The 221,190-nt window shown below is 69.4% G+C and carries 215 protein-coding genes, 3 tRNA genes and 3 pseudogenes (2 of these 221 cut by a window edge); 119 read left to right on the plus strand and 102 right to left on the minus strand.

The window, feature by feature from the left end; all coding sequences use genetic code 11:
* A protein-coding gene (locus H9L41_RS06390) for a Clp protease ClpP (RefSeq protein WP_211236872.1) crosses the window boundary here: on the minus strand, positions 1 to 557 show its 5' portion. 76 nt of this gene lie to the left of the window's left edge; only the first 557 of its 633 coding nucleotides appear in the window; the start codon lies at positions 555 to 557; its stop codon lies beyond the left edge, outside the window.
* 75 nt (positions 558 to 632) lie between these two features.
* On the opposite strand from H9L41_RS06390, the gene H9L41_RS06395 reads away from it, so the two are divergent.
* Both H9L41_RS06395 and H9L41_RS26080 read left to right on the plus strand, forming a co-directional pair.
* Positions 633 to 1,121, plus strand: coding sequence for a hypothetical protein (locus H9L41_RS06395; RefSeq protein ID WP_157461960.1), 489 nt, complete (start codon positions 633 to 635; stop codon positions 1,119 to 1,121).
* Positions 1,122 to 1,377: 256 nt separating this feature from the next.
* Positions 1,378 to 1,536: a three-helix bundle dimerization domain-containing protein gene (locus H9L41_RS26080; RefSeq protein WP_187523729.1), complete on the plus strand. Its 159-nt coding sequence runs from the start codon at positions 1,378 to 1,380 to the stop codon at positions 1,534 to 1,536.
* Positions 1,537 to 1,651: 115 nt separating this feature from the next.
* On the opposite strand, the gene H9L41_RS06405 is transcribed toward H9L41_RS26080, so the two are convergent.
* On the minus strand, positions 1,652 to 2,089 hold the full coding sequence (locus H9L41_RS06405) for an Hsp20/alpha crystallin family protein (protein ID WP_028446107.1): 438 nt from the start codon (positions 2,087 to 2,089) through the stop codon (positions 1,652 to 1,654).
* A 286-nt stretch (positions 2,090 to 2,375) separates the two neighbouring features.
* Here H9L41_RS06405 and H9L41_RS06410 point away from each other — a divergent pair, with 286 nt between their 5' ends.
* On the plus strand, positions 2,376 to 2,759 hold the full coding sequence (locus tag H9L41_RS06410) for an alanine-zipper protein (protein WP_051318976.1): 384 nt from the start codon (positions 2,376 to 2,378) through the stop codon (positions 2,757 to 2,759).
* 9 nt (positions 2,760 to 2,768) lie between these two features.
* On the opposite strand, the gene H9L41_RS06415 is transcribed toward H9L41_RS06410, so the two are convergent.
* Positions 2,769 to 3,308: a L,D-transpeptidase family protein gene (locus H9L41_RS06415; RefSeq protein ID WP_051318975.1), complete on the minus strand. Its 540-nt coding sequence runs from the start codon at positions 3,306 to 3,308 to the stop codon at positions 2,769 to 2,771.
* Between H9L41_RS06415 and H9L41_RS06420 the strand changes: the two genes are divergently transcribed.
* From H9L41_RS06420 to fdhF, 4 genes are all read left to right on the plus strand, one after another.
* Entirely contained in the window at positions 3,307 to 4,377 is a 1,071-nt protein-coding gene (locus H9L41_RS06420; RefSeq protein ID WP_084300198.1) for a L,D-transpeptidase family protein, read from the plus strand. The two genes, H9L41_RS06415 and H9L41_RS06420, sit on opposite strands and share 2 nt — an antisense overlap.
* A 71-nt stretch (positions 4,378 to 4,448) precedes the next feature.
* The gene (locus H9L41_RS06425) at positions 4,449 to 7,169 is read left to right on the plus strand and encodes a cation-translocating P-type ATPase (RefSeq protein WP_051318974.1); all 2,721 of its coding nucleotides are present in this window, start codon (positions 4,449 to 4,451) and stop codon (positions 7,167 to 7,169) included.
* 84 nt (positions 7,170 to 7,253) lie between these two features.
* Positions 7,254 to 8,711, plus strand: coding sequence for a complex I 51 kDa subunit family protein (locus H9L41_RS06430; protein WP_028446105.1), 1,458 nt, complete (start codon positions 7,254 to 7,256; stop codon positions 8,709 to 8,711).
* Positions 8,699 to 11,371 (plus strand): formate dehydrogenase subunit alpha, encoded by a 2,673-nt coding sequence (gene fdhF, locus H9L41_RS06435; RefSeq protein ID WP_028446104.1) that lies wholly within the window; start codon positions 8,699 to 8,701, stop codon positions 11,369 to 11,371. Before H9L41_RS06430 ends, fdhF begins: the two co-directional genes overlap by 13 nt.
* A 523-nt stretch (positions 11,372 to 11,894) precedes the next feature.
* On the opposite strand, the gene H9L41_RS06440 is transcribed toward fdhF, so the two are convergent.
* Positions 11,895 to 11,984, minus strand: a tRNA-Ser gene (locus tag H9L41_RS06440).
* Positions 11,985 to 12,084: 100 nt separating this feature from the next.
* Between H9L41_RS06440 and mltF the strand changes: the two genes are divergently transcribed.
* Entirely contained in the window at positions 12,085 to 13,548 is a 1,464-nt protein-coding gene (mltF, locus tag H9L41_RS06445) for a membrane-bound lytic murein transglycosylase MltF (RefSeq protein ID WP_169730176.1), read from the plus strand.
* Between the two features lie 199 nt (positions 13,549 to 13,747).
* Here mltF and H9L41_RS06450 read toward each other — a convergent pair.
* A tRNA-Arg gene (locus H9L41_RS06450) sits at positions 13,748 to 13,822 on the minus strand.
* A 63-nt stretch (positions 13,823 to 13,885) separates the two neighbouring features.
* On the opposite strand from H9L41_RS06450, the gene H9L41_RS06455 reads away from it, so the two are divergent.
* The 4 genes from H9L41_RS06455 (at position 13,886) to H9L41_RS06470 (ending at position 17,157) form a co-directional block, all read left to right on the plus strand.
* A complete protein-coding gene (locus H9L41_RS06455) occupies positions 13,886 to 14,398 on the plus strand; it encodes a peroxiredoxin (RefSeq protein WP_028446103.1) in 513 nt (170 codons plus the stop codon).
* 9 nt (positions 14,399 to 14,407) lie between these two features.
* Positions 14,408 to 14,821 carry a DUF2721 domain-containing protein gene (locus H9L41_RS06460; RefSeq protein WP_028446102.1) on the plus strand — a complete coding sequence of 138 codons (414 nt, stop codon included), beginning with the start codon at positions 14,408 to 14,410 and terminating at the stop codon, positions 14,819 to 14,821.
* Between the two features lie 75 nt (positions 14,822 to 14,896).
* The gene (locus H9L41_RS06465) at positions 14,897 to 15,625 is read left to right on the plus strand and encodes a substrate-binding periplasmic protein (protein WP_034606827.1); all 729 of its coding nucleotides are present in this window, start codon (positions 14,897 to 14,899) and stop codon (positions 15,623 to 15,625) included.
* Positions 15,626 to 15,699: 74 nt separating this feature from the next.
* Positions 15,700 to 17,157, plus strand: a complete 1,458-nt coding sequence (locus H9L41_RS06470; RefSeq protein WP_051318972.1) for a serine/threonine-protein kinase — start codon at positions 15,700 to 15,702, stop codon at positions 17,155 to 17,157.
* A 129-nt stretch (positions 17,158 to 17,286) separates the two neighbouring features.
* On the opposite strand, the gene H9L41_RS06475 is transcribed toward H9L41_RS06470, so the two are convergent.
* A complete protein-coding gene (locus H9L41_RS06475; protein WP_028446100.1) occupies positions 17,287 to 17,736 on the minus strand; it encodes an acyl-CoA thioesterase in 450 nt (149 codons plus the stop codon).
* 210 nt (positions 17,737 to 17,946) lie between these two features.
* On the opposite strand from H9L41_RS06475, the gene H9L41_RS06480 reads away from it, so the two are divergent.
* Genes H9L41_RS06480 through H9L41_RS06495 form a run of 4 tightly spaced genes read left to right on the plus strand, consistent with a single transcriptional unit; the run spans position 17,947 to position 19,299 of the window.
* Positions 17,947 to 18,255 carry a PadR family transcriptional regulator gene (locus H9L41_RS06480; protein WP_028446099.1) on the plus strand — a complete coding sequence of 103 codons (309 nt, stop codon included), beginning with the start codon at positions 17,947 to 17,949 and terminating at the stop codon, positions 18,253 to 18,255.
* Positions 18,256 to 18,260: 5 nt separating this feature from the next.
* Entirely contained in the window at positions 18,261 to 18,851 is a 591-nt protein-coding gene (locus tag H9L41_RS06485; RefSeq protein ID WP_028446098.1) for a DUF1700 domain-containing protein, read from the plus strand.
* Between the two features lie 26 nt (positions 18,852 to 18,877).
* Positions 18,878 to 19,096 carry a hypothetical protein gene (locus H9L41_RS06490; protein WP_157461959.1) on the plus strand — a complete coding sequence of 73 codons (219 nt, stop codon included), beginning with the start codon at positions 18,878 to 18,880 and terminating at the stop codon, positions 19,094 to 19,096.
* Positions 19,084 to 19,299 (plus strand): hypothetical protein, encoded by a 216-nt coding sequence (locus H9L41_RS06495; RefSeq protein WP_157461958.1) that lies wholly within the window; start codon positions 19,084 to 19,086, stop codon positions 19,297 to 19,299. Before H9L41_RS06490 ends, H9L41_RS06495 begins: the two co-directional genes overlap by 13 nt.
* A 317-nt stretch (positions 19,300 to 19,616) precedes the next feature.
* On the opposite strand, the gene H9L41_RS06500 is transcribed toward H9L41_RS06495, so the two are convergent.
* From H9L41_RS06500 to H9L41_RS26485, 6 genes and pseudogenes are all read right to left on the minus strand, one after another.
* On the minus strand, positions 19,617 to 20,795 hold the full coding sequence (locus tag H9L41_RS06500) for a PA0069 family radical SAM protein (protein ID WP_265583953.1): 1,179 nt from the start codon (positions 20,793 to 20,795) through the stop codon (positions 19,617 to 19,619).
* Positions 20,796 to 20,874: 79 nt separating this feature from the next.
* Entirely contained in the window at positions 20,875 to 23,103 is a 2,229-nt protein-coding gene (locus tag H9L41_RS06505) for a TIM-barrel domain-containing protein (protein ID WP_211236871.1), read from the minus strand.
* 297 nt (positions 23,104 to 23,400) lie between these two features.
* Positions 23,401 to 24,198: a siderophore-interacting protein gene (locus H9L41_RS06510; RefSeq protein WP_028446094.1), complete on the minus strand. Its 798-nt coding sequence runs from the start codon at positions 24,196 to 24,198 to the stop codon at positions 23,401 to 23,403.
* A 23-nt stretch (positions 24,199 to 24,221) separates the two neighbouring features.
* Entirely contained in the window at positions 24,222 to 24,905 is a 684-nt protein-coding gene (locus tag H9L41_RS06515) for a PadR family transcriptional regulator (protein ID WP_028446093.1), read from the minus strand.
* 537 nt (positions 24,906 to 25,442) lie between these two features.
* Positions 25,443 to 26,444: a DUF885 domain-containing protein gene (locus tag H9L41_RS26480; RefSeq protein WP_265584026.1), complete on the minus strand. Its 1,002-nt coding sequence runs from the start codon at positions 26,442 to 26,444 to the stop codon at positions 25,443 to 25,445.
* 65 nt (positions 26,445 to 26,509) lie between these two features.
* Positions 26,510 to 27,250: pseudogene (locus tag H9L41_RS26485) on the minus strand (DUF885 family protein); the annotation flags it as partial.
* A 291-nt stretch (positions 27,251 to 27,541) separates the two neighbouring features.
* On the opposite strand from H9L41_RS26485, the gene H9L41_RS06530 reads away from it, so the two are divergent.
* Together H9L41_RS06530 and H9L41_RS06535 are read left to right on the plus strand one after the other, a co-directional pair.
* Complete coding sequence (locus H9L41_RS06530; protein ID WP_028446247.1) at positions 27,542 to 28,645, plus strand: PLP-dependent cysteine synthase family protein; 1,104 nt, start codon at positions 27,542 to 27,544, stop codon at positions 28,643 to 28,645.
* 113 nt (positions 28,646 to 28,758) lie between these two features.
* On the plus strand, positions 28,759 to 28,977 hold the full coding sequence (locus H9L41_RS06535) for a hypothetical protein (protein ID WP_028446248.1): 219 nt from the start codon (positions 28,759 to 28,761) through the stop codon (positions 28,975 to 28,977).
* A gap of 176 nt (positions 28,978 to 29,153) precedes the next feature.
* Here the strand turns inward: H9L41_RS06535 and H9L41_RS06540 are convergent, their stop codons facing one another.
* Both H9L41_RS06540 and queF read right to left on the minus strand, forming a co-directional pair.
* Positions 29,154 to 30,029, minus strand: a complete 876-nt coding sequence (locus H9L41_RS06540) for a mechanosensitive ion channel family protein (RefSeq protein ID WP_084300252.1) — start codon at positions 30,027 to 30,029, stop codon at positions 29,154 to 29,156.
* 334 nt (positions 30,030 to 30,363) lie between these two features.
* Positions 30,364 to 31,194: an NADPH-dependent 7-cyano-7-deazaguanine reductase QueF gene (gene queF / locus H9L41_RS06545; RefSeq protein WP_034606971.1), complete on the minus strand. Its 831-nt coding sequence runs from the start codon at positions 31,192 to 31,194 to the stop codon at positions 30,364 to 30,366.
* Positions 31,195 to 31,352: 158 nt separating this feature from the next.
* Between queF and H9L41_RS06550 the strand changes: the two genes are divergently transcribed.
* The 7 genes from H9L41_RS06550 to H9L41_RS06580 all read left to right on the plus strand — a co-directional run bounded on the left by H9L41_RS06550 (position 31,353) and on the right by H9L41_RS06580 (position 37,629).
* Positions 31,353 to 32,447: a hypothetical protein gene (locus H9L41_RS06550; RefSeq protein ID WP_034606975.1), complete on the plus strand. Its 1,095-nt coding sequence runs from the start codon at positions 31,353 to 31,355 to the stop codon at positions 32,445 to 32,447.
* Between the two features lie 62 nt (positions 32,448 to 32,509).
* The gene (locus tag H9L41_RS06555; protein WP_157461977.1) at positions 32,510 to 33,013 is read left to right on the plus strand and encodes a hypothetical protein; all 504 of its coding nucleotides are present in this window, start codon (positions 32,510 to 32,512) and stop codon (positions 33,011 to 33,013) included.
* Between the two features lie 67 nt (positions 33,014 to 33,080).
* Positions 33,081 to 33,458, plus strand: coding sequence for a cupin domain-containing protein (locus H9L41_RS06560; protein ID WP_034606977.1), 378 nt, complete (start codon positions 33,081 to 33,083; stop codon positions 33,456 to 33,458).
* Positions 33,459 to 33,486: 28 nt separating this feature from the next.
* Positions 33,487 to 34,158: an isoprenoid biosynthesis glyoxalase ElbB gene (elbB, locus tag H9L41_RS06565; RefSeq protein ID WP_028446253.1), complete on the plus strand. Its 672-nt coding sequence runs from the start codon at positions 33,487 to 33,489 to the stop codon at positions 34,156 to 34,158.
* A 247-nt stretch (positions 34,159 to 34,405) separates the two neighbouring features.
* On the plus strand, positions 34,406 to 35,422 hold the full coding sequence (gene aroF / locus H9L41_RS06570) for a 3-deoxy-7-phosphoheptulonate synthase (protein ID WP_028446254.1): 1,017 nt from the start codon (positions 34,406 to 34,408) through the stop codon (positions 35,420 to 35,422).
* 336 nt (positions 35,423 to 35,758) lie between these two features.
* Complete coding sequence (locus H9L41_RS06575) at positions 35,759 to 36,628, plus strand: prephenate dehydrogenase (RefSeq protein ID WP_034606979.1); 870 nt, start codon at positions 35,759 to 35,761, stop codon at positions 36,626 to 36,628.
* 230 nt (positions 36,629 to 36,858) lie between these two features.
* Complete coding sequence (locus H9L41_RS06580; protein WP_051319018.1) at positions 36,859 to 37,629, plus strand: substrate-binding periplasmic protein; 771 nt, start codon at positions 36,859 to 36,861, stop codon at positions 37,627 to 37,629.
* Between the two features lie 170 nt (positions 37,630 to 37,799).
* Here the strand turns inward: H9L41_RS06580 and H9L41_RS25585 are convergent, their stop codons facing one another.
* Both H9L41_RS25585 and H9L41_RS06585 read right to left on the minus strand, forming a co-directional pair.
* Entirely contained in the window at positions 37,800 to 38,045 is a 246-nt protein-coding gene (locus H9L41_RS25585; RefSeq protein WP_308419610.1) for a hypothetical protein, read from the minus strand.
* Entirely contained in the window at positions 38,042 to 39,094 is a 1,053-nt protein-coding gene (locus H9L41_RS06585) for an NAD(P)/FAD-dependent oxidoreductase (RefSeq protein WP_308419611.1), read from the minus strand. The genes H9L41_RS25585 and H9L41_RS06585 overlap by 4 nt, the downstream gene beginning before the upstream one ends.
* 186 nt (positions 39,095 to 39,280) lie before the next feature.
* Between H9L41_RS06585 and H9L41_RS06590 the strand changes: the two genes are divergently transcribed.
* From H9L41_RS06590 to speB, 3 genes are all read left to right on the plus strand, one after another.
* Entirely contained in the window at positions 39,281 to 39,757 is a 477-nt protein-coding gene (locus tag H9L41_RS06590; protein WP_028446258.1) for a VOC family protein, read from the plus strand.
* A 779-nt stretch (positions 39,758 to 40,536) separates the two neighbouring features.
* Positions 40,537 to 41,256, plus strand: a complete 720-nt coding sequence (locus tag H9L41_RS06595) for an extracellular solute-binding protein (protein ID WP_187523732.1) — start codon at positions 40,537 to 40,539, stop codon at positions 41,254 to 41,256.
* A 458-nt stretch (positions 41,257 to 41,714) separates the two neighbouring features.
* Entirely contained in the window at positions 41,715 to 42,701 is a 987-nt protein-coding gene (gene speB, locus H9L41_RS06600; RefSeq protein WP_028446260.1) for an agmatinase, read from the plus strand.
* A 200-nt stretch (positions 42,702 to 42,901) separates the two neighbouring features.
* Here speB and H9L41_RS06605 read toward each other — a convergent pair whose 3' ends face one another.
* Positions 42,902 to 44,107, minus strand: coding sequence for an MFS transporter (locus tag H9L41_RS06605; RefSeq protein WP_084300254.1), 1,206 nt, complete (start codon positions 44,105 to 44,107; stop codon positions 42,902 to 42,904).
* 421 nt (positions 44,108 to 44,528) lie between these two features.
* On the opposite strand from H9L41_RS06605, the gene H9L41_RS06610 reads away from it, so the two are divergent.
* Positions 44,529 to 44,855, plus strand: coding sequence for a RebB family R body protein (locus H9L41_RS06610; protein WP_028446262.1), 327 nt, complete (start codon positions 44,529 to 44,531; stop codon positions 44,853 to 44,855).
* Positions 44,856 to 45,019: 164 nt separating this feature from the next.
* Here H9L41_RS06610 and H9L41_RS06615 read toward each other — a convergent pair whose 3' ends face one another.
* Both H9L41_RS06615 and H9L41_RS06620 read right to left on the minus strand, forming a co-directional pair.
* Positions 45,020 to 47,092, minus strand: coding sequence for a S9 family peptidase (locus tag H9L41_RS06615; protein ID WP_265583954.1), 2,073 nt, complete (start codon positions 47,090 to 47,092; stop codon positions 45,020 to 45,022).
* Between the two features lie 17 nt (positions 47,093 to 47,109).
* Positions 47,110 to 48,060 carry a DMT family transporter gene (locus H9L41_RS06620; RefSeq protein WP_187523733.1) on the minus strand — a complete coding sequence of 317 codons (951 nt, stop codon included), beginning with the start codon at positions 48,058 to 48,060 and terminating at the stop codon, positions 47,110 to 47,112.
* A 225-nt stretch (positions 48,061 to 48,285) separates the two neighbouring features.
* Between H9L41_RS06620 and H9L41_RS06625 the strand changes: the two genes are divergently transcribed.
* From H9L41_RS06625 to H9L41_RS06635, 3 genes are all read left to right on the plus strand, one after another.
* Positions 48,286 to 49,062, plus strand: a complete 777-nt coding sequence (locus tag H9L41_RS06625) for a 3-hydroxybutyrate dehydrogenase (protein WP_028446265.1) — start codon at positions 48,286 to 48,288, stop codon at positions 49,060 to 49,062.
* A gap of 104 nt (positions 49,063 to 49,166) precedes the next feature.
* Positions 49,167 to 49,874 (plus strand): CoA transferase subunit A, encoded by a 708-nt coding sequence (locus tag H9L41_RS06630; protein WP_028446266.1) that lies wholly within the window; start codon positions 49,167 to 49,169, stop codon positions 49,872 to 49,874.
* 245 nt (positions 49,875 to 50,119) lie between these two features.
* On the plus strand, positions 50,120 to 50,788 hold the full coding sequence (locus H9L41_RS06635) for a 3-oxoacid CoA-transferase subunit B (protein ID WP_028446267.1): 669 nt from the start codon (positions 50,120 to 50,122) through the stop codon (positions 50,786 to 50,788).
* A gap of 325 nt (positions 50,789 to 51,113) precedes the next feature.
* Here H9L41_RS06635 and H9L41_RS25590 read toward each other — a convergent pair whose 3' ends face one another.
* The 6 genes from H9L41_RS25590 to H9L41_RS06660 all read right to left on the minus strand — a co-directional run bounded on the left by H9L41_RS25590 (position 51,114) and on the right by H9L41_RS06660 (position 56,981).
* Positions 51,114 to 52,289, minus strand: a complete 1,176-nt coding sequence (locus H9L41_RS25590; RefSeq protein WP_308419612.1) for a hypothetical protein — start codon at positions 52,287 to 52,289, stop codon at positions 51,114 to 51,116.
* Positions 52,262 to 53,233, minus strand: coding sequence for a GTP-binding protein (locus H9L41_RS25595; protein ID WP_308419613.1), 972 nt, complete (start codon positions 53,231 to 53,233; stop codon positions 52,262 to 52,264). Before H9L41_RS25595 ends, H9L41_RS25590 begins: the two co-directional genes overlap by 28 nt.
* Before the next feature lie 366 nt (positions 53,234 to 53,599).
* A complete protein-coding gene (locus H9L41_RS06645) occupies positions 53,600 to 53,857 on the minus strand; it encodes a hypothetical protein (protein ID WP_187523734.1) in 258 nt (85 codons plus the stop codon).
* Positions 53,857 to 54,669 carry an MBL fold metallo-hydrolase gene (locus tag H9L41_RS06650; RefSeq protein ID WP_187523735.1) on the minus strand — a complete coding sequence of 271 codons (813 nt, stop codon included), beginning with the start codon at positions 54,667 to 54,669 and terminating at the stop codon, positions 53,857 to 53,859. Before H9L41_RS06650 ends, H9L41_RS06645 begins: the two co-directional genes overlap by 1 nt.
* Before the next feature lie 24 nt (positions 54,670 to 54,693).
* Entirely contained in the window at positions 54,694 to 56,403 is a 1,710-nt protein-coding gene (ggt, locus tag H9L41_RS06655) for a gamma-glutamyltransferase (protein ID WP_034606982.1), read from the minus strand.
* 332 nt (positions 56,404 to 56,735) lie between these two features.
* On the minus strand, positions 56,736 to 56,981 hold the full coding sequence (locus tag H9L41_RS06660; RefSeq protein ID WP_211236879.1) for an ArsR/SmtB family transcription factor: 246 nt from the start codon (positions 56,979 to 56,981) through the stop codon (positions 56,736 to 56,738).
* A gap of 235 nt (positions 56,982 to 57,216) precedes the next feature.
* Here H9L41_RS06660 and gpmI point away from each other — a divergent pair, with 235 nt between their 5' ends.
* From gpmI to H9L41_RS06695, 7 genes are all read left to right on the plus strand, one after another.
* Complete coding sequence (gene gpmI, locus H9L41_RS06665; RefSeq protein WP_028446272.1) at positions 57,217 to 58,761, plus strand: 2,3-bisphosphoglycerate-independent phosphoglycerate mutase; 1,545 nt, start codon at positions 57,217 to 57,219, stop codon at positions 58,759 to 58,761.
* Between the two features lie 14 nt (positions 58,762 to 58,775).
* Complete coding sequence (locus H9L41_RS06670) at positions 58,776 to 60,161, plus strand: murein hydrolase activator EnvC family protein (RefSeq protein WP_034606984.1); 1,386 nt, start codon at positions 58,776 to 58,778, stop codon at positions 60,159 to 60,161.
* A gap of 22 nt (positions 60,162 to 60,183) precedes the next feature.
* Entirely contained in the window at positions 60,184 to 61,653 is a 1,470-nt protein-coding gene (locus H9L41_RS06675; RefSeq protein WP_028446274.1) for a S41 family peptidase, read from the plus strand.
* Between the two features lie 123 nt (positions 61,654 to 61,776).
* The gene (locus H9L41_RS06680) at positions 61,777 to 62,280 is read left to right on the plus strand and encodes a GAF domain-containing protein (protein WP_028446275.1); all 504 of its coding nucleotides are present in this window, start codon (positions 61,777 to 61,779) and stop codon (positions 62,278 to 62,280) included.
* Between the two features lie 562 nt (positions 62,281 to 62,842).
* Positions 62,843 to 63,622: a HesA/MoeB/ThiF family protein gene (locus tag H9L41_RS06685; RefSeq protein ID WP_028446276.1), complete on the plus strand. Its 780-nt coding sequence runs from the start codon at positions 62,843 to 62,845 to the stop codon at positions 63,620 to 63,622.
* A gap of 482 nt (positions 63,623 to 64,104) precedes the next feature.
* On the plus strand, positions 64,105 to 65,091 hold the full coding sequence (locus tag H9L41_RS06690) for a diacylglycerol/lipid kinase family protein (RefSeq protein ID WP_084300208.1): 987 nt from the start codon (positions 64,105 to 64,107) through the stop codon (positions 65,089 to 65,091).
* Positions 65,088 to 65,906, plus strand: a complete 819-nt coding sequence (locus H9L41_RS06695) for a metallophosphoesterase family protein (protein WP_028446138.1) — start codon at positions 65,088 to 65,090, stop codon at positions 65,904 to 65,906. The genes H9L41_RS06690 and H9L41_RS06695 overlap by 4 nt, the downstream gene beginning before the upstream one ends.
* Positions 65,907 to 66,054: 148 nt before the next feature.
* On the opposite strand, the gene H9L41_RS06700 is transcribed toward H9L41_RS06695, so the two are convergent.
* Complete coding sequence (locus H9L41_RS06700; protein WP_028446139.1) at positions 66,055 to 66,840, minus strand: substrate-binding periplasmic protein; 786 nt, start codon at positions 66,838 to 66,840, stop codon at positions 66,055 to 66,057.
* A 31-nt stretch (positions 66,841 to 66,871) separates the two neighbouring features.
* Complete coding sequence (locus H9L41_RS06705) at positions 66,872 to 67,642, minus strand: TatD family hydrolase (protein ID WP_028446140.1); 771 nt, start codon at positions 67,640 to 67,642, stop codon at positions 66,872 to 66,874.
* A 194-nt stretch (positions 67,643 to 67,836) separates the two neighbouring features.
* Here H9L41_RS06705 and ybiB point away from each other — a divergent pair, with 194 nt between their 5' ends.
* The gene (gene ybiB / locus H9L41_RS06710; protein WP_028446141.1) at positions 67,837 to 68,826 is read left to right on the plus strand and encodes a DNA-binding protein YbiB; all 990 of its coding nucleotides are present in this window, start codon (positions 67,837 to 67,839) and stop codon (positions 68,824 to 68,826) included.
* A gap of 118 nt (positions 68,827 to 68,944) precedes the next feature.
* Here the strand turns inward: ybiB and H9L41_RS06715 are convergent, their stop codons facing one another.
* The 4 genes from H9L41_RS06715 to H9L41_RS06730 are packed head-to-tail and all read right to left on the minus strand — an operon-like array spanning position 68,945 to position 71,680.
* Positions 68,945 to 69,514, minus strand: coding sequence for a BON domain-containing protein (locus H9L41_RS06715; protein ID WP_028446142.1), 570 nt, complete (start codon positions 69,512 to 69,514; stop codon positions 68,945 to 68,947).
* 24 nt (positions 69,515 to 69,538) lie between these two features.
* Positions 69,539 to 70,129 (minus strand): phosphoheptose isomerase, encoded by a 591-nt coding sequence (locus tag H9L41_RS06720; protein WP_028446143.1) that lies wholly within the window; start codon positions 70,127 to 70,129, stop codon positions 69,539 to 69,541.
* Between the two features lie 30 nt (positions 70,130 to 70,159).
* Complete coding sequence (locus tag H9L41_RS06725; RefSeq protein ID WP_028446144.1) at positions 70,160 to 70,501, minus strand: YraN family protein; 342 nt, start codon at positions 70,499 to 70,501, stop codon at positions 70,160 to 70,162.
* Between the two features lie 3 nt (positions 70,502 to 70,504).
* Positions 70,505 to 71,680, minus strand: coding sequence for a penicillin-binding protein activator (locus H9L41_RS06730; protein ID WP_051318984.1), 1,176 nt, complete (start codon positions 71,678 to 71,680; stop codon positions 70,505 to 70,507).
* Between the two features lie 89 nt (positions 71,681 to 71,769).
* Between H9L41_RS06730 and rsmI the strand changes: the two genes are divergently transcribed.
* Complete coding sequence (gene rsmI / locus H9L41_RS06735; RefSeq protein WP_308419614.1) at positions 71,770 to 72,546, plus strand: 16S rRNA (cytidine(1402)-2'-O)-methyltransferase; 777 nt, start codon at positions 71,770 to 71,772, stop codon at positions 72,544 to 72,546.
* Between the two features lie 58 nt (positions 72,547 to 72,604).
* A tRNA-Leu gene (locus tag H9L41_RS06740) sits at positions 72,605 to 72,687 on the plus strand.
* 133 nt (positions 72,688 to 72,820) lie between these two features.
* Here H9L41_RS06740 and H9L41_RS06745 read toward each other — a convergent pair.
* The 3 genes from H9L41_RS06745 to H9L41_RS06755 all read right to left on the minus strand — a co-directional run bounded on the left by H9L41_RS06745 (position 72,821) and on the right by H9L41_RS06755 (position 76,059).
* On the minus strand, positions 72,821 to 73,549 hold the full coding sequence (locus tag H9L41_RS06745; protein WP_084300210.1) for a substrate-binding periplasmic protein: 729 nt from the start codon (positions 73,547 to 73,549) through the stop codon (positions 72,821 to 72,823).
* The gene (locus tag H9L41_RS06750; RefSeq protein ID WP_028446146.1) at positions 73,521 to 75,233 is read right to left on the minus strand and encodes an ABC transporter substrate-binding protein; all 1,713 of its coding nucleotides are present in this window, start codon (positions 75,231 to 75,233) and stop codon (positions 73,521 to 73,523) included. The genes H9L41_RS06745 and H9L41_RS06750 overlap by 29 nt, the downstream gene beginning before the upstream one ends.
* Before the next feature lie 493 nt (positions 75,234 to 75,726).
* Positions 75,727 to 76,059: a KGG domain-containing protein gene (locus H9L41_RS06755; protein ID WP_028446147.1), complete on the minus strand. Its 333-nt coding sequence runs from the start codon at positions 76,057 to 76,059 to the stop codon at positions 75,727 to 75,729.
* Positions 76,060 to 76,472: 413 nt separating this feature from the next.
* Here H9L41_RS06755 and ku point away from each other — a divergent pair, with 413 nt between their 5' ends.
* Complete coding sequence (gene ku, locus H9L41_RS06760) at positions 76,473 to 77,432, plus strand: non-homologous end joining protein Ku (RefSeq protein ID WP_034606881.1); 960 nt, start codon at positions 76,473 to 76,475, stop codon at positions 77,430 to 77,432.
* 10 nt (positions 77,433 to 77,442) lie between these two features.
* Complete coding sequence (ligD, locus tag H9L41_RS06765) at positions 77,443 to 80,028, plus strand: DNA ligase D (protein WP_028446148.1); 2,586 nt, start codon at positions 77,443 to 77,445, stop codon at positions 80,026 to 80,028.
* A gap of 362 nt (positions 80,029 to 80,390) precedes the next feature.
* On the opposite strand, the gene H9L41_RS06770 is transcribed toward ligD, so the two are convergent.
* Together H9L41_RS06770 and H9L41_RS06775 are read right to left on the minus strand one after the other, a co-directional pair.
* The gene (locus H9L41_RS06770; RefSeq protein ID WP_028446149.1) at positions 80,391 to 80,849 is read right to left on the minus strand and encodes a KGG domain-containing protein; all 459 of its coding nucleotides are present in this window, start codon (positions 80,847 to 80,849) and stop codon (positions 80,391 to 80,393) included.
* A gap of 658 nt (positions 80,850 to 81,507) precedes the next feature.
* Positions 81,508 to 81,690: a DUF3008 family protein gene (locus H9L41_RS06775; RefSeq protein ID WP_028446150.1), complete on the minus strand. Its 183-nt coding sequence runs from the start codon at positions 81,688 to 81,690 to the stop codon at positions 81,508 to 81,510.
* 642 nt (positions 81,691 to 82,332) lie between these two features.
* Between H9L41_RS06775 and H9L41_RS06780 the strand changes: the two genes are divergently transcribed.
* The gene (locus H9L41_RS06780) at positions 82,333 to 82,812 is read left to right on the plus strand and encodes a DUF4440 domain-containing protein (protein ID WP_028446151.1); all 480 of its coding nucleotides are present in this window, start codon (positions 82,333 to 82,335) and stop codon (positions 82,810 to 82,812) included.
* A 147-nt stretch (positions 82,813 to 82,959) separates the two neighbouring features.
* Here H9L41_RS06780 and fghA read toward each other — a convergent pair whose 3' ends face one another.
* Entirely contained in the window at positions 82,960 to 83,811 is an 852-nt protein-coding gene (gene fghA, locus H9L41_RS06785; protein WP_028446152.1) for an S-formylglutathione hydrolase, read from the minus strand.
* Positions 83,812 to 84,008: 197 nt separating this feature from the next.
* Positions 84,009 to 85,115, minus strand: coding sequence for an S-(hydroxymethyl)glutathione dehydrogenase/class III alcohol dehydrogenase (locus H9L41_RS06790; RefSeq protein WP_028446153.1), 1,107 nt, complete (start codon positions 85,113 to 85,115; stop codon positions 84,009 to 84,011).
* A gap of 203 nt (positions 85,116 to 85,318) precedes the next feature.
* Between H9L41_RS06790 and folE the strand changes: the two genes are divergently transcribed.
* Together folE and H9L41_RS06800 are read left to right on the plus strand one after the other, a co-directional pair.
* Entirely contained in the window at positions 85,319 to 86,026 is a 708-nt protein-coding gene (folE, locus tag H9L41_RS06795) for a GTP cyclohydrolase I (protein ID WP_028446154.1), read from the plus strand.
* Between the two features lie 5 nt (positions 86,027 to 86,031).
* The gene (locus H9L41_RS06800) at positions 86,032 to 86,457 is read left to right on the plus strand and encodes a BLUF domain-containing protein (RefSeq protein WP_028446155.1); all 426 of its coding nucleotides are present in this window, start codon (positions 86,032 to 86,034) and stop codon (positions 86,455 to 86,457) included.
* A 356-nt stretch (positions 86,458 to 86,813) separates the two neighbouring features.
* Here the strand turns inward: H9L41_RS06800 and H9L41_RS06805 are convergent, their stop codons facing one another.
* Positions 86,814 to 87,524 carry a TetR/AcrR family transcriptional regulator gene (locus H9L41_RS06805; RefSeq protein WP_028446156.1) on the minus strand — a complete coding sequence of 237 codons (711 nt, stop codon included), beginning with the start codon at positions 87,522 to 87,524 and terminating at the stop codon, positions 86,814 to 86,816.
* A gap of 190 nt (positions 87,525 to 87,714) precedes the next feature.
* On the opposite strand from H9L41_RS06805, the gene H9L41_RS06810 reads away from it, so the two are divergent.
* Positions 87,715 to 89,133 (plus strand): porin, encoded by a 1,419-nt coding sequence (locus H9L41_RS06810; protein WP_028446157.1) that lies wholly within the window; start codon positions 87,715 to 87,717, stop codon positions 89,131 to 89,133.
* A 220-nt stretch (positions 89,134 to 89,353) separates the two neighbouring features.
* A complete protein-coding gene (locus H9L41_RS06815) occupies positions 89,354 to 91,765 on the plus strand; it encodes a penicillin acylase family protein (RefSeq protein WP_028446158.1) in 2,412 nt (803 codons plus the stop codon).
* Between the two features lie 247 nt (positions 91,766 to 92,012).
* On the opposite strand, the gene H9L41_RS06820 is transcribed toward H9L41_RS06815, so the two are convergent.
* Positions 92,013 to 92,504, minus strand: coding sequence for a MarR family winged helix-turn-helix transcriptional regulator (locus tag H9L41_RS06820; RefSeq protein WP_028446159.1), 492 nt, complete (start codon positions 92,502 to 92,504; stop codon positions 92,013 to 92,015).
* 191 nt (positions 92,505 to 92,695) lie between these two features.
* Between H9L41_RS06820 and H9L41_RS06825 the strand changes: the two genes are divergently transcribed.
* Entirely contained in the window at positions 92,696 to 93,037 is a 342-nt protein-coding gene (locus H9L41_RS06825; protein WP_265583955.1) for a voltage-gated chloride channel family protein, read from the plus strand.
* Between the two features lie 44 nt (positions 93,038 to 93,081).
* Here H9L41_RS06825 and H9L41_RS06830 read toward each other — a convergent pair whose 3' ends face one another.
* Positions 93,082 to 95,052 carry a diguanylate cyclase domain-containing protein gene (locus H9L41_RS06830; protein WP_051318986.1) on the minus strand — a complete coding sequence of 657 codons (1,971 nt, stop codon included), beginning with the start codon at positions 95,050 to 95,052 and terminating at the stop codon, positions 93,082 to 93,084.
* A gap of 214 nt (positions 95,053 to 95,266) precedes the next feature.
* Positions 95,267 to 95,698 (minus strand): DUF2147 domain-containing protein, encoded by a 432-nt coding sequence (locus H9L41_RS06835; RefSeq protein WP_028446161.1) that lies wholly within the window; start codon positions 95,696 to 95,698, stop codon positions 95,267 to 95,269.
* Between the two features lie 232 nt (positions 95,699 to 95,930).
* Here H9L41_RS06835 and H9L41_RS06840 point away from each other — a divergent pair, with 232 nt between their 5' ends.
* From H9L41_RS06840 to aspS, 3 genes are all read left to right on the plus strand, one after another.
* Entirely contained in the window at positions 95,931 to 96,200 is a 270-nt protein-coding gene (locus H9L41_RS06840; RefSeq protein ID WP_028446162.1) for an FmdB family zinc ribbon protein, read from the plus strand.
* Between the two features lie 27 nt (positions 96,201 to 96,227).
* Entirely contained in the window at positions 96,228 to 96,896 is a 669-nt protein-coding gene (locus tag H9L41_RS06845) for a DUF502 domain-containing protein (protein ID WP_051318987.1), read from the plus strand.
* A gap of 92 nt (positions 96,897 to 96,988) precedes the next feature.
* Positions 96,989 to 98,782, plus strand: a complete 1,794-nt coding sequence (gene aspS / locus H9L41_RS06850) for an aspartate--tRNA ligase (protein ID WP_028446163.1) — start codon at positions 96,989 to 96,991, stop codon at positions 98,780 to 98,782.
* A gap of 76 nt (positions 98,783 to 98,858) precedes the next feature.
* Here the strand turns inward: aspS and H9L41_RS06855 are convergent, their stop codons facing one another.
* The 5 genes from H9L41_RS06855 to H9L41_RS06875 form a co-directional block, all read right to left on the minus strand.
* The gene (locus H9L41_RS06855; protein ID WP_034606884.1) at positions 98,859 to 100,040 is read right to left on the minus strand and encodes a hypothetical protein; all 1,182 of its coding nucleotides are present in this window, start codon (positions 100,038 to 100,040) and stop codon (positions 98,859 to 98,861) included.
* A 33-nt stretch (positions 100,041 to 100,073) separates the two neighbouring features.
* Positions 100,074 to 100,637, minus strand: coding sequence for a lysozyme (locus H9L41_RS06860; RefSeq protein ID WP_051318988.1), 564 nt, complete (start codon positions 100,635 to 100,637; stop codon positions 100,074 to 100,076).
* A gap of 470 nt (positions 100,638 to 101,107) precedes the next feature.
* A complete protein-coding gene (locus tag H9L41_RS06865) occupies positions 101,108 to 101,560 on the minus strand; it encodes a hypothetical protein (RefSeq protein ID WP_028446164.1) in 453 nt (150 codons plus the stop codon).
* A 155-nt stretch (positions 101,561 to 101,715) separates the two neighbouring features.
* Complete coding sequence (locus H9L41_RS06870; RefSeq protein ID WP_028446165.1) at positions 101,716 to 102,498, minus strand: tetratricopeptide repeat protein; 783 nt, start codon at positions 102,496 to 102,498, stop codon at positions 101,716 to 101,718.
* 90 nt (positions 102,499 to 102,588) lie between these two features.
* Complete coding sequence (locus tag H9L41_RS06875; protein WP_028446166.1) at positions 102,589 to 103,251, minus strand: hypothetical protein; 663 nt, start codon at positions 103,249 to 103,251, stop codon at positions 102,589 to 102,591.
* Between the two features lie 192 nt (positions 103,252 to 103,443).
* Here H9L41_RS06875 and H9L41_RS06880 point away from each other — a divergent pair, with 192 nt between their 5' ends.
* Positions 103,444 to 103,767 (plus strand): hypothetical protein, encoded by a 324-nt coding sequence (locus H9L41_RS06880; protein WP_157461963.1) that lies wholly within the window; start codon positions 103,444 to 103,446, stop codon positions 103,765 to 103,767.
* Positions 103,768 to 103,867: 100 nt separating this feature from the next.
* On the opposite strand, the gene H9L41_RS06885 is transcribed toward H9L41_RS06880, so the two are convergent.
* From H9L41_RS06885 to H9L41_RS06910, 6 genes are all read right to left on the minus strand, one after another.
* Positions 103,868 to 104,347: a DUF6985 domain-containing protein gene (locus H9L41_RS06885; protein WP_028446168.1), complete on the minus strand. Its 480-nt coding sequence runs from the start codon at positions 104,345 to 104,347 to the stop codon at positions 103,868 to 103,870.
* A 49-nt stretch (positions 104,348 to 104,396) separates the two neighbouring features.
* Positions 104,397 to 105,785, minus strand: coding sequence for a DUF1501 domain-containing protein (locus tag H9L41_RS06890; RefSeq protein ID WP_028446169.1), 1,389 nt, complete (start codon positions 105,783 to 105,785; stop codon positions 104,397 to 104,399).
* 311 nt (positions 105,786 to 106,096) lie between these two features.
* Positions 106,097 to 107,941, minus strand: coding sequence for a hypothetical protein (locus H9L41_RS06895; RefSeq protein ID WP_034606887.1), 1,845 nt, complete (start codon positions 107,939 to 107,941; stop codon positions 106,097 to 106,099).
* A gap of 397 nt (positions 107,942 to 108,338) precedes the next feature.
* The gene (locus H9L41_RS06900) at positions 108,339 to 108,506 is read right to left on the minus strand and encodes a hypothetical protein (protein ID WP_157461964.1); all 168 of its coding nucleotides are present in this window, start codon (positions 108,504 to 108,506) and stop codon (positions 108,339 to 108,341) included.
* Between the two features lie 177 nt (positions 108,507 to 108,683).
* Entirely contained in the window at positions 108,684 to 110,459 is a 1,776-nt protein-coding gene (locus H9L41_RS06905; protein WP_028446170.1) for an ABC transporter ATP-binding protein, read from the minus strand.
* Positions 110,460 to 110,701: 242 nt separating this feature from the next.
* The gene (locus H9L41_RS06910; protein WP_157461965.1) at positions 110,702 to 110,857 is read right to left on the minus strand and encodes a hypothetical protein; all 156 of its coding nucleotides are present in this window, start codon (positions 110,855 to 110,857) and stop codon (positions 110,702 to 110,704) included.
* A 202-nt stretch (positions 110,858 to 111,059) separates the two neighbouring features.
* On the opposite strand from H9L41_RS06910, the gene H9L41_RS06915 reads away from it, so the two are divergent.
* Together H9L41_RS06915 and H9L41_RS06920 are read left to right on the plus strand one after the other, a co-directional pair.
* Entirely contained in the window at positions 111,060 to 112,514 is a 1,455-nt protein-coding gene (locus H9L41_RS06915) for an aminotransferase-like domain-containing protein (protein WP_051318989.1), read from the plus strand.
* Between the two features lie 253 nt (positions 112,515 to 112,767).
* Positions 112,768 to 112,923 carry a hypothetical protein gene (locus tag H9L41_RS06920; RefSeq protein WP_157461966.1) on the plus strand — a complete coding sequence of 52 codons (156 nt, stop codon included), beginning with the start codon at positions 112,768 to 112,770 and terminating at the stop codon, positions 112,921 to 112,923.
* Positions 112,924 to 113,115: 192 nt separating this feature from the next.
* Here the strand turns inward: H9L41_RS06920 and H9L41_RS06925 are convergent, their stop codons facing one another.
* From H9L41_RS06925 to H9L41_RS06955, 7 genes are all read right to left on the minus strand, one after another.
* Positions 113,116 to 113,445 (minus strand): hypothetical protein, encoded by a 330-nt coding sequence (locus tag H9L41_RS06925; RefSeq protein WP_034606888.1) that lies wholly within the window; start codon positions 113,443 to 113,445, stop codon positions 113,116 to 113,118.
* A gap of 260 nt (positions 113,446 to 113,705) precedes the next feature.
* Positions 113,706 to 114,890, minus strand: a complete 1,185-nt coding sequence (gene bamC, locus H9L41_RS06930) for an NlpB/DapX family lipoprotein (protein WP_051318990.1) — start codon at positions 114,888 to 114,890, stop codon at positions 113,706 to 113,708.
* Between the two features lie 26 nt (positions 114,891 to 114,916).
* The gene (dapA, locus tag H9L41_RS06935) at positions 114,917 to 115,795 is read right to left on the minus strand and encodes a 4-hydroxy-tetrahydrodipicolinate synthase (RefSeq protein WP_028446172.1); all 879 of its coding nucleotides are present in this window, start codon (positions 115,793 to 115,795) and stop codon (positions 114,917 to 114,919) included.
* A 118-nt stretch (positions 115,796 to 115,913) separates the two neighbouring features.
* The gene (locus H9L41_RS06940) at positions 115,914 to 116,576 is read right to left on the minus strand and encodes a glycerophosphodiester phosphodiesterase (protein WP_028446173.1); all 663 of its coding nucleotides are present in this window, start codon (positions 116,574 to 116,576) and stop codon (positions 115,914 to 115,916) included.
* Positions 116,577 to 116,905: 329 nt separating this feature from the next.
* Positions 116,906 to 117,550, minus strand: coding sequence for a glutathione S-transferase family protein (locus H9L41_RS06945; RefSeq protein WP_028446174.1), 645 nt, complete (start codon positions 117,548 to 117,550; stop codon positions 116,906 to 116,908).
* Between the two features lie 97 nt (positions 117,551 to 117,647).
* Positions 117,648 to 117,851, minus strand: coding sequence for a hypothetical protein (locus H9L41_RS06950; protein ID WP_028446175.1), 204 nt, complete (start codon positions 117,849 to 117,851; stop codon positions 117,648 to 117,650).
* A 146-nt stretch (positions 117,852 to 117,997) separates the two neighbouring features.
* Complete coding sequence (locus H9L41_RS06955; protein ID WP_034606890.1) at positions 117,998 to 118,306, minus strand: DUF2917 domain-containing protein; 309 nt, start codon at positions 118,304 to 118,306, stop codon at positions 117,998 to 118,000.
* 143 nt (positions 118,307 to 118,449) lie between these two features.
* Here H9L41_RS06955 and gcvA point away from each other — a divergent pair, with 143 nt between their 5' ends.
* A complete protein-coding gene (gene gcvA, locus H9L41_RS06960; RefSeq protein WP_245589204.1) occupies positions 118,450 to 119,349 on the plus strand; it encodes a transcriptional regulator GcvA in 900 nt (299 codons plus the stop codon).
* Between the two features lie 11 nt (positions 119,350 to 119,360).
* Complete coding sequence (locus H9L41_RS06965) at positions 119,361 to 121,571, plus strand: patatin-like phospholipase family protein (RefSeq protein ID WP_051318992.1); 2,211 nt, start codon at positions 119,361 to 119,363, stop codon at positions 121,569 to 121,571.
* Positions 121,572 to 121,986: 415 nt separating this feature from the next.
* Here H9L41_RS06965 and H9L41_RS06970 read toward each other — a convergent pair whose 3' ends face one another.
* From H9L41_RS06970 to H9L41_RS06985, 4 genes are all read right to left on the minus strand, one after another.
* Positions 121,987 to 122,928, minus strand: coding sequence for a GlxA family transcriptional regulator (locus H9L41_RS06970; protein ID WP_028446304.1), 942 nt, complete (start codon positions 122,926 to 122,928; stop codon positions 121,987 to 121,989).
* 191 nt (positions 122,929 to 123,119) lie between these two features.
* A complete protein-coding gene (locus H9L41_RS06975; RefSeq protein WP_028446305.1) occupies positions 123,120 to 123,374 on the minus strand; it encodes a DUF1272 domain-containing protein in 255 nt (84 codons plus the stop codon).
* 156 nt (positions 123,375 to 123,530) lie between these two features.
* Positions 123,531 to 124,076 (minus strand): isochorismatase family protein, encoded by a 546-nt coding sequence (locus H9L41_RS06980; protein WP_028446306.1) that lies wholly within the window; start codon positions 124,074 to 124,076, stop codon positions 123,531 to 123,533.
* Between the two features lie 87 nt (positions 124,077 to 124,163).
* A complete protein-coding gene (locus H9L41_RS06985; RefSeq protein ID WP_034607046.1) occupies positions 124,164 to 125,114 on the minus strand; it encodes a LysR family transcriptional regulator in 951 nt (316 codons plus the stop codon).
* Between the two features lie 162 nt (positions 125,115 to 125,276).
* Here H9L41_RS06985 and H9L41_RS06990 point away from each other — a divergent pair, with 162 nt between their 5' ends.
* The gene (locus H9L41_RS06990) at positions 125,277 to 125,768 is read left to right on the plus strand and encodes a porin family protein (protein ID WP_028446307.1); all 492 of its coding nucleotides are present in this window, start codon (positions 125,277 to 125,279) and stop codon (positions 125,766 to 125,768) included.
* A 129-nt stretch (positions 125,769 to 125,897) separates the two neighbouring features.
* Here H9L41_RS06990 and H9L41_RS06995 read toward each other — a convergent pair whose 3' ends face one another.
* The 4 genes from H9L41_RS06995 to H9L41_RS07010 all read right to left on the minus strand — a co-directional run bounded on the left by H9L41_RS06995 (position 125,898) and on the right by H9L41_RS07010 (position 130,475).
* A complete protein-coding gene (locus H9L41_RS06995; RefSeq protein ID WP_028446308.1) occupies positions 125,898 to 126,347 on the minus strand; it encodes a MarR family winged helix-turn-helix transcriptional regulator in 450 nt (149 codons plus the stop codon).
* A gap of 161 nt (positions 126,348 to 126,508) precedes the next feature.
* The gene (locus tag H9L41_RS07000; protein WP_028446309.1) at positions 126,509 to 127,528 is read right to left on the minus strand and encodes an alpha/beta hydrolase; all 1,020 of its coding nucleotides are present in this window, start codon (positions 127,526 to 127,528) and stop codon (positions 126,509 to 126,511) included.
* 549 nt (positions 127,529 to 128,077) lie between these two features.
* Positions 128,078 to 128,965: a 3-hydroxyisobutyrate dehydrogenase gene (mmsB, locus tag H9L41_RS07005; RefSeq protein WP_028446310.1), complete on the minus strand. Its 888-nt coding sequence runs from the start codon at positions 128,963 to 128,965 to the stop codon at positions 128,078 to 128,080.
* Between the two features lie 10 nt (positions 128,966 to 128,975).
* Positions 128,976 to 130,475 carry a CoA-acylating methylmalonate-semialdehyde dehydrogenase gene (locus H9L41_RS07010; RefSeq protein ID WP_028446311.1) on the minus strand — a complete coding sequence of 500 codons (1,500 nt, stop codon included), beginning with the start codon at positions 130,473 to 130,475 and terminating at the stop codon, positions 128,976 to 128,978.
* Positions 130,476 to 130,962: 487 nt separating this feature from the next.
* Between H9L41_RS07010 and H9L41_RS07015 the strand changes: the two genes are divergently transcribed.
* From H9L41_RS07015 to H9L41_RS07025, 3 genes are all read left to right on the plus strand, one after another.
* Positions 130,963 to 131,757, plus strand: a complete 795-nt coding sequence (locus H9L41_RS07015; RefSeq protein WP_034607048.1) for an SDR family oxidoreductase — start codon at positions 130,963 to 130,965, stop codon at positions 131,755 to 131,757.
* A 521-nt stretch (positions 131,758 to 132,278) separates the two neighbouring features.
* A complete protein-coding gene (locus tag H9L41_RS07020; RefSeq protein ID WP_028446313.1) occupies positions 132,279 to 133,397 on the plus strand; it encodes a M35 family metalloendopeptidase in 1,119 nt (372 codons plus the stop codon).
* 19 nt (positions 133,398 to 133,416) lie between these two features.
* Positions 133,417 to 133,938, plus strand: coding sequence for a hypothetical protein (locus tag H9L41_RS07025; protein ID WP_051319027.1), 522 nt, complete (start codon positions 133,417 to 133,419; stop codon positions 133,936 to 133,938).
* A gap of 77 nt (positions 133,939 to 134,015) precedes the next feature.
* Here the strand turns inward: H9L41_RS07025 and H9L41_RS07030 are convergent, their stop codons facing one another.
* From H9L41_RS07030 to H9L41_RS07040, 3 genes are all read right to left on the minus strand, one after another.
* A complete protein-coding gene (locus tag H9L41_RS07030) occupies positions 134,016 to 134,870 on the minus strand; it encodes a ferritin-like domain-containing protein (protein WP_051319028.1) in 855 nt (284 codons plus the stop codon).
* Positions 134,871 to 134,877: 7 nt separating this feature from the next.
* Complete coding sequence (locus tag H9L41_RS07035) at positions 134,878 to 135,150, minus strand: DUF1653 domain-containing protein (protein ID WP_034607050.1); 273 nt, start codon at positions 135,148 to 135,150, stop codon at positions 134,878 to 134,880.
* A gap of 279 nt (positions 135,151 to 135,429) precedes the next feature.
* Positions 135,430 to 136,011: a YdeI/OmpD-associated family protein gene (locus tag H9L41_RS07040; protein WP_028446314.1), complete on the minus strand. Its 582-nt coding sequence runs from the start codon at positions 136,009 to 136,011 to the stop codon at positions 135,430 to 135,432.
* A 169-nt stretch (positions 136,012 to 136,180) separates the two neighbouring features.
* Between H9L41_RS07040 and pnuC the strand changes: the two genes are divergently transcribed.
* From pnuC to H9L41_RS07060, 4 genes are all read left to right on the plus strand, one after another.
* Positions 136,181 to 136,771: a nicotinamide riboside transporter PnuC gene (gene pnuC / locus H9L41_RS07045; RefSeq protein WP_051319029.1), complete on the plus strand. Its 591-nt coding sequence runs from the start codon at positions 136,181 to 136,183 to the stop codon at positions 136,769 to 136,771.
* Positions 136,764 to 137,306 carry an AAA family ATPase gene (locus H9L41_RS07050; RefSeq protein WP_028446315.1) on the plus strand — a complete coding sequence of 181 codons (543 nt, stop codon included), beginning with the start codon at positions 136,764 to 136,766 and terminating at the stop codon, positions 137,304 to 137,306. The genes pnuC and H9L41_RS07050 overlap by 8 nt, the downstream gene beginning before the upstream one ends.
* 232 nt (positions 137,307 to 137,538) lie before the next feature.
* Positions 137,539 to 138,411, plus strand: coding sequence for a trypsin-like serine protease (locus tag H9L41_RS07055; protein ID WP_028446316.1), 873 nt, complete (start codon positions 137,539 to 137,541; stop codon positions 138,409 to 138,411).
* Between the two features lie 172 nt (positions 138,412 to 138,583).
* Positions 138,584 to 138,760 (plus strand): hypothetical protein, encoded by a 177-nt coding sequence (locus H9L41_RS07060; RefSeq protein ID WP_157461986.1) that lies wholly within the window; start codon positions 138,584 to 138,586, stop codon positions 138,758 to 138,760.
* Positions 138,761 to 138,882: 122 nt separating this feature from the next.
* Here H9L41_RS07060 and H9L41_RS07065 read toward each other — a convergent pair whose 3' ends face one another.
* The 3 genes from H9L41_RS07065 to H9L41_RS07075 all read right to left on the minus strand — a co-directional run bounded on the left by H9L41_RS07065 (position 138,883) and on the right by H9L41_RS07075 (position 141,667).
* Positions 138,883 to 140,031, minus strand: a complete 1,149-nt coding sequence (locus H9L41_RS07065; protein WP_028446317.1) for a M14 family metallopeptidase — start codon at positions 140,029 to 140,031, stop codon at positions 138,883 to 138,885.
* Positions 140,032 to 140,107: 76 nt separating this feature from the next.
* A complete protein-coding gene (locus H9L41_RS07070) occupies positions 140,108 to 140,509 on the minus strand; it encodes a YchJ family protein (RefSeq protein ID WP_028446318.1) in 402 nt (133 codons plus the stop codon).
* A 36-nt stretch (positions 140,510 to 140,545) separates the two neighbouring features.
* Positions 140,546 to 141,667 carry a cupin domain-containing protein gene (locus tag H9L41_RS07075; protein ID WP_028446319.1) on the minus strand — a complete coding sequence of 374 codons (1,122 nt, stop codon included), beginning with the start codon at positions 141,665 to 141,667 and terminating at the stop codon, positions 140,546 to 140,548.
* Between the two features lie 116 nt (positions 141,668 to 141,783).
* Here H9L41_RS07075 and H9L41_RS07080 point away from each other — a divergent pair, with 116 nt between their 5' ends.
* The 8 genes from H9L41_RS07080 (at position 141,784) to H9L41_RS07115 (ending at position 149,188) form a co-directional block, all read left to right on the plus strand.
* Positions 141,784 to 142,254, plus strand: a complete 471-nt coding sequence (locus H9L41_RS07080; protein WP_028446320.1) for a peroxiredoxin — start codon at positions 141,784 to 141,786, stop codon at positions 142,252 to 142,254.
* 28 nt (positions 142,255 to 142,282) lie between these two features.
* On the plus strand, positions 142,283 to 142,768 hold the full coding sequence (locus tag H9L41_RS07085) for an FKBP-type peptidyl-prolyl cis-trans isomerase (RefSeq protein WP_028446321.1): 486 nt from the start codon (positions 142,283 to 142,285) through the stop codon (positions 142,766 to 142,768).
* A gap of 663 nt (positions 142,769 to 143,431) precedes the next feature.
* A complete protein-coding gene (ccoN, locus tag H9L41_RS07090) occupies positions 143,432 to 144,883 on the plus strand; it encodes a cytochrome-c oxidase, cbb3-type subunit I (RefSeq protein WP_051319031.1) in 1,452 nt (483 codons plus the stop codon).
* Between the two features lie 17 nt (positions 144,884 to 144,900).
* The gene (gene ccoO, locus H9L41_RS07095) at positions 144,901 to 145,515 is read left to right on the plus strand and encodes a cytochrome-c oxidase, cbb3-type subunit II (protein ID WP_028446323.1); all 615 of its coding nucleotides are present in this window, start codon (positions 144,901 to 144,903) and stop codon (positions 145,513 to 145,515) included.
* A gap of 109 nt (positions 145,516 to 145,624) precedes the next feature.
* Entirely contained in the window at positions 145,625 to 145,813 is a 189-nt protein-coding gene (locus tag H9L41_RS07100; protein ID WP_265583956.1) for a cbb3-type cytochrome oxidase subunit 3, read from the plus strand.
* Positions 145,806 to 146,735, plus strand: coding sequence for a cytochrome-c oxidase, cbb3-type subunit III (gene ccoP / locus H9L41_RS07105; protein WP_028446324.1), 930 nt, complete (start codon positions 145,806 to 145,808; stop codon positions 146,733 to 146,735). Before H9L41_RS07100 ends, ccoP begins: the two co-directional genes overlap by 8 nt.
* A gap of 228 nt (positions 146,736 to 146,963) precedes the next feature.
* Positions 146,964 to 148,415: a cytochrome c oxidase accessory protein CcoG gene (ccoG, locus tag H9L41_RS07110; RefSeq protein ID WP_028446325.1), complete on the plus strand. Its 1,452-nt coding sequence runs from the start codon at positions 146,964 to 146,966 to the stop codon at positions 148,413 to 148,415.
* A gap of 272 nt (positions 148,416 to 148,687) precedes the next feature.
* Positions 148,688 to 149,188 carry a FixH family protein gene (locus tag H9L41_RS07115; protein ID WP_028446326.1) on the plus strand — a complete coding sequence of 167 codons (501 nt, stop codon included), beginning with the start codon at positions 148,688 to 148,690 and terminating at the stop codon, positions 149,186 to 149,188.
* 101 nt (positions 149,189 to 149,289) lie between these two features.
* On the opposite strand, the gene H9L41_RS07120 is transcribed toward H9L41_RS07115, so the two are convergent.
* A complete protein-coding gene (locus H9L41_RS07120; RefSeq protein WP_084300263.1) occupies positions 149,290 to 150,204 on the minus strand; it encodes an MBL fold metallo-hydrolase in 915 nt (304 codons plus the stop codon).
* The gene (locus tag H9L41_RS07125) at positions 150,201 to 150,785 is read right to left on the minus strand and encodes a TetR/AcrR family transcriptional regulator (protein WP_028446327.1); all 585 of its coding nucleotides are present in this window, start codon (positions 150,783 to 150,785) and stop codon (positions 150,201 to 150,203) included. Before H9L41_RS07125 ends, H9L41_RS07120 begins: the two co-directional genes overlap by 4 nt.
* Positions 150,786 to 150,953: 168 nt before the next feature.
* On the opposite strand from H9L41_RS07125, the gene cysE reads away from it, so the two are divergent.
* From cysE to H9L41_RS25600, 13 genes are all read left to right on the plus strand, one after another.
* Positions 150,954 to 151,712: a serine O-acetyltransferase gene (cysE, locus tag H9L41_RS07130; RefSeq protein WP_028446328.1), complete on the plus strand. Its 759-nt coding sequence runs from the start codon at positions 150,954 to 150,956 to the stop codon at positions 151,710 to 151,712.
* Positions 151,713 to 151,791: 79 nt separating this feature from the next.
* Positions 151,792 to 152,277 (plus strand): Fe-S cluster assembly transcriptional regulator IscR, encoded by a 486-nt coding sequence (iscR, locus tag H9L41_RS07135; RefSeq protein ID WP_028446329.1) that lies wholly within the window; start codon positions 151,792 to 151,794, stop codon positions 152,275 to 152,277.
* 22 nt (positions 152,278 to 152,299) lie between these two features.
* Entirely contained in the window at positions 152,300 to 153,508 is a 1,209-nt protein-coding gene (locus H9L41_RS07140) for an IscS subfamily cysteine desulfurase (protein WP_028446330.1), read from the plus strand.
* A 107-nt stretch (positions 153,509 to 153,615) separates the two neighbouring features.
* Positions 153,616 to 153,999, plus strand: coding sequence for a Fe-S cluster assembly scaffold IscU (gene iscU / locus H9L41_RS07145; protein WP_028446331.1), 384 nt, complete (start codon positions 153,616 to 153,618; stop codon positions 153,997 to 153,999).
* A gap of 151 nt (positions 154,000 to 154,150) precedes the next feature.
* Positions 154,151 to 154,474 (plus strand): iron-sulfur cluster assembly protein IscA, encoded by a 324-nt coding sequence (gene iscA / locus H9L41_RS07150; RefSeq protein WP_028446332.1) that lies wholly within the window; start codon positions 154,151 to 154,153, stop codon positions 154,472 to 154,474.
* Between the two features lie 101 nt (positions 154,475 to 154,575).
* Positions 154,576 to 155,103: a Fe-S protein assembly co-chaperone HscB gene (gene hscB, locus H9L41_RS07155; protein WP_028446333.1), complete on the plus strand. Its 528-nt coding sequence runs from the start codon at positions 154,576 to 154,578 to the stop codon at positions 155,101 to 155,103.
* A gap of 206 nt (positions 155,104 to 155,309) precedes the next feature.
* Positions 155,310 to 157,172 (plus strand): Fe-S protein assembly chaperone HscA, encoded by a 1,863-nt coding sequence (gene hscA, locus H9L41_RS07160; RefSeq protein WP_028446334.1) that lies wholly within the window; start codon positions 155,310 to 155,312, stop codon positions 157,170 to 157,172.
* 2 nt (positions 157,173 to 157,174) lie between these two features.
* Positions 157,175 to 157,468 (plus strand): YciI family protein, encoded by a 294-nt coding sequence (locus H9L41_RS07165; protein ID WP_028446335.1) that lies wholly within the window; start codon positions 157,175 to 157,177, stop codon positions 157,466 to 157,468.
* A gap of 28 nt (positions 157,469 to 157,496) precedes the next feature.
* The gene (locus H9L41_RS07170; protein WP_028446336.1) at positions 157,497 to 157,874 is read left to right on the plus strand and encodes a VOC family protein; all 378 of its coding nucleotides are present in this window, start codon (positions 157,497 to 157,499) and stop codon (positions 157,872 to 157,874) included.
* Between the two features lie 17 nt (positions 157,875 to 157,891).
* Positions 157,892 to 158,248: an ISC system 2Fe-2S type ferredoxin gene (fdx, locus tag H9L41_RS07175; RefSeq protein ID WP_028446337.1), complete on the plus strand. Its 357-nt coding sequence runs from the start codon at positions 157,892 to 157,894 to the stop codon at positions 158,246 to 158,248.
* A 239-nt stretch (positions 158,249 to 158,487) separates the two neighbouring features.
* Positions 158,488 to 158,973, plus strand: a complete 486-nt coding sequence (locus H9L41_RS07180; RefSeq protein WP_028446338.1) for a YbaK/EbsC family protein — start codon at positions 158,488 to 158,490, stop codon at positions 158,971 to 158,973.
* A 2-nt stretch (positions 158,974 to 158,975) separates the two neighbouring features.
* Positions 158,976 to 159,170, plus strand: a complete 195-nt coding sequence (gene iscX / locus H9L41_RS07185; RefSeq protein WP_028446339.1) for a Fe-S cluster assembly protein IscX — start codon at positions 158,976 to 158,978, stop codon at positions 159,168 to 159,170.
* 165 nt (positions 159,171 to 159,335) lie between these two features.
* Complete coding sequence (locus H9L41_RS25600; protein ID WP_187523737.1) at positions 159,336 to 160,199, plus strand: isochorismatase family protein; 864 nt, start codon at positions 159,336 to 159,338, stop codon at positions 160,197 to 160,199.
* A gap of 158 nt (positions 160,200 to 160,357) precedes the next feature.
* On the opposite strand, the gene H9L41_RS07195 is transcribed toward H9L41_RS25600, so the two are convergent.
* The 9 genes from H9L41_RS07195 to H9L41_RS07235 all read right to left on the minus strand — a co-directional run bounded on the left by H9L41_RS07195 (position 160,358) and on the right by H9L41_RS07235 (position 169,836).
* Positions 160,358 to 161,632, minus strand: coding sequence for a multicopper oxidase family protein (locus tag H9L41_RS07195; protein ID WP_028446340.1), 1,275 nt, complete (start codon positions 161,630 to 161,632; stop codon positions 160,358 to 160,360).
* Between the two features lie 14 nt (positions 161,633 to 161,646).
* Positions 161,647 to 162,687, minus strand: coding sequence for a TolC family protein (locus H9L41_RS07200; RefSeq protein WP_187523738.1), 1,041 nt, complete (start codon positions 162,685 to 162,687; stop codon positions 161,647 to 161,649).
* A gap of 322 nt (positions 162,688 to 163,009) precedes the next feature.
* Positions 163,010 to 163,420, minus strand: a complete 411-nt coding sequence (locus tag H9L41_RS07205; protein ID WP_034607054.1) for a hypothetical protein — start codon at positions 163,418 to 163,420, stop codon at positions 163,010 to 163,012.
* A gap of 87 nt (positions 163,421 to 163,507) precedes the next feature.
* Complete coding sequence (locus H9L41_RS07210; protein ID WP_028446342.1) at positions 163,508 to 165,157, minus strand: ArnT family glycosyltransferase; 1,650 nt, start codon at positions 165,155 to 165,157, stop codon at positions 163,508 to 163,510.
* A 174-nt stretch (positions 165,158 to 165,331) separates the two neighbouring features.
* A complete protein-coding gene (locus H9L41_RS07215; protein WP_028446343.1) occupies positions 165,332 to 165,595 on the minus strand; it encodes a type B 50S ribosomal protein L31 in 264 nt (87 codons plus the stop codon).
* Between the two features lie 334 nt (positions 165,596 to 165,929).
* Positions 165,930 to 167,180, minus strand: a complete 1,251-nt coding sequence (gene rho / locus H9L41_RS07220) for a transcription termination factor Rho (RefSeq protein WP_028446344.1) — start codon at positions 167,178 to 167,180, stop codon at positions 165,930 to 165,932.
* A gap of 231 nt (positions 167,181 to 167,411) precedes the next feature.
* Positions 167,412 to 167,741, minus strand: coding sequence for a thioredoxin TrxA (gene trxA / locus H9L41_RS07225; RefSeq protein WP_028446345.1), 330 nt, complete (start codon positions 167,739 to 167,741; stop codon positions 167,412 to 167,414).
* Between the two features lie 130 nt (positions 167,742 to 167,871).
* Complete coding sequence (gene radA / locus H9L41_RS07230) at positions 167,872 to 169,233, minus strand: DNA repair protein RadA (RefSeq protein WP_028446346.1); 1,362 nt, start codon at positions 169,231 to 169,233, stop codon at positions 167,872 to 167,874.
* Between the two features lie 60 nt (positions 169,234 to 169,293).
* The gene (locus H9L41_RS07235) at positions 169,294 to 169,836 is read right to left on the minus strand and encodes a M15 family metallopeptidase (RefSeq protein WP_034607056.1); all 543 of its coding nucleotides are present in this window, start codon (positions 169,834 to 169,836) and stop codon (positions 169,294 to 169,296) included.
* A 224-nt stretch (positions 169,837 to 170,060) separates the two neighbouring features.
* On the opposite strand from H9L41_RS07235, the gene H9L41_RS07240 reads away from it, so the two are divergent.
* The 23 genes and pseudogenes from H9L41_RS07240 to H9L41_RS07350 all read left to right on the plus strand — a co-directional run bounded on the left by H9L41_RS07240 (position 170,061) and on the right by H9L41_RS07350 (position 194,029).
* On the plus strand, positions 170,061 to 171,614 hold the full coding sequence (locus tag H9L41_RS07240; RefSeq protein WP_265583957.1) for an aminotransferase-like domain-containing protein: 1,554 nt from the start codon (positions 170,061 to 170,063) through the stop codon (positions 171,612 to 171,614).
* Positions 171,615 to 171,686: 72 nt separating this feature from the next.
* Positions 171,687 to 173,135 carry a pseudouridine synthase gene (locus H9L41_RS07245; protein ID WP_084300265.1) on the plus strand — a complete coding sequence of 483 codons (1,449 nt, stop codon included), beginning with the start codon at positions 171,687 to 171,689 and terminating at the stop codon, positions 173,133 to 173,135.
* Positions 173,136 to 173,145: 10 nt separating this feature from the next.
* Complete coding sequence (greB, locus tag H9L41_RS07250; RefSeq protein WP_028446348.1) at positions 173,146 to 173,703, plus strand: transcription elongation factor GreB; 558 nt, start codon at positions 173,146 to 173,148, stop codon at positions 173,701 to 173,703.
* 113 nt (positions 173,704 to 173,816) lie between these two features.
* Positions 173,817 to 174,557 (plus strand): substrate-binding periplasmic protein, encoded by a 741-nt coding sequence (locus tag H9L41_RS07255; protein WP_028446349.1) that lies wholly within the window; start codon positions 173,817 to 173,819, stop codon positions 174,555 to 174,557.
* Positions 174,558 to 174,651: 94 nt separating this feature from the next.
* Positions 174,652 to 175,506: a 3',5'-nucleoside bisphosphate phosphatase gene (locus H9L41_RS07260; RefSeq protein WP_028446350.1), complete on the plus strand. Its 855-nt coding sequence runs from the start codon at positions 174,652 to 174,654 to the stop codon at positions 175,504 to 175,506.
* A gap of 96 nt (positions 175,507 to 175,602) precedes the next feature.
* Positions 175,603 to 176,229, plus strand: a complete 627-nt coding sequence (locus tag H9L41_RS07265; protein ID WP_028446351.1) for an L-threonylcarbamoyladenylate synthase — start codon at positions 175,603 to 175,605, stop codon at positions 176,227 to 176,229.
* A 9-nt stretch (positions 176,230 to 176,238) separates the two neighbouring features.
* The gene (locus H9L41_RS07270) at positions 176,239 to 176,904 is read left to right on the plus strand and encodes a site-2 protease family protein (RefSeq protein WP_028446352.1); all 666 of its coding nucleotides are present in this window, start codon (positions 176,239 to 176,241) and stop codon (positions 176,902 to 176,904) included.
* A gap of 82 nt (positions 176,905 to 176,986) precedes the next feature.
* Positions 176,987 to 178,156 (plus strand): tryptophan--tRNA ligase, encoded by a 1,170-nt coding sequence (locus H9L41_RS07275; RefSeq protein WP_308419615.1) that lies wholly within the window; start codon positions 176,987 to 176,989, stop codon positions 178,154 to 178,156.
* A gap of 406 nt (positions 178,157 to 178,562) precedes the next feature.
* Positions 178,563 to 180,632, plus strand: coding sequence for an SLBB domain-containing protein (locus H9L41_RS07280; protein ID WP_187523739.1), 2,070 nt, complete (start codon positions 178,563 to 178,565; stop codon positions 180,630 to 180,632).
* A gap of 72 nt (positions 180,633 to 180,704) precedes the next feature.
* A complete protein-coding gene (locus tag H9L41_RS07285; RefSeq protein WP_034607058.1) occupies positions 180,705 to 181,913 on the plus strand; it encodes a GumC family protein in 1,209 nt (402 codons plus the stop codon).
* Positions 181,914 to 181,934: 21 nt separating this feature from the next.
* Positions 181,935 to 183,056 (plus strand): non-hydrolyzing UDP-N-acetylglucosamine 2-epimerase, encoded by a 1,122-nt coding sequence (wecB, locus tag H9L41_RS07290; RefSeq protein WP_028446354.1) that lies wholly within the window; start codon positions 181,935 to 181,937, stop codon positions 183,054 to 183,056.
* A gap of 91 nt (positions 183,057 to 183,147) precedes the next feature.
* Positions 183,148 to 184,337 (plus strand): annotated as a pseudogene (gene wecC / locus H9L41_RS07295) (UDP-N-acetyl-D-mannosamine dehydrogenase); the annotation flags it as partial.
* 101 nt (positions 184,338 to 184,438) lie between these two features.
* Positions 184,439 to 184,975 (plus strand): acyltransferase, encoded by a 537-nt coding sequence (locus H9L41_RS07300; RefSeq protein WP_084300270.1) that lies wholly within the window; start codon positions 184,439 to 184,441, stop codon positions 184,973 to 184,975.
* Positions 184,950 to 185,369, plus strand: coding sequence for a DUF354 domain-containing protein (locus H9L41_RS07305; protein ID WP_187523740.1), 420 nt, complete (start codon positions 184,950 to 184,952; stop codon positions 185,367 to 185,369). The genes H9L41_RS07300 and H9L41_RS07305 overlap by 26 nt, the downstream gene beginning before the upstream one ends.
* Entirely contained in the window at positions 185,336 to 185,989 is a 654-nt protein-coding gene (locus H9L41_RS07310) for a DUF354 domain-containing protein (protein WP_187523741.1), read from the plus strand. Before H9L41_RS07305 ends, H9L41_RS07310 begins: the two co-directional genes overlap by 34 nt.
* Positions 185,982 to 187,283, plus strand: a complete 1,302-nt coding sequence (locus H9L41_RS07315; RefSeq protein WP_034607062.1) for a lipid II flippase MurJ — start codon at positions 185,982 to 185,984, stop codon at positions 187,281 to 187,283. The genes H9L41_RS07310 and H9L41_RS07315 overlap by 8 nt, the downstream gene beginning before the upstream one ends.
* A 161-nt stretch (positions 187,284 to 187,444) precedes the next feature.
* Complete coding sequence (locus tag H9L41_RS07320; RefSeq protein ID WP_187523742.1) at positions 187,445 to 188,281, plus strand: glycosyltransferase; 837 nt, start codon at positions 187,445 to 187,447, stop codon at positions 188,279 to 188,281.
* 48 nt (positions 188,282 to 188,329) lie between these two features.
* Positions 188,330 to 189,550 (plus strand): O-antigen ligase family protein, encoded by a 1,221-nt coding sequence (locus H9L41_RS07325; protein ID WP_028446359.1) that lies wholly within the window; start codon positions 188,330 to 188,332, stop codon positions 189,548 to 189,550.
* On the plus strand, positions 189,551 to 190,597 hold the full coding sequence (locus tag H9L41_RS07330; RefSeq protein ID WP_028446360.1) for a D-glucuronyl C5-epimerase family protein: 1,047 nt from the start codon (positions 189,551 to 189,553) through the stop codon (positions 190,595 to 190,597).
* Between the two features lie 141 nt (positions 190,598 to 190,738).
* On the plus strand, positions 190,739 to 191,344 hold the full coding sequence (locus tag H9L41_RS07335) for an acyltransferase (RefSeq protein WP_028446361.1): 606 nt from the start codon (positions 190,739 to 190,741) through the stop codon (positions 191,342 to 191,344).
* Positions 191,345 to 191,370: 26 nt separating this feature from the next.
* Complete coding sequence (locus H9L41_RS07340) at positions 191,371 to 192,468, plus strand: DegT/DnrJ/EryC1/StrS family aminotransferase (RefSeq protein ID WP_028446362.1); 1,098 nt, start codon at positions 191,371 to 191,373, stop codon at positions 192,466 to 192,468.
* Positions 192,469 to 192,479: 11 nt separating this feature from the next.
* Positions 192,480 to 193,454 (plus strand): Gfo/Idh/MocA family protein, encoded by a 975-nt coding sequence (locus H9L41_RS07345; protein ID WP_051319036.1) that lies wholly within the window; start codon positions 192,480 to 192,482, stop codon positions 193,452 to 193,454.
* Positions 193,439 to 194,029, plus strand: coding sequence for a sugar transferase (locus H9L41_RS07350; protein ID WP_084300274.1), 591 nt, complete (start codon positions 193,439 to 193,441; stop codon positions 194,027 to 194,029). The genes H9L41_RS07345 and H9L41_RS07350 overlap by 16 nt, the downstream gene beginning before the upstream one ends.
* Positions 194,030 to 194,168: 139 nt before the next feature.
* Here H9L41_RS07350 and H9L41_RS07355 read toward each other — a convergent pair whose 3' ends face one another.
* From H9L41_RS07355 to H9L41_RS07375, 5 genes are all read right to left on the minus strand, one after another.
* Positions 194,169 to 195,572: a N,N-dimethylformamidase beta subunit family domain-containing protein gene (locus H9L41_RS07355; protein ID WP_157461989.1), complete on the minus strand. Its 1,404-nt coding sequence runs from the start codon at positions 195,570 to 195,572 to the stop codon at positions 194,169 to 194,171.
* Positions 195,573 to 195,738: 166 nt separating this feature from the next.
* Positions 195,739 to 196,374: an MORN repeat-containing protein gene (locus H9L41_RS07360; RefSeq protein WP_169730185.1), complete on the minus strand. Its 636-nt coding sequence runs from the start codon at positions 196,372 to 196,374 to the stop codon at positions 195,739 to 195,741.
* 56 nt (positions 196,375 to 196,430) lie between these two features.
* On the minus strand, positions 196,431 to 199,148 hold the full coding sequence (locus H9L41_RS07365) for a YjbH domain-containing protein (RefSeq protein WP_051319039.1): 2,718 nt from the start codon (positions 199,146 to 199,148) through the stop codon (positions 196,431 to 196,433).
* Between the two features lie 194 nt (positions 199,149 to 199,342).
* Positions 199,343 to 199,597 carry a hypothetical protein gene (locus H9L41_RS07370; RefSeq protein ID WP_028446365.1) on the minus strand — a complete coding sequence of 85 codons (255 nt, stop codon included), beginning with the start codon at positions 199,595 to 199,597 and terminating at the stop codon, positions 199,343 to 199,345.
* A gap of 254 nt (positions 199,598 to 199,851) precedes the next feature.
* Complete coding sequence (locus H9L41_RS07375) at positions 199,852 to 200,715, minus strand: DMT family transporter (protein WP_028446366.1); 864 nt, start codon at positions 200,713 to 200,715, stop codon at positions 199,852 to 199,854.
* Between the two features lie 256 nt (positions 200,716 to 200,971).
* Between H9L41_RS07375 and H9L41_RS07380 the strand changes: the two genes are divergently transcribed.
* Entirely contained in the window at positions 200,972 to 201,757 is a 786-nt protein-coding gene (locus H9L41_RS07380; RefSeq protein WP_028446367.1) for an MOSC domain-containing protein, read from the plus strand.
* 18 nt (positions 201,758 to 201,775) lie between these two features.
* Here the strand turns inward: H9L41_RS07380 and H9L41_RS07385 are convergent, their stop codons facing one another.
* A complete protein-coding gene (locus H9L41_RS07385) occupies positions 201,776 to 202,774 on the minus strand; it encodes a YheT family hydrolase (RefSeq protein ID WP_028446368.1) in 999 nt (332 codons plus the stop codon).
* Between the two features lie 124 nt (positions 202,775 to 202,898).
* On the opposite strand from H9L41_RS07385, the gene H9L41_RS07390 reads away from it, so the two are divergent.
* The 4 genes from H9L41_RS07390 to H9L41_RS07405 all read left to right on the plus strand — a co-directional run bounded on the left by H9L41_RS07390 (position 202,899) and on the right by H9L41_RS07405 (position 204,972).
* Entirely contained in the window at positions 202,899 to 203,558 is a 660-nt protein-coding gene (locus H9L41_RS07390) for an energy transducer TonB (protein WP_034607065.1), read from the plus strand.
* 70 nt (positions 203,559 to 203,628) lie between these two features.
* Positions 203,629 to 204,375, plus strand: coding sequence for a MotA/TolQ/ExbB proton channel family protein (locus H9L41_RS07395; protein ID WP_034607067.1), 747 nt, complete (start codon positions 203,629 to 203,631; stop codon positions 204,373 to 204,375).
* A 48-nt stretch (positions 204,376 to 204,423) separates the two neighbouring features.
* Positions 204,424 to 204,798, plus strand: coding sequence for an ExbD/TolR family protein (locus H9L41_RS07400; protein WP_187523743.1), 375 nt, complete (start codon positions 204,424 to 204,426; stop codon positions 204,796 to 204,798).
* Positions 204,799 to 204,801: 3 nt separating this feature from the next.
* Entirely contained in the window at positions 204,802 to 204,972 is a 171-nt protein-coding gene (locus H9L41_RS07405) for a hypothetical protein (RefSeq protein ID WP_157461990.1), read from the plus strand.
* Positions 204,973 to 205,146: 174 nt separating this feature from the next.
* Here H9L41_RS07405 and H9L41_RS07410 read toward each other — a convergent pair whose 3' ends face one another.
* Together H9L41_RS07410 and H9L41_RS07415 are read right to left on the minus strand one after the other, a co-directional pair.
* Positions 205,147 to 205,470 (minus strand): excalibur calcium-binding domain-containing protein, encoded by a 324-nt coding sequence (locus H9L41_RS07410; RefSeq protein ID WP_028446371.1) that lies wholly within the window; start codon positions 205,468 to 205,470, stop codon positions 205,147 to 205,149.
* Positions 205,471 to 205,523: 53 nt separating this feature from the next.
* On the minus strand, positions 205,524 to 205,979 hold the full coding sequence (locus tag H9L41_RS07415; protein WP_028446372.1) for an Lrp/AsnC family transcriptional regulator: 456 nt from the start codon (positions 205,977 to 205,979) through the stop codon (positions 205,524 to 205,526).
* 145 nt (positions 205,980 to 206,124) lie between these two features.
* Here H9L41_RS07415 and H9L41_RS07420 point away from each other — a divergent pair, with 145 nt between their 5' ends.
* The 4 genes and pseudogenes from H9L41_RS07420 to H9L41_RS07435 all read left to right on the plus strand — a co-directional run bounded on the left by H9L41_RS07420 (position 206,125) and on the right by H9L41_RS07435 (position 212,629).
* Entirely contained in the window at positions 206,125 to 207,018 is an 894-nt protein-coding gene (locus tag H9L41_RS07420; RefSeq protein WP_265583958.1) for an EamA family transporter, read from the plus strand.
* An 85-nt stretch (positions 207,019 to 207,103) separates the two neighbouring features.
* Entirely contained in the window at positions 207,104 to 208,291 is a 1,188-nt protein-coding gene (locus H9L41_RS07425) for an amino acid aminotransferase (RefSeq protein ID WP_028446374.1), read from the plus strand.
* Between the two features lie 399 nt (positions 208,292 to 208,690).
* Positions 208,691 to 210,843 (plus strand): annotated as a pseudogene (locus tag H9L41_RS07430) (3-hydroxybutyrate oligomer hydrolase family protein).
* Positions 210,844 to 211,153: 310 nt separating this feature from the next.
* A complete protein-coding gene (locus H9L41_RS07435; protein ID WP_028446376.1) occupies positions 211,154 to 212,629 on the plus strand; it encodes an extracellular catalytic domain type 2 short-chain-length polyhydroxyalkanoate depolymerase in 1,476 nt (491 codons plus the stop codon).
* A 77-nt stretch (positions 212,630 to 212,706) separates the two neighbouring features.
* On the opposite strand, the gene H9L41_RS07440 is transcribed toward H9L41_RS07435, so the two are convergent.
* The 9 genes from H9L41_RS07440 to H9L41_RS07475 form a co-directional block, all read right to left on the minus strand.
* Positions 212,707 to 213,408 (minus strand): DUF6445 family protein, encoded by a 702-nt coding sequence (locus tag H9L41_RS07440; RefSeq protein ID WP_028446377.1) that lies wholly within the window; start codon positions 213,406 to 213,408, stop codon positions 212,707 to 212,709.
* Positions 213,409 to 213,823: 415 nt separating this feature from the next.
* Complete coding sequence (tpiA, locus tag H9L41_RS07445) at positions 213,824 to 214,606, minus strand: triose-phosphate isomerase (RefSeq protein ID WP_028446378.1); 783 nt, start codon at positions 214,604 to 214,606, stop codon at positions 213,824 to 213,826.
* A 594-nt stretch (positions 214,607 to 215,200) separates the two neighbouring features.
* Positions 215,201 to 216,688, minus strand: coding sequence for a glycerol kinase GlpK (glpK, locus tag H9L41_RS07450; protein ID WP_028446379.1), 1,488 nt, complete (start codon positions 216,686 to 216,688; stop codon positions 215,201 to 215,203).
* A gap of 261 nt (positions 216,689 to 216,949) precedes the next feature.
* On the minus strand, positions 216,950 to 218,665 hold the full coding sequence (locus tag H9L41_RS07455; RefSeq protein ID WP_028446380.1) for an ABC transporter substrate-binding protein: 1,716 nt from the start codon (positions 218,663 to 218,665) through the stop codon (positions 216,950 to 216,952).
* A 188-nt stretch (positions 218,666 to 218,853) separates the two neighbouring features.
* On the minus strand, positions 218,854 to 219,138 hold the full coding sequence (locus H9L41_RS07460; protein ID WP_265583959.1) for a DUF2160 domain-containing protein: 285 nt from the start codon (positions 219,136 to 219,138) through the stop codon (positions 218,854 to 218,856).
* Between the two features lie 136 nt (positions 219,139 to 219,274).
* Complete coding sequence (locus tag H9L41_RS07465) at positions 219,275 to 220,072, minus strand: carbohydrate ABC transporter permease (protein ID WP_028446382.1); 798 nt, start codon at positions 220,070 to 220,072, stop codon at positions 219,275 to 219,277.
* 3 nt (positions 220,073 to 220,075) lie between these two features.
* Positions 220,076 to 220,954, minus strand: a complete 879-nt coding sequence (locus tag H9L41_RS07470; protein ID WP_028446383.1) for a carbohydrate ABC transporter permease — start codon at positions 220,952 to 220,954, stop codon at positions 220,076 to 220,078.
* Between the two features lie 12 nt (positions 220,955 to 220,966).
* On the minus strand, positions 220,967 to 221,173 hold the full coding sequence (locus H9L41_RS25605; protein ID WP_308419616.1) for a TOBE domain-containing protein: 207 nt from the start codon (positions 221,171 to 221,173) through the stop codon (positions 220,967 to 220,969).
* Positions 221,098 to 221,190, minus strand: the 3' portion of a protein-coding gene (locus H9L41_RS07475; RefSeq protein WP_308419617.1) for an ABC transporter ATP-binding protein. It continues 846 nt past the right edge of the window; the window shows 93 of its 939 coding nt (coding positions 847-939); the start codon falls outside the window, past its right edge — the gene reads right to left on this strand; it ends in the stop codon at positions 221,098 to 221,100. The genes H9L41_RS25605 and H9L41_RS07475 overlap by 76 nt, the downstream gene beginning before the upstream one ends.

The following is a 221,190-nucleotide window of genomic DNA, read 5'->3' on the forward strand; positions in this document are numbered from 1 at the left end:
ATCTCGTCCGAGTCGAGCCACAGGTCGTTGCCCTTGAGGATCTTTTCGATCTCGGCCGAGGAGAGGAAGGGCGCGCAGATGCGGAACATCACCTTCTCGAACCAGCTGCCGAGCGCGATGACCTGCGCCTGCTGCTCGTTGCCCTTGCCGGCGAAACTACCCGAATAGATGTGGAACATCAGCTGGCAGTTATCGTGGACGATCAGCTCGTCGCCGACCAGGAAGATCAGCGCCGCCATGGAGTAGGCGCGCGCCTCCAGCACGGTCACCACGTGGGCCGGCGAGGCCTGCATGTTGTTGATGATCTGCAGGCCGGTATCGAAATTGCCGCCGGGCGAATTCAGGTGCAGGTAGATCAGGTCGGTCTCGCTGGCGCTGCGCAGCGTATAGAACAACTCGGTGTAGTACTGCGGTTCCTGGATCTCCCCGCTCAGGTAGTAGGAGATCTGGCGGATGGGGATCTGCCGCTCGTAGCGCGCCAGGCCGGTCGAGGCCTGCTCCGGCTCGTCGCCCTCCATCTCGGCGGAGGGTCCGCCTTCCTGCTGGGTGCCGCGCATCGTCCGCTCCTCGCCGCCGGTGGCCACCTGCGATGGCCTTCGTTCGCAGCCTAGTCCCAGGCCGCGGGGCGCCTCTTGATCGCGATCAAGCGCCGCGTCCGCATGCCGCTGCGGCGGCGCGAGGCAAGAACCTTGCGGCATATCAAGACGCTATCCGCGCGGAAGGCGGAGAGTGGAGCCGTCCGAAATGCGAGATCGGTCCATTTCATGTCCTCACGGCGCGGTAATCCGCTCGACAAGGCATTCCGCCGGTATTTCCAGGATCTGTGGACGGCGAAGATGGCCTCGGGCGAAGACTCGGCGGGCGCACCGGGCCGGCAGGCCTGGGAAATGGACGTCGTCGTCCTGCCCGACCGCTACGAGATCAGCCTGGCCACCGCCGCCGTGGCGGGCCTGGTGGACGACCGGCAGCTGCTGGAGCAGCTCGCCGGCGCCTTGAGCCCGGCGATCGCCAGGGATCTTGCGGGCGCGCGCATCGTGCGCTCGCTGCGGACCGTGAAGGTGATCCTGCCCAGGTCGCGGCAGCCGGCCGCGGCGCCGCAGGGCGCGGAGCGGGCGCCATGAGGCACGACGCGACAGGCTGCCTGGAGCGCGGCCAGCCGCCGCGGCACGGAACGGCGCAGCCCGTGGCCGGCCGGCCGCGCAGCGGCATCGCGCCGGACGGTCGGGATGCTGCCGGCGCACGGCCGCCGACTGCCGCGACGGTACCGGATCGGACCGGGGCGATCCCGCCTGCGGCATCCGGGGCCCCGGCGGCGGCGATGCGCTGCTGACCCCTTACCACCGCGGCGAAATCGAACGCCTGGCGCTTCGCCACGGCGTGCCGGCGGCGCAGGTCGAATCGCTGTACACGGCGAAGCTCGAGGCGTTGAGCCGGCAGGCGACCGTCAGCGCCTACCTGCCGCTGCTGGTCGAGAAGCACGTCCGCGACGTCATCGCCTCTTCGCAGCGGTCTCGAGGGTTTCGCCCGCGCCCCTGAATTCCCCGTAGCCGCGGCGATGGAGCGTCCTCGGCTGCAGGCCATTCTCTCCTTCGGCCTGAGCCGGGCGCGGCGACGCGGGAGACAGCCGGCGGCCGCCTCCCGCCGCCGGGGCTCAGGAGATCTGCAGCCGCTTGGCGTTGCCGTTGGCCTGCTTGGGCAGGGTCAGCTCCAGCACGCCGTCCTTGTAGCTGGCCTGCGACCTGGCCGCGTCGACGCTGCAGTCGAGCGTGAAGCTGCGGTAGGCCTTGCCCTGGTAGCGCTCGCTGTAGACCACGGCCTCGCCTTCCTTCTTCTCGCGTTCGCGCCGGACCTCGGCCGAGATGCTGACGAGGTTGCCGTCGACGTCGACGCGGATGTCGTCCTTGTCCACGCCCGGCAGGTCGGCGCGCACCACGTAGGCCTCGCCCTTTTCCGACACGTCGAGCTTCATGTCGAACACGTCGTCGGCCAGCAGGTTCGACCGGAACAGGTCGGGCTCGTGGCGCCAGAAGTTGTGGAACAGCCGGCTCATGCGGTTGCTGATGGGATCGCTGATTTGCAGATTGGACATGCTTTCCTCCACGGGTGATGGATGGGATGGACGCGTCCGCTCGGCCATGTCGTCGAAGGACGCCGGGAAACATTAGCGCCGGCGTTCCCGGGGGAAATTGATTCGGGTCAAACATGCGCGCGCCGATGCCGCGCCCGCGGTCCGCGGCGATGAACGGCGCGCCGAGACCGGCGCCGCGCCGCGGCCGCTCGTTGGTCCGCTTGATCGCGATCAAGGTGCGGCCGCGCCAGGGCGCTATGGTCGGACCTGCAGGGATGTGAACTCACCGACCCCCCAGGAGAGCACGATGCGTACCTCATACCGCTTGATCCAGTTGACCGCTGTCGCCGTCCTGCTGGCCGGATGCGCCAGCACCTCGCAGCAGGATGCGCTGCGCGCCGCCGTCGAGCGCGCCCAGCAGACCGCCGACCAGGCGCAGCAGGCGGCCGCCGAAGCCCGCGCCATGGCCATGGAGGCCCGCAACCGGGCCGGCGAGGCGGCCAATCAGGGCCGCGTCGCGACAGGCAAGGCCGATGCCGTGTGGCAGCTGGCGGAGGATGCCCGCCAGCGCGCGCAGGAATCCGACCGCAAGGCCGACCAGGCGCTGGGCGAAGCCAAGGCGGCCCACAAGGGCGTGGCGGACGCCAACGAGAAGATCGACCGGATGTTCAAGAAGACCATGCAAAAGTAGACGGCCCGCCTAGCGCACTTCGACCTGCATGCCGATGCGCGCCCAGCGCGAGAAATCCTGCAACTGGGCATCGCTCAGGGCGATGCAGCCGGTCGTCCAGTTGAAAGCGGCATGGATCGCCGGATCGCCGCGGCCGACGCCGTGGATGCCGATGCCGCCGCCCAGCGGCGTGCCCTGCGGCGCGAGACGCCGAGCCGCGGCGGCGCGGACGATCGCGTCGCGGCTGCGGCGGGGCAGTTTCCCGGCCGCCAGCGCCAGTTCGGCATGCGCCGGCGTGGGGTAGTCGAACTGGTAGAAGGCCCCGTAGCGGTGGGGCCGGCGGACGGCGACGATCCTGAAGTCGCCCAGCGGCGTGGTGCCGTCCCGCCGGTAATGGACGGCCGCCGCGCCGCCGCGCCCGATCGAGATGCCGTCGTAGCGCGCGACGACCTCCCCGTCGGCCGCACGGACCACCATCACCAGCGCGCGCGTGTCGACGCTGGCCCGGTAGGGCGCGGCGGCCAGCGCCAGCGGAGCGAGGCAGGCAAGGATGATCAGGCGCGACACCATGCGCAACACCGTGACGTTCAAGTATCCGGGGGCCGCCGGCCTCGCCCTGGCCCTGCTGGGCGCGACCTGCGGCGGCGCGACCTTCGCGCTGCCCGCCGACGGCAGCAGCGTCGTCGGCGGCGTGCGCATGGTCACCGTCAACCCGGACAATACCCTGCTGGACGTCATGCGCCACTTCGACGTCGGCTACGACGAGATCACCAGCGCCAACCGCACGGTCTCGGTCTGGAAGCCCGGCGCCCAGACGCCGATCGTCGTCCCCGGCCAGTTCGTCCTGCCGCCCAGGCCCTGGACCGGCATCGTGATCAACATCCCGCAGCGCCGCCTGTTCTACTTCCCGGCCGCGGGCAAGGCCAAGGGCAAGCCGGCGACGGTGATGACCTATCCGCTCGGCATCGCCCGCGAGGGCTGGCCGACCCCGCTGGGGTCGACGCGGATCGTCGCCAAGTACCGCAATCCCAGCTGGTTCGTGCCGCAGAGCATCCGCGCCGAGCACCTGCGCGACGAGGGGGCAGAGCTGCCGGAATACTTCCCGCCGGGGCCGGACAACCCGATGGGCATGCTGGCGATGCGCACCGGCTTCCCGGGCATCTATATCCATGCCACCAACCGGCCCTGGGGCGTCGGCCTGCGCACCAGCCACGGCTGCCTGCACCTCTATCCCGAGGACGCCGCCGAGCTGTTCCCGCTGCTCCCGGTCGGCACGCCGGTCCGCATCATCGACCGGCCGGCCGTGGTCGGGCTCGACCGCGACCGCTGGGTGATGAGCACCTACAGCCCGGTTAACGAGTACGGCAGCCCCTATTCGCTCTACACCCATGCCGCGCTGGCGCTGGGCGAGGCGCTGCCGCCGCCCGGCCGGAACGGCCCGCGGGCCGACATCGCCTGGAGCCGGGTGCGCGACATCACGGCGTCGACCCAGCCGGTGCCGACGGCGCTGACGGCCGACTTCCCGGGCTATGCCGACACGCTCTCGCGGCTGGCGCTCGAATACGTCGACTTCGCGCCCTACGGCATGGACGCCAACAATGCGCAGCTGCCCGGCGCCGAGCCGCCGCCGGGGCCGTGACGCATGCCTTCCGGGCCGGTGCGGACCGCCGCGCCGCCATGATCCGGGCCTGACCGCCCAGCGAGGAAACCATGTCCGATTGGCACGCCCTGCCGGCAGAACAGGTGGTCGACCGGCTCCGGGTCGATCCCGCCCGGGGGCTGGCCGAGCCCGACGCGGCCGCCCGCCTGAAGACCTACGGCCGCAATGCGCTGGCCCGCCGGCCGGGCCGCGGCCCGCTGGCCCGCTTCGCCGCGCAGATCGGCCAGCCGCCGATCGTGGTGCTGGTCGCCGCCGGCGCGGTCACCGCCGTCTTCGGCGAGTGGGTCGACGCCGCGGCGATCCTCGGCGTGGTGCTGGTCAACGCGCTGGCCGGTTTCGTCCAGGAAGGCAAGGCCGAAGCGGCGCTGGCGGCGCTGACCAGGATGGTGGCCAGTGAGGCCGTCGTGCTGCGCGACGGTCGCCACCGCAAGCTGCCGGCCGAGCAACTGGTGCCGGGCGACCTCCTGCTGGTGGCCAGCGGCGACAAGGTGGCGGCCGATCTGCGCCTGCTCAGCAGCAAGTCGCTGTCCACCGTCGAATCGATGCTGACCGGCGAAGCGGCCGCCGTCGCCAAGACGGCCGAGGCCCAGCCGGGCGGCGCCCCGCTGGCCGAGCGGCAGAACATGGCCTACGCCGGCACGCTGGTGGTGGGCGGGCAGGGCATGGGCGTGGTGGTGGCCACCGGCGATCGCACCGAGACCGGCCGCATCGCCCGCCTGATCGGCCAGGACCCGTCGCTGAGCACGCCGCTCACCCGCAAGCTGGCAAGGCTGGTCCGCTACCTGCTGGCCGCCATCCTGGTCCTGGCCGTCGTCACCTTCGCCATCGGCGTGCTGCGCGACGAATCGGCGCTCGAGATGTTCATGGTGGCGGTGGCCCTGGCGGTGGCGGCCATCCCCGAAGGGCTGCCGGCGGCGATGACCATCACGCTGGCCATCGGCGTGGCCCGCATGGCCCGGCGCCAGGCCATTGTCCGCCAGCTTCCGGCGGTGGAGACGCTGGGCAGCACCACGGTCGTCTGCGCCGACAAGACCGGCACGCTGACCGAGAACGCCATGACGGTCCGCGCGATCTGGGCCGGCCTGGCCGGCTTCGCGGTGAGCGGGCACGGCTACGGCCCGCACGGCGGCATCGCCGCGGCCGGCGGCCGACCGGCAGGCATCGGCGGCGCGCTGCGCGAGACCCTGCTGGTCGGTGCGCTTTGCAACGACGCCCGGTTGCAGCACGACGGCCGGCACTGGAGCGCGGCCGGCGATCCGACCGAGGCGGCGCTGCTGGCCGCGGCGCGCAAAGGCGGCCTGGACGAGGTCACCCTGAACGCCGTCTTCCCGCGGCTGGACGAGTTGCCGTTCGATGCCGACCGCCAGTACATGGCCACCCTGCACGAGATCGAAGGCACGCGGGTCGTCTGCGTCAAGGGCGCGCCGGAGAAGCTGCTGCCGGCCTGCAGTCGCATGCTGGACGCCGACGGCCACGAGCGGCCGCTGCTGGCGGAGCTGGTCCAGATCGAAGCGCGGCGGATGGGCGACGAGGGCCTGCGCGTGCTGGCGCTGGCGCGCTCCGAGCTGGCCGCCGGGCAGCGGCTGGACCATGACCGGGTCGGCCGCGAGCTGGTCTTCCTCGGCCTGGTCGGCATGATCGACCCGCCGCGCCCGCGCGCCATCACCGCGGTCCGCACCTGCCAGGGCGCCGGCATCCGGGTGAAGATGATCACCGGCGACCATCCCGCCACGGCCCTGGCCGTCTCCAGCCAGCTGGGCATCGTCGCGCCGGGCGGCGCGGTGCTGACCGGCGGCGAACTGGCGGCGCTCGACGAGACCGCCCTGTGCCGGGCGGCCGCCGAGGTGGACGTGTTCGCCCGGGTGGCGCCGGAGCAGAAGCTGCGCCTGGTGCAGGCGCTGCAGGCCAACGGCGAGGTGGTGGCGATGACCGGCGACGGCGTGAACGACGCGCCGGCCCTGCGCCAGGCCGACATCGGCATCGCCATGGGCCGCGATGGGACCGAGGTCGCCAAGGAGGCCGCGGCCATGGTGCTGACCGACGACAACTTCGCCAGCATCGAGGCGGCCGTCGCGGCGGGCCGCGGCATCTACGACAACCTGGTCAAGTTCCTGGCCTGGACCATCCCGACCAACGTCGGCGAGGGGCTGGTGGTGGTCGCCGCAGTCTGCGCCGGCAGCGTCCTGCCCATCACCCCGCTGCAGATCCTGTGGATCAACATGACGACCGCCATCCTGCTGGGCCTGATGCTGGCGTTCGAGCCGGCCGAGCGCGGCATCATGCAGCGGCCGCCGCGGCCGCCGGCCGCCCCGGTGCTCGACCGTGCCCTGGTCCCGCGGCTGCTGCTGGTCAGCGTGCTGCTCCTCGTCGGGGTGTTCGGCCTGTTCGAATGGGCCTTGCGGCAGGGCCAGCCGCCGGCGGTGGCGCGCACCGTCGCCAGCAATGCGCTGGTGCTGGTGGAGCTGGCCTACCTGTTCAACTGCCGCTCGCTCGGCCAGCCCTGCTGGCGGCTCGGCTGGTTCGCCAACCGCTGGATCTGGCTGGGCAGCGCCGCCATGGTGGCGTTGCAGCTGGCCTTCACCTATCTGCCGCTGTTCAACCGGGTGTTCCAGACCGCGCCGCTCGAGCTCGGGCACTGGGCCGTCATCGTTGCCTACGCGCTGGGTTGCGGCCTGCTGGTCGAGGCGGAGAAACGCCGCCGTCCGTCGCGGCGGAAGCCCTGCCGCCCGTCGGCGGCCTCGCCGGACGCGCGCTGCGGACCGATCGTTTGATCCTGCGCAGAATTCGCGCCCGGCGTTTTCCGCAGAATCGATCGGAACGCCCATCCAAGGGCTGCCGCGCGGGGGAGGGAAGGTATGGATGCGATGCATGGCCCGGGCACGGGCGGCTACTACCACCTCGAGCACGTCGCGCTGGCCGGCCGCGCCTGCCGCGGGCTGGCCTGCTTCGCCGCCCGCAACGACGCGCCGCGGCGCTGGCGCGAGGCGCACGGCGACACGCCGCCGCTGCACTGCCTGGGCCAGTGCTACCGCGCGCCGGCCGCCTGCGGCGACGACGGGCCGGTGCCGGCCGAGTCGCATGCGCGCCGGACCGTGCTGCTGGCCAACGTCGGCCGCGGCGGCGTGCGCGACCTCGCCGCCTACCAGCAGGCCGGCGGCGGCCAGGCCCTGCGCCAGGCGCTGGCCACGCCGCGGGCGGCGCTGCTGGACATGATCGCCGCCTCCGGCCTGCGCGGCCGCGGCGGGGCCGGCTTCCCGGCCGGGCGCAAATGGCTGGCGGTCGCGCGGGCCGAGGCGGGCTGCAAGTACCTGGTGGTGAACGCCGACGAGGGCGATCCCGGCAGCTTCAGCGATCGCCTGCTGATGGAGGACGATCCTTTCCTGCTGATCGAGGCCTGCTTGATCGCCGCCCTTGCTGTCGGCGCCCGGCGTGGCCATATCTATTTGCGCGCCGAATACCCGGAGGCGGCCGCCGTGCTGCGCGCCGCCCTGGCCGCGGCCCGCGGGCAGCGCTGGCTGGGCGCCGGCGTGCTGGGCAGCGCGCACGATTTCGAGCTGGAACTGGTGATCGGCCAGGGCAGCTATGTCTGCGGCGAGGAGACCGCGCTGCTCGAATCGATCGAAGGCCGCCGGCCGGAAGTACGGCTGCGCCCGCCGCAGATCACCGAAGCCGGCCTGTGGGGCGCCCCGACCCTGGTCCACAACGTCGAGACGCTGTGCGCGGTGCCGTGGATCGTCCGCCACGGCGCCGAGGCCTACGCGGCGCTCGGCTACGGCCGCAGCCGCGGCACCAAGCTGTTGTCGCTCAACTCGCTGTTCCGGCGTCCCGGCCTCTACGAGGTGGAATTCGGCATCAGCCTGCGCCGCATCGTCGACGAACTGGGCGGCGGCCTGCGGCGCGGCCGGCTCAAGGGCCTGATGGTGGGCGGGCCGCTGGCCGGGCTGATCCCGCCCGCGCTGCTGGACACCCCGCTGGACTACGAGGCCATGCAGGCCATCGGCGGCGCGGTGGGCCACGGCGGGGTGATCGCCTTCGCCGACGACACCTCCATCGTCGAACTCGTGGCCGAGGTGTTCCGCTTCGGCGCCATCGAGAGCTGCGGCAAATGCACGCCCTGCCGGCTGGGCAGCCCGGAACTGGCCGCGATGTTCGAGGCGGCGCGGCGCGGCGAGCGGATGGAGCGCGACCGCTGGCAGGCGCTGGTGCGGGCGCTGGCCGCCGCCAGCCTGTGCGGCCACGGCCGCGGCCTGGCCGAATTCGCCCGGGCGATCGAACGGCACTACCCCGAGGAGCTGGCGACATGCTTCAGGTGACCATCGACGGCCGCATCCACCGTTTCCCCGCCGATATGCCGCTGCTGCACGCCTTGCAGCAGGCCGGCAGCCCGGTGCCGCAACTTTGCCACGACGACAGGCTGAAGCCCTACGGCGGATGCCGGATGTGCCTGGTGGAGGTGGCGGGCGAGGCGCGGCCGGTGGCCGCCTGCGCCGCCGGCCTGCGCGACGGGATGCAGATCCGCACCGACAGCCCGGCGCTGCAGGATCTGCGCCATACCCAGCTGTCGCTGCTGGCCGCGCGCTACCCGGGCCAGGCGCTGGCGCAGCAGCCGGAACTCCCGTTCCACCGGCTGCTGGCCGAACACGGCCTGGCCGCCGCGGCGGAAGGCGGGCCGCCGCTGCCGATCCACACGGCCTTCCGCGACGACGGCCATCCCTACCTGGCCGTGGACATGGACCGCTGCATCCATTGCCAGCGCTGTGTGCGCATCTGCGACGAGGTGCAGGGCCAGTTCGTCTGGCAGGTGCATCAGCGCGGCGAGCGCAGCCAGGTGCTGCCGCGCGACGGCCGGTCGCTGCTCGGCAGCGGCTGCACCGCCTGCGGCGCCTGCGCCGACACCTGCCCCACCGGCGCCATCCACGACAAGCGCAGCACGACGGCCGAGCGCTGGACCCGTTCGACCTGCGTCTATTGCGGCGTCGGCTGCCAGCTGGAGGTAGGCAGCCGGGCCGGCCGGGTGGTCGCCGTCCGTCCCGCCGACAGTCCGGTCAACCGCGGCCACCTGTGCGTGAAGGGTCGCTACGCCTTCGAGTTCAACCACTCGCCGGAGCGCATCGGTCGGCCCATGCTGCGGGAGGGCGGCCACTGGCGCGAAGCGGGCTGGGACGAGGCGCTCGACTACGTCGCCGACCGGCTGGGCCGGATCGTCGTGCGGCACGGGCCTGACAGCGTGGGCGTGCTCGGCTCGGCCCGCGCCACCAACGAAGAGAACTACCTGGCGCAGAAATTCGCCCGCCTGGTGCTGGGCACCAACAACGTGGACTGCTGCGCCCGCGTCTGCCACACCCCGAGCGCCAAGGCGCTGAAGACCATGCTCGGCACCGGCGCCGCCACCAACGCCTTCGACGACATCGAGCAGGCCCGCACGCTGCTGCTCTGCGGCGCCAACCCGACCGAGAGCCACCCGGTGCTCGGCGCCCGCATCAAGCAGGCGGTGCGCAACGGCGCCCGGCTGATCGTGGTGGATCCGCGCCGCACCGAGTTGGCCGACCATGCCACCGTCCACCTGGCGCTCCGGCCCGGCTGCAACGTGGCCGTGTTCAACGCCATGGCGGCCTGCATCGTCGAGGAGGGGCTCGTCGATGCGGGCTTCCTGGCGGAACGGGTGACCGGCTTCGCCGCCTACCGCGAATTCATCCGCGCCTACCGCCCCGAAGCGGTGGCGCAGGCCTGCGGCCTGACGGCGGAGGCGATACGCAAGGCCGCCCGCCTGTATGCGGGCGCCGGGCCGGCCATGTGCATGCACGGCCTGGGCATGACCGAGCACGTGCAGGGCACCGACGGGGTGATGACCTTGATCAACCTGGCCCTGTTGACCGGCAACCTGGGCAAGCCCGGCAGCGGCATCAATCCGCTGCGCGGGCAGAACAACGTGCAGGGCGCGGCCCACATGGGCTGCGACCCGGTCACGCTGCCCGGCGGGCAGTCGTTCGAGGAGGCGGCCGAGCGGGTGGAGCGGGTCTGGGGCGCCGCGCTGCCCGGGCAGCGCGGCCTGGATCTGCCGGGCATGCTGGACCGCGCCGCCGAAGGGCAATTCATGGCGCTGTGGTGCATCGGCTACGACATCCATCAGAGCCTCGCCAACGCCAACCGGACCGGCCAGGCCCTGCAGCAGCTGGAGCTGGTGATCGTGCAGGACCTGTTCCTGAACGAGACCGCCAAGGCCTTCGGCCATGTCTTCTTCCCCGCGGCCAGCGTGTTCGAGCGCGACGGGACCTTCATGAACGCCGACCGGCGGGTGCAGCGGATCCGCCGCGCCGTCGACCCGCCCGGCGAGGCTCGGCCCGACTGGTGGATCATCCAGGAGCTGGCCGCCCGCATGGGCCACCCGGACGGCTTCCGCTTCGACGGCCCGCAAGCGGTCTGGGACGAAGTGCGCCAGGTCTGGCCGGCCGGCGCCGGACTCGGCTACGACCGGCTCGAACGCGAGAGCATCAACTGGCCTTGCCCCGACGAGGCGCATCCGGGCACGCCGGTGCTGCACCGCGACCGCTTCGCCATGGGCCAGCGGGCCGAGCTGGCCTGCATCGATTTCACCCCGACGCCGGAGCGCTGCGACGCCGATTACCCGCTGCTGCTCAACACCGGCCGGACGCTGTATCACTTCAACGCCGGCACCATGACCTACCGCACCGCCAACGCGGCGCTGAGCCCCTGCGACATGCTGGACATGGCCCCGGCGGATGCAGCGGCGCTGGGCCTGGCGGACGGCGAGCTGGCGATGGTGCGCAGCCGCTATGGCAGCGCGGTGCTGCCGATTCGCCTCAGCGAGCGGATCAAGCCGGGCGAGCTGTTCACCAGCTTCCATTGCGCCGATCTGTGGGTGAACCGGCTGACGTCGCCGCTGCGCGACGGCCAGGTGCATGCGCCGGAATACAAGGTGACGGCGGTCCGGGTCGAGCGGCCGGAGGGCTGAGCGGGCCGCCGCGGCAGATTGCGGGAGTGGCGGCGGGCAGCAGGCCCCGAACGATCCAGGGCTTCGGCCTTCGCGACGTCGCCGCCGACCGGGACGATTGCCGAGCCGCATGCCCCGCCTCGGGCAGGCCTCGAGCGGCGGCCGGCAGACGCAGGTCGGCCCGCGCCAGGCTCGAGGACATTTCGAGCGGCATGCGGAAAGAAGAGGCTGGATTGACGCGGCGCCGAAAGATCGGGCGTGCGGGGAGCGATTCCTCTTGGCGTGCCTCGCTGCTCAGGTCTTGGGCACACGGACGGGGAGGACCATGCCGTCGCCACTCTTCGGAGGCGAGCCCGGCCTGATTGGCGCCGGCAGCCGAGCGAGGCGATGAGGCGCGAGTCGGGCGGATCGTTTCTCCGCATCGCGAGGCCGCGCCATCCATGTTCAGGATCGCGGCGGTAGGCCGGCGCGGGATCAGGCCAGCAGCGGCAGCCCTGGAAAAGCGAAAAGCCCTGAATTTCTTCAGGGCTTTTCGCTTTGATGCTGGCGGAGAGGGTGGGATTCGAACCCACGGTGAGCATACACCCACGCCTGATTTCGAGTCAGGTACATTCGACCACTCTGCCACCTCTCCGTCTCGAAGGCGCGCATTTTGTCCATGCCCGAGGCCTTTGTCAACCGCCGTTTGCAGCGAACGCCCAAGCCGCGGACTCCGTGGCAAAATGCCGATTGCCATGATCCATGACAAAAGCATTTTCCGTCGCTGCGCCGTTCTGCTGCTGGCCCTGCTGGCGGCGTGCGCGCCGCCGTCCAAACCGGCCGAGCCCGAACGCTCGACCCGCATCGCGCCGCTGAAGGACAGCGGCGAGCTGGTGGTATTGATCCGCAACGGCGCGACCAGCTTCTACGTCGACGCCGAGGGCAAGTACGCCGGGCTCGACTACGACCTGGTCACCCGCTTCGCCAGCGAGATCGGCGCCAAGGTGAAGTTCGTGGTGGCGCCGCGGCTGGCCGAGATGGGCGAGCGGCTGGCCCGGCACGAGGCGCACCTCGGCGTGGGCATGACCCACCGCGGCGGCGACGGCCTGCAGTTCGGGCCGAGCTACCTCGGCATGCGGCCGGTGCTGGTCTACCGCAGCGAGGAGCGCAAGCCGCGCGACTTGGCAGACCTGGGCGAGGGCATGCTGATGGTCGGCAGCCAGTTCGCGCCGATGATGGCCGACCTTGCCAAGCGCAATCCCGGCCTGCGCTGGAACGAGGCGCAGCATCAGGACGCCGAGGAACTGGTCGAGAAGGTCGAGTCGGGCCTGATCGACTACGCCGTGGTCGACGGCTACGGCGCCTCGGTGGCGCAGAACTACCACCCCGGCGTGGCGACCGCCTTCGAGATCGGCGAGCCGCTGCCGCTGGGCTGGGCCTGGCCGGCCGACGCGCCGGCCGACTTCGCCGCCCGTGCCACCGACTTCTTCGTCCGCGCACAGCGCGACGGCACGCTGGCGCGGCTGATCGACCGCTACTACGGCCACGCCAACCGGCTGCAGCCGATCGACGCCACCACCTTCCTCAGCCGCCGCAACAGCGTGCTGCCCAAGTTCCGCGATCATTTCGTCGAGGCCGAGGCGCGCTTCGGCATCGACTGGCGCATGCTGGCCGCGCTCGCCTACCAGGAGTCGCACTGGGACCCGTTCGCCACCAGCGCCTACGGCGTGCGCGGCATCATGATGCTGACCACCGACACCGCCGACCGCATGGGCGTGAAGGACCGGTTGCTGGCCGACCAGAGCATCATGGGCGGTGCGCGCTACCTGGCCATGCTGCGCGACGCGCTGCCGGCGCGCATCCCCGAGCCGGACCGGACCTGGATCGCGATGGCCGGCTACAACATCGGCATGGCCCACCTGGAAGACGCGCGCGTGCTGGCGCAGCGGCTCAAGAAGAAGCCCGACAGCTGGACCGACCTCAAGGGCGTGATCCCGCTGCTGCGCAACTACGAGTACTTCAGCACGCTCAAGTTCGGCTTCGCCCGCGGCGGCGAGACGGTGATCTTCGTCGAGAACGTGCGCAGCTACTACGACATCCTGGTGCGCTTCGAGAAGCCGGTGAAACCGATGTTTCCGCCGTTCGACGAGCAGGTGACGGTGAGCAATCCGGAAGGCGTGCGGCTCGGCATCGACGCCGCGGCCAAGGGCATGGACTGAGCGGCCGGACGGAGGGGCAGGGCGGGAACGTTCGGTGCGGAAAACGGACCGAGCGTGATCGCGGCGGCCTGCTCATGGAGATCGGTGGGGAAGATCGGGCCGGACGCGATCGATTCGGCTTGAAGCCGTGACGGCGGCCGTTGTAGGCTGCGCGCCGGTCGGCCGCCCGAGCGGGCGGCAGGGTTGCCGCCAGGGAGGCTGGCGCCCCCGACAGGAATCGAACCTGTAACTGCCCCTTAGGAGGGGGCCGTTATATCCATTTAACTACGGAGACAGCCGGGCGGCATTCTAACCGAAAACCGTTCGCCGGCGCTCCGATCCCAAGCGGGAGCCCGCCATGAAACGCCTGTTCGCCCTGTTGTTCCTGATCCTGGGCTGCTTCGCCTACGCCGACATCCTGGTCGGCCAGGCGGCGCCGGCCTTCGCGCTGAGCGACCAGCACGGCGCGACGCGCACTTCGGACGAATTCCGCGGCAAATGGCTGGTGCTGTACTTCTATCCCAAGGCCGACACGCCCGGCTGCACCGAGGAGGCCTGCAGCTTCCGCGACGACATCGTGCTGCTGCGCGCGCTCGGCGCCGAAGTGGTCGGCGTCAGCACCGACGACGTGGCCGCCATCCGCGCCTTCGGCGACAAGCACACGCTGCCGTTCACGCTGCTGGCCGATCCGGAAGGGCGCACCGCCGAGAAGTACGGCGCGCTGACCAACCTCGGCCTGATGAAGTTCGCCAAGCGCCATACCTTCCTGATCGATCCGAACGGCCGCATCGTCAAGCGCTACACCGACGTCGACACCAAGGCCTATGCCAAGACCCTGCTGGCCGACCTGCGCCAGCTGAGCAAGAAATAGGGCGCCGGCATGCGCATGGAAATCAGCGTGCCGGCGCTGCTGTTCCCGGCGATCTCGCTGCTGCTCCTGGCCTACACCAACCGCTTCCTCGGCCTGTCGGGCGTGATCCGTTCGCTGCACGACGACTACCAGGTCCGGCCCGATCCCAAGATCCTGCGCCAGATCGCCAACCTGCGCCGCCGGGTGGCGCTGATCCGCAGCATGCAGGCGGCCGGAGCCAGCGCGATGCTGCTGTGCGTGCTCAGCATGTTCATGATCTTCTTCGAACTGCAGCCGATCGCCCACGCCGCCTTCGGCATCAGCCTCGCGGCCATGCTGCTGTCGCTCGGGCTGTCGCTGTCCGAGATCCGCATGTCCAGCGACGCGCTCAACATCCTGCTGGCCGACATGGAAGAAGACCTCGCCCGCCACGCCGACGCCTGATCGGCGGTCGAAGCCGGGCCGGCCGCGGGCCGAACGCGCGGCTATAGTGGTATGAATCCCCGACGAGGTCGCCCCATGTTCGTCGTCCGCATCTTCGCGCTGCTGGTCCTGCTGCTGTGCTCGCCGGTCCGGGCCGAGCCGCCCTGGCAGGTGGCCGGCGACCAGGCCTTTCCGCCCTATGCCTACCTCGATCCGGCCAGCGGCCAGCCGGCCGGGCTCGATACCGAGATCGTGCGCGCGGTGCTCGAAGCGGTCGAACAGCCGTACGAGATCCGGCTCTACCCGTGGGAACGGGTCAAGAAGATGCTGGAATACCGCCAGGTCGACCTGGCCTACCAGTTCGTCGGCACGCCCGAGCGGATGGCGCAGTACCGGCTGGTCGGGCCGATCCGCAACGGCATCACGGTGCTGATGTCGCGGCGCGACGGGCCGGCCGACTTCCGCACGCTCGACGAACTGGCGCCCTATACCATCGGCACCGTGCTCGGCTTCTCCTATACCGAGGCCTTCGACAAGGCGCCCCTGAAGAAGGACAGCGGTGCCACCAATCCGCAGCAGTTGATGCAAAAGCTGCTGCTCAAGCGCGTCGACCTGATCGTCGGCGACAAGGCGCAGCTGCTCCACCTCGCGCGCGAAGCCGGCGCCGAGAAGGAATTGCGCGTGGTGGGCCGGCCGCTGGCCGAGGTGCCGCGCTACGTCGGCTTCGCCAAGGACGACGAGGCCCGCGCCCGCCGCTTCGCCGAAGGGCTCGAACTGATCCGCCGCAACGGCACGCTCGACCGCATCCTCGCGCGTTGGCAGTAATTACCGTCCGAAATGACAGCATGTTGCCGAAGACTGCAACATGGTTTTTGTCGTCAGGACGCTAGAATACGCGGATGGACAAGCTCGCCCACTACCGCATCGAGACCACCCTGGGCCAGGGCGCCATGGGCGTGGTCTATCGTGCCATCGACGAGCGGCTCGACCGCACCGTCGCGCTCAAGGTGCTGCGGCTCAACCTGACGCCCGAAGAGCGCAGCGAATACGCACCGCGCCTGCAGCAGGAAGCGCGCTCGGCCGCCCGGCTCAATCACCCCAACATCATCACCGTCTACGATTGCGGCGACGTCGATGGCCATGCCTACCTGGCGATCGAATACGTCGAGGGCAAGACGCTGCAGGCGCTGATGGAGGCCGGCGTCAAGCTGTCCACCGGCCGGGTGGTGAAGCTGGCGCGCCAGCTGTTCAGCGCGCTGGACTACGCCCACGAGCACCACGTGGTGCATCGCGACATCAAGCCGGCCAACCTGATGCTGACCGCCGACGGCCGGCTCAAGATCACCGACTTCGGCATCGCCCAGCTGCCGACCAGCGACCTGACCCGCGCCGGCACCATCGTCGGCTCGCCGCGCTACATGGCGCCCGAGCAGATCGAGGGCAAGAAGCTCGACGGCCGCGCCGACCTGTTCGCCGCCGGCATCGTGCTGTACCAGGTGCTGACCGGCCAGCGGCCGTTCGACGGCGACCACGTCGCCACCATCGCCTACCGCATCCTGCACGAGGCGCCGGTACCGATCCATGAGCTGAACCCGGACGTGCCCGACTGGCTCGGCGCGCTGGTGATGCGCTGCCTCGAGAAGGACCCGGCCAAGCGCTACCAGCGTGCGCGCGAAGCGCGCGCCGAACTGCGCGAGCACGTGGCGCCGGCTTCGTCCGGCAGCGCCGCGGGCGAGAAGGCGGTCGCCGCCGCGGTTGCGGCGCCGGCTTCGGCCGAAGCGGCTGCCGCCGCCGAACCGCGGGGCGCCGTGGCCGCGTCGGCCGGCGCCAGCGGCAAGCCGCACCGCAAGCTGCCCTGGCTGGCGCTGGCCCTGGGCGGCGTGCTCGCCGTCGGCGCCGCGCTGGCGATGCTGGTGCGGCCGGCCGCGCCGATGGTGGTGCTGGAGCCGTCCAAGCCGCCGATGGCGCAGGCCGAGATGCTCGAGCCGCCCGGCGCGCCGGGTTCGCTGCCGGCCTCGGCCGCCATGCCGGTACGCGCCGAGGGGCCCGATCTCGCCACCTCGACGCCGGCCGCCGACCCGGCCGCGGGTACCGACGAAGACGCGGCCGCCCGGCCTGCCAACACCGCCAAGTCCACCGCCAAGCCGGGCCGCAAGCTGCCGGAAAAGACCGCGCCGGTCGCGGCCCGGCCGGCCGAACCGGTCCAGCCGGTGCATGTCGCCAGCGAGCCCGACCCGACCCCCGCACCGGCGGCACCGGCGGACAAGGGCGACGAGAAGGGCTTGTGGCAGAAGCTGACCGGCTGCAGCGAAGACGGCAGCTGCCCGCAGGCCAAGAAGGTCAAGCGCGACCGCTAGGAAGCCCGCTCGGCGGATGGCCTGCTGACTGCTCCGGAAACGACGACGCCCCTTTTGCAGGGGCGTCGTCGTTTCTGGTGGCCAGCGTTCTGGCGGCCGGCGCTCCGGCGGCCGGCGGTGCGCCGTGGCTCAAGCCTGCTTGAGCGGGATCTCGGCGAAATCCTCGGTGCGATCGAGCGCGGAGAAGATCGCCAGCAGCTCGGCCGGCGGCTGCATCAGCTTGCGCTGGCGCAGGTCGAACCAGGCGCCGCTGATCTCGTGCAGCGCGGCCGGGCGGCCGTCTTCCTTGCAGAGGTCGTGGCGGATGCGGAAGCGGCTGCCGTCGGCCGACAGGCCGGCGATGCGGACCACCACCGACACCCGCTCGCTCATCTTCAGTTCCTTGTAGTACTCGGTCGACTCCTTGAAGATCACCGGCCCGAAGCCGTGCTTCTGGAACTGGTCGAAGCCGAAGCCGTGCGCGCGCAGCCATTCGATGCGGGCATGGGTGCAGAAGTCGGCGTAGGCGTTGTGGCGGACATGCTGGTTGGCGTCGCAGTCGGACCAGCGGACTTCGACGAGGTGGCTGAACGATTCCATGGGGCTTTCCGGGTGGGTCGACACGACATGCTAGAGCAGTCGCGAATTATCGAGCAAGCGCTTGGTAATTTATATGGGGATGCAGTGCAAGCTACCTTGCTATCGACAGGTATTTTTCGGCGCAAGGTACCTTGCACTAAAAGATACCTTGCGCTACATTGCAATCACCGACGAACGACCGCGCCGCGGCGTGGCAAGAGGAGGGCGACGATGAAGACCCAGTTGAAGAAAGGCGTGCTGGAAATGTGCGTGCTCGCGCTGCTCGAGCGGCACGACAGCTATGCCTACGAGATCGTCTCGACGCTGGCCGACGGCGTGGAAATGAGCGAAGGGACGATCTATCCCCTGATGCGGCGGCTGCAGAACGACGGCCTGGTCAGCACCTACCTGGTCGAGTCCGATTCCGGCCCGCCGCGCAAGTACTACCGGCTGGAAGTGCGCGGACGCGAAGTGCTGGCCGAGATGAAACAGGAATGGAGCGGCTTCCTGGAAGAAGTGAACAAGATCATTGAGGGGTGACGACGATGAACCGCGAACAGTTTCTCAAGCAGTTGCGCGCCGAATTGCGCGGCATGGCGCCGCGCGAGATCGACGAGATCGCCGTCGACTACGAGGAATATTTCCGCGATGCGCTGGCCGACGGCCGCGACGAGACCGAGGTGTCGCGCTCGCTGGGCACGCCGCGCCAGCTGGCGCGCGAGCTCAGGGCCGAGGCGCGCATCAAGGACTGGCAGCAGAAGCGCTCGACCGGCAACTTCGCCCGCATGCTGATCGCGGTGGCCGGCCTGGGCCTGATGAACCTGATCATGCTCGGCCCCTTGCTGGCGATCGGCTGCGCGCTGCTGGCCTTCTTCCTGGCCGCCCTGGCGCTGATCCTGGCCGGCGCCGCGCTGGTGTTGGCCAGCCTGCCCGGCGCGGGGCTCGGCGATTTCATCACGGTCGACGTGGCAGGCTCGAACCTGACCGAGCCGCTGGCCGTCGCGCTGGCCGGCATCGGGGTGTTCTGCTCGGGCCTGGTGCTGGCCTACGTCGACGTCTGGCTGACCAAGTGGGCCGGCATCGGCCTGGCGCGCTACGTCCGGCTCAATTACCGCGTGATCCGCGGCGAGGCTTGATGCTGCATCGACTGGGAGGATTCGCGATGTTCGGATTGTTCGGAATGAGCCGGCCGTCGAAGGCCCGGCCGGCGGTGGCCGGGCTGGCGGAAGCCGGTCGGCAGCTCGAAACGCGCGGGGCGCCGGGCCAGGCCGATGCGCCGGCGGATCGCCGGCCGGCCCAGAATGCGGCCGACGCCGAGGCCTGGCTGCCGCGGCCGGGCCGTGCGGGCCGGCCGGTGGCCGAGGCGGCGTGGCAGCCGTGAGGAGCCTGGCCGAGCCCTTGCTCGTGCTGGCGCTCGGCGTCGCGCTGGTCACGGTGGTCTGGCTCGACGCCGGCCTGCAGGCCCGGCTGGCCGCTCGCCACCGGGCCGAGGCGGCCAGCGCCGGCCGCCCCGTCGTCACCGCGGCCGCAGGCGCGGCTGCGGCTTCGCCCGAGCGCGTCGAGGAATTCCGCCGCATGCGCTGATGGGCGAGCATGCACGTGGGACAGGCCAACGCGCCGACCGCGTGCAAGTGTACGGGCGCGTGAACTCGGCGCGGCCCACCCCCTCTCTCCGGGAGCGGGCAGAGCGAGGGGCGCCGGTCGAGTCATGGCTGACCGGTGAGGAACGCAAGTCCAGTTGTCCCCTTCGCCCCAATGCCGATCCCATGCCAGGCCGGATTCCCGCACCCGCGCCGACATCTGTCCCGGTGCAGCTGGGCCACCGCTTCGAGGTAGCTGACCCCGCATCCGCGCCGGCATCTGTCCCGGCCCTTCAGCTTCCGACTTCCCCTCAGGACAATTCAGAACAACTCGTACTGCGGATGATCGACCGGCCGCCGGAACCGGCTCTCGTCGAGCTCCACCGACGCGCGCGCCAGGCCCAGCCGCTGCCGCGCCAGCCGGAAGCGGTGCGACAGCAGGTCGGCGAAGGCGCCTTCGCCGCGCATCCGCTTGCCGAAGCGGGCGTCGTTGTCCTGGCCGCCGCGCATTTGCCGCAGCACGCTCAGCACGTGGTCGCGCTTGAGCGGGTAGTGCTGCGCCAGCCAATCCTCGAACAGCGTCTTCAATTCGTAAGGCAGCCGCAGCAGCACGTAGCCGGCCGTGCCGGCGCCGGCCGCCGCGCTGGCTTCCAGGATGCGTTCGAGCTCGTGGTCGTTGAGCGCCGGGATCATCGGCGCCGCCAGCACGCCGACCGGGATGCCGGCCGCGGCCAGGGCGCCGATCGTCTCGATGCGGCGCAGCGGCTGGCTGGCGCGCGGCTCCATGCGCCGGGCCAGCTCGCGGTCCAGCGTGGTGACGCTGACCATCACCTGCACCAGCTTGTCGCGCGCCAGGTCGCTCAGCAGGTCGATGTCGCGCTCGATCAGCGCATTCTTGGTCAGCAGCATGGTCGGGTGGCGCGTCTCGGCCAGCACTTCGAGCACCGCGCGGGTCAGCTTCAGCTCGCGCTCGGCCGGCTGGTAGCAGTCGGTATTGCTGCCGATGCAGATCGGCGCGACGCGGTAGCCCGGCCGCGCCAGCTCGGCGCGCAGCAGCGCGGCGGCATTGGGCTTGGCGACGATGCGGGTCTCGAAGTCGAGGCCGGGCGAATAGCCCCAGTAGGCGTGGCTCGGTCGCGCGTAGCAGTAGATGCAGCCGTGCTCGCAGCCCTGGTAGGGATTGATCGACTGGGTGAAGCGGAGGTCGGGCGACTGGTTGCGGCTGACGATGGACTTGGCCGGCTGCAGGGTGATGACGGTGCGCGGCGCGACCGTCTCGTCGTCGCCGGCCGGCCAGCCGTCGTCCTGCGCTTCGCGGGTGTGGGCGGCGTAGCGGTTGTCGGGGCTCAGGCCGGTGCCGCGGCCTCGGGCGGGGTGTGGTTCATGCCCGCCATTGTAATGCCTGGTGAACGATCGTTCACCGAGGCGCCGTTGCGATCGGGCGATTCGCGACGGACGGCTTGCCGGGCAGCGGCGGGATCGGGGCGCGGCCCCGGCCACGGCGGTGGCGCCGCGGCATTCGCGGCTGAAGCCGCCCTGCGCCGCGCCTGCCGTGCGCGGCGCTCCTGGCGGCCGCCGGTCAGGCCGAAGGCGATGCGTCGCCGGCCGCCTGCTGCAGCGGCACGATGATGCCGTTGCGCTCGTCGCCGACGGCGCGGAACACGCCGCCGTCGGCAACCACCTCGACCACCACCTGCCGCACCGGCCGTGCGCGCCGGCCTTCGCTGGCGGCGATGCTCAGCTCCACCCGGTCGCCCTGGCGCACCGCGCGGTAGGTGGTCAACAGGTAGTCGCCGTCGCGGTAGCCGTAGCCCTCGCCGTCGTCCTCGTACAGCCGGCCTTCGGCATGGCCGGCCGCATCGAGGCAGACCAGCAGGGTCAGCGGGTCGAGCGATTCCTCGACCGTGCTCTGCACCACCCGGCCCAGCGGCACGATGGCGCCGCCGCGCAGCCGCAGGTCGGCCTGGTAGCGGTCGGCGCGGTCGCCGTCGATCAGCGAGACGCTGCGCCAGATGCCGCGCGGCAGCTCGGGTGCCTCGGCCCAGCGCGGCACCACCAGGAGATCGTCGCCGAGCAGGAATACCCGCGCCTCGCTGCGCAGCGCGGTATTGCCCAGGTCGGCGAAGAAGGCCGGCGCCATCACCGGCGAGCCGTCCTGCGCGGCACGCCGGAACAGCGTGTAAAGATAGGGCAGCAGCCGGTAGCGCCGTTCCAGCGCGATGCGCGCGGCGCTTTCCACCGCCGGGCCGAATGACCACGGTTCCTTGTCCTGCGAGCCTTCGATCGCGTGGCCGCGGCAGAACGGGAAGAACGCGCCCATGCCGATCCAGTGGCCCCACAGCGCGGGCTCCACCTCGTCGCCGGCGAAGCCGCCGAGGTCGGGGCCGTTGAACGGCTGGCCCGACAGCCCGAGGTTCAGGCTCATCGGGATCGACAGTTCCAGGTGTTCCCAAGTCGAGGCGTTGTCGCCGGTCCAGGTGGCGGCATAGCGCTGGCCGCCGAGGAAGTTGGCCCGGCTCAGCACGAAGGGCCGCTTGTCCGGCCGGGCCGCCATGATGCCTTCGCGGCTGGCCTGCACCATCAGCAGGCCGTAGACGTTGTGGTATTGCGCATGCGGCCCGGCCGGCAGTTCGCCGCCGCCGCGATGCCGGTTGTCGCGCGGCATGGTCTTGTCCGGGCCGTCGAACACCGCCGGCTCGTTCATGTCGTTCCACACGCCGTCGATGCCCTGCGCCATGTAGTCGCGGTACAGCCCGGCCCACCAGGCGCGCACCTCGGGCCGGGTGAAGTCGGGGAACACGCAGTCGCCTGGCCATACCTGGCCCTTGAACACCTCGCCGCCGGCGTCGCGCACCCAGGCGTCGATCTCGCTGCCGGCGTCGTAGACCGCGTAGCCCGGCTCGGCCTTCACGCCGGGGTCGATCATCCACACGCTCTTGAAGCCCCGCTCGTGCAGGTAGCCGTTGAGCGCCTTGGGATCGGGGAAGTCCTTGGGCGAGAAGGTGAAGACGCGGTAGCCGTCCATGTAGTGGATGTCGAGCCAGATCACGTCGCAGGGGAGGCGGCGGCGGCGGAATTCGTCGGCGATCTCGCGCACCTGGTCATCGGGGTAGTAGGACCAGCGGCATTGCTGGTAGCCGAGCGCCCAGCGCGGCGGCAGGGCCATGGTGCCGGTGAGCCGCGCCAGCGCGCGCAGCACGGCCTGCGGCGATTCGCGTTCGATCACGATGACGGGGAAGGCCGGGCCTTCGCTGGTGAATTCGATCGCGCCGCCGGCGAGCGCGAGCTCGGCCGGCCAGGTCGAATCGAGCAGCACGCCGAAGGCGCGGCCGTCGGCCTGCACGCCGAGCACCCACGGGTGCGACTGGTAGAGCCGGCGGCCGCCGTCATAGGCGTACTGGAAGTTGTCGGTGTTCCACAGCGCGATGCGCTGGCCGTTGCGCAGCAGCGGGCCGTCGACTTCGCCGCTGCCGTACAGGCTGCTGCCGGCCGGTACGGCCAGGCGCAGCCGGTGGCAGCTGGCGCTGCGCGAGAACGCGGGCCTGAGCGTCCAGTCCGCCGGCAGCGGGCCGCTGGGCCGCGGCCGTTCCAGCAGCGCCAGCGAGACCGGCTGCGTGTCGGCCGTCATGCCCTCGGGCAGGAACAGCGCGGTGCCGGCCTCGAGCAGGCCGGCGCTGCCGATCGGCAGCGTGGAGAACGGTTCGTCGGCATGGACGGCGATCTGCGCCGCCGGCAGGCCGCCACCGGTTTGCAGCAGATGGCGGCGGCTCGAATCGAGTTCCTCGGTGTGCAGCGCTTGCGTCGTCACGGCCTGTCCTGTTCATGCGGGGAGCGCAGTATGCCTAATTCTTACTGCCTGCTTTCGTGTAATTGACTCGGGGCTTACTACTAAAGATGCAAACGTTGACGCTGGCGATTCGACGCGCTGGGCGCTCGAGTTCCGCGCAAGGGGGGTGGACGTGAAAAGAGGCTTGCCGGTAAAGGCAAGCCTCCTGGCGGGCCGAGTGCGGAGACGCCGCTCGTGCGCCCGATCCGGCTGCCGGGATGCACCGACCCTATGCAGCGGGGGCGGGCAGGGGACCGCCGCCGCCGCTGTCTGCCGCGCTCAGTCTTCGAGCGTCTCGTGCACTGCGATCTCACCCTGCTTCCAGTAGCTGGCGGCGCGGATGCGCGACTTGTCGATGCCGCGCTCGCCAACCAGGTGGGCGCGCACCGCGCGGATGGCGGCGGTCTCGCCGGCGGCCCAGGCGTAGCCCTCGCCGGCCGGCAGCGCCAGCGCGCGCACCGCCTGCTCCAGCGTGGCGCCGGCGTCGCGGTGCACCCAGTGCACCTCGAGCGCCGCCGCGCTGGCCAGCGCCGGCCGGGCGTCGGCGCCGGGCACTTCGGCGACCACGATGGCGCGGCAGCCGGCCGGCAGTTCCTCGAGCCGGCGGGCGATGGCCGGCAGCGCGGTCTCGTCGCCGACCAGGAGGTGCCAGTCGAAGCCGGTCGGGATCACGAAGGAGCCGCGCGGGCCGCCGACGCCGATGAACTGGCCGGCCTTGGCCTGCGCCGCCCAACTGGCGGCCGGGCCGTCGCCGTGCAGGACGAACTCGATGTCGAGCTCGCCGGCGGCCGGGTCGTAATGGCGCGGCGTGTAGTCGCGCGCGGCCGGCCGGGCGGCGCCCTCGGGCCAGACCACGCCGTCCGGCCCGACCGTCGGCAGCGCCGGCCGGTCCTGCCCCGGCGCCGGGAAGAACACCTTGATGTGGTCGTCGAAGCTGGCCGAGACGAAGTCGGCCAGGTCGCCGGCCAGCGTCACGCGCAGCAGTTGCGGCGTCACCAGCCGGGTGCGGCGGACTTCGAGCAGGCGGAAGCGCAGCGCGTGGCGTACTCGCTGGACGGTCAGGTCGGGTGCAGTCATGGGTTTCCTCTCGTGGCTGGGGTTCAGTTCTTGTCGTCGATCTCGGCCGCCGCGCGCGCCAGGATGGCGGCGACGCGGCGCTGCTCGTCGGCCGGCGCCTCGCGGCGGCGCGTCAGCGCGCGCTTGAGCGCGCGATGCGCTTCGACCAGCTCGGGCAGCCAGCCGCCGGCCGGGTCCACGGCATCGGCCTGGCCGGACCAGGCGCGGCGGATCCAGTCGAGCTTGCGGGCGACGTGGTGCAGTTTGTCCAGCAGCAGCTCGAGGCGTTCACGGTGGGCGGCCAGGTGTGTGCGGCCGGCTTCGGCCAGGTGGTAGCACTTCTTGTTGCCGTCGGCCGCCACGGTGGCGTAGCCGAGCTCCTCCAGGTAGGTCAGCGCCGGGTAGACCATGCCCGGGCTCGGCGCGTAGAAGCCGCCCGAGCGCGTCTCCAGCGCCTTGATCAGCTCGTAGCCGTGGCTCGGCTTTTCCTCCAGCAGCGCCAGCAGCATCAGCTGCAGGTCGTCCGACGAGAACTTGCGGCCGCGCATCAGCGGCTCGTCGCCGCCGCCGAAGCCGCCCGGGCCGCCGTGGAACGGGCCGTCGTGATCGTGGCCATGACCGTGGCGGTGCCGGCCCATGGCATGGCGGTCGTGATAGCGATGATGGTGATGGGACAGGCGTTCGATCACCCGCCGGCCGAGCTTGGCCATCAGTCCGGATTGCCGCATGGTTCGCTCCTGTGTGTTTTAAAACGTATCGTAAGATAGTTTTAACGATACATTGCTGTCAATGGGCAGCGATCCGATCCTGGCTGGAGAAGGGGAAGGGGGAAGGGGGAAGGGGGAAGGGGAAGGGGGAAGGGAGAAGGGAGAAGGGAGAAGGGAGAAGGGAGAAGGAGAAGGGAGAAGGGAGAAGGGAGAAGGGAGAAGGGAGAAGGGAGAAGGGAGAAGGAGAAGGGAGAAGGGAGAAGGGAGAAGGGAGAAGGGAGAAGGGAGAAGGGAGAAGGGAGAAGGAGAAGGGAGAAGGGAGAAGGGAGAAGGGAGAAGGGAGAAGGGAGAAGGGAGAAGGGAGAAGGGAGAAGGGAGAAGGGAGAAGGGAGAAGGGAGAAGGGAGAAGGGAGAAGGGAGAAGGGAGAAGGGAGAAGGGAGAAGGGAGAAGGGAGAAGGGAGAAGGGAGAAGGGAGAAGGGAGCGCGGCGGGCGATACGGCGTGGCGGAAACGCAAGCGGCCGGCACCAGGGCCGGCCGCCGTCGGGCCGTGCTGCGGTCAGGCGCCGCCGGCCGCGATCCAGTCGTCGATGCGGCGTTCGAGCAGGTCCAGCGGCAGGCCGCCGCTGCTCAGTACCCGGTCGTGGAAGCGGCGCAGGTCGAACTGCGCGCCGAGCTGCCCGCGCGCGCGCTCGCGTAGTTCGAGCAGCTTGAGCATGCCGATCTTGTAGGCGCAGGCCTGGCCCGGATCGACCAGGTAGCGCTCGATCTCGATCACCGTGTCGCCGCGGGTCATGCCGGTGTTCTCTTCCATATAGGCCACCGCCTGTTCGCGGCTCCAGCGCCGCGCGTGCATGCCGGTGTCGACCACCAGCCGCACCGCGCGGAACAGCTCGTCGCGCAGCCGGCCGAGCTGGTCGTAGGGATCGGGCTCCAGCCCCATCTCCCAGGCCAGCCGCTCGGCATACAGCGCCCAGCCCTCGCCGTAGGCGGTGTACCAGTGGGTGCGGCGGAACAGCGGCAGGTCGCGCTGCTCCAGCGCCAGCGCGCTCTGCAGGTGATGGCCGGGCACGCCCTCGTGGTAGGCCAGCGTGCGCATGCTCCAGCGCGGACTGCCCTTGATGTCGTAGAGATTGGCGAAGAACACGCCGGGCCGGCTGCCGTCGGTGGCCGGCGATTCGTAGTAGGCGCCCGGCGCGGTCTTTTCGCTCATGGCCGGCACCGGCTTGACGTCGAGCGCGGCGGTGGGCAGCTGGTCGAAGGCCTGCGGCAGCGCCGCCTGCGCCTGGGCCAGGATGGCCTTGTAGTCGGCCACGATCTGGGCGCGGCCGGCCGCGTCGTCGCTGTAGAGGAAGCGCGGATCGTCGCCCAGCCGCTTCATCGCCCGGCCGACGTGCTCGGCGTCGGGTTCGCCGCGCTCGGCCAGGATCTTGCGCATCTCGGCCTGGATGCGGCCGACTTCGCGCAGGCCGAGGTCGTGCACCTGGTCGGGCGACAGCTGGGTGGTGGTGTGCTGCTTGAGCTTGTAGGCGTAGTAGGCGGCGCCGTCGGCAGCGCCCAGACGCCGTCGTCGCGCGGATGGGCCTGCGCCAGCGCCTCGGTCGCCGCCTGCAGCGCGCGGTAGGCCGGGTAGACCTGGCGCTCGACGGCGTCGCGCGCGGCGGCCGCCAGGCGGTTGCGCTCGGGCTCGGCCAGGCCGGCCTGTTGCAGCTTCTCCACGAACACCAGGTAGAGCGGATTGCGCTCGGCCGGCATCGCGGTGAAGTCGCGCATGCCCTCGGCCGACTTGGCCAGCGCGAAATGCGGCGCGACGATGCCGCGGCGCGCGCGCTCGGCCATCGCCTCGCGCAACTGGCCGAGCTTGGCCGGCACCGCGGCCAGGCGGGCCAGGTAATGCTCGGCGTCGGTGGCGTCCTTCAGCGGGTGGGTGTAGAGCAGCAGGTTGACCAGGCCGATCTGGGCGCCCTGCAACTGGTTGACCGGGTAGTCGTGGTAGCGGAAGCGCGCGCCGGCCAGCTCCTGCTCGAGCTGGAAGCGCAGCGTGTCGTAGGACAGCTGGTCGTCCTCGGCCAGCTTGGCGCGGTCATAGCCGAGCAGGGTGTCGAGATCGGCGCGCGCCTGCTTGAAGCCGGCTTCGGCATGGGCGTCGGAGACGTCGTCGAGCCGCGCGTTGTGGCCGCGCAGACCCCACGGTTCGAGCAGGCGCAGGCTGCTCAGCATCTCGGGCGAATCGAGCAGGTCGGTGTAGGCGACGCGGTCGAAGAAGACCCGGATCGACCAGGGCCGGAACCACAGGGTATTGGCGACCACCGCCGTGCTGGCCGCCAGGCAGATGCCGAGGCCGATGGCCCAGGTGCGTTTCCTCATCCCATTCCTCCTGCTTGTCTAGTCATTGGCTTGCGATTCTAGTGGGTTCTGTCGACATAAGGTTTGTAGGCCCCTTCCCGGCAATACCCGAAGGGCCGGACCGATTTTTGGAGCCATGCGTCGTGACGACTCGCTGACCTATCCCGATAGGCTGCGCTCGTCGCGCCTAACCTGGCTCCAAAACTCGGTCCGGCACGGCCCACAAACCTTATGTCAACAGAGCCAACCCCAATCGAACGCCGCGAATCGGCTGGGCTAAGATCCAGCATTCACGCAACAGGAACCGTCGCCATGTCGCAACGCGCCTGGGTGGCCGCCGCCATCCACAAGATCGAGGCCGATTTCAACCGCTCGGCCGATACCCACCTGATCCCGCTCGCGCTGCCGAACCATCCGGGCATCGACGTCTACTTCAAGGACGAGTCGAGCCATCCGACCGGCAGCCTCAAGCACCGGCTGGCGCGCTCGCTGTTCCTCTACGCGCTGGCCAACGGCTGGCTGCGCGAGAACCGGCCGGTGATCGAGGCTTCGAGCGGCTCCACCGCGGTGTCGGAGGCCTATTTCGCCAGCCTGCTGGGTCTGCCCTTCATCGCGGTGATGCCGGCCAGCACCTCGCCGGAGAAGATCGCCGCGATCGAATTCCACGGCGGCCGCTGCCACCTGATCGCCGACCCCGGCGCGATCAACGCCGAATCGGCGCGGCTGGCGCGCGAGACCGGCGGCCATTTCATGGACCAGTTCACCTACGCCGAGCGCGCCACCGACTGGCGCGCCAACAACAATATCGCCGAGTCGATCTTCAAGCAGATGGCCGACGAGCCGCACGCCATCCCGGCCTGGATCGTCTGCGGCCCGGGCACCGGCGGCACCAGCGCCACGCTGGGCCGCTACGTGCGCTACCGCCGCCACGACACCCGCATCCTGTGCGCCGATCCCGAGCATTCGGTGTTCTTCGACTACTACCGTGGCGCCTGCGCCGGCACGCCCGACACCACGCTGACGGCGGCCTGCGGCTCGCGCATCGAGGGCATCGGCCGGCCGCGCGTCGAGTCGAGCTTCATCCCGAGCTGCATCGAGGCGATGGTCAAGGTGCCCGATGCGCTGAGCCTGGCCGCCATGCGCTATGTGAGCACCCGGCTCGGCCGCCGCGTCGGCGGCTCGACCGGCACCAACTTCGCCGGCGTGCTGGCGCTGGCCGCGCGCATGCGCATGGCCGGGCAAAGCGGCAGCATCGTCACCATCCTGTGCGACAGCGGCGAACGCTACGCCCACAGCTATTACAACCCGGCCTGGTATGCCGAGCGCGGGATCGAGGTGGAGGCCGCCGACGCCGCGATCGCCCGCGCGGTGGCGGGCGAGGAGCCGGCCGGGCTGGCCGTGGCGGGGGAGTGGTGAACCAGTCGCGGCGCGGCGCATCCCACAGGTAGAGGCCGGTTCGCAGCGGCCGCGGCGGCAGTGCCGCCGCGGGCTGCGGGCCGGTCATCCGAAACCTGGACCGGGAGAAAACCATGAACGCAGCCCGCATTCTGGCCATCGTGCTGATCATCGCCGGCACGCTCGGCCTGGTCTACCGCGGCTTCAGCTACACCGAGGAAAACCAGGCCGCCAAGCTCGGCCCGCTGGAACTGACGGTGAAGGAGAAGAAGACCGTCGACATCCCGGTCTGGCTCAGCGCCGGCGGCATCGTGCTCGGCGTGGTGCTGCTGGTGGCCGGCCGCAAGCGCTGAGCTTGCGTGGGCGGGTCACCCGATTGGGCGAGGCCGGCAAGCCGGAAGGCATCGCGGCTACCCCCTGCCGTGGCGGGCAACACCTTGTAGGAGCGGCTTCAGCCGCGAATGGCGGTCGCGCCTGCTGCAGCCAAGCGCGGCTGAAGCCGCTCCTACGGGCCCTGCGGCCGAAGGGCTTACAGCCCGCCGTCCGGCGCCTTGTCCCCGCTCGGCTCGGCCGGCGCTGCCGGCGGCAGCGGCTGGTAGAGCACCACCTGGGCCGGCATCGGCGCCGGGAAGCCGGCCGCGCCCAGCGCCTCGCGGATCACCCGGTTGCCGTCGAAATACACCTGCCAGTAGTGGTCGTTGTGGCAGTAGGGCCGTACCGCCAGCACCGGGCCGGCCGCGGTGTAGTCGAGGATCGCCACCTCGGGCGCCGGGCTCTGCAGCACGTTGGGGATGGCCGCCAGTTCGCGCTGCAGGATCGCGATCGCGGCGGCGTGGTCGGCGTTGCCGGCCAGCTGGCACTTGAGGTCGACCCGGCGGTAGGCGTTGTGCGAGAAGTTCTGGATGTTGTCGCCGAAGATCTTGTTGTTGCCGACCGTGGTCAGCACGTTGTCCGGCGTATTGATCGCGGTGGCGAACAGGCCGACCTCCTTGACCGTGCCGGTGACGCCGCCGGCGCTGACGAAATCGCCGACCTTGAACGGCCGCAGCACCATCAGGAAGGCGCCGGCGGCGAAGTTGGCCAGCAGGCCCGACCAGGCCATGCCGATCGCCACGCCGGCCGCCGCGATCAGCGCCGCGAACGAGGTGGTCTGCATGCCGAAGTAGCCGAGGATGCCGATGATCAGCACCAGGTTCAGCGTGACGCTGACGATGTTGCCGAGGTAGCGCAGCACGGTCGGATCGACCTTCTGCCGCTCGAGCGAGCCCTGCACCAGCCGGATCGCCAGCGCGATCAGCCAGCGGCCCACCACCCAGAAGACGATGGCGGCCAGGATCTTGACGCCGAATTCGGTGACGTAGTGCTCCGCCAGCACGCGCCAGCGTTCCATATCGATATCGCGCATGGGTTCCCTCCCGTTGAAGGCCGCGACGGGCGCCGCGGCGCCCGCCATTCAGGCATGCCGGCGCCGGATGCGCAAGCCGCATCCGACCGGCCCGCTATGGCCGGCATAGGCCAGGCTGGCAGCCGATGGATAGGCGTGGTGGGCTCAGGTTTGGCGGTTCGGCTCACGATTGGTTGGTGAGCATAGGAACCACGATCCGTGCCATTGACGAGCGCTAGCGAGGCTTCCCGCGGCGGCGGGGACGGGAGGGGAGGGGCAGATCAGGGGCCGTGCCGTGGTGGAGCCGCACTGAAGCCAAGCGCACGGGTTCCCCGGGCGCCTGCTCCACCTTTTGCTATTGCCTTGCCCCACGCAAGTTAGCCGGCGCTGCCTGCGTGAAGCTGGTGCGGAACGGATTGATGTCGAGCCCGCCGCGGCGGGTATAGCGCGCATAGACCGACAGCGCCTCGGGCCGGCACTGGCGCGTGATGTCCATGAAGATGCGCTCGACGCACTGTTCGTGGAATTCGTTGTGGCGGCGGAACGAGACCAGGTATTGCAGCAGGCCGGCGCGCTCGATCGGCGCGCCGCGGTAGCGGATCTGCACGCTGCCCCAGTCGGGCTGGCCGGTCACCAGGCAGTTGGATTTGAGCAGGTTGGAGCACAGCGTCTCCTCGACCGGGCCTTCGCCCTCGCCCTCGACCGTGCGCAGCAGCGCCGGCTCGGGCTGGTAGGTGTCGATCTCGAGGTCGAGGTTGTCGATGCAATAGCCGTCGAGTTCGCCCAGCCGCTGGCGGCCGAACTCCTCGGGCAGCACCAGCCGCACGCCGACCGTGGCGCCGGCCGCCTTCGACAGGTCGGCCGCCAGCCGCGCGCGCAACGTATCGACGTCGTCGAGCCGGGTCTGGTTGTAGCTGTTGAGATAGAGCTTGAAGCTCTTCGACTCGATGATGTTGGGCGAATCGGCCGGCACGGTGAAGGTGGCCAGCGCGATCTGCGGCTTGCCGCGCCGGTTGAGCCAGGACAGCTCGTAGGCGTTCCAGATGTCGGCGCCGAAGAAGGGCAGGGCGGCCGGCACGCCGATCTCCTCGCGCTTGGCGAGGCGCGGGATCGGGAACAGCAGGCTCGGGTCGTAGTGCTCGACGTAGGCGCTCGTCTTGCCGAGCGGGGAGAGTTCGGGTTGCATCGCTGAAGGGATTGGAGGCGTGGCTGAAGCGCCGATTCTAGCCTGCCGGCCGCGGGCCGATCAGCCCCGTCCGGGTCTGCACAGCCGATACCGGCGTCACGCTACTGACCCGGGCGTTCAACTAGAATGCCGGCTTTCCGTTCCGGCCGAGCCCCGCCATGTCCCAAGCGCCCGCCATCCACGTCTCCCGCGGCTCGCCGCTGGCCTGGCGCGCCGGTCGCCGCGCGCTGGCGCGCATCCGCAGCCAGGGGCTCGACCCGGCCGAGATCGCGCTGGTCCCCGGCGCCGCCGGCGGCCCCAAGGCGCTGGCGCTGACCGGGCTCGACCAGGCGGTGTTCGGCGACTGGCTGCCACGCGCGCCGCGGCTGCGCCACCTGATCGGCAGCTCGATCGGCGGCTGGCGCTTCGTCTGCGCCATGCAGCCCGAGCCGGCCCGCGCGCTGGCCCGGCTGGCCGAGCGCTATACCGACGAGACCTATGCGCCCGGCGCCGGCGCGGCCGAGATCGCGCGCGCCTGCCGCGCCATGGTGGTCGACCTGTTCCAGGGCGAGCCGGCCGACCTGCTGGCCCATCCGCACTACGCACTGACGCTGACCGCGGTGCGCGCGCGCGGCATCCTGGCGGCCGAGGCGCGGCTGGCCCAGCTGGCCGGCGTGATCGCGGTGGCCGGCGCCAACCTGCTGTCGCGCCGGCTCTACGCCCAGGGCTGGCGCCGCACCTGGTTCAGCGATCCGCGCCACCCGGCGCCGCCGCTGGCCGACGACTTCCCGACCCATCTCGCGCCGCTGACCGCCGACAACCTGGTCGACGCGCTGCACGCCACCGCCGCCATCCCGCTGGTGGTCGAGGGCGTGCGCGACCCGCTCCATGCGCCGGCCGGCCGCTACCGCGACGGCGGCCTGCTCGACTACCACCTCGACCTGCCTTATCCGAAGCTCGACGGCCTGGTGCTCTACCCGCACTTCTACCCGCACCTGGTGCCGGGCTGGTTCGACAAGGGCCTGCCGTGGCGGCGCGCGAGTGCCGAGCGGCTGGACAACGTGGTGCTGGTGGCGCCGTCGCCCGACTGGGTCGCCCGGCTGCCCGGCGGCAAGATCCCGGACCGCAACGATTTCCGCCGCTACGACGACGCGACGCGGCAGAAGATCTGGCGCCAGGTGACGGCCGAGACCGCGCGGCTGGGTGAGGATTTCCTGCGCGCGGTCGACGGCGGCGGCGCGGCCGACCTGGTCCGGCCGTTCGGGACGCGCTGATGGACGGCCGCGATCCCCTGGCCGGCGGGAACCTTCCGGCCGCGGCGACGGCCTGCACAGGCATGAGCTGTCCGACCTGCTCCACCGCGCCGGCCGGCGCGCCGCAGCGGCTGCCGGACCTGCCCGACGTGCTCGGCGCGCTCGAGAGCGGCCGGCTGGCGCCGCACGCCTTCGACCACCGCGCCCACGTGTTCGCCGCCTGGGTGGCGATGCGCCGCGACGGCACGGTGGCCGGCGCGGCGCGCTTCCGCCATGCGCTGCAGGCCTACTGCGGCCACCTCGGCGCGGCCGACAAGTACCACGCCACGGTCACCGAGGCGCTGCTGCGGCTGATCGCCGCCGAGCTGGCGGCCGAGATGCCGGCCGCGCTGCGCTGGCAGCGCCAGTGGCGCGCCTTCGAGCGCCGCGCCGCTCACCTCTTGGCCGGCGGCCGGGCTGCGCTGGCGCCGTACTACAGCGAGGCGCGGCTGGCGCTGCCGGCGGCGCGGCGGCGCTTCCTGGCGCCCGACCGCCAGCCGCTGCCGCCGACCGTGCTCGGCCCGGCCGGGCCGGACGAGGCGGCCTAGGAATCGGGCCGGACTCGCGCCTAGAATCCAGGTTCGAACCCAACGAAACCCGCACCCAGAGCACACCATGTCGACCACCCCGACCATCGTCCACTTCAGCCAGCAGGCCACCGCCCCCGAATACGACCACCCGCGCGAGGAGCGCCGGCTGCAGGGCAATCCGCTGCGCACCACCTGGAACCACTTCACCAACGCCTCCGGCGAGGTCTACGCCGGCGTCTGGGGCTGCGAGCCCGGCAGCTGGCGCATCGCCTTCGGCCCCGACGAGGACGAGTTCTTCTTCGTCACCGAGGGCCGCTGCCGCGTGATCGACGAGGCCGGCCACGCGGTCGAGGCCGGGCCGGGCGAATCGCTGGTGATCCCGGCCGGCTTCAAGGGCGTGTTCGAGGTGCTCGAGCCGATGAAGAAGCATTACGTGATCGTCGAACGCAAGCCGGCCGCCTGAGCGGCCGGCCCGAACCTGGAGGAAGAACATGAGCAAAGTCGCCGTCGTGCTGTCCGGTTGCGGTTTCCTGGATGGCGCCGAGATCACCGAAGCGGTCTCCACGCTGGTCTGCCTGAGCCAGGCCGGCATCGCCTACCAGTGCTACGCGCCCGACCGCAACCAGATGCACGTGGTCGACCATGCGCGCGGCGCGCCGACCGACGAGCAGCGCAACGTGCTGGCCGAGGCGGCCCGCATCGCGCGCGGCGACATCCGGCCGCTGACGGTGCTCGACGAGGCGAGCTACGATGCCATCGTCTTCCCCGGCGGCTTCGGCGCCGCCAAGAACCTGACCACCTTCGCCCAGGACGGCCAGGCCGCGCGCATGCACGACGACGTCAAGGCCGCGGTGATGCCCTTCGTGACGGCGGCCAAGCCGGTGGTGACGCTGTGCGCGGCGCCGCTGATCCTGGCGCTGGCCGCACGCGAGATCGGCCTGCGCGGCGTGCGCATCACGCTCGGCGCCGGCGGCGAGCCGCTCGCCGAGGCGATCGCGGCCTGGGGTCAGACCCACGTGCCGACGCCAGTCGACGCCGCCTGCGTCGACGAGGAACGGCGCTTCGTCTCGGCGCCGGCCTATATGTACGGCGAGGCGAGCCCGGCCGAGGTGTTCGCATCGGTGAAAGCCGCAATTGCTGCACTCGGCGGTTTTTTGGGTTAATCTGGCCTCGGTTCAATTCTTCGACGCAAATCGCTGCAGATCGCCAACACCATGCGCCACTTCATCGTCTTTACCGGCTTTTATTACTTCCCGATCACCAGTTGACACGGGCTAGCCGGTTTCGCGCGAAGGAAACCAAGAGATTCAAGCAAGGCGGGCCCAGACGGGCCCGCCTTCTTTTTTGCCTCACCGATTCCGAAACCCCGCTCCACCGCATCCGACCCAACGCCGCCCAAGGAAAACCGCCATGATCATCGTGATGTCCTCCACCGCCACCGACGCCGACCTGCAAGGCGTCATCGACCGCATCCGCGCCGCCGGCCTGACCGAGCACGTCTCGCGCGGCACCGAGCGCACCATCGTCGGCGCCATCGGCGACGAGCGCGCGCTGTCCGAGCAGGCCTTCGAGCAACTGGCCGGCGTCGAGCGCGCCATGCACATCGTCAAGCCCTACAAGCTGGTCGCGCGCGAAGGCCACCCGGCCGGCACGGTGATCGACATCCGCGGCGTCAAGCTCGGCGGCAAGCAGATCCAGGTGATCGCCGGGCCGTGCTCGGTCGAGACGCCCGAGCAGATGCAGCTGGCCGCGGCCGGCGTGCATGCCGCCGGCTGCACCCTGATGCGCGGCGGCGCCTTCAAGCCGCGCACCAGTCCCTACGCCTTCCAGGGCCTGGGCGTGCAGGGCCTCGAGTACTTCCAGCAGGCCGCGCGCGAATACAAGCTGCCGATCGTGACCGAGCTGATGGACGTGCGCATGCTCGACACCTTCCTCGAGCACGACGTCGACGTGATCCAGATCGGCGCGCGCAACATGCAGAACTTCGACCTCTTGAAGGAAGTCGGCCGGGTCAACAAGCCGGTGATCCTCAAGCGCGGCCTGTCGGCCACCATCAGCGAGTGGCTGATGGCGGCCGAGTACATCGCCGCCGGCGGCAACCACAACATCATCCTGTGCGAGCGCGGCATCCGCACCTTCGAGACCGCCTACCGCAACGTGCTCGACGTGACCGCGATCCCGGTGCTGAAGAAGGAGACCCACCTGCCGGTGGTGGTCGACCCGAGCCACGCCGGCGGCAAGGCCTGGATGGTGCCGGCGCTGGCGCGCGCGGCGGTGGCGGCCGGCGCCGACGGCCTCTTGATCGAGATGCACCCGAATCCGTGCGAGGCATGGTGCGACGCCGACCAGGCGCTGACGCCGCAGGAACTGAACGAGCTGATGGGCTCGCTGCGGCTGATCGCGCAGGCGGTGGGGCGCGAGCTGTAGGCGTGTGAGGGGTGAAGGGTAAGGGGTGAGGGGGGAGGGGTTAACCCCATCCCCACCCCAACCCTCCCTTGAAGGGGAGGGAGCCGCATTGCGACACGTATCAAGGCCACGGGCGGCCCGAGCTGGCGCGCCCTGCTCCTCCCCTTCAAGGGGGAGGCCGGGTGGGGATGGGGTTAACACCTCACCCCTCACCCCTAACTCCTCACTCATAAGCATGCAACGGAACGGTCTTGGCCCGCCGCCTCGGCACGGTGGCAAGATGCGGGCTCGCCGCGCTGCCGACGGGCAGAAACGAAGGACCGGGCCGGAGCCGGCCACGACAGGAAGATCGAACGGATGAGTCAGGCAAGGATCGGCAAACTGGTGGTGATCGGCACGGGGCTGATCGGCGGCTCCTTCGCGCTCGATCTCAAGCACGCCGGCCTGGTCGGCGAGGTGGTCGGCGTCGGCCGCTCGCGCGGGAACCTCGAACGCGCGCTGCAGCTGCGCGTGATCGACCGCGCCGAGCAGGACGCCGCGCGCGCGGTCGAGGGCGCCGACCTGGTGCTGCTGGCCACCCCGGTCGGCCAGATGGACGCGGTGCTGGCCGCGATCGCGCCGGTGCTGCCGCGCGCGGCCATCGTCACCGACGCCGGCAGCACCAAGCGCGACGTCGCCGCGCTGTACCGGCGCCACCTGGCCGATACGCTCGACCGCTGCGTGCCGGCCCATCCGATCGCCGGCTCGGACCTGTCGGGCGCCGCCGCGGCGCGCTACGGCCTGTTCGACGGCCGCAAGGTGGTGCTGTGTCCGCTGGCCGAGACCGCCGCCGCCAGCCGCGACACGGTCGCCGCGCTATGGGCCGCCTGCGGCGCGCGGCTGGTCGAGCTGGCGCCGGAGCGGCACGACGCGGTGTTCGCCGCGGTCAGCCACCTGCCGCACCTGCTGGCCTTCGCCTATATGAACAGCGTGCTCGACCGCGCCGACGCCGACACCTGCCTCGCGCTGGCCGCCAGCGGCTTCCGCGACTTCACCCGCATCGCCGGCAGCCATCCCGAGATGTGGCGCGACATCGCATTGGCCAACCGCGATGGACTGCTGGCCGACCTGCGGGCCTTCCGCACCGAGCTCGACGCGCTGATCGGCAAGCTCGACGCCTGCGACGGCGATGCGCTGGCCGAGCGCTTCGCCCGCGCCAGCGCGGTGCGCGCTGGCTGGGGCAAGTAGCGCCGCGGCGTTGCCGGCGCGCGGCCGTCCCGCGACGCCCGCCGGGGTCCAGCCGGCGCACCGTGTCTTTCTTGCCAACGACGGCCGGGCCGTGCGTCGGCCACTACGTATCCCTCCGATGGACCGCATAGATTGAATGCAGCGCATCCCGCCGGGGTGGGGTGCGCAGGGGCCCGCGCCGCCGAGACGGCCGGGCGCGGCGGAATGCAGTCTGTGCGAAGGAGTGCGACATGAAGTCGGTATCGAATACGGTAGGCGTGGCGGGACTGGCACTGGCCTTGCTGGCGGCGCCGGCGCTGGCGGCCAAGCAGGCTGTGGTGCTGGTCGGCGACGACGACTATCCGCCCTACAGCTACAAGGACGCCGGCGGTACGCCGAAGGGCATCTACGCCGATCTGCTGCGCAAGGTCGGCGCGGCCATGCCCAACTTCACCATCGAACTCAGGACGGCGCCGTGGAAGCGCGCGCTCGTCCAGGTCGAGCAGGGCGAGCTGATCGGCATGTACCCGCCCTACAAGAAGCCCGAGGCGCGGCCGTGGATGGGCTATTCGACGCCGCTCCTGAACGAGACGGTGGTGCTGGTCTGCACCGCCAAGATCGCCCAGTCGCACAAGGACAAGCCGTGGCCGACCGGCTATGCCGGGCTTCGCTTCGGCAACAACGCCGGCTTCCAGACGCCCGGCAAGCCGTTCTTCGACATGGCGGCGGCCGGCAAGCTGGCGCTGGAAGAGGCCAAGACCACCGAGCAGAACCTGCGCAAGCTGGCCGAGGGCCGCATCGATTGCTATCCGAACGACCGGCGGGCGATCGATTCCGAGGTGAAGCGGCTGCAGCTCGATCTGAACGGCGCGGCCGAGACGGCGGTGATCGGCAAGGAGTCGGGCTACGTCGGCTACACCAGCAAGGCCGGCGCCTTCGCCTACCAGGCCGCCTTCATGAAGGAATTCGACGAGACGGTGCTGAAGCTGCGCGCGGCGGGGCAGTTGCCGCCGCTCGATTGAGGCGGCGGCCGGCGATACGGTGACGGGAGCCGGTAGGGGGGCAAGCATTGCCGGCGCGGTCGCGGGACGACGGCGCGGCACCCCGTAGGAGCGGCTTCAGCCGCGAATCGGCGAGGTTCCTCTGCGGCGTGTTCGCGGCTGAAGCCGCTCCTACGCGGGCCTACCGACCGCTATAGGTAGTCGCGCAAGCGATACCACGCCATCCCGAGCACCAGGCTGGGCGTGCGCAGCAATTTGCCGCCGGGGAAAGGCAGGTGGCGGATGCGGCTGAACAGGTCGAGCCGCTCGGCGCTGCCGGCGATGGCCTCGGCGATCAGCCGGCCGGCCAGGCCGGTCACCGCCACGCCGTGGCCGGAGAAGCCCTGGCAGAAGTAGACGTTGCCGTCGAGCCGGCCCCAGTGCGGCGCGCGGCTCATGGTGATGTCGACGAAGCCGCCCAGCCGTGTTCGATCTTCACGTCGGCCAGCTGCGGGAACACCCGCAGCATGTCGCGCCGCATCGCGCCCTTGAGATCGGGCGGCGGCAGGCCGGAGTAGCTGACCTTGCCGCCGAACAAGAGGCGGTGGTCGGCGGTCAGGCGGTAGTAGTCGAGCACGAACTGGGTATCGGCCACCGCGAAATTCGGGTCGATCAGCGACCGCGCGCGCTCGGCGCCGAGCGGCTCGGTGGTGATCACGTAGGTGCCGACCGGCATGATGCGGCTCTCCAGCGCCGGCGCCAGCTCGCCGACGAAGACGTTGGCGGCCAGCACCAGGTGGCGGCAGCTCACCACGCCGCGCTCGGTGTGCGCGCGCGGGCTGGCGCCCTGCTCGACGCGCGTCACCGGCGTGTTCTCGAAGATGCGCGCGCCGGCCGCCTCGGCCGCGCGGGCCAGGCCCAGCGCGTACTTGAGCGGATGGATGTGGCCGCCCTGGGCGTCGTACAGGCCGCCGGCGTAGCGCGGGCTGTCGAGGTGGCCGCGCAGCTCGGCCTTGTCCCACAGCGTGTAGTGGCGGTAGCCGAAGCGGCGCTCGGCCTCGTCCTTCCAGGCCACCAGCTCGTGGTACTTGGCCGGCTTCACCGCCGCCAGCAGGTGGCCGCGTTCCCAGTCGCAGTCGATCGCGTGGCGCTTCACCCGCTCCTCGATGATGTCGATCGCTTCGAGCGACATGTCCCACATGGTCTTGGCCGTGGCCTCGCCGACCGCCGAGGCGATGGTGTCCATGTCGCAGGCGTAGCCGTTGATCACCTGGCCGCCGTTGCGGCCCGAGGCGGCGTGGCCGAGCTTCGAGCCTTCCAGCAGCACCACCGAATAGCCGCGCTCGGCCAGGTTCAGCGCCGCCGAGATGCCGGCCAGGCCGCCGCCGACCACGCAGACGTCGCAATCGAGGCTGCCGTCGAGCGTCGGGTAGTCGGGAATCGGGCCGGCGCTGGCGACGTAGTAGGAATCGATGTGCGCTTGTTTGACGTGGCTGAACAGGGCCATGGCGGGGCGTCTCCGGTGAGGTCGCTGCACGCTAGCACTGTCCAATATTCTTGACAAGCCGTTGCATGAATCGAACGGCCAAGGTGTGGCGGCGGCGTTGGCGGCACTTCGCTCCGGGGGCGATCTTCGGGCCGGCAGCCGCGCGGCCGCGGTCTAGACTGAAGCTTCCACCCAGGAGGACACCCCATGAGCGAACCCGTGAAACCGATTCCCGACGGCTACCACACCGTCACGCCCTACATCACCGTGCACGACGGCCAGGCCGCGCTGGACTTCTACCAGCGCGCCTTCGGCGCCACCGTGCTGCTGGCCATGCCCGACAAGGACGGCAAGATCGCCCACGCCGAGCTGCGCATCGGCGACTCGTTGATCATGCTGTCCGACGAATTCCCGGTCTGGAAGGCGGTCAGCCCCAAGACGCTCGGTGGCCGCTCGAGCAGCCTGATGCTCTACGTGCCCGACGTCGACGCCACGGTGGCGCAGGCGGTCGAGGCCGGCGCGACGCTGATCCGGCCGGTGGCCGACCAGTTCTACGGCGACCGCTCGGGCGCGGTCGACGATCCGTTCGGCCACAACTGGCATATCTCGACCCATGTCGAGGACGTGCCGGAGGACGAGATGCAGCGGCGCATGCAGGAGTGGGAGGCGAGCCAGGGCGGCTGAGGGGCGTGGCCCGGCCGATCTCTGCAGCTTGGAATTCATTCCGACGGCGATCTGAATGAGCGGCGCTGTCGGAATGAATTCCGACCTACAAACCCCTGCACGACCATGCGACCCGTGCGACCCCGCGGCAGACCGGCGGCCATTCCCGCCCGTCGCCGGCTTCTGCTAGGCTTCGCCCATTCCGCCGCCCCATCGGCGGACAAGGCTGGATGGGGCACCGCCGGTGCCGTACGTCGCCTTCCCTTGATCGCGCAAGAGGAGAGGCACCATGACCCCCGCTATCTGCAACTGCTGGCCTGCTTCCTGCCCGACTGATTTCCCTCCTCGCCACCGTCCGTCGCCCGCTCGTCCTGCGGGCCGCCTGCCGTTGTCCGCGCCGTTCCGGCGTCCACGAGGAGTCTTGCCATGTCCCTGCTTCGCCCCCTGCTGCGCGCCGCCTGCGCCGCGCTTTCCCTGGCCGTTTGCGCGGCCGAGCCCAAGGTGCTCAATCTCTACAACTGGGCCGACTATTTCGCCCCGCAGACGCTGGCGCGCTTCACCCGCGAGACCGGCATCGCGGTGCGCTACGACAAGTTCGACAGCAACGAGGTGCTGCAGGCCAAGCTGCTGGCCGGCAAGAGCGGCTACGACCTGGTGTTCCCGGCGGTCGATTTCGTCGCCAAGCAGATCGCCGCCGGCGTGTTCCAGCCGATCGACCGTGCCCGGCTGCCCGGCTACCGCAACCTCGATCCGCTCTTCCTGGGCAAGGCCGCCTTGGCCGACCCGGCAACCGTTACGCCGTGCCCTATCTGTGGGGCACCTCGGGCGTGGCGATCCGGCGCGAGGCGGTACGCAAGGCTCTCGGCGGCGAAGCGCTGCCGGCCGATCCGCTGGCGCTGCTGTTCGAGCCGCGCTACGCCTCGCGGCTGGCGCGCTGCGGCATCGGCTGGTTCGATGCCGCCAGCAACGTGGCCGAGCTGGCGCTGGTCTACGGCGGCGCCGATCTCAACCGCTTCGCGTTGCCCGATCTCGAAGCCGGCTTCGCCCGCCTCAAGCCGGTGCGGCCGACGGTGCGGCAGTTCCTGTCGGTGCCGACCGACGCGCTGGCGGCCGGCGAGCTGTGCGCGGCGATGGCCTACTCGGGCGACGCCTACCGCGCGATGGACCGCTTGAAGGAGAGCGGTGGCCGCGATGCGATCGACTACCTGCTGCCGACCGGCGCGGTGCCGATGTGGATGGATACCATGGCGATCCCCAAGGACGCGCCGCACCCGGACAACGCCCATCGCTTCATCGATTTCGTGCTGCGGCCCGACGTGGTCGCCGAGATCACCAATGCGCTGTCGTTCGCCAACCCCAACCAGGCTGCCACGCCGCTGGTCGACGCGGCGATCCGGCAGGACGCCCGCCGCTACCCGGACGAGGCGACCCGGCGCCGGCTGGTGCTGGCCGGCCCGACGCCGAAGCAATACCAGCTGCGCCGGACCGCGCTGTTCGGGCGTTTCAAGGAATCGCGCTAGGTTGGACCGTAATAGCGCCCGGTAGGAGCGGCTTCAGCCGCGAATGGCGTCGCATCCACGCATGCGATTCGCGGCTGAAGCCGCTCCTACGCCCGTTGATCGACCGTCGACGCATGATCGCTTCACTGACGAGCGCAGCGAGGCTTCCCCTGGCCCGCCCCACAAAGTCTGCGACTTTGCGGGGGACCGCCATCGGGGCCCCGGAGGCGGCGGGGACGGGAGAGGTAGGGTTGAAACGGGGCGTGCCCTTGCCTCGGGCCGAACGAGCGGTTGGCCCCGGGTTCACCGGGGGCCCGCACACAACTTGCCCACACATGAACGTTTGCTAGTGTCCGCCAGGCACTCGCCCTAGAATCCGCCGCGCGGGGGCTCGCCCGCGGCAGCCTCCACGCGTCGGCTGTTGAAAGATGGACGGGAGCCGCCGGCAGAGGTGCCGGCGCAATCGGAGCGATTCCGACATGACCAAACCCAGCTACATGCCTATCTACGGCGACGGTGCCATCCGTCGCGACAGCCTCTACGGGACTTCCGTCGAGAACACCTATGCCGGCGTGCTCAGCTTCATGCGCCGCAAATACACGCGCGACCTGACCGGCGCCGACGTGGTGGTCAGCGGCGTACCGCTCGACCTGGCCGTCACCTTCCGTCCCGGCGCCCGGCTCGGCCCGGCCGCGGTACGCGCCGCCAGCGTCCAGCTGGCCGAACTCAAGCCCTTCCCCTGGGGCTTCGACCCGTTCGACGACCTGGCGGTGATCGACTACGGCGACTGCTGGTTCGACGCCCACAACCCGCTGACCATCACGCCGACCATCGTCGAGCATGCCCGCACCATCCTGCAGAGCGGCGCCAAGATGCTGACCTTCGGCGGCGACCATTACGTCACCTACCCGCTGCTCAAGGCCCATGCCGAGAAGTTCGGCGCGCCGCTGAGCCTGATCCACTTCGACGCCCACTGCGACACCTGGCCCGACGACAGCCCGGACAGCCTCAACCACGGCACCATGTTCTACAAGGCGATCAAGGACGGCCTGATCGACCCGGCGCGCTCGGTGCAGGTCGGCATCCGTACCTGGAACGACGACTTCATGGGCATGAACGTGCTCGACGCGCCCTGGGTGCACGCCAACGGCGCGCAGGCCACCCTGGACCGCATCCTCGAGATCGTCGGCGACCATCCGACCTACCTGACCTTCGACATCGACTGCCTCGACCCGGCCTTCGCGCCCGGTACCGGCACGCCGGTGCCGGCCGGCCTGTCGAGCGCCCAGGCGCTGCACATCATCCGCGGCATGGGGCCGGTGAACCTGGTCGGCATGGACGTGGTCGAGGTGTCGCCGCCGTTCGACCAGAGCGAGATCACCGCGCTGGCCGCGGCGCATATCGCGGCCGACCTGCTGTGCGTGCTGCGCAACCAGAAGCTGGCCAAGGCAGCGGCGGCGGGCTGACCGTTCCGATCCGCGCAATGCGAAAAGGCGGCCTCGGCCGCCTTTTTGTTGTCTTGCCGTGACGCGGTCACGGCAGCCAGACCGCCTTACCGCCGAGGACGCCGAGGAGGGCCTTTCGCGATGTGCGCAGCTGCCGTCGCCTTCGCTTTTATTCCGTGTCCTCGGCGTCCTCTGCGGTGAATGATTTTCGACGGCTGGGCTCAGTCGATCGTCCGCGCCGTCTTCGAACCCAGCGCGATCGCCGTGCACAGCAGCGCCAGCAGCACGCCGCAGCAGGCCGCCACGGTGCCGAGCGAGGCGCCGGCGCTCAAGAGCAGCGAGGTCAGCGCATAGGCCACCGGCGTCAGGCCCATCGAGGCCATGCTGTTGAGGCTCATCACCCGGCCGATGCGCTCGGCCGGCGTGTGCTGCTGCAGCAGCGCCAGCATCGGCACGTTGTTGCAGGCGATGCACAGGCCGATGGCGTACTGCACGGCGGTGGCCGCGACCGCGCCGAGCTGCGGCAGCGCGGCCAGCAGGAGGCCCTCGATCGCGATCAGCCAGCAGATCAGCCGCAGCCTCCGATGCCGCGGCGGCCAGATGGCCAGCAGCACGCCGCCGGACAGCATGCCGGCGGCGAAGGCGCTCTGCAGCTGGGCCAGCAGGCCGGCGCTGGCGCCGGGCAGGGTGGCGGCGATCAGCGGCGGCGCGAAGCTGTTGGGGCCGGCGAACAGGAGGTTGGCCAGCGCGTAGATGATCAGCAAGAGGCGCAGCGCCGGCGTATCGCGCACGCAGGCGAAGCCTTCCTTCAGCTCGGCCCAGATCGCCCGCCGCGCCCGCGCGCTGCGCGGCGGCTCGGCTACCGCGAGGCAGGCCAGCGCACCGGCCGCCATCGTCGCGGCGGTGAGGCCGAACACGCCGGCGAAGGGCAGCGCCGCCAGCAGGATGCCGCCGAGCACCGGGCCGGCCACCATGCCGAGCTGGTTGGTGGCCAGCAGCCAGGCATTGGCGCGGCCGAGCAGGCTGCCCTGCAGCAGCGCCGGCAGGATGGCGTCGCGCGCCGGCCAGAACAGCGCGTCGAGCATGCCGAAGCCGGCCGCCAGCGCGATCAGCAGCGGCAGGGTGAGCACGCCGAGGTGGGCCGCGGTGCCCATGGCGGCCAGCAGCAGCGCGCGGGTGAGGAAGGAAGCGGCCATGATGCGGCTGCGCGGCAGCCGGTCGGCCAGCACGCCGCCGAGCGCCATCAGGGCGATGCGCGGCAGCGTGCCGGCCAGCATCACGTAGCCGAGCTCGGCGCGCAGGTGCAGCACGTTCACCGCGTACCAGGTCTCGCTCAGCATGGCGATGGCGAGGCCGAAGCTCGAGGCGACGCTGCCGAGCCAGAGCAGCATGAAGGGACGATTGCGGTGGAGCGGGAGGTCGGACATGGGCCGGCATGTTAAATGCGCAGCCGGGGGAAAAGACGATTTGATACCGGTCTGGTGGGGAGGCGGGAAGGGGAGAAGAGAGAAGGGTGAAGGGTGAAGGGTAACCCCATCCCCACCCCAACCCTCCCCTTGAAGGGAGGGAGCTGGATGGCGACACGTTACATGCCTACTGTCGCTCGAGATCTGCGCGTCCCGCTCCTCCCCCTTCAAGGGGGAGGCCGGGGCGGCCGGCGTAGGCAGGGGGATGGGGGTTACCCTTCTCCCTTCCCTCTTCACCCTTCCCATTCGTACCGCCGAACGGCCCAGCCAACCCCCGCCGCACGCACTACATTGAAATCCGGCAGCGCCGCGCCGCACGGCCGCCGCCGCCCATTCCAGGCGTGGCCCGCACCACGCTCCAACCAGCCCGAGGAGGCGAATCATGGCTTTTCCCACCGCCGTCAATAACCAGATCACCGACGCCGTCACCCAGGCCAACGTCAAGGTGGTCGGCGAAGCGCCCGCCTTCGCGATGGGGTCGATCTACCAGAGCATGGCCCACTCGACCGGCATCCTGTTCGAGAACGCGGTCTCCAGCCAACAGCAGCAGAACATGCTGAGCCAGGCCGCCGCCAACCAGGGCGTGATGCAGATCTACAGCATCGATACCTTGGCCGGCGCCAGTGCGGTGCACGGCGACATCACCGGTTCTTCGATCACCGCGTCCCAGATCGCCGATCTGGTGAAATCGATGCGATCGCAGGGCTGACGCGGTCCGGAGCTGGCTGCCGATGCAGCGGCGGCGCCCGGCAGGTCGGGATTCATTCCCGACCGCGACGCCGATCCGCGTCGCGGTCGGATGTCATGGAGCGTGTGGTCGGGAAGACATCCCGGCCTACAAAAGCCCATCCCGGCCTACGAAACCAGCCCTGCTCAGCGGCCGATGCCCAACCGGTCGAGCACGAAGGCGTAATCGAAAGCCACCTCGCGCAGCCGGTCGAAGCGGCCGCTGGCGCCGCCGTGGCCGGCGCCCATATTGGTCACCAGCAAGAGCGGCGCTGCGTCGGTCTTCAGCGTGCGCAGCCTGGCCACGTACTTGGCCGGCTCCCAGTACATCACCTGGCTGTCGTGCAGCGAGGTCTTCACCAGGATGGCCGGATAGGGCTGCGCCGCCAGGTTGTCGTAGGGCGAATAGGCGCGGATCCAGCCGTACTGCTCGCGCCGGTTCGGATTGCCCCATTCCTCGTATTCGCCGACGGTGAGCGGCAGGCTGGCGTCGAGCATGGTGCTCAGCGTGTCGACGAAGGGCACCTCGGACACCACCACGCGGAACAGCTCCGGCCGCAGATTGGCCACCACGCCCATCAGCAGCCCGCCGGCGCTGCCGCCCTCGATCGCCAGCCGGTCCGGCGCGGTGTAGCCGCGCGCGACCAGCCCTTCGGCGACGTCGATGAAGTCGGTGAAGGTGTTCATCTTGCTGGCCATCTTGCCGGCATCGTGCCAGGCCTGGCCGAGGTCGCCGCCGCCGCGCACGTGGGCCACCGCATAGACCACGCCGCGGTCGAGCAGCGACAGCCGGCCCGACGAGAAATACACGTCGTTGGGCATGCCGTAGGCGCCGTAGCCTTCGAGCCACAGCGGCGCCGGCCCGTCGCCGCGCCGGTCCTTGCGGTAGACCAGCGACACCGGCACCTCGACGCCGTCGCGCGCCGCGATCCACAGCCGCTCGCTGGCGTAGCGCGCCGGGTCGAAGTCGCCGAGCACCGGCCGGCGCTTGCGCAGGGTCTGCACCCGCGTGGCCATGTCGTAGTCGTAGACCGTGCCCGGCGTGGACATCGATTCGTAGCCGTAGCGGTAGACCGTGCTGTCGAACTCGGCGTTGGCCTCGACGCCGAGGCTGTAGGCCGGCTCGTCGAAGGCGATCGCGTGGCTGGCGCCGTCGCGCAGGTCGGTCACCACCAGCTGGTTGAGCCCGCGCACGCGCTCGTGCCGCACCAGGAAATGGCGGAACAGGTCGATGCCCTCGAGCGCGACGTCGGAGCGCAGCGGCAGCACCTCCTGCCAGTGCTCGCGGCCGGTGGCGGCCACCGGCGTCTTCACCAGGCGGAAGTTGCGGCCGGTGTCGTTGATGCGGATCCAGAATTCGTCGCCGCGATGGTCGACGGTGTACTCGACCTCGGCGCGGCGCCGGGCCACCACCCGCCAGCGGCCGTCGGGCTTGTCGGCCGCCAGGTAGCGCACCTCGCCGCTGGTATGGCTGCCGATCTGGTGGAACAGGTAGCCCTCGCTGCGCGACAGGTAGACGTCGACGTTGAAGCGCTCGTCCTTCTCCTCGTGCACCAGCGTGTCGCCGTCGGCGCCCAGCCGGTGGCGCCACAGCTGGTTGGAGCGCTTGGTGCGGCGATCCTCGGTGGTGAAGAACAGCGTGGCGCTGTCGAGCGCCCAGGCCACCGAAGTGACGCGCTCGCGGCGGAACTTGAGCAGCTTGCCGGTGGCGAGATCCTTGACCTGCAGCCGGTACTGGCGAAAGCCGGTGCCGTCGGTGCTGAAGGCCAGCCAGCGGCCGTCCGGGCTCACCTCGAACTCGCCGACCTCCATGAACTCGCGGCCGCGCGCCAGCGCGTTGACGTCGAGCAGCACCTGCTCGGCCGCGTCCTGCCAGCCGCCATCGGCGCCGATCGGCTTGCGGCACAGGATCGGGTACTGGCGGCCGGTCTCGAAGCGCGAGTAATAGTAGAAGCCGGCCAGCCGGTAGGGCACCGAGGCGTCGTCTTCCTTGATGCGGCCGCGCATCTCCTCGAACAGCGCGTCCTCGAAAGGCTTGAGCGGCGCCGTGACCGCCGCGGCGTAGCCGTTCTCGGCCTCGAGGTAGGCGATCGTCGCCGGGTCGTCCTTGTCGCGCAGCCAGAAGTAGTCGTCGATGCGGGTCTCGCCGTGCAGCGTCAGCGCGGTGGGGCGGCGCGGGGCGACGGGCGGGACGGGGGAGGAGGGCAGGGCGGGTTTCAAGTCGGGCATGTCCTGGTTCATTGGCCGCCGTGGAGCGCGGGCTGCGGCGCCGGGCGCCATTCGCTGACGACTACCGCCAGCACCACCAGCGCGCCGCCGACGGCGCCGCGCAGGCCGAGCACCTCGCCGAGCCAGAGCCAGCCGAACAGCGCGGCGAACACCGGCTCGAGCGCGTAGATCACCGCCGCCTTCTCGGCCGAGACGTGGCGCTGGCCGATCGCCTGCAGGAACAGCATGGCGGCGGTGGCGACCAGGCCGAGGTAGACGATGGCGGCCCAGGCCGGTTCGGCGCGCGCCGGCAGGCTGGCCAGCCGCTCGCTGCCGCCGGCCAGCATGGCGAGGCCGGCGAACAGCGCCATCAGCACGATCTGGGTGGCGGCCAGCGCGCGCGCCTCGTGGTGCCTGGCGACGCGCGACAGCAGCAGGGTGTAGACGGCGTAGGCCAGCGCGCACAGCAGGGTGGCGCCGTCGCCGAGCCAGTTGCCGCCGCCTTCCCACGACATCAGCGCGATGCCGCAACAGGCCAGCGTGGCGGCGCCGAGCACCTGCCAGCCGATGCGGCCGCGGAACAGCAGCCAGCCGACGAAGGGCACCATCAGCACGTTGAGGCTGGTGAGGAAGGCGCTGCGGTTGGACGAGATGTGTTCGAGGCCGAAGGCCTGGCTGACGTAGGACACCAGCGCGGCGGCGCCGAGCATCGCCCCGTCGCGCCAGGCCGCGCGCGGCGCCTTGAGCGCGAAGGTCAGCACGGCGAGGCCGGCGACGAAGAAGCGCAGTGCCGAGATCTCGATCCCGCTGAGGGTGGCGGAGGCGGACTTGAGCAGGGGGAAGGTGGTCCCCAGACCAGGGTGACGAGCAGGAGGAGCAGGACGCTGGGGTTCAATTCGGGTACCGGGATGCTGGGGCGAAAGGCAGCATTTTACGCAGGGAGCGAGGTGTTGGGCGTAAGGGGCGAGGTGTGACCCCATCCCCACCCCGACCCTCCCCTTGAAGGGGAGGGAACCGGTCGCGGCTGGCTGAAAGATCACGAGCGATAGAGCCGTCGCTGCACTACTCCTCCCCCTTCAAGGGGGAGGCTGGGAGGGGGATGGGGTTACACCTCACGCCTGACCCCTCACGCCTCACGCTAAGATGCTGCACTGCGTCATCCGCCAAACCTGAATTCCGCGCGCCCAGCGCAGAGAGGAATCCACATGCACACCCTTGCAGGCAAGACCGCCCTCGTCACCGGCTCCACCAGCGGCATCGGCCTCGGCATCGCCACCGAACTGGCGCGGCAGGGCGCCACCATCGTGCTCAACGGCTTCGGCGACCCGGCGCCGGCGCGCGCCGCGATCGAGGCGCTCGGCGTGCCGGTGCACTACCACGGCGCCGACATGAGCAAGCCCGCCGAGATCGCCGATCTCATGCAGTTCGCCGCCGACAGCGCCGGCGGCGTCGACATCCTGGTCAACAATGCCGGCATCCAGCACGTCGCCGCGGTCGAGGATTTCCCGCCCGAGCGCTGGGACGCGATCATCGCCATCAACCTGTCGTCGGCCTTCCACACCACCCGGCTGGCCATCCCGGCCATGAAGGCGCGCGGCTGGGGCCGCATCGTCAACCTCGCCTCGGTGCACGGCCTGGTCGGCTCGGCGCAGAAATCGGCCTACGTGGCGGCCAAGCACGGCCTGGTCGGCTTCACCAAGGTGGTGGCGCTGGAACTGGCCCAGACCGGCATCACCTGCAACGCGATCTGCCCCGGCTGGGTGCGCACCCCGCTGGTCGAGAAGCAGATCGAGGCGCGCGCCGAGCAGGGCGGCATCAGCCTGGCCCAGGCGCAGGTGGCCCTCTTGGCCGAGAAGCAGCCTTCGCACGATTTCGTCACGCCGGAACAGCTCGGCCAGCTCGCGGTCTTCCTGTGCAGCCCGGCCGCGGCGCAGATTCGCGGCGCCGCCTGGAACGTCGACGGCGGCTGGGTGGCCCAGTAGTGCACGCCGGATCGACTACAGCCGAATCGATTACACTGCCGGCTGCGCGTCTGGCCTTACCGAGACCGGACCCTGCCCATCGACCCTCCTGACAGGACATTCCGATGAACAAACTCTACCCAAGCGCCGCCGAAGCGCTCGCCGACCTGGTGCGCGACGGCCAGACCCTGGCGGTCGGCGGCTTCGGCCTGTGCGGCATCCCCGAGGCCCTGATCGCCGCGCTGCGCGACAGCGGCGTCAAGGACCTGACCGCGATCTCCAACAATGCCGGCGTCGACGGCTTCGGCCTGGGCCAGCTGCTCGAGACCCGGCAGATCCGCAAGATGATTTCGTCCTACGTCGGCGAGAACAAGGAGTTCGAACGCCAGTACCTGGCCGGCGAACTCGAGCTCGAATTCACCCCGCAGGGCACGCTGGCCGAGAAGCTGCGCGCCGGCGGCAGCGGCATCCCGGCCTTCTTCACCCCGACCGGCTACGGCACGGTGGTGGCCGAGGGCAAGGAGACGCGCGAATTCGGCGGCAAGATGTACGTGCTGGAGGAGGCGCTGGTGGCCGACCTGTCGCTGGTCAAGGCCTGGAAGGCCGACCGCGCCGGCAACCTGATCTACCGCCGCACCGCGCGCAACTTCAACCCCAACGTCGCCATGGCCGGCCGCATCACGGTGGCCGAGGTCGAGGAGATCGTCGAGATCGGCGAACTCGATCCGGATGCGATCCACACGCCGGGCATCTTCGTGCACCGGCTGGTGCTCAATCCGAACCCGGAAAAGCGCATCGAGAAGCGCACCACGCGCGAAAACCCGAACGGTTGAGAGCCTGGTGAAGGTGGATGCCGTGAGCGATGAATCAACCCTCTGCGCAGGCCCCCGGCAAAGCCGGGCGCTCGTGGTCGGTACGGGTTCGGCCAACGGCTCTCCCTGATTTATTCCTACGCCCCCGCCCTCGCCGTGCCGGGGCCCCCGCAAAGTCGGAGACTTTACGGGGCCGGTCAGAGGGAGCCTCGCTGCGCTCGGGTGGGCGTTTCGACCTGTTGTGACAAGCTATTGAGGAGAACAGCATGGCTTGGAATCGTGACCAGATGGCCGCGCGCGCGGCGCAGGAACTGCGCGACGGCTACTACGTGAACCTCGGCATCGGCCTGCCCACGCTGGTGGCCAACCACGTGCCCGAAGGCATGGAAGTGTGGCTGCAGTCGGAGAACGGCCTGCTCGGCATCGGCCCGTTCCCGGCCGACGCCGAAGTCGACGCCGACGTGATCAACGCCGGCAAGCAGACCATCACCACGCTGCCCGGCTCGGCGATCTTCAGCTCGAGCGACAGCTTCGGCATGATCCGCGGCGGCAAGATCAACCTGGCCATCCTCGGCGCCATGCAGGTGAGCGAGCGCGGCGACCTCGCCAACTGGATGATCCCCGGCAAGATGGTCAAGGGCATGGGCGGCGCGATGGACCTGGTGGCCGGCGTCGGCCGCGTGATCGTGCTGATGGAGCACGTGGCGCGCAAGAAGGACGGCAGCACCGAGGCCAAGATCCTGCCCGAGTGCAACCTGCCGCTGACCGGCAAGGGCGTGGTCGAGATGATCATCACCGACCTCGGCGTGCTGCGCATCGGCGCCCAGGGCCTCGAAGTGCTGGAACTGGCGCCGGGCGTGACCGAAGCCGAGATCGCCGAGCAGACGGCGGTGAAGCTCGATTTCGCGCCGCTGAGGGCTGCCCAGGCGGCTTGAACGGCAGTCGCCTCGCAGGCAAGCGAACGGCCGCGTCGCAACGACGCGGTTTGCCCTCTCCCGCCGGGAGAGGGCAGGGGCGCCCGGCGTAGGGTGAAGGCGCGACGGTCGAGTCGTAGCCGACCGTATTGTTTCCCGAACCGTCGCTTCCTCACCCACCCCGTTCCCGCCCCGCAGGAACGGGAGCCTCTCCTGGCGGGGGAGGGGCATTCATTCAGTGACGGCCCGGCGGCCGCCATCCTTGGCCGGATTCATTGAATCGCCGAGTCGATGGTCTTTCTACGCCCACTCGGTCATTCGCCGACCGCGCCGAACTCAAACACCCTCAATCTTCCTCCGCCGCCGCCTTGTACCCCGCCGCCAGCCGCTGCTGCACCTCCTGCGGCACCGCGTCGTAGTGGCTCAGCACCAGCGTGTAGCTGCCCTGGCCGGCCGTGATCGACTTGAGCCGGCCGGCATAGCCGTCCAGCCCGGCCAGCGGTACCTGGCCGCGGACGCTGGCCAGTCCCTGCGACAGCGCCTCGGTGCCGCCGACCTGGCCGCGGCGGCCGACCAGGTCGGCGGCGAGGTCGCCGATCCTCGCCTCGGGCGCGTTGATCTCGATCGCCGCCACCGGCTCCAGCACGATCGGCTGGGCGGCCTTGAGCGCGGCCAGCATGGCGCGGCGGCCGGCGGCCTGGAAGGCGACGTCCTTGGAATCGACCGCGTGGCTCTTGCCGTCGTAGACCGTGACCTTGACGTCCTCGACCGGGAAGCCGGCCAGCGGCCCGGCCGCCAGTGCGGCGCGCACGCCCTTCTCGACCGCGGCGAGGAACTGGCCGGGGATGCTGCCGCCGTGGATCGCGTCCTCGAACACGAAGCCGCCGCCGCGCGGCAGCGGCTCGACGCGCAGGAACACCTCGCCGAACTGGCCGGCGCCGCCGCTCTGCTTCTTGTGGCGGTGGTGGCCCTCGGCCGGCCGGGTGATGGTCTCACGGTAGGGAATGCTCGGCGGCTTGGTCTGCACCTCGAGCTTGTGCGCCGCCATGCGGTCGAGCAGCACGCGCAGGTGCAGGTCGCCGAGGCCGCGCAGCACCGTCTCGCGGGTGGTCGCCACCTGCTCGACCTCGACGCACGGGTCCTCGGCCCGCAGCTTGTGCAGCACCTCGGCGATGCGCTGCTCGTCGCCGTGCCGGCGCGGCTCGATCGCCAGGCCGTGCATCGGCCGCGGGAAGGCCAGCGCGACGAGGTGGATGCGGTCCTCGTCGTGCGAATCGTGCAGCACGGCGTCGAATTCGATCTCGTCGACCTTGGCCACCGCGCCGAATTCGCCCGGGCCGAGGCTGTCGACCTCGTCGTAGCGGCGGCCCTGCAGGCGGAACAGGTGGCCGACCTTGAACGGCCGGCGGCCGTCGCCGACGAACAGCTGGCTGTCGCGCGTGACCGTGCCCTGGTGGACGCGGAACACGCCGAGCTTGCCGACGAAGGGGTCGATCACCACCTTGAACACATGGGCCAGCACGTGGCGCGCTGGGTCGGGTTCGGCGCGGAAGGCTTCGGCCTCGCTGCCGCCGGCTTCGACCGGATCGGTCTCGTCGCCCCGCGTTCCGGCCGCCCGGCCTCACCGCCCCGCGCTTCGGCCGTTCCGGCCTCACCGCGGTAGAACAACGGCGGATTGCCCTCGGCCGGGTTCGGCGCCAGCCGCGCCAGCACCTCGAGCAATTCGGCCACGCCGGCGCCGCTGCGCGCCGAGACGAAGCACAGCGGGATCAGGTGGCCCTCGCGCAGCGCGCGTTCGAACGGCGCATGCAGCGCCTCGGGCGCGATCTCGCCGTCCTCGAGGTAGCGCGCCATCAGCGCTTCGTCGACCTCGACCACCTGGTCGACCAGCGCCTGGTGGGCCTCGGCCACCGAGGAGAAATCGGTCGGCCCGCCGCTCGGCGCGAAGTAGCAGTCGGCCACGCCGCCGCCGGCCGGCAGGTTCAGCGGCAGCACCTCGCGGCCGAAGGCGGCCTGCAGTTCGGCCAAGAGCGCCGGCAGGTCGACCCGCTCGGCGTCGATCTTGTTGACCACGATCATGCGGCACAGCTTGCGCTCGGCCGCCCAGGCCATCATGCGGCGGGTGCTGAGCTCGATGCCGGCCTGGGCGTTGACCACCACCAGCGCGGTCTCGACCGCCGCCAGCGCGCACAGCGCCGGGCCGACGAAATCGGGATAGCCCGGCGTATCGATCAGCCGGATCGCGGCGCCGCCGTAGTCGAAATGGCACAGCGCGGAATTGAGCGAATGGCGGTATTCGCGCTCGAGCGGATCGGTATTGCAGACCGTGTCGCCGCGCTCGACCGTGCCCATGCTGGCGATGGCGCCGGCGCGGTGCAGCAGCGCTTCGGCCAGGGTGGTCTTGCCGGCGTCGAAATGCCCGACCAGGGCGACGGTGCGAAGGGTGTCCACCGGTTGGATCGGCATGGCTGCGCTCCTAGCGAGGGGATGGCTGGAGTATAGGCAGGCCGTCGCGCTCATCCAGGCAGCATATTCGCCCGTTCATTCACCTCTGCTCGCCCTTGCAGATATTCCAGTTAATCCCATCGAGCGGCGGCGGGAAGCGCAACGAAGGGACTTCCACCGCGGAGGACGCCGAGGACGCGGAGGAAGGCCGGCTCGATCGGCGGTATGCGGCCATATGCAGCAGGGTCCTGCCTCCGTGTCCTCGGCGTCCTCTGCGGTGCATCTTTTTCGCCGGTCACACCGGCAACCGCCGGAGCGGCTTCAGCTGCGAATGGCGGTAGTGGCAGCCACGGATTCGCGGCTGAAGCCGCTCCTACGGGGATGGGTTCACGACGCCGGCGCGAGATCGGCCAGCGCGCTGTCGACCGCCGGCCCCAGCACATAGCTCGAGAACAGCGCATCGCGCACCGCGCTGTCGCCGGCGAAGGCGCGCCGTTCGGGCGCCAGGGTGACCGCGCGGCGGATCTCCTTGGCCGTCTCGCCGCGGGCCAGCGCGTCGCGCACCTGGCCGCTCGCGCTGCGCATCAGCGCCTGCACCTGGCGGATGTAGCCATCGTCGCGCAGCAGCGGGCCATGGCCGGGCATCACCACGGCCGGGCCGAGCGCCAGCAGGCGTTCGAGCGTGTCGCCCAGTCGGCCACGTGCGACTGGCCGGTGCCGATCAACGGGATCGGCCACACCACCAGGTCGCCGGCGGCCAGGATGCGCTCGCGCGGCAGGAAGACCACCAGGTCGCCCGCGGTATGGCCGCGGCCCAGGTGGCGGATCTCGATGCTGCGCTCGCCGCGTACCAGGGTCAGGCCGTCCTGCACCGTGATGTCGGGCAGCTCGGGCCGGAAGTCGGGCGCCACGCTGGCATAGCCGCCGGCCAGCGCCAGGTCGCTGCGGTAGCTGGCGCGCTCCTCGTCGCTGATCGGCTTGCCGGCCAGGTTGCGGCTCCGTTCGAGCGCCTGCCGCAGCATGGCCGAGAAGCCCGGCACGTCGTCGCGGTGGAAACGCTCGCGCGCGGCGATGCCCGGCCCTTGCAGGTAGGCCAGGCTGGCGGCATGGCCGATGAACTCGACGCCGGGAAAGGCCTCGCGGTAGACCCGGTTGCCGACGATGTGGTCGTCGTGCCAGTGGGTGTTGACCACGTAGCGCACCGGCTTGTCGGTGACCCGGCGCAGCGCCGTCAGCACCGCGCGGGTGGCAGCCAGGTTCGATTGCGCGTCGACCACCAGCACGTCGCGGTCGTTGACGACGATCAGGCTGTTGGCCTCGACCGCGTAGCCGGGCGGGTCCTGCCGCATGGCGGCGTAGACGCCGTCGGCCAGCGGCACCAGCTCGAAGCCGGGGTCGGCGGCGTGCGACAGCAGCGAGGCGAACAGGGCGAGGACGCAGGCGAACAGGCGGGACACGATGATCTCCGGGACGAAGAGGGTTCAGTAGCCGGCCGCCTGGCCGTCCTTGCGCGATTCGCTGGCGCCGATCCAGCCGCCGTCGGGCAGCCGCATGATGGCCTGGTAGCCGCCGTAGGCGCCGAGGTCGTAGCCGATGCGGTGGCGCTTCTGCAGCAGCGCCTGGACGGTGGCGTAGGGGAAGCCGGTCTCGAGGTTCACCGTGCCGCCGTCGCGCATGGTCCCGCCGGTCGGCTGCTGCGGCGTGTCCCAGTAGATGCGCGGCGCGTCGCCGGCCTCCTGCAGGTTCATGCCGAAGTCGACCAGGTTCATCACGATCTGCACGTGGCCCTGCGGCTGCATGTCGCCGCCCATCACGCCGAAGCTGACCCAGGGTTCGCCGCCGCGGGTGATGAAGGCCGGGATGATGGTGTGGAACGGCCGCTTGCCCGGCGCGTAGACGTTGGCGTGGCCCTCGTCGAGCGCGAACAGCTGGCCGCGGTCCTGCAGGATGAAGCCGAGCCCCTCGGGCGCCATGCCGCTGCCCATGCCGCGGTAATTGCTCTGGATCAGCGAGACCATGTTGCCGTCGGCGTCGGCGGTGGTCAGGTAGACGGTGTCGCTGGTCTTCAGCGCCATGTCGCCGGCGGCGACCGTCTGCATCGCCTGCTCGCCGATCAGCTTGCGCCGCTCGGCCGCGTAGCCCTTGTCGATCAGCCGGGCCACCGGCGCGCGGGCGAAGTCGGGGTCGGCATAGAACCTGGCGCGGTCGGCGAAGGCCAGCTTGGTGGCCTCGACGAAACGGTGCAGGTGCTCGACGCTGCCGAAGCCGGCCGCCTTGAAGTCGTAGCCTTCGAGGATGTTGAGCGCCTCCAGCGCGGCGACGCCCTGGGTATTGGGCGGCAGTTCCCACAGCTCGACGTCGCGGTAGCGCGTCGATACCGGCTCGACCCATTCGCTGCGGTGGCCGGCCAGGTCGTCGGCGCTCAGGTAGCCGCCGTTGCGCGCCATGTAGTCGCCGATGCGGCGGGCGATGTCGCCCTTGTAGAAGGCGTCGCGGCCGCCCCGGGCGATCGCCTCGTAGGTGGCGGCCAGGTTCGGGTTGGTCCAGCGCTGGCCCTTGCGCGGGCCGGCGCCGTCGCGGGTGAACTGCTCGCGGATGCCGGGGAACTTGAGCAGCGCGCGGACGTTGCGCTGCCAGTAGTAGGCGATCACGTCGCTGACCGGGAAGCCCTCGCGCGCATAGCGGATCGACGGCGCCAGGATCTGGGCCATCGGCAACCGGCCGAAGCGGCCGTGCAGCTCGAACCAGCCGTCGACCGCGCCTGGCGTGCTGACCGGCAGCGGGCCGAACGGCGGGATCTCGTTCAATCCCTGCTTGGCCAGTTCTTCTTTCAACTTGGCCAGGCTCAGCGACTTGGGCGAGCGGCCGCTGGCGTTGAGGCCGTGGAGCTTCTTGGACTTGGCGTCCCACACCAGCGCGAACAGGTCGCCGCCGACGCCGGCGCCGACCGGCTCCATCAGCCCGAGCGCCGCGTTGGCGGCGATGGCGGCATCGATCGCGTTGCCGCCCTGCTTCATCACGTCGAGCGCGATCTGGGTCGCCAGCGGCTGGCTGGTGGCGGCCATCGCGTGCGGCGCGATCACTTCGGAACGGGTGGCGAACGGTGCGTCGGTGATGCGGTCGGCGGCATGCGCGCACGGGCCGGGCAGGGCGAGCGCCAGCGCGGCGGGGATGAGCAGCAGGCGGAACATGGCGGGGTTTCCTCCGGTGGTGTCCGCACCAGTCTAGGCGATGGGGGAGGGTGGTGGGGCTGTATGGGGAAGAGCGAACGGGGAAGGGGAAGGGGAAGGGGGAAGGGTAACCCCATCCCCGCCCCAGCCCTCCCCTTGAAGGGGAGGGAGCTACATTGCGACACGTTTGACGATCACTGCCGATCTGACTTATGCGCCCTGCTCCTCCCCCTTCAAGGGGAGGTTGGGTGGGGGATGGGGCTACGCCTCACCCCTAACGCCTCACCCTTCACTCGCCGCCAGAATGCAAACGGCCGGCATCAAGCCGGCCGTCCTTGCGATATGCGCTCCGCCTACTTGGCAAACCCGCAGAACACGTCGCGCATCATGCTCACCACTTCGAGCGTGCGCGGATCGCCGACGCGGTAGTAGACCCGGTTAGCGTCCTTGCGGGTCCGCAGCACGCCTTTCTCGCGCATGATCGCCAGGTGCTGCGAGATATTGCTCTGCGAGGTGCCGACCGCGTCGACGATGTCCTGCACGCTGACCTCGCTCTCGCCCAGCACGCACAGGATCTTGAGCCGAAGCGGGTGCGACATGGCCTTCATGGCACGCGACGCCTGCTCGATTTGTTCGTCGTCCTGAATCAGGTGATAAGACATAGGGGCGGGGAGCTTCTTCGGTATTCAGTTGCAAAACGATATACGAGAGGGGATGCGGCCTGGAGACAAGGGGCGGCCGCTAAGGACTGCGGAATGTTAATCGCGCCCATCTGGCCGCGCAACCGCGCCCGACAAGGTAAAATCGCCGCGATCCTTCCCCCGGGCCGCTGCCATGACCACCGTGACACCCGTATTGCTGCTGATTCTGGACGGCTTCGGCCACCGCCTCGAAGGCGATGACAACGCCATCCTGAAGGCCGTCAAACCGAACTGGGACCGGCTGACGCGCGACTATCCCTATACCGCGATCAACGCCTCGGAACAGTTCGTCGGTCTGCCCGCCGGCCAGTTCGGCAATTCGGAAGTCGGCCACCTCAATATCGGCGCCGGCCGGGTGTTGCAGCAGGACATCAGCCGGGTCGACTGCGACGTCGCCGACGGCACGCTGGGCCGCAACCCGGTGCTGGCCGACGCGATCGGCAAGGCGCTCGCGCTGGGCAAGACTCTCCACATCCTCGGCCTGATCTCCGACGGCGGCGTGCACAGCCACGAGAACCACATCCACGCGCTGATCCGCGAAGCCCACGCGGCCGGCGTGCGGCACATCAACGTGCATGCCTTCCTCGACGGCCGCGACACCCCGCCGCGCAGCGCCGAGCTCTACCTCGGCCGCCTGCAGGCGGTGTGCGACGCCTGTCCCGGCGCGCGCATCGTCTCGGTGGTCGGCCGCTACTACGCGATGGATCGCGACAAGCGCTGGGAGCGCGTCGAGCCGGCCTGGCGGCTGGTGGTCAACGGCGAGGCGGCCCACGTCGCCGCCAGCGCGCTCGAGGCGCTGCACGCCGCCTACGCGCGCGGCGAGAACGACGAGTTCGTGCAGGCCACCGCCATCCGCGACGACGGCATCGCCCGCCGCATCGAGGACGAGGACGCGGTGGTGTTCATGAACTTCCGCGCCGACCGCGCCCGCGAGATCAGCGTCGCGATCACCGACCCGGCCTTCGACGGTTTCGTGCGCGACCGCGTGCCGACGCCGTCGATCTACGCCACACTGACGCGCTACGCCGACAGCTATCCCTACCCGGTCGCCTACGAGAAGGCCAAGGTGAAGAACGGCTTCGGCGAATGGCTGTCCAGCCTCGGCCTCAAGCAGTTGCGCATTGCCGAGACCGAGAAGTATCCGCACGTCACCTATTTCTTCTCCGGCGGCGAGGAGAAGGAATTCCCCGGCGAGGACCGCGTGCTGGTGCCCTCGCCCAAGGTGGCGACCTACGACCTGCAGCCCGAGATGAGCGCCGCCGTGGTCACCGACAAGATCGTCGCCGCGATCGAATCGGGCCAGTACGCCGCCATCGTCTGCAACTACGCCAACGGCGACATGGTCGGCCACACCGGCAAGCTCGACGCGGCCGTCAAGGCCGTCGAGACGCTCGACGCCTGCGTCGGCCGCTGCGTGGCGGCGATGCAGGCCGCCGGCGGCGAGGTGCTGATCACGGCCGACCACGGCAACTGCGAGATGATGTGGGATCCGGCCTCGGGCCAGCCGCACACCCAGCACACCACCGACCTGGTGCCCTTCCTCTACGTCGGCCGCAAGGCCACGCTGGCGCCGATGGGCGAGGGTGCGCTGCAGGACATCGCGCCGACCCTGCTGGCCATGATGGGCCTGCCGCAGCCGGCCGAGATGACCGGCCGTTCCCTGATCCGATTCGCCTGATCCCGCCCCGCCCGATGTTCCGACGCCTTCTCGCACTGACCGCCGCCGGCTGCCTGGCCGGCGCGGCCTGGGCTGCCGAGCCGCAGGACGACCTGCAGGAGCTGCGGCAGAAGATCGACTCGCTCAAGCAGGACATGCAGGAGAACGAGGCCGACCGCCACGAGGCGGCCGACGCCCTCAAGTCGAGCGAGCAGGCGATCAGCGAGGCCAACCGCGCGATGGCCGAGCTCAATCGCCAGCAGCAGCTGTCGCAGCAGGAACTGGCCCGCGTCAATGCCGACATCGACCGCACGCGGGCCAGGCTCGAGCGCAACCGCACGCGGCTGGCCGAGCTGATCCGCGCGCGCTATCGCAACGGCGAGCACGAGGCGCTGCGGCTGCTGCTCAACAAGCAGGACCCGAACCAGCTGAGCCGCGACCTGCGCTACTACCGCTACATCGCCGAGGCGCAGCACCGGCTGTCGGGCCAGTTGCAGGAGCAGCTCGGCAAGCTCGACGCGCTGGCCGAAGTCATCAGGCAGAAACAGGAAGAACTGAACCGCATCGCGGCCGAACGCAAGCGCCAGCGCGACAAGCTGCGCGCCCAGCAGGCCGAGAAGCAGCAGGTGCTGAGCAAGCTCAGCGACGAGATCGGCGCCCAGCGCAAGCAGATCGGCAAGCTGCAGGCCGACGAGAAGCGGCTGACCGTGCTGATGGAGAAGCTGGCGCGGCTGAGCCGCGAACGCGAGGCGCGGGAGGCGCGCGAGCGGGCCAGGAAGGAACAGGCGCGCAAGCTGGCGCAGGCGCGCGAGGCGGCGCGGATCGCCAAGGCGAACAAAGCGGGCAAGCCGGCCGAGGCCGGCCGTAACGAATCCGCGCACAACGAAACAGTTCGTAACGAATCGGGCCGCAACGAGGCGGAACGCGGCGAGAACGGCGCGCTCCAAACGGCCACGGCGGAACAATCGGCCAAGCCGGAAACGCCGCTGCGCCGCAACGAATCGGTGCCGGACGGCAGCGCCGAAGGCCGCCGCTTCGCCGAGCTCAAGGGCCAGCTGCGGCTGCCGGCGCGCGGCGAGGTGATCGGCCGCTTCGGCACCCCGCGCAGCGAGGGCACCGCCTGGCGCGGCGTGTTCATCCGCGCGGGTTCCGGCCAGGGCGTCAAGGCGGTGGCCGGCGGCCGGGTGGTGTTCGCCGACTGGCTGCGCGGCTTCGGCAACATGCTGATCGTCGACCACGGCGGCGGCTACATGAGCCTCTACGGTGCGGCCGAAGCGCTGATGAAGCGGGTCGGCGACACGGTGCGCGCCGGCGACGACGTGGCGACCAGCGGCAACAGCGGTGGCAGCGAACAAACGGGCATATACTTCGAGATCAGATATCTCGGCAAACCGGTCGACCCACTCGCCTGGGCGAAGTGAGCGACACAAGGAAACGGCGGCAATGCAAGCGAAAGTACAGAAGATCAGTCTCCTGCTGGCGGGCACGGGCCTCGGCGCGCTGCTGGCGGTAGGCGCCACGGCGCTGGCCGACAAGGACAACCTGTCGCCGCTGCCGATCAACGAATTGCGCGCCTTCACCGAGGTATACGCGCGCATCAAGCAGGACTACGTCGAGCCGGTCGAAGACAAGAAGCTGATCAACGAAGCGATCAACGGCATGCTGACCGGGCTGGACCCGCATTCGGCCTACCTCGATCCCGAAGCGTTCAAGGATCTCAAGGTCAGCACCTCGGGCGAATTCGGCGGCCTCGGCCTCGAGGTGAACCAGGAGGACGGCCTGGTCCGCATCATCTCGCCGATCGAGGACACCCCGGCCTTCCGCGCCGGCATCAAGGCCGGCGACTACATCATGAAGATCGACGACGCGCCGGTGCGCGGCCTGTCGCTCAACGACGCCGTCACCAAGATGCGCGGCAAGCCCAATACCAAGGTCACGCTGACCGTGCTGCGCAAGGGCGAGACCAAGCCGCTGACCTTCGAGCTCACCCGCGCCATCATCAAGGTGCAGAGCGTGAAATCGAAGCTGATCGAGCCGAACTACGGCTACGTGCGGCTGACCCAGTTCCAGGAACGCTCGGCCGAGGATGTCGCCCGCGCGCTCGACAAGCTCTACAAGGACAACAAAGCCGAACTCAAGGGCCTGATCCTCGACCTGCGCAACGATCCGGGCGGCGTGCTGACCGCGGCGGTCGGCGTGTCCTCGATCTTCCTGCCCGACGACGCGCTGGTGGTCTACACCGACGGCCGCGCCGGCGATTCCAAGATCCGCCTGACCGCCTCGCGCGACACCTACGACCGCGGCGCCAAGGACCTGCCCGCCGCGGTGAAGAAGGTGCCGATGGTGGTGCTGGTCAACTCGGGCTCGGCCTCGGCCTCCGAGATCGTCGCCGGCGCGCTGCAGGACCAGAAGCGCGCGGTGGTGGTCGGTACCCAGACCTTCGGCAAGGGCTCGGTGCAGACCATCCTGCCGGTCGGCAAGGACGCCGCCATCAAGCTGACCACGGCACGCTACTTCACGCCGGCGGGCCGCTCGATCCAGGCCAAGGGCATCGTGCCGGACATCGAGGTCGAAGAGGCCACGCTCAACGGCGTCGACGTCTCCGCCTTCCGCGTGCGCGAGGCCGATCTCGAGCATCACCTGAGCAATCCGCAGGGCGAGGAGCCCAAGCAGGATGCGCGGCCCGACGCCAAGACCGACAACCAGCCCGAAGCGCGCCTCGACACCGCGCCCAAGACGGCGGCCAAGCCCGCCGACAAGGCCAAGCCGGCGGCCAAGGGCCGCGACGACAAGGACGAGGAGCCGCTCAAGCCGGGCGAGATCTCGCTGAAGAAGGATTACCAGCTGCAGCAGGCGCTCAACGTGCTCAAGGTGCAGCAGGTGGTCAGCCGCACCGCCGCGCTGATCAAGTAGTCCGGCACCGTTTCCGCCGCCCCGAAGGCCCGCCCCGTGCGGGCCTTCGTGTTTTGCGGGCCAGCGGCTATAACGATGCAGATGAGGCGGCACGATCCCGGCCCCGATCGCACGGACGAGACCATGCACGATACCAATCTGCTCAAGAACCTGTTCGGCTTGCTCAGCGAAGGCAAGCTCGACCGCTCCAAGTTTTTCTCGATGCTGGCCCGCGCCGTGGTGCAGGAGATGGGCGCCAGCCGTGCGAGCTTCTGGTTCTTCCAGGGTGCGCTGCAGGACAGCCTGGTGTGCGAGAGCCTGTACGACGTCTCCGACGGCCAGTGGAGCAGCGGCATCGCGCTCAGCGAGGACGATTTCCCCGACTATTTCGCCGCCCTGCGCGAGCTGAAGCTGGTGATGGCCACCGACGCGCGCCACCAGGCCGCCACGGCAGCCTTCAACGAGAGCTATCTCGAGCCGCTCAACATCTATTCGCTGCTCGACGTGACGGTCGAGGTCGGCGGCAGCCAGCTCGGCGTGGTGCGCTGCGAGCAGACGGTGGGGACGCGCGAGTGGAGCCAGGCCGACATGCAATACCTGCAGCAGGTCGCGGCGATGGTGGGGCTGGCCTTGAAGAAATTCGGGTGATTGCCTGGTGGATTTGCGAACTTCGCAGCAGCGCGATTTGGTAGTGCAGCGCCCGGCCAAGCCGGGCGTTCGTGATTCGTGGGCCTCGACCAGCGGCAATCCCTGATTCACCCCGGCTTCCCCCGCTCTCGCCGCTCCGGGGACCCCGCAAAGTCGGAGACTTTGTGGGGTGGTCCAGAGGGAGCCTCGCTGGCTCTCGCTCGCTTTCCCTTGCTCCTGTCGCTAGGCATGTCGCTGCGTACATGCCGGCAAGGTTGCTGGCGGCTTGTGCAGGAGCGGCTTGCATCGCGGATGAGCTTCGTCGAAAGGGGCTCTGCGCTTGTAGCGGCATGCGGCCAAAGCCCCTCTCCCGCCGCGCGGGAGAGGGGTTGGGGTGAGGGCGGATTCATCGAACCGCCGCTTTGTACGGTTGCTCTTTTCCGCCCGAAGCTGAGGCGCGCACGGCGGTGCCTGGCAGCAGCCATCCGAACTGTCGCCTCGTTTATGGGCGCATGGATCGGCCTAAGGGCTATCATCGCCTCTCGCCCCGTCCCGGGTCTTCCGCCACTTCCCGCTGCTCGCCATGACCCAGACCCCGCCCGATTTCAGCGACGACGAACTGCTGCGCTACAGCCGCCACATCCTGCTCGACGAGGTCGGCATCGAGGGGCAGCGCAGGCTGGCCGGGGCCACGGCGCTGGTCGTCGGGCTCGGCGGGCTCGGTTCGCCGGCAGCGCTCTATCTCGCTTCGGCCGGCGTCGGCCGCTTGCTGCTGGCCGACGCCGACGTCGTCGAGTTGACCAATCTGCAGCGCCAGATCGTGCATCGGCAAGATGCGCTGGGCCAGGCCAAGGTGGACTCGGCGCGCGCCACGCTGGCGACGGTCAACCCGCTGGTCGAGGTGGTGCCGATCGCCGAGCGATTGGCCGGCGAGGCGCTGGCGGCCGCGGTGGCGCAGGCCGACGTGGTGCTCGACTGTTCCGACAACTTCCCCACCCGCCACGCGGTGAACCGCGCCTGCGTGGCGGCGCGCAAGCCGCTGGTGTCGGGCGCGGCGGTGCGTTTCGACGGTCAGTTCGCGGTGTTCGACCCGCGCCGCGCCGACAGTCCGTGCTACCGCTGCCTGTTCGACGAGGACGGCGAGGCCAGCGACGGGCCGTGCGCGACCTTCGGCGTGTTCGCGCCGCTGGTGGGCATCGTCGGCGCCATGCAGGCTGCCGAGGCGCTCAAGCTGCTGATCGGCATGGAGGGCGTGCCGCTTGGGCGCCTGCTGACGCTGGACCTGCGCAGCCACGAGTGGCGCTCGCTGCGGTTCAGGCGCGATCCGGCGTGCCCGGTCTGTGCTGTAAGGGGTGAGGCGTAAGGGGAGCGTTCCCCATTTAGGCAGTACAGGTGATTGCTGCACTTACCCTCTCCCTCCGGGAGAGGGCAGGGTGAGGGAGCGGCGGTTCAGGTTGTGCTGCAGGTCAGAGGGGCTCCACGGGCGCTCCCTCACCCAGCCCTCTCCCGGAGGGAGAGGGAGCAGGCCGCTCAGGCCGATACGGCGCATGCCGAATTCCTCGCACCTCGCACCTCGCACCTCGCACCTCGCACCTCGCACCTCGCACCTCGCACCTCGCACCTCGCACCTCGCACCTCGCACCTCGCACCTCGCACCTCGCACCTCGCACCTCGCACCTCGCACCTCGCACCTCGCACCTCGCACCTCGCACCTCGCACCTCACACCTCACACCTCACACCTCACACCTCACACACTGGTGCCGAACTCTTTCCCCCCTTCGCCCACCAACTTGTAAGCGGGCTCGAATGCTCGCCTCCCAGTCGTAGCCATGGAGGCCTTGCGCATGAACCACCCCGAAATCCGGCGCGCCATCGGCGCCACGGCCGCTCCGCGCGGTCCCTTCTTCATCGTGATCAACGGCGTGTCCGGCAGCGATGCCGCCGATTCGCGCGAACGCGTCATCCGCGATCAGCTCGAGCCGGCTGGCCGCAGCTGCGAATTCCTGGCCGTGCCCGAGCACGACATGCAGCGCATGCTGCCGGTGGTGGCGCGGCGCGCGGTCGAGCTGGCGCAGCGGATGGGCGGCTGCGTGGTGGCCGCCGGCGGCGACGGTACCGTCAACGCGGTGGCGCAGGCGGCGCTCGGCAGCGGCGTGCCGCTCGGCGTGCTGCCGCAGGGCACCTTCAACTATTTCGCCCGCACCCACGGCATTCCGCTCGACGGCGCCGAGGCGGCGCGCGCGCTGCTCGACGCGCGGGTGAGGCCGGTGCAGGTCGGCCTGGTCAACGGCCGGGTCTTCCTGGTCAACGCCAGCATCGGGCTCTACCCGCGCCTCCTGGAGGACCGCGAGACGTTCAAGCAGCGCTACGGCCGCAGCCGGCTGGTGGCGCTGTTCGCCGCGATCGCGACCTTGCTGCGCGAGCACCGCAAGCTGCACCTGGAAATCGAGCGCGGCGGCGTCACCGAGACGCTGCGCACGCCGACGCTGTTCGTCGGCAACAACGCGCTGCAACTGGCGCAGCTCGGCCTGCCGGAGGCGGCGACGGTGGGGCAGGGCGAACTCGCCGCCATCTCGCTCGGCAAGGTCGGCAGCGGCCGGCTGCTCGGCCTGATGCTGCGCGGCGCGCTCGGCCAGCTGCACGACGACGAACGCATCGACCGCTTCACCTTCCGCCATATGACCGTGGGGCTGCGTCGCGCCTACGGCCGCCGCAACATCAAGGTCGCCACCGACGGCGAAATCATCTGGATGCACACGCCGCTGCGCTTCGAGCTGTCGCCCGAGCCGCTCGAGCTGCTGCTGCCGGCCCGGCCGGCCGAGCCGCGATGAGCGTGGTGCTGCAGCTGTCCGACCCGCATTTCGGCACCGAGCAGGCGCCGGTGGCCGAGGCGCTGCTGGCCTTGGCGCGCCAGGCGCGGCCCGACCTGCTGGTGCTGTCGGGCGATGTCACCCAGCGCGCGCGCCGGCGCCAGTTCGATGCCGCGCGCGCCTACCTGGACCGGCTGGCGCCGCCGGCCCTGCTGGCGCTGCCGGGCAACCACGACATCCCGCTGTTCAACCTGCCGGCGCGCCTGCTGCAGCCCTACGGCGGCTGGCGGCGCTGCTTCGGCGACGAGCTGGAGCCGGTTTTCGAGTCGACCGAACTGCTGGCGATCGGCGTCAACACCACCCGGCCGGGCCGGCACAAGGACGGCGAAGTGTCGGCTGCCCAGGTCGAGCGCGTGGCGGCGCGGCTGGCGCGCGCGCGGCGCGGCCAGCTGCGGCTGGTGGTCACGCACCAGCCGCTGCACGTGATCGAGCCGAGCGACGAGGCCAACCTGCTGCACGGCGCCGAAGCCGCCGCGCGCGCCTGGGCGGCGGCCGGCGCCGACCTGGTGCTGGGCGGCCATATCCACCTGCCCTATGTGCGGCCGCTGGGCGAGCGCTACGCCGCGCTGCCGCGGCCGGTGTGGGCGGTGCAGGCCGGCACCGCGCTGTCGTGGCGGTTGCGCCGCGGCGCGCCCAACTCGGTCAACCTGCTGCGCTACGCGAGGGGTGAGGAGGTATGCCGGGTCGAGCGCTGGGACTATCTGGCCGGGCGCTTCGTCTGTGTGCGGGAGGATGTACTGGCGCTGGCGCGGGAGGCCGAGCCGGCGTTTGCGTGAGCTGACGGGACGCGGGCCGGGATCTGAATGCAGGTCGGGATTGACTCCCGACAGCGGCCGTTGGAAAGCGCGCCGGGAGTCAGTCCCGAGCTGCGTTCGGTGCGAGCCGGATCGACCAGCGCCTGCCGCGATTCCTGCCTTGCTCCGCTCAATCGGGCTCGGAGTAGCCCAATGCCGCCTTGGCCGCCTGGTACTCGGCCGAATCGCGCGTCTGCACGAACGCCTGCCAGATCGCGCGGGCCCGCTTGGGATCGGCGTTGAAGCGCTGGTGCGACAGCACCAGGAAGGTCGGGTATTCCTGGAACGAGACCGGCATGCGCTCGATCGCGTTGCCGAAGTCGGTGATCTCGCGCAGCAGCGGATCGGCTACCGGCGCCTGCAGGATCGCGCCGTCGACCATCCCGGCCGCCACCTTGCGCAGGATCTGGTAGGGCTGCTTGTCGGTCTCGTCGATCGGCACGCCCATCTGCTTGAGCACGCGTGCGGCGACGAAGCCGGGCTGCACCGCGATCGGCTTGGTCTGGCCGAGCAGCTTCTTGCCGTCCCACTGCAGGGCGGAATTGCGGTTGCGGTAGAGCGGGAAGCGGTCGATGTAGAGCCGCTGGTTGAGGTCGGCGCGGCATTCCTCGCCCGGATAGACGCCGATCTCGCAGCGCTCGACCAGGAAGCCGGCGCCGATCACGCCGTCCATGGCGCCCGACTTGACGTCGGTCAGGCAGCGCTTCCAGGGCAGTTCGACCAGCTCGATGCGGGCGTCGGCGCGCTTGGCCGCGATCCGCGCCAAGGCGGCGTAGAGGCCTTCGCGCTCCTTGAGGATCCACGGATAGGTCTCGTTGTCCTCGTGGCAGAAGCGCCAGGTCGGTTCGGCCGCGCTCGCGCCGAGGGCAAGGCAGGACAGCGCGGACATCAGCAGCAGGCGGCGTAGCGGCAGCATGGCACCTTCTCTATCAGGGTTTGCTGGAAGTCTAGTCGCTCGTCACGTCAAGTTCGAGTATCGCCCGCGCATTGTGGCCGCTCGCCGTCACCAGCGCCTCGGGCGGGATGCCGCGCAGCCCGGCCAGCACCTCGGCGATGCGGGCCAGCTCGGCCGGCTCGTTGCGCTGGCGATAGGCCCAGGACGGCGCGATGTCGGGCGCGTCGGTCTCCAGCACGATGGCCTCGAGCGGCAGCTCGGTCGCCAGCCGGCGGATGTTCAGCGCCCGCTCGAAGGTGAGGTTGCCGCCGAAGCCGAGCTTGAAGCCGAGTTCGAGATAGGCGTCGGCCTGCTGCCGGCTGCCGTTGAACGCATGGGCGATGCCGCGCCGCAGGCCGAAGCGGCGCAGCTGCTTGAGCACCTGGTCTTGCGACTTGCGCACGTGCAGCAGCACCGGCAGGTCGAAATCGCGCGCCAGCTTCAGCTGCGCCGCGAAGATCTCGGTCTGCCGCGCGGCGTCGAGCCCCTCGACGAAGAAATCGAGGCCGATCTCGCCGACCGCGACCGGCCGCTCGGTCTCGATCAGCGTGCGCAGCGCGGCCAGGTCGGCGTCGCGGTGGGTGCGTTCGTAGATCGGGTGCAGGCCCAGCGCCACCGCGCAGCCGTAACGCGTGCGCATCGCCAGCGTGCCGGCCATGGTCGGCATGCTCACGGCCGGCACCACGATCTTGGCCACGCCGGCGGCCCGGGCGCGGGCGAACACCGCGTCGCGGTCGGCATCGAATTCGGGGGCGTCGAGGTGGCAATGGGTATCGATCAGCATGGTCCGACTGTAGCGCGCGGCGCAGCACCGCGCGAGCGGGCTCGGGCGCACGGCCGCCCCGCGCCGGTGCACGCGGCCGCCGCGGCCGCACTGCGGCGGCGCGGAATGCGGTCCGCCGCGACGGCCATGGCGCCCCGCGGCGGGTGGCACGGCGGTTGCTCCGGGCGGGGGCGACCTACAAGGAGAGAGACGAAATGAGCTACACCCGGCTGCTGAAGGCTGTCGCCGCCGCCGAATCGCGCCACCTGGGCCAGGAAGAGGCGCGCAGCCTGTTCGCCGCCATGCTCGACGGCGGCATCCCCGACCTGGAGCTCGGCGCCTTGCTGCTGGCGCTGCGGCTCAAGGGCGAGCACGCCGACGAGCTCGGCGGCGCCGCCGAGGCGCTGGCCGCCCGTACCGCACGGCTGGCCGCCGGCGAGAAACCGGCGGTGGTGCTGCCGTCCTACGGCGGCGCGCGCGAGTTTCCCAACCTCACGCCGCTGTTGGCGCTGCTGCTGCGGCGCTTCGAGATCCCGGTGCTGATCCACGGCGAGCTCGATGGCCACGGCCGGGTGGCCAGCGCCTACGTGCTGCGCGAACTCGGCATCATGCCGGTGGCCACGCTGGCGCGGGCCGAGGAAGCATTGGCGCGCGACGGCCTGGTGTTCCTGCCGGTCGGCGCGCTGGCGCCGGGCCTGGCCGGCCTCCTGGCGCTGCGCAGCCGGCTCGGCGTGCGCCACCTGGGCCACCAGGCGGCCAAGCTGCTGCAGCCGTTCGACGACGCGCGCGCGCTGACGGTGATCGGCGCCACCCATGCCGACCGGCTCGAGCGCTTCCGCCAGATCTGCCTGGCCCAGCAGCGCCGCGCGCTGGTGCTGATGGGCACCGAGGGCGAGCCGTTCGCCGATCCGCGCCACCGGCCCGAGATCGACTTCCTGCACGGCGGTCGCCAGCACGTGCTGTTCCGCGCCGAGAACGGCTCGTTCAGCCACCCGGGCACGCTGCCGGCCGGCCTCGACGCGGCCGCCACCGCGCGCTGGATCGAGGCGATGCTGGCCGGTGACGCGCCGATCCCGACGCCGGTGGTGAACCAGCTGGCCTGCTGCCTGTACGGCATCGGCTACGTCGACGACATGAACCAGGCCAAGGCCATCGTGGCGGTCGAGGTGGGGATGCTGGCGCAGCGGCGTCTGCGCGCTGCTTGAACATCCGCAGGCCCGGACGTAGGAGCGGCTTCAGCCGCGAACCGGTGGAACATCGCCACCATTCGCGGCTGAAGCCGCTCCTACGAAACCGTTCCTGCAGGACTGCGCCCAGCCGCGCTCAGTCGGTGTATTCGAACAACGTGACGACCTTCTCCACGCCCGAGGTCTGGCTGGCGATCTCGGCGGCGGCCGTGCCCTCGTCCTGCTTGACCAGGCCCAGCAGGAACACCTGGCTGCGTTCGGTCACCACCTTCACGTGCAGCGGCGAGACGCGGTTGCTGCCGGTCATGGCGGCCTTGATGCGGGTGGTCAGCGCGGCGTCGCCGGTACGGGCGGCCAGGCTCGAGGGCAGCATCACCACCACCTCGTTGTAGACCTTGCGCACGCCCTCGATCTGCGCCGCCAGCCGCTCGACGTCGGCGCGCGCCGCGTCGTCGGGCACTTCGCCGGTCAGCAGCACGCTGCGGTTGTAGCTGGTCACGTTGACGTGGGTGAGCTTGCCGTACTTGTTGCCGATCGAGCGGGCCACGCCGTTCTCGATCTCCTGGTCGTTGAGCACCACCGAGGTGGCGCGCCGGTCCTGCGCCACGGCCACGCCGGTGCCGACGCCGGCCACCACCAGCGGGAAGCAGGCGCTCAGCTGGCTGGCGGCCAGCAGCGCGAGGGTGAGGGTTGCGAGTCGTTTCATGGGCTTGGGATTCCTTGGTTCGCTTTATTCGCCATCCAGCAGGATGAAGTCGATGGCATCGCAGATGCCGTGGAGCAGCAGGAGGTGCACTTCCTGGATGCGGGCGACGCGTTCGGTCGGCACGTTGAGCAGCAGGTCCTCGCCGGTCAAGAGCTCGGCCAGCTTGCCGCCGTCGCGGCCGGTCAGCGCGATCACGCTCATCTGGCGCTCGTGGGCGGCGTGCACCGCTTCGATCACGTTGGCCGAGCTGCCCGAGGTCGAGATCGCCAGCAGGATGTCGCCGGGCTGGCCCAGCGCGCGCACCTGCTTGGAGAACACCAGCTCGTAGTCGTAGTCGTTGGCGATCGCGCTCAGTACCGAGCTGTCGGTCACCAGCGACATGGCGGCGAGGCCGGGCCGCTCCTTCTCGAAGCGGCCGACCATCGCCGCGGCGAAGCGCTGCGCGTCGGCGGCCGAGCCGCCGTTGCCGCAGCTGAGGACCTTGCGGTCCGACATCAGCGCCGCGACCATGCGTTCGGCCGCGACGGCGACCGGCGCGGCCAGGAGTTCGCGCGCGAGTTCCTTGACCGCGAGGCTGTCGAGGAAATGCTGGTTGACGCGATCGATCAGATCCATGGATGGCTTTCGGAGTTCATTGGTTCGATTTCAGAGTTCGATGATGTGCCTGAGCCAGCGCGGCTCGGCGTCGCCGTCGAGCAGGATCGCGTCGAAGCGGCAGGGCGGGATGCGGGCGAGCGTGGCGAGATAGAGCTGGGCCGCGGCGACCAGCCGCGCCTGCTTGGCGGCGGTGATGCTGGCGGCGGCGTCGCCGAAGCGGCCCCGGGCGCGGCTGCGGACTTCGACGAACAGCAGGGTGCCGGCTTGTTCGGCGATCAGGTCGATCTCGCCGTGGCGGCAGCGCCAGTTGCGCGCCACGATCCTGACTCGCTGCGCTTCGAGAAAGTTCGCCGCGCGTGCTTCGGCTGCCGCACCCTTGGCGATCGACATCGGCTAGCCCGGCTGGGCGGCCGGCTCGGCCGGTGTGGTGGCGGGCGGTTCGGCCGGCATGGCCGGCGCCGCCTCCGGTTCGGGCTTGGGCGGCGGCGGGGTGCGCGGCTGGCCGCCGATGTCGGCGCGCATCAGCTCGCGGCTGAACTGGCGGGTTTCCGACAGGTGCAGCGTGCCGGACACGCCCTGCATCTCGATCGCGGCGCCGGGCGCGGCGACCAGCAGCAGCAGGCTCAGCCGGTAGGCGTCGACGCCGAGCGCGTAGAGCCGTTCCATGTCGGCCACCAGCGGCTTGGCCGAGCGCTTGAAGGCCAGCACGTCCTGCTGGTAGGGCTCGAGCAGCCAGGGCATGTCGACGAACTTGACGCCGGCCAGGTCGGTGCCGCCGGCGCGGCCGAACTTGCCGTTCCACACCTGCGAGGTGGCGTAGACCGGCCTGTCGTTGCCGAGGTAGGGCCGCACCACGTGGGCGTTCTTCTGGCCCGAGGCGAGGAAGATCGCGTCGGGTGCCGCCTCCGCCAGGTTGTCGCGCAGCTTCCACAGCGCGTTCTTGTCGGCGCCGAGCGCCATCACCACCGGCGCCTGGCCAGCGCGCTGCTGCCATTCGGCGGCGAAGGCCTCGCGCATGCGGCTGGACAGCACGCCGTCGGTCTCGATCACCAGCGGCTTGCGCAGGCCGTCGCGGTACATCTGGGCGGCGATCTGGCGCGCCTCGGCCTCGATCGACAGGCCGAGCGCATAGAGATTGGGGACGGTCTTCTGCTGATCGAGCGTATTGAGCGCCAGCACCGGGATCGGCAGCTTGCCGAAGGCCGCCAGCTTGGCGATGGCGCCGCGGGTGAGCGGCCCGATCACGCCGACCGCGCCGTGCGCCACCGCGTCGCGGTAGGCGACCAGCGCCTCCTCGTCGCGCGCGCCGGTGGGGTAGAGCCTGAGCGGCGGCACGTTGTCGCCGCCGAGCGCTTCCTGGGCCGCCAGCGCGCCGTTGCTGACCACCTCGGCCGGGGCGGCCAGCGAGCGCGCCGCCTGGGTCGGCAGGATCAGCGCGATGTGCGGCTGGTTCTCGGCTGCCGGCTCGGCGATGGCCTCCTCTTCCGCGTTGGCGGGGCCGGCGAGCGCAAGGTAGAGTAGCGCCGCCGCGACGAGCAGCCAGCCTTGAGAGGTCGTTTTACCGTGCATGAGCAAGCGTATCCCGTTAATCGGCCGTCATTATATGTGGTCGCCACCCCATCGGGAATCTGGCCGACCTGACCCCGCGCGCGCGCGCCGTGCTGGCGGCGGTCGACCTGGTGGCGGCCGAGGATACCCGGGTGACCGGCCAGCTGCTCAAGCTGTGCGGCATCGACACCCGCATGATCTCGCTGCGCGAGCATAACGAGCGCGAGGCGGCGGAGCGGGTGATCGAGCGGCTGCGGGCCGGCGAGGCGGTGGCCCAGGTGTCGGATGCCGGCACCCCGGCGGTCAGCGACCCGGGCGCGCGGCTGGTGGCGGCAGTGCACGCGGCCGGCTTCCCGGTGGTGCCGATCCCCGGCGCCTCGGCCCTGCTGGCGGCGCTGGCCGGCGCCGGCATGCGCTCGCCGCGCTTCTATTTCCACGGCTTCCCCGAATCCAAGCCGGGCGCGCGCCGGCGCGAATTCGAGCAGTTGGCCGGCCTGCCGCACACGGTGGCCTTCTTCGAGGCGCCGCACCGCATCGCCGACAGCGTGGCCGACATGGCCGCGGTGTTCGGCGCCGAGCGCGAGGCGGTGCTGTGCCGCGAGCTGACCAAGACCTTCGAGACCATCCGCCGCGCGCCGCTGGGCGAGCTGGCGGCGTGGGTGGCCAGCGATGCCAACCAGCAGCGCGGCGAACTGGTGGTGCTGGTCGAGGCCGCGCCGGAGCAGGCCGAGGACGACGCGGCGGCGCACGACGCGCTGCTGGCGCCGCTGGTGCGCGAATTGCCGCTGAAGCAGGCGGTGAAGCTGGCGGCCGAGATCGGTGGCGGCAACCGCAACGCGCTGTACCAGCGCGCCTTGCAGCTCAAGGGCGAGGCGGCGGACGAATAGCGGCCGGCGCGGGTTGACCGCCGGCCGACGGCTCGGCCATAATCCGCGACCTCCTCCCGCCCGGGTGGCGAAATGGTAGACGCAGGGGACTCAAAATCCCCGCTGCAAGGCGTGTCGGTTCGAGTCCGACCCCGGGCACCAGATACGAGTCCGAGAGCCCTCTCGGGCAAACAAAAACCGCATCGTGATCTGCGATGCGGTTTTTGTTTGCCCGAAGCCAGGTGCGGGACCGCTCCGATGCAGCGCCCCGAAGCGGCCTGGCCTGTGCAGCAGCTTAGCCCCCACCCGCCAGCAACTTCTCCAGCGTCCCCTCCTGGATCATCGCGTCCAGCGCCTGCTGCAAGCGCGCCGCGTCCGCCTTCGGCATCTTCCGGTTGCAGGCCAGCGAACCCAGGCTGGTGCGGAACACCAGCAATTCCTTCGGCGCCTGCCCGTCCGGCGACTGGCGGCGGAAATGTTCGGCCGACAAGAGGTCGGTCGCCCACAGGTCGAAGCGCCGGGTGAACAGCTTCTGCAGGTTCTGGCCCTGGGTGGTCGCCTCGTCGACCGAATAGCCGAAGCGTTTCAGGTATTCCGCGTCGCCGCTGCCGCGCAGCACGCCGATGGTGTAGCCGCGGGCGTCGCTCAGGCTGTGGATCGGGAGGTTGGCGTCGGGGCGGGCGAACAGGCCCGAGTGGGTGATCAGCACCGGGCTGATCCATTGGTAGTCGGCCTCGATGTCCTGGGCGCGCTGCACCGGGAACACGCACTTGCGCGCCTGGACCTTGGCCAGCTCCAGGCCGCGCACGGCCGGGATCTGCTGCCAGCGGTAGTCGAGCTTCGCCCGCTCGAACAGCCTGGCCACCACGTCCAGCGCCACGCCGCGGTAACGGTTGCCTTCGACGATCACGAACGGCGGGTTGTCGTCGAACATCAGCACGTAGGGCGCCGCCCCGGCCGCCGATGCCCACGTCGCCGCCGAGCACAGCAGCGCGCTACCAAGACTGCTTGAGGCTTTCTTCATAGCTGAGGGTCTCTCCCTTGGGCTTTTCGTCGGCCAGCCTGGGGTAGGGCGCGCCGCCGCGGCCCTGCCATTGCGCCGCGGTACCGAGCGGGTTCAGCCGCGGCGCGCACTTGGCCATGCCGCGGCGCTGCAGCTGCAGCATGATGTCGTCCGCCTGTTGCGCCATGGTGTCCAGCGCCGTCTGCACCGGCACCTCGCCCTTGATGGCGGCGCCGATGTTGCTCCACCAGATCGGTGCCATGTTCGGGTAGTCCGGCACGTTGGTGCCGGTCGGCGTCCAGGCGCGGCGGGCCGGGCTGCGATAGAACTCGACCAGGCCGCCCAGCCTCGGCGCCGCCTCGGTCATGGCCTGCGATTCGATGTCCGATTCGCGGATCGGCGTCAGCCCGACCAGGGTCTTCTTCAGCGACACCGCCTTGGACACGGTGAACTGCGCATACAGCCAGGCCGCCTTCAGGTTGTCCGGCGGGGTGCCCTTGACCAGGGTCCAGGCGCCGGCGTCCTGGTAGCCGAGCTTGGTGCCGGCGCGCCAGTAGCTGCCGTGCGGGGAGGGCGCCATGCGCCACTTGGGCGTGCCGTCGGTGTTGTTCACCGGCAGGCCAGGGCGGGTCATGGCCGCGGTGAAGGCGGTGTACCAGAAGATCTGCTGGGCGATATGGCCCTGGCCCGCCACCGCGCCGGCCTGGTTGAAGTCCATCCGGCGCGCCTCGGGCGGGGCGTACTTGTTCAGCCAGTCGATGAACTTGTTGACCGAGTAGACCGCCGCCGGCCCGTTCATGTCGCCGCCGCGCGCGACCGAGGCGCCGACCGGCGCGCAGCCGTCGACCCGGATGCCCCAGTCGTCGACCGGCTTGCCGTTGGGCAGCCCCTTGTCGCCGGCGCCGGCCATGGAGAACCAGGCGTCGGAGAAGCGCCAGCCGAGCGACGGGTCCATCCGGCCGTAGTCCATGTGGCCGTAGATGCGCTTGCCGTCCAGCTCCTTGACGTGGACGGTGAAGAATTCGGCGATGTCCTCGTAGGCCGACCAGTTGACCGGCACGTCGAGCGCATAGCCGTAGAGCTCCTTGAAGCGCTTCTGCAGATCGGGCCGGTCGAACCAGTCCTTGCGGTACCAGTACAGGTTGGCGAACTGCTGGTCGGGCAGCTGGTACAGCTTGCCGTCGGGCCCGGTGCTGAAGCTGCGGCCGATGAAGTCGTTGAGGTCGAGCGTGGGCGAGGTCACGCTCCTGCCTTCGCGCGCCATGAAGTCGGTCAGGTTCACCACCTTGCCGCTGCGGTAGTGCCAGCCGATCAGGTCGCTGTCGCTGACATAGGCGTCGTACAGGTGCAGGCCGGTGCGCACCTGGGTCTCGATCTTCTTCACCACGTCGTCTTCGCCGGTGATCTCCTGCACCACCTCGATGCCGGTCAGCTCGGTGAAAGCCTTGGCGATCACGTCGGCTTCGTAGACATGGGTGTCGATGGTCTCGGACACCACCATGATCCGCTTGCCCTTGAACGGCCGGGCCGCCTTGCGGAACCACTCGAATTCCCGGCGCTGGGCGTCCCGGCCCAGGGTGGAGGGCGAGAATTCCTTCAACAGCCGCTCCATCACCGCGTCGTCGTCGGCATGCGCCGGGCCGGCCCAGCAGGCCAGCGCCAGCGTGGCGGACAGCGCCAGGGCCTGCTTCAGGTGACCATGCATGGAACCCGCTCCCTTCCCGGTGATCGCCGGCCTGGGCGCCGGCCGATCGGGCCGCGTCGCGCGGCACCGTTTGATTCTAGTCGGCCGCCGGCCGGCCCGTGCCGGGCTTTCCGCCGTGCGGCCACCGCGCGACGGCCGGCCACGGTGGAGGCCGGCCGCGGCATCCGGTCCGCCGCGGCACGCATCTTGCCTCGCCTGCGCTAGCTGTCGTCTGCCCTGTCCGCGCCATCCGCCGTCGCTTCGCCTGCGGCGAGGGGCGCCGGCCGGGCGGGCTACCGAGGAGGAGGACGATGCGAAGGAGTCTTCCGAGCGTTGATGCCGCCGCCGTGCCGGCATCGGCGGCGTCGCTGCCGGCGGCGGCCGCCGTCGACGATCCGCAGCCGGCCGCCGCCGCGCCGGCCCGCGACTGAAGATCGCGCTCGAACGCGAGGCGCTGCTGGGCGACAACGCGGTGCAGATCCGCGTCGCCCAGGGCCTCGCGCCCGATCCCCGATCAACCGTGCCCTTGCTTGCCGCGCGGGCTGGTCGCCTGCGCAGATGATCCGCCGGCTTCGCTTCCGGCGGCGGCTGCGGCGCCGCGCCGGCCGCCGTGGCTGTTCTCGCCGCCCTTGCGGCCGATCTCGGCCATGTGGGCACGGTCCCCGCTGACCGCCTCGCCGCCCTTGCGGCCGGCTGCGCGCGCCTCGGCCGAATCGAATTCGTGCGCGGTGCCGCGCTCGTGGGCGGCCTGGCCGCCCTTGCTGGCGATCTCGCGCTGCCGTTCCGGGTCCATCGAGGCGAAGCCGCGGCGGCTCCTGTTGTCGTCACCTGGTTTGCGGGTGGCCATCGTCAATCCTTTCGGGTTTGGTGCTGAGCGCCGTGAACAGGCGCTGGAGACGAGCCTCGGCACGGCGTTCGGATACCTCCAGCCCCCGTCTCGCCCGCAAGCGCCGTTCCCGCCGCGCCGGCTCGCCGCTGGTCGCCGCACCGGGCGGCCCCCCGCGCCGCCAAACCGTTCGCCGCCGCGGCCCGGCGCGGTTTCCGCCCGCCGCGGCGCAGCGTGGCGGCACTGCGGCGGGCCGCCGCGGCACGGGGCAGTTTTTACCGCACCGGCGCGTCAACATTTCAACGGCCTCAGCCGTGCCGCCACGCCTGGGCCCGCATGGCCGCCGCAGCGGCCAAGGCACGGCATTTGCGGCGTCCTGGCCTCGATCCCCGCCGCGGCCGTCGCGGCGGAGCCAACCGCGACGAGGAGCACCCATGCCGCGCGCATTGTGGAAAGGCGCCATCAGCTTCGGCTTGATCCATATCCCGGTCGAGCTGTTCCCGGCCGAGAAACGCAGCGAGCTCGACCTCGACCTGCTCGACAAGCGCGACTTCGCGCCGGTCGGCTACCGCCGCGTCAACAAGCGCACCGGCAAGGAGGTGGGCTGGGACGACCTGGTCAAGGGCTACCAGTACGAGGAGGGCGAGTACGTGGCGCTGACCGAGCAGGAGCTGAAGCAGGCCAACCCGGCGGCGACCCAGACGCTGGACCTGCTGGCCTTCGTGCCGGCCGCCGACATCGACCCGCTCTACTACGAGCAGCCCTACTACCTGGCGCCGATCCGCCGCGGCGAGAAGGTCTATGCGCTGCTGCGCGAGACGCTGCGCCGCAGCGGCCAGGTCGGCATCGGCCAGGTGGTGATCCGCACCCGCCAGCACCTGGCGGTGCTGCGCGCGATGGACGAGGTCTTGCTGCTGCAGACGCTGCGCTACGCCGACGAGATCCGCGACCGCGGCGACCTCGACCTGCCGGCCGCCGACGCCAAGGCGGCCGGCCTGACCGCGCGCGAGCTGCAGATGGCCCAGGCGCTGGTCGAGGACATGAGCAGCGACTGGCGGCCCGAGCAGTACCGCGACCGCTACCGCGACGACGTGCTGGCGCTGGTCGAGCGCAAGATCGCCGCCGACGAGACCCACCTGGTGGCGAGCGAGGAGACCGGGGGCGAGCCGGCGCCGGCCGGCGACAACGTGATCGACCTGGTGGCGCTGCTCAAGCGCAGCCTGGGCGGTAAGGACAAGGGCAAGGCCGGCGCCGGGGAGGAAAGCCGCCGCAAGCCGGCCGCGCCGCGCAAGCGGGCCGCCGCCAAGCCTGCGGCGACGGCCGCGCGCAAGCGCACCACCGCGGCTGCGCGGACCGAGCCGGCGGCCGCGCGCAAGACCGCCAAGTCGGCCTAGGGCCAGCGCCATGGGACTGGAGAAATACCGCCGCAAGCGCGATTTCGCCCGCACGCCCGAACCCGAGGGCGAAGAACGGCCGTCCGGCCCGCGGCTGGCCTACGTGATCCAGCAGCACGCCGCCCGCAAGCTGCACTACGACTTCCGGCTCGAACTCGACGGCACGCTGAAGAGCTGGGCGGTGCCGCGCGGGCCGAGCCTGGACCCGGCGCAGAAGCGGCTGGCGGTCGAGGTCGAGGACCATCCGCTCGACTACGGCGGCTTCGAGGGCGTGATCCCGGCGCGTCAGTACGGCGCCGGCACGGTGATGCTGTGGGACCGCGGCGAATGGCTGCCCGACGGCGACCCGGCCGAGGGCTACCGGCGCGGCCGGCTCGAATTCCGGCTGCGCGGCGAGAAGCTGGCCGGCGGCTGGACGCTGGTGCGCATCAAGGCGAAGGACGAGGAGCGGCAGACGCCCTGGCTGCTGATCAAGCGGGCCGATGCCGAGGCGCGCGAGGGGCCGGAAGCCGAGATCACCGAACGGCTGACCCGCAGCGTGCTGAGCCGGCGCAGCCTGGCCCAGATCGCCGCGCGCAGCGAGGCGGAGCCGCCGGCCGAAGCGCCGGCCGGGTCATCGGCCATGCCTGCCTGCCGTGCGCCGATGCCCGACTTCATCGAGCCGCAGCTGGCCAGCCTGGTCGAGCGCGCGCCGCACGGCGGCGACTGGCTGGCCGAGCTCAAGTACGACGGCTACCGCATCCTGGCGCGCGTCGACCGCGGCGAAGTGCAGATCCGGACGCGCAACCGCAAGGACTGGACCGCGCGCATGCCGGAGCTGGCGCGCGCGCTGGGCGGGCTCGGCGACGTCTCGGCCTGGCTCGACGGCGAGGTGGTGGCGCTCGACGCGCGCGGCGAGATCAGCTTCCAGGCGCTGCAGCAGGCGTTTCCCAAGCCCGGCGAGCGCAGCCGGCCGGCGCGGCTGGTCTACCTGCCGTTCGACCTGCCCTGGCTCGACGGCGAGGACCTGCGCGGCCTGCCGCAGCGCGAGCGCAAGCGGCGGCTCGAAGCGCTGCTGGCCGCCTTGCCGGCCGACGCCCCGGTGCGCTACAGCGCCCACCTCGACGAAGCGGTCGAGGCGGCCTTCCGCCATGCCTGCCTGCACGGCCAGGAAGGGCTGATCCTCAAGCGCGCCGACGCGCCCTATGCGGCCGGCCGTTCGAGCCACTGGCTCAAGCTCAAGTGCGGCCGGCGGCAGGAATTCGTGATCGGCGGCTACACCGATCCGAAGGGCAGCCGGATCGGCTTCGGCGCGCTGCTGGTCGGCTACTACGCGCACGGCCGGCTGCGCTATGCCGGGCGGGTCGGCACCGGTTTCGACCACGGTTTGCTGACGCAGCTGACGGCGCGCTTGCAGGCCTTACGCCGCGCCGATTCGCCGTTCGACGGCGGCCCGGCCGAACGCGGCCCGACCGAACGCGGTCCGACCGAACGCGGTCCGGATGGATTCCACTGGGTCGAACCCGAGTGCGTCGCCGAAGTCCGCTTCGCCGGCTGGACCGAGGCCGGCCTGCTGCGCCAGGCGGCTTTCGTCGGCCTGCGCGAGGACAAGCCGGCGCGCGCCGTGACGGACGAGGTGGCCGTGGCGCCGCCGGAAGCCGATGCGGCGGACCGGCCGGTGAAGGGCATGGCGGCGAAGGGCGCCGCCGCGGCGGCCGCTGCCGCGCCCGACCAGGTGGCCGGCGTCGCCATCAGCCATCCCGACCGCGTGCTGTTCGCCGACGTCGGCCTCGGCAAGATCGGCCTGGCGCGCTACTACGCCGCGGTGGCCGAACGGCTGCTGCCGCAATTGCACGACCGGCCGCTGAGCCTGGTGCGCTGCCCGCGCGGGCCGGCGCAGCCCTGCTTCTTCCAGAAGCATTTCGGCGAGGCCTTCCCCGCTACGCTGCTGGCGGTCGAGGTGGAGGAGGGAAGCGGCGAATCGGCCCGCTACATGGTGGCCAACGACCTGGCCGCGGTGATCGGCCTGGTGCAGATGGGCGTGCTCGAATTCCACACCTGGGGCGCCCGGCGCGACCGGCTCGATCGGCCCGACCGCATGATCTTCGATCTCGACCCGGCGCCGGACCTGCCGTGGCAGCGGGTGGTCGAGGCGGCCGGCCTGGTGCGCGCGCTGCTGGAAGAGCTGGGCCTGGCCTGCTTCCTCAAGACCACCGGCGGCAAGGGTCTGCACGTCGAGACGCCGCTGACGCGCCACCACGACTGGGACACGGTCAAGGGCCTGTCGCAGCGCATCGCCCGCCACCTGGCAGTGCTGATGCCGGACCGCTTCGTCGCCACGGCCGCCAAGCAGCGGCGCACCGGCCGCATCTTCATCGACTGGCTGCGCAATGCCGAGGGCGCCACCGCGGTGGCCGCCTACTCGGTGCGGGCGCGGCCGGGCGCGCCGGTGGCGGTGCCGATCGAATGGGACGAGCTGGCCGACGGCGTGCGCGCCGACCGGTTCGACGTGCGCGCCACGCTCGAACGGCTACGCCGGCAGCGGCAAGACCCGTGGGCCGGCTACGAGGCGGCGCGCCGGCGCATCACGGCGGAGATGACGGCCCGGCTCGATTGAGCCGGCCGCGGATCGGCGGGAACGGTGCTCGCCGGCCAAGACCTTGCCGGCGCTGCCCCGCGCCAAGCCCAGGCCGAAGGCGGCATAGACCGCGGCCATCGAGCGGCGCTCCGGGTGCCGCTCGAAGCCGGGCCGGAAGCGCGGCGGCGTGGGCAGGGAATCGACCGCGCAGGCCGGCGCCGCGGCCTGCCCCCGCCCGCAGGCTGGCGGCAGCGCCGTCGTCGGCGCGGCTGCGCCAGCTCAGCGCCAGGGTCGACGGCAGCGAGGCCTGGCTGCCCGAGCGGATCGCCCGGTGCCAGGCCGTTTCGTATTCCGGACCGGGGCGGCCGGCGGATGCGGGCGCTACCGGCCGCCCGCTGCCATCAGCCGTTCTTGTGGCTCTGGCGGCCTGCCTGCGCATGCTGCTCGCTGCTGCCGCCGCGCGTGCGTTCGCCGCTGCCGTCGTCGCGCTCGCCGGCGCTGCGGCTGTTGTCGCTGCTGCCCCGATTGCCGTCGCTGGCGCCGCGGCTGTTCTCGCGCTCGCCGTCGCTGCTGCGATTCCTGTCACCGCTGCCGCTGTTGCCGCTGCGGCTGTCGTCGTCGCGGCCGGCGGCGTTGTCGTCGCGGCTGCTGGCGCTGCTGCGGCCGCCCTGGCTGTTCTCGCCGCCCTTGCGGCCGGCTTCGCGCGCCTCTTCCGAATCGAACTCGTGCGCGGTGCCGCGCTCGTGCGCCGCCTGGCCGCCCTGGCTGGCGATCTCGCGCTGCTTGTTGGGGTCCATCGAGGCGAAACCGCGCTGGTCGGTCTTGTTGTCGTCCCGGTCGTCTTGGTTGCGGGTGGTCATCGTCAAATCCTTTCAGGTTCGGTCTTACCGGCCGTTTCGAGGCGCTGAAGTCAGCCTCGGCGCGGTGGGCTTGGGGTGGATTCCTTCAGCGCCGACTCAATCGCAAGCACCGTACCCGGCGGCCCCGCGCCATGCCGGCCGACCGGGCCGCGGCTCGGCGACAGCGGCGTCGCGGCGTGATGGGTAGCGGCGGCCGGCCATCCGTCCGGACCGCACGAGCCCGCTCGGGCGGCGGGCAGTTTTTACCGCTTCGCCTGGACAACATTTCAACGAGCTCGACGCTGGCGCGCTGCTATCGGCACGCAATGCGCGACGACGCAGCGGCACGGTACGAACTGCGCAGGGCGTACTCGCCGCAGCTTTCGCGCGCAGATCCGGTCAGCGGCGGGGCCGGCGAGGCGATCAGCTGGATCGCCAGTATCGGCGGGCAGGAGAACAGCAGCGCCCACGACGGGCCGTAGCCGAACTTGGCGCCGGTCGGGCATCGGTGCCGATGCTGCTCGGATCGTCGTCGGAGGCGCCGGTGACGGGCCGGCGCCGGATTTGCGCAGGGTCTCGCGGGCGGGGAGGAGGGCACAGGGCATGGCGGGGATCCTTGCACGGGGCCCGTGCGCCAACGCGGCGCGGTTATGGAAGAGGGCGGCCGGCGATACGGGGCTCAGTCGACGTGGTCGGGCTTGCCCTTGCGCGGGGTCGACGCCATCTCGTCGAGCTCCTTCTCGCTCATCGAGTCGTACATCGATTTAGAGGCTCCCTTGAGCTCCTTCACCTTGGTCTCGCCGCGCTTGGCGGACAGCGCCGCGCCCGCGGCGCGCTGCTGGGCTTTCGATTTGGCTGGCATGGCCGGCTCCTTTCGCGGGTGGACGGAACAGGCGCGCTGCGCCCGTCCCGCCCGACGAGCAAGCAGCGTGCCGTTCGCACGGCGGCCAGCCGTGGCGAGGCCGGAGTGGGCGGTTGCGGCCGGAGTGCAGGCCCTTGCCCCAGGCATGCCGGCGGCCCGTCGCGCGCCATGCCGGCGAACCCGGACCGGCTCCGCGGCGGCGTGCGGCTGCGGCCGCGCTGTTACGCCGCTGTTACCTGCCTGCCCTGAGCGTGGGCGCGGCGGGCGGACTAGATTGCCAATCAGATTGCCGAGCTTCCTGCCCTCGGTGCGGCCGAGCGCGCCGCCGAAGCGGGAACCGGCCGGAAGACGAAGAGGAGGAAGCCCTGGATCGGTTCGGCACCGGTCCCGATTGCCAGCCCCGGCTTGCCGGGGCTTTTTCTTGGGCGCTCATCCCCAGGCCGTTCGGGCGGCCGAACCCTGCTCCGGCATGCGGAAGCGCGACGGGGCGCCCAGCCGGCGGTCGGCCCGGCGCAAGCCGTCATTGAACTTGCCCGGCCCCCGCCTACAGTGGGAAAGCCGCGTCCTGGCATTTCAGCCAGGCGACGGGGTCGCGCCGGCGCGGCACCCTTGAACGACGACAATCGACAGTGGAGGAACGACATGCTCAAGATCACGGCACTGGCCGTCACGGCCGCATTCGCGCTCGCAGGCTGCGCCACCGCCCCGGCATCGGGTTCGGACCCGGCGGCGCCGGCATCCTGCCGGGCCACCAGCGAGCAGGAGATCGCCGCGCTGTTCGACCGCTGGAACCGCTCGCTGCAGACCGGCGATCCGCACCAGGTGGTCGCCAACTACGCCGAACGCTCGATCCTGCTGCCGACGGTCTCCAACACGCCGCGCTTCACCGCGGCCGAGAAGGAGGACTACTTCCACCACTTTCTGGCCAACAAGCCGTCGGGCCAGATCAACCTGCGCATGATCGAGCTCGGCTGCAACACCGCCTGGGACGCCGGCCTCTACACCTTCACCTTCGGCACCACCGGCCAGGTGGTGAAGGCGCGCTACACCTACACCTACCGCTGGGACGGCAAGCAGTGGCAGATCACCAGCCATCATTCGTCGGCGATGCCGGAGAAGTGAACGATCGAAGGCCGGCGTGGCCGCCGCGACGAAGCGGCTCTGCCGTACCGGGACGATGCGGCCCGCCCGCGCCCTCCGGCAGAGGGGGCTTTCAATGCACGACGCCCGAGTTGAGAACTCGGGCGTTTGTGTTCTTGGCCGCTGGCCTCAATCGCGCAGCAACACCCTTGCATGATGCGCGACATGGTCGCCGATGAAGCTCGCCACGAAGTAATAGCCATGGTCGTAGCCTGCATGCCGCCGCAGCGTCAGCGGCTGGCCGGCCGTGGCGCAGGCGGCCTCGAAGCGTTCGGGCATCAGTTGGGCGGCGAGGAAGCCGTCGGCCAGGCCCTGGTCGATCAGGATGCCGTCGGGGTAGGGCATCGCGCGGGCCGCCATCAGCGCGCTGGCGTCGTGCGCCAGCCAGGCGGCGCGGTCGGCGCCGAGGTAGCCGGCGAAGGCCTTCTCGCCCCAGGGGCTGGCGCTGGCCGCCGCGATCGGCGCCAGCGCCGACAGCGAGCGGAACCGCCCCGGATGGCGCAGCGCCAGCGTCAGCGCGCCGTGACCGCCCATCGAGTGGCCGCACAGGCCGAGCCGGTCGGCGCGGATCGGCAGCTCGGCCGCCAGGAGCGCGGTCAGCTCGTCCAGCAGATAGCTTTCCATGCGGTAGTGGCGGTTCCACGGCGACTCGGTCGCATCGAGGTAGAAACCGGCGCCGACGCCGAAGTCCCAGTGCTCGGCATCGCCCGGCAGGTCGGCGCCGCGCGGGCTGGTATCGGGCGTGACCAGCGCCAGGCCATGCTCGGCCGCGTGGCGCTGGGCGCCGGCCTTGATGGCGAAGGTCTCCTCGCTGCAGGTGAGGCCGGCCAGGTAGATCAGCGCCGGCACCGGGCCGGACCGCGCCGCTGGCGGTAGATAGACGCCGAAGCGCATCGGCAGGCCGATCTCGCGGGAGTCGTGGCGGTAGAAGCGTTGCACGCCGCCGAAGCAGGCGTGCTCGGACAGGAGTTCGAGGGGCATGGTCGCTCCTTGGGTTCGATGTGGAGGTTCGATGTGGAGGGGCGATGCGGCGGCCGTACCGTAGGAGCGGCTTCAGCCGCGATTGGCGGCCAGTGCGCGGGCAGAAACCGCTCCTGCGCCGACGGATCGCAACAGCGGGGCCGGGCTCACGTAGGTCGGGCATAAAGCCCGACCTACGATGGACCAAAGTGCAGGGGCTAGTAGATCACCACCGACCGGATCGACTCGCCGGCCTTCATCAGGTCGAAGCCCTCGTTGATCCGTTCGAGCGGCAGCCGGTGGGTGATCAGCGAATCGATCTCGAGGCGGCCCTCCATATACCAGTCGACGATCTTCGGCACGTCGGTGCGGCCGCGCGCGCCGCCGAAGGCCGAGCCCTTCCACTCGCGGCCGGTGACCAGCTGGAACGGCCGGGTGCTGATCTCGGCGCCGGCCTCGGCCACGCCGATGATGATCGACTTGCCCCAGCCCTTGTGGCAGCACTCGAGCGCCTGCCGCATCACCTTGGTATTGCCGATGCACTCGAAGCTGTAGTCGGCGCCGCCGTCGGTCAGCTGGACGATGGCGTCGACCACGTTGTCGACCTTGGACGGATCGATGAAGTCGGTCATGCCGAACTGGCGCGCCAGTGCCTCGCGGCGCGGGTTGATGTCGACGCCGATGATGCGGCCGGCACCGACCATGCGCGCCCCCTGGATCACGTTGAGGCCGATGCCGCCGAGGCCGAACACCACCACGTTGGCGCCGGCTTCGACGCGGGCGGTGAAGATCACCGCGCCGACGCCGGTGGTGACGCCGCAGCCGATGTAGCAGACCGTGTCGAACGGCGCGTCGCTGCGGATCTTGGCCAGCGCGATCTCGGGCACCACGATATGGTTGGCGAAGGTCGAGGTGCCCATGTAGTGGAACAGCGGCCGGCCGTCGAGCGAGAAGCGCGAGCTGCCGTCGGGCATCAGGCCGCGGCCCTGGGTGGCGCGGATCGCCTGGCACAGGTTGGTCTTGCGCGACAGGCAGAACTTGCACTGGCGGCATTCGGGCGTGTAGAGCGGGATCACGTGGTCGCCGGGCTTGAGCGTGGTCACGCCCGGGCCGGTCTCGAGCACCACGCCGGCGCCCTCGTGGCCGAGGATGGCCGGGAACAGGCCCTCGGGGTCGGCGCCGGACAGCGTGTAGTAGTCGGTGTGGCAGATGCCGGTCGCCTTGATCTCGACCAGCACCTCGCCGGCGCGCGGGCCTTCGAGGTCGACCTCTTCGATGCTGAGCGGGGCGCCGGCCTGCCAGGCCACGGCTGCACGGGTTTTCATTGTTCTTGACTCCTGTGTCGGATCTGCGGCCGATGGCCGCCGGGGTCGCTTGGTGCGGCCTCGCCGCCGAACGTTCAATCCGCTGCGGCCGGCAGCCGCGCTGCGGGCCACGGCACATTTGGCTGCGGGCCGTGACGGCTTTGTCTTAGACTATTTCGCGTCGCCAACCCGAATTCCATCCAGGAATCGTTCCGAACGCCCCCATGCCGAGCAAACAGACTCCACCGGCCGAGCCGTCGCCGCCGGTCTCGCAGCGCATCCGCGACCGCATCCAGGCGGCCGGCGTGCGCTTCCACGCCAACGACAACATCGCCCGCTTCATCGAGGACGGCGAGCTGGCCGAACTGCAGGCCGAGGTGCAGACCCAACTGGTCGGCGTGCTCGAAAGCCTGGTCATCGACACCGCCAGCGACCACAACACCCAGGACACCGCCCGCCGCGTCGCCAAGATGTTCGTGCAGGAAGTGTTCCGCGGCCGCTACCAGCCGATGCCGCCGGTGACCGAGTTCCCCAATATCGAGCGCCTGAACGAGCTGATGATCGTCGGCCCGATCCAGGTGCGCAGCGCCTGCTCGCACCACCTGTGCCCGATCCTGGGCAAGGTGTGGGTCGGCGTGATGCCGAACGAGCACTCCAACCTGATCGGCCTGTCGAAATATGCGCGGCTGATCGACTGGGTGATGAGCCGGCCGCAGATCCAGGAAGAGGCCGTGTCGCAGGTGGCCGACCTGTTGATGGAGATGCTGCAGCCGGACGGGCTGGCCATCGTGATGGAGGCCGACCATTTCTGCATGCACTGGCGCGGGGTGAAGGACATGGACACCAAGATGAGCAACAGCGTGATGCGCGGTTCCTTCCTGCGCGACGCCAATCTGCGGCGCGAATTCCTCGCGCTGATGACCCGGAGATAAGCGCCATGCTGGTACGCCTGATCTACGCGAGCCGCGCCGCGGCGCCGATCGACCACGAGCTGGTCGACCAGATCCTCGAGGTTTCGCGCCGCAACAATACGGCCGGCGGCATCACCGGCGCGCTGTGCTACTGCGGCGACGTGTTCCTGCAGGCGCTCGAGGGCAGCCGCGTCGAGGTCAACCGGCTGTACGGCCGGCTGCAGCGCGATGCGCGCCACGGCGAGCTGACGCTGCTGGAATACGCCGAAATCGACGTGCGCCGCTACCCGGCCTGGAGCATGGGCAAGGTGAAGCTGGACAAGGTCAACCTGTCGCTGCTGCTCAAGTACTCGACGGTGCCGGCGCTCGATCCGTTCTCGGTCAGCGGCAAGGCGACCGCGGCGATGCTGGAGGAGTTGTTGTCGAGCGCTGCCTTCGTGGCGCGCGATTAGACGGCTGAATCGTCGTGGCGGCACCCGGCAAAGCCGGGTGTCTGCAGTCTGCGAGTGCTCGGACACGCACTCTCCCCGGATTCATTCCCACTCCCTCCGTCCTCGCCCGCCGGCGAGGGAGCCTCGCTGGCGCTCGTCAGTGGGGCTTGGTGCCGGCGGGGGCGCTCCTCGCGCATCGCTCGACGTGTCGATGGTGCTGTGGCTGCGTGGCAACTGGGATTGCGTTGCAAGTCCTCGCGCGCCATGTAGGAGCGGCTTCAGCCGCGAATCGCCGACGGTTCAGTGCACCTCGTTCGCGGCTGAAGCCGCTCCTACAAGTTGGGCCGGCTGCGACGGACGGATTGGCTGTGCTGTTGCTAGCTCCCGCCATCCACCACGATCGGTGCCTCGATCCGCAACACCAGCTCCAGCATCCGCCCCAGCTCCGCCTCGAGCAGGCTCTCCGGCCAGGGCGGCGCCAGGTTCATCACCTCGAACTGCAGCCGGTGCACCACCGACAGCACCAGCGAGGCATCGATGCGCGGCTGGGTCGAGCCCATCATCCGCGCCAGCCCGGCGATGCCGCCGACCAGCCCCTCGCGGTAGGCCACCACCCGCGCCCGGATCTCCGGATCGAGCCGGTACAGCGACAGGAAATTCAGCTCCACCGCCAACCCGACCGAATTGTTGGCCGCCTGCTCGCGGATGAAGCCGCACAGCAGCACGGTGACGTCGGCGCAGACACGCCGGCGCACCGGCGCGTCGCTCAGCAGCGCTTCGGCGTCGAAGCCGGCCAGGTAGCCGTCGAGCTGGCTCAGCACCGCCACGTTGTCCTTGGCGGCGGCCTCGACGAAATGGTCGAAGGCCTGGCCGACCAGGTCCGACAGGCTGCTGAAGAAGTAGGTGGTCAGCGACAGCGGCACCCCGGCTTCGCTCGCGATCGAGCGATGGGTGATGCCGTGCAGGCCGCGCTTGGCGATCTGCACCAGCGTGGCGTCGAGGATGCGGCGGCGGGATTCCTCGCCGCGGCGCTGCAGCTTGCGCCCGGTAGGGCGGGCCGCGGTGGGGGAGGGGGCGTGGTCGCGCATGGGCCGATTCTAGCGTGCGCGGCGAACGGCCGCGCCAGGCCGCGCTCGGCCGCGGCGGGACTGATGCGGCCAGCCAACTCGGCGTTCATGTTGTAGTGTGGTCGGGTAGATATATTTTAGATCGCCGGCGCGGTACCGGTCGGCGCGGGACCGCCGGCATGGCGCGCATCCCGGCGAAGGAACGGGAACCATGCACACCACCACCCGGCTGGCCGCGGCGATCGCGCTGGCGTCCAGCCTCGCGGCCGTCGCCGAAGTGCGGCTCGGCGGCGAAATGAAGATCGGCGTCGCCAGCCTCGATTTCGAGCACCTCGGCGGCCGCAAGCAGCTGGTCGAATCGGCCAGTGCGCATATCGACCTGTACGGCGAGGAAGCGCTCGGCGACGGCCTGACCGCGCTGTTCGACATCAAGACCTACGTCTGCCTCGACGGCGACCCCAAGGTATCGGACGACTGCCTGCGTGACGGCGTGGTGGCCGACCCGATCGGCGGCAAGGAGGCCTGGGTCGGCCTGCGCCACGGCGACGCCAAGCTGCGGCTGGGCCGCGGCAGGACGCCGCTGGACGAGCTGACCGACCGCTACGACCCCTCGACCGGCCTCGGCACCGGCATGAGCGCCTGGGTCGAGACCGTGCTGCCGCATGCCGTCCGGCTGGAGCCGGCGCGCGCCGCGCCGCTGGTCGCCGCGCTGGGCCAGGCGGTGTATGCCCGGGCCTATGCTGCCGCGCGTGGCCAGGGTGCGCCGGCCGCGGTGGCCGATGCGGCGGCGCGGCAGGCCGCGGCCCAGGCCCGCGGCACGGTCGACGGCGCGCTGGCGCAACTGGCGGCCGGCCTGGCCGAGGCGACCCGGCTGCCGGGCATCGCCCGCTCCATCGAGCCCGACGGCACCTTCGACAACGCGATCCGGCTCGACCTCGGCACGCTCGACGGCTGGCACGCCAGCGCGATGTACGGCGCCGGCGAGGACGCGCAGCCCGGCCGCGCCGGCGCCAGCCGGCTGTCGGCCGGCGCCGGCTATTCGAGCGGGAGGGCTGGGCCCGGCCAGTTCCGCATCGACCTGGTGTTCGATCAGCAGAAGCAGCGCAGCGTGCCGGCCACGGTGGTGCGCGGCCAGGTCGCGGCCGGCCTCGACGCGGCGCGCGGGCGCCTGCTGGCGGGCCTGGCTCAGGCCGGCGTGCCGGCCGGGCTGGCCGACGGCATCGCCGCCGCGGTGTTCACGCCGGCGCTGTACGCGCCTTACCGCTACCCGGCCGACAACCGCGCGCGCCACTGGCTGCTCGGCACCTCCTACGTGTTCCCGTTCGGCCGCCTCGACCTGATGGTCGACCGTATCGGCCTGACCACGCTGGCCGGCGAGATGCGGCGCAGCAACTGGGCGCTGAACTGGGAGACCGGCACCGATCGCTGGGGCGCCTTCGTCGGCTACCGCCGGCTCGGCGCCAGCGAGACCGCCGGCGTGGGCGGCGGCGACTCGGCGCGCAAGATCGGCGCCGGTTTCGAGTACTACCTGTCAAGGCGCACCAAGCTGATCACCGAAGTGCTGAACAACCGGATCGAGGGCGAGAAGGCGCGGACGGGGTATGTGGGCGGGATCGTGCATAAATTCTGAGAGGGGTGAGGGGTGAGGGGTGAGGGTGAGGGGTGAGGGGTGAACCCCATCCCCACCCCAGCCCTCCCCTTGAAGGGGAGGGAGCAGGCCGCAGCAAACTGAACGATCTCAGGCAGTGGAGTCCTCGCTGCACCGCTCCTCCCCCTTCAAGGGGGAGGTTGGGAGGGGGATGGGGTTACACCTCACCCCTCACGCCTCACTCCTCACTCTCCGATACCCAATGTCCTCCTCCCACCGCACCCTCCGCCGCTGGCTCACCCGCATCGCCCTCGGCCTGTTGATCCTGCTCCTGCTGCTGGCCATGTCGCTCTGGCTGTTCCTGCGCGGCAGCCTGGCCCGGCTCGACGGCGAGGTCGCGGCGGATGGCCTGGCCGCGCCGGTCAGCATCGCGCGCGATGCGCGCGGCGTGCCGCTGATCGCCGGCCGCCAGCGGCTCGACGTGGCCTATGCCACCGGCTACCTGCATGCGCAGGAACGCTTCTTCCAGATGGACCTGCTGCGCCGCGTCGCGGCCGGCGAACTGGCCGAGCTGGTCGGTGCGGCCGCGCTGGAACTCGACCGCGACCACCGGCTGCACCGCTTCCGCGCCCGGGCCGAGGCGACGCTGGCCACGCTGCCGGCCGCCGAGCGGCAATTGCTGGCGCGCTACGCGGCCGGCGTCAACGACGGCCTCGCGGCGCTGTCGGCGCGGCCGTTCGAATACGGACTGCTGCGCCAGCCGCCGCGGCCGTGGCGCGAGGCCGACAGCCTGCTGGCGATCTGGGCCATGTATTTCGACCTGCAGGGCAATCTGCAGGAGCGCGAACTGGCGCGCGGCTGGCTGGCCGGGCACGCCAGCGCGGAACAGCTGGCGGTGCTGCTGCCCGAGGCCAGCGCCTACGACGCGCCGCTCGATGCCGACTCGGTGAGCTACGCGCCGCCGCCGTGGCCGGCCGCCGCGCCGGCCTGGTTCGGCCGGCCGGAACCGGACCGCCGCGCCGCCGCCTTCGACCGTCACGACGCCGTCGGCAGCAACAACTGGGCGCTGGCCGGCAGCCGCAGCGCGCACGGCGCCGCCCTGGTCGCCAACGACATGCACCTGGGCCTGCGCCTGCCCAATACCTGGTTCCACGCCGCGCTGGCCTTCGACGGCGCCGACGGCCGGCCGCGCCGGGTGGCCGGGGTGATGCTGCCCGGCGCGCCGGTGATCGTGGCCGGCAGCAACGGCCAGGTCGCCTGGGGCTTCACCAACAGCTACGGCGACTACCTCGACCTGGTCGAACTCGAGCGCGACGCGCGCGACCCGCGCCGCTTCCGCACCGCGGCCGGCTGGGAGACCGCGCGCAGCACGGTCGAGCGCATCGCCGTGCACGGCGCCGAGCCGGTCGAGCTGACGGTGCTGGAGACCTCGCTCGGGCCGCTGCGCCGGGTCGGCGGGCGCGTCTACGCGGTGCATTGGGTGGCCCATATGCCCGGCGCGGTCAACCTCGGCCTGGCCGCCATGGAAGATGCCGGCGACCTCGCCGCGGCGCAGGCGGTGGCCAACCGGGCCGGCATGCCGGGCCAGAACATGCTGGCCGGCGACCGTGCCGGCCGCATCGGCTGGACCATCGCCGGCCCGCTGCCCTCGCGCTCGGCCGGCTGGGCGCAGACCTTTCCCTATCCGGCCGAGCAGGCCGCACGACTGGGCTGGCAAGCGCTGCGGCCGGCCGCCGACTACCCGCGCCTGCTCGATCCGGCTGCCGGCCAGCTGGCCACCGCCAACGCGCGCCAGCTGGCCGGTGCGGACGCGGCCAAGCTCGGCGACGGCGGTTTCGACCTCGGCGCGCGGGTGCGGCAGATCCGCGGCGACCTGGCCGCGCTGGGCCAGGCGAGGCCCGACGGCAAGAGCGACGAGCGCGCGCTGCACGACGTCGGCCTGGACGACCGCGCGCTGTTCATGGCGGCCTGGCGCGATCGGGCACTGGCGGCGCTCGACGAGGCGGCGGTGGCGGGACGGCCGGCGCGGGCCGAGTTCCGCCACCTGCTGCGCGAGGGCTGGACCGGCCATGCCGGCGTCGACGCGGTCGGCTACCGGCTGGCGCGCGGCTTCCTCGACGGGCTCTATGTCGAATCGTTCGGCCAGCTCGATGCGCAGCTCGAGACGGCGGTGCAGGCCGATTTCGCCCAGGCCAACCCGCGCTGGCCGGTGTTGCTGGCGCGCCTCCTGGACGAACGGCCGGCCGGCTGGCTGACCGGCCATGCCGATTGGCGCGCGCTGCAGCTGGCGGCGATCGACCGCGCCATCGCCGAGGCGACGCGCGATGGCCAGCCGCTGGCGGCGGCGAGCTGGGGGCAACGCAACACCGCCGACATCGCCCATCCGTTCGCCCGCCTGTTGCCGCCGCTGCGGCGCTGGCTGGCGGCACCGGCCGATGCGCTGGCCGGCGATCGCCACATGCCGCGGGTGGCGGCATCGGGTTTCGGCCAGTCGGAACGGATGGTGGTGGCGCCGGGCCATGAGGAGGCCGGCATCCTGAGCATGCCGGGCGGGCAGAGCGGCCATCCGCTGAGTCCGTATTTCCTGGCCGGCCATGCGCAGTGGGTGCGCGGCGAGCCGGTGCCCTTCCTGCCGGGGCCGGCAGTGCATACCTTGCGGCTGGTGCCGCGCTGAGGGGGCGATTCCTGCGGGGCCGGCGTCCCGCAGGAACGGCCGGTTCGGTTGTCCATTCCGCCGCAGGTCGGACTTCAGCCCGACAGCGGCGTGGATCGGCAGCGCTGCCGGATTGAAGTCCGGCCTGCCGGGCCGTGCCAGGCGGCTTGCGGCGGGGGCGCCTCGGCCGCGAACGGGACGACGACCGCCGGCCATTCGCGGCTGAAGCTGCCGCAGTGGGGCGCGGCGGCGTGGAGCGGGAGGTCCGTCAGCGGATGTCGGACAGCGGCGTATCCATGCCCGTGCCGGCATCCATGCGGCCCTGCATCGCCGCCAGCACCTCGGCCAGGCAGCCTTGCAAGGTCCGCAGCGTGGCCGGGTCGAGCCGTGCCAGCGCATCGGGCAGCAGGCCGTGCGCCGGCTGCGGCGCCTGCGCGGCGATCGAGAGGCCGGCCTCGGTGGGGCGCAGCAGCACCACGCGCTGGTCGGCCGGGCTCTTCTCGCGCAGCACCAGGCCCTTGCCGACCAGGCCCTCGACCAGGTTGCTGACGGTCGACTGGTGCAGCGCCATCGCCCGCGCCAGGCCCGATACGCGCAGCCCCGGCTCGGCGGCGATGCACGACAGCGCCCACAGCTGGGCGCCCGAGATGTCGCAACTGCGCTGGATGGTGTCGAAATGCTGGCGGATCGACTGGAAGATCGTGCGGAACTGCTTGAGCACTTCGAGATCGAGCGCGGCGGGCGCGTCCTGGCGGGGCATGGCGGGGATCGTCGGAATGAAGGCCATCCAGTTTAGCGCCGGCTGGCCGTGCCTGCCTTTGCACTGGAATTGAATTTGAACAAATGCAATGAGACGGCGCCGGTGAAAGGCTTCTTCAAGGCAATCCGCACCCATCGGCTCGACCGCTGGGCGGCGTCGCGGCGGCCTTCAATACGCCGCTGGCCGGGGTGGTGTTCGCCATCGGGGAACGGTCGCGCCGCTTCGAGCAGCGCACCCGCGGCGTGCCGCTCAGCGCCATCGTGCTGTCCGGCCTGGTGACGATCTCGCTGCAGGGCAACGACCTGTATTCCGGCCGCCTGTCGGTGGCCGCGATCGACCGCCGCATCGTGCTGCCGGTGGCGGTCTGCGCGCTGGTCAGCCGCACCCTGGGCGATGCCTTCCGGCATCGCGTCGCTCAAGTAAAAAGGCGATGCCTTTCAGCATCGCGCCGCCCAAGTAAAAAGGGCGATGCCTTTCGGCATCGCCCAACGCTCTCGCTGCTCGCTGCTCACTTCAGCGCAGGGCAACGCTAACATGGCCATATACATTTGAGCAAATGTACCTGGCGACCGGCCGCTCAGCCCGGTGCCAGCCAGAACTGGTTCTTGCCGGCCCGCTTGGCGATGTACATCGCCGCGTCGGCACGCTGCAGCAGCGCGTCGGGCGTGGCCTGGTCGCCCGGCCGGTGCAGCGCCACGCCGACGCTGGTGGTGACGCCGACGGTGGTGCCGGTCAGCTCGAACGGGTCGGCCATGCGGCCGATGATCTGGCGCGCGACGCGTTCGGCGTCCGTCGCGCCGTCGTTGAGCCCGCGCAGCAGCAGCACGAATTCGTCGCCGCCGAGCCGGGCCACCACGTCGCTGTCGCGCACGCAGCTGCGGATGCGCGCGGCGAATTGGCGCAACAGCTCGTCGCCGGACTCGTGGCCGTGCTGGTCGTTGACCGCCTTGAAACCGTCCAGGTCGAGGAACAGCACCGCCTGCGGCCGCCGCGCCTGCGCCAGGCCGTCCTCGAGCAGGGCCATGAAGGCGCGGCGGTTGGGCAGGCCGGTCAGCGCGTCGTGCTCGGCCTGGTGGCGCAGCCGCGCCTCGTGCTGGCGCTGGGCGCTGACGTCGCGCAGGAAGGCGCTGAACAGGCACTGGCTGCCGCTCTTGATCGCGGTGATGGTCATCTCGACCTGGATCTCGCCGCGCTCGCGCGTCTGCGCCTGCAGGTCCAGCCGCAGCACCGCGTCCTGGCCATCTCGGCGCAGCCGGGCCAGGCCGTCGGCGTAGGCCGCCTGCGCATGCTCGGGCACCAGCATGGCGGCCAGCTCGCGGCCCAGCATCTCGTCGCGCGCCCAGCCGAACAGGCGTTCGGCCTGGCGGTTCCAGTCGGTCACCCGGCCGTCGTCGTCGGTGGCGACGAAGGCCTCGCCCGAGCTCTCGATGATCAGCCGGATGCGCGCCTCGCTGGTGCGCAGCGTCTGCTCCGACAGCCGCCGCCGCTCGACTTCCTGCGCCAGCGCGGTCAACGCCTCGGTGCGCTCGGCCAAGAGCCGCTGGCTGGTCTCGAAATGCTGCTGGTGGCCGATCGCGGCACCGATCAGGCCGGCCATCAGCTGCAGCGTCTGGCGATCGCTCTGGCTGAACGCATGCGGCTGGCTGGACAGGATCTTCAGTACCCCGACCACCGTGCCGCGCTCGATCAGCGGCGTCACGATCATCGAGGCGGCGCCGACCTTGCGGCAGGCGGCGGCGTCGACGCGCGGATCGATCGAGCTGTCGGGGCAGTCGAGCATCTCGCCGCTCTTCACGCACAGGCCCGACAGGCTGCCGTCGATCTTGAGCCGGATGCCGACGTAGGGCTGCACCGAACCGCTGGCGGCGCGGTAGACCATCTCGTCGCCGTCGGCCAGCTCGACCACCGCGCCGGTGGCCGGCGTCAGCGCCAGCATCCGCTCGACCACGATGACCATGAAGCCTTCGAGCTCCAGCTCGGCCTGGGCCAGGTGGGATTGGGTGACGATCACCTGGTTGAGATGCTCGGTGTGCTGCTGCAGCCGCAGCATCGCGCTGCGCCGCTCGGCCATCACGCCGAGCAGGTGTTCGTTCAGCGCCAGCGCGCCGGCCGCGCGCTCGTCCAGCAACTGGCGGTCGAGACCGGCTTCGCCGCTGCGCTGCTCGTGGATGTCGGTGCTGGTGCCGAACCAGCGCAGCACCGCGCCGTCGGCGGCCTGGATCGGCACCAGCCGGTGCAGATGCCAGCGTGCATGGCCGTCGGCCCCGAGCAGGCGCAGTTCCAGCTCGCGGCCCTTGCCGCCGGCGACCGCCTGGGCCCAGGCGGAGCGCCAGGCGGCGACGTCGTCCGGGTGCAGCGCGGCCGGCCAGTCCGGCTCGTCCGGAGAGAGCGCCGGCCGGCCGGTGTAGGCCTGCCAGCGCTGGTTGACGTAGTCGATATGGCCGTCCGGCCGCGCGGTCCAGACGATCTGCGGCATTGCATCCGCGAGCGCGCGGAAGCGCTGCTCGCAGTCCGGTGGCGCGCCGGCCGCGAGATTGTTCTTGCTCATGATGGGCCTGGAACAGGTAACGAGGAGGTAACGCCGATTCTATGCGATCGGCGCGCGCAATATATATCTCGCCGGTCGCCCAAATGCCTGATCCGCCGGACGAAATCGCCTGCCCATGCCGTGGGAGGGAGGGGGATGCCGGCCCGGCCGGCACGAGACGACGCCCCGGGCGTGGCGCCGTGTTACTTCTGTTACTTGCGTCCGGATCGTCGGCTTACTGCTCGCGCAGCCAGGTCTGGGTGCGGCCCAGCAGCGAGAAGCCCATGAAGCCGCGCACCTTGAGCTTCTGGCCGCCGTCGGCGGTTTCCATCTTCACGCTGTAGATGTCGCCGTTGTCCGGGTCGAGGATCTTGCCGCCGTTCCACTCGTCGCCGTCCTGCTTCACGCCCCAGATGATCTCGAGCCCGATCAGCGGCTTGTTCTTCTTGTCGCCCTTGCACTTGGTGCACAGCGTGTCCTTGCTGTCGAACAGTTTGACCAGCTTGCCGTGCAGCACGCCGCCTTCGTCCCAGATCTGGATCAGCGCCTCCGGCTTGCCGGTCTTGTCGCTGACGTTCTTCCAGGTGCCGACCGGCGTGGCGTCGGCCAGCGCGGCGGTTGCGGCCAGCGCGACGAGGCCGGCGAGCAGGGGGCGGGTGATGGGCATTGCGTTGTCTCCGATGACGGGCGCTCGGGCGCCCCGTGGTCCGTGCGGCGCCGGCTGGCGCCGCGATATGTCGCGCCAGCGTAATGCCGGGTTTTCGGCAGGGTCAAACCGCCGCCGGGGCGCTTGTCGCGCAAGCGCGCCATCCCCACATTCTGTAAGCTACCGCGATGTTGCGCTGCGCTATAATGCGCGGCTTTGATTGGATTTTTCCTGCCTGCAGGGAGCAGCGAGCATGCCGATTTACGACTTCCAGTGTGGCGAATGCGGTCACCGCGACGAGGTGATGCGCAAGATCGCCGACCCGTCCACCACCACCTGCCCGCGCTGCGGCGCCGAAGCCTTCAGCAAGATGCTGTCGGCGGCCGGCTTCCAGCTCAAGGGTTCGGGCTGGTACGCCACCGACTTCAAGGGCGGCGCCAAGTCCCCGGCCAAGGCCGAAGCCGCGCCCGAGAGCGGCGGCCATTCCAGCAGCTGCGGCAGCGGCTGCGGCCATCAACACTGATCGTTCCGTTTCCCTCCCGAGACCCGCATGAAGCGCTATTTCGTCACCGGCCTGCTGATCTGGGTGCCGCTGGGCATCACCCTGTGGGTGATCAGCACGCTGGTCGGGGCGATGGACAGCCTCTTGCTGCTGCTGCCCGAGGGCAGCCGCCCGAAGGACTGGATGGGCATCCACATCCCCGGCCTCGGCGTGATCCTGGTCTTCGTGGTGGTGCTGACGACCGGCCTCTTGACCGCCAACATCCTCGGCCAGCGCCTGGTGAAGTTCTGGGAGGAAGTGCTCAACCGCATCCCGGTGGTCAAGTCGATCTACGGCAGCGTCAAGCAGGTGTCCGACACCGTGCTGTCCGATTCGGGCCAGGCCTTCCGCAAGGCGCTGATGGTGCGCTTCCCGCACGGCGACGCCTGGACCGTGGCCTTCATGACCGGCGCGCCGGCGCCGGAGCTGGCCTGCAAGTTCGACGAGGAACACATCGCCGTCTACGTGCCGACCACGCCCAACCCGACCTCGGGCTATTTCATGGTGGTGAAGAAGGCCGACACCATCGAGCTGGACATGAGCGTCGACGAGGCGCTCAAGTACGTGATCTCGATGGGCGTCGTCGCCCCGGCCCCGCGGCCGGCCGTGGCGGCGGAGCCAGCCTGCAAGCCGGTGATCCGCCCCAAGACCCCGGTCGACCACAATCTACCGGGCTAGGCAGCCACCCTGCCTAGCCCGTCCGCTTTTCCCCTTCGCCGATTTCCGCCTATTCCACGCCCCACGAGGGCGAGCCATTCAGGACTTACGTCATGCGTACCGATTATTGCGGCTTGATCGACAAGCGCTTCCTTTCCCAGACCGTCACCGTCAAGGGCTGGGCCCACCGCCGCCGCGACCATGGCGGCGTGATCTTCATCGACCTGCGCGACCGCGAAGGCCTGGTGCAGGTCGTGATCGACCCCGACACGCCCGAAGCCTTCAAGCTGGCGGACAGCGTCCGCAGCGAATTCGTGCTGCAGGTGACGGGCATCGTGCGCGAGCGCCCGGCCGGCACCACCAACGCCAACCTCGTCTCGGGCGAGATCGAGATCCTGGCCAAGGAGATCGAGATCCTCAACAGCTCGGTCACCCCGCCGTTCATGATCGACGACGAGAACCTCAGCGAGATGACCCGGCTGCAGCACCGCGTGATGGACCTGCGCCGCCCGGCCATGCAGAAGAACCTGCGCCTGCGCTACAAGGTGGCGCTCCTGGTGCGCAACTTCCTCGACAGCCGCGGCTTCATCGACGTCGAGACGCCGATGCTGACCCGCTCGACGCCCGAAGGCGCGCGCGACTACCTGGTGCCGAGCCGCGTGCACGACGGCCAGTTCTTCGCGCTGCCGCAGTCGCCGCAGCTGTTCAAGCAGCTCCTGATGGTGGCCGGCTTCGACCGCTACTACCAGATCACCAAGTGCTTCCGCGACGAGGACCTGCGCGCCGACCGCCAGCCCGAGTTCACCCAGATCGATATCGAGACCTCGTTCCTGAACGAGGACGAGATCATGGACATCATGGAATCGATGGCGGTGCACGTGTTCAAGGAAGCCATCGGCGTCGACCTGGGCAGCTTCCCGCGCATGCAGTACGACGACGCGATGTTCTACTACGGCTCGGACAAGCCCGATATGCGCGTCGACCTCAAGTTCACCGAACTGACCGACGTGATGAAGGACGTGGCGTTCAAGGTGTTCGCCAGTGCGGCCAACATGGACGGCGGCCGGGTGGTCGGCCTGCGCGTGCCTGGCGGCGCCGCCTTCACCCGCAGCGAGATCGACGCCTGGACCCAGTTCGTCGGCATCTACGGCGCCCGCGGCCTCGCCTACATCAAGGTCAACGACGTCACCCAGCCGAACGAGGCCGGCCTGCAGTCGCCGATCGTCAAGAACCTGTCGGAAGCCGCGCTCAAGGCCACGCTCGAGCGCACCGGCGCCCAGAACGGTGACATCATCTTCTTCGGCGCCGACAAGGCCAAGGTGGTGAACGAGGCGATCGGCGCGCTGCGGCTGAAGATCGGCCACGAGAAGGGCGAGGCCGGCGGCTACTTCGTGCGCGAATGGCGCCCGCTGTGGGTGGTCGACTTCCCGATGTTCGAGTACGACGAGGAAGACAAGCGCTACACCGCCTGCCACCACCCGTTCACCAGCCCCAAGGTCGAGCACGTCGAACTGCTCAAGACCGACCCGGCCAAGTGCAAGGCGCGCGCCTACGACATGGTGCTGAACGGCTGGGAGATCGGCGGCGGCTCGATCCGTATCCACCGTGCCGACATGCAGTCGACGGTGTTCGAGGCGCTCAACATCGGTCCGGAGGAAGCGCAGAACAAATTCGGCTTCCTGCTCGACAACCTCGCCTACGGCGCGCCGCCGCACGGTGGCCTGGCTTTCGGCCTCGACCGCCTGGTGACGCTGATGGCCGGCGCCGAGTCGATCCGCGACGTGATCGCCTTCCCCAAGACCCAGCGCGCCCAGTGCCTGCTGACCAACGCGCCGAACGCGGTCGACGAGAAGCAACTGCGCGAGCTGCACATCAAGCTGCGCAATCCGCCGCAGGTGGCCGGCTGATCGCGGCCGGCCCGGACGAGCAGGAAAAAGGGACGCCACGGCGTCCCTTTTTCTTTGCCTTCGCCGGCCAGCGGCTTCAGCCGGCGGCCTGCGTGCCGCCCTGGGGCATCGGCGCTTCGGTATAGCCGGCCTTGGGGTCGGGCTCGGTCGCGGCGACCGCAACCGGCTGCGCCGCGTCGTCGCTGCCGTCGCCGTGCTGCTCGGGCAGCTTGAAACCGACATAGCCGCCGGCGCTGATGCCCAGCAGCGTCAGCGTATTGCCGTCGAAATCGGGCATCGCCAGCTGGGTCACCACCTCGATCACGAAGAACAGCCCGAGCACCACCGTCATCACCAGCATCTGGAAGCGATACAGCGTGATGCCGTTGGCGTCGGTCAGGATGTCGCGCCAGAAGCCCTGGCTCGGCGGGAACACGGTGTTCTTGTTGGCATCGAGCCCGGCCGCGGTGAGCCCGGTGGCGCCCGAGATGCCGAGCAGGCTCAGCGCCTGCGCGCTCAGCGTCGGCTGGCCGCCGGTGACCACCCACAGGAAGATGTAGCTGCCGACCACGATGCCGAACCACCAGGCCATCTGCAGCCGGGCCAGGCTGTAGCTGCGCTGCGCCAGCGGCTGGCTGCCCGGGTCGCGGATCAGGCCGGTGTTGCGGCCGAGGAAGAACAGCGCGAGCCAGATCGCCGCGATCAGCGCGAGGCCGATGGCGGCGAGGTCGGGGCTGAGCACCTTGACCGCGATCGGGCCGTCGAACAGCGACTGGCCCAGCGTGCCGTCGCCGGCCGCGGCCGGCAGCACGGCCGAGTAGTCGAGGGTACGGACGAAATCCTCGGCGCGCGCGGTCCAGGGGCTGCCGAACATGCGCTCCCAGGCGGCGTCGACGTTGCTGCCCGGCATCAGCGAGACGGTACGCAGCCAGAAGCTGAGCTGGCGGTTGCCGCTGTCGCAGCCGACCGCGCGCAGGCCGGTGTCGATGCCGCCGACCTGGAGCTGGATCCGGCCGACCGCGGCCGGCGGCGGGCAGGATTGGCCGGCGTTGAGCGGCACCGCGAACACCTCGCTGTGATGGATCGGCGCGATCTGCCAGGTCTGGGCCTGGGCGGTCGGCAGGGCGCTGGCGGTGGCCGGCACGGTGGGCGGCGCGGCGGCCGGGGTCGAGGCGGCCGGTGTCGCGCTGGCCGGCATCTCGGCCGGCGCGGGCGTGGCGGCGGCCCCGGCGGCGAGCGCCAGGGCGAGCAGCGGAGCGGCGAAGCGGTGGAGCGGCATGGCGTTTCCTCCGTGGGTATCGGTTGTGGTCGTTCAGGACGCGGCCGGGGCGGGCGGGCAGGGCGCCGGCGTCGGGGCGGTGCCGGCCACCGGGCTGAGGAACAGCGCACGCTCGGCCTGGCGGCGCTTGACCAGGCCGGGCAGGGTCTTGCCGCCGGCCTTGACCCAGACCAGGAACTGGTCGGCCGCGCCGGCGTAGTCGCCGGCATTGAGCTTCTTGAGCAGGGTCGAGCTGCGCAGGTTGCCGATGCCGAGGTTGAAGGTGAAGCTGGTCAGCGCGCCGTACTGGTTGTCATTGAGATCGACCACCACCACCGACAGCACGTCGCGGCCGGCGTCGATCAGGTCGCCCTGCAGGAGCTGGGTGGCCTGGTCGAGCGTGATGCCGTCGGGGTAGAGCGTCTTGACCTGCGGCCGGTCGGCCTCGCCGCGCAGGAAGCGGCCATCGTAGGTGATGGCATGGCCCCAGCCGATGGTCCAGATGCCGACCGGGTCGAGGTAGGGGTCGATGTTGGCGGTGCTCGGATCGCCGTCCGGGCAGCCCTCGAAGGACTTCACCAGGTTGACGGCGGCCATGCAGACGTCGCGTTGCGCCATGATGGAACCTCACGATCTGATGCAGCGTTGGTTGCGGATCACGCCGCCGTTGCCGGCGGCTGGGGCGGGAATGCGGCCCGGCGGGCCTGCCTCACCATACGAAGCGGATTGCGCGAATGCCAGGTGGTCGACGTTAAGCCCGGCGCCATACCTTGCCTGTGCTGGCCCGCATGCGCCCAGGGCCATCCTGTTTGTCAGCGCTCAGCGCTACCTGTGCGAGCGCTACCTGGGATATGCGATGGCCGGCGCCGTGGTCACAGATCGAGCGAAGCGAAGCCCCCTCTGGTCCACCCGCAAAGTCTTCGACTTTGTGGGGGACCGCCTCCGGGGGCCTCGGAGCGGCGAGGGCGGGGAGTAGGAATCCACCAGGGAGCACCGTTGACGGAGCTCGAACTGACCGTGAACCCCCGGCTTCGCCGGGGCTGCACGAGCGGTCGATCTTGACGGGGCTCCCGTGTCGACACGAGGCGCTAGAAGTCGAGCCGATTGGTGATATAGCCGCTGTAGTGCCAGGCCTCGCGGTAGCAGTTGTTGTCGCCGACGTAGAGCTTGAAGTAGTTGCCGACCGGCTGGCTCAGGCCGTAGGCCTTGCCGTGGCAGCCGGCGCAGACCAGCGTGCCGTTGCGGTAGATGTCCCACAGGCCGTTGAGGCTGTCGTTGTCGCTGACGCCGATGCTGACCAGGTTGAACTCGTACTGCAGGTTGGGATTGGCCTGGGCGGTGATGTGCAGGTGGCCGTTGCGGGTCTTCTCGTTCCAGACCGTGGCCATGTTGCCCGAGGTCGGCGAGAAGCTGCCGAGGCCGGGGTCGACCAGCGCAAGCGGCTTTTGCGACCAGACGCTGTGGGTGGGAACGGCGGCCAGCGCCGGCAGGGACAGCAGCAGCGCGCCGAGCAGCGACGCGAAGCGGGGGGCGAGTTTCATGAAAGTATTCCTCCAATGCGGACGGACCGGTCGATGCCGGTTCGCCAGGGCCCCCACCCCGAGCGCATTCAATGCTAGCAGCCCACGATGACGAATGCATCATCGCAAAGAAAATGGCCGCCCGGAGGCGGCCATCGCGGCGAAGGGACGGGCGATCAGTCGTCCGTCAGCTCCGAGCGGGCGAACTCGACGTCGAGCCGTTCCATCGCGTCGAGCGGCTCGCGCGCCGCGGCAGCTTCGTACAGCTTGGTGGCGTCCTTGATCCGCTTGTTGCCGAACAGCGTGAGCAGGCCGTTGGCGTATTCGATGCGCGCGATCGCCGAGTCGGGGATCAGCTCCATCGCGCGGGCGTAGTGGGCTTCGGCGGCGTCCTTGGAGACGCCGTAGGTGAGCGAGCCGACCATGCTGCCTACCTTGCCGATGATCTCGGCATGGTAGGCGCCGAGCGCGATATGCGCTTCGGCATGCTCGGGCGCCAGCGCCAGCGTCTTGTCGAGGCTGGCCTTGCACTTGCCGGCCAGGCCCTGCGTCAGCGCCTTGGCGATCGAGATCGCCTGGCTGTAGCGGCCCAGTGCGTAGGCGTGCTGGTAATGCGCGTTGACGTTGTTGGGGTTCTCCTTGGCGGCGACCTCGGCGCGGTCGGCCACTTCCTCGAACAGTTCCTTCTTCTCGTCCTCGTCGTCGACCAGGTAGGTCGCGTAGATCGACTGCGCCTTGTTGGCGGCGTTCATGCCCGAGGCGGTCTCGGCCTTGAGGCCCAGCGCCACGGCGTTCTGGAAGTCGCCGCGGTGGTAGGCGCGCCAGGCGTCCTGGCTGGCTTCGTCCTCCGGCCACGGCTCCTGGTCGCCCGCATGCAACCGCTCCCAGTGCGTCCAGAGCTTGTCGCCGGCGTAGTCGAAAGCCGCGGCGTCGTGGGGGAAAGCGTTCCACTTGGACATGTCGTCTTGCTCCGTTCTCGTTATCGGTGCCTCGATTATAGGCACGCGTCGAGCAAGCGCTCGCAACCGCCGCGACGGTATCGATAACAGTCAGCGCCGCATGATGAGTCCCAGCCCGCAAGGCAGATCGATCAGGTTCGGCCGCCGCAGCCGCAGGCCGGGCCGGCTGTTGACCAGGCTGGCGATCGAGCGCTCGCGGCCGCGGTGGTCGACCGCGATCACGCCGCCCTTCTCCAGCCGGGCGAACAGGATGTCGAGCGCTTCCGCCTCGTCGGCGTCGTTGCGCAGGTCGAGGCAGGCGAAGGCGATGCGGGTCGGCGCCAGCACGCGCAGGACCTGCACGTCGCGGATCTGGCTGAGGATCATGGCGCGCCCGCAGCGCGTGTTCCCGGTCTGGTCCGATTGCGCCGGCGCCAGCTTGTAGCGGTAGAACACGTGGCCGGAAAACTCGAAGCGCAGGTAGTCGTACAGGATCCGGCCGGTCGCGCCCGGCTCGTCGGCGCATTCGACGAAGCTGCCCTCGAGCCGGGAAGTGCGGATCGCCACCCGTGCCAGCGCCACCAGCCGGCGCAGGTCGGCCGGATCGGGCTGCTCGCCGCAGTGGCGGTCGAGCGCGGACAGCAGCAGCGCGGCCTGCAAGAGGCCGCCGCTGTCGTCGCCGCCGGGCTGGACCGCCTGCGACATCTCGCCGAACACCCGCCGGCACAGGGCGCGCCAGTCCTCGGGCGGAGCCGACCATTGACCGTTGTTCATGCTTGTTCCTCCCTGGCGCTGCGGTCCCGCCGGAACCGGCGGTGAATATATTCGTACCGGGAAATTACCATTAGTGATTGTTCGTGTCGACTGATAGTAAAATTCCGCGCTGATAGCTTGGACGGCATGGAACGAATCGAAGAGCGGCGGGCCTTTTCCGCCCGGCTGAAAACCAGGCTGAAGCAGTTCAACATGGACCTGAAGCCGCCGGCGGTGATGGCGGCGTTCAACCAGCGCTTCAAGGGCAAGCCGGTATCGGCCGGCGCCGTGCGCAAGTGGCTCGAGGCCGAGGCGATCCCGACGCAGGACAAGCTGCGCACGCTGGCCGAATGGCTCGGCGTCTCCACCGAATGGCTGCGTTTCGGTCCCGACTACGCGCTCGGCGACGGCAGGAACGACCGGGTGGCCGAGCCGACGCCGGACGAACTGCTGCTGAGCAAGATCGCGCGGCTGTCGCCCGACAACCGCAAGCTGATCGAGCAACTGGTCGACGGCCTGCTGTCGTCGCGTACCTGAGCCGGCGACGGCCGCTTCCCCACCCCGCCTGTATCCCCCATCCCGATCCGGATGCCCGACACGCCGCGCGACCCGCGGCGTGTCCGCTTGCGCGCGGCCGTCAGAGCGGCACGGCGCTGCCGCACAGCTCGACCAGCGCGCCTTGGCGGAAGCGGGCGCCGAGCGTGTGTTCCTCGTCCCAGGCGGTGGCGTAGCCGAGCTCGACGGTCAGCTGGCCGCTGATCGGGCCGATGCTGAGGAAGGCCAGCGAGACGTGCGGCCAGACCATGGCCGGCGAGGTCAGCGCCGGCATGGGCTCGATCGGCGGCGGCAGTTCGCCGGCCGCCAGCGCCTCGGCGTACGGGTGGTAGTGCTCGAACAGCGCGCGCTCGGTCGGCGCCTGCAGGGCCGGGAACTGCACCGTGACCTCGCGGGCGGCGGCCAGCGCGGCCGGATCGGGCGAGAGCCGCGGCCCGGCCAGCGCCAGCGGCACCTTGCCGAACGGGCCGAGATCGACCGCGCCGCGCCAGTAGCCGCGCGAACGGACCAGCCGGCCCAGCTGCGGATCGAAGTATTCGGGCGTCTTGAACAGGCCAAACATGGCGTCGCTCCTCGTCGGCGGGCACGGCGGGCCGCGCCGCCGCCGCCGGTCAGGCCTTCATGAATCCCAGCGGATTGCCGCTCTCCAGCGGCATGCCGCCGCGGCCGGGGAACACCACGTCGCCGGCGCCCGGCGCCACCCAGTCGGCCAGCACGCCGAACACCCGCTCGATCGCGGTCAGCCCTTCCACGTCCGGGCTGTTCTGGCTCAGCCGCGCCAGCTCGGCCTCGGGGAAGGGGTCGCCGTAGAAGCCGCCCTTCACCGACTCGCCGATCACGATCACCTGCATGCCGCGGCCGTGGTCGGTGCCGGCGCCGCCGTTGGACTTGAGCTGGCGGCCGAATTCGCCGGCGATGACGAACACCATGTTGGCGCGGCTCTGCGGATCGAGCGCCTGCCACAGCGTGTCGAGCGCGCGGCCGGTGCCGAACAGGTCGGCCAGCCGCGGCTCGATCATGTCGATCTCGCCGTCGTGGCTGTCCCAGCCGCCGTAATCGAGCGAGGCGACGCGCATGTCGAGGATGTCGCGCGTCTGCAGCGTGTCGTAGAGGTTGCGGATCTGCTCGCCGAAGTAGCCCGAGTTGAGCCGGCTCGGCGGCTGGCCGGTGTAGAGCGCCTGCACCGCGGCCGGGACCGGGATGCCGGCCAGCGCGCTGGTCATGGCGCTGCCGAACTGGCGCAGGCCGCGCTCGCTCTGGACGATGCGGCCGAACACATCGCTCTGGCCCAGCGCCGCCGCGCGCGCCTCGTAGTAGGCGCGCAGCGAGTTGGCCATCGCCTTGTTCTGGTTGTTGTCCTGGCTGGCCGCCTCGGTCAGCGCCAGCGCGCGCGAGTTCTTGATGTTGAGCAGGCGGTCGTTGCGGTGGTCGAGCCGGTCGGTCGGGTGCGGGCCGTAGCAGAACGGCCGCGGCGCGCGGGTGACCGAGACGATGCGCGCGCTGCCGCCGAGGCCGGCCACCAGCCGGCCGCCCCAGCCGGCCTTGCCGAGCTGGTTGGGCAGCGTGCCGCGGTCGCCGTGGTCGAGCACCAACTGGGCGTGGGCATGGTCGCGGCTGGTGGCGCCGAGTACGTTGTGCAGCACGGCGACCTTGCCGGCGCTCCACATGCTCTTGAGCCAGCCGCACTGCTTGAGGATGCCGAACTGGGTGCCGGCAGTGGTGGCGGCCGCGTCGTAGGCGGTGGCGAAGCGGTCCACCACCGCCTGCTGCGAGCCGGCCGCGATGCCGTGGCTGCTGGCCCGGGCCTGCCAGTACTGGTAGGCGTAGCTGGCCGGGCTCGAATCGGGCGCCGGCGGGAACAGGTGGCGCAGGTCGGGCCCGCCGGGCAGGGTGATGTCGACCAGCACGCGGCGGGTCAGCGGCGCGGCCCAGGCCGGGGCGTCGAGCCAGGTCAGCGCGCCGGTGGCGGCGGCGAAGCGGAGAAAGTCGCGGCGGTTCATCGGGTGGCGCCTTTCAGTGCGGCGAGCAGGGCGAGTACGGCGGTCCAGGCCTGGTTCAGGTCGGCGGCGGGGGTGTGCAGTTCGGCGGTCGGCATCTCAGCGCCTCAGAAAGCAAGGGATTGAAAAGCATGGGTTGAAATAACCGCATGCGAGCGCAGCGAGGCTCCCTCGCAGCGGCGAGGGCGGGGGAAGTAAGGCTGAATCAGGGGCGTGCCAGTGGCCGAGCCCTTACCGCCCGCAAGCGCCCGGCTTCGCCGGGGCCTGCGCTGCGGTTCGATCCTGAGCAAAGGTAGGAAATCGCCATGGCGCGCTCATCGTCCTTGTTGAACGAATGCGAACGGAGTCGCGGTGATGAAGGCGGCGGCCATGTTGACGCGCAGGTTGGCGGTGTCGCGCTGCTTCTGGTCGGCGGCGCCGAGGTTCATCGTGAGCGCGCCCTGGGCGGCCAGGTCGGTGCCGGCGGTGGCGGCGAGGCCGGTGGCGAGCAGGGCGTAGACCTGCTGGCGCTCGGCGTCGCCGAAGTGGGTCAGCCCGTCGGCGATGAAGCGCTGCCACAGCCATTCGGCCACGGCCTTCACCTCATAGGCGCCGGCCGCGTTCTTCGGCGCGACCGAGCCCCAGTCCTTGCTGCCGCTGGCCTCGTTCTGGTTGGTGTAGCTGCCCTGGCGCGCATTCCAGCTGTATTCGTTGACCGCGCGGTTGTAGATCGAGCGGAACACGTCGGCGCTCTGCGAGGATTCGACGCCGGTGGTATGGCCGAACACGTTGTGGCTCGGCGCGAACACCACGTAGGCATCGCTGTTGCGCCAGCCGTTGACCTGGGTCGGCTCGTAGAGGCCGATCAGGTTCTCGCGCTGGGTCAGGCTCATGCGGTTGGCGACCAGCAGGTGGTAGTCGAGCTGGGTCCAGTACTTGACCCGGCCGGCGCTGTGGAACTGCTTGGAGATCGCGTACCAGCGCAGGTATTCGAGCAGGCCGTCGGGCTGGTCGCCGAGCTGGGCCCAGACCTTGCGCAATTCGGCCTTCTTGGCCTCGGTGGCGCTGTCGGCGTTGGCCAGCGTGTCGTCGGCCAGGCCCTGGGCGATCATGATCGGCAGGTTGGCCTGGCTGTCGGCATGGCGGATGTCGACCTTGGCCAGCGCGAAGATCTTCTCGCGGGCGTTCGCGCCCGAGATGCTCTGGTGCAGGATCTCGAGCGGCGCGACGTTGTGGTACTCGGTGCCGAAGCGCACCTCGACCGAGTCCCATTCGGCCAGCGGCATGTCGGTCAGGAGGCGCGCGGTGTTCTTGACCGAGATCGACTCGTGGTAGTCGTTGGCGGTGTCCTCGGCCAGGTTGGTGCCGAGCACGCCGAAGAACAGCTGGTGGTATTCGCGGGCGAAGTCCTCGTTGCCGTAGAACACGCCCTTCTTGATCTTGTTGCGGTCGTGGCCGTACTGCTTGGCGATCGCCGCGCTGGAGGCGGCCTCGGCCAGCACCTCGCGGTAGGGCCGGCCGGCGCCGAGCGCGCCGGTCACGCTGTCGAACAGCGTGCCGACCTGCTGCCAGGCCACGCCGGCCTCGGTGTTGGCGACCAGGTGGTAGTTGGTCTCCCACCAGCCGAGCTTGTAGCGCACCGGGTTGAGGCCGCGGGTATGGCCGGCCTGCAGCACCAGGTTGTGCGGGCCGCGCCAGTTCTCGAAGCCGAAGTCGCCGCGGCGCTTGGCCGGCAGCGGGCTGGCGGTGCCGCTCCAGTAGGCCGACAGGGCGCGCAGGCTGCCGTCGCCGCTGCCGAGCACGTCGGCGTCGCCGGGCGGCGAGAGCTTGGGATTGGTCGGCGCGAAGCTGATCATCTCGACGATCGCGGCGCGCGGCGCCATCGCGGCCCAGGCGGTGATCTGGGCGTCGCTGGCCTGGCCGCCCCAGGCGAACACCTGCAGCACCTTGCGCACCGCGGTGTCGTCCCAGCCGGCGTCGTCGACCACCTGCATGCCGGCCGGCGGCGGAGTGGGCGTCGGGGTGGGTACCGGCGTCGGATTGGTGCCGCCGCCGCCATTGTTGGGCGGCGTGCCGCCGCCGCTGTCGCCGCTGCCACCGCCGCCGCCACAGGCGGCCAGCGTTGCGGTCAGGATCAGCGCCAGCCAGCCGTGGCGGAGGGGTGTCGGTATCGAGGTCATGCGTGCCGTGTCCGGAAGAGTCCGCCGCCGCTTCAGCAGCTTCCATGCCAATGGGATTTGACTGTCATGGCGTGGCGAATGAGGTGGGTCAAGGCTTTGTAGGATTTACCAAATCGGTCGGGATGTGACCAATTGCGGCACTTATCCACTGTGCCGGGGTTTGTCCACAGCATGAAATGACAGGATGGGATGGCGCACGGCCCGAGCGGGATGCGGCCAACCCTTTCGCTCCGGGAGGGGCAGGGCGAGGGAGCGTCGGTCGAACGGGTGCTGCCGTGGGGGAGGTACGTCGCGCCCATCCATCCAGGAAAGGACATCCGGATGCCGGGTTCGGGTGGGGAGGGGATTTCGAACCGTTGCCGACGCGATGACCGCCGGCATTCAAGCGATACGGCGTTCAGGCCGCCTTGCCGTACAGCCGCCCGGGGCAGGCGGGCAGCGGCCGGCCGCCACCGGCCAGCCGGCTGCGCGGCAGGCTGGTCGAATTGTCGAGCTGGTGCGAGCGGGTGGCCAGCACCTCCATCCAGGCGCGCAGCAGCGCATCGGGCGGCGACGGCGGGTTCATGGCTGCGGGTAGCCCGTGCGGGCCGGCATGGTGACGATCACAGCGAGGCGCGACATTTCCAATCTTTCCCGGCAGGTGGATGACGGAGCGTAGCAGGAATAATGCCAACGTGATTGACAACGGCGATCCCTGCTCATCCGGGCAGCATGGCGCCGCCCGGTGCGCCGCCGCCCGCGCTCAGTGCATGCGCTCGCCGGTCTGCAGCCGCCACAGCGCGGCATAGCCGCCGTCGAGCGCCAGCAGTTCCTCGTGGCTGCCGCTCTCGACGATGCGGCCGCCTTCCATCAGGTGGATGCGGTCGGCATGGCGGATGGTCGACAGCCGGTGGGCGATGACCAGCGTGGTGCGGCCGCGGCTGACCACCTCGAGCGAGCGCTGGATGGCGGCCTCGGTCTCGTTGTCGACCGCGCTGGTGGCCTCGTCGAGGATCAGCACCGGCGGGTTCTTCAGGATCGCCCGGGCCAAGGCCAGCCGCTGCCGCTGGCCGCCCGACAGCTTCTGGCCGCGCTCGCCGACGCGGGTGGCGAAGCCGAGCGGCAGCTTGTCGATGAATTCCATCGACTCGGACTGGCGCGCCGCCGCGGCGATGGCGGCCTCGTCGGCGCCGCTCACGCCGTAGGCGATGTTGTCGGCGATGGTGCCGTCGGTAAGGAAGGTGTCCTGCGCCACGTAGCCGATCGCGCGGCGCAGGTCCTGCAGGTCGAGCCCGTCGATCGGCTGGCCGTCGAGCAGGATGCGGCCGGCCTGCGGCGTGTAGAAGCGCAGCAGCAGCTTGATCAGCGTCGACTTGCCCGAGCCGGTGGTGCCGACGAAGGCCACGGTCTGGCCGGCCGGGATGGCGAGGTCGATGTCGCGCAGCGTCGGCGTGTCGCCATAGGCGAACTGCACGCCTTCGAAACGCAGCTCGCCGCGCGCCTCGGCGACCGGGAAGTGACGGCCGGCGTAGGGAATGCTGATCGGCGTGGCCAGCAGCGTCATGGCGCGGTCGATCGCCGCCAGCGAGCGCTGGTACATGTCGGCGACTTCGGCCAGGCCGGTCAGCGGCCACAGCAGGCGCTGGGTCAGGAACACCAGCACCGAGTAGGCGCCGACCGCCAGCTCGCCGTGCAGCGCCAGCCAGCCGCCGTAGACCAGGGTGGCGGTGAAGCCGGCCAGGATGGCCATCCGGATCACCGGCGTGATCGCCGAGCTGATGCGGATCGCCCGTGCATTGGCCTGGCGGTAGGCGTTGCTGGCCTCGTCGATGTGGCGGGTCTCGAAGTCCTCGGTGGCGAAGGCCTTGATGGTGGCGAGGCCGAGCAGGTTGTTGTTGAGCCGCGCGCTGACGTCGCCGGCGGCCTCGCGCACCTCGGTGTAGCGCGGCGCCAGCCGGTTCTGGAACCAGAAGGCGCCGAACAGGATGGCCGGCACCGGCAGGAGGGCGACCAGCGCGATGGCCGGCTGCAGCGCGAAGAACACCGCGCTGACCATCACGCTTGAGCAGAACACCTGGATGATCTGGTTGGCGCCGCCGTTGACGAAGCGCTCCATCTGGTTGATGTCGTCGTTGAGGATGGACATCAGGTTGCCGGTGCGCTGGTTCTCGAAATAGGCCATCTCGAGCTTCTGCACATGGTCGTAGGCGTCGAGCCGCAGCGCGTGCTGGATGTCCTGCGCCAGCTGGCGCCACTTGACCTCGTACAGGTACTGGAACAGCGATTCGCCGCCCCAGATCAGCACGTTGAGCGCGCCGAGCGCCAAGAGCTGGTGCCAGGTGTCGGTAATGCCGAGGCCGCCGAGGACCTTCTGCGCCAGGAAGCTCTGGTCGCCCTTGACCACCACGTCGACGGCCACCCCGATCAGCACCTCGGGCAGGATGTCGAAGAACTTGTTGAGCACCGAGTACAGCGTGGCGATGCGGAAATCGGCCTGGTAGGCGCGCGCGTAGCGCAGCAGCTTCTTGAGTGGATGCATGGCGGGGGCTGGCAGGTGGGCTGGGGGCGAACGATACGCGCAAGGCGCGGGGCAAGTCACGGCACAGTTGCGGCGGATGGCGTGGTACGGCGAGCTGGCCTGGGTGCTCGGCGTCGGCCTGCTTCGCATGCGGGCCGGGCACCGTGTAGGAGCGGCTTCAGCCGCGAATGGCTGTCGAGCGACCGGCGCCATTCGCAGCTGAAGCCGCTCCTACATGAGGATCATCTAGCGCTGCGGCGAGGCTAGAGCAGCGGCAGCCCGAGCTCGGCGCGCAGCCGGGCGACGTGGTCGCGCGGATGCGGCTCGGCGTCGGGCTGCGGCAGCACGCAGCAGTCGGGCGCGGTCGCGGCCGGCAGGCGATGGCCGGGCTGCAGGTGGGCAAGGATACGGTCGAGCATGGCGGCCTCCGGTGGGGTGTGGACGACGGCGCCAGTGTAGGCGGGCGGCCCGGGCCTGCTTAGACGCAGCGGTGCGCGCGGCCGATCGGTACAGCCGGGGCTTTTGCGCCGCTGTGTCGATCGATTTGGCACCGTGCTGTGCCGATACCGCGATGAAACGGCTTGCGTATGATGACAGTCCCGCCCGCTTCCGCCGCCGACCATGACCACGCGCTACCAAGCCCTGACCGACGATCTGGCCGGCCGCATCCGTGCCGGCGTGCTGCAGGCCGGCGACAAGCTGCCCTCGGTGCGTCAGCTGTGCGCGCTGCACCAGGCCAGCCCGGCCACCGTCACCCATGCGCTGCACCGGCTCGAGGATGCCGGCCTGATCGAGGCGCGGCCGCGCCAGGGCTTCTTCGTGCGGCGCCAGGTGCGCGCCTTCGCCCCGCCGAGCCAGTGCGCGGTGCCCGGCCTGCCGCAGGCGATCGAGCTCGAAGGCCACCGCAAGCTGGTGCACGAATTCACCCGCAGCCAGTGCCACGACTGGCTCGGCCTGTCGAACATCTCGCCCGACTACTTCCCGACCGAGGCGCTCAACCGCTTGCTCAAGCAGCAGCTGCGGCAGGACCCGGACCTGCTCGGCCGCCATTCGCACCAGTGCGTGCCGGCGCTGCGCGAGCAGATCGCCCGCCGCTCGGTATTGCTCGGCTGCGACTGGCGGCCCGAGGAGATCGTGGTCACCCACGGCGGCCACGAGGCGGCCGACCTGTGCCTGCGGCTCTTGACGCGGCCGGGCGACGTGGTGGCGATCCAGGCGCCGAGCGGCCTGTTGCAGCTCGAATTGCTGGCCGGACTCGGCCTGCGCGTGCTGGAGATCCCGGCCCATCCGTGCGATGGCCTGTCGGTCGAGGCGCTGGCCTTCGCGTTGCGCCACAACCGGGTCGCCGCCTGCGTGGTGACCGCCAACTTCCCCAGCCCGACCGGCAGCCTGATGAGCGACGAGGCCAAGGCGCGGCTGGTGGCGCTGACCGCCGAGCACGGCGTGCCGCTGCTGGAGATCGACACCCTGGGCGACCTCTACCACGGCGACCGCCGGCCCAAGCCGTGCAAGGCCTTCGACCGCGACGGCCGGGTGCTGTACTGCGCCGATCTCGGCGTGCTGGCCGGGCCCGGCGTCGGCATCGGCTACGTGGTGGCCGGGCGCGAGCGGCTGCGGGTCGAGGCCGGCTTGCTGGCGCACGGCGCCGCGGTGCCGCTGCTGATGCAGCGCACGCTGGCCGCCTTCATGGCCAGCGGCCAGTTCGAGCCGCACCTGCGGCGGTTGCGCGGGCGGCTGGCCGACAACCTGTCGGCCTATCGCTGCGAGGTCTACCGCCATTTCCCCGAGGGCACGCGGGTGGCCTGCGCGCCGGGCGGCTACCTGCTGTGGGTCGAATTGCCGGGCGGCATCGACGCCACCGAATTGCGCCGCCGCGCGCTGGTCAGCGGCTATACCTTCGCGCCGGGCGCGCTGTTCAGCCTCGGCGACAGCTTCCGCAACTGCCTGCGCATCAACTGCGGCTACGGCCTCAACGGCGAGATCGCCGAGGCGATCCGGGTGATCGGCGGACTGGCCGGGGCGATGCGGGCCGAGCCGTCGCCGCGCGAACGGGCCGGCGAGGCCGTCCCGGCCTGAGCCGGCGGCGCATCCGCCGATCCGGACAAGGGCCCGGTCGATCGCGCCACGCAGCGCTTTCTCCGCATGCCGTAACTGGAACGGGCGCCCGGGCGGCGCCCTCTCGTTTCATCGGCGCTGGACGTCGTCCATCCCACGCCGGTGCATACCTGTCTCATCCCACTCCAACCGTGTCCTCGGCTCGCGCATCATGGCCTCACTGCAGCACGACGCTGCAACGCAAACCGAACCCGCCACCTCGAGGACACACATCATGAAGACCCGGATCAACGAACTGTTCGAAGGCACCCTGATCGCCGGCCTGGCCGCCCTGTTCGCCGTCGCCCTGATCAGCGGCCCGCAACCGGCCGATACCCCGGCCGCCGCCACCCAGGTGGCCCAGAACGACGGCGCAGCCCGCCATGGCTGAGTCGACGGCAGCAGACGACAGCGACACGGCGCCCCAGGGCGCCGTGTTTCTTTGGGGTTCAAGGACGTGAGCTGCATAAAAAAACCGCCGGCAATGCCGGCGGTCGTCAATTCATCGAGCCGGTCTGCGCGCCGGCTCGATGCTTGCCACGGGTAGGCGTCCGCCGCGGCGGACGCGATGGGAAGTCGGCAATCAGCTCAGCGGCGGCCGGGCGGCTGCGGCCGGCGCCGTCAAGGATGCGCTCGGCCGGTACGGATCGACCTCGTCCAGCGCGTCGGACGGTTCGCCGAAAGGCTCGTCGAGCGCGGGTGCGTAGACCGGTTCGAGAGGGGTCGCCAGCGTGGCCGGGCGGCGCGCGGCGAACGGTTCGATCGCGAAGCGGGCGGGCGCGACCTGGATCGCATCGACGACGGCGTCGACGCGGGCCACGTCGGCGAACAGGCCGCTCAGATCGAGCGCCCGCGCCGGCGCGCAGGTCAGGACAAGCAGCAGGGTCAGGGTGATGCGCAAGACGATGGGCACGTTGCCTCCTTCTGGCCGGCGGTGCGGATCGGGCGCACGGCGGGCGACGGGGCCGCCGCGGCGCATCGGGATCGGCGCCGGCACGGCTGCGCTCGGTGAGCGCGGCGCGCATTATCCATGATGATGGAATATTCCATATGGATATTTGTTGCACTGCGGCAGAACGTGGCAAAAGTGCCACGGTGGGGTTCGCGAAGCGCCGGGACGCAAAAAAGCCGCCGGGGTGAGCGGCGGCTTCTTCGGCGCGGAGCGCGCTGGCGTCAGCGCAGTTCTTCGAACAGCGGCTGCAGCAGGCCGGCGCCTTGCTGCTCGGGCAGCGCCGAACCGTCGCGGTTGGCCATGCGCACCGTGCTGCGTGCGTCCTTGCCCGACACGATGACCAGGTACTCCGGCCCCTGCGGACCGTCGTCGCCCGGCTTCTTGGCATCGTCGCGCCAGAAGGCCAGCTTGTCCCAGAAGCCGCCGCCGTCGTCCTTGTTCTTGCGGAAGGCGCTCGGGCGGATGTAGTAGAGGCCGAGCGAGCGGTCGCGGTCGCTGATGCTGTAGCCGGCGCGTTCGAGCGCCAGGCCGACGCGGCGCCAGGAGCGGTCGAAGCCTTCGTCGAGCTGCACCGTCTGCTTGCCGTCGAGCATGACCAGCTGGGCGCGGGCCGGGCCGGCCGGCAGCGAGGCGGTGTCGCCGGCCTTGCCGTCCACCGGCTTGGACGCCACCACCTGGGCCGCGGCCTCGGCCGTCACGCCGAAGCGCACCAGCAGCAGCTTGAGCTGGGAAGCCTCGCGCTCGGGCTCGGGCGCACGCACGGTCCAGCGCGTTTCACTCTTGTCCTTCTGGGTGAACACTTCTTCCATGCCGCGGTGGCTGATGTAGATCTCGGTGGTGTTCGGATCCTGGCCACGCTCGATGCGCATGCGGTACTGGTCGACCAGGCCGGTGCTGTAGAGCGTGCCGAGGCCGCGGGCGATGACCGCGCGGATGGTGCCGACCGGCAGCTCGGGCTTCTGCTCGAGGTAGTTGGTCTCGAGGATGCCGGTGGCCGGGCTGTCGATGTTGAGCTTGAAGCCCTGCTCGAGCCAGAACTGGCGGGCCTGCGGCCAGACCTGCTCGGCCGGCGCGTTGACCACCAGCCAGCGCTGGCCGCCGGCGCTTTCCATGCGCACCTTGTCGAACTTGGGCAGCACGGCGCCGGTTTCCAGCACCTTCTGGCCTTCGGGCGTCAGCTGCACGCCGTTGAGGCCGGGGATCGCATAGCCGGCGGCCGATTCGGGCGAGCTGAGATCGGGCGGCACTTCGAGCGGACGGTTGCTGATCGACTGGCGCGACTGGGCATAGGCCGGCGCTTCGGGTTCCTGGTCGCCGCCGCCGATGAAGGGAATGTGGACATTGGCGCAGCCGGCGGCCAGGAAGGCGGCGGACAGGGCCGCCGCGGTGCGGGTCGAGCGAATCATGTTGAACGGACTTCCTTGGATCTCGATTAGAGCTCGATGCCTGCTTGCAGCAGGGCAGCGCGGACGGGGGCTTCGCTGGCGGCGGTGAGCGGGGTGAGCGGCAGGCGCAGGCCGGCCGGCATCAGACCCATCTTGCTGACCGCCCACTTGATGGGGATCGGGTTGGCTTCGACGAACAGCTGGGCGTGCAGGCCCTGCAGCTTGTCGTTGGCGGCGCGGGCGGCGGCCAGGTCGCCGCGCAGTGCGGCGGCGCACATCTCGGCCATCAGCTTCGGCGCCGCGTTGGCGGTGACCGAGATCACGCCGTGGCCGCCGAGCAGCATGAAGGCCAGGGCGGTCGCGTCGTCGCCCGAGTACAGCGCGAAGTCGGCGGGCGCGCGCAGCGCCAGGTCGGCGGCGCGGGCGATATTGCCGGTGGCTTCCTTGACGCCGACGATGTTGGGGATCTCGGCCAGCCGGACGATGGTGTCGTTGCTCATGTCGGCCACGGTGCGGCCGGGCACGTTGTACACGATCATCGGAATGGCGACCGCCTCGGCGATCGCCTTGTAATGCAGGTACATGCCCTCTTGCGTGGGCTTGTTGTAGTAGGGCACCACCGACAGCGTCATGTCGGCGCCGGCCTTTTCGGCCAGGCGGGACAGCTCGATCGCTTCGCGGGTGGAATTGGCGCCGGTGCCGGCGATCACCTTGACGCGGCCGCGGGCGGCTTCGACGGTGGCGCGGACGATGGCGATGTGTTCGTCGACGTCGACGGTGGCGGATTCGCCGGTGGTACCGACCGCGACGATGCCTGCGGTGCCGGCCTCGGCGTGGAAGTCCACGAGCTTGGAGAGGCTGGCAAAATCGAGGCTGCCGTCCTCGAACATCGGGGTCACGAGCGCGACCAGACTGCCTTTCAACATGTTGTGCATCCGGGAGGCGGGTAGGGATGGGAGCGGCGATTCTAACCCGAATACGATCCGCTCGTCGTTGCTGCACGGCTAGGTGTGGCCGACCCCGCTTTCGGTTCCCCCGGACCGTTCAGGCCGGGCGCAGGCCGACGTGCTGCGGGTAGTCGGTGATCACCGTATGGACGCCGAATTCGCGCATCAGCTGGTGCTCGTAGGCGGTCTTCGCGCCGTATACCGCGTTGCGGAAACCGAGCGCGTTGGCCTGGCGCAGGATGTCCGGGTCGACGATCTCGCAGTCCCACACCAGGGTGCGCAGGTTGCGGTGCGGCATCACCGCGTGCAAGAGACTGTTGATGGCGGCCGGCCGGTGCGCGCACAGCAGGCCGCAGTCGGCGCCGAGCAGCTCGGCCGCGGCCAGCACCACCTCGTGGCGGAAGGAGGTGACCAGCAGCCGGTGGCTGTCCTCGAAGTGCGACAGCAGCGGCAGCGCCACGCTGGCGGCCGCCGGGGTCTTGATCTCGACGTTCCACAAGGTGTTGGGGAAGGCGTTGAGCGCCTCGACCAGGGTCGGCACGGTATAGCCGCAGACGTCGGACAGCTGCTTGCGCGTCAGCGCGGCGACCGGCTCGCCGCTGGGCGCGACGCGGTCGTGGAACAGCACCGGTTCGTGGTCGGCGCTCACGCGCACGTCGGTCTCGATGCCCTCGAAGCCGAGCTTGAGCGCGGCGGCGAAGGCGTCGAGCGTGTTTTCGGGATGGCTGGCGTGATAGCCGCGGTGGGCGAGCAGATGCATGGCGCAGGTCCTTGCTGGTGCGCGGGCCGGATATCGATGCCGGCGCCGCCGGCGGAACCGCCTCCCCGGTCCCGGCTGCCGCCGCGATGCGCGGCGGTTCCGCCATTCTAGGCCTTAGCTCGCGCCATCGGTTTCGTTATGAGCTCGGATCGATGACACGTTGCAGGCCAAAGCAGATGCGAACGAGCGCAGCGAGGCACCCTCGCGGCGACGAGGGCGGGGGAGTAGGAGCGAATCTAGGAGCGCCGTAGGCCGAGCCTGCTCTGCCCGAAAGCGCCCGGCTTGGCCGGGTGCCTGCTCGGTGGGCCGAGCCGTGGAACCCGGCTGGATCACACCCAGGGCTCGGCCAGTTCCTCGCGCGCGAACACGCGCTGCACCGCCGGCCGCGCCAGCACGCGCTGCAGCCACGGCGCGAGATGGGGGAAGTCGCGCGCCTTGCGGCCGTCGAAGTTGCGGGTCCAGCGGCACAGCATCATGGCGTAGCCGTCGGCCACGCCGTATTGCTCGCCCAGCAGCCAGGGGCCGCCGTGGCCGGCCAGTTGCGCGTCGATCTGCTCGAGCAGCGCCGTCGCCTTGGCCTGGGCATGCGCCTTGACCTGGGCCACTGCGGCCGCGTCGTCGGCCCAGCGCTGCGGATAGAAGTAGACGATCAGCGCGGTCTGCAGCGTGGTGGCCAGCCAGCTCTGCCATTTGTAGAACTCGGCGCGCGCGGCGCTGCCGACCGGCGGGACCAGCGCGGCTTCCGGGTGGGTGTCGGCCAGGTGCAGGCAGATCGCGGCGGTTTCGTACAGCACCAGCTCGCCGTCGCGCAGCACCGGGATCAGGCCGTTGGGATTGAGCTTGCGGTAGGCCGCCGAGGCGAGCTCGCCGCCTTCCTGATCGATGCGGACCAGTTGGTATGGCGCGCCGATCTCCTCGAGGACGATGTGCGGCGCCATGCTGGCGGTGCCGGGGCTGTAGTGCAGGTGGATCATGGGCGGTTTCCTGGCTGGGGGAAAAGGATCGGCCCGCGCGTCGGCAGGGACGGGCGGGCCGCATGCGAGACGAGGATGGCCGGATCGGCCGCGGCGTTCAAGCCGGCCTGGCGGGCGCGGCGGCCTGCGCCGCGCTGCCGCCGACCTGGTCGGCCGCCGGTGCCTCGGCCGGCAGCCGGTCGCCGAAGACCAGCACCACGGCGAACAGCAGGCCGGCCGCGACGAACAGGATCGGTTCCAGCAGGTCGTCGAAACGGTGTTGCGATCCGACGCGTTGAGAGTGGTCGACAGGGTGGTCCATGGTGCCGCTCCTTTTCCGTTCCGACGAGCCCGGCGGGCTGGTTCATGGCCGGGAGTGTGCGAGTCCGCCGCGGCGTTTTCGAGCGGCTTGCGACCAATGTGCGCCGGAGGCGACGAAGCGCCGGTTTCGGGCGCCGGCCAGCGGGCTCAGGCGCAGTTGCACGGTGCCGCCGGTTCGTCTGCCGCGGCGAACAGCGCGCGGATGCGCTGCCACGGACCGCTCGCGGCCAGCTTCGGCAGCGCCAGCCGCGCGCCGTCGATCGCCTGCAGCACCACCTTGCCGCGGCCATGCAGCCGGTATTGCTCACCGGCCTGCAGGATCACGTCGGGGCCGTCGTCCTCGGTCAGCCACAGGCCGCCCTCGCGCACCACGATGCGGAACCCGTCCACGCTGTCCAGCGACAGCACCTGGTCCCGTGCCAAACGTTGCTCGTATTCGATAAACTGGTACAACATTTTCGCGCTCCTTCCGGTATCGCGCCGCGGCCGCCTTCGGGCCTGCGCTGAGTACGGATTCTTCGCTTCCGGCAGGGCCGGGACAATCGATGGTTTTTCAGCGGAGTATTGAATTGGATTCAATATTCGAGACACCTGGACGCTTGCCCTCGCTGCCCGCGCTGCGCGCCTTCGAGGCGGTCGCCCGGCTGGGCAGCGTGGCGCGCGCGGCCGAGGAGCTGTTCGTCACGCCCGGCGCGGTCAGCCACCAGGTGAAGTCGCTCGAGGAGCAGCTCGGCTACCCGCTGTTCGCCCGCCAGGGCCGCGGGCTGGCGCCGACGCCCGAGGGCGAGCGGCTGGCGGTGGTGCTGAACCGGCTGCTGGTCGAGGTCGGCCGCGAGCTGGAGGCGATCGGGCGCGACCGGGCGCGGCCCAAGCTCACCGTCACCGGCCTGCCGTCCTTCGTCGCGCGCTGGCTCACGCCCCGGCTGGGCGGCTTCATCGAGCGCAATCCCGAGGTCGAGCTGTGGGTGCAGTCGTCCAAGCAGGTCGAGCAGCTCGCGGTCGGCGGCATCGACCTGGCGATCCGACTCGGCGCCGGCGGCTGGCGCGGCGTGCACGCCGAGCCCTTCTTCTACGACGAATGCTTCATGGTGGTGGCCAGCCCGAACCTGCCCGGCGGCCTGCCGGAGCGCCCGGCCGACCTGGCCGGCCGCTCGCTGCTGCGCGGCGAGGGCGAGCCGTGGCAGCCCTGGTTCAGGCAGGCCGGGCTCGACTGGCCCGAGCCGACCCAGGGCCTGGTGTTCAACGATTCCGGCCTGCTGGTGCAGGCGGCGGTGGCGGCGCAGGGCGTCGCGCTGGCGCGCCGCTCGCTGGTGTCCGACGACCTGGAGGCCGGCCGGCTGGTGCGGCTGTTCGATGACACCTCGCTGCCGTTCCAGTGGCGCTACTGGCTGGTGACGCCGACCCCGCCGCCGCACCGGCCGGTGCTGCAGACCTTCATCGACTGGCTCAAGGCCGAAGTGCAGGCCAGCTTCCCGAACGACCCGTCCGCCCGCCCATGAGGACCCGACCGATGCTTCGAGCGCGCTTTTCCCCCCGCCTGGGCCTGGCCGCCCTCTGTCTCGCCGCCGTCGCCGGCCTGGCCCAGCCGGCCGAGCGGCCGCGGGTGGCGCTGGTGCTCGGCGGCGGCGGCGCGCGCGGGCTGGCCCACGTCGGCGTGCTCAAGGTGCTGGAGGAGGCGCGCATCCCGGTCGACTGCGTGGTCGGCACCAGCATGGGCGCGCTGGTCGGCGGGGTCTACGCGACCGGCAAGCCGGCGGCCGAGATCGAGCGCGAGGTGCGCGCGGTCGACTGGAACGAGGTGCTCGACGACCGCCCCGGCCGGCGCCAGCGCAGCTTCCACGACAAGCAGGACGACTGGCTCAACCTGATGAGCCTGGGCCTGGGGCTGTCGGACGACGGCCAGCTGCTGCTGCCCAAGGGCGCGATCGGCACCCAGAAGGTCGACCTGCTGATCCGCCAGCTGGTCGACAACGCCGCGCCGACGCGCTTCGACGACCTGCCGCTGCCGTTCCGCGCGGTGGCGGCCGACCTGGAGAGCGGCGACATGGTGGTGCTGTCGCGCGGCGACGTGGCGGCCGCCATGCGCGCCAGCATGGCGGTGCCCGGCGTGTTCCCGCCGGTCGAGCGCGACACCCGGGTGCTGGTCGACGGCGGCATCGCGCGCAACCTGCCGATCGACGTGGCGCGCGGCGTCTGCGGCGACGTGGTGATCGCGGTCGACGTCGGCTCGCCGCTGCTGACGCGCAAGCAGGCCACCGACGTGCTGTCGATCTCCGACCAGACCGTGCGCACGCTGACCCAGCGCAACGTCGACGAGCAGGTGCGCCAGCTGGCCAGCCGCGACATCCTGATCCGGCCCGACCTCGGTGCGCTGTCGTCCACCGATTTCGTCAACGGCGCCGGCGGCATCGAGGCCGGCGAGGCGGCGGCGCGCGAGCTGCTGCCGCAGCTGGCTGCGCTGCGCGTCGACGAGGCCGCCTTCGCCGCCTGGCGCGCGCAGCTGGTGGCCCGCCGCGCGCCGCCGGCGCCGGTACGCGCGGTCGAGGTGACGCCGACCCGCTTCGTCAACCCGGCGGTGCTGAAGGAGGCGCTCGACGTCAAGCTCGGCCAGCCGCTCGACGTGCCGGATTTCCACCGCAAGCTCGGCAATGTCTATGCGCGCGGCGATTTCGAGCAGATCGACTACCGCGTGCTGCCCGGCGCCGACGGCAGCGTGGTGGAGCTGCAGCCGCACGAGAAGCCGTGGGGGCCGGGCTATCTCGACATCGGCCTCGGCCTGCGCACCGACTTCGAGGACGACGCGGCCTTCATGCTGCAGGCGCAGTACCGCCGCGCCTGGATCAACCGGCTCGGCGGCGAATGGAAGACGCGCGCCTGGCTCGGCGATGCGCGCGGGCTGGCCAGCGAGTTCTACCAGCCGGCCACCCTCAACGGCGAGCTGTTCGCCGCGATCGGCGGCAGCGTGGCCGACGACCCGATCCCGCTCTATTTCAGCGAGCGGCGCGAGGCCGAGTACCGGCGCAAGCGGCGGGTGGTCAATTTCGACATCGGTTCGGTATGGGGCCGCTGGGGCGAGGTGCGGCTGGGGCTGGAGCGCAGCCGTTCGCGCTTCTCGCGCGCGACCGGCGCCTCGACGCTGCCCGATTCGGTCGACGACGACGGCGGCGTGCGCTTCAGCCTGGCCTACGACCAGCTCGACAGCGCGCGCTATCCGCGCGAGGGCAGCTATGCGCGGCTGGACCTGTTCCATGGCCTGCAGACGCTCGGCGCCGATTCCAACTACCTGGCCAGCCAGCTGTCGCTCAAGCATGCGCGGCGGGTCGGCGACTGGTCGGGCCTGATCGACTTCTCCTATGCGCGCGGCACGGCCGACTCGATCGAGACGCTGCCGGCGGCCGGCGGGCTGTTCAACCTGTCGAGCTATCCGCAAGACTCGATCCGGGCCGAACACATCATGCGCGGCCGGTTGCGCATCTCGCAGGACGTGACGCGGCTGGCGCCGCTGTTCGGCACGGCCGGCTTCTGGGGCCTGTCGCTCGAGGCGGCGCGCGTCGAACGCTCGGTGTTCGACGGCAATTTCGACGACGACGACGACGCGGTGCTGTATTCGACCGCGCTGTTCGTCGGCAGCGATACGCGGATCGGGCCGGCGTATTTCGGCATCGGCTATGGCGGCAATCACCATGCGCGCGTGTACATGAGCATCAATGGGGGGTTCTGAGGTTCGAGCGGGGAGGCCGGTGAGTGGGGCCGGCGTCTTTTGGGCAGCGGACCTGGTGTCCTGTGGCCGGCTTGGCGCCCGGTGGCCGATGGGTCGCCCCGTGAGTGCGGCGCTGCATGCCCTCTCCCTCCGGGAGAGGGCAGGGTGAGGGAGCGATGGTCGAACAGTTGCCGACCGGCAGCGAGTGACTGAACGGTCGCTCCCTCACCCCAACCCTCTCCCGGAGGGAGAGGGAGCAGGCAGCACGGTCGGACGCGGCGCATACTGAAAGCCCTTCACCCTTCACCCTTCACCCTTCACCCTTCACCCTTCACCCTTCACCCTTCACCCTTCACCCTTCACCCTTCACCCTTCACCCTTCACCCTTCACCCTTCACCCTTCACCCTTCACCCTTCACCCTTCACCCTTCACCCTTCACCCCCGCCGCAACGCCGTCCCCCGCTGCCGCTGCCACACCCTTCGCAGATCGCGCGCCGAGCCGAAGCCGCCGGCCTCGGCGATCCGTTCGAGCGAGCGGCCGGCGTCGGCCAGCAGCGGTTCGACGTGGGCCAGCTGCAATTGCTGGCGGTAGTCCAGCGGCGCGATGCCGGCATGCTCGCGGAACAGCCGCGCCAGGTGGCGCGGGCTGACGCAGGCGATGCGCGCCATCTCGGCCAGCGGCCAGCCGCGCGACGGATCGGCGCTGATCGCGTCCTGCACGCGGTGGATCGCCGGGTGCAGGTGGTTGCGGTGGGCCAGGAAGGGCGACAGCTGCGGCGCATCGCCGTCGCGGCGCAGCCAGACCACCATGTCGCGCGCCACTTCGAGCGCGGTGCGCGGGCCGGCCTCGGCGGCGATCAGCTCGAGCGCCAGGTCGATGCCGGTGGTGACGCCGGCCGAAGTGGCGACGCCGCCGTCGATCACGAACACCCGGTCGTCCTCGACCCGTGCCCGCGGCGCCAGGGCGCGCAGCCGTTCGGTCAACGTGTGGTGAGTGGTGCAGCGGCGGTCGTCGAGCAGGCCGGCCGAGGCGGCCACCAGTGCGGCCGAGCAGATGGTCAGCAGCTTCACGTCCGGCCGCCATACCTGCCGCAGCCAGTCGATGGTGGCGCGTATCGCCGCCTGGCCCAGCCCCTCGACGGTGCTCGACAGCCCCGGGATCACTAGCCAGGCGCCGGCCGGCAACTGCGCCGGCAGCGGGGCGACCCCGTCGAGCGCCAGGCCCAGCGAGGTGCGCGGCCGCGGCTCGGGGCCGACGTGCTGCAGCGCGAAGCGGCCGCCGAAGCCGTTGGCGATGCGCAGCGCCTCGGCCGGTCCGGCGAAGTCGGTCAGCAGCACGCCGGGCAGCAGTACGAAGTAGACGTCGATCGGGTCCATGCCGGTTACCTGTTCCTCGTGGTTTCGCCGAATGCGTCCGGGAGCTGGCGCGCCAGCCGATCTGCGCGGACTTGTCGAGGGTGCCGTAGGAGCGGCTTCAGCCGCGAATGGCGGCAGCGGATGCCCGGCCATTCGCGGCTGAAGCCGCTCCTACAGGATGTTCGCGCCGATCGATCGGCGAGCGGTCGTGGTCATGCGGTAGGTGCCGTCCGTCCCTCGCAGGGCTTGTAGACCCGCGTGGTGGAAGCCGGGTCGCGCGCCAGCCTGGCGGTCGGCCGGGCCGGCCGCGGCAGCAGCTCGCCGCCGCAGTTGGGGCAGATGCCGGCCAGCGTGCCGCTCACGCAGTCGGCGCAGAAGGTGCATTCATAGCTGCAGATATAGGCGCCGGCGGCATCGGCCGGCAGGTCGCGGTCGCAGCATTCGCAACCGGGGCGCATGGCGAGCATGGGGAATCCTTTCTCGAAAATCGACGGGCTAACGGTACGGGAAAAGCCATCACCACGAAGGACACGAAGGCTCACGAAGGAAGGGCGTTTGCAAAGGGGACATCAGCTTTGCCGTCCTTTGTCGGCCTTCGTGGTGAAGAATCTGGACAGACCCGATCAGCCCGCCAGCTCCGCCGCCACCTGGTCCACCGTGCGGATGCGGGCGAAGCGGCCGGCCAGCACCAGCTCGGTCCTTTCCTTGATCTCTGCCGGGCTGTAGACGCGGCCGCCGGCGTGGCGCATCGGGAAGGTCAGCGTCGCCTCGGTCACGTAGTCGACCTCGAAGCCCAGGTCCGAGCCGTGGCGGGTGGTGGTCTCGCAGCATTGCTCGGTGCGGATGCCCGACACGATCAGCCGCTCGATGCCGCGTTCGCGCAGCCAGCCGGCCAGGCCGGTATCGACCAGCGCGCTGTGCACGCGCTTCTCCACCGTGTGGTCGGCCTGCGGATCGCTGCCGTCCAGCGCCGCCACGCGGCCCGACTCCTTGCGGAAGGCCGGGTCGTCGTCGAGGTGGAACACCCGCACCACCGGCAGGCCGGCCGCGCGGGCGACGGCGATCAGCCGGTTCTGCGCCGCCAGGTAGGCGGCGAGATCGTCGTCGCGCCAGTAGGGCGCGTGGCGGAACGATTCCTGGACATCGATCACGAGCAGTGCAGCGGACATTTTCGTCTCCGTTCGGGTTGAAGTGCCACCACTGTATGCCTCGCATCGCAAGGATACAGCGCCCGAAGCGGACCAGGGCGGGACGGATCAGGACATCGTCGCTGCGGCGCGTGCGCTGGCCAGCCAGGGATCGCAGTGCGGATCGGTGGCGAAGGCGCGGAAGCGCTCGACGATGTAGTCGGCCGCGCCGCGCACCTTGGCCGACAGGAAACGCCGGCTCGGAAAGGCCAGGCACAGGTCGAGCCGGCCGGCGCGCCAGCCGGGCAGCACCTCGACCAGCTCGCCCAGCCGCAGCGATTCGCTGACCACGAAGGAGGGCAGCACCGCGACGCCCATGCCGGCCACGCAGCTCTCGCGCAGCACCTCGCTGGCGTTGCACAGCAGTGCCGGCGCGGGCCAGGCCAGCGTCAGCGTCTCGCCGTCGTCGCGCGTCAGCTTGCCGCTCAGGTATTGCGGATCGCTGATCAAGAGGTCGTGGCCGGCCAGCGCGGTCGGATCGTCGGGCCGGCCGCGCGCGGCGAGATAGCCGGGCGCGGCGCAGAAGATCAGGTCGGAATGGGCCAGCCGGCGCGACACCAGGCTGCTGGCCAGGCCCTGCTGCTCGAACAGCAGCGCCAGGTCGAAGCCTTCCTCGACCAGGTCGACCGCGCGGGTGCCGAGCACCAGGTCGACGGTGACCTCGGGAAACGCGGCGCGGTAGGCCGGCAGCACCGGCACCACGTGGTGTTGGGCGAAGGCCAGCGGCGCATAGGCGCGCAGCACGCCGCGCGCCTCGCCCTGGCGCGCGCTGAGCATGCCCTCGGCCTCGGCCACCGCCTCGAGGATGTCGTGGCAGCGCGCGAGATAGGCGCGGCCCATGTCGGTCAGCGACAGCTTGCGGGTGGTGCGCTGCATCAGCCGCACGCCGAGCCCGGCCTCGAGCTCGGACACGATCAGCGAGACCGAGGCCTTGGACAGCCCGAGCGCTTCGGCCGCCCGCACGAAGCTGCCGCTCTCGGCGACCTTGACGAAGGTCTGCATGGCGCGAAACCGGTCCATCGCGAAAGTTCCTCAAAATTGTTTAGAAATTCTAAACAGTGAATTGAATTATCGCTGATTTATCGCTATGGGGTCGAACTGTAGGATGCGAACCGTTGCAGCACAGAACGCAACCGCCGGCCGACAACCGGTGTACTTCGCAAACCTCCAAGGAGTAACAGCATGTCCATGACCAAACAGACCATCGCCCTGACCGCCCTGATCGCTGGCCTCGGTGCAGTCCCGGCCATGGCCGATACGAGCGGCACCTACGTGTTCGGCCAGGCGACCCACGCCCGGGAAACCGACGGTGCCAAGAACGTCGGCAACGGCCTCGGCGCCGGTGTCGGTTACCGCTTCAACGACAACTTCGCCGTCGAAGGCGGCTACACCGGTCTGCGCGATCGCCACAACGGCATGGCCGACCAGAGCGCCAACGTGCGCGGCGTCGCGATCCTGCCGGTGACGCCCAAGGTCGACGTGTTCGGCAAGCTCGGCTACGCCCGTACCGGCGACACGCTGGGCAGCGGCGGCAAGGACGGCCTGACCGCCGGCGTGGGCGCCAGCTACGCGCTCGACCAGAACTGGTCGATCCGCGCCGACTACGACCGCCTGAAGGACCGCGGCGACCAGAAGCTCAACACCTACTCGGCCGGCGTGCAGTACAAGTTCTGATCGCCGCCGCAACCCGGATCACGCAGTACGCAATTGCTTCATCGAGTCTCCTCACTCCCCTGATTGAACGCGCGCCTTCGTGGCGCGCTTTTTTTTGGAATTCTTCGGGAAGGTGTTGCGGCGACGCGTTCAGCCCGCCGGCGGCGCGCCGGCCAGCCGGCGGCGCAGCAGGCCGAGTTCGTCCACCAACCGGTCGAGCTCGGCCTCGTTCAGCCCGCAATGCTGCTGGATCGCGCAGTGCATCTCGCCGGCCTGCTGGCGCAGCGCGCGGCCGGATTCGGTGAGGGTGATCACCAGGTTGCGCTCGTCGGCCGCGTCGCGGCGGCGCTGCAGGTAGCCGGCCGCCTCCAGTCGCTTCACCAGCGGCGTCACCGAACCCGGATCCTGCTGCAATTGCGCCGCCAGGTCCTTGAGGCCGATGCCGTCCTTCTCCCACAGCGCCAGCAGCACCAGGTATTGCGGATAGGTCAGGTTCAGCGGGTCGAGCAGCGGCTTGTAGCGCTGCGTCATCTGCAGCGAGGTGGCGTAGAGCGCGAAGCACAGGTGGCGGTCGAGCGCCGGCGGGAAGGTATCGGCCATGGCGGGGGAGGGCGGCGGTGGGATGCCGCACTCTAGCGGCTCGGCGCCGGGCGAGGAAGCGCCCGGGCCGTCGGCGGGACGGCGGATCCTGGCCTCCTCCCGCCGGTTCGCAGGCCGGATCGTAGGGCCGCGCCGGCGCGCTGCCGGTACGGCCCGACCGCTTACTGCAGATGCCGCTTCAGCTCCACCCCGGCCTGGCGCAGCGCGGCGCGAGTGGCCGGGACCTGGCTCAGCGCGTTGAGCAGGCCGAAGTCGTGGATCATGCCGTTGTAGCGGGTGACCGTGACGTCGACGCCGGCCGCGTCGAGCTTGCGGCCGTAAGCTTCGGCCTCGTCGCGCAGCACGTCGAATTCGGCGGTCTGGATCAGCGCCGGCGGCAGGCCGGCCAGTTGCGCGGTGCTGGCCTGCAGCGGCGAGGCATGGCGGTCGGCGCGCTCGGCCGCGTCGGTGGTGTAGGCGTCCCAGAACCACTTCATCATGTCGCGGCTGAGGAAATGGCCGTCGGCGAAGCGGGTGTAGGACTCGGTGTCGAAGCGGGCGTCGGTCACCGGCCACAGCAGCAGCTGGAAGCGCAGCTTCGGCCCGCCGCGTTCCTTGGCCAGCAGGGTCAGCGCCGCGCTCATATTGCCGCCGACGCTGTTGCCGGCCACCGCCAGCCTGCTGCCGTCGACGCCGATCTCGCGGCCGTGGCCGGCGACCCAGCGGGTGGCGGCGTAGATCTCCTCGATCGCCGCCGGGTAGCGCGCTTCGGGCGAGGGCGTGTACTCGACGAATACCGCGGTGGCGCCCGAGGCGTCGACCAGGTCGCGCACCAGCCGCTCGTGGGTCGGGTAGTCGCCGAGGATCCAGCCGCCGCCGTGGATGAACATGAAGGCCGGGGTCAGGCCGCGCGCCGCTTGCGGCCGCACCACGGTGAGCGCGACCTTGCGGCCGTCCTGCTCGACGGTCTTGCGCTCGACCTTGGCCGGCGCCAGCGCGACCTTCGTTCCGGCCTGGGCGCCGACCAGCACGGCGCGGGCGTCCTTGGGCGCCAGCGTTTCGAGCGGCGGGCCGCCGGCCGCGGCCAGCGCGTCGAGGAAGCCCTGGGTGCGGCGCTCGACGCCGGGACTGCCGGCGGCGAGGGCCTGGCCGAGGGCGAGCGAGAGGACGGCGGCGGCGAAGGTCTTGCTGAGTGCGTTCATGGTCGGGCTCCTGGATTCGATTGCGGGTTGGATGGACTTGGGGCGGGGCGTTCCGCCGGGCTGTCAGATGTTTCAGGCTGGTTGTGCCTGCTATTTATTTGCGTGCTAACTAAATGATGGCAGTGAGCCATGTGCAGCATGGCTCCGATGAATGCTTGTTCGAGGCCATGGACGGCAATGTACCCAACAAATAATTTGTGTGCAAATTATTTGTGTAAATTTATGGTGTGAGGTGTGAGGTGTGAGGTGTGAGGTGTGAGGTGTGAGGTGTGAGGTGTGAGGTGTGAGGTGTGAGGTGTGAGGTGTGAGGTGTGAGGGGGTGAGGGGTGAGGGGTGAGGGGTGAGGGGTGAGGGGTGAGGGGGAGGTGCGCCGGGTGGACTTGAGCTGTGGCCACCCTCTCCCCCGGGAGAGGGCAGGGTGAGGGAGCGTCGGTTCAGCCTGAAATGCAGGCCATTCGGCTACTCGACGGCCGCACCCTCATCCTGCGCCGGATCCCACTCCCGGCACACGGCGTCGGGCGTGGCCGGAGAAGCCACGCCCTCGGCCGACTAACGCGGCGCGAACAGCTGCAGGATGCTGGAGAAATCCAGCCCGCCCTTGCCCTGGCCCGAATGCAGCGCATACAGGCTGCGCGCCTCGGCGCCGAGCGGCGTCGCCGCCTTGGCCGCCAGCGCGGCCTCGAGCGCCAGGCCCAGGTCCTTCAGCATCAGGTCGACGCCGAAGCCGCCCTCGTAGCCGCGGCTGGCCGGCACGCCGTCCATCACGCCGGGCCAGGGGTTGTATTTCTCCAGGCTCCAGTTGCCGCCCGAGCTCACCTTCATGATGTCGCTGAGCACCTTCGGGTCCAGCCCGTTGGCCACGCCGAGGTTGAGCGCCTCGGCGGTGCCGATCATGTGGATCGCCAGCAGCATGTTGTTGGCGATCTTGGCCACCTGGCCCGCACCGGCGGCGCCGGCATGGAACAGGTTGCGGCCCATCTTCTCCAGCACCGGCCTGGCGCGCTCGAAATCGGCGGCGTCGCCGCCGACGATGAAGGTCAGCGTGCCGGCCGCGGCGCCGACGGTGCCGCCCGACACCGGCGCGTCGAGCACCGCGATGCCGCGCGCGGCCGCCGCGGCGTGCACCTTGCGCGCGCTGGCCGGGGCGATGGTCGAGCATTCGAGCACCAGCGCGCCGGGCGCGATGCGGCCGAGCAGGCCGTCCTCGCCGAGGTAGAGCGACTCGACGTGGGCGCTGGCCGGCAGCATCGACACCACCACCTCGGCGCCGTCGACCGCCTCGGCCGCACTGGCGGCGGCGGTCGCGCCGGCCGCCACCGCGGCGGCGATCGCGGCCGGCACCAGGTCGAACACCGTCAGGGGAAAACCGGCGCGCAGCAGGTTGGCGGCCATCGGGCCGCCCATGTGGCCCAGGCCGATGAAAGCGATGCGGGTCATGGCGGTCTCCTCAGCGCAGCGCGATGGTGGTGTTGACCGGGCCGGCGGTGGCCGCGTCGTCGAACCAGCGCGCGGTCACGGTCTTGGTATGGGTGTAGAAGCGCACCACTTCCTTGCCGTAGGGGCCGAGATCGCCGAGCCGGCTGCCGCGCGAGCCGGTGAAGCTGAAGAAGGGCACCGGCACCGGGATCGGCACGTTGATGCCGACCTGGCCGACGTCGACGTCGTGCTGGAAGGTGCGGGCGGCGGCACCGGACTGGGTGAAGATCGCCGTGCCGTTGCCGTAGGGATTGGCGTTCACGAATTCGATCGCCTCGGCCAGCGTGTCGACTTCGACGATGCACAGCACCGGGCCGAAGATCTCCTCGCGGTAGATGTGCATCTCCGGTTTCACGCCCGAGAAGATGGTCGGGCCGACGAAATTGCCCTGCTCGTAGCCGGCCACCTGCGGATTGCGGCCGTCGAGCTCGAGCTTGGCGCCTTCCTCGACGCCCTGGCCGATCAGCTTCTCGACCCGCACGCGCGCCTGCAGGTTGATCAGCGGGCCCAGATCGGCGCCGGCCTCGTGGCCGGCATTGACCTTGAGCGTCTGCGCGCGCGCCACGATGTCGGGAATCCACTCGCGCGCGGCGCCGACCAGCACCGCCACCGAGGTCGCCATGCAGCGCTGGCCGGCCGCGCCGAAGGCGGCGCCGACCAGGGCATTGAGCGCCTGCTCCTTGTTGGCGTCGGGCAGGAACACCGCGTGGTTCTTGGCGCCGAGCATGGCCTGCACGCGCTTGCCGTGCGCCGTGCCGCGCTCGTAGACGTGGCGGCCGACGCCGACCGAGCCGACGAAGGAGATCGCCTTGATGTCCGGGTGGTCGCAGATCGCGTTGACCGCGTCGGCCGCGCCGTGCACCACGTTGAGCACGCCGGGCGGCAGGCCGGCCTGCTGCGCCAGCTCGGCCAGCAGCATCGGCGTCAGCGGATCCTGCTCGCTGGGCTTGAGCACGAAGGTGTTGCCCAGCACGCAGGCCATCGGGAACATCCACAGCGGGATCATGGCCGGGAAGTTGAACGGGGTGATGCCGGCGCAGACGCCGAGCGGCTGGCGGATCGCGTAGGTATCGACGCCGCCGGCCACGTTCTCGGCGAATTCGCCCATCTGCAGCGTGCCGACCGCACAGGCGTGCTCGACCACTTCGAGGCCGCGGAACACGTCGCCGCGCGCGTCGGCCAGGGTCTTGCCCTGCTCGCCGGTCAGCGTGGCGGCCAGCGTGTCCATATGCTCGCGGATCAGGGCCTGCAGGCGCAGGAACACGCGGGCGCGCTCGGCCAGCGAAGTGGCGCGCCAGGCCGGAAACGCGCGCTTGGCGGCCGCCACCGCCAGGTCGACCTCGTCGGCGCCGCACAGCGGCACGCGCGCCAGCACTTCCTGGCTGGCCGGGTTGATCACTTCGCGCCAGTGGTGGGCGGTCGATTCGACGAACTGGCCGTCGATCAGCAGCTTCACGGTGGGGGCAGTCATGTCTCGCTCCGTTGTCGTTTGGGTTGGCGGGCTTTGTAGCGCTGAATTGACGTTAGCGTCAATCGAATCACCTTCGCGTCAGCCGATTCGTTCAAGTCGCTGCCGCTTGGACTGGCTAAGATGCTTGCCGTTGCGCGCCGTTCGGCGTGGCCGCGGCCGGTTATGGCCGTGATTCGTCATCGCTGGATCGGCGGGCTGCAGATTGGCCGGTAGGTCGGGCTTTATGCCCGACAGTGCCGCGGATTGAAGTCGCCGTCGGGCATAGAACCCGACCTGCCACGCTGCTGACGGCGGCATGCACCGTAGGAGCGGCTTTAGCCGCGAATGTCCGCCGAACGCCGACATGGTGGGAAATGAACGACATTCGCGGCTAAAGCCGCTCCTACCGACCGCCGACCGCCGACCGCCGACCGCCGACCGCCGACCGCCGACCGCCGACCGCCGCGGCGTTTCCCATCGAATTCCACTCCACATCGCGAGGAGCCCCATGGATTACAAGAACAAGGTGGTCTGGATCACCGGCGCCTCGAGCGGCATCGGCGAGGCGCTGGCCTATGCGCTGGCCGAGCGCGGCGCCACGCTGGTGCTGTCGGCGCGGCGGCAGGCCGAGCTCGAGCGCGTGCGCGCCGCCTGCGCGCGGCCCGAGGCGCACTGGTCGCTGCCGCTGGACCTGGCCGAGATCGACACGCTGGCGGCGCGCGCCGCCGAGGTCGAGGCGCGTTTCGGCCGGGTCGACCTGCTGATCAACAACGCCGGCCTGAGCCAGCGCTCGCTGGCGCGCGACACCGTGCTGGCGGTCGACCGCCGGCTGATCGAGGTCGACTACCTCGGCACGGTGGCGCTGACCAAGGCGGTGCTGCCCGGCATGCTGGCGCGCCGCAGCGGCCACCTGGTGGCGGTGACCAGCCTGGTCGGCAAGTTCGGCACGCCGATGCGCTCGAGCTATGCGGCGGCCAAGCATGCGCTGCACGGCTTCTTCGATTCGCTGCGGGCCGAGCTGTGGCGCGACGGCATCCGCGTCAGCCTGGTCTGCCCGGGCTTCATCAAGACCAACCTCAGCTACGTGGCGCTGACCGCCGACGGCAGCCCGCAGGGCAAGATGGACTACGCCCAGCAGCACGGCATCGAGCCGGCTGAGTGCGCGCGCCGCATCCTGGCCGGGCTCGAACGCGGCCGCGACGAGATCTACGTCGCGCAGCCGCGCGAATTGCTGGCGGTCTACCTCAAGCGCTTCGCGCCGGGGCTGTTCGCGCGCATCCTGCGCAAGGCCCGCGTGGTTTGACTGGCATGGCCTAGGAGTCGGCCTGTCGTGGAGCGCCCGGCAAAGCCGGGCGTTCGCCTGTCGTGCCGGCCCGGCCGGCGGTCCTTTCCTGTTCGACCCCGACTCCCCCGCCCTCGCCGTCGCGAGGGAGCCTCGCTGACGCTCGTTCGCGCGTCGTCCGGCCATGTGCTCGATCCCTGAACGTGCCACTTGCGGATGATGGTCATGTCATCGGTTGGAGTTCATGTCCTCCTGTATTCCATTCCTTAGGCATGTTTCGGCATGCTTGGAAGCTTTCGGTCAAACAGGCCGTATGCAGCCATGCAACAGCCGCCGAACGGCGCTTGTCTTGTGTTTTCGAGTCGGTTTCGTTGCGGGAAGTTGACAGTTGACGACCGTTCGGCGCCATGTAACCGCCCTTGTTTGCCCCCTGGATTCCTTGCGTCTATGGATAACGGGTTGCATTGAAAAATGACAATGCAATAACGGCCGCCACGAGCGTCCATTCCAAAAAACAGAGCGAAGAGAAACTAGGAGCAAACATGCAACAACGCTGGATCACCCCGCTTGCCGTCGCGGCCGCACTGGTCGCTCCCGCCGTCGCCCAGGCTCAGGACCTGCGCGTCAGCGTGTCGGCAGCACGCCCCTCGGTCGCCGCGTCGCAGGACGTCGAAGTCACGCTGCGCTACACCAACGCGGGCAAGCAGACGCTGTATCTCTTGAAGTGGTTCGTGCCGGGCGCCGACCTGAAGGAGCCGCTGTTCCAGATCAGCCGCGACGGAAAGGCGGTCGACTACATCGGCCCGCACTACAAGCGCCGCGCGCCGACCATCGACGACATGGTCGCCCTGCTGCCGGGCAAGACCCTGACCACCACCGTCAAGCTGGGCAAGGTCTACGACCTGTCGCAGAGCGGCAACTACAGCGTCCGCTTCAGCGCCGAGCTCGACCACATGCTCGGCAAGCCGGCAGCCGGCAGCGGCAGCCGCCTGCAGGCCGAAGCGGTCGGCGCGGTGGAAGCCGAGAGCCAGGCGCTGGTCTCCGGCACCGTGTCGATGTGGGTCGAGGGCCGCGTCAGCCCGCTGCTGCTGCAGGCGCAGGAAGCCCGCCAGATGAGCGCGCTGCTCGATCGCGCGCTGGCCTCGAGCATCAGCTATGCCGCCAACTGTTCGACCACCCGCCGCAACCAGATCGCCAGCGGCGTGAGCGCGGCCAGCACCATGGCCAACGGCGCCAACACCTACCTGGCCGGCACGCCGTCGGGCACCACCCGCTACGTCACCTGGTTCGGAAAATATTCCAGCACCAACTGGAACACCGCCAAGACTCACTTCACCAAGATCAAGGGCGCGCTGGACAGCAAGCCGCTGAGCTTCGACTGCGGCTGCACCGAATCGGGCACCTATGCCTACGTCTACCCGGATCAGCCGTACAAGATCTACCTGTGCGGCGCCTTCTGGAGCGCTGCGACGTCCGGTACCGATTCCAAGGGCGGCACCATCGTGCACGAGCTGTCGCACTTCACCGCGGTGGCCGGCACCGACGACCATGCCTACGGCCAATCGGCCGCCAAGAGCTTGGCCAAGAGCAATCCGACCAAGGCGCTGGACAATGCCGACAACCATGAATACTTCGCGGAGAACACCCCGTCGCTGCCCTGACCGGAGCAGGAACCTCCTTATGCTGAAGTCGCTGATCCGGCCGCTCTGCGCGGCCGGTTTTTTACTTTGTGCCGCCTTGCCGGCGGCCGCCTCGAATCCTTATCCGATGCTCGAATGCCGCCTGAGCCTGCCCAAGACCGTGGCCCTGGGCCAGCCGGTACCGCTCGACTTCGCCCTGTCCAACCCGGGCCGCAAGCTGCTGTGGGTGCTGGCCTGGAACACCCCGCTCGAAGGCCTGCGCAACCGCTTCCTGCGGGTGACCGGCCCGGCCGGCGAGATCGGCTACCGCGGCCCGATGTTCAAGCGCGGCGAGCCGGCCGCCGAGCACTATCGACGCGTGCCGGCCGGCGGCGCGATCCACGGCGAGATCGACCTGGCGCTGGCCTATGCCTTCGACCGGCCGGGCCGCTACACGGTGGAGTTCACCGGCGGCCTGCACGACGTGATCGTCGCGCCGGCCCGGCCGCCGCGTACGCTGGCGCAATTGCGGGCGCAGCCCCTGCCGTGCACGGCGGCCGAGGTGGAAGTGGTGGCGCCCTGAAACGCGAGGCGCCGCCGGCGTAGGTCGGGATTCATTCCCGACAGCGCCGGGCAGCGCCCTCGGGAATGAATCCCGACCTACAAAATGGATCCCGACCGACGGCCATCGCAATCCTCGGCAGGCAGCGGCACGCCCTTCGAATGATCGTGCAGCGCATCCAGCTCGGCCGGCTCGAAGCCGGCGCGCAGCCGCGCTTCCACGTTCAGCTCGCCGATATTGCGCGGCGCGCCGTACTCGGCCAGCAGCCGGCGGAAGGCCGGCACCGGCGCCAGGCCGCGCTCGGCGCACAGGTGGCGGAACCAGCGGTTGCCGACCGCGACGTGGCCGACCTCGTCGCGGAACACGATGTCGAGGATGGTCACCGCCGCCGTGTCGCCGGCCGCCAGCAGCCGCGCCTGCATGCCCGGCGTCACGTCCAGCCCGCGCGCCTCCAGGAGGCGCGGCACCAGCGCCATCCGCACCAGCACGTCGCCGGCGGTCTTCTCGGCCATCTCCCACAGGCTGTTGTGGGCCGGGTAGTCGCCGTAGTCGAAGCCGAGCGTGCGCAGGTGGTCGCGCAGCAGCTCGAAGTGGCCGGCCTCCTCGGCCGCCACCCGCAGCCAGTCGGCGTAGTAGCCGGGCGGCAGGCCGCGGAAGCGGCAGGCGGCGTCGAGCGCCAGGTTGATCGCGTTGAATTCGATATGGCAGATCGCGTGGATCAGCGCCGCGCGGCCCTCGCGGGTGCCCAGCTGGCGCCGCGGCAGCGATTGCGGCGGCACCAGGGCGGGCCGCGCCGGCCGGCCCGGCTGCACGGGCGGCGGGCAGGGCGCGCCGGCCGGGTCGAGCCGGCCGGCCTGCCAGTCTGCCCACAGCGCGCGTGCCAGCGCGATCTTGTCGTCCGGCACCGCGCAGGCCAGCGCGGCCTGCACGGCCGGGTAGAGCGAAGCCGCCAAGGCGGTCTCAGCCGGCCTTGGCGGCGCGCCGCGCGGCCTTGGCGGCGGTCACCGCGGCTTGCGCAGCGGCACGGTCGCCGGCGCGCGCGGCCTCGACCGCGGCCGCGTCGATCGGTGCGAAGCGCGCCTCGAACTCGGCCCGGTCGCGCACCCACAGGCCGGGCTCGAACGGCCACAGGTGCTCGTAGACCACCACCTCGCCGGCGGTATCGGCCGAGCGGGCATGAGCGACGAAGCGGTAGAAGCCGCCGTCGGTGTGGCGGAAGAAGGATTCGGACATGGCGTGCCTCGCGGATGGCGGTCGGACTGGAGGGCGCGATTCTAGGGCCTGTGGCGGAGTTGCGGCAGTCGTCTGCACACGGCCTTTGCCGGCCGGGCCGAGTGCTGGCGCCGCCGTGGCCTCGGCACCGGCCGTCCCAGTTCGGCTCGCCGGGCGGGGCATTGGCGGGGTGGCATGACCCGCCGCGCAACCGGGCTGGCCATGCTCCGGCATCTCATGGTCGACGCGCCCGGCAATACGGTCGCCATTCAAGCAGAGGCCGGCACCAGGCCGCTGGTCCTACTCGTCGTCCAGTCCCTTGCCGTCGAGAATCCGCGGCACGCATTTCTCGACCCTCGACGTGCGGGTCTTGGATTGCTTGGCGCCGGAGAAATGCAGGAGATAGGCCCTCTGCCGCCCCGGGGTCAGGGCCTCGAAGGCGGTTTTCAGCTCGGGCAGCGCGTCGAGTTTTTCGCGGAATTCCGCCGGCATCTCGAATTCGCCGGTCTTCTTGAGCGCGACCTTCAGGCCCGCCTTTTCCACTTCGATCGCTTCGCGGACATAGGCCTTCAGGACGGAGGCCATCGCGTCGATTCCGGCGCCGTCGGTGAAGCGGATCTGCCGTGTCGCCTGGGTATGCTCGGACTGCACGACCAGGATGCCCTCGGGGTCCTTCAGCAGGGCGCCCTTGAAGAACAGCAGCGCGCAGTATTCCTTGAAGCCGTGCATGAGCACCACGTTCCTGCCTTCGAACGCATAGCAGGGCACGCCCCATTTCAATTCCTCGGCCAGCGGGCCGTCGAGCAGGATGGCGCGCAGCTTGCCGAATTCGTCCTGCCATTTTTCGGCCTTGCTCAGGAATGCATCGACTTTGGCGTTCAATTCCCGTCCTCCATGACAAAGTGGGCTTCATTATTGCCGGCGAGGCCGCGCCGTCAAACATCGCGGCCCTTGCCGCCCGGGCTGCCGGCGGCGGCATGTCCGGCCCGCGGCTTGCCGCTGCCGGGGCGATGCAGCATGCTTGCCGCCCGCCATCCGAACGCCCCCTGCCATGACGCTGCTCGACCAGATGCTTTCCATGACCGGCGCCGAGATCGCCGGCTTCGCGCTGACGCTGGCCGCCATCTGGCTGGCCGCGCGCAACCGCTGGCAGACCTGGCCGCTGCAGATCGCCGCCGGTCTCCTGTACGTATGGCTGTTCGCCGCGGTGAACCTGTACGGCGAGGCAGCGCTCAACGGCCTCTACGTGCTGCTGGCCGGCTACGGCCTGCGCGCCTGGTTGCGGCGCGACGCCGGCCGGCCGGCGCTGCCGATCGGCCGCATGAGCCGGCGCGAGCACGCCTGGCTGTGGGGGCTGGGCCTGGCCGGCACCGCCGTGGTGGCGCAGTTGCAGGTGCAGTTCCTGCCGACCGACCTGCCCTGGCTCGATTCGACCGTGTTCGTGTTCGGCTGCCTGGCGCAATGGCTGCAGGCGCGCCGCCGGCTGGAGAACTGGCCGCTGTGGATCGTGCTCGACCTCTTGGCGGCCGGCATCTACGCCTACAAGGATCTGCAGGTGACCGCGCTGCTCTACCTGGTGCTGGCCGTGCTGGCGGGCTATGGCTGGCTCGACTGGCGGCGCGAGGCCAAGGGCCGTGGCTGAGTCCGCGCAGCGGCGGATCGTCGTGGTCGGCGCCGAGTCGTCGGGCAAGACCACGCTGGCGCGCGACCTGGCCGGCGCGCTCGGCGGCGCCTGGCTGCCCGAGTACGCGCGCGCCTACTTCGCCGAACGCGGCGGTACCGCCTACACGCTCGACGACGTGATCGCGATCGCCCGGGGCCAGCGCGCCGGCGAGGACGACCCGGCGCGCTGGCAGGGCAGGGCGGGCGATTGGCTGGTGTGCGACACCAATGCGCTGGTGTGCAAGGTCTGGGCCGAGGTGCGCTTCGGCCATTGCCCGCCGGCGATCGAATCGTGCTGGCGGCCCGGCGACTACCTGCTGCACCTGCTGCCGACGCCCGACATCCCGTGGGAACCCGATCCGCTGCGCGAGAATCCGCACGACCGCGCCGACTTGTTCGAGCGCTACCGCGCCGCGCTGCGGGCGGCCGGCGCACGCTTCGCCGTGGTCGGCGGCTCGCGTGCCGAGCGGGTCGCGACGGCGCTGGCGCTCTTGCCGCCGCAGGCCGAGGCCTGAAGCGCCACGGCCAGGCGCCCCGAGCCGGGCATCGTTCCTCCGCGTCCCCGGCGAGGCCTGGCAGATCGCCCAGTCCCTTCCGTTTCCTTTACCTGTTACTTACCTGTGGCGCGTTTGGCCTGGCCGACGCGCTGTCTAACCTTGTGGCGTCGACGTCGCGAGGAGGCGAGACAGGAGCTATCGAACTTGGATCCCGCAGGGGATTTCGATCAACAGGCAGGAGGAACGCAACATGCAATTCGACAACACCAACAAGACCCAGGCCATCCAGGCCTTCAACCAACTGGCCGCCCCGCTGCAGCAGCAGATGCAGCTGAGCTCGGTGCGCCTGAGCAACGGCAACTTCACCGGCTCGGGCGTGCTGGTGATCGACGGCGAGAACATCCGCGGCATCGTCACCGCCAAGCACAACCTGTGCGTCAAGGCCGGCATCCAGACCCCGCTGATATGGAACGACACCCAGGTCAACGACCTGGCGGCCGGTTTCCTGACCAATCTCTTGGTCGGTTTCGGGCCGCTGAGCCAGCCGCTTACGCCGCAGAACCTGCCGGTGCCGACGCTGACCCAGGCGCTGACGCCGACCACCGCCGACATCGAGTTCCGCGGCGGTTACGGCAGCTGGGACTACGACCTGATGTTCATCTCGTTCAAGGCGGCCATGCCACTGCGCAACTACATCGACGCGAACGTCAGTCATCGCATCGCCTACGGCCGGGCCGACCTGCAGTTCTACCAGGGCAATATGGTCAACCGCGGGGTCTTCGTCACCGGCTTCGGCGACATCCTGAACGCCCAGGGCCAGCAGACCAGCATGACCCATGCGTTCCAGGTCCGCACCGCCACCGTCACCCGGCAGGAACCGCGGGTCCGGCGGCACCAGAACCCCAATGCCGATTTCGACGACGTGCTGATCGCTGGCGCCTCGTACAACACCAGCACCGCGCCCGGCGATTCGGGCGGGCCGATGCTGACGGTGGCGAACAACCGGGTCTACCTGCTCGGCGCCACGCTGGGCTCCAACTTCCTGCCCAACCAGATGGTCAACGACAACCCGATCGTCAACAACGCCTCGACCTTCCTGTACCGCCAGGGCGCCTTGTTCTGAGCGGCCGGCGGGTTGACCGGCCTGCCGAAGCGGCGGATGCTGGGCAATCGGCTGCGGCAGGCGCCGGGCGCATCCAGCCGATGCGCCCGGCAGCAGCGATGAGGGATCCCGGGCCGCCGGGATCACGGGCGACCTGCCCTGTCCACTCGCGCCATCGGAACGGAGTCATGCCATGTCCAAGCGAACGCCCGCCACCATCGATCGTCCCAGCACGCCCTTGCTGGCGCTGATGACCGCGCCGGTCGCCAGCGCCGAGACCTATCTCAAGCAGATGCTCCACCGCCGCGACGTGCGCCGGAAGATCGAGGATCTGCGCGATCGCGCCGACCAAGCGAAGGAACCCTGGTAGCAAGCGGCTGCAGCGGCCGGCTTGCCGGCCCGGCCGGCGGGCGGATCGATGCGGCCGGCGGGCGCGGATCGATAAATCCGGGCCGTCCTGGTGCCGGCCCGCGTACGTCCGCCCCGCGGCGTTCAGCGCAGCTTGCCCACCACCGCCAGGATCGCCTGCAGCACGCCGGCGCCGAGCTTCTTCGAGCGCTCGCCGCTCCAGCCGTACTCTTCGTCGGGCAAATTCGCGTTGTCCTTGAACGGCATCTCGATCGTATAGGCCAGGCAGTCGAACTGCTGGCCGACCCAGTTGGTCGCCAGCGTCAGGTTGGCCTGGCCCGGCGCGTCGCGGTCGTAGCCGACCTCGTCCTGGAAATCGGGGCTGCTGGCGATCCAGGCCGCCTTGAAGGCGTCTTCCAGCGCGGCGATGCGCTCGTTGTAGCCGGGGTTGCCCTCGCAGCCGGCGACGAAGTTGTACGGCCGCGCCTCGTCGCCGTGGGCGTCGAGGAACAGGTCGACGCCGGTCTCCAGCATCTTCTGCCGCACCAGGAAGACCTCGGGCGAACGCTCGAGCGTCGGCTCCTGCCATTCGCGGTTCAGGTTGGCGCCGGCCGCGTTGGTGCGCAGGTTGCCGCGCACCGCGCCGTCCGGGTTCATGTTCGGCACCACATGGAAGATGCAGCGATCCAGCAGCACCCGGCTGACCGGGTCGTCGCCGTCCAAGAGGCGCTCGAGGAAGCCCTCGACGAACCACTCGGCCATGGTCTCGCCCGGATGCTGGCGGGCGATCAGCCAGACCTTCTTCTTCCGCTCGACCGGCGTCGCGCCGTCCTCGTCGGTGATGCGCAACAGCGTCATGTCGCGGCCGTCGAGCGTGTTGCCCAGGTGCTCGACCTCGACCTTGTCCGATTCGGTGGCGAAGCCGATCAGGTCGAGGTGGCGCTCGTAGGAATAGGGCTCGAAGTAGGCGAAGTAGACGCTCTGGGCGACCGGCGTCAGGCTGGCCGTCATCACCTGGCCGTCGAAGGCCGAGTCGATGCGGAACCAGTGGTGGCGGTCGTAGCTGGCCACCACGCGGTAGCCGTTCCAGTCCGGGTAGGCGCTCTGGCCGGCGTTGAGGAAGCGCAGCGTCAGCGGCAGGCCGGCCGCGCCCTGCAGGCGGAAGTGGAACCACTGGGCGAAGGCGCTGGCGTTGTCGGCCTTGATGCGCAGCTGGACGTCGCGGTGGTCGGCCAGGCTGACGACCTCGATGCTGCCGGAGTCGAACTGGGTGCTGATGGTGAGCTGGGACATGTGCTTCCTCGTGGGATGAGCGGCCGGCACGGCCATGATGGTGGGGCGGGCGCGGTCCGGACCGGACCGCGGGCGGTCACTCGTCGACCAGCCCGTCGAGATAGACCCAGCGGCCCTTGAAGCGCACGAAGCGGCTCTTCTCGGCCAGCTTGGCGGCGCGGCCGCCGATCTTGTAGCGGGCGACGAACTCGACCGTTCCCTCGTCGTCGTCGGGGCCCCCGGCCTCGGTGGCGACGATGGCGAGGCCGACCCACTTGGCGGCGTCGCCGTCGAGATCGAGTTCGGCCGGGCGGGTGTCGGGGTGCCAGCTGTACAGCAGGTAGTCGGCCTTCTTCAGCACGTAGGCGGCGTAGCGCGAGCGCATCAGCGCCTCGGCGGTCGGCGGCTGCTGTTTTTCCATGTGGTACATGAAGCAGCAGTCCTTGTAGGGCTTGCCGCTCTGGCAGGGACAATCGGTCGGGAAGGCGTGTTTGGCCATTGTTCTATTCGTCGTGTGTGATGGGGGAGGGCGGCGTCATTCGCCGCCGGGGGCCAGGTAGCCGTATTCGTAGCAGGCGTAGAGCGCCTCGACCGCTTCGGCCGGATAGTCGGCCGGCGGCAGGCGGCGGCGGTTGGCCAGCTCGCGCAGCGCCGGCAGCGCGGCCGGCTCGGCGTCGAGCGTGTCGCCGTTGATGTAGACGCGGTCGCCGTCGAACAGCATCGCGCTCTTGAGATCGAGCGCCACGCCGTGGCGGGCCACTGCGGCGGCGAAATCGTCCTCGTCGAGTTCGTCGTCGGGCGAATCGTAGAACACGTGGGCCTTGGGCTCGCTGAAGTAGCGGCCGATGAAGTCGCGCACCTCGGCCTCGCCCCAGCGGATGCCGTTCAGCATCTGCGCCACCCGCGCCACGAAGTCGTCGGGCAGCCGGGCCGGTTCGGACACGGCGGCCAGGTCGGGGTCGGCATAGAGGCCGGGCAGCTCGATGCGGTCGCGCAGGTAGTCGAGGAAGGCGCCGCCGAGCTCCTGCGCGGTCGGCGCGCGGAAGCCGACCGACCAGGTCATGCCGGCCTCGAGCGCCACGCCCTCGTGGGCGTAGCGCGGCGGCAGGTAGAGCATGTCGCCGTGCTCGAGCTCCCATTCCTGCTCGGGCACGAAGCGCTCGAGGATCTTCAGCGGCGCGCCGTCGACCAGCTCGAGGTCGTCCTGTGACGAGATGCGCCAGCGCTTCCTGCCACCGACCTGCAGCAGGAACACGTCGTAGCTGTCGAAATGCGGGCCGACGCCGCCGCCGGCCGGCGCGTAGCTGATCATCAGGTCGTCCAGCCGCACTTGCGGGATGAAGTCGAAGCGGTACAGCAGCTCGGCGCAGAAGGCCTGGTGGTGGTTCATGTTCTGCACCAGCACGGTCCAGTCGCTGGCGGCCAGCTTCTTGAAGCGCGAGGGGCGGAACGGACCCGACTCGCACGACCACTTGCCGTTGCGAAGCTCGACCAGGCGCGATTCGACATCGTCGCGGCCGGCCAGCGCGACCAGCTCGTCGAGCCCGGGCAGCCAGTCGAATTGCGTCACCGCCTGGCGGATCAGCAGTGGTTTTTTTTGCCAGTAATCGGCCAGGAATTGCTCGGCCGTCAGATTGCCAAGGGGCGGATTGGGCATATGCGCTATATAGGGGAAGAGGTCAGCTGGCCCGAATTATCTCATCCGATGCCGGAGCCTGCAGCACGGCGGCCGGCAGCGGGTCCGACCGAGCCCAACCACCCGGAGGTGCATCTATGCTGGAACCCGGCCATCCCGCGCCCGACTTCGAGCTGCCCGACGCCGCGATGGACATGGTGAAGCTGTCCGACTACCGCGGCGCCAAGACGGTAGTGCTGTACTTCTATCATCGCGACGACGATCCGGGCTGTACCCGCGAGGCGATCGAGTTCTCCGACCTGGCCGACCGCTTCGAGCGCTCCAACACGGTGGTGCTCGGCGTGAGCCTCGACGATCCGTTCTGCCACGAGGCGTTCCGCGACAAGCACGGCCTCTTGGTGCGCCTGCTGTCCGATTCCGAAACCGACGTGTCGCGCCGCTATCACACGCTCAGGGAGCTGGAGCGCGACGGCGTGGTAAAATTCGGCACGATCCGCTCGACCTTCATCGTCGATCGCGCCGGCACCCTGCGGCACACGCTGTACAACGTCACGCCGCGCGGCCACGCCGCAGATGTACTCAAGCTCATTCAACAACTTGACGCCTAGCGCGGCGTCTCCCGAGGAATCCCCCAGCATGGAAATCGTCAAGAACACGGTCGTCTCGCTCCAGTACAAGATGTACGACTCGGAGGGCGAGCTGCTCGACCAGACCGAGGCCGACGAGCCCATGGTCTACCTGCACGGCGGCTACGACGGCATCTTCCCGGTGGTCGAGGAAGCGCTGCACGGCAAGAAGACCGGCGACTCGGTCGACGTGACGATGGAACCGGACGACGCCTTCGGCGAATACGACGCCGAGCTGGTCCGCATCGAGCCGCGCGACGTGTTCCCCGAGGAGATCGAGGTCGGCATGATGTTCGAGGCCGACGATCCGGAAAGCGGCGACGTGATGCTGTTCACCATCACCGAGATCGAAGACGGCAAGGTCGTGGTCGACGGCAACCACCCGCTGGCCGGCAAGCGCATCCGCTTCGCCGCCACCATCGACGAAGTGCGCCCGGCCTCGGCCGAGGAACTCGAACACGGCCACGTGCACGGCGAGCACGGCCACCATCACTGATCCGGCCGCGCCATTCCCGCCTCGGCGGCATCCTCGCGATGCCGCCGTCGTTTTTTCCGGGAGGGCGCGACGGGTCGATCGCCGCAGGCGCGCCGGGCCGTTCGGTCCCGGCGCCGCCGACGGCGGAACGCAGGCGGTTCGGCGCGCGATCGAGGCGCTGTCAACCGGGCTGGCGGATGCCGCGTTATAGCGGCCTTCGACAGCCGGAAACGGGCTGCTCCGGATACCGTCTTGTGCGGTTGGGAATCGTTCCCAGGATATATGCCGTTTTCCCGTATGCCAGTCTGGACGCGGCTTCCAGAGCAATTGCTCAATTGCCCGCAGTTCGGTCAGGCGCTAGAATTGCTGCTTTGCAGCAGACTCGATTCAAGAGCAAGAATTCGGCGCAGCCATGCGCGACGACCACCGGTTCCCGGTTTCGTTCGCAGACCTGGTTGACGCACATCAACAAGGGCCGCCGGCCGCCAGCGTAATCTCGGCACCGAGTGTTCTAGCCCGATCCTGTCCCGTTGCTATCGAACATTCGGCGCGCTGCCCGAGGGGGAGCGGTGTGTCACGGCTTCTTGCGACTTTTTGTCGCGGGAGGTGTGCGGCCTTTGAGCCGCTGCCTGCGGCATGCTGCGGGCCCAAAGCGGATTTTTTTGCGTTCTTCGGAGACTTCCCATGCAAGCCAACCCTGCGCTTGTCGAGCAGACCGGGGCGGAGACCTTCAACTACCGGGTGGTGCGGCAGTTCAGCATCATGACGGTGGTGTGGGGCATCGTCGGCATGCTGGTCGGCGTGATCATCGCCGCCCAGATGGCCTGGCCCGAGCTCAACTACGGCCCGTACTTCCACTTCGGCCGGCTGCGCCCGCTGCACACCAACGCGGTGATCTTCGCCTTCGGCGGCTGCGCGCTGTTCGCCACTTCCTACTACGTGGTCCAGCGCACCTGCGGCGTCCGGCTGATCTCGGACAAGCTGGCGGCCTTCACCTTCTGGGGCTGGCAGGTGGTGATCCTGCTGGCGGCCATCACGCTGCCCTTGGGCTACACCAGCGGCAAGGAATACGCCGAACTCGAATGGCCGATCGACATCCTGATCACCATCGTCTGGGTGGCCTATGCCGTGGTGTTCTTCGGCACCATCGCCAAGCGCAAGCAGAAGCACATCTACGTGGCCAACTGGTTCTACGGCGCCTTCATCCTGGCCGTCGCGCTGCTGCATATCGTCAACAGCATGGAAGTGCCGGTCAGCTTCTGGAAGTCGTACTCGGCCTACTCCGGCGCGGTCGACGCGATGGTGCAGTGGTGGTACGGCCACAACGCGGTGGGCTTCTTCCTGACCGCGGCCTTCCTCGGGATGATGTACTACTTCGTGCCCAAGCAGGCCGGCCGCCCGGTCTACTCCTACCGGCTCTCGGTGGTGCACTTCTGGGCGCTGGTGTTCACCTATATGTGGGCCGGCCCGCACCATCTGCACTACACCGCGCTGCCGGACTGGACCCAGTCGCTGGGCATGGTGTTCTCGCTGATCCTGCTGGCGCCGAGCTGGGGCGGCATGATCAACGGCATCATGACCCTGTCGGGCGCCTGGCATAAGCTGCGCACCGATCCGATCCTGAAGTTCCTGGTGACCGCGCTGTCGTTCTACGGCATGTCGACCTTCGAAGGTCCGATGATGTCGATCAAGACCGTCAACGCGCTGTCGCACTACACCGACTGGACCATCGGCCACGTGCACTCGGGTGCGCTGGGCTGGGTGGCGATGATCTCGATCGGCTCGATCTACTACCTGATCCCGCGCCTGTTCAACCGCGAGAAGATGTACTCGGTGCCGCTGATCGAGGCGCACTTCTGGATCGCCACGCTGGGCGTGGTGCTCTACATCGCCGCGATGTGGATCGCCGGCGTGACCCAGGGCCTGATGTGGCGCGCCACCAACCCGGACGGCACGCTGACCTACGCCTTCATCGACAGCGTCAAGGCCAGCTACCCCTACTACATGATCCGCGTGCTCGGCGGCGCCATGTTCCTCGGCGGCATGTTCCTGATGGCCTACAACGTCGCCCGCACCATCATGCTGGGCCGCGCCGTCGACGCCCCGATCCCGACCGCCCAAGCGGCGCACGCCTGAATCGAGGAGCCCGAGTCATGGACAAGATCCAACACCTGATCGAAGAACACGTCGGCTATCTGATCGGCTTCACGCTGGCCATCATCAGCGTCGCCATGCTGGTCGAGATCCTGCCGCTGATGTTCTCCAAGTCGACCACCCAGCCGATCCCGGGCGTGAAGCCCTATACCGCGCTGCAACTGGCCGGCCGCGACGTCTACATCCGCGAGGGCTGCTACAACTGCCACTCGCAGATGATCCGGCCGTTCCGCGCCGAGACCGAGCGCTACGGCCACTACTCGGTCGCCGGCGAGTCGGTCTACGACCACCCGTTCCAGTGGGGCTCCAAGCGCACCGGGCCCGACCTGGCGCGCGTCGGCGGCCGCTACTCGGACGAATGGCACTTCGTGCACCTGATGAACCCGCGCGACACCACGCCCGAGTCGAACATGCCGGCCTTCCCCTGGCTCGCCGCCGGCAAGCTCGATCCCAAGCGGGTGCAGGCCAGCATGACCGCGCTCACCAAGGTCGGCGTGCCCTATACGAAGGACGAGATCGCCAAGGCGCCCGAGGAGGTCGAGGGCAAGACCGAGATGGACGCGGTGATCGCCTACCTGCAGGGCCTGGGCCTCGCGCTCAAGGGCATCCGCTGAGGCGGGCGCCGGATGGATCCGCGGCCGGGCTGCGCGCCCGGCGGCGGGGTCGGGCACCGGCCCGGCCTACCGATTCGCATAGCTGATTGCAGCTAATCAAGGAGCTGTCATGGACATCAATCTCTTCCGCCAGGCGATCACCGTGGCCGGCCTCGTCTGCTTCGTCGCCATCGCCCTGTGGGCCTGGGCAAGCCGGCGGCGCGCCGATTCGAAGAGGCGTCCATGCAGCCGATCAACGACGACGACCTGCCCTCGCCGACCGATCGCGGTTGAGGGTGTTGGAGCGAAACATGACTGATTTCTTCAGCCAATTCTGGGCCTGGTGGGTGGCCGGCATCGTGGTGCTGTCGTTCGCCTGGCTGGGCTACCTGCTCAGATCGCAGAGCGTGGTGAAGCTGCCCAAGGGCGAACAGGTGAAGGTGACCGGCCACAAGTGGGACGGCGACCTCGAGGAGTACAACAACCCGCTGCCGCGCTGGTGGATGGGGCTGTTCTACCTGACCATCGTGTTCGGCGTCGGCTACCTGGTGTTCTATCCGGGCGTCTGGGCCGGCACCAAGAAGTGGACCAAGGTGAGCCAGTACGAGCAGGAATCGGCCGCCAAGGAAGCGGCGATCAAGCCCTTGTACGACAAGTACATCAAGGTCGACATCGCGACGCTGTCCAAGGACGAGGAGGCGCGCAAGTCGGGCCAGAGCCTGTTCCTGACCTACTGCATGCAGTGCCACGGCTCGGACGCGCGCGGCGCCAAGGGCTTCCCCAACCTGACCGACGGCGACTGGCTGTACGGCGGCACGCCGGACAAGATCGTCGAGACCATCAGCCAGGGGCGCGGCGGCCAGATGCCGGCCTTCGGCGCGGCCTTCGGCGAGGAAAAGGTGAAGGACGTCGCCAACTACGTGCTCAAGCTGGCCAGCCGCGACTACGACGCGGTGCGCGCCGGCCGCGGCGAGGCGACCTTCAAGCAGGTCTGCGTGGCCTGCCATCAGGCCGACGGCAAGGGCAGCCAGGCGCTCGGCGCACCCAACCTGACCGACAAGGTCTGGCTCTACGGCGGCTCGGAACGCACCATCATCGAGACCATCACCAACGGCCGCAAGAACCGCATGCCGGCCTGGCAGGACGCGCTGGGCGAGGGCAAGGTCCACCTGCTGGCGGCCTATGTCTACGGCTTCTCGCACAAGGCCGAAGCGGGCGGCGAGACCGCTGCCGCGCAGTAGGCACGCGGGCCGCGACGCCATGTCGCAGGGCGGCGGCGCAGGCGGATGGGACAATCCGCCTCGCTGTCGCCACTCGAACAACAGCGGCTCCAGCCGCGAATGCGCTGGCTCCGCCGGCCTCGCGCCTGGGGCCGCTGCCACGTCCGGGCCGCCCTCGCGGGGCCGGTTCCGCGGCGTCTGCCGAAAGCCCGTCCTGCGGGTTTTCGAGAGACGATCCGAAAGCTTCCCATGCCCAATTCGTTCAAGAACATCCCGATCAAGGTGGTGCCGGCGACACCCGCCGACGCGCCGGCCGAACTCGAAGAGGTGGTGCTCTACGAGAAGCACAAGAAGGTCTACCCGCGCTGGATCACCGGCCGCTTCACCCAGTGGCGCTGGTTCTGGGTGGTGGCCACCCAGCTGTTCTTCTACGGCATGCCGTGGCTGCAATGGCACGACCGGCAGATGCTGCTGTTCGACCTGGTCAACCGCAAGTTCTACATCTTCGGCTTCATCTTCCTGCCGCAGGACTTCATCTACCTGACCGCGCTGCTGCTGGTCAGCGCCTTCGGCCTGTTCGTCTGGACCTCGATCGCCGGCCGGTTGTGGTGCGGCTACTCCTGCCCGCAGACGGTCTACACCGAGATCTTCCTGTGGATCGAGAAATGGGTCGAAGGCGACCGGCTGGCCCGGATGAAGCTCGACAACGGGCCGATGAACCTGCGCCGGCTCCGCATCAAGTACACCAAGCACGCGTTGTGGATCGCGCTGTCGCTGTGGACCGGCTTCACCTTCGTCGGCTACTTCACGCCGATCCACGAGCTCGGCGCCAAGGTGGCGAGCTGGTCGACCGGACCGTGGGAGGCGTTCTGGATCCTGTTCTACGGTTTCGCCACCTACGGCAACGCCGGCTGGATGCGCGAGCAGGTGTGCAAGTACATGTGCCCCTATGCGCGCTTCCAGAGCGCGATGTTCGACCCGGACACGCTGGTGATCAGCTACGACGCCGAGCGCGGCGAGCCGCGCGGCAGCCGCCGCAAGGGCGAGGACCATCGCGCCGAGGGCAAGGGCGACTGCATCGACTGCAAGCTGTGCGTGCAGGTCTGCCCGGTCGGCATCGACATCCGCGACGGCCTGCAGTACGAGTGCATCGCCTGCGGCGCCTGCATCGATGCCTGCGACAGCATCATGGACAAGATGAACTATCCGCGCGGCCTGGTGCGCTACACCACCGAGAACGCGCTGGCGCACAAGTATCCGGAGAGCCAGATCGTCAACCACGTGCTGCGGCCGCGGGTGGTGATGTACAGCGCGGCGCTGCTGCTGGTGGTGGTGGCGACGGTGGCGTCGCTGCTGCTCAAGAGCCCGATCAAGGTCAACGTGATGCGCGACCGCAATGCGCTGGTTCGCGAGACCGACGAGGGCCTGTTGGAGAACAGCTACCGGCTGCAGGTACAGAACACCGACGAGAAGCCGCATCGCTTCGTGATCCGCGCCGACGGCCTGCCCGACCTCAAGGTGCTGACCGACCAGGGCGACGTGATCCCGGTGCCGGCCAACGGCACCGCCAGCGTCGGCGTGCGAGTGCAGGTGGAGCCGCAGCACGTGTCGCGCGGCTCCAAGAAGATCTATTTCGAAGTGCAGGCAGCCGACGACCTGACGCTGTCGGTGCGCGAGAAGTCGAGCTTCATCAATCGCTGAGCGTGCCTCGGTGGTGTAGTTCCATCGTGGGTGATCGATCGGCAGTCCAGGCGTCCGGCAAAGCCGGACGCTCGCCTGCAGCGCAGGCGGGGGCGACGGCGCTCCCTGATTTATTCCGACTCCCCCGCCCTCGCCGCCCCGGGGCCCCGCAAAGGCGGAGACTTTGTGGGGTGGTCCAGAGGGGCCTCGCTGCGCTCGTCGCGTATCTGGATCGGGTCTGGCGTGTGTTCGGGGGAGGGGGGCAACCCTTTTCATTTGCAGGATAGCTTCGCATGTCCAATCCCAACGCCTGGTATCGCCAACCGGTGATCTGGCTGTTCCTCACCTTGCTGATCGTCACCGTGGCGGCCTGCTTCGCCCTGATCGGCGTGGCGATCCGCAGCGACGACGGCCTGGTCGCCGACGACTATTACAAGCGCGGCAACGAGATCGGCCTGGAGATCCACCGCGACCGCCAGGCCGTCGCGCTCGGGCTGTCGGCCCAGTTGCTGGTCGGCGACGACGGCAAGAGCGTGCGCGTGCTGCTGATGCCGCCGTCGGCCGAGGCCAAGACCGTGGTGCTGCGGCTGGCCCACCCGACCCGTGCCGGCCTCGACCGCGTGCTCACGCTGCATCCGGCCGCCGACGACATGCTGGTCGCCGCGCTCGACGCGCCGCTGCCCGAACAGCGCTGGCTGGTGCAGATCGAGGACGGCCAGAACAGCTGGCGGCTGCGCGGCGAAAGCCGCCTGGGGCCGGGCGCGGCGCTGACCCTGAAGCCGCAGCAGCCTTGATCGCATGATGGCCGGCCTGTTCCGCCATCGGCTGAGGCACTTGTAGGAGCGGCTTTAGCCGCGAATGGTACAGGCTGAACCCGTTCGCGGCTAAGCCGCTCCTACCGGGAAGCTGCCGATGATTGGCTTCCATCGCCTGGGCAGGCAGCCCCGGCCGCCTGCTTCGGTTCGTCGACCCAGTCCGGGTAGTAGCCGAGTTCATCCTGCACCGCCGCGTCGTGCGCCGGCACGATCGTCAACCCCGGCTCGGCCGCCAGCTGCGACAGCCGGGCGATCTGCCGCGCGGTCGCGTCGGCATCGTCGTCGGCCAACTGGCGCGCCAGCCATGATTTGCCGCGCGCGCCGTCCAGCGCGGCGCGCTGCCACACCGTATCGCCGACGAAGAACAGCGTGCGGCCCGAGCCCAGCCGGGCGAACAGGCCGACCGCGCCCGGCGTGTGGCCCGGCATCGGCACCAGTACCGCGCTGCCGTCGCCGTACAGGTCGAGGCTGGCCGGGTAGCCGCGGTAGGCCGGGCCGTCGAGCGCATAGGTCTTCCAGCGGATCGCCGGGTCGCCGACCTGCGAGGGCAGCACCACCGGCGGCTTGGCCTGCTGCACGAAGCTGCGCTCGGCCGCGGTCAGCCAGACCTCGGCGGCCGGGAAATCGGCCAGCGCGCTGGCATGGTCCCAATGCCCGTGCGACAGGATCAGCCGCGGGATCGGCCGGCCGGCCAACTGGTCGGCCGCCGCGCAGATCGGACCGAAGCGGAAGAAGGGCTTGGCCCACCACGGCATGTCGGCGGCGACCTGCTCCGGCGCCTTGCGGCCCAGCCCGCCGTCGAACAGGAAATCGCCGGCCGGGTGCGACACCAGCACCGCGGTATGGTTGAGCTTCAGGCGATCCCAGGCGCCGCCGCTCACCGTCAGCGCCTGCCAGCTGTCGGCCTCGGCCGTCTTCACCAGCGCCACCCGCACGTCGGCCGCCTGCGCCGCCAGGCCGGCCAGCAAGGCCAGTGCCGCAATCCCTCTCTTCATCTTCCGTCTCCGTTGGCGATGTGTCGTGTCGTCGAATCCAGCGCGAGGTCGTCGGCCAGCGCATCGAGCGGCGCCGTGCTGCGGCGCACCCGGGCCAGCAGCAGCGCGCCCTCGAGCCGGGCCAGCAGCCGCTCGGCCTGCCGCGCCGCCGCCGCATCGCCGCCGAGCGCGGCCGCCAGCCGCGCCTGCCAGCCGGCGTAGGCGCGCTCGCAGGCCAGGCGGATCGGCTCGCTGGCGTCCGACTGCTCGAGCGCGATGGTCGCGATCGGGCAGCCGGCGCGGAAATCGGCCTCGACCAGCTTGCGGCGGAACAACGCCAGCGCGGCGAGCAGCCCGTCCTGCGGCGTGGCGGCCGCCAGCGCCTGCGCCAGCCCCGACTCGATGGCCGCCGCGGCATGCTCGACCACCGCGACCGCCAGCGCCTCCTTGCCGCCGGGGAAGTAGTGATAGAGCGAGCCCTTGGGTGCGCCGCTCTCGGCCAGCAGCTGCTGCAGCCCGGTGGCGGCATAGCCCTGCGCCTCGAACAGGCGCGCGGCGGTCTCGATCAGGCGTTGGCGCTGCGGGCCGGCATCCTTGGGCATCGTATTCTTTCAATATAGACCGGTCGTTATAATACGAAGGCAAAGCGTTGCCGGCAAGCGCGATCCAGCCCGGCGTGCCGGTGCGAGAAACGGCCTCGTGCATTCTTCCGCGCCGCACAATAGTCGAGTAAAATGCTCGGCCTTTCCCGATCCACCCGAATGCACACCATGTTCGCGCGCCTGAGAGAGAACATCGCCGTCGTCTTCGACCGCGATCCCGCCGCCCGCTCGACCTGGGAAGTGCTCACCTGTTACCCGGGCTTGCACGCGCTGACCTTCCACCAGCTGGCCAACTGGCTGTGGAGCCATGGCTTCAAGTGGCTGGCGCGGCTGGTCTCCCACCTGAGCCGCTTCTTCACCGGCATCGAGATCCACCCGGGCGCCCGCATCGGCCGCCGGGTCTTCATCGACCACGGCATGGGCATCGTGATCGGCGAGCACGCCGTGATCGGCGACGACTGCACGCTGTACCAGGGCATCACGCTCGGCGGCCTGGGCCTCGCCTCCAAGCCCGGCAAGCGCCATCCGACGCTGGCGCGCGGCGTGGTGGTCGGCGCCGGCGCCAAGCTGATCGGCCCGATCGAGATCGGCGAGAACGCCAAGATCGGCCCCAACGCGGTGGTCATCAAGGACGTGCCGCCCGGTGCGGTGATGGTGGCCAACCTGGCGCGCATGGTCGACAAGAGCCGCGAGGCGGCGCGCGAGGAGCAGGCGGGGCGCATGGGCTTCTCGGCCTACGCGATCGCGGCCGACATGAACGACCCGATCGTGCAGGCGGTGCACGGCCTGATCGACCACAGTTCCAACCTCGACGCGCGCATCGAACTGATCCTGCGCCACCTCGAGAAGCTCGGCGTCGACTGCGCCGAGGACAAGAGCCGCGCCGAGGCCTTCGACGCCGGCCATCTCAACAAGATAGTCGACTAAAACAGTAGGTTAAATTGTTGACTGAATTTGTCGGGTATTTTATCCTGTCGACCGTTCCCCCTCGTTCGAGTCTGCCGTCATGCGCTTGACCACCAAAGGCCGTTTCGCCGTCACCGCGATGCTCGATCTCGCGCTTCGCGAGGCCAAGGGCCCGGTCACGCTGGCCGGCATCTCGGAGCGCCAGCAGATCTCGCTGTCCTACCTCGAACAGCTGTTCGGCAAGCTGCGCCGCAACGCCCTGGTCGACAGCGTGCGCGGCCCCGGCGGCGGCTACTGCCTGGCCCGGCCGGTCGCCGACATCAGCGTGGCCGACATCATCACCGCGGTCGACGAGCCGCTCGACGCGACCCAGTGCGGCGGCAAGGAAAACTGCCTCGAGGATCGCCGCTGCATGACCCACGACCTGTGGGCCGATCTCAACCGCACCATCTACGAATACCTCGCGTCGGTGACGCTGGCCGAGCTGATCGCCAAGCAGCAGGCCAAGTGTCCGGCCCAGCAGCCGGCGACCGAGTGCGTGCTGCACGACAAACGCAAAGACGCGCTCATCGACGCGCGCATGTAAATCCGTACCGGAGCCTTCCCGCATGAAACTGCCGATCTACCTCGACTACTCCGCAACCACCCCGGTGGATCCGCGCGTGGCCGCCAAGATGATCCCCTGGCTGACCGAGCACTTCGGCAACCCGGCCAGCCGTTCGCACGCCTTCGGCTGGGAAGCCGAGGAAGCGGTCGAGAACGCGCGCGAGGACGTGGCCCGGCTGGTCAACTGCGACGCCAAGGAAATCGTCTGGACCTCGGGCGCGACCGAGTCGAACAACCTGGCGATCAAGGGCGCGGCGCATTTCTACAAAGACAAGGGCAAGCACCTCGTCACCATGAAGACCGAGCACAAGGCCGTGCTCGACACCATGCGCGAGCTCGAGCGCGAGGGCTTCGAAGTCACCTACCTGTCCCCGCTCGAGAACGGCCTGGTCGACCTGGAGGTGCTGGCCGCCACGCTGCGCGACGACACCATCCTGGTCTCGATCATGGCGGTGAACAACGAGATCGGCGTGATCCAGCCGATCGCCGCGATCGGCGAGATGCTGCGCGAGCGCGGCATCCTGTTCCACGTCGATGCGGCCCAGGCCACCGGCAAGACGCCGATCGACCTCGCCGCGCTCAAGGTCGACCTGATGAGCTTCTCGGCCCACAAGACCTACGGCCCCAAGGGCATCGGCGCGCTGTACGTGCGGCGCAAGCCGCGCGTGCGGCTCGAGGCGCAGATCCACGGCGGCGGCCACGAGCGCGGCATGCGTTCGGGCACGCTGGCGACGCACCAGATCATCGGCATGGGCGAAGCGTTCCGCATCGCCCGCGAGGACATGGCGACCGAGCTCGAGCGCGTGCGCATGCTGCGCGACCGGCTGTGGAACGGCATTTCCGACATCGAGGAGGTCTACCTCAACGGCGACATGGATGCGCGCGTGCCGCACAACCTTAACGTCAGCTTCAACTACGTCGAGGGCGAGTCGCTGATCATGGCGCTGAAGGACCTGGCGGTGTCGTCGGGCTCGGCCTGCACCTCGGCCTCGCTCGAGCCGAGCTACGTGCTGCGCGCGCTGGGCCGCAACGACGAGCTGGCGCATTCGTCGATCCGCTTCACCATCGGCCGCTTCACCACGGTCGAGGACATCGACTACGCGGTGAAGCTGATCCACGAAAAGATCGGCAAGCTGCGCGAGCTGTCGCCCTTGTGGGACATGTTCAAGGAAGGCATCGATCTGAATACGGTGCAGTGGGCGGCGCATTAATCACGTGAAAGGTGAAACGTGAAAGGTGAAACGTGTGCTGCCCCCCACGCTTCACCTTTCACCGCCGCGCAGCGGCATCACGTTTCACACTCCGAAGGAGTAAGAAAATGGCATACAGCGACAAGGTCATCGACCACTACGAAAATCCCCGCAACGTCGGTTCGTTCGAGAAGGGCGACGAGACGGTCGGGACCGGGATGGTCGGCGCGCCGGCCTGCGGCGACGTGATGAAGCTGCAGATCAAGGTCGGCGCCGACGGCACCATCGAGGACGCCAAGTTCAAGACCTACGGCTGCGGCTCGGCCATCGCCTCGAGCTCGCTGGTGACCGAGTGGGTCAAGGGCAAGACGCTCGACCAGGCGCTGAGCATCAAGAACACCCAGATCGCCGAGGAACTGGCGCTGCCGCCGGTGAAGATCCACTGCTCGATCCTGGCCGAAGACGCGATCAAGGCGGCGGTGGCGGATTACAAGGCGAAGCACGAGGCGTAAGCCTCGGGAAGGGTGAAGGGGGAAGAGGGAAGGGTGGCGCAGCGAGTCGTTGCGAGCCAATCCTCTGCAACCGCCGCGAGTAAATGCCGCAATGGGTCGAGCTTCGGCTTTTGCCCTTCTCCCTTCCCCCTTCCCGCATTTGAGGTTTCCTATGGCACTGACACTTTCCGAAAAAGCCGCCAAGCACGTCTCCAACTACCTGGCCAAGCGTGGCAAGGGCGTGGGCGTGCGGCTGGCGGTGCGGACCTCGGGTTGCTCGGGGATGGCCTACAAGCTCGAGTTCGTCGACGAGATCAGCCCCGACGACCTGGCCTTCGAGAGCCACGGGGTGAAGATCTTCACCGACGCCAAGAGCCTGCCCTACATCGACGGCACCGAGCTCGACTTCGTCAAGCAGGGCTTGAACGAAGGCTTCCAGTTCAACAACCCGAACGTGAAGGACGAGTGCGGCTGCGGCGAGAGCTTCAACGTGTGAGAACCCGTGAAACGTGAAAAGTGAAATGTGAAACGTCGCACGCAGGCGCGGTCACCGCTTTTCACGTTTCACCTTTCACGTTTCACTTTTCACGGCATCTCATGGACTTCTCCCTCGACCACTTCCGCCTGTTCGGCCTGCCGCGTGCCTTCGCCGTCGATGCGCAGGCGCTCGAGGCGGCCTACCGCGCGCTGCAGTCGCAGTACCACCCGGACCGCGCCGCGAGCCTGGGCGACGCCGACAAGCGCCTCGCGCTGCAGGCCGCCACCCGCATCAACGAGGCCTTCCAGACGCTGAAGTCGCCGCTGGCGCGCGGCCGCTACCTGCTGCAGCTGGCCGGCGTCGATACCCAGGAAGAGACCAATACCGCGATGCCGGTCGACTTCCTGATGGCGCAGATGGAGTGGCGCGAGGCGATCGGCGAGGCGAAGCAGGCCGGCGACGCGGATGCGCTCGACAAGCTGGCCGCCGGATTGCGCCGCGAACGCCGTGCGCTCGAGGACGAGCTCGGCATGCTGCTCGACCAGCGCCAGGCGCACGCCGAGGCCGCCACCGCGGTGCGCAAGCTCAAGTTCATGGCCAAGCTCGACCAGGAGATCGGCGACGCGATCGACGCGCTGATCGAGTAGCGCGCGTCGCTCTTACGGCCGCCGGCCCGGTAGGTCGGACTGAAGCCCGACCTGCGGGTGCCGCGGTCCACCCGAAATGCCCGGCCCGCGCGGATGCCGCGGCCCGAACGATGTAATCCGCCGCCGCGCTCGCGCCGCGGCCTGAAGTCCGAACCCGGCAGGTGCACCGCCCCGATCGGCCCCGCCCACGAACAGAACAAGACGTCATGGCCCTTTTCCAGATCGCCGAACCCGGCCAAGCCGCCGAACCGCACCAGCACCGCCTCGCCGTCGGCATCGACCTGGGCACCACCAATTCGCTGGTCGCCACCGTCCGGAGCGGCTCGGCCAGCGTGCTGCCCGACGAGACCGGCCGCAGCCTGTTGCCCTCGGTGGTGCACTACGGCAGCGACGGCGCGGTCACCGTCGGCCACGCCGCCCAGGCGCGCCAGAGCGAAGACCCGCGCAACACCATCGTCTCGGTCAAGCGCTTCATGGGCCGCGGCGTCAAGGACCTGCCCGATTCGGCCGCCACGCCCTACCGCTTCGTCGATGCGCCCGGCATGCTCAAGATCCGCACCGTGGCCGGCGACAAGAGCCCGGTCGAGGTGTCGGCCGACGTGCTGCGCACGCTCAAGCAGCGCGCCGAGGCCAGCCTCGGCGGCGAACTGGTCGGCGCGGTGATCACCGTGCCGGCCTATTTCGACGACGCCCAGCGCCAGGCCACCAAGGACGCCGCCCGGCTGGCCGGGCTCGAGGTGCTGCGGCTCCTGAACGAACCGACCGCGGCGGCGGTGGCCTACGGCCTCGACAACGCCGCCGAGGGCGTCTACGCGATCTACGACCTCGGCGGCGGTACCTTCGACGTCTCCATCCTCAAGCTCACCCGCGGCGTGTTCGAGGTGCTCGCCACCTCGGGCGATTCGGCGCTCGGCGGCGACGACTTCGACCAGCGGGTGTTCTGCTGGCTGGCCGAGCAGGCCGGCCTGAGCCTCCTGGGCGAGCACGACACCCGCCTGCTGCTCACCCGCGCGCGCGAAGCCAAGGAAGCGCTGACCGACCACGGCTCGACCCGCATCACCGCCAAGCTGGCCGACGGCGAGGTGATCGACCTCGAGCTCGACGCCGAGACCTTCCAGCGCATCACCGCGCCGCTGGTGCAGAAGACCATCGCGCCGGTGCGCAAGGCGCTGCGCGACGCCGGCCTGGCCGCCGACGAGGTCAAGGGCGTGGTGCTGGTCGGCGGCGCCACCCGCATGCCGCACGTGCGCCGCGCGGTGGCCGGCTTCTTCGGCCGCGAGCCGTTGACCAACCTCGACCCGGACAAGGTGGTCGCGCTCGGCGCCGCCATCCAGGCCAATGCGCTGGCCGGCAACAAGGGCGACGACGAGTGGCTGCTGCTCGACGTGATCCCGCTGTCGCTCGGGCTCGAGACCATGGGCGGGCTGACCGAGAAGATCGTGCCGCGCAACAGCACCATCCCGACCGCGCGCGCGCAGGAATTCACCACCTTCAAGGACGGCCAGACCGCGATGGCGATCCACGTGGTGCAGGGCGAACGCGAGCTGGTGGCCGACTGCCGCTCGCTGGCGCGCTTCGAATTGCGCGGCATCCCGCCGATGGTGGCCGGCGCCGCGCGCATCCGCGTCACCTTCCAGGTCGACGCCGACGGCCTGCTCAGCGTCTCGGCGCGCGAGCAGTCGACCGGCGTCGAGGCCAGCATCGTGGTCAAGCCGAGCTACGGCCTCGGCGACGACGAGATCGCCCGCATGCTGCAGGACTCGATGGCGCATGCGCGCGAGGACATGAGCGCGCGCAGCCTGGCCGAGGCGCGGGTCGAGGCCGCCAGCCTGCTCAGCGCCACCGCGATGGCGCTGGCCAGCGACGGCGAGCTGCTCGACGCCGCCGAGCGCGCCGTCATCGACCAGGCGATCGCCGCGCTGGGCCTGGCCCATGCCGGCAGCGACCCGGCGGCGATCCGCGCCGCCAGCGAGGCGCTGAACCTGGCCACCACCGAATTCGCCGGCCGCCGCATGGACGCGGCCGTCAGCCGCGGCCTGGCCGGCCACAAGCTCAGCGAGCTGGAGTGAGCATGCTGTTCGTGGTGACCTTCGACGATCGCCCGGACGCCGCCGCGGTGCGGCAGCGCGAGATGGCGGCCCACCTCGACTACCTGCGGCTGCACGGCGACCGCATCAAGGTGGCCGGCTCGCTGCGCGAATCGCCGGAGTGCACGCCGGTCGGCGCCTGCTGGATCGTCGAGGCCGCCGACGCCGACACGGTTCACGCGCTGGTGCAGGCCGACCCGTTCCACCGCCATGGCCTGCGCGCCGGCTACCGGGTGCTGCACTGGTCCAAGGCCTTCGACGCGCCGGCCGTCGTCTGAACCGGCAGCACGAACGAGGAACGATTCCATGCGCCTGAACCAGGTCACCGTCGGCGTCGCCGACATCGAACGTGCGGTCGACTTCTACCGCCGGCTCGGCCTCGAGCAGATCGTCGCCGCGCCGCACTACGCCCGCTTCGCCTGCCCCGACGGCGGCTCGACCTTCTCGGTCCACCGGGTCGATGCCGTGCCGGCCAGCGCGACCACCGTCTACTTCGAGTGCGACGACCTCGACGCCCGCGTCGCGGCGCTCGAGGCGGCGGGCCTGGCGTTCGACCACGGCCCGGTCGATCAGCGCTGGCTGTGGCGCGAAGCCGCGCTGCGCGACCCGGACGGCAACCGCATCATCCTGTTCCACGCGGGCGAGAACCGTCTCGACCCGCCCTGGCGCCTCGGGCGCACCTGATTCCACGAGAGGCGAGCATGCCCAAGATCACCGTATTGCCCCACGCCGACCTGTGCCCCGGCGGCACGAGTTTCGAAGTCGAATCCGGCGTCAGTATCTGCGACGCGCTGCTCGACCGCCATATCGACATCGAGCACGCCTGCGAGAAGTCCTGCGCCTGCACCACCTGCCACGTGATCGTGCGGCAGGGCTTCAACAGCCTGGCGCCGAGCGAGGAGGAGGAGGACGACCTGCTCGACAAGGCCTGGGGCCTGACCAGCGTGTCGCGGCTGTCCTGCCAGGCCATCGTGGCGCAGGCTGACCTGACGGTCGAGATCCCGAAGTACACCATCAACCACGCGCGCGAGAAGTACGACAAGGACTGGGACGTCTGAGCGGCGCGACTGGGGAAATCCGCCTTGGCGCGGCGGCGCGATGCGGCGACCATGTCGCGATGCCCGTGTAGGAGCGGCTTCGGCCGCGAACGGATTCAGCGTGCGCATCGGCCCGTTCGCGGCTGAAACCGTTCCTGCGACGGCGATTCCCTTGCGGGACGCGTTCGAACGCCCGCGGTTTTCACGGCATGGTTGAGGCATTCCGGCCGCCATCGCCTGCCATGGCTCGAAAGGACGACATGAACCAAGCGCTCAGCAGCCGCCAGCGCGTCGAGGCCGCCCTCGCCGCGGCCGGCATCGCCATCGACGTCCGCACCTTTCCGGCCGGCACCCGCACCGCCGCCGACGCGGCCGCCGCCATCGGCTGCGCCGTGGCCGAGATCGCCAAGTCGATCGTGCTGCGCGCGCCCGAGTCGGACCGCGTGGTGGTGGTCGTCACCAGCGGCAGCAACCGCGTCGACGAGGCGCGCGTGGCCGCCCTGCTGGGCGAGCCGGTGGCGCGGGCCGACGCCGACTTCGTGCGGCGCAAGACCGGCTTCGCCATCGGCGGCGTCGCGCCGGTCGGCCACCTGGAGCCGCCGGCCGTGCTGATCGACCGCGACCTGCTGGGCTACGATCAGGTCTGGGCCGCCGCCGGCAGCGGCGACAGCGTGTTCTGCCTCACTCCGACCGAACTCCTGGCGCTGACCGGCGCACCGGTCGCCGACGTCAAACTGGAGCAATAGCCATGAAGTGGATCGATTCCCGCGAGATCGCCATCGCGCTCGCCGACAAATACCCCGACCTGGACCCCAAGGCGGTGCGCTTCACCGACCTGCGCGACTGGGTGCTCGCGCTCGAGGGCTTCGACGACGATCCTGCCCGCAGCGGCGAGAAGATCCTCGAGGCGATCCAGATGTGCTGGATCGACGAGGCGGAATAGGCCGGGCGCGACCGGCTTTCGAGCGCCCCGAGGCGACCTCCGGCGCCGGAGCGGCGAAGGCGGTCGATTCAGAACGAGCGGCAAGTGCCCGGCCTGGCCGGGCGGCGGGCCGGACGTCGAGACGACGTATTGCGTCGAGCTTCCATAACGATAAGGAGAGTAGACATGCTGATGCATGCCGATAACAGCACGCTCTTGGTGGTGGACGTGCAGGACAAGCTGGTGCCGGCGATCGCCGACGCGCCGCGCACGGTGGCGGCGATGAAGTGGCTGGTCGACGCCGCGCGCATGAATGGCGTGCCGGTGGTGCTGTCCGAGCAGTATCCGCAGGGCCTCGGCCATACGCTGGGCCTCTTGCGCGCCGCGGCCGAGTCGGCGCCGACGGTGGAGAAGACCACCTTCTCCTGCGTGGCCGCCGACTGCCTCAAGGACACGCCGGCCGAGACGCGCAGCCAGGTAGTGATCTGCGGCATCGAGGCGCATGTCTGCGTGCTGCAGACCGCGCTCGAACTGCAGGCCGCGGGCAAGCAGGTGTTCCTGGTGGCCGACGCGATCGGCGCGCGCCAGGCGGCCGACAAGGCGGTGGCGATCGAACGCGCCCGCACGGCCGGCGTGGCGATCGTGACGCGCGAGATGGCGCTGTTCGAGTGGATGCGCGACAGCCGCGTGCCGCAGTTCCGCGAGGCCAGCAAGCAGCTGCTGCAGGCCGCGCCGTCCTTGCCCTTCCAGGATGCGCTGGCCTGCCTGCCGCGCATCGACCATATCGGCGGCATGCAGCTGTGGCGCGAGGGCAAGCTCGAGGCGATCATCGAGAACCGCCCCGGCCAGGCCGGCTCGCTGGCGATCTACCACGCGCTCTACCGCGATTTCGGCGCGATCACGCCGAAGGCGGCGCGGCTGGGCCAGTGGCTGTACGGCGAGCATGCCGAGGACGCGCGCAAGCATCCGGGCAAGCATCCAAACATCGACCGGCTGTTCTCGCTCGAGGTGCTCGGCGGCGGCTACGGCGTGCGGCTGATGCCGCACTGATCCGGGCGATGGGACGCGACAAGGCCGGCTGCATGCCGGCCTTGTCGTTCCTGCGAAGGAAATCGTCGGCCGGAAAGCCCCGCAGGTCGGGCTTTACGTCCGACCGCGACCTCGATTTGCGGCGCTGTCGGGCATAAAGCCCGACCTGCGGGGGCGATCTAGGGCAACAGCCAGGCCTGTGTTCCCTTCGGATGCGCATACCAGCCCGGATCGCGATAGTCGCCCGGCGCCTGGTCGGCGCGCACCTTCAGAACGGTGAACATGCCGCCCATCTCGATCGGGCCGAACGGGCCCTGGCCGCTCATCATCGGCAGCGTGTTGGCCGGCAGCGGCATCATGCCGCCCATCTCCGCCATCTCCTGCATCTGCGCCATGCCCTCGCTGCCCATCGCCATGTAGTGGCTGCCCGGCAACAGCGTTTCCATCTTCGGTGTGAGGCGCGACTGGTCGGTGCCGACCAGGTTGGGCACCGCATGCCCCATCGGCCCCATGGTGTGGTGCGCCTTGTGGCAGTGGAACGACCAGTCGCCGGGCGCGTCGGCGACGAATTCGATCACCCGCATCTGGCCGACCGCCACGTCGGTGGCCACCTCGGGCCATTGCGCCGAGGCCGGCACCCAGCCGCCGTCGGTGCCGGTCACCGTGAAGGTGTGGCCGTGCAGGTGGATCGGGTGGTTGGTCATGGTCAGGTTGCCGACCCGGATGCGCACGCGCTCGCCCTGGCGCGCCACCATCGGCGCGATCGCCGGCGAGGTGCGGCTGTTGAAGGTCCACAGGTTGAAATCGCTCATGGTGGCCGGGTTGGGCCGCATCGTGTCCGGCGCGATGTCGTAGGCGGCCAGCAGCAGCGCGTAGTCGCGGTCGACCCGTCGCTCGGCCGGGTTCTTCGGGTGGACGATGAACAGGCCCATCATGCCCAGCGCCATCTGCACCATCTCGTCGGCATGCGGGTGGTACATGAAGGTGCCGGCGCGATTCAGCGTGAATTCGTAGACGCAGGTGCGGCCCGGCGGGATGTGCGGCTGGGTCAGTCCGCCGACGCCGTCCATGCCGCAGGGCAGCAGCAGGCCGTGCCAGTGCACGGTGGTGTGCTCGGGCAGCCGGTTGGTCACGTGGATGCGTACGCGGTCGCCCTCGACCGCCTCGATGGTCGGGCCGGGCGAGCTGCCGTTGTAGCCCCACAGCCTGGCCTTCATGCCGGGGGCGACTTCCTGCTCGATCGGCTCGGCCACCAGGTGGAATTCCTTCACGCCGCCGCGCAGGGTCCAGTCGGCCGAGCGGCCGTTGAGGGTGGTCACCGGCGTGCGGCGGCTGCCGTGCGCGGTCGGAACGGGAGCGGGCTGCGGGCGGCGTTCGGCCGTCGCGCCCGGCACGGCGGCGGCCAGGCCGGCCAGCGCGCCGGTCAGGCTGCCCAGGAAGGTGCGTCGTTGCATGCGATGTCCTTTGTTCAGTGCGTCATGGCGTGGTGCTGCGGCGTGTCGGCGGCCGGCGCCGGCGGGGCGGCTTCGGCGGAAGCTTCGATCCGCGGCGCGGGCAGCGCGCCGCCGGCGGCGGCTTCGAGCGCGAGCCAGGCCCGCCAGTAATCGCGCCGGGCGCGGATCTCGTCGCCGCGCGCGCGCAGCTCGGCGGCACGGCTCTGCAGCAGCGCGTCGACGCCGCGCAGCATGCCGTTGTAGTGCTTGAGCGCTTCGACGCGGGCTTCCGCACGCGCCGGCACGATTTCGGTCGCGGCGATGCGCCATTGCTGCTGCGCCTGCCGCAGCGCGGCCTCGCGCACCGCCAGCTCGCCGCGCAATGCGTGCAACTGCGCGTCGAGCGCCAGCCGGTCGCCGAGCCGGTTGTCGCGATGGCCGAGCACGTTGCCGGAGCCGAGCAGCGGCAACGCCGGCGTGGCGCTGCGCAGCGCCGTCTGCTGGGCGACGCCGCTGTCGATCGCCGCCATGGCCAGCGTCTGCCGCAACGCCGGGCGCCGCTGCTGCGCCAGCGCTTCGAGCCCGTCGAAGCGGGGCGCGCCGGTTGGTGGCGCGGGCAGCTCACCGAGCGTCGGTCTGGCATCGGGCGCCTGGCCCAGCGCCTGCCGCAGCGTGGCGAGCGCCTGTTCGGCCTCGGCCTGCTCGGCCAATGCGTCGCGCCGCGCCTCGGCGGCCTCGGCCAGCAGCTCGGCGGTTTCGAGCCGCGACAGGTTGCCGGCGTCGCGGCGCGCGCGGGCCAGCTCGGCCTGCGCTTCGGCGGCGGTCTGGCCGTCGCGGGCGAGCCGGGCCAGGGCTGCCGCAGCAGCTGCGTCGTACCAGGCGCGACGTGCGGCGGCAGCCTGTTCGATCAGCTGGCCGGCCAGTGCGGCGCGGCCGGCGTCGAGTTGCGCCGGCTCGCCGATCAGGTCGCGCCACGGCTCGAACGGCGCGTCGTTCAGGAAGCCGGCCGCCAGCAGCTGGGCCGGCGTGGTGCCGAATTCGAGCAGCGCTTCGCGTGCCGCGGGATGGCGCAGCACAGCGATGCGCGCGGCGCCGTCGGCATCGAGCGGTCGGTTCAGGCGGTCGGCGATGGCGGCCGCCGGGCCGTCGAAACGGTCGAGCAGCGGCAGGGCGGGCGCGGCACCGGCCGCGGCCAGGCAGGCGGCGGCCAGCAGCGCGCGGGCCGCGGGGAAATCGGGCGGAACACGGGCAGTCTCCGGGAGGGCCGCGTGGGCGGCCGGGATTCGGGCGCACGCAGGGAGTGCGTAGGCTGCGGAGCGCCGGCCATTCGCCGATATGGGCGGACGGCATGGATCGCGCCCCGAGTGGGACGAACGATCGCTGGCGCGGGGGAGGGGCTTAGATCAGCCTGGGCGGCCGGTCGGGACCGGGCAGGTCGGGGTCGCCGAAGTTGTCGGCGATGCTGCGCGGCTGGCAGCCGGGACGGCCATTGAAGAAGTCGAACAGGAAGCCGAAGGCGCCGACCTTGGCGCACGGGCTGCCGCACTTGGCGCCGCATTCACCGCCGCCGCTGCCGCCACCGCTGCTGGTACTGCGGTTGCTGCAGCAGTCGCGCTTGTCGGCCTGCTTGAGCGGTTTGCGCGCCCCGACGGCCTTGGCCTCGTCGTGGCAGGGCAGGCGCGACTGGGTCATCGCATCCATCTTCGCCATCGGCACGCCGCGCGGTTCGGCGCGGGCCGGGCCGAACGCCGCCAGTGCCAACAGCAGCACGGGCAGCAAGCGGACGAGGAAGGAGGCGAGCGAAGACATTGCGCAAGTTTAGCCGAGGTCTCCGGCCTCCGACCAGAACGCGCTGCGCCGAGTTCCGGCCAGCGTTGCGAATCCGCCGAGTGGCGCTCAGATATGGTTGTCGCGCCGGTACAGGTAGTAGCGCTCGTTGCGGTCGCCCGGCCGCGAGCCGCTCCAGATCTCGATCCAGCCCGACGGCGGCGATAGCGGTTCGGAGCCGGCCTGGCGCAGCAGCCAGGCGCAGCCCGGCAGCGCCTGCACTTCGCGCCGGGCGGTGGTCAGGCCCAGGTAGTAGTGCAGCGCGGCGCGCTGGCTCGGCTGCAGGTTCTCGCTGGCGACGCAGCCGGTGGCGGGCAGCTGCGGCGCGATCGCCGCGGCGAAATCGCGGTAGCTGGTGCGCGCGTCGACCCAGCCGGCGGCGACCGCGTTGGCCAGTCCCCAGCACAGCGTGATGCCGGCCGCCCAGTTGGTGACCGCCTGGCGGCCGACCGGGCGGCGGCGCGATACCGCCCACAGCCAGGCGGCGGTCAGCATCACGCTGGCGAGCAGGGCCGCGGTCGACCAGTGCGGCTCGAAGCTCGGCGCCAGGCTGTGGATGCGGCCGGCCAGCTTGGCCGGCGTACCCAGGTGCATCGCGCTCCAGGCCAGCCAGACGAAGACGGCGCCGAGGCCGAAGATCATCACGCCGAACCAGTTGACGAAGGCCGAGGCGCCGCGCCGCAGCACGTCGAGGCCGACCGCGCCGATCAGCGCCAGCGGCGGCAGCAGCAGCAGCGCGTAGCCGGCGCGGCCGCTGTCGGACAGCATCAGGCAGGCGAAGGCCAGCGCGCTGGCGGCGATCGGGAGCTGGAAGCGCGGCTGCATCAGCCGGTCGCGCTGCATCCACAGCGTGGCGCCGGCGAGGAACCAGGCCGGCCAGGCGAACCAGGGCAGGAGCTGCAGGTAATAGCCGAACGGGTGCAGCGCGCGCACCAGCGAGAAACCGCCGAAGAAGCCGAGCGCGTACCAGTCGTACCAGGCGGCGAAGGCGGCCGGTGCGGTGGCCTTGAGCGCCAGCGGCCAGGCGGCGATCAGCGGCAGCGCCACCGCCAGCGCGATAAGCAGCGTGAGGCCGTAGCGGCGGATGCGCCAGGCGGGCAGGGCGGTCAGCGAGAGTGCCAGCGCCAGCTGCAGCGCCGGCTCGGCCAGGCTGCCGGCCAGGCCGCAGACCGCCATCGCTGCGCCGAGCAGCGGGCCCGCCGGCAGCGGCCGGCGCGGCGCGATGGCCAGGGCGTAGAGGCCCCAGCACCAGCCGGCCAGGACCGCGACGTCGCTGTTGAGGGTATGGCCCGGCATCAGCAGGCCGGCGCAGCCGATCAGGATCAGTACCGCACTGCGGCCATGGCGGCGACCGATCAGTTCGCGCGCGGTCATGCCGGTGCCCCACAGCGCCAGCGCCATCAGCGCGCCGGTGGCCAGCCGGGCCCCGTTGTGCAGCGCCAGGCCGAACCACTGGCCGAGCCAGGCTGCCGCGCCGGCCAGCCAGTAGAACAGCGGCGCGCGTTCGACCCAGGGCTCGCCGGCCATCATCGGCAGGCTGGGGCTGCCGCCGTCGAGCAGGTGGCGGACGATGTCGGCGACGATGGTCTCGTCGGGCTTGAGCGGCTCGCGGCCGATCAGGCCGGGGATCAGCCAGACCAGGCAGAGCAGCAGCAGGAGCCAGGGTTTCTCGGTCGGCTGCGGCAGGTCCTGTTCGTTGGGCGGCGTGTAGGTCAGCATTGCGCGGGGCGTGGGGAGAATCCGGAAAGTCTAGCAGGGAAGCGCGGATGCGCTGGCCGGTATGGCTGCGGCGGGCCGCGGCAGTTCCGCGGGCGGTGGGCGGAGGCGGCCGGGGTGGCGGCGGCATGAAAAAAGGCAGCCTGGGCTGCCTTTTTCGTGCACGCGTGCGGCCGATTACTTCTTCTTGCTGAGCAGCGCGTACTTCTGGTTGAACTTGTCGATACGGCCGGCGGTGTCGACGATCTTCTGCTTGCCGGTGTAGAAAGGGTGCGATTCGGACGACACGTCGAGGCGGACGACCGGGTATTCGTTACCGTCGGTCCAGGCCATCTTCTCGCTGCCGCGCACCTGCATGGTGGACTTGGTCAGGAATTTGAAGTCGACGCTCGCGTCGTAGAAGATGACTTCGGTGTACTTGGGGTGGATGCCAGCTTTCATTTCGGGGGTCCCTTAAGCTAAAGGTGGGCCTGGATTGTGCAGTGCCCGGTCTTGCGTAGAAAAGTTCGCGATTATGCGCGATAGGTGGTTGATCGAGCAAGGCAATTCGCCCGCCGATCAGATGATTCGGTGCGGCCTGGGTACGGAATGAAACTGCGCGTGCGACGGAGAGTCGATCGAGCGAAGCGAGGCCCCCCTCGCGGCGGCGAGGGCGGGGGAGCTGGAATCGATCAGGGGTAGGCCCACGGTTCCGAATCACCAAACGCAAGCGCCCGGCTTTGCCGGGCGCCCGAGCTGCCGCACGAATCCGGGCGGCAGTGATATAGATCAGGCTCTACCTTCGCATCGAGTCGAAGAAGTCGTTGTTGTTCTTGGTCGCCTTGATCTTGTCGAACAGGAATTCCATCGCCTCGAGCTCGTCCATCGGGTAGAGCAGCTTGCGCAGCACCCAGATCTTCTGCAACTGGTCCTGCGGGATCAGCATCTCTTCGCGGCGGGTGCCCGAGCGGTTGACGTTGATGGCCGGGTAGATGCGCTTCTCGGCCATGCGGCGGTCGAGATGCAGTTCCATGTTGCCGGTGCCCTTGAATTCCTCGTAGATCACGTCGTCCATGCGGCTGCCGGTGTCGGTCAGCGCGGTGGCGATGATGGTCAGCGAGCCGCCTTCCTCGATATTGCGGGCGGCGCCGAAGAAGCGCTTGGGCTTCTGCAGCGCGTTGGCGTCCACGCCGCCGGTCAGCACCTTGCCCGAGGCCGGGATCACGGTGTTGTAGGCGCGCGCCAGGCGGGTGATCGAATCGAGCAGGATCACCACGTCCTTCTTGTGCTCGACCAGCCGCTTGGCCTTCTCGATCACCATCTCGGCGACCTGCACATGGCGGGTGGCCGGCTCGTCGAAGGTCGAGGCGACCACTTCGCCGCGCACGGTGCGCGTCATCTCGGTCACTTCTTCGGGACGCTCGTCGATCAGCAGCACGATCAGCATCACGTCCGGGTGATTGGCGGTGATCGCGTGGGCGATATGGGTCAGCATCACCGTCTTGCCCGACTTGGGCGGCGCGACCAGCAGGCCGCGCTGGCCTTTGCCGATGGGCGCGACCAGGTCGATGATGCGGCCGGTGATGTTCTCGTCGGCCTTGATGTCGCGTTCGAGCTTGAGGCGCTTGGTCGGGAACAGCGGCGTCAGGTTCTCGAACAGGATCTTGTTCTTGGTCGCTTCGGGCGTGTCGTTGTTGACCTTGTCCACCTTCACCAGCGCGAAATAGCGTTCTCCGTCCTTGGGCGTGCGGATTTCGCCTTCGATGGTGTCGCCGGTATGCAGGTTGAAGCGGCGGATCTGGCTCGGGCTGACGTAGATGTCATCGGGGCCGGCCAGATAGGAAGTGTCGGGACTGCGCAGGAAGCCGAAGCCGTCGGGCAGGACTTCGAGCGTGCCGTCGCCGAAGATGCTTTCGCCTTTTTTGGCCTGACTTTTCAATAAAGCGAAAATCAGGTCCTGTTTGCGCATCCGATTGGCGCCTTCGATATCGGTCGCCATGTCGACCAGTTCGGACACGTGCTTGTGCTTGAGGTCGGACAAATGCATGTGCGGGTAGACTTTCCAGTCTTTTATGGAAGATTACGGGTATCAGGGGGGATGCGTGGAATCGGCTGGGCGCCGGAATCGCCGGAATGGATTCATCGGCGATTGAAGCAGGTCTGGTTGGAGCTTAGATGCGGTGAATCCCGCTGTCAACGGCCGTTTGCTGCAGTTGCGCAGGGCCGGATGCAAAAACGCCGCACGGGAGCGCGGCGTTTTTGCAGGGCGAGGCCGGTCTTACAGATTGGCGTCGATGAAGGTCGTCAATTGCGACTTCGACAGCGCGCCGACCTTGGTGGCGACCACGGCGCCGTTCTTGAACAGCATCAGGGTCGGGATGCCGCGGATGCCGTACTTCGGCGGCGTCGCCTGGTTCTCGTCGATGTTGAGCTTGGTGACCTTGAGCTTGCCGTTGTACTCGTTCGACACCTCGTCCAGGATCGGGGCGATCATCTTGCAGGGGCCGCACCATTCGGCCCAGTAGTCGACCAGCACCGGGCCGCTGGCTTGCAGCACTTCGGCTTCGAAACTGTCGTCGGTCACGTGATGGATCAGGTCGCTGCTCATGTGGATTCTCCAATTCTGACGGAAGGCCGGCCCGGGCCGGCAGCACGGGACGAATCCTAACCGATCGGGCGCTCAACCGGAATGCCGCCGGCGATTGATTGTTCCGATGGCGGCGATAGGGCTGCGGCGGCTATTCGCGCAGCGCGGCGATGGCCTGGTCGAGCCGTTCGATCGCGGTCACCGCCATGCCGGCGATCGGCGTTTTCGGCGCGTTGGCGCGGGGGATGATGGCGCGCTCGAAGCCGAGCTTGGCCGCTTCCTTGAGCCGCTCCTGGCCGCGCTGCACCGGCCGCACCTCGCCCGACAGGCCGACTTCGCCGAACACCACCAGCTTCTCGGGCAGCGGCTTGTTGCGCAGCGAGGAATAGATCGCCAGCAGCACGGCCAGGTCGGCCGCCGGCTCGGCGATGCGCACGCCGCCGACCGCGTTGAGGAACACGTCCTGGTCGAAGCAGGCGACGCCGGCGTGGCGATGCAGCACCGCCAGCAGCAAGGACAGCCGGTTCTGCTCGAGCCCGACCGCCAGCCGCTTGGGATTGGGCGCATGCGCTTCGTCGACCAGCGCCTGGATCTCGACCAGCAGCGGCCGCGTGCCCTCCTGAGTGACCAGCACGCAGGAGCCGGCCACCGGCTCGGCATGCCGGCTCAGGAACAGCGCCGACGGGTTGGCCACGCCGCGCAGGCCGCGGTCGGTCATGGCGAACACGCCGAGCTCGTTGACCGCGCCGAAGCGGTTCTTCTGGGCGCGGATCAGGCGGAAGCTCGAATGGGTGTCGCCCTCGAAATACAGCACCGCGTCGACGATGTGCTCGAGCACGCGCGGGCCGGCCAGCGCGCCTTCCTTGGTGACGTGGCCGACCAGCAGGATGGTGGTGCCGCTGGTCTTGGCGTAGCGGGTGAGCTGGGCGGCGCATTCGCGCACCTGGGCCACGCTGCCGGGAGCCGACTGCAGCTGGTCGGTGTAGACGGTCTGGATCGAGTCGATCACCGCCACCGCCGGCTTCTCGCTGGCCAGGCCGGCCAGGATGGTCTCAAGCTGGATCTCGGCCAGGAGCCGCACCGGCTCGGCCTCGACCGCCAGCCGGCGCGCGCGCAGCGCGATCTGCTGGGCCGATTCCTCGCCGCTGACGTAGAGCACCGGGCCGTTGCGGCCCAGGTGGGCGATCGCCTGCAGCAGCAGGGTGGACTTGCCGATGCCCGGGTCGCCGCCGATCAGCACCACCGCGCCGGCCACCAGGCCGCCGCCGAGCACGCGGTCGAGCTCCTCCGAGCCGGTGCTGGTGCGCGGCGCTTCGCGCGTCTCGACCTCGGACAGGTTCTGCACGCCGCCGCCGGCGGCCAGCGCGTTGAAGCGGGCGACGCCGGGCCGGGCCGGCTCGAGCACGGTCTCGCCCAGGGTGTTCCAGGCGCCGCAGTGCGGGCACTGGCCCTGCCACTTGGGATTGACGCCGCCGCAGTCGGCGCAGGTGTAGACGGTTTTCGCTTTGGCCATGGATCGCAGGAAGGTTCGGATTGGGGGACGACGCGCCGCGGCGGGTCGGCCGGAGTGGGTTCAGGCGGTTTCGCCGCCGGCCGGCCGGTAGCACCAGTGCCACGGCTCGTAGACGATGCCGGCCGGGTTGTCGCGCGGGTAGCTCAGCACGAAGCCGAAGCGGCCGGCATGGTCGAGCAGCCAGGCGAAGGCGGCGGTGCGCTCGAAATCCTCTTCGAGCGCGGCGGCGCCCGGGCTGGTCAGGTCGAGCGCGCGGCCGCCGTGGTGCTCGCTGTGGCCCGGTGCGGCGCTGACGGCGAGGATCTGTTCGATGGTCTGGCCCTGCGCCAGCTTGCGGCGGATCAGGCCGGCCTGGTAGTCGACGCTGCGGAAGGCCGAGACCAGCTGCAGCTCGATGCCGTCGGCCGCCGCCGCTGCGCGCATCGCCCGCCAGGCCTGCGCGGTGGCGGGCTCGGCGAACTGGTCGCGGTTGAACACGTCGAGCCCGAGCGGCGCCAGCACGCCCGCTTCGGCGCAGTACGGCAGGCCGCGCTGCGCCGCGTAGTCGGGCGCGATGCCCAGTTCGGCGTGCAGGGCGGCGAGGCGGTCGAAGTCGTCGGGCATGGTCTTTCCATGAACGCGGTATGCAGGGCGGCGGCAGGCCGACAGTGTAGAGGTGCCAGCGGCCGGGCAGGAAGCGCATCGGCTCCGGAGCCCATCCATCTACTTGGCGCCGCTGACAAAACCCTTCTGGCGTCGTTGTGCGAGCTTGCCGTACCTAAGACTGTCTGCGCTCGAAGTACTGTCTGCGCTCGCACGCCTAGCCAGAACCGCTTCGCTGGGTTTTGTTGGCGGCTCTCAATATGGAGAAGCGGCGGCCCTACGGGACAGCCGCGCTTGCGGCGCGAAGGCCGGCGACAGAGAATCGCCAGACAATTCCGGACAGTTCGGCCGGTACAGTCGGAACCCGCCATGGCCCCTTCGTCGTCGACCACGATCATCCCAAGCCCCTCGTCGAACAGATCGTCGAGCAGTTCATCGCCCGCATCGGCGACAAGAGCCTGCGCGCCGGCAGCCGGCTCACCTCGATCCGCCGTTTCGCCGCCGAATATCACGTCTCCAAGTTCACCGTGGTCGAGGCCTACGACCGCCTGGTCGCGCTCGGCTACGTGCAATCGCGCCGCGGCGCCGGTTTCTTCGTCGCCTCGCGGGTCGAGTCGCACGCCAACGTGCCGCTGCGGCGCGAGCCGCCCTTGCGCCGTTGCGTCGACAGCCTGTGGCTGCTGCGGCAGGACGCGCTGACCGCCGACAACAGCGTGCTCAAGCCCGGCTGCGGCTGGCTGCCGCCCGACTGGATGCCCGAGGCCGAGCTGGAGAAGGCGCTGCGCGACCTGACCCGCCGGCCCAATGCGCGGCTGACTAGCTACGGCGAGCCGTTCGGCTACCGGCCGCTGCGCCAGCAGCTGTGCGTGCGGCTGGCCGAGCTGGAGATCGAGACCGAGCCCGAGCAGATCGTGCTGACCCACGGCGCGATGCAGGCGCTGGATCTGATCGCGCGCTACTTCGTCGACGAGGGCGACGCGGTGCTGGTCGACGATCCGGGCTTCTTCAACGTGTTCGCCAACCAGAAGCTCAACGGCGCGCGGCTCTACGGCGTGCCGCGCACGCCCAACGGACCCGACGTGGCGGTGCTCGAGCAACTGCTGGCTGAGCACAAGCCCAAGCTGTTCATCACCAACAGCGTGCTGCACAACCCGACCGGCACCAGCCTCAACCGCGCCACCGCCTTCCGCATCCTGCAACTGGCCGAGAAGTACGACCTCACCATCGTCGAGGACGACATCTACAGCGATTTCCAGACCGGTCCGGGCGAGCGGCTGGCGGCGCTCGACCAGCTCAACCGGGTGATCTACATCGGCAGCTTTTCCAAGACGCTGTCGGCCAACCTGCGGGTCGGCTTCATCGCGGCCGATCCGCGCCGCGCGCAGGATCTGTGCGACCTCAAGCTGTTGACCGGGCTGTCGTCGTCGGAGGCGGCCGAGCGGGTGATCCACGCCATGCTGACCGAGGGCGCCTACCGCAAGCACATGGAACGGGTGAAGACCCGGCTCAAGCAGGCTGCCGACGAGGCGCTGCCGCGGCTGGAGGCGCTCGGCTACACGCTGTGGGCGCAGCCCAGCGGCGGCATGTTCACCTTCGCCCGGCTGCCGGCCATCGCCGACAGCGTGCCGATCGCCCAGGCCGCGCTCGGCGAAGGACTGATGCAGGCGCCCGGCGTGCTGTTCTGTCCGCAAGGCGGCGCGACGCCTTGGCTGCGCTTCAACATGGCGCACATGGAAGACCGCCGCGTCTGGGACTGGCTGGCACGGGTGGCGGCGGGGGAGCCCGCCAAGGCGCTATAATCACGGTCGACTACATCTTGATTACATCTGACGGCGGTGTTGCCCACCGCCGTTCGTCATTGGAGTTCCCCCATGGCCCCGCCGCGCAAACCCGCTCCCCGCCCGCCCGCCGACCGTACCGCAGCCCCTGCCGGCGGCCGCGGCCGTAGCCGTCCACCGCAAGGCGAGTCCGAACGCGGCGGCGAAGGCGGCCGCCGCGCGCCCTCCGGCCGGTACGGCGAGACGCCGCGCGATGCGGGCGGGCAGGGCGGTCGTGGCCGCCAGGCCGAACAGGAGACCGGCCGCGCGCCGCGCGCCGCGACCGGTGGCCGCGGCGGCGTATCGACCGGCCGTGGCCCGGCCGATCGCGGGCCGGCTGACCGCAACCCCTCTGAGCGCAGCCCGTCCGGCCGTAGCCCGGCGGGTCGCGGCCCGGCCGATCGCGATGCCACCGGACGTGGCGCCGGCGATCGCGGCCCCGCCGGCAAGGCGCCGGCCGAACGCGGCGCCACCGGCCGCGCACCGGCCGGCAAGAGCCGGATCGAGCAGCACACCATGGGCGGCCGCGCCTTCGGCAGCGTCGAGCAGCGCCAGCGCAAGCGCTACGGCGAGGACGAAGCGGGGCCGGCGCCGACCGAAGCGCCGCGCCGGCCGCGCAACGCCGCCGAAGTGGCCGACCTGCCGGTCGAGCGCGCCAAGAAGATGCGCGTGCGCCACGGCAGCGAGCAGTACGAGAAGCAGGCCTACCAGTTGCGCGAGAAGCGCGTCGAGGCGCACCACGTCGGCGAACTGCGCATCCAGAAGGCGCTGGCGCTGTCCGGCATCGGTTCGCGCCGCGACTGCGACGAATGGGTCGCCAAGGGCCGCGTCAGCATCAACGGCGCGGTGGTCGAGCCCGGCGCGCGCGTCAAGATGGGCGACCGCGTGCTGTTCGACGGCAAGCCGGTCAACATCAAGTGGCCCGACCGGCTGCCGCGCGTGGTGCTCTATCACAAGCAGGAGGGCGAGCTGGTCAGCCGCGACGATCCGGAAGGCCGCACCACGGTGTTCGAGCGACTGCCGCGGCTGCAGAGCTCGGCCTGGGTGGCGGTCGGCCGGCTCGACTTCAATACCTCGGGCCTGTTGATCTTCACCACCTCGGGCGACCTGGCCAACCGGCTGACCCATCCGCGCTTCGAGGTGCAGCGCGAATACGCGGTGCGGGTGCTCGGCCAGCTGACCGAGGACCAGCGCAAGCAGCTGATCGCCGGCATCGAGCTGGAGGACGGCCCGGCCCGCTTCGAGGTGCTCGAGGACCAGGGCGGCGAGGGCAAGAACCACTGGTACCGCGTGATCCTCAAGGAAGGCCGCAACCGCGAGGTGCGCCGCATGTTCGAGCATTTCGAGCTGCAGGTGTCGCGGCTGATGCGGGTGCGCTTCGGCCTGCTCACGCTGCCGTCGCGGCTCAAGCGTGGCCAGTACTACGAGCTCGACGAACCGGAGGTGCTGGCGGTGCTCAAGTGGGCCGGCCTGGGCCTGACCGGCCGCGTGCCGACGCGCTGAGCGGGGCGCCATGAACAAGGCCTTCACCCGCGAGGACGACGGCGAGGACGACGACGCGCTGCCCGAGCACCTGCAACTACCGAAGTCGACCCGCAACTATATGACGCCGGGCGGCTGGAACCGCATGCGCGAGGAGCTGCACCAGCTGGTCAGCAAGGAGCGGCCGCAGCTGACCCAGGTGATCAACTGGGCCGCCAGCAACGGCGACCGCTCGGAGAACGGCGACTACCTGTATGGCAAGAAGCGGTTACGCGAGATCGACCGCCGCATCCGCTTCCTGACCAAGCGGCTGGAGAACGCCGAAGTGGTCGACCCGGCCACCCGCGAGCCGACCGAGCAGGTGTTCTTCGCCGCCACCGTCACCGTGCTGCGCGGCGACGGCAAGGAGCAGACCGTCAGCATCGTCGGCGTCGACGAGATCGATCTCGAGCGCAACCACATCAGCTGGATCTCGCCGCTGGCGCGCACCCTGCTCAAGGCGCGCGAGGGCGACAGCGTATTGCTGCGCGGCCCGGCCGGCGACGAGGAGATCGAGATCCTGGAAGTGGCATATCGCGCGCTCGACTAGCGATGCCGATGGCTTGGGGCCGCTGGGCAGGCGGTGCCCGTGCGTGCGTCGCGGCCGGCCGGCGATCCGGCGGCTATGATTCGAGGCGTGACCTGAACCGGCGGAGTGGGGCAATGCGGATCCTGCATGGACTGATCGCGCTGTGCTGGGCGGCGAGCGCCGCCGCGGCCGAATGCGAGCTGCCGATCGCGACCGGCGAATGGCCGCCCTTCGTTTCCGAGCACCTGCCCGGCGGCGGGCCGGTGGCGCGGGTGGTCAACGCGGTGCTGGTCGAGATGGGCTGCCGGCCGCACTTCGTCTTCACCAGCTGGCCGCTGGCCGAACGGATGGTCGACGAGGCCACGGTGTTCGCCGCCGTACCCTATGCGCTGACGGCCGAGCGGCAGGCGCGCTTCGCCTTCACCGCTTCGCTGTTCGAGACCCGCGCGGTGGTGTTCTACGACCGCCGCCGCTTCCCGGTGGCGCCGAACCTGGCCCGCTCCGAGGATTTCCTCAACTACCAGGTCGGTGCGATCCGCGGCGAGTGGTTCCTGGCCGACCTGCTGCGGGCCGGCGTCCAGCCCGACTACGCCACCACCTACGAACAGACCCTCGCCAAGCTCGCCGCCGGCCGCATCGACCTGGCGCCGCTGAACGACCGGCTCGGCTGGTACTACCTGCGCCAGGCGCTGCCCAACGACACCGCCCGCTTCGGCACCGTGCCGCATGCGCAGGCGGCCACTCGCACCAACCACATGATCGTCGCGCGCGGCTATGCCGACAGCGAGCGGCTGCGCGGCGAGTTCGACGCGGCACTGTTGCGGCTCAAGCAGCGCGGCGAGATCGAGCGCTTGTTGAAAGCCGGCGGCCTGTAGGGCCTGCTGGCTCGACCCGGATTCATGGCCCTTCGGCTGGCATGACGATGGCTTGGCTGGTGCGCGTAGTAGAATAAGCGCCGAGGAGATGCTCATGCTGGCTGTCGATCTGCACGCCCATTCAAATGTCTCGGACGGCATGCTGCCGCCGGCCGAGGTGGTCGCCCGCGCCGCGTCGCGCGGTTGCCGGCTGTTCGCGCTGACCGATCACGACGACGTGCGCGGCCTGGCCGAAGCCGAGGCCGAGGCCGGCCGCCACGGCATGCGCTTCGTGCCGGGCGTCGAGGTCTCGGTGAGCTGGCGCAAGCACACGCTGCACATCGTCGGGCTCGGCATCGACTATCGCAACGCCGAACTGCTGGCCGGCCTCGCCGGCGTGCGCGCCGGCCGCGACGAGCGCGCCGAGCGCATGGCCGCCGCGCTGGCGGCGGTCGGCATCCCCGACATGCTCGAAGGCGCGCGCCGCTATGCCGACAACCCCGAGATGATCGGCCGCGCCCACTTCGCCCGCCACCTGATCGAACGCGGCTACGCGCGCGACATGAAGGGCGTGTTCCGTAAATACCTGGCGCGCGGCAAGCCCGGCTACGTGCCGCACGAGTGGGCCTGCCTGGCCGACGCGGTCGGCTGGATCCGTGCCGCCGGCGGCGTCGCGGTGATCGCCCACCCGGGCCGCTACGAATTCGGCCGCCAGACGCTGCTCGAGCTGATCGAGGAATTCAAGGCCGCCGGCGGCGAGGGCATCGAGGTGGTCTCGGGCAGCCACCAGCCGAGCGATTTCGAGCGCTACGCCCGGCTGGCCGAGACCCAGGGCCTGCTCGCCTCGGCCGGTTCGGACTACCACGCGACCGGCGAAGGCGCGCGCGAACCGGGCATCCTGCCCGACCTGCCGCCCGGCCCGGAGCCGGTCTGGCGGCGCTGGCTCGACGACGCGGCGCCGGCCTCGTGATGCGCCCGGTCGCCCATCCGGCGCATCGGCCAAAAGTATGATTGGCGGCCGGAAGGCTTGAACCATCGGCCCTCCAGCCCGCACAATCGCGCCTCCATGGCACAATATTTTTCCATTCACCCCGAGAATCCGCAGCCGCGCCTGATCAAGCAGGCGGTCGGCATCATCCGTGCCGGCGGCATCGTGGTGTATCCGACCGACTCCTGCTATGCGCTCGGCTGCCATCTCGGCGACAAGGACGCGGTCGAGCGCATCCGCCGCATCCGCCAGGTCGACGACAAGCATCACTTCACGCTGATCTGCCGCGACCTGTCCGAGCTCGGCACCTATGCCCGCGTCGACAATCGCCAGTTCCGCTTCCTCAAGAGCGCGATGCCCGGCCCCTATACGGTGATCCTGCAGGCGACGCGCGAAGTGCCGCGGCGGGTGATGCAGCAGAAGCGCTCCACCGTGGGCCTGCGCGTGCCCAGCCACCCGGTGGCGCTGGCGCTGCTGGAGGAGCTGGGCGAGCCGCTGCTGTCGTCCACGCTGCTGCTGCCCGGCGAGGAATGGCCGCCGTGCGAGGGCGCCGAGATCCGCGAGCGGCTCGAGCACCAGGTCGAGCTGGTGCTCGACGGCGGCCACTGCGGCAGCGAACCCACCACCGTGATCGACCTGACCGGCGCCGACCCGATCCTGCTCCGCCGCGGCGCCGGCAACCCCGCTCCCTTCGGACTGGACTGAACCCTCCCCATGCAAGCCCTGCTCGAAGTCCTCACGCTCTACGCCTTGCCGGTGATCTTCGCCCTGACCATCCCGGAGGCGGCCCAGGCCATGGTGGCCGACAAGCTGGGCGACCGCAGCGCGCGCGCCAGCGGCCGGCTGACGCTCAATCCGACGGTCCATATCGACCCGCTCGGCACCATCATCCTGCCGCTGGGCATGATCGCCCTGACCAAGCTGTCGGGCGGCGTGGTGCCGCCGCTGCTGATCGGCTGGGCCAAGCCGATCCCGATCGACTATGGCCGGCTCAGCAATCCCAAGCGGGCGATGCGCTGGCTGGCCGCCGCGATTCCGGCCGCCAACCTGGCCATGGCCCTGGTGTGGGCGGTGTTTTTCAAGCTTGCGGCGGTGAACGCGGACAGTTACTTTGCCGAGCCGCTGCAGCGCATGGCGGCGATCGGCATCACCATGAATCTGGCTTTCGCGGTGCTGATGTTGTTGCCGATCCTGCCGTTCCCCGGCGGCCGCATCGTGTTCAGCCTGCTGCCGCCGCGCGCCGCCTTCAGCTACGCCAAGCACGAACCCTACGGCAACTGGATCGTCCTGGGCCTGTTCATTACCGGCATCCTCGGTGTTGTACTCGGGCCTATCATCCAGCTGCTGGTTGCGCTAATCGCAACACTGTTCGGGCTGTAATGCGATAATCGCATTGCAACAAACATAAATGCCGCAACCGAAAGCCTCATTCTGAATGTTTCCCGATCGCGTCCTTTCCGGTATGCGCCCCACCGGCGCCCTGCACCTTGGTCATTACCATGGCGCATTGAAGAACTGGGTGCGCCTGCAGCATGAAGTCGAATGCCTGTTCATGGTGGCCGACTGGCATGCGCTGACGACCGCCTACGACGATCCGAGCATCATCGGCCGCAGCACCTGGGACATGGTGATCGACTGGCTCGCCGCCGGCATCGATCCGGACAAGGCCACCATTTTCATCCAGAGCCGGGTGCCTGCGCATGCCGAGCTGACGCTCCTGATGGGCATGAACACGCCGCTGTCCTGGCTCGAGCGCGTGCCGACCTACAAGGACCAGATCGAAAAGCTGGCGCACAAGGATCTCGGTACCTACGGCTTCCTCGGCTACCCGTTGATGCAGGCGGCCGACATCCTGATCTACCGCGCCAACCAGGTGCCGGTCGGCGAGGACCAGGTCTCGCACATCGAACTGACCCGCGAGATCGGCCGCCGCTTCAACAATATGTACGGCCGCGAGCCGGGCCACGAAGAGAAGGTCGCCGCCGCCATCAAGAAGATGGGCAAGGCCGGCAAGCAGTACCAGGAACTGCGTACGCGCTACCAGCAGAATGGCGACGCCGAGGCGCTCGAGGCCGCCCGCCTGGTGCTGGCCGACTGCGCCAACATCGGCCGCGAAGATCGCGAGCGCCTGGCCGGCCATCTGGAAGGCCGCGGCAAGATGATCCTGTCCGAGCCGCAGCCGCTGCTGACCGAAGCCTCGCGCCTGCCCGGCCTCGACGGCGCCAAGATGTCGAAGTCCTATGGCAATACCATCGCGCTGCGCGAGACGCCGGAGAACGTGACCAAGAAGGTCCGCGCGATGCCGACCGACCCGGCGCGCGTGCGCCGCACCGACCCGGGCAATCCGGAGAAATGCCCGGTGTGGATGTTCCACAAGGTTTATTCGGATGCATCGACCCGCGATTGGGTGGTGCAGGGGTGTACGACGGCAGCGATCGGCTGTCTCGATTGCAAGCAGCCGGTGATCGAGGGCGTGCTGGCGGAGCAGAAGCCGATGTTCGAGCGGGCGCAGCCTTATCTCGAAGATCTCGCCCTGGTTCGCCGGATCGTGGCCGACGGGTGCGAGCGTGCGCGGGCACGGGCGGACGAGACGATGCATGAAGTACGTACTGCCATGGGATTGGTCTATTGACGGCGAATGGGTCGGCTGCCGTCGACTGGCCATGGGATTTGTCTTTCATGGACTGTTTTTGTGCTTGAATCCACAGCCTCGTCGCTGCTGATTCATGGGTGATGAATCCGATGCCAGTCCGGATCGGTGATCGAACTCGGAAATTATTGGATAAACGAATGCTGCACACCCCTTGTTCTCGGATGGCCGGCCCCGCTTCAGCCTTGAAGAAGGCGATTGCCGTGATCGCCTGCCTATGGTTCGGGGCCGCTCAGGCCGAAGGCATCGGGGCCGTTGTGGCCCCCGGGCGGGTCCGGGACCGACCGCCGGAGCGCCGACCTCCTCCGTCGCCGATTCGGCGCGCAGCGCGCCGATGTCGGCTACGCCGGCCCCTCCGACCATCGTCGGCAGCGGCGACCAGGTGGACATGGCGAAGCAGGACGGGACCCAGCCGCAGCAGCCCTTCACGACCGAGGCGGAAAGCGCGCTGCGGACCGCGTTCCAGGATTTCGTCAAGGCCACGCTCGGGCGCGATCTGCCGATCTACGGCGAGAGCCTGTTCCGCGGCCGCCCCAGCACCTTCGCACCGGTCTCCGACCTGCCGGTGCCGGCCGATTACCTGGTGGGGACCGGCGATGAGCTGGTGATCCAGGCCTGGGGACAGCTGCAGATGCAATACCGGGTCACCGTCGACCGGTCCGGCAATATCTACATCCCGCAGGTGGGCCAGGTGAATGTCGCGGGTGTGCCCTATGCCGATCTGAATCAGCACATCAAGCAGGGCGTCGGCAAGTATTTCAAGGGCTTCGAGCTGTCGGTCAGCCTCGGCAAGCTGCGCTCCATCCAGATCTACGTGGTCGGGGCGGCCCGACAGCCGGGGGCCTATACGGTCAGTTCGCTGTCTTCCCTGGTCAGTGCGGTATTCGCGTCCGGAGGTCCGCGTCCGGACGGCAGCATGCGGCGCATCCAGCTCAAGCGCGGCGACAAGGTGGTCAAGGAGTTCGACCTGTACGACCTGCTGCTCGCCGGGGACAAGTCGAAGGATGTCGCCCTGCGTTCCGGCGACGTGATCTTCATCCCGGCCATCGGCAATCAGGTCGCGCTGGCCGGCAGCGTCAACAACCAAGCCATCTTCGAACTGAAGCCGGGCGAAGTATTGGGCGACCTGCTGCGTTTCGCCGGCGGCCTGTCGACCACCGCTGCCGGGCACAAGGCCATGGTCGAGCGCAACGATCTGAAGCAGAAGAGCCGCATGGTCGATCAGTTCATGCTCGACGAAGCAGGCCGCAAGCGGCCGCTGGCGGATGGCGACATCGTCAACGTGTTGCCGCTGCTGCCGAAGATCGGCAACGCGATCACCCTGCGCGGCGCAGTTGCGGCACCTTTCCGTGCGCCCTGGACCGAGGGCATGCGCATTTCCGACCTGATCCCGGATCCGGAAATCCTGATCTCGGTCGACTACTGGCAACACGTCAATGGCGCCATCCTGGTGGACACCAACTCCACCACCAAGGTGCTGACCGAAATCAAGCGTCGTTTCGATGAAATCAACTGGCGTTATGCGGCGATCGAACGGCTGGATCCCAATGGCCTGAAAAATCAGCTGATTCCGTTCGACCTGGAAAAGGCGATCATTGCCAAGGACGCGACGCAGAATCTGCTGCTGCGGCCCGGCGATATCGTGACGATCTTCTCCAAGGCGGATATCGCCGTGCCTCTGGCGGACCGCAGCAAGTACGTGCGGATCGAAGGCGAAGTGGCGAGGCCCGGGGTGTATCAGCTGCAGCCCGAGGAGACGCTGCGCAGCCTGCTGCAGCGCGTGGGTGGCCTGACCTCGAAGGCCTACATCTACGGTGCGCAGCTGACGCGCGAATCGCTGCAGCTCGAGCAGCAGGAGCGCTTGACCGAGCTGACCGACCGGCTCGAGCAGGAGATGAATCAGGCACAGCGGGAGAAGCAGCTGGAAGCTTCGTCCGCCGAGACGCTGGCCGCCTACAAGGCCGAGCAGTTGAACCAGCAGCGCTACCTGCAGAAGCTGCGTAGCGTGAAGGCCAACGGCCGCCTGGCGCTCGAGGTCGACTCGGATCTCAACAACAATCGCATCAGCGCGCTGCCCGACCTGCCGCTGCAGGACGGCGACAAGCTGCTGGTGCCGGCCAGGCCCGAGCATGTGCTGGTGCAGGGGTCCGTCTACAACCAGAGCGCCTTCCTCTACCGCGAAGACCGCAGCATCACCGACTACATCAAGCTGGCCGGCGGTCCCACCCGCAATGCCGACCGTGCCGATGTCTTCGTCATCCGGGCGAACGGCTCCGTCTACAACGATCGCAATTCGGGCTGGTTCTCCAGCATCGGCGGCGCACGCGTGATGCCTGGCGATACCATCGTGGTGCCGGAAGACTTCGACAAATCGTCGTGGATGCGCGAGTTGAAGGACTGGTCGCAGATCATCTACCAGTTCGCGCTCGGCGCCGCTGCCTACAAGTCGCTCAACTAGCCGGCCAGTTCGCCGATCCGGTGGAGGTCGTCAAACGGCCTCCACATTCGTCTTTCACTCGATACCTGAATCATGGCTGAGCACAATCATTCCGAGCTGACAGCGTCAAATGCGGTAAGCGATTTTTCCCTGCTGGATATTCTGACGGTATTGGCGCGGCGAAAGCGATTGATAATCGGCATTCCGGTTGCCGCGGCAGTCCTGACGGCGGCTGTTTCGATGCTGCTGCCGAATATCTATACCGGCACGACCCGTCTATTGCCGCCCCAGCAGAATCAGTCCAGCGCAGCCATGATCCTCGGTCAATTGAGCGGGCTTACCGGCATCGGCGGCGGCGGTGGCCTGGGCATCAAGAATCCGAGCGATATTTACGTCGGCATGCTGGAGAGCCGCAGCGTGGCTGACAGCCTGATCAAGCGTTTCGATCTGCAGAAGCGTTTCGATACCAATTCCATGGTCGAGACGCGCAAGGAACTCGATCGGGTTTCTTCGATTGCCGCAGGCAAGGAAGGCATCATCGAGATCAGTGTCGAGGACGAGGATCCGAAGGTCGCTGCGGATATCGCCAACGGTTATGTCGACGAATTGACCAAGCTGAGCCAGAGCCTGGCGATCACCGATGCCGCGCAGCGCCGCCTGTTCTTCGAGCGCCAGCTCAAGATCACCAAGGACGCCTTGGCCTCCGCCGAAGTCGCCTTGAAGCAGACCCAGGAAAGCACCGGGCTGATTCAGCTGGATGGCCAGGCCCAGGCCGTCATCCAGGCGGTGGCCGAGCTGCGGGGCCAGGTCCTGGTCAAGGAAGTCGAAGTCAATGCGATGCAGAGCTTCGCCACCGGGCAGAACCCTGATTATGTCCGGGCGCGCGAAGAGCTGGCCGGCTTGAAGGCCCAGTTGAAGAAACTCGAGTCCGGCGCGGGAACCGGCAACGGCGATGTTCTGATCCCTACCGGCAAGATTCCCCAGGCCGGCCTGGAATATGTGCGCAAATACCGGGACGTGAAATACCAGGAAACGGTTTTCGAATTGCTGGCCAAGCAATACGAACTCGCCAAGATGGATGAAGCACGCGAGGCATCGCTGATCCAGGTGCTGGACAAGGCGATCCCGATGGACAAGAAGAGCAAGCCGCGCCGGAGCATGCTCGTGATCGTCGCGGCGCTGTTGGCCGGCGTGCTGGTCGTTTGCTACGTCGTGGCAACTTGGCTGTACCGGCGGATCATCGACGATCCGTCGGAGGGTGCGCGTCTGCGGCAGCTCGTGGCCGCGTTTCGCACTCGTTAATCGCTTGCATTAGGAAATGTCGTGAAAAAATTGCTCATGATATTCGGTACGCGTCCGGAGGCCATCAAGATGGCGCCGGTGTACCGCGAGCTGCAGGCCTTGACCGGACTCGAGGTCAGATTGTGCGTCACTGCGCAGCACCGCCAGATGCTGGACCAGGTGCTGCGCCTGTTCGATCTCGAGCCGGACTACGATCTGGACTTGATGCAGCCTGGCCAGACCTTGTCCCAGCTCACCTGCAATATCCTGTCCAAGCTCGATCCCGTGCTGGCGGAATGGCGGCCCGACTGGGTGCTCGTCCATGGCGATACCACCACCACCATGGCGGCGAGCCTTGCCGCGTTCTACCAGCGCATTCCGGTCGCCCATATCGAAGCGGGCTTGCGGACGGGCGACCTGAGCGCGCCGTGGCCCGAGGAATTGAACCGGGTGCTGACCGGCCGTATGGCCAGGATCCATTTCGCCCCCACCGAGACGGCTCGTGCCAGCCTGCTCAGGGAAGGCGTGCCCGATTGCCAGATCCGCGTCACCGGCAATTCGGTCATCGACGCGCTTCTGACCATCGTCCGGCGCATCGACACCGACGCCGTCCTGCGCGCGCAGCTGGAGTCGAAATTCGACTTCCTCGATCCGACGGCCAAGATGATCCTGGTGACCGGCCACCGCCGCGAGAATTTCGGCCAGGGCTTCCAGGACATCTGTACCGCGCTGCGCGCGCTCGCCGCCGAGCCCGGCGTGCAGATCGTCTATCCGGTCCACCTGAATCCCAATGTCAAGGGGCCGGTCCACGAGCTGCTGGACGGCCTGCCGAACGTCCTGCTGATCGAGCCGCAGGACTACCTGCCTTTCGTCTACCTGATGAACCGCGCCTACCTCATCCTGACCGACTCCGGCGGGATCCAGGAAGAGGCGCCTTCGCTGGGCAAGCCGGTGCTGGTCATGCGCGATACCACGGAGCGCCCCGAAGCGGTCGAGGCCGGTACCGTGGTGCTGGTCGGGACCGATTCCGACCGCATCGTCCGCCATGCCCGCCGCCTGCTGTCCGATCCCGTCGAATACAAGCGCATGGCGCTTGCCCATAACCCCTATGGTGATGGCAAGGCCGCGACGAGTATTGCCGAGTATTTTGCCTCGGCCGATTAACTGATCCGAAGTGAAGAGTTATATGTCTTTCAGCACTGTTTCCGTCATTGGCCTGGGTTATATCGGGCTTCCCACCGCTACCGTACTGGCCGCTTCCGGGATCGACGTCGTCGGCGTCGACGTCAACCCGCATGCGGTCGAGACCATCAATCGGGGGAAATCCACATCGTCGAGCCCGATCTGGATGCCTTGGTCCACCAGGTCGTCAATGCCGGCCGCCTGCGCGCGGTCCTGGCGCCGGAAGCGGCCGACGCATTCCTGATCGCGGTGCCCACGCCGTTCCGCGAGAATCACGAGCCGGATCTGCGCTATATCGAATCGGCCGCCAGGTCGATCGCGCCGGTGCTGAAGAAGGGCGACCTGGTCATTCTCGAATCGACCTCGCCGGTCGGTGCCACCGAACAGATGGCGGCGTGGCTGGCGGACAGCCGGCCCGACCTGACCTTCCCGCAGCAGGACGGAGAGACATCCGACATCCGCGTGGCCTATTGCCCGGAACGGGTGCTGCCCGGGCAGGTATTGCGGGAGCTGGTGCAGAACGACCGGGTCATCGGCGGGATGACGGCGGCGTGTACCGAGCGTGCGATCGAGCTCTACCGCTCCTTCGTCAAGGGCGAATGCATCCGGACTTCGGCGCGTACCGCGGAAATGTGCAAGCTGACCGAGAACGCCTTCCGCGACGTCAACATCGCCTTCGCGAACGAGCTGTCGATGATCTGCTCCCAGCTCGGCATCGACGTCTGGGAATTGATCCGCCTGGCCAACCACCATCCGCGCGTCAACATCCTGCAGCCGGGCACCGGGGTCGGGGGCCACTGCATCGCAGTCGACCCATGGTTCATCGTTTCGAAGTCGCCCGAGCAGGCCAGGCTGATCGCCGCCGCCCGCGGGGTGAACGACGGCAAGCCGCACTGGGTGGTCGACAAGATCGTCGAAGCTGCTGCGCGCCTGCAGCAGGCCGAGGCCGGCAAGCGCCCCGGCGATGTGCGGATTGCCTGCCTGGGCCTGGCGTTCAAACCCAATATCGACGACCTGCGCGAAAGTCCCGCGATCGAGGTGGTCAAGCAGCTCGAGCAGACCGGCTACGCCAATATCGTCGTCGTCGAGCCGAATGTGGATTCGCTGCCGGCCGAACTCGGCGCCATTCCCCTGGTCACGCTGGATGAAGCGATCGGATCGGCCGATCTGATCTGCGTGCTGGTCAAGCACGATCAGTTCAAGTCGATGCAATTGGAGGGCTCGCGCGCCGTGCTCGTCGATTTCGTCGGCCTGGGCACTTGAATCCCTCTTTCGCCTAGTAGAACCCCGGCCATATAGGAATTGCGGTCAACCCGGGCCGTGCGGCCCGGATACGACCTTGCTGGCCTTCAGGACAACATTGCATGCAATTGACGAGAAAGGTGAGTTATCTCGCATACCGGCTGCTTTTCCGCTTCGGCCCGGAAAGCGGTCGGCCATATGCACTGTTTTTTCCTGCGCTTCGCGTGATGGTGGCCCGCCTGTTTTTGAAACACTGCGGAAAAGATGTGGCAATTGGTTCCGGCTGCGATTTTTCACCCGATATCGAACTCGGCGATCGGTCGGGATTGGGCAATCGCTGCCTGGTGCAGGGCGGTGCGATCATCGGCCGTGATGTCATGATCGGGCCCGACGTCAAGATCTATACCCGCAACCACGTGCATGCCGATCTCGACCGGCCGATGCGCGAGCAGGGTGTCGAATGGAAGCAGACCACCATCGGCGACGATGTCTGGATCGGTGCCAACGTGATCGTATTGCCGGGGGTGACCGTGGCCGATCACGCCATCCTGGCGGCCGGCAGCGTCGTGACCAAATCGGTGCCTGCCTATGCCGTGGTAGGTGGGAATCCCGCTCGTATATTGAAATACCGTAATGAAAATCTGGATCGACCTCTCTAATTCCCCCCACGTGATCTTTTTCCGCCCGATCATTGCAAGATTGCGGGCGGCCGGGCACCTGGTCGAATTGACCTATCGCGATTTCGCGCAGACGCGCCCACTGGTCGAGAAATTCGGCTTGGGCGGAAACTGCATCGGCGGCCACGGCGGAAAGTCGAAGCTGTTGAAAGTGGCCAATCTGTGCGGCCGAACGCTCAGCCTGATCCAATACGCCCGCAAGCATCGCTTCGATCTGGCGATCAGCCATAACTCGTATTTCCAGGTCATCGCGGCGAAGGCACTCGGCATTCCGGTGATCACGATGATGGATTTCGAGGGAATCCAGCCAATCACCTGTCATTTCGCCTGGCCAGCCGGGTCATGGTGCCGACCACGTTTCCCGACGAGGCCCTGATCCGGTTCGGCGCCCGGCATGCTGTCAAATATGCCGGCATCAAGGAAGATATCTGCCTCGACGATTTCGAAGCCGATCCGGCGTATCGCCGGCATGTGCTCGACACCTTGGGCGTGCCCGAGCAGCAGCAGGCGGGAGCGCTGGTCGTCGTCCGTACGCCGCCCAGCGAGGCGCTCTACCACCAGCATGGCAACGACCTGTTTCCTGCGCTGCTGCAGAAGCTCAACGACACCGCGGGCATCACCGTCATCGTGCTGCCGCGCTACGAGTCCCAGGTCGCCCCGCTCAGGCAGGCTTATCCAAGGCTGATCCTGCCGCAGGAGCCGCTGGACGGACTGAAGCTGGTCCATTCGGCCGACCTGGTGATCAGCGCCGGCGGCTCGATGAACCGCGAGGCCGCCGCGCTGGGCACGCCGGTGTGCACCATCTTTGCCGGCCCCTTGCCGGCGGTCGATCGCCATCTGGTCGAGGCCGGCAAGTTGCGGGTGATCGATTCCCTGCAGGCGATCGAGGCGCTGGCCGTGTCGGCGCGCAAGCCGGCCTCGAACGGGATCGAGCGGAACCAGGTGCCGATGCAGCAATTGCTCGCCCTGATCGATGAAGTCGGCGTCGATGCTTAACCTTTTTTCCCGGTATCGGGCCTATTTTTCGGTCTTCCTGCTGACGCTGGTCGGGCATGCGCTCGGCTTCGGCCGCGAGCTGGCCACGGCCTATTACCTCGGGGCGACGGAAATCGCCGATGGCCTGATCGTCGGGCTGCTGCCGCTGTCGCTGTATCTGAGCGTCTTCGGCACGGCTTATGCGCAGGCGGCCGTCGCGCTCATCCGCAATCTCGACAACGTCGAGCAGATCCGCAAGACGCTGGCGCCCATCGTGATCGTCGGCCTGGTGGCGTCGGCCGTGACCTACCTGAAGGCGGACCTGATCATCGGCGTGATCGCCCCGGGCCTGACGCCCGGCGCGCGCTCGATATCGGTCGCCCTGACGTCCGCGACCGGGTTGTGCCTGATGTGCGTGAGCCTGGCCAGCTGGGCCAAGGCCCTGCGGCATCTGGAAGGCAAGTTCGCGCGCGCCTCCTTCGCCGATCTCCTGCCCAATATCGGCATCCTGCTCGGCATCGCGGTGCTCTATCCGCGCTGGCAGGTCAACGGCATCGCCTTCGGCGCCATGGCCGGCTACCTGGCGCAGTTCCTCCTGATGGTGAGGCCCGATTTCCTGAAGTTGACCTGGCGCGACGTCAAGTCGGTATTCGACCGGGTGAATATCGGCATCTATCGCAATACCTTCCTGGCCGTACTCAGTTATTCGGTGGTCTACGTCGAATTCGTGGTCGACCGGTATTTCGCCTCGACCGCCGGCGACGGCACCATCGCCACCATGAACTACGCGCAGAAGCTGATGGTGCAGCCGCTGTACGCATTCTTCATGACGGCCTCCATCGTCGTGTTTCCCCGGCTGATCAAGGCCTCCGACGGCGGCAACATCTATTCGGCGGCGAATCGCCTGTACAAGCTGACCCTGCTGTCCTCGATCGTCATCTTCGTCTGCGGCGTGCTGTTCTCGCATCCGATCGTATCGATCCTGCTGGGCTACGGCGCGCTGGCCGGATCGACCGGCGAGGTGGCCGAGCTGCTGCGCATCTATATGTTCGCCTTCATTCCGATGGCCTTCGTCCTGATCGCGTCAAAGGTCTGCTACGCGATGGGCAATTTCCGTACGCCGCTGTATGCCGGCGTCGGCGCGGCCATCGTCAAGATCTGCGCCAGTGCGTTGCTGTTCCCGATCTATTCGGTCAAGGGGCTGATCGCGGGAACCATACTCGCCGCATGCGTCAATTCCGGCGTCCTGATCTGGGGATCGAGGATCGCCGCGGTGAAGGTCGAGAAAAAGGAAACCGGCCCCTTGTCCGACTAGGTCGGACGATCCGCTGCCGCCATGACAAATAACGCGCCCCGACAAATGGATAGATTGTTCGTCGTCAACGACGTCGCCAATGTGTTCGAGAATCTCAAGGACGAGCTATCGCGCAGATACGAGCTGATCATGATCCTGCGCCGGCCGGGGAAGGCCGTTTCATGTTCTATCTGCGCGCCTGGCTGAGGCTGGCGCTGTCGAGATCGCCGCGCGATACCGTCTACGTGAACTATGCGCTGCACGCCTTCATTGCCCGGCTGGCGTTCCGCTCCGGCTATATCGTGCATTGCCACGGCACCGATATCCGCGAAAACATGGCGAACATCTATCGTGGCTTGACGCTCTGGGGGATGGCGCCGGCCCGTTTCATCCTGTACAGCACGCCCGACCTGGCGCCTATCCTGGCGCGCGAAGGCATCGGCAACGCCTACTTCCTGCCCAATCCCATCCGCTTCCGCGACGCGGCACCGGCAGCCGCTTCCCATGACGGCGTGAAGGTCCTGTTTGCTTCGAAGCTGGACCGGACCAAGGGCGTCGACATCCTGCTTCCCGCCATCCGGCGGGTTGCCGAGCTGGACGGCGTTGCCCAGGTCAGCTATCTCGCCTTCGGCAACGCCGTGCCGGAGCAACTGCCCGCCGCGGCCAATATCCGGCCGCTGCAGCGCATGGCGTACGAATCCATGCTCGGCGAAATGGCCGATCACGACGTCGTCGTCGGGCAGGTGGCCCTGGGCGCCATCGGCATGACCGAGCTGGAGGCGATGATGATGGCCAAGCCCGTGATCGCCAAATGGGAGCACGACCAGGCTTACCCCGCGCCGGCGCCCATCCTGCCTGCCGCCGACGCCGAGCGGATCGTCGGCCAGGTCGGGCGCCTGTGCGCCGATCCGGCGCTGCGGGAAGCGACGGGGCAGGCATCGCGCAACTGGGTCTTCGACCATCACGGCTCGGAAGCCGTGGCGAATTTGCTTACCCGCTACATCGAACAGCATCGATGAAAGTGCACCGTGGATAATCTATTCCGGCAGTCCTCGCTTCGATACGGCATGTTGGTGCTGATCACGATCGGCGCGATCTTCGTCGACGCGCTGTCGGGATTCGGCCAGGCGGTCGGGGTCGGCATACCGGCCAGCGCGCTGTTCCGCTTCCTGATCGTTCTGCTGGCGGTCATGTTCCTGCGGGGGCGGAATCTGTTGATCCTGCTGGCGTATATCCTCTGGATGACGCTGTGCTGCTATCTGTGGCTATGGGCCGGGAATTTCGAAGGCGCGGCGCTGGAAATCCAGTACCTGATGCGGCCGATCTATCCCTTCCTGCTCTATTGGCTCGCATTCTCCTGGCTCGATCGAAATCGCCAGGATCTGAACTGGCTGACCGGCAAATACGCCTTTGCGCAATTCGCCATCGGCCTGCTGTTCGTCTTCACCTTCGTGACCGGCATCGGCATGCCGACCTATGGCGACTACGCATTCGGCCATAAATCGTTCTTCGACGGCGGCAACGACCTGGGCCTGTATACCTTGCTGGTGGCCATCTTCTGCCTGAGCCGCTTCGCCGCAGGGCAGGGCGTCGTCTACTACCAGGCCAGCCTGGTGGCATTGATCCCGCTGACCCTGCTGGGCACGCGGACCGGCTGGGCCGGCTTTCTCATGATCAGCGGGCTGGCGATCTACGTCGGCGTCAGGTGCCGGCGTTTCTTCGTCCATCGCCGCCTCGCCGTATCGGCCCTGATCGCCTTCATTTCGCTTCTGCTCGGCGTCGCGATCTTCCTGTTGGTCAAATTGCTCGAGACCGATCTGTATCTGGCCGAAAAACTGTACGACACGCTGGAAAAGGGCCCGCGCAGCCTGTTGACGACCTTTTCCGGGCATTACCTTGCGGAGCGGCCGCTCTGGGGCGAATTCATCGGTTCCGGTCCGGATTTCCACAAGAAGCTCGCCATGAACATGAGCACCTATTTCGGCGCGGTCGATCTGAGCGAGCTGAAATACCGTTATGTCGAGCAGGATGCATACGACCTGATCGGTTTCTTCGGCGTCCCCTTTTTCCTGGTACTGCTGGCGGGTCATCTGTATTTCGCATTCAAGGCGGCCGGCAACTGGCTCAGGTCGCGCAACCTTGCGGATGGGATCCTCCTGTTCGCCGTACTCCTCTTCCTGATGCATGGCTTTTTCGCCGGACACGCGCTGCTGAGTCCGTTCGTTGCCCATGGAATGGTGGTGATATGGCTGACGATCGCTTTCGGTAATAAAGAGAAAGGACAATAAATGCGCCTGGTCCGATGGTCCGCATACCTGCTGCTGGTCCTGCTGCTGGTTTACGGCTACCGCTCCTATTCCCTGTTCACGCACTTCGGCCGCGACATCGCGCTGCCGCCGTCGTCCGAGCAGTACTACCATCTCGAGCCGGCATTCTGCCTGGATGCCTGCCGTTCGATCGATACCTCCATCGTCAGTCAGGACGAGGACGGCGTATACGTCGTCAATTTCGACCGGGTCAAGAATCTGCGCGTGCACGACAAGCGCGTCTATTTCCCCGGCACCATCGGTCAGCTGGCGCTGACGCATTACGTGCGCCTCAAGCGCTATGGCAACCAGGAAGACAAGAAGGCCTTCCTGGCCAATGTCGACTGGTTGGCCGGCAATATCCGCGAATCGGGCTGCTGGGACAATCCGATCGATATTTCGGTGACGCCGGGCCGAGTCGTCAAACAGCCGTGGTGCTCGGGCCTGGCCCAGGGCGTGGCGATTTCGGCGCTGGTACGCGCCTATACCTTGACTCAGGACGATAAATACCTGGGTGTCGCGTTGCATGCTGCGAGGGTATTCCAGCCTGGCGTACCCGATTCGGTGACTTCCCGGATCCGTCCCGACGCAGTGTGCTACGAGGAAGTCATGGACGCGGGACATCCGACCTGCGTATTGAACGGCTATATTTTCGCGATCTTCGGGCTTTACGATCTGACCCGGGTCTCGAGCGATCCGCAGATCAAGGCCTTCTACGACGCCGGCATGCAATCGCTGATCACGCTGACGCCCCAATTCGACTCCGGTTACTGGAGCTATTATTCGCTCGATTCGGTGCGTTCCCTGGCGAATCACTACGCCATCGCGTCCCCGAGCTATCAGCGCATTCATGCCGAGATGTACACCGCCCTGGCGCGCATGGATCCGGCCCCGGTGCTGGAACAGTATCGCCAGGTCCATACCGATTATGCGCACCGCGGCTGGTTCAATATCGTCGTGATTCCGCTCTACCTGATGTACCAGGATTTTTCGCTGGCCTACAAATGGTTCCGGCAATTGAAAGAATAAAGACGGCGACGATGCGTGCCCGTGCGGTCGCTGCAATGGCAGGCATGGATTCCGATTCATTGCCTGCCACCTATATGACGCATCGGGTATGGCCAATTCGCTGAATATGATCGAGTCCACTTTTTAGCAAGGAGATTTATTGTGAGTAATTTCTTCGTTCATGCCACGGCAGAAGTGTCCGACAAGGCCGTGATCGGCGAGGGCACCAAGATCTGGAACCTGGCGCAGGTCCGCGAGCGCGCCCAGATCGGCGCCAACTGCATCGTTTCGAAGAATGTCTACATCGACTTCGACGTCAAGATCGGCAGCCGGGTCAAGGTCCAGAACAATGTGTCGGTCTACAACGGCGTGACCATCGAGGATGATGTGTTCGTCGGCCCGGCGGTGACCTTCACCAATGATTTCCGGCCGCGCGCGGTCAACCCGAACTGGAAGGTCACCGAGACGCTGATCCGGCGCGGTGCCTCGCTGGGCGCCAATTGCACCATCGTGTGCGGCCATACGATCGGCGAGTACGCCATGATCGCGGCCGGCGCCGTGGTGGCCTGCGACGTGCCCGACCACGCGCTGATGGTGGGCAACCCGGCCCGTGCGATCGGCTATGTGTACAAGGACGGCAACCGTGTGCTACCGCAGCATTTCCGTGGTATGAGCGCCGAGGGTGGGTTAATCTTCGGCAATCCCGAGAACGACGAAGCGTTGACCTTGCCTGCAGGCAGTGTCCGCCTGGCGGCGCATATCGGTTGAATCAGATATTTAGACAGGAGAATCAAATGATTGGTATGGCCAAACCCTTTGTCGGCGAAGAGGAAATCGCGGCTGTCGTCGAGGTGATGAGATCCGGCATGCTCGCGACGGGCCCGGTGGTGACGCAGTTCGAGAAAGCCTTCAACGACTATATCGGTGCGCAGCATGGCGTCGCCAATGTCAATGGCACTACTGCACTCCACGTCGCCCTGCTGGGTCTCGGCATCAAGGAAGGCGACAAGGTCTTGACCACGCCATTCACCTTCATCGCCTCCAGCAATTCGATCCTGTTCAATCGCGCGATTCCGGTATTCATCGATATCGATCCCAAAACCTACGTGATCGATCCGGACAAGCTCGAGGCATATCTCGAGAAGCATTACGACAGCTCGATGAAGGCCATTCTGGTCGTCCACCTGTTCGGCCTGGCATGCGACATGCCGCGCATCATGAAGATTGCCGAGCGCTACAACCTGCGCGTGATCGAAGATTGCGCCCAATCCCATGGTGCCGAGATCGACGGCCGCCGCGCGGGTTCGTTCGGCGATGCCGCGTCTTTCAGCTTCTATCCCACCAAGAACATGATGACCGGCGAAGGCGGCATCACGCTGTTCCGCAATGGCGATGAAGCGGCGCTGGGCCGCAAGTACGTGAATCACGGCCGCGTCGATCAATACCTGCACGACGTGCTCGGCTACAACTACCGGATGACCAGCATCTGCGCCGCCATCGGCCTCGAGCAATTGAAGCGCCTGGATGGCTTCAATTCCCGCCGCCGCGCGAATGCCGCCATCTACAACGAATCCTTTGCTTCGCTCGATGCGATCGATACGCCTTTCGTGCCGGCAGGTTATACCCACGTTTACCACCAATATACGATCAGCCTGAAGCAAGGCGACCGGAACGATCTGCAGAAATACCTGGCGGACAAGAAGATCGGCAGCGCAGTGGTGTACCCGTTCAGCATGAACGAGCAGCCCTTCTACAAGGGTGTCTGCGAATACGACGACGTGTCGATTGCGGAAGCGACGTCGCGCCGTGTCCTGTCGCTGCCGGTCCATCCGATGCTGACCCCGGACGAAGTCCAGACGGTGGCCTCCGCCGTGACCAGCTACTTTGCCTAAGGAGAGCGACGATGAATCAGGCGAATACTTCCGTGCGGATCGGTGTCGTCGGCGCTGGCAGCATGGGGCGCAATCACGTCCGCGTTGCGACCGGCCTCAAGCAGATGCATTGCGTGGGCATCTACGATCCGAATCCCGTCACCGGTAACAACGTCGCAGCTTCTTTCGGCACCCGCTATTACGACAATTTCGATGCCTTGCTCGGCGATATCGACGCGCTGATCATCGCCGCCCCGACCACCGTGCACTTCGAACTGGCCAAGACGGCCATTGCGCGTGGCATCCACTGCCTGATCGAGAAGCCGATCACGGTGACGGTGGCCGAGGCGGAAGAGCTGCTGGCGCTGGCGACCGAGAACGGCGTCGTGCTGCAGGTCGGCCACGTCGAACGCTATAACCCGGTGTATGCCGAGCTTAAGAAGATTCTCGAGGGCGAAGAAGTCCTGGCGATCAAGGCGAGCCGCCTCAGCTACAACGTCAGCCGTGCCAACGACGTCGACGTGGTGCTCGACCTGATGATCCACGACATCGACACCATCAACCAGCTGCTCGGCCGGGATGTCGAGGTCGTGTCGGCGGTCGGCGGCCGCTATCTTTCGCCCTCGATGGATTACGCCAGTGCGCTGATGCGCTCTTCCAACGGTGCGGTGGCCGAGCTGACGGCGAGCAAGGTATCGCAGACCAAGAATCGTGAACTGGTCATTTCCTGCAAGGATTGCTTCATCCGCGTCGATTATCTGCGCAAGGAAATCGAAATCTTCCGCCATGCCAGCGGCAAGTACATCGTCGAGCGCGATGGCGTCCATTACAAGCACGAGGCACTGATCGAGCGGGTTCTGGTGCCGAATATCGAGTCCTTGGTCGCCGAGCACCTCAACTTTGCGGAATCGGTGATCGGCAAGGAGACGCCCGTCGTTTCCGGGCACGATGGCCTGGCTGCATTGAAACTGGCAATCGAGGTGCAGAATACATGCAAGATCGCTTGATCCGATTGGCGGATTTGGTGATTGCGGCGGCGGGGCTGGTGGCCCTGTCGCCGGTCATGATCCTGCTGGTATTCCTGGTCTGGGCCGACGTCGGGCGCCCGGTCTTCTTTCGGCAGATCCGTTTGGGCAAGGGCGGCGAATCGTTCGAGATGCTCAAGTTCCGCAGCATGCGCGACACGCCGCTGGCGGATGCGGCCGAGTTGAAGACGGTCAACGAATATTCGATCAAGGTCGTCAACGACCCGCGCATCACCAGGCTGGGCGCCTTCATCCGGAAGACCAGCCTCGATGAATTGCCTCAGCTGATCAATGTCCTCCGCGGCGATATGTCCATCGTCGGGCCCAGGCCTTGGGTTCCGGTCGAATACGCCAATTTCCCGGAAGAATGGTTCGGCCGCCTGAACGTGAAGCCCGGCATTACCGGACTGGCGCAGATCGCAGGCCGTAGCGACCTGCATATGGAAAAGATCATCGCGTGCGATCTCGAATGGGTCAGGAACCGCTCGCTCGGCACCTATCTGCTGGTGATCTTCAAGACGGCATTTGCCATCGCGTTCGGCAAGAGCGCCTATTGAGCCTGTCTCCCCGCTGCTGAGCGTCCCGATCGCGGCTATCGGGTCCTGCCGCCTGAGCGTGACCTCGGCCGGCTCGCAGCCCGTCGCCTGCTTTGGCGACCGGGTCGCATATCGCATGCGACCCTTGCGGCCAGAGGCATTAAACCGGGTAGATGCCTTTCATCAGCAGGTCGATCATGTTGGTGATGATCGTCTTGATCCTGTCGCCATCCGCGCCGCCGATGCCGGTGCGCGAACCCCAGTCGGTGGACGAGCCGTTGATCACGATGCCCGAGCTCGGACGCTTCTGGAAGGCGATCCAGGTCTGCGTGGCCTTGCCGTTTTCGGTGCGATACTGCTGCACGTAGTCGTAGCCGATCAGGTGCAGCTTGTGGAATTTGAGCTGGCTGTTGTCGATGACTGGATTGCCGTCGACATCGCGTCCATTGATCGGGGCACCATCTCCTTCCCGGCTGGGCAGCGAAATGACGTCGCCGGCTTTCAGGTTGAGCCCTGCGAAAATGGGTGAATGGGGCGCGGTAATGCGGTAGCCGTCCCAGCCTTCGTCTTTCTTCATGCCATAGCCGGCATTGGCGAAATCGACGCCGATGCTCGCGGTGATCGGATACTGGAGCGCCGGGCTATTCCAGGTCTTGGTCTGCAGCGGTGTTTCGCCGAGCGGATCCGGATTGCTCTTGTAGCAGATCATCCGGTCGCCATTTTCCGAATATCGGACCTGCCACCACATGGTATTGCCCGAAATGATCAGGGCGTGGCCGCCATTGTCGACATAGCGGTCGAAATTCTCCCGGGCCCGCCGGGTCCAGTATTCGCTATGGCCGACGATGACGAGCAGCTTGGAGCGATCGAAGCGGTCGGGGTTTTCGAGATCGAAATCGCAGATATGGCCGACCGAATACTGCTGGTAGTCCAATAGCCATTTGTAGAATTCCTCGGCGTATTGGTACTGGCCATTGATGCCCGCCCATGGGCGCAGGAACGATACCTCGGGCGAATGCTGGGGTTCCGGTGGGCAATACATGCCCGCGCCGCCCAGGGCGTTGTACGCAGCTTCCGTATTGCTGGCGTAGACGACGGTCATCGCCGGATTGCTGGCCCTGGAGGCACGGATGATCAGCCTGATGGTATTGCGGCCGTCCCAGAAATAGATGCCGCTCGGCAGGTCCGGCACGGTGATCGGAATTTCATGGGTGTACCCGTAGCCTTCCGACCATGGATGGTTGGCGGCCATGGTCTGCGGCTGGACGACCGCGCCGATCCGATAGACTTCCCGTTCGCGCGCGTCGCGGAGGACCAGCTCGGTATTGCCGGCCTGGGCGGCGTTCAGATAGAGCTTGGCGGTTTCGCCGGGCTCGTAGGATTGCTTGTCGGTATAGCCGTCGTAGATGGCGATATGCGGCTTGGGCGTCGGGCCGGGCGACGGCGAAGGGGAGGGGCTGGGTAGCGGCTTCGGCGGCGCACTACCGCCGCCGCCCCCTCCGCACGATGCCACGCCCACGCCGAGCGCGGAGATGATGAAACGACGACGATTATTGTTTTTCATGTTTTATAAATTATTTAGTCGGGCGCCGGATTTATAAATGGCGGGTTTGAATGGGAACAGGAAAACGAGGCATAGCGATGCTATGCCTCGAATGTTTCCTGTTTTGGATCGCTGCGCCGCAGCGGGATGCGGACTGGACTGCTGGTGCCGGTCGGGCCTCTGCCTGCTAGCTGCAGGTCTGCCACAGATATAGCTCGTTCCAGAGCTCGATGCGCGGCTGGCTGTACAGCCCCAGTGCCTGCGAGGCTTCGTCCAGTTCGACGACGCGTGAGGTCGGTCCGCTGGCGACCAGTTTCGCCCGCAGCAGGCCGCGATTGCCGATGCCGTACAGCACTTCGCGGCAGACCGAGACGCCGGCCTGGCTGGTGGCCTGGGCGACCAGCTCGGACAGCTGCCGTCGCCGCGTTTCCATGAAGCTCTCGCCGTAGCGCAGATCATTGCGCCATTCGCCGATGAATTTGTCGCCATTGGCCCAGAAGTAGGCGCCGTAGCCCTCGCGGCGGTCCTTCACGTACTGGCCTTCGAACCACTGGCCGGCCCACGGCGTCTGCTTGCCCCAGCTATAGCGGCCCCAGCCGTCGCGGTAGTCGTCGCGGAACTCGCCTTCGTAGACGTCACCGGTCTTGGTCCAGGTCTTGCGGCCCACGCCGTGCTTCTTGCCCTTGCTGAATTCGCCCTCATAGCTGGCCGAGCCGTTGGCGCTGCCATGGCCATCGGCCAGGCCGTCGCGGTCGCAACCGCCTTCGTAGCGGCCTTGCAGCTCCGGGTCCAGCACCCGGCATTTGCCGGTTTCGGCGGCCATGGCAGGGGCTGCCGACAGGGCCAGGGCCAGCAGGAATCGAGATTGAATGCGGATGATCATGGCAGATCCCAGTTCAGGCTGACGGAGCGCGCGCCGACTTGGATGGCCGGGTCATGCTTGTTGCGTTTGCGGTTCCATTCCCAGGTATAGCCGCCGATCACCATCCCCAGCGCGCTGCCGGCGACGACGTCGGAGAACCAGTGTTCGCGCGTGCGCAGGCGGGCGTACTGCGTCAGGCCCGGCAGCACGTACAGCGCGGGCATGTCGTATTCCTGGGCGAATGGCGTCACCACGGCGGTCGCGACCGCGACGTGGCTGGAGGGGAAGCTGTGGCGCGACTGCATCTTCGAGAAATTGTCGAAGTCGCCGTTGCCGCGGCCGGAATTGGGGCGCGACCGGCCGACCGCCCATTTGCCCGCTTCCGCCGCCACGCCGGTGGTCACGCCGGCCAGCAGCGCCGAGTAGGCGGTGGTGGACAGGCGATCGTCGCCTTCGTAGGCCGCCAGCCCGCCCGACAGTGCCAGCCCGGCCCAAGGCAGGGCATTGCCGATGTCGATGAGCTTCTGCTCGCGCTTGCCGGGCGCATCGCGGCCCATTCGGCGCTCGACGCGGTTGTCCAGCCGGCTGGCCAGCCAGACGGCGCCGGTGGCCGCCAGAGCCTTCTTGACGCCGCTGGCGCTGAAGGCGTCGGATACGCCGCGGCCGACCAGGTTGCCGAAATCTCCCAGCGGCCGGCGGCGCAATATGGTTTCCGGCGGCCGCATCGGATAGTCGTCGTCGAGATCGCCCAGCGCGGTCAGGCCGTCGCGATCCTCGATGCTGCGGATGAAGCGCGCGGCGAAGCTGTAGAGGTCTCCCGGCGAGGCGACCATCTGGCCGACGTCGCGGGTCCACGGCGAGATGCCGTAGCTGCCGACCACGGAGGTGTCCTTGGTCAGCATGATGTTGAGCGGCACCGACATGTAGATGCCCTTGTCCCGGTAGGGATGGGCGACCGAACCCGGCGAGGTCGTGTCGTTGCCGTTGGTGATCGTGTACCAGGCGCCCATTTCCACGCCCGAGCCGAAGCGGCGCGCCAGTTCGAAGCGGGCGCCCTCGTCGCCGGCCAGGAAGCGCCCGGCACGCACGGTGGCGACGAGGCCCTGGCTCGGCATGCGGTAGTGCAGCGAGGCGATGGCCGTCGTGGTTTCGTAGTCGCGGAAGCGGAAGTCGCCGCGGGTGCCGCGCTGGCGCACGCGGTCGAGCGCCACGTCGAAAGCGAACGGGTGGCCGGCCGGCTGATACAGGACCTGGCCGCCGGCGCCGCCGAACATTTCCTCGTAGAGACCGACGCTGGCCCGGCCGTACAGGCCCGCGCCCAGATGGTAGTACTGATTAAGCAGGGCACGCTCGAGCGTGACCTTGCCGTCCCGCTTGTATTCGGCGACGTCGGAACGGACGTGCGGCAGGCGGCTGTTCGAATCCTGCGAGACGCTCGAGACGTTTTCGAGGACCGAGGCGGAAACCGAGGTCTCGAAGAAGGTCTGCTTGGCGAGCCGGAGATTGATGCCCGACTGCAGGTAGAGATCGTATTTCAGGACGCCGCTCGGATCGTTGAAATAGAAGCCGACCTTGGGGGCGATCCGCAGTTTGCTGAGGCCTAGATCCTCCACCGCAAACTGGCCCAGTTCGCCGGCGTTGTCGCCCAGCTGGAAGTCGGCGCGATAGCGCTCGTTCGACAGCTCGGTCAGCACCTCGGCCATTTCGTCCTGGCTGACCTGGTCGTTCGGCGAGGCGTAGCGGACCGTGACGGTCTGGGCCAGGCGCTCGCGCGACAGCGTCCCGTTGAAATAGCTGGCCAGCGCATCGGTATCGGTGAATTGGTAGGTCAGTACGCCGCTTCCGCTCTGCTCCAGCGTGACGGTGATCTGGCGCGTGCCGAACGGCACGTAGGCCAGCGCGATGCGCGCGGCCCGGCCGGCCGCCCGGCTCGGCTTGGCGATGCGGGTATTGGCGAGGTTGAGCTGCAGGGCATTGCCCTGCAAGCTGAAGCGGATGTCGCGGAAGTCCTGTCCGTCGAGCGCGCGCAGCAGGTTCCGCCGGTATTGGGGATTTTCGCGCCATTGCTGTTCGGTCGGACGCGGCGGCAACATGACGAGCGGCGCAGGCTCGTCGATCTTTGGAATGAATTCTTTCTTGTTGAGCGGGATGGACAGGTAGGCGTTGGCCGAGATCGTCCCATCGGTCAGGCGGCCGACCTGGCCGTTCAACCAGCCCCATTGATATTCCACGCCGATATTGGCGCCCTTTTTGCGCTTGTCCACGCCGCTCTTGTCGGCGTATTGATCCTTGCTGTAATCGTTCGCGTCGTATTCGCCGACGAACGAGAAACCCGGCAAAAAGGACGGTCGGTAGCGGATCCCGCCGAATGCACCATCGATGCGCTTGCGGCCATAACCCAGCGTTACGTCGACCGGGCCCAGCTGCTTGCTCGCCACGAGGTATTGCGAGCTGAACAGGCCGGTGCCTTCGAAGTCGTCGATGCCGACGGCGAGGGCCGGCAGGTAGCGGTCTTCCGGGCTCAGCAGCAGTTTCCCTGCGAAGGCTTTGTCGCCCGCATCGCCGTAGCCCTGTTCCAGCCAGGTCAATCCGCCGAATCGCGTGAAGCGGGCACTGCCCTCGAGCCAGGGGGTGACGGAAATGCTGCTCCAGCCGGCACGGTACGGTTTCTGGAAATCCATCCCCAAGCGCCAGGTCCCGTCGGCGCCGATGCGGGCGTCGGGCATCTGGATCATGCCGCTTTGACCGCTCAGATTGCTATTGGCTTGTGCGAACAGACTGCTGATCAACAAGGGCAGGGCAAGGACGCCGAAGGAGCGGTTTCGCATCGTGAACGTGGCGCTATCAAATTTGGATTGGGTGCGGGCACAAAAAAGAAATAGCCACGGCGACGTGGCTATTTCGACGTACAGCTGGCAACCACTAGGAATTAGTGGTGGCTAGGCGTGACGTGCGACGACGGCGTGTCGTTGTTGCTGGACGTGGCGGCGACGGCCACAGCGGTCGTCAGGCCAACGGTGATCAGCGTGGTGGTGGTCACGGCAGCAGCCGAGCTGCCGGCGACAGCGGCGCCACCGGTCGAAGCACCACCGGCGCCGGTGGTGGCGGCGCCGGCTTCTTCAGCGGCGAAAGCCGACGACATGGCCGCGGCCAGCACTGCGGCGATAAACAGTTTCGATTTCATGAAATCCTCACTTTCCAAGGGAAATGGGTTTGAGACGTCCCGTCAGCATGTTAGCCAGCCTCACCCTCGCCAGGCAACCGCTTTGTGGCTCGAACGGCGCGGATTGTGCGTTTGCACGGAATTTTGACACAGCAGGCCGGGACGGTTCATCGCCGGTCGGGACATTTCATGCCGTAGCACAGATTCGCTTTATGCGATTCCGATGTTGCAGCGCGATGAATCACCGTTGCGGGTGAATATGAGCCGATCCCGGCTCACCGATCGCGCCGCTTGGCGAACCAGATGCCGACGAGGATCAGTCCGGCACCGCAGAACTGCAGCGGCGCGATGCGCTCGTCGAACAGCAGCCAGGCGGCCAGCGTGGCGACCGCCGGCTGGCACATCAGGCCCAGCGCGGCGACGTGGGCTGAGACGTGGCCGATGCCGTAGGCGATCAGCGTCTGGCCGCCGACCTGGGTGACCAGCGCCAGGCCGATCAGCACCAGCCAGGCGTCGAGGCCGGCCGGCATCAGCACCTCGCCGCGGGCGGCGGCGATCGCCAGCATGATCAGCGCCGACAACGCGCTGCTCTGCGCCATCAGCCGGGCGACCGGGACGTCGCGGCGGACCGACTTGAGCGTGAGCAGGTAGCCGCAATAGAAGGCCGCGGCCAGCGTGGCCAGCAGGTCGCCGGCGAAACGCTGCGGCGCCAGCGCGAAGTTCTCGCCGGTCAGCAGCACCACGCCGAGCAGCGTGATGGCGAAGCTCTGCGCGAAGCTCGGCGAGATCGCCTCCTTCCACAGCAGCCAGCCCAGCAGCGGTACGCAGAACACCGGAACGCAGTTGGTGAGCAGGGTGGCGTTGGCCACCGTGGTGATGTGCAGCGACAGGTGCCAGACGGTGAGGTCGAGCGCGAAGAACAGCGCGGTCAGCGCGATGCCGCCATGCCGGCGCGGCCCGCCCGGCGCCGGCCCGTGCAGGCTCATCAGCCAGAGGATGGGCGTGGCCAGCAGCATGCGCCAGAAGCCGGTGGCGACCGGCCCGACCTCGGACAGCCGCACGAAGATCCCGGCGAAGCCGATGCAGGCCGCGCCGAGCAGGAAGGCGGGGAAGGCGAAGCGGGTTGGCTGCATGAGCATGGGCTGCGGTCGTCGGGCCTCGATTCTAGTCCTTCGTCCTGTAGCGGATGCTTATATTGCGTGAGGCGTGAGGCGTGAGGCGTGAGGCGTGAGGCGTGAGGCGTGAGGCGTGAGGCGTGAGGCGTGAGGCGTGAGGCGAGGCATGCGTGTGGGCGGCGTCCGGACAGTCCTGCCCCAGCCTCCTCGCGCTGTGCATGAACGTCAGGCGGCTCGCGCTTTAGACTCGTGCGCATTCGTCCACCCGCCGGAGACCCCCATGCGCCTCGCCGAGATCCATATCCACCCGCTCAAATCCTGCCGCGCCAACCTGGTCGAGCAGGCGCTGGTCGAGCCGATGGGGCTGCAGCACGACCGCCGCTGGATGCTCGGCGATGGCGCCGGCGGCTTCCTGACCGGGCGTCAGCATCCGCGCATGGTGCTGATCGAGGTCGCCGCCGATGCGGTCGGCGCCACCTTCCGCGCGCCGGGCATGCCGGACCTGCGGGTCGAGGTGGCGGAGCTCGGCGAGCGCGAGTCGGTGAAGGTCTGGCGCAGCCAGTTCGATGCGCGCGCCGGCCAGGTCGAGGCGGATTTCTGGTTCTCCGACTACCTCGGCACCAACTGCCGCCTGCACTACGTCGGCCCGGAGACCACGCGGCGGACCAACGCGGTGCCCGAGGTGCCGGTCGGCTTCGCCGACGGCTATCCGCTGCTGCTGATCGGCACGGCCTCGCTGGCCGACCTGAACGGCCGGCTCGAGCGGCCGGTGACGATGCGGCATTTCCGCCCCAACCTGGTGGTCGAGACGGCCGTGCCCTACGAGGAAGACGGCTGGAGCCGGATCCGCGTCGGCGAGGTGCTGTTCGAGAACGTCAAGCCCTGCGGCCGCTGCATCTTCACCACGGTCGACCCCGAGACGGCCGAGCTGGACCCGGCGCGCCAGCCGCTCGAGACGCTCAACGGCTACCGGATCGGCGAGCAGGGTACCGAGTTCGGCATCAACCTGGTGGCGCGCGGCCTGGGCACGGTACGGGTCGGCGATGCGGTGGTGCCGGGCGGCTAGCGCCGTCGGCCCGGCTCGTTACGCTGCGGCTCGGCCTGCTTGGTCGAAGAAGGCCAGCAGGCAGCGCGGCAGCCAGTCGATCCGGCCCGGGAACGGGCCTTCGACGAAGCCGACGTGGCCGCCGCGGGCGGTCTGCACCAGCGTCACCTGGGGGCTGACTTCATCCGGGGCGGGCAGGGCTGCGGCCGGCAGGAAGGGATCGTTGCGCGCGTTGATCACCAGTGTCGGCAGCGTGATGCGGGCGAGCCAGGGCTTGCTGCTCGAGCGGCGCCAGTAGTCGGCGGCGCCCTCGAAGCCGTGCAGCGGCGCGGTGACGCGCTCGTCGAAGTCGCGGAAGGTGCGCGCGGCGGCGATCTCGGCCGGCGAGACGCCGAGGAAAGCCAGTTCCTGGCCGAAGTCGGCCAGCTGGGCCAGCGTCTTGGGCCGCAGCGTACGCAGGAATTCGCGCGTGTAGATGGCCTTGTTCAGGCCGCGGTCGAGCACCTTGCCGGCCGCTGTCAGGTCGAGCGGCGCGGAGATCACCGCTGCGCCGGCGACGATCGCATTGGCCGCTTCGGCCTGTTCCCCCAGCCACTTGGCCAGCGCATTGCCGCCGAGCGAGACGCCGGCGGCGTAGAGCGGCCCGCCGTGCGCCTGGCGGAAGCGGCGCAGGATCCAGTCGACCTCGGCCGAGTCGCCGGCATGGTAGGCGCGCGGCTTGCGGTTGCGATGGCCGCCGCAGCCGCGGAAATGCGCCACCGCGCCGCGCCAGCCGCGCGCAGCCAGCGCATGCATCAGCGCGCCGGCGTAGTGGCTGGCCGAGCTGCCTTCGAGACCATGGAAATGCACCACCAGCGGCGCGTCGCTTGCGGCATCGGCCAGCAGCCAGTCGATCGCGATCTCGTCGCCGTCGGGCGTGTTCCAGACTTCGCGCCGATACGGCGGCGGCGGCCGCTTGAGGGCGAGCGCGGGGTAGATCGTCTCGGCATGGGCGCCGACGAGCCAGCGCGGCGGGCGATAGGGCGGCAAGGTAGACATGACAGCGGATTGTAAGCCGTTGTGCCGCTTGATGCTGCGGTGCGGCAAATTTGCCAATGAAAACAATTCTCATTAAAATGAGAATTCCTCGCAATCGCATTTTCATTCCAATTACAAACCGGGCATGCGCCTCAACACGATATTCAACCGGAGCACCGCTCCGCTGGTGCTGGTCTGCTGCGCGCACGCGGCCGCGCTCGGCGCGCTGGCGCTGGGCATGACCCGGCCCGAGCCGATCAAGCCGCCCCAGGTGATCACTGCGGTGGTCCTGCCGCCCGAGCCGTTGCCGATCGTGGCGCCGCCGAGCGAGGAGAAGCCGGTGCCGCCCAAGCCGCAGCCGGTGCAGCGGCCCAAGCCGCAGCCCGTGCCGCTGCCGCCGATCAAGAACGCGCCACCGTCGCCCAACGCGATCAGCACGCCGCCGGTCGAGCCGGTGCCGCCGGCCCCGGTCGAGGTGGCCAAGGCCGAGCCGGCACCGCCGCCCGCGCCGCCGGCCCCGGTGTCGCCGCCGCGCAGCGACGCGGCCCACCTGAACAATCCGGCGCCGGTCTACCCGGGCCTGTCGCGCAAGCTGGGCGAGGAGGGCGTGGTGCTGCTGTCGGTCTACATCCTGGCCGACGGCAGCGTGGGCGAGATCAAGCTCAAGCAGTCCAGCGGCTTCGGCCGGCTCGACGACTCGGCTCTGAGCGCGGTCAAGCGCTGGAAATTCGTACCGGCGCGCCAGGGCGACAAGACCCTGGCGGTCTGGCACACGCAGCCGGTGAAGTTCTCGCTGGAAAGTTGACGGTTTCGCCCCGTACGCCGCGGCGGCGGCCGTGCGGGGATTCATCAGCATCAGGGAAGGCATCGAAACAATGGATCAGCATCAGTTCAGCCTGGCCGGCATGTGGGCCCAGGGCGATTTCGTGACTCGCAGCGTGGCCGTGGCCCTGCTGCTGATGTCGATCGCGTCGTGGTACGTGATCGTGACGCGCGCGCTGCGCCAGATGCGGCAGCGCCGCATGGCCCATACCGCGACCACCGAGTTCTGGCACGCCCAGTCGTTCAGCGAGGGCCTGCACCTGCTGGACGGCAGCCGCGACGACAACCCGTTCCGGCACCTGGCCGAGGAAGGCCGCGACGCGGTCGCCCACCATCGCGACAGCCAGGACGACCTGCACGGCCAGCTGACGCTGAGCGACTGGGTGACCAGCTGCCTCAAGCGCGCGATCGACGAATCGGTCGAGCGCATGCAGTCGGGCCTGTCGATCCTGGCCTCGGTCGGCTCGACCGCGCCCTTCGTCGGCCTCTTGGGTACCGTGTGGGGCATCTTCCACGCGCTGATCAGCATCGGCTTCTCCGGCCAGGTCAGCATCGACAAGGTGGCCGGCCCGGTCGGCGAGTCGCTGATCATGACCGCCTTCGGCCTGGTGGTCGCCATCCCGGCCGTGCTCGGCTACAACGCGCTGACCCGCGGCAACAACGCGTTGCTGGGCCGCATCAACCGCTTCGCCCACGACCTGCATTCCTACTTCGTCACCGGCGCGCCGGTGGTGCGCGCCGATGCCGCCGGCAAGCCGGTGCTGACCTCGGTCCGCCAGGTCCAGGGCGGGGGCCGCTGAGATGGCCTTCGGCAGCGGAAACTTCGACGGCCCGGCAACAGCGGGGTGATGAGCGAGATCAACATGACGCCGCTGGTCGACGTGATGCTGGTGCTGCTGATCATCTTCATCATCACCGTGCCGGTGATCACCCACTCGGTGAAGCTCGACCTGCCGCGCGCGCAGAACCAGCCCAACGAAGAGAAGCCCGAGACGGTGACGCTGTCGATCACCGCCGACGGCAAGCTGTTCTGGAACGAGGCGCTGCTCGAGCCGACGGCCTTCGAGGCCAAGCTGGCCGAGGCCGCGGCCAGGAAGCCGCAGCCCGAGCTGCACATCCGGGCCGACCGCAAGGTCGAGTACGAGCACGTGGCGCAGGCCATGGCGGCGGCGCAGCGCGCCGGCGTGCAGAAGCTCGGCTTCGTCACCGAGCCGGGCAAGTAAGCCATGTGGGCCGCGATCATCCTGATACTGGGCGTGATCGCGGGCGTCGGCTGCCTGGCGCGCAGCGTGCCGTCCTGCCTGCTGTGCCGCTACCGCAAGGAATGCCGCAAGGAGGGCGTCTGCCTGCCGCAGGACGGGCGCTCCACCCTGCCGGTTCGGCTGGTGCGCGACTGATCGGGGCGGGGCCTGCGCTCGCAGGCGCTAGTCACTGGAGCAGTGCGAGGGCCGGGCCCGACGCGCTGGTTGTCGTCGCGTGTCATGCCCAGCCGCGCGCTTCGGCCTCATCAGCCGGCCTTCCGGCGATTCCCCGGCGAACGCGTTGCGGGGCAGATCATCCCGGTCCGCAAGTCATGACGACGGTCCGCACCACTGCTTCTCGCATGGGATGCCGTCGTTGTCGCCGTCCATTTCCGGGCCGGGGCAGTTGCGCAGGAAGAAGGTCGCCTCCTCGCACGAGCGCATCTGCGAGCAATGGGTGCGGCCGTCGCAACTGAACTGCGCGGCCGGCGCCCGCTCGATGCGCACCGGGGCGGCCGCCGGCTCCGGCGCGAAGGTGTCGAATGCCCGGGACACCGCCGCGGCCTGCAGCTTGGCGGCCTGGCGCGCCTTGTAGCTGCTGTAGCCCTGCCAGACGATCAGGGCGAGGATTGCGAGGACGACGAGGCGCTTCATGGCTTCCTCCGGCGGATGCCCGTCCGTTCTGCGGCGGCGGGCGGGGCCGCTGCCTAGCTTCCCAGCGGCAACGGCGCGTTGCTCTTCACCGTGCGGATCGCGAAGTTGCTGGTGATGTCCTGCACCATCGCCAGCGTCTGCAGCTTGCGCACCACCTGTTCATAGTCGGGCAGGTCGCGTACCACCACCTCGAGCAGGTAATCGTAGGTACCCGACACCACGTGGCAGCCGACCACCTCGGCCATCGCCGACATCGCGTCCTCGAACAATCGCACCGCATCCTCGCGGTGGTGCATCAGCCGCACGTTGACGAACACCGTGGTCGCCAGCTGCAGCCGCTTGCGGTCGAGCACCGCGCGGTAGCCCTGGATGATGCCGTCCTCCTCGAGCCGCTTGAGCCGGCGTGCGCACGGCGTGGCGGAGAGCGCGACGCGTTCGGCGAGTTCGGCGGTGCTGAGCCGGCCCTGGCGCTGCAGCAGTTCGAGCAGCTGGCGGTCGATGCGGTCCATGGCTTTTCCGGTCTGAGTCGAATCGGCCAAGTATGGCCGATGGATTGGTGGAAAGCGCCAAATTTTGCATGGTGGGTGGCCGAATTCGCGCGAAACCGCTCCGGGCTGCGGCGGATAATCGTCGCATTCCCCACCGGAGCCGCCCATGTCCGCCAGCGTCGCCTTGCCCGTCACCGCCCAGCCGCCCTTGCGCCCGGCCGCGGACGCCACACCGCAGCACGCTGCCTGGGCCGGCTATGCCGCGCTGGCCGTCACCGTGCTGATCTGGGCCGGCTTCTTCCTCTCGCTGCGCGCCGGCGCGCGCGCCCACCTGGCGCCGAGCGAGCTGGCGGCGATCCGCTTCGCGCCGGCCGGCCTCGCCTTCCTGCCGGTGCTGTGGCTGCGCCGCCGCCGCATCGCCGCGGTGCCGTGGCCGCTGTTGCTGTCCATCCTGGCCGGCAGCGGCCTGCCTTACTTCCTGATCGCCGGGCTCGGCATGCGCCATGCGCCGGTGGTCGACGGCAGCACGCTGATCCCGGGCACCATCCCGCTGTTCGTGGCGCTGCTCGGCGCGCTGGTCTACCGCCAGCCGTTGCCGGCCGGCCGCGGCGGCGCGCTGGCGGCGATCGCCGCCGGGGTGGCGGTGCTGCTGGCCTTCAACCACGGCGCCGGCGAGGTCTGGCGCGGCTATGCGCTGTTCCTGCTGGGCAGCCTGATGTGGGCCAACTTCACCGTGGCGCTGCGCCGCTCGGGCCTGGCGCCGATCGAGGGCGCGGCGCTGATCTCGACCGGCTCGCTGGCGCTGCTGGCGCCCTGGCTGTTGCTGCATCCGCCGATCGGCCTCGCCGCGCTGCCGGCCGCCGAACTATGGTTCCATGGCCTGGTGCAGGGCGTCGGCGTCGGTTTCGTCGCGTCCTTGACCTATGCCTTCGCCATCGCCCGGCTCGGCGCCCAGCGCCCGGCGGCCGCCGGCGCGCTGACCCGGTGCTGGCCGGCCTGCTGGCGGTGCCGCTGTTCGGCGAGATCCCGTCGGCCGCGACCCTGCTGGGCATGGCGCTGATCGTCGCCGGCGTCGTCTGGGTCCACCGCTCGCACTGAGCGCCGGCCTTTTTCCACCCGATCCGAACCCTGTCCGCGGAGTCCGCATGTTCCAGACCCTTTCCCCCGCCGTCGCCGATCCCATCCTGTCGGTCGCCGAGGCCTTCCGCGCCGATCCGCGGCCGCACAAGCTCGACCTGGGCATCGGCGTCTACCGCGACGGCCAGGGCCGCACGCCGGTGATGGCGGCGGTACGGCTGGCCGAGCAGGCGCTGGCCGCGGCGCAGCCGAGCAAGACCTATCTCGGCCTCGGCGGCAACGAGCGCTTCAACCAGGCGGTGGCCAAGCTGGCGTTGGGCGAGCAGGCCGAGGCCGGCGGCTGGCTGACGCTGCAGACGCCGGGCGCCAGCGGCGGCCTGCGCCTGCTGGCCGACCTGGTCGCGGCGGCGCGGCCCGGCGCGCGGGTCTGGATCAGCGACCCGAGCTACGTCAACCACGCGCCGATCATGCGCGCGGCCGGGCTCGAGGTGTCCTTCTATCCCTATCTCGACGCCGCTGGCGGCACGCTGCGGCGCGACGCCTTCTTCGATGCGGTGGCCGGCCTCGGCGCCGACGACGTGCTGCTGCTGCACGGCTGCTGCCACAACCCCAGCGGCGTCGACCTGGCGCCGGCCGACTGGCAGCGGCTGGCCGGCATGGCGGCCGCCCAGGGCTTCCTGCCCTTCGTCGACCTGGCCTACCAGGGCTTCGGCGACGGGCTGGAGGCCGACGCGGCCGGCCTGCGCGTCCTGGCCGCGGCGGTGCCGGAGATGCTGGCGGTGTACTCGTGCTCCAAGCATTTCGGCCTCTACCGCGAGCGCACCGGCGCGGCGCTGGTCAAGTCGGCCGACCCGGCCCGGGTGCGCGGCAAGCTGTTCGAGCTGGCGCGCCGCAGCTACACCATGCCGCCCGACCACGGCGCCGAGGTGGTGGCGGCGATCATGGGCTCGAGCGAACTGAGCTGGGTCTGGCGCGAGGAGCTCGAGGGCATGCGCCAGCGCGTGCTCGGCAGCCGCGAAGCGCTGGCCGACGCGCTGGCGGCGCGCGGCACCCCGGTCGAGGCGCTGCGTGCGCACCGCGGCATGTTCTCGATGCTGCCGCTGGACGCCGCCGCGATCGCCCGGCTGCGCGACGAGTTCGCGGTCTACCTGGTGGCCGGCGGCCGCATCAACCTGGCCGGGCTCGACGAATCGCGGCTGGACGAGCTGGCCGATGCGCTGGCGGTGGCCTTGCGCGAGCGGCCGGCAACCGCGTGACTCGGTTTGGCGCCCGACCGCGGCCGTGATCGTCAAGGCCGCACGCAGGAGGCGGCGCGGGCTGGATCCGGTCCGGCTATTTCGAGGCAGGCATGTAGGTCGGCTTCCCGTAGGAGCGGCTTCAGCCGCGAATCCGCAAGCGCGGCATCGCCGGCCATTCGCGGCGGAAGCCGCTGCTGCGGCGACCGCGCACGTGTTCGCAGCCATATAAAGGCGATGGCCGGGAACCATCGCCACGCCCGCCGGCCCGACCCACGGGCCGCTGTCATTCCATCGGCATGCAGGCCCGCATACCCGTTGCGACGGGCTGGTCGGGCGCGCCGTGCATCCATCCTCCCCGTTCGCGGTTGAAACCGTGTCCGCGCAAGCCCTGCGCGAGACCCAACGAGGAGGAATCCCATGCCCGTCCATCACCCCATCTGGCGCCCGCTGGCGCTGTCCCTGGCCGTCGCGGCCGGCCTGTCCGCCTGTGGCGGCGGAGGCGACGACGACGGTCCCGACCAGCCGCTCAACACCAAGCCCGGCTGGCTCGGCCAGGTCGACCGCAAGGCCTACGACGGCAGCAGCGACGACCTGTTGACCGCCGGCCTCGGCAAGACCGGCCTCGCCGCCGCCTTGCCGGCCTATGCCAACCCGGCCAGCCCGACCGCCGCCGAGCTGCGCCGCGCGGCGATCTGGAACAACTACCGCGCGCTGGTCGACATCAGTACCGCCGGCGGCTACGGCCGGCTGTACGGCCCCAATCTCGACGTGGCCGGCAACGACACCGGCGGCGAAGGCAAGATCGCCGGCGAGGAATTCCTGGCCTACGCCGACGACGGCAGCGGCCGCCAGAACGTGGCGCTGATGGTGCAGATCCCGGCCGGCTTCGACCGCCTGCGGCCCTGCGTGATCACCGGTACCTCGTCGGGCTCGCGCGGCGTCTACGGCGCCATCGCCACCGCCGGCGAGTGGGGCCTCAAGCACGGCTGCGCGGTGGCCTATGCCGACAAGGGCAGCGGCCTCGGCGTGCACGACCTGGCCGCCGACACCGTCAACCTGATCGACGGCCGCCGCACCTCGCGCGCCGCGGCCGGCAAGAACGCCCACTTCCAGGCCGAGCTGAGCGGCGCCGCGCTGACCGCCTTCAACGCCGGCTACCCGGACCGGCTGGCGGTCAAGCATGCGCACTCGCAGCAGAACCGGAGAAGGACTGGGGCCGCGACACCCTGCGCGCGGTGCAGTTCGCCTTCTGGCTGCTCAACGAGAAATACGCCGGCACCGACGCCGACGGCCGCCGCCTGGCCGACTACGCCACGCCGGCCAAGGTGACGGTGATCGCCGCCAGCGTCTCCAACGGCGGCGGCGCCGCGCTGGCGGCGGCCGAGCAGGACGGCGGCGGGCTGATCGACGGCGTCGCGGTCGGCGAGCCGCAGGTCCAGCCGCGCAGCGTGGCCGGGCTGACCATCCGCCAGGGCCTGGCCACCATGCCTTCGATCGGCCGCCCGCTGATCGACTACATGACGCTGGCCAACCTGTACCAGCCCTGCGCGGTGCAGTCGGCCCGGCTGGCCGGCGCCAATTCGGCCTTCGGCGGCGCGGTCGATGCCGCCCGCGGCGCGGCCCGCTGCAACGCGCTGGCTGTCAAGGGCCTGGTCGGCGGCGCCACGCTCGAGGCGCAGGCCAGCGATGCCTACGCCAAGCTGATCGCCGGCGGCTGGCTGCCCGAGGCCGATGCGCTGCACGCCAGCCACTACGGCCTCGGCGCGGTGCCGGGCGTGACGCTGGCCTACGTCAACGCCTACGGCCGCTTCAGCGTGGCCGACAACGTCTGCGGCTACAGCTACGCCTTCACCGATGCCGGCGGCAGCGTGATCGCGGCGCCGGCGGCCGCGCTGGCCGGCCTGTTCGGCAACGGCAGCGGCGTGCCGCCGACCGGCGGGCTGAACATCGTCAACAACCTGTCGGTCGGCGGCGCGCGCGCCGACGCGCTGTCGGTCTCGGCCAGCACCGCCCAGGCCGACTACAACGTCGACGGCGCGATCTGCCTGCGCAAGCTGGCCACCGGCCGCGATCCGCAGACCGGGCTGGCGCTGGTCGGGGTCGAGAAGGCGATGGCCGACCGCGTCGCCGCCGGGGTGGCCGAGGCGCAGCTCGGCGGCGACCTGCGCGGCAAGCCGGCGATCATCGTGGCCGGCCGCGCCGATGCGCTGATCCCGGTCAACCACGCGGCGCGCGCCTACTACGCGCTGAACCGCAAGACCGAGGCCGGCGCGTCGAAGCTCAGCTATGTCGAGGTCACCCACGGCCAGCATTTCGACGGCTTCCTGGCGCTGTCCGGCTTCCCGACGCGCTACATCCCGCTGCACGTCTACGCCGGCCGCGCGCTCGACGCGATGTGGGCCCACCTGCGCAACGGCGCGCCGCTGCCGGCCAGCCAGGTGGTGCGCACCACGCCGCGCACGGCGGCCGGCGACACGCTGCCGGCGGCCAGCCTGCCGCCGCTGGCCAACGTGCCGGCCGCGGCCAACGCGATCGGCTTCGCGGCCGACGTGCTGACGGTGCCGGACTGACGGGGAAGGGCGGTCACCGGGCGTCGAAAACCGTTCTACCGCGGAGGACGCCGAGGACGCGGAGGGAGAAGCGCCGTCGTCAAGGCGCTGGGCTGCTTGGCTTCGTTCGGCTGGCGCTGGTTGGGCGGTTTTCCTCCGCGGTGCATCCTTGCCTTTCGTGACCGGCCGTTGCGCCGGCCGGCCAAGTCGCCGCCGGGCAGCGGCCGGCTCGGCCGCGGGCGCGGCGCGCTAAGGTGGCGGCACGATCCCCGCGCCAGACGGGGCAGGTTCGAGGGAGCACATCGCCCATACGAACACGGAGGAAGACCGCATGAAGCCCCTATCCACCTTGCGCGCGCTGGCCCTGGGCCTCGCCGCGCCCGTCCTGCTGGCCGCCGCACCGCTCGGCCGCTACAACGTCGACCTGTCGCAGAGCTCGGTCTCCGGCCTGTCGGCCGGCGGCTTCATGGCGGTGCAGCTCGAAGTGGCCCACTCGTCCGTCTTCAAGGGCGCCGGCATCGTCGCCGGCGGCCCCTACGGCTGCGCCGGCCAGTACCACTACACCGCCTGCATGTACGCCGGCTCGCCCGACGTGACGCCGCTGGTCGCGCTGACCAATAGCCGCAGCGGCGGCAGCATCGACGCGGTGGCCAACCTGGCCGCGCACCGCGTCTTCCTGTTCTCCGGCACCGCCGACAGCACGGTGGGCCAGGGCGTGATGGACAAGCTGCGCGACTACTACGCCAGCTTCGTGCCGGCCGCCGGCGTGCTCTACCGCGACACGCTCGGCACCGCCCATACCTTCCCGACCGATTTCGACAGCGGCGGCAACAACGCCTGCGGCAGCGCGGTCTCGCCCTATATCAGCAATTGCGGCTTCGACGCCGCCGGCGCGCTGCTGCAGCATATCTACGGCACGCTGGCGCCGCGCAACGACGGCGCGCCCGGCGGCCAGCTGGTCGAGTTCGACCAGGCCGAGTTCGTCGCCGACCCGGCCGGCCGCGGCATGGATACGCGCGGCTGGCTGTATGTGCCGGCCGACTGCGCCGCCGGCCAGGCCTGCCGGCTGCACGTCGCGCTGCACGGCTGCCAGCAGTACTACGGCCGGATCGGCGACAAGTTCCTCCGCAATACCGGCTACAACCGCTGGGCCGATACCAACCGGCTGATCGTGCTCTACCCGCAGGCGACCGCCGACAACGCCAGCCACGCCACCGCCGCCAGCGGCAGCCTGCCCAACCCGAACGGCTGCTGGGACTGGGTCGGCTGGTACGGCAACGATTTCGCCACTCGCCAGGGCGTCCAGATCGCGGCGATCAAGGCGATGATGGATCGCATCGCCGACGGTGGCGGCAGCCCGGGCGGCCCGGCCGCGCCGACCGGCCTGGCGGTGACGGCGGCCGGTACCGATTCGGTGAGCCTGGCCTGGAACGCGGTGGCCGGCGCGGCCGGCTACGACGTCTACCGCGACGGCGCCAAGGTCAACGCGGCGGCGGTCGCCGCCACCGCCTACACCGACGGCGGCCTGGCCGCCGCCACGCGCTATGTCTACAGCGTGCGCGCGCTGGCCGCCGACGGCACGGCCGGGCCGGCCAGCGCGGCGGTGGCGGCCACCACCGGCGGCGGCGCGGCGACCTGCTTCCGCGCCAGCAACTACGCGCACACCGTGGCCGGCCGCGCCCACCAGGCCGGCGGCTACGCCTATGCCAACGGTTCGAATCAGAACATGGGGCTGTGGAACGTGTTCGTCGTCACCACGCTGCGGCAGCGCGGGCCGAACGACTATGTGATCGGGACCTGTCCCTGAGCCGGCTCGGGCGCGTTGCAGCGGGAAGCGGCTGTTGCGGCCGTCGCACGGGGCCCGCCGCCGGATTTTGCCGGGCCCTACAGGAGCGGGGTCAGCGCCTCGGCCATGTCGGCCATCCAGAAGAACACCGCGGTGAGCCGCCGGTCGCGCGCCTTCTCGCCGAAGTAGCGCGTGGCGCTGTGCACCATGTTCGACTTGTACAGCAGCATGCGGTTGAACACGTTGTCGACGCGCTCGACCTCGTACCAGGCTTGCGGCGGCAGCGAACGCACGCCGAGTGCATCGACCAGGTTGCGGTGCGGCGCGGCCACCAGGTTGCCGCCGGCCGCGCCGTTCGGGTAGCGCAGCCGGTAGAAGCTGGTGCCGGCGTCGGCCGCCGGCGTGGGGCTCAGGTAGATCACCGCGGCGTAGCGGCTCAGGTCGCGGCTGTCGGTATGCGGCCGCGGCCCGCATTCGCGTTCGCCGACCAGCTGCGCCACGTTGAAGTCGAGCTTGGCGCCGCCGGGGGCGGTCTCGACCCACAGCTTGCGGGCGCCGGTCGCCTCGCGTACCCAGCTTTCGATGTGGGCCAGCTCGTCCGGCGTGAGCGCGCCGTGGAAGCGCATGCCGGGCCATTTCTCCGGCGCGTGCGGATAGCCGTACAGCCAGTTCTGCCGATCGAAGCAGCGCGCGGCGACCGCCTCGGCATCGGGCAGGATGCCGTCGCGGACCCAGTAGTTGACGCCGAGCGCCGGCGCCTCGTAGGGCAGCGACGGCGCGCTGGCGGGGACGGCGGGCAAGGGAGTGCCGGGCGGGGCATGCGCAGCATGGCGATTCCGGGTGGAGGAGGGCGCGGGCATCTTAGCCAGCGTGCTCAGGGCGCTACAAGGCGGAACGGGCCTTTGGCCGTCCCGGTGAATGACAATGCGCTGATTTGCAACAGCGCATGGCGATGACGAGGGAATGAACCCGCTCCCGCCGGGAGCGGGCAGGGTGAGGGAGCGCTGGTCGGGATCGGGCTGCCCGTTGTTTCAACAGCCGGCATCGGTCGCGCGGCATGCCGCCGAGCGAATCTGCGTTGCCGGCTGGCGGGGGGCTCCCCGTGCCGACCGATCGCCGCCCGATCCATTGCAGCCTGTAGGAGCGGCTTCAGCCGCGAATGGCGGCAGCATCACGACCGCCCATTCGCGGCTGCAGCCGCTCCTACGTGAATGCTCAGCCTCGGGCGGTTTGCCCGGCGGCGGCGAATGCCTGCTCGATCGCGAGGAACGCCTCCGCCTGCAGCGAGGCCCCGCCGACCAGCACGCCGTCGACGCGCGCCAGCGGCGCCAGCCATTGCGCGGTGGCGGCCGTCACGCTGCCGCCGTACAGCAGCTGCGGCCGCGCCGAGGCGGCATGGCGGGCGACCGCGGCGGCGATGCGTTCGAGCGCGGCGTCGACCTGCTCGGCGCTGGCGCTGCGGCCGGTGCCGATCGCCCAGATCGGCTCGTAGGCGATCACCAGGCGGTCGATGCGCCCGGCGTCGAGCGTGCCGAGCACCGCGTCGAGCTGGCCGTCGATCACCGCCGTGGCCTGGCCGGCCTCGTACTGCGCCAGCGTCTCGCCGACGCACAGGATCGGCGTGAGGCCGTGCTCGAAGGCCAGCGCGGTCTTGGCCGCCACCCGCGCGTCGTCGTCGCCGAACATCGCGCGCCGCTCGGAATGGCCGACGATCACGTAGCGGCAGCCGAGCTCGGCCAGCATCGGCGCGGCCACTTCGCCGGTGTAGGCGCCGGCCGCTGCGTGGCCGCAGTTCTGCGCGCCGAGCGCGACCTCGCTGCCGGCCAGCAGGGTGGCGGCCTGGGCCAGGTAAGGGAAGGGCGGACAGACCACGCGCGCGCAGCCGGCGGCCGGCGCCTGCGCCAGCGCATCGAGCAGCGCGGCGTTGGCGGCCAGGCTGCCGTTCATTTTCCAGTTGCCGACGATCAGCCGCGGCCGGTTGTTCGCGTGGTTTGCCATGCTGCGTTTCCTGTAAGGCGCGCTTCCGGGTAGAAGCGCCGGTCGATGTAAATGGCTTGTGGCCACCAGGCCGGTTGCTGTCGGGTTGAAGCCCGACCTGCGGATCAATCTATCGCTAGCTTGGGTGGAACGCGTTTGCTGGACTGCGCGGCACTCGATCCAAGCTCCGCTGCAAATCTTCCGTAGGTCGGGCTTTATGCCCGGCAGCGCTGCGGATCGAGGTCGCCGTCGGGCGTACAGCCCGATCTACTCGGCATTGCTTCGTAGGAGCGGCTGCGGCTGCGAATGACGGGAGTCGTCACGATCAACCATTCGCGGCTGAAGCCGCTCCTACAGGTTCATCGATCGGCGGCGGGCAAGCCGGTACCGTAGAGCTTCACAAATGGTCGAGCGTCCCACGAACGAGCGTCAGCGAGGCTCCCTCTGGTCCACCCCACAAGGTCTTGGGCTTTGCGGGGCCCCCGAGGCGGCGAGGGCGGGGGAGGCGGAATGAATCAGGACAGGTCGCTGGTCGAGGACTCACGGACCGCAAGCGCCCGGCTTTGCCGGGTGCCTGCTCGGCCGCTCGATACAACTCGAACCCGATTCAAACCCCTAGACCTGCCAGTGCTGCACCCGAACCACCGCCGACCGCCACTTGCGCCGCCGCGCCGCCGCCTCGTCGCGGCTGATCGCCGGCTCGAACACCCGGTCGATCTGCCACTGCGCCTCGAGCTCGGCCACGCTGGCATACACGCCGGTGGCGAGGCCGGCCAGCAGCGCCGCGCCGAGCGCCGTGGTCTCGAGCACCTGCGGCCGCACCACCGGCACGCCCAGCAGGTCGGCCTGCACCTGCAGCAGCAGGTTGTTGGCCGCCGCGCCGCCGTCGGCGCGCAATTCGGTCAGCGGCCGGCCGGAATCGGCCTGCATCGCCTCGAGCAGGTCGGCCGACTGGAAGGCGATGCCTTCGAGCGCAGCGCGGGCGATATGGGCCTGGGTGGTGCCGCGCGACAGGCCCAGCAGGCCGCCGCAGGCGTGCGGGTCCCAGTGCGGCGCGCCGAGGCCGGTGAAGGCCGGCACGAAGTAGACGCCGCCGTTGTCGGGCACCGAGGCGGCCAGCGGCTCGACCGCCGACGAGTTCGGCACCAGGCCGAGGCCGTCGCGCAGCCATTGCACCACCGCGCCGCCGACGAAGACGCTGCCCTCGAGCGCGTAGCGCGGCTTGCCGCCGGCGCTGGCGGCCACGGTGGTCAACAGGCCGTGCTCGGAGCGCATCGCCCGCTCGCCGGTCTGCAGCAGCATGAAGCAGCCGGTGCCGTAGGTGTTCTTGGCCATGCCGGGCTGGTGGCAGGCCTGGCCGAACAGGGCCGACTGCTGGTCGCCGGCGATGCCGGCGATGGTCACCTCGGCGCCGAGCAGCTCGGCCTCGGTCTCGCCGTGGCGGCCGCTCGACGGCACCACCGCCGGCAGCAGCCGCGAAGGGATGCCGAACAGCGCCAGCAGCTCGTCGTCCCAGCGCTGGCGGTGGATGTCGTACAGCAGCGTGCGGGCGGCGTTGCTCGGATCGGTGATGTGCAGCCGGCCGCCGGTCAGGTTCCAGATCAGCCAGGTGTCGACCGTGCCGAACATCAGCTCGCCGGCTTCGGCGCGCTTCCTGGCGCCCGGCACCTGCTCGAGCAGCCAGGCCAGCTTGGGGCCGGAGAAATAGGAATCGAGCACCAGGCCGGTGCGTTCGCGCACCAGCGCCTCGTGGCCGGCGTCGGCCAGCCGCTTGCACAGCTCGGCGGTGCGGCGGTCCTGCCAGACGATGGCGTTGGCCACCGGCCGGCCGCTGGCGCGCTCCCACAGCACGGTGGTCTCGCGCTGGTTGGTGATGCCGAGGCCGGCGAGCTGGTCGGCGCCGATGCCGGCGCGCTTAAGCGCCTCGCGCGCGGTGGCGAGCTGGCTGCGCCACAGGTCGAGCGGATCGTGCTCGACCCAGCCCGGCTGCGGGAAGTGCTGCGGGAATTCCTGCTGGGCGCTGGCGACCGGACGGCCGGCGCGGTCGAACACGATGGCGCGCGAGCTGGTGGTGCCCTGGTCGAGGGCGAGGACGTAGGACATGGGTCTTACCTTTGGCCGGTATGGATTACGCCCGGCATTGTCCGTCATCTGAAAAGGCGCATGGGGCGGCCGGTCGACCGGAGGCCGGCCGACCGGCCGCGCCCATACGAACGGAGTGATCTTGTCCGACCTGTGCGGCGTCGCACTCCCTCCCCTTCGAGGGAGGGTGGGGATGGGGTGGCCGTCGGTTGCAATCCAGCCCCATCCCCTCCCGGCCTCCCCCTTGAAGGGGGAGGAGTGCTCAGCGGATACCGTCTTGTATCAGCGGACCTTGCCTTCCTTCCAGGCCTTGAGCAGCTGCTCGTACGGCACGGTCTCGCCCTTGGGCTTCTCGTTGGCGAGCTTGGGCCACGGGGCGCCGCCCTTGCCCATCCAGGCCTTCGGATCGGTCTCGGGGTTGAGCTTGGGTGCGCAGGCCTTCATGCCGGCGCGTTCCAGCCGCGCCATCACGCCGTCCATCTCGCGCGCCAGGTTGTCCATCGCGCCTTGCGGGGTCTGCTCGCCGGTGACCGCGGTGGCCACGTTCTTCCACCACAGCTGGGCCAGCTTGGGGTAGTCGGGCACGTTGGTGCCGGTCGGCGTCCAGGCCACCCGGGCCGGGCTGCGGTAGAACTCGACCAGGCCGCCGAGCTTGGGCGCCATGTCGGTCATCGCCTGGCTCTTGATGTCCGAATCGCGGATGAAGGTCAGACCGGTGATGCTCTTCTTCAGCGACACCGACTTGGCGGTGACGAACTGGGCGTACAGCCAGGCGGCCTGGCGGCGCGCCAGCGGGGTCGACTTGAAGAAGGTCCAGCTGCCGACGTCCTGGTAGCCGTTCTGCATGCCGGGCTTCCAGTACGGGCCGTAGGGGCTGGGGGCCATGCGCCACTTCGGCGTGCCGTCCTTGTTCACCACCGGCAGGCCCGGCTTGTTCATCGAGGCGGTGAAGGCGGTGTACCAGAAGATCTGCTGGGCGACGTTGCCCTGGGCCGGCACCGGGCCGGCTTCGGAGAAGGTCATGCCGATCGCCTGCGGCGGCGCGTACAGCTTCATCCAGTCGACGTACTTGGTCAGCGCGTAGACGGCGGCCGGGCTGTTGGTGGCGCCGCCGCGGCTGACCGAGGCGCCCACCGGCTGGCAGCGGTCGGCGCGGATGCCCCACTCGTCGACCGGGAAGCCGTTGGGCAGGCCGCGGTCGGCCGAGCCGGCCATCGACAGCCAGGCATCGGTGAAGCGCCAGCCGAGCGACGGGTCCTTCTTGCCGTAGTCCATGTGGCCGTAGACCTTCACGCCGTCGATGGTCTTGACGTCGTTGGTGAAGAAGTTGGCGATGTCCTCGTAGGCCGACCAGTTGACCGGCACGCCGAGCTCGTAGCCGTACTTCTCCTTGAACTTCTTCTTCAGGTCGGCGCGCTCGAACCAGTCGGCGCGGAACCAGTACAGGTTGGCGAACTGCTGGTCGGGCAACTGGTAGAGCTTGCGGTCGGGCGCGGTGGTGAACTTCAGGCCGATGAAGTCGTTCAGGTCCAGCGTCGGGCTGGTGAACTCCTTGCCCTCGCCGGCCATGAAGTCGGTCAGCGGCACGATCTGGCCGTAGCGGTAGTGGGTGCCGATCAGGTCGGAGTCGGAGATCCAGCCGTCGTAGATGTTCTTGCCCGACTGCATCTGGGTCTGCAGCTTCTCGACCACGTCGCCTTCCTGGATCAGGTCGTGGTTGACCTTGATGCCGGTGATCTCGGTGAACGCCTTGGCCAGCGTCTTCGATTCGTAGACGTGGGTGTCGATGGTCTCGGACACCACGTTGATCTCGGTGATGCCGGCCTTCTTGAGCTTGTCGGCGGCCGCGATGAACCACTTCATCTCGTCGAGCTGCTGCGCCTTGGACAGGGTGCTCGGCTGGAACTCGCCGTCGATCCACTTCTGCGCTTCGGCGGGGCCGGCGAAGGCCATCGGCGCCGCGAAGGCACAGGCCAGGGCTACTACCAGTTTCTTCATCACGGTTTGTCTCCTAGTTTTTCGACTGCATCGTTGCCTTCGGTGTATCGGGGCGCCGGCCGGAAGGCGCGGCTGGCGCTTGGTTGCGGAGTCGTGGGTTTCCGTAGGAGCGGCTGCAGCCGCGAACGGTCGGCTGCATCGCGAACGGCCGGACATGCCGCCGGCGCCGTTCGCCGCTGAAGCCGCTCCTACATGCGGGGGTCACCCCAGCGCATGATGATCAAGAGCAGCACGAAGGACGCGCCGGTGCCGTACCACTGGTTCATGTCGGTCAGCCCGGTCCAGGCCAGGTTGATGTAGGCGGCCGACAACAGGCCGAGGAACAGCCGGTCGCCGCGGGTGGTGACCAGCGGCAACAGGCCGCGCCGCGGCACCGTCGGGCTCAGCACCTGCCAGATCGTCATGCCGACCAGCATCGCCGCGACGCAGCCGAAGAAGATCGCCACCACGGGCGTCCAGGCCATCCATTCCATGTTCGTGTCTCCTTGCGAGCCTCGCAGGCTCCTGTAGGTCGGGCTTTATGCCGACTGCGCCATCGACCGGCCTCGCTGTCGGGCATAAAGCCCGACCTACGGAAAACCGGCCGCGGTTTCGATCGTCCTGCCGGCCTCAGACCCGCCCCATGGCGAAGCCCTTGGCGATGTAGTTGCGCACGAACCAGATCACCAGCGCGCCGGGCACGATGGTCAGGATGCCGGCCGCGGCCAGCACGCCCCAGTCCATGCCGGCGGCCGACACCGTGCGGGTCATGATCGCCACGATCGGCTTGGCGTTGACCGAGGTCAGCGTGCGCGCCAGCAGCAGTTCCACCCAGCTGAACATGAAGCAGAAGAAGGCGGTCACGCCGATGCCGGCCCCGATCAGCGGGATGAAGATGCGCACGAAGAAGCGCGGGAAGCTGTAGCCGTCGATGTAGGCGGTCTCGTCGATCTCGCGCGGGATGCCCGACATGAAGCCTTCCAGGATCCACACCGCCAGCGGCACGTTGAACAGCATGTGCGCCAGCGCCACCGCGATATGGGTGTCGAACAGGTTCACGCTCGAATAGAGCTGGAAGAAGGGCAGCAGGAACACCGCCGGCGGGCTCATGCGGTTGGTCAGCAGCCAGAAGAACAGGTGCTTGTCGCCGAGGAACTGGTAGCGCGAGAAGGCGTAGGCGGCCGGCAGCGCGACGCCGACCGACAGCACCGTGTTGATGCCGACGTAGATCAGCGAGTTGACGTAACCGCTGTACCAGGCCGGGTCGGTCAGGATGGTGCGGAAGTTGTCGAAGGTCAGCGCGTGCGGCCACAGGCTGAATACGCCGGTGATCTCCTCGTTGGTCTTGAGCGACATGTTCAGCATCCAGTAGATCGGCAGGATGGCGAACAGCAGGTAGAGCACGAGGCCGAAATAGCGTTTCTTCATGGTTCAGGCCTCCGTCTTTTGCTCGGCCGCCGCGTTGTTCTGCAGCAGCGTGTAGAACACGAAGCAGGCGAGCAGGATGATGAGGAAGTAGATCAGCGAGAAGGCGGCGGCCGGGCCGAGGTCGAACTGGCCGACGGCCTTCTGCGTCAGGTACTGGCTGAGGAAGGTGGTGGCGTTGCCGGGCCCGCCGCCGGTCAGCACGAAGGGCTCGGTGTAGATCATGAAACTGTCCATGAAGCGCAGCAGCAGGCCGATCAAGAGCACGCCGCGCATCTTGGGCAGCTGGATGAAGCGGAACACCGCCAGCCGCGAGGCGCCGTCGATGCGGGCGGCCTGGTAGTAGGCCTCGGGGATCGCGCGCAGGCCGGCGAAGGCCAAGAGGGCGATCAGCGGCGTCCAGTGCCACACGTCCATCACCACCACGGTGAGCCAGGCGTCGAGCGAATCGGCCGCGTAGTTGTAGTCGGCGCCGAGCGCGCTGACCACCACGCCGCCCAGGCCGATGTCGGTGCGGCCGTAGATCTGCCAGATGGTGCCGACCACGTTCTGCGGGATCAGCAGCGGCATGGCCAAGAGCACCAGCGCCAGCGACGATTTCCAGCCCTGCGCCGGCAGCGCCAGCGCCAGCAGGATGCCGAGCGGAATCTCGATCGCCAGCACGGTGGCGGAGAAGATCACCTGCCGCAGCAGCGCGCCGTGCAGCTCGGGGTCGCGCAGCACCGCCTTGAACCATTCGGTGCCGACGAAGACCTTCTGGTCGGGGCCGAGGATGTCCTGCACCGAGTAGTTCACCACCGTCATCAGCGGGATCACCGCCGAGAAGGCCACGCACAGCACCACCGGCAGGACCAGGAACCAGGCCTTGTTGTTGATCGGTTTCATATCGATTTCCCCTTAGGCCACGCGCTGGCCGTCGGCGTAGAACATGGTCCGCTCGGGCGCGAGGTTCAGCCGCACGCGCTCGCCTTCCACCCGCTCGTGCTCGCCGAGCTTCACCTTGATCTGCTGGCCGGCCAGCCGCGCGGTCAGCAACTTGACCGTGCCGAGGTCTTCCAGCCTGACCACCTCGGCGTCGAGCGCCGCCATGTCGGTGCCGGCCACGCGGACGAACTCCGGCC

The sequence above is a fragment of the Chitinimonas koreensis genome (assembly GCF_014353015.1).
GTDB lineage: Bacteria > Pseudomonadota > Gammaproteobacteria > Burkholderiales > Chitinimonadaceae > Chitinimonas > Chitinimonas koreensis.

Excerpts from the sequence above, each read along its gene's own strand:
- H9L41_RS06405 (WP_028446107.1), bottom strand. The coding sequence starts at position 2,089 with ATGTCCAATCTGCAAATCAGCGATCCCATCAGCAACCGCATGAGCCGG.
- H9L41_RS06410 (WP_051318976.1), top strand. The coding sequence starts at position 2,376 with ATGCGTACCTCATACCGCTTGATCCAGTTGACCGCTGTCGCCGTCCTG.
- H9L41_RS06420 (WP_084300198.1), top strand. The coding sequence starts at position 3,307 with ATGCGCAACACCGTGACGTTCAAGTATCCGGGGGCCGCCGGCCTCGCC.
- H9L41_RS06415 (WP_051318975.1), bottom strand. The coding sequence starts at position 3,308 with ATGGTGTCGCGCCTGATCATCCTTGCCTGCCTCGCTCCGCTGGCGCTG.
- H9L41_RS06425 (WP_051318974.1), top strand. The coding sequence starts at position 4,449 with ATGTCCGATTGGCACGCCCTGCCGGCAGAACAGGTGGTCGACCGGCTC.
- H9L41_RS06430 (WP_028446105.1), top strand. The coding sequence starts at position 7,254 with ATGGATGCGATGCATGGCCCGGGCACGGGCGGCTACTACCACCTCGAG.
- fdhF (WP_028446104.1), top strand. The coding sequence starts at position 8,699 with ATGCTTCAGGTGACCATCGACGGCCGCATCCACCGTTTCCCCGCCGAT.
- mltF (WP_169730176.1), top strand. The coding sequence starts at position 12,085 with ATGATCCATGACAAAAGCATTTTCCGTCGCTGCGCCGTTCTGCTGCTG.
- H9L41_RS06455 (WP_028446103.1), top strand. The coding sequence starts at position 13,886 with ATGAAACGCCTGTTCGCCCTGTTGTTCCTGATCCTGGGCTGCTTCGCC.
- H9L41_RS06460 (WP_028446102.1), top strand. The coding sequence starts at position 14,408 with ATGCGCATGGAAATCAGCGTGCCGGCGCTGCTGTTCCCGGCGATCTCG.
- H9L41_RS06465 (WP_034606827.1), top strand. The coding sequence starts at position 14,897 with ATGTTCGTCGTCCGCATCTTCGCGCTGCTGGTCCTGCTGCTGTGCTCG.
- H9L41_RS06470 (WP_051318972.1), top strand. The coding sequence starts at position 15,700 with ATGGACAAGCTCGCCCACTACCGCATCGAGACCACCCTGGGCCAGGGC.
- H9L41_RS06475 (WP_028446100.1), bottom strand. The coding sequence starts at position 17,736 with ATGGAATCGTTCAGCCACCTCGTCGAAGTCCGCTGGTCCGACTGCGAC.
- H9L41_RS06480 (WP_028446099.1), top strand. The coding sequence starts at position 17,947 with ATGAAGACCCAGTTGAAGAAAGGCGTGCTGGAAATGTGCGTGCTCGCG.
- H9L41_RS06485 (WP_028446098.1), top strand. The coding sequence starts at position 18,261 with ATGAACCGCGAACAGTTTCTCAAGCAGTTGCGCGCCGAATTGCGCGGC.
- H9L41_RS06490 (WP_157461959.1), top strand. The coding sequence starts at position 18,878 with ATGTTCGGATTGTTCGGAATGAGCCGGCCGTCGAAGGCCCGGCCGGCG.
- H9L41_RS06510 (WP_028446094.1), bottom strand. The coding sequence starts at position 24,198 with ATGACTGCACCCGACCTGACCGTCCAGCGAGTACGCCACGCGCTGCGC.
- H9L41_RS06515 (WP_028446093.1), bottom strand. The coding sequence starts at position 24,905 with ATGCGGCAATCCGGACTGATGGCCAAGCTCGGCCGGCGGGTGATCGAA.
- H9L41_RS06530 (WP_028446247.1), top strand. The coding sequence starts at position 27,542 with ATGTCGCAACGCGCCTGGGTGGCCGCCGCCATCCACAAGATCGAGGCC.
- H9L41_RS06535 (WP_028446248.1), top strand. The coding sequence starts at position 28,759 with ATGAACGCAGCCCGCATTCTGGCCATCGTGCTGATCATCGCCGGCACG.
- H9L41_RS06540 (WP_084300252.1), bottom strand. The coding sequence starts at position 30,029 with ATGCGCGATATCGATATGGAACGCTGGCGCGTGCTGGCGGAGCACTAC.
- queF (WP_034606971.1), bottom strand. The coding sequence starts at position 31,194 with ATGCAACCCGAACTCTCCCCGCTCGGCAAGACGAGCGCCTACGTCGAG.
- H9L41_RS06550 (WP_034606975.1), top strand. The coding sequence starts at position 31,353 with ATGTCCCAAGCGCCCGCCATCCACGTCTCCCGCGGCTCGCCGCTGGCC.
- H9L41_RS06555 (WP_157461977.1), top strand. The coding sequence starts at position 32,510 with ATGAGCTGTCCGACCTGCTCCACCGCGCCGGCCGGCGCGCCGCAGCGG.
- H9L41_RS06560 (WP_034606977.1), top strand. The coding sequence starts at position 33,081 with ATGTCGACCACCCCGACCATCGTCCACTTCAGCCAGCAGGCCACCGCC.
- elbB (WP_028446253.1), top strand. The coding sequence starts at position 33,487 with ATGAGCAAAGTCGCCGTCGTGCTGTCCGGTTGCGGTTTCCTGGATGGC.
- aroF (WP_028446254.1), top strand. The coding sequence starts at position 34,406 with ATGATCATCGTGATGTCCTCCACCGCCACCGACGCCGACCTGCAAGGC.
- H9L41_RS06575 (WP_034606979.1), top strand. The coding sequence starts at position 35,759 with ATGAGTCAGGCAAGGATCGGCAAACTGGTGGTGATCGGCACGGGGCTG.
- H9L41_RS06580 (WP_051319018.1), top strand. The coding sequence starts at position 36,859 with ATGAAGTCGGTATCGAATACGGTAGGCGTGGCGGGACTGGCACTGGCC.
- H9L41_RS25585 (WP_308419610.1), bottom strand. The coding sequence starts at position 38,045 with ATGAGCCGCGCGCCGCACTGGGGCCGGCTCGACGGCAACGTCTACTTC.
- H9L41_RS06585 (WP_308419611.1), bottom strand. The coding sequence starts at position 39,094 with ATGGCCCTGTTCAGCCACGTCAAACAAGCGCACATCGATTCCTACTAC.
- H9L41_RS06590 (WP_028446258.1), top strand. The coding sequence starts at position 39,281 with ATGAGCGAACCCGTGAAACCGATTCCCGACGGCTACCACACCGTCACG.
- speB (WP_028446260.1), top strand. The coding sequence starts at position 41,715 with ATGACCAAACCCAGCTACATGCCTATCTACGGCGACGGTGCCATCCGT.
- H9L41_RS06605 (WP_084300254.1), bottom strand. The coding sequence starts at position 44,107 with ATGTCCGACCTCCCGCTCCACCGCAATCGTCCCTTCATGCTGCTCTGG.
- H9L41_RS06610 (WP_028446262.1), top strand. The coding sequence starts at position 44,529 with ATGGCTTTTCCCACCGCCGTCAATAACCAGATCACCGACGCCGTCACC.
- H9L41_RS06620 (WP_187523733.1), bottom strand. The coding sequence starts at position 48,060 with ATGGGGTCACACCTCGCCCCTTACGCCCAACACCTCGCTCCCTGCGTA.
- H9L41_RS06625 (WP_028446265.1), top strand. The coding sequence starts at position 48,286 with ATGCACACCCTTGCAGGCAAGACCGCCCTCGTCACCGGCTCCACCAGC.
- H9L41_RS06630 (WP_028446266.1), top strand. The coding sequence starts at position 49,167 with ATGAACAAACTCTACCCAAGCGCCGCCGAAGCGCTCGCCGACCTGGTG.
- H9L41_RS06635 (WP_028446267.1), top strand. The coding sequence starts at position 50,120 with ATGGCTTGGAATCGTGACCAGATGGCCGCGCGCGCGGCGCAGGAACTG.
- H9L41_RS25595 (WP_308419613.1), bottom strand. The coding sequence starts at position 53,233 with ATGCCGATCCAACCGGTGGACACCCTTCGCACCGTCGCCCTGGTCGGG.
- H9L41_RS06645 (WP_187523734.1), bottom strand. The coding sequence starts at position 53,857 with ATGCCCGGCCATGGCCCGCTGCTGCGCGACGATGGCTACATCCGCCAG.
- ggt (WP_034606982.1), bottom strand. The coding sequence starts at position 56,403 with ATGTTCCGCCTGCTGCTCATCCCCGCCGCGCTGGCGCTCGCCCTGCCC.
- H9L41_RS06660 (WP_211236879.1), bottom strand. The coding sequence starts at position 56,981 with ATGTCGCACCCGCTTCGGCTCAAGATCCTGTGCGTGCTGGGCGAGAGC.
- gpmI (WP_028446272.1), top strand. The coding sequence starts at position 57,217 with ATGACCACCGTGACACCCGTATTGCTGCTGATTCTGGACGGCTTCGGC.
- H9L41_RS06670 (WP_034606984.1), top strand. The coding sequence starts at position 58,776 with ATGTTCCGACGCCTTCTCGCACTGACCGCCGCCGGCTGCCTGGCCGGC.
- H9L41_RS06675 (WP_028446274.1), top strand. The coding sequence starts at position 60,184 with ATGCAAGCGAAAGTACAGAAGATCAGTCTCCTGCTGGCGGGCACGGGC.
- H9L41_RS06680 (WP_028446275.1), top strand. The coding sequence starts at position 61,777 with ATGCACGATACCAATCTGCTCAAGAACCTGTTCGGCTTGCTCAGCGAA.
- H9L41_RS06685 (WP_028446276.1), top strand. The coding sequence starts at position 62,843 with ATGACCCAGACCCCGCCCGATTTCAGCGACGACGAACTGCTGCGCTAC.
- H9L41_RS06690 (WP_084300208.1), top strand. The coding sequence starts at position 64,105 with ATGAACCACCCCGAAATCCGGCGCGCCATCGGCGCCACGGCCGCTCCG.
- H9L41_RS06695 (WP_028446138.1), top strand. The coding sequence starts at position 65,088 with ATGAGCGTGGTGCTGCAGCTGTCCGACCCGCATTTCGGCACCGAGCAG.
- H9L41_RS06700 (WP_028446139.1), bottom strand. The coding sequence starts at position 66,840 with ATGCTGCCGCTACGCCGCCTGCTGCTGATGTCCGCGCTGTCCTGCCTT.
- H9L41_RS06705 (WP_028446140.1), bottom strand. The coding sequence starts at position 67,642 with ATGCTGATCGATACCCATTGCCACCTCGACGCCCCCGAATTCGATGCC.
- ybiB (WP_028446141.1), top strand. The coding sequence starts at position 67,837 with ATGAGCTACACCCGGCTGCTGAAGGCTGTCGCCGCCGCCGAATCGCGC.
- H9L41_RS06715 (WP_028446142.1), bottom strand. The coding sequence starts at position 69,514 with ATGAAACGACTCGCAACCCTCACCCTCGCGCTGCTGGCCGCCAGCCAG.
- H9L41_RS06720 (WP_028446143.1), bottom strand. The coding sequence starts at position 70,129 with ATGGATCTGATCGATCGCGTCAACCAGCATTTCCTCGACAGCCTCGCG.
- H9L41_RS06725 (WP_028446144.1), bottom strand. The coding sequence starts at position 70,501 with ATGTCGATCGCCAAGGGTGCGGCAGCCGAAGCACGCGCGGCGAACTTT.
- H9L41_RS06730 (WP_051318984.1), bottom strand. The coding sequence starts at position 71,680 with ATGCACGGTAAAACGACCTCTCAAGGCTGGCTGCTCGTCGCGGCGGCG.
- H9L41_RS06745 (WP_084300210.1), bottom strand. The coding sequence starts at position 73,549 with ATGAAGAAAGCCTCAAGCAGTCTTGGTAGCGCGCTGCTGTGCTCGGCG.
- H9L41_RS06750 (WP_028446146.1), bottom strand. The coding sequence starts at position 75,233 with ATGCATGGTCACCTGAAGCAGGCCCTGGCGCTGTCCGCCACGCTGGCG.
- H9L41_RS06755 (WP_028446147.1), bottom strand. The coding sequence starts at position 76,059 with ATGGCCACCCGCAAACCAGGTGACGACAACAGGAGCCGCCGCGGCTTC.
- ku (WP_034606881.1), top strand. The coding sequence starts at position 76,473 with ATGCCGCGCGCATTGTGGAAAGGCGCCATCAGCTTCGGCTTGATCCAT.
- ligD (WP_028446148.1), top strand. The coding sequence starts at position 77,443 with ATGGGACTGGAGAAATACCGCCGCAAGCGCGATTTCGCCCGCACGCCC.
- H9L41_RS06770 (WP_028446149.1), bottom strand. The coding sequence starts at position 80,849 with ATGACCACCCGCAACCAAGACGACCGGGACGACAACAAGACCGACCAG.
- H9L41_RS06775 (WP_028446150.1), bottom strand. The coding sequence starts at position 81,690 with ATGCCAGCCAAATCGAAAGCCCAGCAGCGCGCCGCGGGCGCGGCGCTG.
- H9L41_RS06780 (WP_028446151.1), top strand. The coding sequence starts at position 82,333 with ATGCTCAAGATCACGGCACTGGCCGTCACGGCCGCATTCGCGCTCGCA.
- fghA (WP_028446152.1), bottom strand. The coding sequence starts at position 83,811 with ATGCCCCTCGAACTCCTGTCCGAGCACGCCTGCTTCGGCGGCGTGCAA.
- H9L41_RS06790 (WP_028446153.1), bottom strand. The coding sequence starts at position 85,115 with ATGAAAACCCGTGCAGCCGTGGCCTGGCAGGCCGGCGCCCCGCTCAGC.
- folE (WP_028446154.1), top strand. The coding sequence starts at position 85,319 with ATGCCGAGCAAACAGACTCCACCGGCCGAGCCGTCGCCGCCGGTCTCG.
- H9L41_RS06800 (WP_028446155.1), top strand. The coding sequence starts at position 86,032 with ATGCTGGTACGCCTGATCTACGCGAGCCGCGCCGCGGCGCCGATCGAC.
- H9L41_RS06805 (WP_028446156.1), bottom strand. The coding sequence starts at position 87,524 with ATGCGCGACCACGCCCCCTCCCCCACCGCGGCCCGCCCTACCGGGCGC.
- H9L41_RS06810 (WP_028446157.1), top strand. The coding sequence starts at position 87,715 with ATGCACACCACCACCCGGCTGGCCGCGGCGATCGCGCTGGCGTCCAGC.
- H9L41_RS06815 (WP_028446158.1), top strand. The coding sequence starts at position 89,354 with ATGTCCTCCTCCCACCGCACCCTCCGCCGCTGGCTCACCCGCATCGCC.
- H9L41_RS06820 (WP_028446159.1), bottom strand. The coding sequence starts at position 92,504 with ATGCCCCGCCAGGACGCGCCCGCCGCGCTCGATCTCGAAGTGCTCAAG.
- H9L41_RS06830 (WP_051318986.1), bottom strand. The coding sequence starts at position 95,052 with ATGAGCAAGAACAATCTCGCGGCCGGCGCGCCACCGGACTGCGAGCAG.
- H9L41_RS06835 (WP_028446161.1), bottom strand. The coding sequence starts at position 95,698 with ATGCCCATCACCCGCCCCCTGCTCGCCGGCCTCGTCGCGCTGGCCGCA.
- H9L41_RS06840 (WP_028446162.1), top strand. The coding sequence starts at position 95,931 with ATGCCGATTTACGACTTCCAGTGTGGCGAATGCGGTCACCGCGACGAG.
- H9L41_RS06845 (WP_051318987.1), top strand. The coding sequence starts at position 96,228 with ATGAAGCGCTATTTCGTCACCGGCCTGCTGATCTGGGTGCCGCTGGGC.
- aspS (WP_028446163.1), top strand. The coding sequence starts at position 96,989 with ATGCGTACCGATTATTGCGGCTTGATCGACAAGCGCTTCCTTTCCCAG.
- H9L41_RS06855 (WP_034606884.1), bottom strand. The coding sequence starts at position 100,040 with ATGCCGCTCCACCGCTTCGCCGCTCCGCTGCTCGCCCTGGCGCTCGCC.
- H9L41_RS06860 (WP_051318988.1), bottom strand. The coding sequence starts at position 100,637 with ATGGCGCAACGCGACGTCTGCATGGCCGCCGTCAACCTGGTGAAGTCC.
- H9L41_RS06865 (WP_028446164.1), bottom strand. The coding sequence starts at position 101,560 with ATGAAACTCGCCCCCCGCTTCGCGTCGCTGCTCGGCGCGCTGCTGCTG.
- H9L41_RS06870 (WP_028446165.1), bottom strand. The coding sequence starts at position 102,498 with ATGTCCAAGTGGAACGCTTTCCCCCACGACGCCGCGGCTTTCGACTAC.
- H9L41_RS06875 (WP_028446166.1), bottom strand. The coding sequence starts at position 103,251 with ATGAACAACGGTCAATGGTCGGCTCCGCCCGAGGACTGGCGCGCCCTG.
- H9L41_RS06880 (WP_157461963.1), top strand. The coding sequence starts at position 103,444 with ATGGACCTGAAGCCGCCGGCGGTGATGGCGGCGTTCAACCAGCGCTTC.
- H9L41_RS06885 (WP_028446168.1), bottom strand. The coding sequence starts at position 104,347 with ATGTTTGGCCTGTTCAAGACGCCCGAATACTTCGATCCGCAGCTGGGC.
- H9L41_RS06890 (WP_028446169.1), bottom strand. The coding sequence starts at position 105,785 with ATGAACCGCCGCGACTTTCTCCGCTTCGCCGCCGCCACCGGCGCGCTG.
- H9L41_RS06895 (WP_034606887.1), bottom strand. The coding sequence starts at position 107,941 with ATGACCTCGATACCGACACCCCTCCGCCACGGCTGGCTGGCGCTGATC.
- H9L41_RS06900 (WP_157461964.1), bottom strand. The coding sequence starts at position 108,506 with ATGAACCCGCCGTCGCCGCCCGATGCGCTGCTGCGCGCCTGGATGGAG.
- H9L41_RS06905 (WP_028446170.1), bottom strand. The coding sequence starts at position 110,459 with ATGCATCCACTCAAGAAGCTGCTGCGCTACGCGCGCGCCTACCAGGCC.
- H9L41_RS06910 (WP_157461965.1), bottom strand. The coding sequence starts at position 110,857 with ATGCTCGACCGTATCCTTGCCCACCTGCAGCCCGGCCATCGCCTGCCG.
- H9L41_RS06915 (WP_051318989.1), top strand. The coding sequence starts at position 111,060 with ATGACCACGCGCTACCAAGCCCTGACCGACGATCTGGCCGGCCGCATC.
- H9L41_RS06920 (WP_157461966.1), top strand. The coding sequence starts at position 112,768 with ATGAAGACCCGGATCAACGAACTGTTCGAAGGCACCCTGATCGCCGGC.
- bamC (WP_051318990.1), bottom strand. The coding sequence starts at position 114,890 with ATGATTCGCTCGACCCGCACCGCGGCGGCCCTGTCCGCCGCCTTCCTG.
- dapA (WP_028446172.1), bottom strand. The coding sequence starts at position 115,795 with ATGTTGAAAGGCAGTCTGGTCGCGCTCGTGACCCCGATGTTCGAGGAC.
- H9L41_RS06940 (WP_028446173.1), bottom strand. The coding sequence starts at position 116,576 with ATGCATCTGCTCGCCCACCGCGGCTATCACGCCAGCCATCCCGAAAAC.
- H9L41_RS06945 (WP_028446174.1), bottom strand. The coding sequence starts at position 117,550 with ATGATCCACCTGCACTACAGCCCCGGCACCGCCAGCATGGCGCCGCAC.
- H9L41_RS06950 (WP_028446175.1), bottom strand. The coding sequence starts at position 117,851 with ATGGACCACCCTGTCGACCACTCTCAACGCGTCGGATCGCAACACCGT.
- H9L41_RS06955 (WP_034606890.1), bottom strand. The coding sequence starts at position 118,306 with ATGTTGTACCAGTTTATCGAATACGAGCAACGTTTGGCACGGGACCAG.
- H9L41_RS06965 (WP_051318992.1), top strand. The coding sequence starts at position 119,361 with ATGCTTCGAGCGCGCTTTTCCCCCCGCCTGGGCCTGGCCGCCCTCTGT.
- H9L41_RS06970 (WP_028446304.1), bottom strand. The coding sequence starts at position 122,928 with ATGGACCCGATCGACGTCTACTTCGTACTGCTGCCCGGCGTGCTGCTG.
- H9L41_RS06975 (WP_028446305.1), bottom strand. The coding sequence starts at position 123,374 with ATGCTCGCCATGCGCCCCGGTTGCGAATGCTGCGACCGCGACCTGCCG.
- H9L41_RS06980 (WP_028446306.1), bottom strand. The coding sequence starts at position 124,076 with ATGTCCGCTGCACTGCTCGTGATCGATGTCCAGGAATCGTTCCGCCAC.
- H9L41_RS06985 (WP_034607046.1), bottom strand. The coding sequence starts at position 125,114 with ATGGACCGGTTTCGCGCCATGCAGACCTTCGTCAAGGTCGCCGAGAGC.
- H9L41_RS06990 (WP_028446307.1), top strand. The coding sequence starts at position 125,277 with ATGTCCATGACCAAACAGACCATCGCCCTGACCGCCCTGATCGCTGGC.
- H9L41_RS06995 (WP_028446308.1), bottom strand. The coding sequence starts at position 126,347 with ATGGCCGATACCTTCCCGCCGGCGCTCGACCGCCACCTGTGCTTCGCG.
- H9L41_RS07000 (WP_028446309.1), bottom strand. The coding sequence starts at position 127,528 with ATGAACGCACTCAGCAAGACCTTCGCCGCCGCCGTCCTCTCGCTCGCC.
- mmsB (WP_028446310.1), bottom strand. The coding sequence starts at position 128,965 with ATGACCCGCATCGCTTTCATCGGCCTGGGCCACATGGGCGGCCCGATG.
- H9L41_RS07010 (WP_028446311.1), bottom strand. The coding sequence starts at position 130,475 with ATGACTGCCCCCACCGTGAAGCTGCTGATCGACGGCCAGTTCGTCGAA.
- H9L41_RS07015 (WP_034607048.1), top strand. The coding sequence starts at position 130,963 with ATGGATTACAAGAACAAGGTGGTCTGGATCACCGGCGCCTCGAGCGGC.
- H9L41_RS07020 (WP_028446313.1), top strand. The coding sequence starts at position 132,279 with ATGCAACAACGCTGGATCACCCCGCTTGCCGTCGCGGCCGCACTGGTC.
- H9L41_RS07025 (WP_051319027.1), top strand. The coding sequence starts at position 133,417 with ATGCTGAAGTCGCTGATCCGGCCGCTCTGCGCGGCCGGTTTTTTACTT.
- H9L41_RS07035 (WP_034607050.1), bottom strand. The coding sequence starts at position 135,150 with ATGTCCGAATCCTTCTTCCGCCACACCGACGGCGGCTTCTACCGCTTC.
- pnuC (WP_051319029.1), top strand. The coding sequence starts at position 136,181 with ATGACGCTGCTCGACCAGATGCTTTCCATGACCGGCGCCGAGATCGCC.
- H9L41_RS07055 (WP_028446316.1), top strand. The coding sequence starts at position 137,539 with ATGCAATTCGACAACACCAACAAGACCCAGGCCATCCAGGCCTTCAAC.
- H9L41_RS07060 (WP_157461986.1), top strand. The coding sequence starts at position 138,584 with ATGTCCAAGCGAACGCCCGCCACCATCGATCGTCCCAGCACGCCCTTG.
- H9L41_RS07065 (WP_028446317.1), bottom strand. The coding sequence starts at position 140,031 with ATGTCCCAGCTCACCATCAGCACCCAGTTCGACTCCGGCAGCATCGAG.
- H9L41_RS07070 (WP_028446318.1), bottom strand. The coding sequence starts at position 140,509 with ATGGCCAAACACGCCTTCCCGACCGATTGTCCCTGCCAGAGCGGCAAG.
- H9L41_RS07075 (WP_028446319.1), bottom strand. The coding sequence starts at position 141,667 with ATGCCCAATCCGCCCCTTGGCAATCTGACGGCCGAGCAATTCCTGGCC.
- H9L41_RS07080 (WP_028446320.1), top strand. The coding sequence starts at position 141,784 with ATGCTGGAACCCGGCCATCCCGCGCCCGACTTCGAGCTGCCCGACGCC.
- H9L41_RS07085 (WP_028446321.1), top strand. The coding sequence starts at position 142,283 with ATGGAAATCGTCAAGAACACGGTCGTCTCGCTCCAGTACAAGATGTAC.
- ccoN (WP_051319031.1), top strand. The coding sequence starts at position 143,432 with ATGCAAGCCAACCCTGCGCTTGTCGAGCAGACCGGGGCGGAGACCTTC.
- ccoO (WP_028446323.1), top strand. The coding sequence starts at position 144,901 with ATGGACAAGATCCAACACCTGATCGAAGAACACGTCGGCTATCTGATC.
- H9L41_RS07100 (WP_265583956.1), top strand. The coding sequence starts at position 145,625 with ATGGACATCAATCTCTTCCGCCAGGCGATCACCGTGGCCGGCCTCGTC.
- ccoP (WP_028446324.1), top strand. The coding sequence starts at position 145,806 with ATGACTGATTTCTTCAGCCAATTCTGGGCCTGGTGGGTGGCCGGCATC.
- ccoG (WP_028446325.1), top strand. The coding sequence starts at position 146,964 with ATGCCCAATTCGTTCAAGAACATCCCGATCAAGGTGGTGCCGGCGACA.
- H9L41_RS07115 (WP_028446326.1), top strand. The coding sequence starts at position 148,688 with ATGTCCAATCCCAACGCCTGGTATCGCCAACCGGTGATCTGGCTGTTC.
- H9L41_RS07120 (WP_084300263.1), bottom strand. The coding sequence starts at position 150,204 with ATGAAGAGAGGGATTGCGGCACTGGCCTTGCTGGCCGGCCTGGCGGCG.
- H9L41_RS07125 (WP_028446327.1), bottom strand. The coding sequence starts at position 150,785 with ATGCCCAAGGATGCCGGCCCGCAGCGCCAACGCCTGATCGAGACCGCC.
- cysE (WP_028446328.1), top strand. The coding sequence starts at position 150,954 with ATGTTCGCGCGCCTGAGAGAGAACATCGCCGTCGTCTTCGACCGCGAT.
- iscR (WP_028446329.1), top strand. The coding sequence starts at position 151,792 with ATGCGCTTGACCACCAAAGGCCGTTTCGCCGTCACCGCGATGCTCGAT.
- H9L41_RS07140 (WP_028446330.1), top strand. The coding sequence starts at position 152,300 with ATGAAACTGCCGATCTACCTCGACTACTCCGCAACCACCCCGGTGGAT.
- iscU (WP_028446331.1), top strand. The coding sequence starts at position 153,616 with ATGGCATACAGCGACAAGGTCATCGACCACTACGAAAATCCCCGCAAC.
- iscA (WP_028446332.1), top strand. The coding sequence starts at position 154,151 with ATGGCACTGACACTTTCCGAAAAAGCCGCCAAGCACGTCTCCAACTAC.
- hscB (WP_028446333.1), top strand. The coding sequence starts at position 154,576 with ATGGACTTCTCCCTCGACCACTTCCGCCTGTTCGGCCTGCCGCGTGCC.
- hscA (WP_028446334.1), top strand. The coding sequence starts at position 155,310 with ATGGCCCTTTTCCAGATCGCCGAACCCGGCCAAGCCGCCGAACCGCAC.
- H9L41_RS07165 (WP_028446335.1), top strand. The coding sequence starts at position 157,175 with ATGCTGTTCGTGGTGACCTTCGACGATCGCCCGGACGCCGCCGCGGTG.
- H9L41_RS07170 (WP_028446336.1), top strand. The coding sequence starts at position 157,497 with ATGCGCCTGAACCAGGTCACCGTCGGCGTCGCCGACATCGAACGTGCG.
- fdx (WP_028446337.1), top strand. The coding sequence starts at position 157,892 with ATGCCCAAGATCACCGTATTGCCCCACGCCGACCTGTGCCCCGGCGGC.
- H9L41_RS07180 (WP_028446338.1), top strand. The coding sequence starts at position 158,488 with ATGAACCAAGCGCTCAGCAGCCGCCAGCGCGTCGAGGCCGCCCTCGCC.
- iscX (WP_028446339.1), top strand. The coding sequence starts at position 158,976 with ATGAAGTGGATCGATTCCCGCGAGATCGCCATCGCGCTCGCCGACAAA.
- H9L41_RS25600 (WP_187523737.1), top strand. The coding sequence starts at position 159,336 with ATGCTGATGCATGCCGATAACAGCACGCTCTTGGTGGTGGACGTGCAG.
- H9L41_RS07195 (WP_028446340.1), bottom strand. The coding sequence starts at position 161,632 with ATGCAACGACGCACCTTCCTGGGCAGCCTGACCGGCGCGCTGGCCGGC.
- H9L41_RS07205 (WP_034607054.1), bottom strand. The coding sequence starts at position 163,420 with ATGTCTTCGCTCGCCTCCTTCCTCGTCCGCTTGCTGCCCGTGCTGCTG.
- H9L41_RS07210 (WP_028446342.1), bottom strand. The coding sequence starts at position 165,157 with ATGCTGACCTACACGCCGCCCAACGAACAGGACCTGCCGCAGCCGACC.
- H9L41_RS07215 (WP_028446343.1), bottom strand. The coding sequence starts at position 165,595 with ATGAAAGCTGGCATCCACCCCAAGTACACCGAAGTCATCTTCTACGAC.
- rho (WP_028446344.1), bottom strand. The coding sequence starts at position 167,180 with ATGCATTTGTCCGACCTCAAGCACAAGCACGTGTCCGAACTGGTCGAC.
- trxA (WP_028446345.1), bottom strand. The coding sequence starts at position 167,741 with ATGAGCAGCGACCTGATCCATCACGTGACCGACGACAGTTTCGAAGCC.
- radA (WP_028446346.1), bottom strand. The coding sequence starts at position 169,233 with ATGGCCAAAGCGAAAACCGTCTACACCTGCGCCGACTGCGGCGGCGTC.
- H9L41_RS07235 (WP_034607056.1), bottom strand. The coding sequence starts at position 169,836 with ATGCCCGACGACTTCGACCGCCTCGCCGCCCTGCACGCCGAACTGGGC.
- H9L41_RS07245 (WP_084300265.1), top strand. The coding sequence starts at position 171,687 with ATGGCCCCGCCGCGCAAACCCGCTCCCCGCCCGCCCGCCGACCGTACC.
- greB (WP_028446348.1), top strand. The coding sequence starts at position 173,146 with ATGAACAAGGCCTTCACCCGCGAGGACGACGGCGAGGACGACGACGCG.
- H9L41_RS07255 (WP_028446349.1), top strand. The coding sequence starts at position 173,817 with ATGCGGATCCTGCATGGACTGATCGCGCTGTGCTGGGCGGCGAGCGCC.
- H9L41_RS07260 (WP_028446350.1), top strand. The coding sequence starts at position 174,652 with ATGCTGGCTGTCGATCTGCACGCCCATTCAAATGTCTCGGACGGCATG.
- H9L41_RS07265 (WP_028446351.1), top strand. The coding sequence starts at position 175,603 with ATGGCACAATATTTTTCCATTCACCCCGAGAATCCGCAGCCGCGCCTG.
- H9L41_RS07270 (WP_028446352.1), top strand. The coding sequence starts at position 176,239 with ATGCAAGCCCTGCTCGAAGTCCTCACGCTCTACGCCTTGCCGGTGATC.
- H9L41_RS07275 (WP_308419615.1), top strand. The coding sequence starts at position 176,987 with ATGCGCCCCACCGGCGCCCTGCACCTTGGTCATTACCATGGCGCATTG.
- H9L41_RS07280 (WP_187523739.1), top strand. The coding sequence starts at position 178,563 with ATGGCGAAGCAGGACGGGACCCAGCCGCAGCAGCCCTTCACGACCGAG.
- H9L41_RS07285 (WP_034607058.1), top strand. The coding sequence starts at position 180,705 with ATGGCTGAGCACAATCATTCCGAGCTGACAGCGTCAAATGCGGTAAGC.
- H9L41_RS07300 (WP_084300270.1), top strand. The coding sequence starts at position 184,439 with ATGCAATTGACGAGAAAGGTGAGTTATCTCGCATACCGGCTGCTTTTC.
- H9L41_RS07305 (WP_187523740.1), top strand. The coding sequence starts at position 184,950 with ATGAAAATCTGGATCGACCTCTCTAATTCCCCCCACGTGATCTTTTTC.
- H9L41_RS07310 (WP_187523741.1), top strand. The coding sequence starts at position 185,336 with ATGGTGCCGACCACGTTTCCCGACGAGGCCCTGATCCGGTTCGGCGCC.
- H9L41_RS07315 (WP_034607062.1), top strand. The coding sequence starts at position 185,982 with ATGCTTAACCTTTTTTCCCGGTATCGGGCCTATTTTTCGGTCTTCCTG.
- H9L41_RS07320 (WP_187523742.1), top strand. The coding sequence starts at position 187,445 with ATGTTCTATCTGCGCGCCTGGCTGAGGCTGGCGCTGTCGAGATCGCCG.
- H9L41_RS07325 (WP_028446359.1), top strand. The coding sequence starts at position 188,330 with ATGTTGGTGCTGATCACGATCGGCGCGATCTTCGTCGACGCGCTGTCG.
- H9L41_RS07330 (WP_028446360.1), top strand. The coding sequence starts at position 189,551 with ATGCGCCTGGTCCGATGGTCCGCATACCTGCTGCTGGTCCTGCTGCTG.
- H9L41_RS07340 (WP_028446362.1), top strand. The coding sequence starts at position 191,371 with ATGATTGGTATGGCCAAACCCTTTGTCGGCGAAGAGGAAATCGCGGCT.
- H9L41_RS07345 (WP_051319036.1), top strand. The coding sequence starts at position 192,480 with ATGAATCAGGCGAATACTTCCGTGCGGATCGGTGTCGTCGGCGCTGGC.
- H9L41_RS07350 (WP_084300274.1), top strand. The coding sequence starts at position 193,439 with ATGCAAGATCGCTTGATCCGATTGGCGGATTTGGTGATTGCGGCGGCG.
- H9L41_RS07355 (WP_157461989.1), bottom strand. The coding sequence starts at position 195,572 with ATGAAAAACAATAATCGTCGTCGTTTCATCATCTCCGCGCTCGGCGTG.
- H9L41_RS07360 (WP_169730185.1), bottom strand. The coding sequence starts at position 196,374 with ATGGCCGCCGAAACCGGCAAATGCCGGGTGCTGGACCCGGAGCTGCAA.
- H9L41_RS07365 (WP_051319039.1), bottom strand. The coding sequence starts at position 199,148 with ATGATCCAGATGCCCGACGCCCGCATCGGCGCCGACGGGACCTGGCGC.
- H9L41_RS07370 (WP_028446365.1), bottom strand. The coding sequence starts at position 199,597 with ATGAAATCGAAACTGTTTATCGCCGCAGTGCTGGCCGCGGCCATGTCG.
- H9L41_RS07375 (WP_028446366.1), bottom strand. The coding sequence starts at position 200,715 with ATGCTCATGCAGCCAACCCGCTTCGCCTTCCCCGCCTTCCTGCTCGGC.
- H9L41_RS07380 (WP_028446367.1), top strand. The coding sequence starts at position 200,972 with ATGCGCCTCGCCGAGATCCATATCCACCCGCTCAAATCCTGCCGCGCC.
- H9L41_RS07385 (WP_028446368.1), bottom strand. The coding sequence starts at position 202,774 with ATGTCTACCTTGCCGCCCTATCGCCCGCCGCGCTGGCTCGTCGGCGCC.
- H9L41_RS07390 (WP_034607065.1), top strand. The coding sequence starts at position 202,899 with ATGCGCCTCAACACGATATTCAACCGGAGCACCGCTCCGCTGGTGCTG.
- H9L41_RS07395 (WP_034607067.1), top strand. The coding sequence starts at position 203,629 with ATGGATCAGCATCAGTTCAGCCTGGCCGGCATGTGGGCCCAGGGCGAT.
- H9L41_RS07400 (WP_187523743.1), top strand. The coding sequence starts at position 204,424 with ATGAGCGAGATCAACATGACGCCGCTGGTCGACGTGATGCTGGTGCTG.
- H9L41_RS07405 (WP_157461990.1), top strand. The coding sequence starts at position 204,802 with ATGTGGGCCGCGATCATCCTGATACTGGGCGTGATCGCGGGCGTCGGC.
- H9L41_RS07410 (WP_028446371.1), bottom strand. The coding sequence starts at position 205,470 with ATGAAGCGCCTCGTCGTCCTCGCAATCCTCGCCCTGATCGTCTGGCAG.
- H9L41_RS07415 (WP_028446372.1), bottom strand. The coding sequence starts at position 205,979 with ATGGACCGCATCGACCGCCAGCTGCTCGAACTGCTGCAGCGCCAGGGC.
- H9L41_RS07420 (WP_265583958.1), top strand. The coding sequence starts at position 206,125 with ATGTCCGCCAGCGTCGCCTTGCCCGTCACCGCCCAGCCGCCCTTGCGC.
- H9L41_RS07425 (WP_028446374.1), top strand. The coding sequence starts at position 207,104 with ATGTTCCAGACCCTTTCCCCCGCCGTCGCCGATCCCATCCTGTCGGTC.
- H9L41_RS07435 (WP_028446376.1), top strand. The coding sequence starts at position 211,154 with ATGAAGCCCCTATCCACCTTGCGCGCGCTGGCCCTGGGCCTCGCCGCG.
- tpiA (WP_028446378.1), bottom strand. The coding sequence starts at position 214,606 with ATGGCAAACCACGCGAACAACCGGCCGCGGCTGATCGTCGGCAACTGG.
- glpK (WP_028446379.1), bottom strand. The coding sequence starts at position 216,688 with ATGTCCTACGTCCTCGCCCTCGACCAGGGCACCACCAGCTCGCGCGCC.
- H9L41_RS07455 (WP_028446380.1), bottom strand. The coding sequence starts at position 218,665 with ATGAAGAAACTGGTAGTAGCCCTGGCCTGTGCCTTCGCGGCGCCGATG.
- H9L41_RS07460 (WP_265583959.1), bottom strand. The coding sequence starts at position 219,138 with ATGGAATGGATGGCCTGGACGCCCGTGGTGGCGATCTTCTTCGGCTGC.
- H9L41_RS07465 (WP_028446382.1), bottom strand. The coding sequence starts at position 220,072 with ATGAAGAAACGCTATTTCGGCCTCGTGCTCTACCTGCTGTTCGCCATC.
- H9L41_RS07470 (WP_028446383.1), bottom strand. The coding sequence starts at position 220,954 with ATGAAACCGATCAACAACAAGGCCTGGTTCCTGGTCCTGCCGGTGGTG.